General features: G+C 42.8%; 197 protein-coding genes (2 of these 197 running past the window's edge). 163 read left to right on the top strand and 34 right to left on the bottom strand.

The features are described 5' to 3' along the window. On the top strand, positions 1-337 hold the 3' portion of the coding sequence (locus tag ACHZES_RS16665) for an SGNH/GDSL hydrolase family protein (RefSeq protein WP_395547076.1). Its footprint begins 302 nt before the window's first position; only the last 337 of its 639 coding nucleotides appear in the window; its start codon lies beyond the left edge, outside the window; it ends in the stop codon at positions 335-337. A gap of 108 nt (positions 338-445) precedes the next feature. Here the strand turns inward: ACHZES_RS16665 and ACHZES_RS16670 are convergent, their stop codons facing one another. Next, the gene (locus ACHZES_RS16670; RefSeq protein WP_395547075.1) at positions 446-1,222 is read right to left on the bottom strand and encodes a DeoR/GlpR family DNA-binding transcription regulator; all 777 of its coding nucleotides are present in this window, start codon (positions 1,220-1,222) and stop codon (positions 446-448) included. A gap of 226 nt (positions 1,223-1,448) precedes the next feature. On the opposite strand from ACHZES_RS16670, the gene ACHZES_RS16675 reads away from it, so the two are divergent. The 25 genes from ACHZES_RS16675 (at position 1,449) to ACHZES_RS16795 (ending at position 28,495) form a co-directional block, all read left to right on the top strand. Continuing rightward, entirely contained in the window at positions 1,449-2,297 is an 849-nt protein-coding gene (locus ACHZES_RS16675; RefSeq protein WP_395547074.1) for a class II fructose-bisphosphate aldolase, read from the top strand. 13 nt (positions 2,298-2,310) lie between these two features. After that, positions 2,311-3,879 carry a CoA-acylating methylmalonate-semialdehyde dehydrogenase gene (locus ACHZES_RS16680; RefSeq protein ID WP_395547073.1) on the top strand — a complete coding sequence of 523 codons (1,569 nt, stop codon included), beginning with the start codon at positions 2,311-2,313 and terminating at the stop codon, positions 3,877-3,879. Between the two features lie 120 nt (positions 3,880-3,999). Further along, positions 4,000-5,034: a 5-dehydro-2-deoxygluconokinase gene (gene iolC, locus ACHZES_RS16685; RefSeq protein ID WP_154526394.1), complete on the top strand. Its 1,035-nt coding sequence runs from the start codon at positions 4,000-4,002 to the stop codon at positions 5,032-5,034. Positions 5,035-5,055: 21 nt separating this feature from the next. After that, positions 5,056-6,987, top strand: coding sequence for a 3D-(3,5/4)-trihydroxycyclohexane-1,2-dione acylhydrolase (decyclizing) (gene iolD, locus ACHZES_RS16690; protein WP_395547072.1), 1,932 nt, complete (start codon positions 5,056-5,058; stop codon positions 6,985-6,987). 55 nt (positions 6,988-7,042) lie between these two features. Next, positions 7,043-7,942, top strand: coding sequence for a myo-inosose-2 dehydratase (gene iolE / locus ACHZES_RS16695; protein ID WP_395547071.1), 900 nt, complete (start codon positions 7,043-7,045; stop codon positions 7,940-7,942). A 29-nt stretch (positions 7,943-7,971) separates the two neighbouring features. Continuing rightward, the gene (iolG, locus tag ACHZES_RS16700; RefSeq protein WP_154526400.1) at positions 7,972-8,985 is read left to right on the top strand and encodes an inositol 2-dehydrogenase; all 1,014 of its coding nucleotides are present in this window, start codon (positions 7,972-7,974) and stop codon (positions 8,983-8,985) included. 25 nt (positions 8,986-9,010) lie between these two features. Further along, positions 9,011-9,787: a 5-deoxy-glucuronate isomerase gene (locus ACHZES_RS16705; RefSeq protein WP_395547070.1), complete on the top strand. Its 777-nt coding sequence runs from the start codon at positions 9,011-9,013 to the stop codon at positions 9,785-9,787. A gap of 174 nt (positions 9,788-9,961) precedes the next feature. Continuing rightward, positions 9,962-10,654, top strand: coding sequence for an MgtC/SapB family protein (locus ACHZES_RS16710; RefSeq protein ID WP_395547068.1), 693 nt, complete (start codon positions 9,962-9,964; stop codon positions 10,652-10,654). A 158-nt stretch (positions 10,655-10,812) separates the two neighbouring features. Continuing rightward, entirely contained in the window at positions 10,813-12,438 is a 1,626-nt protein-coding gene (locus ACHZES_RS16715) for an ABC transporter substrate-binding protein (protein ID WP_395547067.1), read from the top strand. Positions 12,439-12,561: 123 nt separating this feature from the next. Next, positions 12,562-13,515: an ABC transporter permease gene (locus tag ACHZES_RS16720; RefSeq protein ID WP_038284086.1), complete on the top strand. Its 954-nt coding sequence runs from the start codon at positions 12,562-12,564 to the stop codon at positions 13,513-13,515. 3 nt (positions 13,516-13,518) lie between these two features. After that, positions 13,519-14,406, top strand: coding sequence for an ABC transporter permease (locus ACHZES_RS16725; protein WP_084719808.1), 888 nt, complete (start codon positions 13,519-13,521; stop codon positions 14,404-14,406). Between the two features lie 16 nt (positions 14,407-14,422). Next, entirely contained in the window at positions 14,423-15,442 is a 1,020-nt protein-coding gene (locus ACHZES_RS16730; protein WP_038284087.1) for an ABC transporter ATP-binding protein, read from the top strand. A 1-nt stretch (position 15,443) separates the two neighbouring features. Beyond that, a complete protein-coding gene (locus ACHZES_RS16735) occupies positions 15,444-16,436 on the top strand; it encodes an ABC transporter ATP-binding protein (RefSeq protein ID WP_154526408.1) in 993 nt (330 codons plus the stop codon). Positions 16,437-16,621: 185 nt separating this feature from the next. Further along, positions 16,622-17,353, top strand: coding sequence for an amino acid ABC transporter ATP-binding protein (locus tag ACHZES_RS16740; protein WP_038284088.1), 732 nt, complete (start codon positions 16,622-16,624; stop codon positions 17,351-17,353). 39 nt (positions 17,354-17,392) lie between these two features. Next, positions 17,393-18,286: a transporter substrate-binding domain-containing protein gene (locus ACHZES_RS16745; protein ID WP_038284089.1), complete on the top strand. Its 894-nt coding sequence runs from the start codon at positions 17,393-17,395 to the stop codon at positions 18,284-18,286. 24 nt (positions 18,287-18,310) lie between these two features. After that, entirely contained in the window at positions 18,311-19,045 is a 735-nt protein-coding gene (locus ACHZES_RS16750; RefSeq protein ID WP_038284090.1) for an amino acid ABC transporter permease, read from the top strand. Further along, the gene (locus ACHZES_RS16755; RefSeq protein ID WP_395547066.1) at positions 19,039-19,701 is read left to right on the top strand and encodes an amino acid ABC transporter permease; all 663 of its coding nucleotides are present in this window, start codon (positions 19,039-19,041) and stop codon (positions 19,699-19,701) included. Before ACHZES_RS16750 ends, ACHZES_RS16755 begins: the two co-directional genes overlap by 7 nt. A gap of 16 nt (positions 19,702-19,717) precedes the next feature. Next, positions 19,718-20,317, top strand: coding sequence for an AAA family ATPase (locus tag ACHZES_RS16760; RefSeq protein WP_038284094.1), 600 nt, complete (start codon positions 19,718-19,720; stop codon positions 20,315-20,317). Positions 20,318-20,510: 193 nt separating this feature from the next. Then, on the top strand, positions 20,511-21,440 hold the full coding sequence (locus ACHZES_RS16765) for a CorA family divalent cation transporter (RefSeq protein ID WP_051835329.1): 930 nt from the start codon (positions 20,511-20,513) through the stop codon (positions 21,438-21,440). 225 nt (positions 21,441-21,665) lie between these two features. Continuing rightward, entirely contained in the window at positions 21,666-23,348 is a 1,683-nt protein-coding gene (locus ACHZES_RS16770) for a DEAD/DEAH box helicase (RefSeq protein ID WP_154526414.1), read from the top strand. A gap of 233 nt (positions 23,349-23,581) precedes the next feature. Next, entirely contained in the window at positions 23,582-24,961 is a 1,380-nt protein-coding gene (gene rlmD / locus ACHZES_RS16775; protein WP_395547291.1) for a 23S rRNA (uracil(1939)-C(5))-methyltransferase RlmD, read from the top strand. Positions 24,962-25,092: 131 nt separating this feature from the next. After that, complete coding sequence (locus tag ACHZES_RS16780) at positions 25,093-25,941, top strand: GNAT family N-acetyltransferase (RefSeq protein ID WP_084719437.1); 849 nt, start codon at positions 25,093-25,095, stop codon at positions 25,939-25,941. Positions 25,942-25,974: 33 nt separating this feature from the next. After that, entirely contained in the window at positions 25,975-26,424 is a 450-nt protein-coding gene (locus ACHZES_RS16785; RefSeq protein WP_353655262.1) for a YaiI/YqxD family protein, read from the top strand. Positions 26,425-26,483: 59 nt separating this feature from the next. Then, on the top strand, positions 26,484-27,041 hold the full coding sequence (locus tag ACHZES_RS16790; RefSeq protein ID WP_395547065.1) for a GNAT family N-acetyltransferase: 558 nt from the start codon (positions 26,484-26,486) through the stop codon (positions 27,039-27,041). A 152-nt stretch (positions 27,042-27,193) separates the two neighbouring features. Further along, the gene (locus ACHZES_RS16795; RefSeq protein WP_395547064.1) at positions 27,194-28,495 is read left to right on the top strand and encodes an MFS transporter; all 1,302 of its coding nucleotides are present in this window, start codon (positions 27,194-27,196) and stop codon (positions 28,493-28,495) included. A gap of 151 nt (positions 28,496-28,646) precedes the next feature. Here ACHZES_RS16795 and ACHZES_RS16800 read toward each other — a convergent pair whose 3' ends face one another. Beyond that, positions 28,647-29,039 carry a RidA family protein gene (locus ACHZES_RS16800; protein WP_395547063.1) on the bottom strand — a complete coding sequence of 131 codons (393 nt, stop codon included), beginning with the start codon at positions 29,037-29,039 and terminating at the stop codon, positions 28,647-28,649. 109 nt (positions 29,040-29,148) lie between these two features. On the opposite strand from ACHZES_RS16800, the gene ACHZES_RS16805 reads away from it, so the two are divergent. Both ACHZES_RS16805 and ACHZES_RS16810 read left to right on the top strand, forming a co-directional pair. Continuing rightward, a complete protein-coding gene (locus tag ACHZES_RS16805) occupies positions 29,149-29,490 on the top strand; it encodes a helix-turn-helix domain-containing protein (RefSeq protein ID WP_038277448.1) in 342 nt (113 codons plus the stop codon). Positions 29,491-29,581: 91 nt separating this feature from the next. Then, a complete protein-coding gene (locus tag ACHZES_RS16810) occupies positions 29,582-30,967 on the top strand; it encodes a DEAD/DEAH box helicase (protein ID WP_038277449.1) in 1,386 nt (461 codons plus the stop codon). Between the two features lie 121 nt (positions 30,968-31,088). On the opposite strand, the gene ACHZES_RS16815 is transcribed toward ACHZES_RS16810, so the two are convergent. Then, entirely contained in the window at positions 31,089-31,430 is a 342-nt protein-coding gene (locus ACHZES_RS16815; RefSeq protein WP_395547062.1) for a winged helix-turn-helix transcriptional regulator, read from the bottom strand. Positions 31,431-31,617: 187 nt separating this feature from the next. Here ACHZES_RS16815 and ACHZES_RS16820 point away from each other — a divergent pair, with 187 nt between their 5' ends. The 12 genes from ACHZES_RS16820 to ACHZES_RS16875 all read left to right on the top strand — a co-directional run bounded on the left by ACHZES_RS16820 (position 31,618) and on the right by ACHZES_RS16875 (position 44,074). Further along, positions 31,618-31,944, top strand: a complete 327-nt coding sequence (locus ACHZES_RS16820) for a cupin domain-containing protein (RefSeq protein WP_395547061.1) — start codon at positions 31,618-31,620, stop codon at positions 31,942-31,944. A gap of 46 nt (positions 31,945-31,990) precedes the next feature. After that, entirely contained in the window at positions 31,991-32,371 is a 381-nt protein-coding gene (locus tag ACHZES_RS16825; protein WP_038277452.1) for a VOC family protein, read from the top strand. Between the two features lie 275 nt (positions 32,372-32,646). Next, the gene (locus ACHZES_RS16830; protein WP_038277453.1) at positions 32,647-33,252 is read left to right on the top strand and encodes a TetR/AcrR family transcriptional regulator; all 606 of its coding nucleotides are present in this window, start codon (positions 32,647-32,649) and stop codon (positions 33,250-33,252) included. Then, entirely contained in the window at positions 33,249-33,728 is a 480-nt protein-coding gene (locus ACHZES_RS16835; protein WP_353655264.1) for a flavodoxin domain-containing protein, read from the top strand. Before ACHZES_RS16830 ends, ACHZES_RS16835 begins: the two co-directional genes overlap by 4 nt. A gap of 82 nt (positions 33,729-33,810) precedes the next feature. Beyond that, positions 33,811-35,124 carry an FAD-binding oxidoreductase gene (locus tag ACHZES_RS16840; RefSeq protein ID WP_395547060.1) on the top strand — a complete coding sequence of 438 codons (1,314 nt, stop codon included), beginning with the start codon at positions 33,811-33,813 and terminating at the stop codon, positions 35,122-35,124. A gap of 221 nt (positions 35,125-35,345) precedes the next feature. Beyond that, positions 35,346-35,972, top strand: coding sequence for a TetR/AcrR family transcriptional regulator (locus ACHZES_RS16845; RefSeq protein WP_404820250.1), 627 nt, complete (start codon positions 35,346-35,348; stop codon positions 35,970-35,972). Between the two features lie 13 nt (positions 35,973-35,985). Continuing rightward, positions 35,986-36,519, top strand: coding sequence for a GNAT family N-acetyltransferase (locus tag ACHZES_RS16850; RefSeq protein ID WP_395547058.1), 534 nt, complete (start codon positions 35,986-35,988; stop codon positions 36,517-36,519). 177 nt (positions 36,520-36,696) lie between these two features. After that, positions 36,697-37,167: a MarR family winged helix-turn-helix transcriptional regulator gene (locus ACHZES_RS16855; RefSeq protein ID WP_395547057.1), complete on the top strand. Its 471-nt coding sequence runs from the start codon at positions 36,697-36,699 to the stop codon at positions 37,165-37,167. A gap of 22 nt (positions 37,168-37,189) precedes the next feature. Next, complete coding sequence (locus tag ACHZES_RS16860) at positions 37,190-38,542, top strand: serine hydrolase (protein WP_395547056.1); 1,353 nt, start codon at positions 37,190-37,192, stop codon at positions 38,540-38,542. A gap of 46 nt (positions 38,543-38,588) precedes the next feature. Next, positions 38,589-39,152 (top strand): C39 family peptidase, encoded by a 564-nt coding sequence (locus tag ACHZES_RS16865; protein ID WP_395547055.1) that lies wholly within the window; start codon positions 38,589-38,591, stop codon positions 39,150-39,152. Continuing rightward, positions 39,145-40,128, top strand: a complete 984-nt coding sequence (locus ACHZES_RS16870) for a hypothetical protein (RefSeq protein ID WP_395547054.1) — start codon at positions 39,145-39,147, stop codon at positions 40,126-40,128. Before ACHZES_RS16865 ends, ACHZES_RS16870 begins: the two co-directional genes overlap by 8 nt. A 217-nt stretch (positions 40,129-40,345) precedes the next feature. Further along, on the top strand, positions 40,346-44,074 hold the full coding sequence (locus ACHZES_RS16875) for an SdrD B-like domain-containing protein (protein WP_395547053.1): 3,729 nt from the start codon (positions 40,346-40,348) through the stop codon (positions 44,072-44,074). A 100-nt stretch (positions 44,075-44,174) separates the two neighbouring features. On the opposite strand, the gene ACHZES_RS16880 is transcribed toward ACHZES_RS16875, so the two are convergent. The 3 genes from ACHZES_RS16880 to ACHZES_RS16890 form a co-directional block, all read right to left on the bottom strand. Beyond that, positions 44,175-44,606 (bottom strand): thioesterase family protein, encoded by a 432-nt coding sequence (locus ACHZES_RS16880; RefSeq protein ID WP_154526440.1) that lies wholly within the window; start codon positions 44,604-44,606, stop codon positions 44,175-44,177. Positions 44,607-44,638: 32 nt separating this feature from the next. Then, the gene (locus tag ACHZES_RS16885) at positions 44,639-46,054 is read right to left on the bottom strand and encodes a PQQ-dependent sugar dehydrogenase (protein WP_395547051.1); all 1,416 of its coding nucleotides are present in this window, start codon (positions 46,052-46,054) and stop codon (positions 44,639-44,641) included. A gap of 122 nt (positions 46,055-46,176) precedes the next feature. Further along, positions 46,177-46,623 (bottom strand): MerR family transcriptional regulator, encoded by a 447-nt coding sequence (locus ACHZES_RS16890; RefSeq protein WP_154526444.1) that lies wholly within the window; start codon positions 46,621-46,623, stop codon positions 46,177-46,179. A 565-nt stretch (positions 46,624-47,188) separates the two neighbouring features. On the opposite strand from ACHZES_RS16890, the gene ACHZES_RS16895 reads away from it, so the two are divergent. The 10 genes from ACHZES_RS16895 to ACHZES_RS16940 all read left to right on the top strand — a co-directional run bounded on the left by ACHZES_RS16895 (position 47,189) and on the right by ACHZES_RS16940 (position 59,004). Then, a complete protein-coding gene (locus tag ACHZES_RS16895; RefSeq protein WP_154526446.1) occupies positions 47,189-47,815 on the top strand; it encodes a flavodoxin family protein in 627 nt (208 codons plus the stop codon). Between the two features lie 22 nt (positions 47,816-47,837). After that, a complete protein-coding gene (locus ACHZES_RS16900; RefSeq protein WP_395547050.1) occupies positions 47,838-48,683 on the top strand; it encodes an aldo/keto reductase in 846 nt (281 codons plus the stop codon). 273 nt (positions 48,684-48,956) lie between these two features. After that, positions 48,957-49,118 (top strand): hypothetical protein, encoded by a 162-nt coding sequence (locus ACHZES_RS16905; RefSeq protein WP_242843030.1) that lies wholly within the window; start codon positions 48,957-48,959, stop codon positions 49,116-49,118. 175 nt (positions 49,119-49,293) lie between these two features. After that, positions 49,294-51,465 (top strand): HelD family protein, encoded by a 2,172-nt coding sequence (locus ACHZES_RS16910; protein WP_395547049.1) that lies wholly within the window; start codon positions 49,294-49,296, stop codon positions 51,463-51,465. Positions 51,466-51,695: 230 nt separating this feature from the next. Further along, positions 51,696-52,379: a hypothetical protein gene (locus ACHZES_RS16915; protein WP_154526452.1), complete on the top strand. Its 684-nt coding sequence runs from the start codon at positions 51,696-51,698 to the stop codon at positions 52,377-52,379. Between the two features lie 38 nt (positions 52,380-52,417). Further along, positions 52,418-53,140, top strand: a complete 723-nt coding sequence (locus ACHZES_RS16920; RefSeq protein WP_395547048.1) for an MBL fold metallo-hydrolase — start codon at positions 52,418-52,420, stop codon at positions 53,138-53,140. Between the two features lie 11 nt (positions 53,141-53,151). Next, positions 53,152-54,312: an amidohydrolase gene (locus ACHZES_RS16925; RefSeq protein ID WP_395547047.1), complete on the top strand. Its 1,161-nt coding sequence runs from the start codon at positions 53,152-53,154 to the stop codon at positions 54,310-54,312. A 526-nt stretch (positions 54,313-54,838) separates the two neighbouring features. Then, a complete protein-coding gene (locus tag ACHZES_RS16930; RefSeq protein WP_395547046.1) occupies positions 54,839-57,385 on the top strand; it encodes an EAL domain-containing protein in 2,547 nt (848 codons plus the stop codon). Beyond that, a complete protein-coding gene (locus ACHZES_RS16935) occupies positions 57,355-57,504 on the top strand; it encodes a hypothetical protein (protein ID WP_395547045.1) in 150 nt (49 codons plus the stop codon). The genes ACHZES_RS16930 and ACHZES_RS16935 overlap by 31 nt, the downstream gene beginning before the upstream one ends. 342 nt (positions 57,505-57,846) lie before the next feature. Further along, the gene (locus ACHZES_RS16940) at positions 57,847-59,004 is read left to right on the top strand and encodes a diguanylate cyclase (RefSeq protein WP_395547044.1); all 1,158 of its coding nucleotides are present in this window, start codon (positions 57,847-57,849) and stop codon (positions 59,002-59,004) included. Between the two features lie 82 nt (positions 59,005-59,086). Here ACHZES_RS16940 and ACHZES_RS16945 read toward each other — a convergent pair whose 3' ends face one another. Next, complete coding sequence (locus ACHZES_RS16945; protein ID WP_395547043.1) at positions 59,087-61,258, bottom strand: glycoside hydrolase family 105 protein; 2,172 nt, start codon at positions 61,256-61,258, stop codon at positions 59,087-59,089. Between the two features lie 304 nt (positions 61,259-61,562). Between ACHZES_RS16945 and ACHZES_RS16950 the strand changes: the two genes are divergently transcribed. From ACHZES_RS16950 to ACHZES_RS16960, 3 genes are all read left to right on the top strand, one after another. Continuing rightward, complete coding sequence (locus ACHZES_RS16950; protein ID WP_395547042.1) at positions 61,563-61,925, top strand: VOC family protein; 363 nt, start codon at positions 61,563-61,565, stop codon at positions 61,923-61,925. A 53-nt stretch (positions 61,926-61,978) separates the two neighbouring features. Then, positions 61,979-63,016, top strand: a complete 1,038-nt coding sequence (hydE, locus tag ACHZES_RS16955) for a [FeFe] hydrogenase H-cluster radical SAM maturase HydE (RefSeq protein ID WP_038277672.1) — start codon at positions 61,979-61,981, stop codon at positions 63,014-63,016. 220 nt (positions 63,017-63,236) lie between these two features. Continuing rightward, the gene (locus ACHZES_RS16960; protein WP_038277470.1) at positions 63,237-64,754 is read left to right on the top strand and encodes a diguanylate cyclase; all 1,518 of its coding nucleotides are present in this window, start codon (positions 63,237-63,239) and stop codon (positions 64,752-64,754) included. Positions 64,755-64,826: 72 nt separating this feature from the next. Here the strand turns inward: ACHZES_RS16960 and ACHZES_RS16965 are convergent, their stop codons facing one another. Continuing rightward, positions 64,827-65,423 carry a hypothetical protein gene (locus tag ACHZES_RS16965; protein WP_154526466.1) on the bottom strand — a complete coding sequence of 199 codons (597 nt, stop codon included), beginning with the start codon at positions 65,421-65,423 and terminating at the stop codon, positions 64,827-64,829. A gap of 454 nt (positions 65,424-65,877) precedes the next feature. Between ACHZES_RS16965 and ACHZES_RS16970 the strand changes: the two genes are divergently transcribed. From ACHZES_RS16970 to ACHZES_RS16980, 3 genes are read left to right on the top strand one after another with little or no spacing between them, the layout of a single operon-like run. Then, on the top strand, positions 65,878-66,021 hold the full coding sequence (locus tag ACHZES_RS16970) for a hypothetical protein (RefSeq protein WP_395547041.1): 144 nt from the start codon (positions 65,878-65,880) through the stop codon (positions 66,019-66,021). 39 nt (positions 66,022-66,060) lie between these two features. After that, the gene (locus tag ACHZES_RS16975) at positions 66,061-67,602 is read left to right on the top strand and encodes a diguanylate cyclase (RefSeq protein WP_051834987.1); all 1,542 of its coding nucleotides are present in this window, start codon (positions 66,061-66,063) and stop codon (positions 67,600-67,602) included. 29 nt (positions 67,603-67,631) lie between these two features. Beyond that, positions 67,632-68,204: a DUF1697 domain-containing protein gene (locus ACHZES_RS16980; RefSeq protein ID WP_395547040.1), complete on the top strand. Its 573-nt coding sequence runs from the start codon at positions 67,632-67,634 to the stop codon at positions 68,202-68,204. A gap of 52 nt (positions 68,205-68,256) precedes the next feature. On the opposite strand, the gene ACHZES_RS16985 is transcribed toward ACHZES_RS16980, so the two are convergent. Both ACHZES_RS16985 and ACHZES_RS16990 read right to left on the bottom strand, forming a co-directional pair. Next, on the bottom strand, positions 68,257-69,423 hold the full coding sequence (locus ACHZES_RS16985; protein ID WP_395547039.1) for a tyrosine-type recombinase/integrase: 1,167 nt from the start codon (positions 69,421-69,423) through the stop codon (positions 68,257-68,259). A gap of 311 nt (positions 69,424-69,734) precedes the next feature. Further along, positions 69,735-70,109 (bottom strand): metal-dependent transcriptional regulator, encoded by a 375-nt coding sequence (locus tag ACHZES_RS16990; RefSeq protein WP_038277474.1) that lies wholly within the window; start codon positions 70,107-70,109, stop codon positions 69,735-69,737. A gap of 296 nt (positions 70,110-70,405) precedes the next feature. On the opposite strand from ACHZES_RS16990, the gene ACHZES_RS16995 reads away from it, so the two are divergent. The 4 genes from ACHZES_RS16995 (at position 70,406) to ACHZES_RS17010 (ending at position 74,157) form a co-directional block, all read left to right on the top strand. Next, positions 70,406-70,951, top strand: a complete 546-nt coding sequence (locus ACHZES_RS16995; protein ID WP_038277475.1) for a V4R domain-containing protein — start codon at positions 70,406-70,408, stop codon at positions 70,949-70,951. A 3-nt stretch (positions 70,952-70,954) separates the two neighbouring features. Beyond that, positions 70,955-72,187, top strand: coding sequence for a GGDEF domain-containing protein (locus ACHZES_RS17000; protein ID WP_038277476.1), 1,233 nt, complete (start codon positions 70,955-70,957; stop codon positions 72,185-72,187). Between the two features lie 81 nt (positions 72,188-72,268). Next, positions 72,269-73,318: a DNA adenine methylase gene (locus ACHZES_RS17005; protein ID WP_395547037.1), complete on the top strand. Its 1,050-nt coding sequence runs from the start codon at positions 72,269-72,271 to the stop codon at positions 73,316-73,318. Next, positions 73,309-74,157 (top strand): DNA adenine methylase, encoded by an 849-nt coding sequence (locus ACHZES_RS17010; protein ID WP_395547036.1) that lies wholly within the window; start codon positions 73,309-73,311, stop codon positions 74,155-74,157. The genes ACHZES_RS17005 and ACHZES_RS17010 overlap by 10 nt, the downstream gene beginning before the upstream one ends. Before the next feature lie 121 nt (positions 74,158-74,278). Here ACHZES_RS17010 and ACHZES_RS17015 read toward each other — a convergent pair whose 3' ends face one another. Further along, positions 74,279-76,702 carry an HAD-IC family P-type ATPase gene (locus ACHZES_RS17015; RefSeq protein ID WP_395547035.1) on the bottom strand — a complete coding sequence of 808 codons (2,424 nt, stop codon included), beginning with the start codon at positions 76,700-76,702 and terminating at the stop codon, positions 74,279-74,281. A gap of 187 nt (positions 76,703-76,889) precedes the next feature. Here ACHZES_RS17015 and ACHZES_RS17020 point away from each other — a divergent pair, with 187 nt between their 5' ends. After that, positions 76,890-78,050, top strand: coding sequence for a tyrosine-protein phosphatase (locus tag ACHZES_RS17020; RefSeq protein ID WP_395547034.1), 1,161 nt, complete (start codon positions 76,890-76,892; stop codon positions 78,048-78,050). A 129-nt stretch (positions 78,051-78,179) separates the two neighbouring features. Here ACHZES_RS17020 and ACHZES_RS17025 read toward each other — a convergent pair whose 3' ends face one another. The 5 genes from ACHZES_RS17025 to ACHZES_RS17045 are packed head-to-tail and all read right to left on the bottom strand — an operon-like array spanning position 78,180 to position 82,513. Beyond that, positions 78,180-79,277 (bottom strand): PotD/PotF family extracellular solute-binding protein, encoded by a 1,098-nt coding sequence (locus tag ACHZES_RS17025; RefSeq protein ID WP_038277480.1) that lies wholly within the window; start codon positions 79,275-79,277, stop codon positions 78,180-78,182. A 15-nt stretch (positions 79,278-79,292) separates the two neighbouring features. Continuing rightward, complete coding sequence (locus ACHZES_RS17030) at positions 79,293-80,081, bottom strand: ABC transporter permease (RefSeq protein ID WP_395547033.1); 789 nt, start codon at positions 80,079-80,081, stop codon at positions 79,293-79,295. Continuing rightward, complete coding sequence (locus tag ACHZES_RS17035; RefSeq protein WP_154526480.1) at positions 80,081-80,893, bottom strand: ABC transporter permease; 813 nt, start codon at positions 80,891-80,893, stop codon at positions 80,081-80,083. The genes ACHZES_RS17030 and ACHZES_RS17035 overlap by 1 nt, the downstream gene beginning before the upstream one ends. Continuing rightward, positions 80,886-81,962: an ABC transporter ATP-binding protein gene (locus tag ACHZES_RS17040; RefSeq protein WP_038277483.1), complete on the bottom strand. Its 1,077-nt coding sequence runs from the start codon at positions 81,960-81,962 to the stop codon at positions 80,886-80,888. The genes ACHZES_RS17035 and ACHZES_RS17040 overlap by 8 nt, the downstream gene beginning before the upstream one ends. Positions 81,963-81,979: 17 nt before the next feature. Beyond that, the gene (locus tag ACHZES_RS17045; RefSeq protein WP_038277484.1) at positions 81,980-82,513 is read right to left on the bottom strand and encodes a helix-turn-helix domain-containing protein; all 534 of its coding nucleotides are present in this window, start codon (positions 82,511-82,513) and stop codon (positions 81,980-81,982) included. A gap of 315 nt (positions 82,514-82,828) precedes the next feature. Between ACHZES_RS17045 and ACHZES_RS17050 the strand changes: the two genes are divergently transcribed. The 4 genes from ACHZES_RS17050 (at position 82,829) to ACHZES_RS17065 (ending at position 86,543) form a co-directional block, all read left to right on the top strand. Then, positions 82,829-83,884: a beta-propeller fold lactonase family protein gene (locus ACHZES_RS17050; protein ID WP_038277485.1), complete on the top strand. Its 1,056-nt coding sequence runs from the start codon at positions 82,829-82,831 to the stop codon at positions 83,882-83,884. Between the two features lie 71 nt (positions 83,885-83,955). Next, on the top strand, positions 83,956-85,089 hold the full coding sequence (gene aroC / locus ACHZES_RS17055) for a chorismate synthase (protein ID WP_395547032.1): 1,134 nt from the start codon (positions 83,956-83,958) through the stop codon (positions 85,087-85,089). Between the two features lie 119 nt (positions 85,090-85,208). Next, positions 85,209-85,655: a ribose 5-phosphate isomerase B gene (gene rpiB / locus ACHZES_RS17060; protein WP_038277487.1), complete on the top strand. Its 447-nt coding sequence runs from the start codon at positions 85,209-85,211 to the stop codon at positions 85,653-85,655. 24 nt (positions 85,656-85,679) lie between these two features. Next, positions 85,680-86,543 (top strand): NAD(P)-dependent oxidoreductase, encoded by an 864-nt coding sequence (locus tag ACHZES_RS17065; protein WP_395547031.1) that lies wholly within the window; start codon positions 85,680-85,682, stop codon positions 86,541-86,543. Positions 86,544-86,591: 48 nt separating this feature from the next. On the opposite strand, the gene lepB is transcribed toward ACHZES_RS17065, so the two are convergent. Beyond that, on the bottom strand, positions 86,592-87,158 hold the full coding sequence (lepB, locus tag ACHZES_RS17070) for a signal peptidase I (protein WP_195841183.1): 567 nt from the start codon (positions 87,156-87,158) through the stop codon (positions 86,592-86,594). A 178-nt stretch (positions 87,159-87,336) separates the two neighbouring features. On the opposite strand from lepB, the gene ACHZES_RS17075 reads away from it, so the two are divergent. From ACHZES_RS17075 to ACHZES_RS17085, 3 genes are all read left to right on the top strand, one after another. Continuing rightward, the gene (locus ACHZES_RS17075) at positions 87,337-88,386 is read left to right on the top strand and encodes a DUF3810 domain-containing protein (RefSeq protein ID WP_395547030.1); all 1,050 of its coding nucleotides are present in this window, start codon (positions 87,337-87,339) and stop codon (positions 88,384-88,386) included. 82 nt (positions 88,387-88,468) lie between these two features. After that, positions 88,469-90,781, top strand: a complete 2,313-nt coding sequence (glgB, locus tag ACHZES_RS17080) for a 1,4-alpha-glucan branching protein GlgB (RefSeq protein WP_395547029.1) — start codon at positions 88,469-88,471, stop codon at positions 90,779-90,781. A 42-nt stretch (positions 90,782-90,823) separates the two neighbouring features. Next, positions 90,824-91,765, top strand: a complete 942-nt coding sequence (locus tag ACHZES_RS17085) for a mechanosensitive ion channel family protein (protein WP_286173580.1) — start codon at positions 90,824-90,826, stop codon at positions 91,763-91,765. A gap of 125 nt (positions 91,766-91,890) precedes the next feature. Here ACHZES_RS17085 and ACHZES_RS17090 read toward each other — a convergent pair whose 3' ends face one another. Beyond that, positions 91,891-92,640 (bottom strand): SIMPL domain-containing protein, encoded by a 750-nt coding sequence (locus tag ACHZES_RS17090; RefSeq protein WP_395547028.1) that lies wholly within the window; start codon positions 92,638-92,640, stop codon positions 91,891-91,893. A 468-nt stretch (positions 92,641-93,108) separates the two neighbouring features. On the opposite strand from ACHZES_RS17090, the gene ACHZES_RS17095 reads away from it, so the two are divergent. The 8 genes from ACHZES_RS17095 (at position 93,109) to ACHZES_RS17130 (ending at position 103,275) form a co-directional block, all read left to right on the top strand. Further along, on the top strand, positions 93,109-94,506 hold the full coding sequence (locus ACHZES_RS17095) for an ABC transporter substrate-binding protein (protein WP_038277493.1): 1,398 nt from the start codon (positions 93,109-93,111) through the stop codon (positions 94,504-94,506). Between the two features lie 190 nt (positions 94,507-94,696). After that, a complete protein-coding gene (locus ACHZES_RS17100; RefSeq protein ID WP_038277494.1) occupies positions 94,697-95,539 on the top strand; it encodes a carbohydrate ABC transporter permease in 843 nt (280 codons plus the stop codon). After that, positions 95,539-96,408 (top strand): carbohydrate ABC transporter permease, encoded by an 870-nt coding sequence (locus ACHZES_RS17105; protein ID WP_038277495.1) that lies wholly within the window; start codon positions 95,539-95,541, stop codon positions 96,406-96,408. The genes ACHZES_RS17100 and ACHZES_RS17105 overlap by 1 nt, the downstream gene beginning before the upstream one ends. A gap of 125 nt (positions 96,409-96,533) precedes the next feature. After that, positions 96,534-98,012 carry a 4-alpha-glucanotransferase gene (malQ, locus tag ACHZES_RS17110; RefSeq protein WP_038277496.1) on the top strand — a complete coding sequence of 493 codons (1,479 nt, stop codon included), beginning with the start codon at positions 96,534-96,536 and terminating at the stop codon, positions 98,010-98,012. A 22-nt stretch (positions 98,013-98,034) separates the two neighbouring features. Then, on the top strand, positions 98,035-99,069 hold the full coding sequence (locus tag ACHZES_RS17115) for a LacI family DNA-binding transcriptional regulator (RefSeq protein WP_038277497.1): 1,035 nt from the start codon (positions 98,035-98,037) through the stop codon (positions 99,067-99,069). Positions 99,070-99,202: 133 nt separating this feature from the next. After that, positions 99,203-100,951 carry a LytS/YhcK type 5TM receptor domain-containing protein gene (locus tag ACHZES_RS17120; RefSeq protein ID WP_395547026.1) on the top strand — a complete coding sequence of 583 codons (1,749 nt, stop codon included), beginning with the start codon at positions 99,203-99,205 and terminating at the stop codon, positions 100,949-100,951. Then, entirely contained in the window at positions 100,948-101,691 is a 744-nt protein-coding gene (locus tag ACHZES_RS17125; RefSeq protein WP_154526069.1) for a LytTR family DNA-binding domain-containing protein, read from the top strand. Before ACHZES_RS17120 ends, ACHZES_RS17125 begins: the two co-directional genes overlap by 4 nt. 144 nt (positions 101,692-101,835) lie before the next feature. Next, positions 101,836-103,275: a carbon starvation protein A gene (locus ACHZES_RS17130; RefSeq protein WP_038277499.1), complete on the top strand. Its 1,440-nt coding sequence runs from the start codon at positions 101,836-101,838 to the stop codon at positions 103,273-103,275. A 102-nt stretch (positions 103,276-103,377) separates the two neighbouring features. Here ACHZES_RS17130 and ACHZES_RS17135 read toward each other — a convergent pair whose 3' ends face one another. Next, entirely contained in the window at positions 103,378-104,019 is a 642-nt protein-coding gene (locus ACHZES_RS17135; protein WP_395547025.1) for a peroxiredoxin, read from the bottom strand. Positions 104,020-104,093: 74 nt separating this feature from the next. Further along, a complete protein-coding gene (locus ACHZES_RS17140) occupies positions 104,094-106,529 on the bottom strand; it encodes a GH36-type glycosyl hydrolase domain-containing protein (protein WP_395547024.1) in 2,436 nt (811 codons plus the stop codon). Positions 106,530-106,820: 291 nt separating this feature from the next. On the opposite strand from ACHZES_RS17140, the gene ACHZES_RS17145 reads away from it, so the two are divergent. Genes ACHZES_RS17145 through ACHZES_RS17165 form a run of 5 tightly spaced genes read left to right on the top strand, consistent with a single transcriptional unit; the run spans position 106,821 to position 112,454 of the window. Then, positions 106,821-107,837, top strand: coding sequence for a LacI family DNA-binding transcriptional regulator (locus ACHZES_RS17145; protein WP_154526061.1), 1,017 nt, complete (start codon positions 106,821-106,823; stop codon positions 107,835-107,837). A gap of 32 nt (positions 107,838-107,869) precedes the next feature. After that, entirely contained in the window at positions 107,870-109,273 is a 1,404-nt protein-coding gene (locus ACHZES_RS17150) for a carbohydrate ABC transporter substrate-binding protein (RefSeq protein WP_154526059.1), read from the top strand. 55 nt (positions 109,274-109,328) lie between these two features. Next, the gene (locus ACHZES_RS17155) at positions 109,329-110,261 is read left to right on the top strand and encodes a carbohydrate ABC transporter permease (protein WP_154526057.1); all 933 of its coding nucleotides are present in this window, start codon (positions 109,329-109,331) and stop codon (positions 110,259-110,261) included. Further along, a complete protein-coding gene (locus tag ACHZES_RS17160) occupies positions 110,261-111,100 on the top strand; it encodes a carbohydrate ABC transporter permease (protein ID WP_395547023.1) in 840 nt (279 codons plus the stop codon). Before ACHZES_RS17155 ends, ACHZES_RS17160 begins: the two co-directional genes overlap by 1 nt. Before the next feature lie 4 nt (positions 111,101-111,104). Next, the gene (locus ACHZES_RS17165; protein WP_395547022.1) at positions 111,105-112,454 is read left to right on the top strand and encodes a GH1 family beta-glucosidase; all 1,350 of its coding nucleotides are present in this window, start codon (positions 111,105-111,107) and stop codon (positions 112,452-112,454) included. Between the two features lie 96 nt (positions 112,455-112,550). Here ACHZES_RS17165 and ACHZES_RS17170 read toward each other — a convergent pair whose 3' ends face one another. The 3 genes from ACHZES_RS17170 to ACHZES_RS17180 all read right to left on the bottom strand — a co-directional run bounded on the left by ACHZES_RS17170 (position 112,551) and on the right by ACHZES_RS17180 (position 115,126). Further along, positions 112,551-113,264, bottom strand: a complete 714-nt coding sequence (locus ACHZES_RS17170; protein WP_395547021.1) for a hypothetical protein — start codon at positions 113,262-113,264, stop codon at positions 112,551-112,553. A 471-nt stretch (positions 113,265-113,735) separates the two neighbouring features. Then, the gene (locus ACHZES_RS17175) at positions 113,736-114,185 is read right to left on the bottom strand and encodes a cupin domain-containing protein (protein ID WP_395547020.1); all 450 of its coding nucleotides are present in this window, start codon (positions 114,183-114,185) and stop codon (positions 113,736-113,738) included. 368 nt (positions 114,186-114,553) lie between these two features. After that, a complete protein-coding gene (locus ACHZES_RS17180; protein WP_038277506.1) occupies positions 114,554-115,126 on the bottom strand; it encodes a DUF4489 domain-containing protein in 573 nt (190 codons plus the stop codon). A gap of 234 nt (positions 115,127-115,360) precedes the next feature. Here ACHZES_RS17180 and ACHZES_RS17185 point away from each other — a divergent pair, with 234 nt between their 5' ends. After that, positions 115,361-115,891 (top strand): HD domain-containing protein, encoded by a 531-nt coding sequence (locus tag ACHZES_RS17185; RefSeq protein ID WP_038277507.1) that lies wholly within the window; start codon positions 115,361-115,363, stop codon positions 115,889-115,891. A gap of 77 nt (positions 115,892-115,968) precedes the next feature. On the opposite strand, the gene ACHZES_RS17190 is transcribed toward ACHZES_RS17185, so the two are convergent. Both ACHZES_RS17190 and ACHZES_RS17195 read right to left on the bottom strand, forming a co-directional pair. After that, the gene (locus ACHZES_RS17190; protein ID WP_038277509.1) at positions 115,969-116,442 is read right to left on the bottom strand and encodes a methylglyoxal synthase; all 474 of its coding nucleotides are present in this window, start codon (positions 116,440-116,442) and stop codon (positions 115,969-115,971) included. A gap of 50 nt (positions 116,443-116,492) precedes the next feature. After that, the gene (locus ACHZES_RS17195) at positions 116,493-117,692 is read right to left on the bottom strand and encodes a BTAD domain-containing putative transcriptional regulator (protein WP_038277510.1); all 1,200 of its coding nucleotides are present in this window, start codon (positions 117,690-117,692) and stop codon (positions 116,493-116,495) included. Positions 117,693-117,838: 146 nt separating this feature from the next. Between ACHZES_RS17195 and srtB the strand changes: the two genes are divergently transcribed. The 5 genes from srtB (at position 117,839) to leuA (ending at position 124,553) form a co-directional block, all read left to right on the top strand. Then, a complete protein-coding gene (gene srtB, locus ACHZES_RS17200) occupies positions 117,839-118,606 on the top strand; it encodes a class B sortase (RefSeq protein ID WP_395547019.1) in 768 nt (255 codons plus the stop codon). 64 nt (positions 118,607-118,670) lie between these two features. After that, a complete protein-coding gene (glmM, locus tag ACHZES_RS17205; RefSeq protein ID WP_395547018.1) occupies positions 118,671-120,026 on the top strand; it encodes a phosphoglucosamine mutase in 1,356 nt (451 codons plus the stop codon). Positions 120,027-120,184: 158 nt separating this feature from the next. After that, complete coding sequence (locus tag ACHZES_RS17210) at positions 120,185-121,474, top strand: 5-bromo-4-chloroindolyl phosphate hydrolysis family protein (RefSeq protein WP_038277516.1); 1,290 nt, start codon at positions 120,185-120,187, stop codon at positions 121,472-121,474. Next, positions 121,467-122,624 carry a toxic anion resistance protein gene (locus tag ACHZES_RS17215; RefSeq protein ID WP_395547017.1) on the top strand — a complete coding sequence of 386 codons (1,158 nt, stop codon included), beginning with the start codon at positions 121,467-121,469 and terminating at the stop codon, positions 122,622-122,624. Before ACHZES_RS17210 ends, ACHZES_RS17215 begins: the two co-directional genes overlap by 8 nt. Before the next feature lie 261 nt (positions 122,625-122,885). Continuing rightward, the gene (leuA, locus tag ACHZES_RS17220; RefSeq protein ID WP_038277518.1) at positions 122,886-124,553 is read left to right on the top strand and encodes a 2-isopropylmalate synthase; all 1,668 of its coding nucleotides are present in this window, start codon (positions 122,886-122,888) and stop codon (positions 124,551-124,553) included. Between the two features lie 62 nt (positions 124,554-124,615). Here leuA and ACHZES_RS17225 read toward each other — a convergent pair whose 3' ends face one another. Next, positions 124,616-125,623 carry a LacI family DNA-binding transcriptional regulator gene (locus ACHZES_RS17225; RefSeq protein WP_395547016.1) on the bottom strand — a complete coding sequence of 336 codons (1,008 nt, stop codon included), beginning with the start codon at positions 125,621-125,623 and terminating at the stop codon, positions 124,616-124,618. Positions 125,624-125,860: 237 nt separating this feature from the next. Between ACHZES_RS17225 and ACHZES_RS17230 the strand changes: the two genes are divergently transcribed. The 12 genes from ACHZES_RS17230 to ACHZES_RS17285 all read left to right on the top strand — a co-directional run bounded on the left by ACHZES_RS17230 (position 125,861) and on the right by ACHZES_RS17285 (position 139,023). Further along, the gene (locus ACHZES_RS17230) at positions 125,861-126,949 is read left to right on the top strand and encodes a Gfo/Idh/MocA family protein (RefSeq protein ID WP_395547290.1); all 1,089 of its coding nucleotides are present in this window, start codon (positions 125,861-125,863) and stop codon (positions 126,947-126,949) included. 1 nt (position 126,950) lies between these two features. Further along, positions 126,951-127,865, top strand: a complete 915-nt coding sequence (locus tag ACHZES_RS17235) for a sugar phosphate isomerase/epimerase (RefSeq protein ID WP_154526041.1) — start codon at positions 126,951-126,953, stop codon at positions 127,863-127,865. A 58-nt stretch (positions 127,866-127,923) separates the two neighbouring features. Continuing rightward, a complete protein-coding gene (locus ACHZES_RS17240) occupies positions 127,924-129,048 on the top strand; it encodes a substrate-binding domain-containing protein (RefSeq protein WP_395547015.1) in 1,125 nt (374 codons plus the stop codon). Positions 129,049-129,125: 77 nt separating this feature from the next. Continuing rightward, on the top strand, positions 129,126-130,625 hold the full coding sequence (locus tag ACHZES_RS17245) for a sugar ABC transporter ATP-binding protein (protein WP_154526037.1): 1,500 nt from the start codon (positions 129,126-129,128) through the stop codon (positions 130,623-130,625). Between the two features lie 4 nt (positions 130,626-130,629). After that, positions 130,630-131,664 carry an ABC transporter permease gene (locus tag ACHZES_RS17250; protein ID WP_154526035.1) on the top strand — a complete coding sequence of 345 codons (1,035 nt, stop codon included), beginning with the start codon at positions 130,630-130,632 and terminating at the stop codon, positions 131,662-131,664. A 194-nt stretch (positions 131,665-131,858) separates the two neighbouring features. Then, positions 131,859-132,959: a UDP-galactopyranose mutase gene (glf, locus tag ACHZES_RS17255; protein WP_154526033.1), complete on the top strand. Its 1,101-nt coding sequence runs from the start codon at positions 131,859-131,861 to the stop codon at positions 132,957-132,959. Positions 132,960-133,068: 109 nt separating this feature from the next. Next, entirely contained in the window at positions 133,069-134,046 is a 978-nt protein-coding gene (locus ACHZES_RS17260) for a glycosyltransferase family 8 protein (protein WP_395547014.1), read from the top strand. Further along, positions 134,047-134,940 carry a glycosyltransferase family 2 protein gene (locus tag ACHZES_RS17265; protein ID WP_404820251.1) on the top strand — a complete coding sequence of 298 codons (894 nt, stop codon included), beginning with the start codon at positions 134,047-134,049 and terminating at the stop codon, positions 134,938-134,940. A gap of 19 nt (positions 134,941-134,959) precedes the next feature. Further along, positions 134,960-135,880, top strand: coding sequence for a glycosyltransferase family 2 protein (locus tag ACHZES_RS17270; RefSeq protein WP_395547012.1), 921 nt, complete (start codon positions 134,960-134,962; stop codon positions 135,878-135,880). 21 nt (positions 135,881-135,901) lie between these two features. Beyond that, the gene (locus tag ACHZES_RS17275) at positions 135,902-137,008 is read left to right on the top strand and encodes a DegT/DnrJ/EryC1/StrS family aminotransferase (RefSeq protein WP_395547010.1); all 1,107 of its coding nucleotides are present in this window, start codon (positions 135,902-135,904) and stop codon (positions 137,006-137,008) included. A 45-nt stretch (positions 137,009-137,053) separates the two neighbouring features. Then, positions 137,054-138,040: an ATP-grasp domain-containing protein gene (locus ACHZES_RS17280; RefSeq protein WP_395547289.1), complete on the top strand. Its 987-nt coding sequence runs from the start codon at positions 137,054-137,056 to the stop codon at positions 138,038-138,040. After that, positions 138,037-139,023: a glycosyltransferase family 2 protein gene (locus ACHZES_RS17285; RefSeq protein ID WP_395547009.1), complete on the top strand. Its 987-nt coding sequence runs from the start codon at positions 138,037-138,039 to the stop codon at positions 139,021-139,023. Before ACHZES_RS17280 ends, ACHZES_RS17285 begins: the two co-directional genes overlap by 4 nt. Before the next feature lie 80 nt (positions 139,024-139,103). Here ACHZES_RS17285 and ACHZES_RS17290 read toward each other — a convergent pair whose 3' ends face one another. Continuing rightward, positions 139,104-140,555, bottom strand: coding sequence for a L,D-transpeptidase (locus tag ACHZES_RS17290; protein ID WP_038277535.1), 1,452 nt, complete (start codon positions 140,553-140,555; stop codon positions 139,104-139,106). Positions 140,556-140,709: 154 nt separating this feature from the next. Between ACHZES_RS17290 and ACHZES_RS17295 the strand changes: the two genes are divergently transcribed. From ACHZES_RS17295 to ACHZES_RS17320, 6 genes are all read left to right on the top strand, one after another. Next, on the top strand, positions 140,710-142,152 hold the full coding sequence (locus ACHZES_RS17295; protein ID WP_154526017.1) for a lipopolysaccharide biosynthesis protein: 1,443 nt from the start codon (positions 140,710-140,712) through the stop codon (positions 142,150-142,152). 121 nt (positions 142,153-142,273) lie between these two features. Next, the gene (locus ACHZES_RS17300; RefSeq protein ID WP_395547007.1) at positions 142,274-143,581 is read left to right on the top strand and encodes a lipopolysaccharide biosynthesis protein; all 1,308 of its coding nucleotides are present in this window, start codon (positions 142,274-142,276) and stop codon (positions 143,579-143,581) included. Continuing rightward, positions 143,581-144,276: a glycosyltransferase family 2 protein gene (locus ACHZES_RS17305; protein WP_038277684.1), complete on the top strand. Its 696-nt coding sequence runs from the start codon at positions 143,581-143,583 to the stop codon at positions 144,274-144,276. Before ACHZES_RS17300 ends, ACHZES_RS17305 begins: the two co-directional genes overlap by 1 nt. Before the next feature lie 17 nt (positions 144,277-144,293). Continuing rightward, on the top strand, positions 144,294-144,665 hold the full coding sequence (locus ACHZES_RS17310; RefSeq protein WP_038277537.1) for a DUF2304 domain-containing protein: 372 nt from the start codon (positions 144,294-144,296) through the stop codon (positions 144,663-144,665). Further along, positions 144,646-146,250, top strand: a complete 1,605-nt coding sequence (locus tag ACHZES_RS17315; protein ID WP_154526015.1) for a DUF2142 domain-containing protein — start codon at positions 144,646-144,648, stop codon at positions 146,248-146,250. The genes ACHZES_RS17310 and ACHZES_RS17315 overlap by 20 nt, the downstream gene beginning before the upstream one ends. Positions 146,251-146,337: 87 nt before the next feature. Beyond that, positions 146,338-147,294 carry a glycosyltransferase family 2 protein gene (locus ACHZES_RS17320; RefSeq protein ID WP_395547004.1) on the top strand — a complete coding sequence of 319 codons (957 nt, stop codon included), beginning with the start codon at positions 146,338-146,340 and terminating at the stop codon, positions 147,292-147,294. 96 nt (positions 147,295-147,390) lie between these two features. On the opposite strand, the gene ACHZES_RS17325 is transcribed toward ACHZES_RS17320, so the two are convergent. Then, the gene (locus ACHZES_RS17325) at positions 147,391-148,365 is read right to left on the bottom strand and encodes a serine hydrolase domain-containing protein (RefSeq protein ID WP_395547003.1); all 975 of its coding nucleotides are present in this window, start codon (positions 148,363-148,365) and stop codon (positions 147,391-147,393) included. Positions 148,366-148,576: 211 nt separating this feature from the next. Between ACHZES_RS17325 and ACHZES_RS17330 the strand changes: the two genes are divergently transcribed. The 7 genes from ACHZES_RS17330 to ACHZES_RS17360 all read left to right on the top strand — a co-directional run bounded on the left by ACHZES_RS17330 (position 148,577) and on the right by ACHZES_RS17360 (position 157,018). Beyond that, complete coding sequence (locus ACHZES_RS17330) at positions 148,577-149,596, top strand: sugar ABC transporter substrate-binding protein (RefSeq protein WP_395547001.1); 1,020 nt, start codon at positions 148,577-148,579, stop codon at positions 149,594-149,596. A 10-nt stretch (positions 149,597-149,606) separates the two neighbouring features. Next, positions 149,607-151,118 (top strand): sensor histidine kinase, encoded by a 1,512-nt coding sequence (locus ACHZES_RS17335; protein WP_038277544.1) that lies wholly within the window; start codon positions 149,607-149,609, stop codon positions 151,116-151,118. Further along, a complete protein-coding gene (locus ACHZES_RS17340) occupies positions 151,096-152,682 on the top strand; it encodes a helix-turn-helix domain-containing protein (RefSeq protein ID WP_154526005.1) in 1,587 nt (528 codons plus the stop codon). Before ACHZES_RS17335 ends, ACHZES_RS17340 begins: the two co-directional genes overlap by 23 nt. Positions 152,683-152,687: 5 nt before the next feature. After that, on the top strand, positions 152,688-153,737 hold the full coding sequence (locus ACHZES_RS17345; protein WP_154526003.1) for a sugar ABC transporter substrate-binding protein: 1,050 nt from the start codon (positions 152,688-152,690) through the stop codon (positions 153,735-153,737). 232 nt (positions 153,738-153,969) lie between these two features. Next, positions 153,970-155,361: a tryptophanase gene (locus ACHZES_RS17350; RefSeq protein ID WP_395546997.1), complete on the top strand. Its 1,392-nt coding sequence runs from the start codon at positions 153,970-153,972 to the stop codon at positions 155,359-155,361. Positions 155,362-155,391: 30 nt separating this feature from the next. Further along, entirely contained in the window at positions 155,392-156,894 is a 1,503-nt protein-coding gene (locus ACHZES_RS17355; RefSeq protein ID WP_395546995.1) for a sodium-dependent transporter, read from the top strand. Positions 156,895-156,910: 16 nt separating this feature from the next. After that, a complete protein-coding gene (locus ACHZES_RS17360) occupies positions 156,911-157,018 on the top strand; it encodes a MetS family NSS transporter small subunit (protein WP_139032332.1) in 108 nt (35 codons plus the stop codon). 69 nt (positions 157,019-157,087) lie between these two features. Here the strand turns inward: ACHZES_RS17360 and ACHZES_RS17365 are convergent, their stop codons facing one another. Then, positions 157,088-157,975 (bottom strand): LysR family transcriptional regulator, encoded by an 888-nt coding sequence (locus ACHZES_RS17365; protein ID WP_038277550.1) that lies wholly within the window; start codon positions 157,973-157,975, stop codon positions 157,088-157,090. 305 nt (positions 157,976-158,280) lie between these two features. Here ACHZES_RS17365 and chvE point away from each other — a divergent pair, with 305 nt between their 5' ends. The 17 genes from chvE to ACHZES_RS17450 all read left to right on the top strand — a co-directional run bounded on the left by chvE (position 158,281) and on the right by ACHZES_RS17450 (position 180,272). Beyond that, a complete protein-coding gene (gene chvE, locus ACHZES_RS17370) occupies positions 158,281-159,444 on the top strand; it encodes a multiple monosaccharide ABC transporter substrate-binding protein (RefSeq protein ID WP_038277552.1) in 1,164 nt (387 codons plus the stop codon). 81 nt (positions 159,445-159,525) lie between these two features. Next, the gene (gene mmsA, locus ACHZES_RS17375) at positions 159,526-161,064 is read left to right on the top strand and encodes a multiple monosaccharide ABC transporter ATP-binding protein (RefSeq protein ID WP_038277554.1); all 1,539 of its coding nucleotides are present in this window, start codon (positions 159,526-159,528) and stop codon (positions 161,062-161,064) included. A 3-nt stretch (positions 161,065-161,067) separates the two neighbouring features. Then, positions 161,068-162,243, top strand: coding sequence for a multiple monosaccharide ABC transporter permease (gene mmsB, locus ACHZES_RS17380; protein WP_154525993.1), 1,176 nt, complete (start codon positions 161,068-161,070; stop codon positions 162,241-162,243). A gap of 274 nt (positions 162,244-162,517) precedes the next feature. Continuing rightward, the gene (rfbC, locus tag ACHZES_RS17385) at positions 162,518-163,072 is read left to right on the top strand and encodes a dTDP-4-dehydrorhamnose 3,5-epimerase (protein ID WP_038277556.1); all 555 of its coding nucleotides are present in this window, start codon (positions 162,518-162,520) and stop codon (positions 163,070-163,072) included. Positions 163,073-163,087: 15 nt separating this feature from the next. Continuing rightward, complete coding sequence (locus ACHZES_RS17390; RefSeq protein WP_395546992.1) at positions 163,088-163,900, top strand: ABC transporter permease; 813 nt, start codon at positions 163,088-163,090, stop codon at positions 163,898-163,900. A gap of 183 nt (positions 163,901-164,083) precedes the next feature. Continuing rightward, positions 164,084-165,430 carry an ABC transporter ATP-binding protein gene (locus ACHZES_RS17395; RefSeq protein ID WP_038277559.1) on the top strand — a complete coding sequence of 449 codons (1,347 nt, stop codon included), beginning with the start codon at positions 164,084-164,086 and terminating at the stop codon, positions 165,428-165,430. Positions 165,431-165,443: 13 nt separating this feature from the next. Continuing rightward, a complete protein-coding gene (locus ACHZES_RS17400) occupies positions 165,444-166,223 on the top strand; it encodes a methyltransferase domain-containing protein (protein ID WP_395546991.1) in 780 nt (259 codons plus the stop codon). Then, positions 166,210-169,314 (top strand): glycosyltransferase, encoded by a 3,105-nt coding sequence (locus ACHZES_RS17405; protein ID WP_154525989.1) that lies wholly within the window; start codon positions 166,210-166,212, stop codon positions 169,312-169,314. The genes ACHZES_RS17400 and ACHZES_RS17405 overlap by 14 nt, the downstream gene beginning before the upstream one ends. 123 nt (positions 169,315-169,437) lie before the next feature. Continuing rightward, complete coding sequence (locus tag ACHZES_RS17410) at positions 169,438-170,529, top strand: acyltransferase family protein (protein WP_166429692.1); 1,092 nt, start codon at positions 169,438-169,440, stop codon at positions 170,527-170,529. Positions 170,530-170,598: 69 nt separating this feature from the next. Continuing rightward, entirely contained in the window at positions 170,599-171,360 is a 762-nt protein-coding gene (locus ACHZES_RS17415) for a nucleotidyltransferase family protein (protein ID WP_395546989.1), read from the top strand. Continuing rightward, positions 171,354-172,424: a GHMP kinase gene (locus tag ACHZES_RS17420; protein ID WP_395546988.1), complete on the top strand. Its 1,071-nt coding sequence runs from the start codon at positions 171,354-171,356 to the stop codon at positions 172,422-172,424. Before ACHZES_RS17415 ends, ACHZES_RS17420 begins: the two co-directional genes overlap by 7 nt. 21 nt (positions 172,425-172,445) lie before the next feature. Next, positions 172,446-173,024, top strand: coding sequence for a D-glycero-alpha-D-manno-heptose-1,7-bisphosphate 7-phosphatase (locus ACHZES_RS17425; RefSeq protein WP_395546986.1), 579 nt, complete (start codon positions 172,446-172,448; stop codon positions 173,022-173,024). Between the two features lie 5 nt (positions 173,025-173,029). Continuing rightward, positions 173,030-173,665 (top strand): SIS domain-containing protein, encoded by a 636-nt coding sequence (locus ACHZES_RS17430; RefSeq protein ID WP_038277571.1) that lies wholly within the window; start codon positions 173,030-173,032, stop codon positions 173,663-173,665. Between the two features lie 30 nt (positions 173,666-173,695). Next, on the top strand, positions 173,696-175,495 hold the full coding sequence (locus tag ACHZES_RS17435) for a hypothetical protein (RefSeq protein WP_395546984.1): 1,800 nt from the start codon (positions 173,696-173,698) through the stop codon (positions 175,493-175,495). A 17-nt stretch (positions 175,496-175,512) separates the two neighbouring features. Further along, positions 175,513-176,892 (top strand): hypothetical protein, encoded by a 1,380-nt coding sequence (locus ACHZES_RS17440; RefSeq protein ID WP_395546982.1) that lies wholly within the window; start codon positions 175,513-175,515, stop codon positions 176,890-176,892. Positions 176,893-176,939: 47 nt separating this feature from the next. Then, positions 176,940-179,201: a sodium:solute symporter gene (locus ACHZES_RS17445; RefSeq protein ID WP_395546980.1), complete on the top strand. Its 2,262-nt coding sequence runs from the start codon at positions 176,940-176,942 to the stop codon at positions 179,199-179,201. 135 nt (positions 179,202-179,336) lie between these two features. Beyond that, positions 179,337-180,272, top strand: a complete 936-nt coding sequence (locus tag ACHZES_RS17450) for a glycosyltransferase family 2 protein (protein ID WP_154525975.1) — start codon at positions 179,337-179,339, stop codon at positions 180,270-180,272. Between the two features lie 176 nt (positions 180,273-180,448). Here ACHZES_RS17450 and ACHZES_RS17455 read toward each other — a convergent pair whose 3' ends face one another. From ACHZES_RS17455 to ACHZES_RS17465, 3 genes are all read right to left on the bottom strand, one after another. Beyond that, on the bottom strand, positions 180,449-182,245 hold the full coding sequence (locus tag ACHZES_RS17455) for a GH25 family lysozyme (protein ID WP_404820252.1): 1,797 nt from the start codon (positions 182,243-182,245) through the stop codon (positions 180,449-180,451). Between the two features lie 150 nt (positions 182,246-182,395). Then, a complete protein-coding gene (locus ACHZES_RS17460; RefSeq protein WP_395546979.1) occupies positions 182,396-183,499 on the bottom strand; it encodes a cell wall-binding protein in 1,104 nt (367 codons plus the stop codon). Positions 183,500-183,760: 261 nt separating this feature from the next. Then, positions 183,761-185,584 carry a sugar phosphate nucleotidyltransferase gene (locus ACHZES_RS17465; protein ID WP_395546978.1) on the bottom strand — a complete coding sequence of 608 codons (1,824 nt, stop codon included), beginning with the start codon at positions 185,582-185,584 and terminating at the stop codon, positions 183,761-183,763. A gap of 677 nt (positions 185,585-186,261) precedes the next feature. On the opposite strand from ACHZES_RS17465, the gene ACHZES_RS17470 reads away from it, so the two are divergent. The 20 genes from ACHZES_RS17470 (at position 186,262) to ACHZES_RS17565 (ending at position 210,796) form a co-directional block, all read left to right on the top strand. Next, positions 186,262-187,881 (top strand): cell wall-binding protein, encoded by a 1,620-nt coding sequence (locus ACHZES_RS17470; protein ID WP_395546976.1) that lies wholly within the window; start codon positions 186,262-186,264, stop codon positions 187,879-187,881. Positions 187,882-188,091: 210 nt separating this feature from the next. Then, the gene (locus ACHZES_RS17475; RefSeq protein WP_395546975.1) at positions 188,092-189,654 is read left to right on the top strand and encodes an O-antigen ligase family protein; all 1,563 of its coding nucleotides are present in this window, start codon (positions 188,092-188,094) and stop codon (positions 189,652-189,654) included. Between the two features lie 474 nt (positions 189,655-190,128). Further along, entirely contained in the window at positions 190,129-191,484 is a 1,356-nt protein-coding gene (locus ACHZES_RS17480; protein WP_395546974.1) for an exopolysaccharide biosynthesis polyprenyl glycosylphosphotransferase, read from the top strand. Positions 191,485-191,620: 136 nt separating this feature from the next. Continuing rightward, a complete protein-coding gene (locus tag ACHZES_RS17485) occupies positions 191,621-192,778 on the top strand; it encodes a glycosyltransferase family 4 protein (protein ID WP_395546973.1) in 1,158 nt (385 codons plus the stop codon). Next, positions 192,775-193,914 (top strand): glycosyltransferase, encoded by a 1,140-nt coding sequence (locus ACHZES_RS17490; RefSeq protein WP_395546972.1) that lies wholly within the window; start codon positions 192,775-192,777, stop codon positions 193,912-193,914. The genes ACHZES_RS17485 and ACHZES_RS17490 overlap by 4 nt, the downstream gene beginning before the upstream one ends. 59 nt (positions 193,915-193,973) lie before the next feature. Then, complete coding sequence (locus ACHZES_RS17495) at positions 193,974-195,122, top strand: glycosyltransferase family 4 protein (protein WP_395546971.1); 1,149 nt, start codon at positions 193,974-193,976, stop codon at positions 195,120-195,122. An 18-nt stretch (positions 195,123-195,140) separates the two neighbouring features. Further along, positions 195,141-195,611 carry a hypothetical protein gene (locus tag ACHZES_RS17500; protein ID WP_395546970.1) on the top strand — a complete coding sequence of 157 codons (471 nt, stop codon included), beginning with the start codon at positions 195,141-195,143 and terminating at the stop codon, positions 195,609-195,611. A 1-nt stretch (position 195,612) separates the two neighbouring features. Continuing rightward, a complete protein-coding gene (locus tag ACHZES_RS17505) occupies positions 195,613-196,389 on the top strand; it encodes an ABC transporter permease (RefSeq protein ID WP_395546969.1) in 777 nt (258 codons plus the stop codon). After that, positions 196,389-197,129, top strand: coding sequence for an ABC transporter ATP-binding protein (locus tag ACHZES_RS17510; RefSeq protein WP_395546968.1), 741 nt, complete (start codon positions 196,389-196,391; stop codon positions 197,127-197,129). Before ACHZES_RS17505 ends, ACHZES_RS17510 begins: the two co-directional genes overlap by 1 nt. Before the next feature lie 20 nt (positions 197,130-197,149). Further along, a complete protein-coding gene (locus ACHZES_RS17515) occupies positions 197,150-198,061 on the top strand; it encodes an NAD-dependent epimerase/dehydratase family protein (protein ID WP_395546966.1) in 912 nt (303 codons plus the stop codon). Positions 198,062-198,165: 104 nt separating this feature from the next. Continuing rightward, on the top strand, positions 198,166-199,236 hold the full coding sequence (locus ACHZES_RS17520) for a mannose-1-phosphate guanylyltransferase (RefSeq protein WP_395546964.1): 1,071 nt from the start codon (positions 198,166-198,168) through the stop codon (positions 199,234-199,236). Positions 199,237-199,255: 19 nt separating this feature from the next. Further along, a complete protein-coding gene (gene gmd, locus ACHZES_RS17525) occupies positions 199,256-200,275 on the top strand; it encodes a GDP-mannose 4,6-dehydratase (RefSeq protein WP_395546963.1) in 1,020 nt (339 codons plus the stop codon). Positions 200,276-200,399: 124 nt separating this feature from the next. Then, the gene (locus ACHZES_RS17530; protein WP_395546961.1) at positions 200,400-203,204 is read left to right on the top strand and encodes a glycosyltransferase; all 2,805 of its coding nucleotides are present in this window, start codon (positions 200,400-200,402) and stop codon (positions 203,202-203,204) included. A gap of 339 nt (positions 203,205-203,543) precedes the next feature. After that, on the top strand, positions 203,544-204,719 hold the full coding sequence (locus tag ACHZES_RS17535; protein WP_404820253.1) for an alginate O-acetyltransferase AlgX-related protein: 1,176 nt from the start codon (positions 203,544-203,546) through the stop codon (positions 204,717-204,719). Positions 204,720-204,743: 24 nt separating this feature from the next. Continuing rightward, a complete protein-coding gene (locus ACHZES_RS17540; protein ID WP_395546959.1) occupies positions 204,744-206,171 on the top strand; it encodes an MBOAT family O-acyltransferase in 1,428 nt (475 codons plus the stop codon). A gap of 157 nt (positions 206,172-206,328) precedes the next feature. After that, complete coding sequence (locus ACHZES_RS17545) at positions 206,329-208,011, top strand: phospho-sugar mutase (RefSeq protein ID WP_395547287.1); 1,683 nt, start codon at positions 206,329-206,331, stop codon at positions 208,009-208,011. Between the two features lie 230 nt (positions 208,012-208,241). Beyond that, positions 208,242-208,676, top strand: coding sequence for a MarR family winged helix-turn-helix transcriptional regulator (locus tag ACHZES_RS17550; RefSeq protein ID WP_395546958.1), 435 nt, complete (start codon positions 208,242-208,244; stop codon positions 208,674-208,676). Next, positions 208,660-209,505 (top strand): pirin family protein, encoded by an 846-nt coding sequence (locus tag ACHZES_RS17555; protein WP_395546957.1) that lies wholly within the window; start codon positions 208,660-208,662, stop codon positions 209,503-209,505. Before ACHZES_RS17550 ends, ACHZES_RS17555 begins: the two co-directional genes overlap by 17 nt. Positions 209,506-209,544: 39 nt before the next feature. Then, positions 209,545-210,117, top strand: a complete 573-nt coding sequence (locus tag ACHZES_RS17560; RefSeq protein WP_395546956.1) for a nitroreductase family protein — start codon at positions 209,545-209,547, stop codon at positions 210,115-210,117. Between the two features lie 529 nt (positions 210,118-210,646). Continuing rightward, on the top strand, positions 210,647-210,796 hold the full coding sequence (locus ACHZES_RS17565; RefSeq protein ID WP_166429694.1) for a hypothetical protein: 150 nt from the start codon (positions 210,647-210,649) through the stop codon (positions 210,794-210,796). 46 nt (positions 210,797-210,842) lie between these two features. On the opposite strand, the gene ACHZES_RS17570 is transcribed toward ACHZES_RS17565, so the two are convergent. Then, complete coding sequence (locus ACHZES_RS17570; protein WP_038277604.1) at positions 210,843-211,250, bottom strand: hypothetical protein; 408 nt, start codon at positions 211,248-211,250, stop codon at positions 210,843-210,845. Between the two features lie 233 nt (positions 211,251-211,483). After that, positions 211,484-212,824: a cell wall-binding protein gene (locus tag ACHZES_RS17575; RefSeq protein ID WP_395546955.1), complete on the bottom strand. Its 1,341-nt coding sequence runs from the start codon at positions 212,822-212,824 to the stop codon at positions 211,484-211,486. A gap of 472 nt (positions 212,825-213,296) precedes the next feature. Here ACHZES_RS17575 and ACHZES_RS17580 point away from each other — a divergent pair, with 472 nt between their 5' ends. The 14 genes from ACHZES_RS17580 to clpX form a co-directional block, all read left to right on the top strand. Further along, the gene (locus tag ACHZES_RS17580; RefSeq protein WP_395546953.1) at positions 213,297-215,231 is read left to right on the top strand and encodes a thiamine pyrophosphate-binding protein; all 1,935 of its coding nucleotides are present in this window, start codon (positions 213,297-213,299) and stop codon (positions 215,229-215,231) included. A 17-nt stretch (positions 215,232-215,248) separates the two neighbouring features. Next, a complete protein-coding gene (locus tag ACHZES_RS17585) occupies positions 215,249-216,202 on the top strand; it encodes an NAD-dependent epimerase/dehydratase family protein (RefSeq protein WP_395546952.1) in 954 nt (317 codons plus the stop codon). Positions 216,203-216,222: 20 nt separating this feature from the next. Then, positions 216,223-217,416 (top strand): class I SAM-dependent methyltransferase, encoded by a 1,194-nt coding sequence (locus ACHZES_RS17590; protein WP_395546951.1) that lies wholly within the window; start codon positions 216,223-216,225, stop codon positions 217,414-217,416. A gap of 9 nt (positions 217,417-217,425) precedes the next feature. After that, positions 217,426-218,493: a zinc-binding dehydrogenase gene (locus ACHZES_RS17595; RefSeq protein WP_038277614.1), complete on the top strand. Its 1,068-nt coding sequence runs from the start codon at positions 217,426-217,428 to the stop codon at positions 218,491-218,493. 4 nt (positions 218,494-218,497) lie between these two features. Continuing rightward, the gene (locus ACHZES_RS17600; protein WP_038277616.1) at positions 218,498-219,505 is read left to right on the top strand and encodes a glycosyltransferase family 2 protein; all 1,008 of its coding nucleotides are present in this window, start codon (positions 218,498-218,500) and stop codon (positions 219,503-219,505) included. Beyond that, positions 219,502-221,694, top strand: coding sequence for a glycosyltransferase (locus tag ACHZES_RS17605; RefSeq protein ID WP_395546950.1), 2,193 nt, complete (start codon positions 219,502-219,504; stop codon positions 221,692-221,694). Before ACHZES_RS17600 ends, ACHZES_RS17605 begins: the two co-directional genes overlap by 4 nt. Position 221,695: 1 nt before the next feature. Further along, complete coding sequence (locus ACHZES_RS17610; RefSeq protein ID WP_395546949.1) at positions 221,696-222,679, top strand: glycosyltransferase family 2 protein; 984 nt, start codon at positions 221,696-221,698, stop codon at positions 222,677-222,679. Between the two features lie 104 nt (positions 222,680-222,783). Continuing rightward, positions 222,784-224,202, top strand: a complete 1,419-nt coding sequence (locus ACHZES_RS17615; protein WP_038277699.1) for an undecaprenyl-phosphate glucose phosphotransferase — start codon at positions 222,784-222,786, stop codon at positions 224,200-224,202. A gap of 36 nt (positions 224,203-224,238) precedes the next feature. Continuing rightward, entirely contained in the window at positions 224,239-226,401 is a 2,163-nt protein-coding gene (locus tag ACHZES_RS17620) for an LCP family protein (RefSeq protein ID WP_395546948.1), read from the top strand. Positions 226,402-226,581: 180 nt separating this feature from the next. Next, a complete protein-coding gene (locus ACHZES_RS17625; RefSeq protein ID WP_038277622.1) occupies positions 226,582-228,063 on the top strand; it encodes a S1C family serine protease in 1,482 nt (493 codons plus the stop codon). A gap of 305 nt (positions 228,064-228,368) precedes the next feature. After that, the gene (locus tag ACHZES_RS17630; protein ID WP_038277624.1) at positions 228,369-228,650 is read left to right on the top strand and encodes a DUF2325 domain-containing protein; all 282 of its coding nucleotides are present in this window, start codon (positions 228,369-228,371) and stop codon (positions 228,648-228,650) included. A gap of 11 nt (positions 228,651-228,661) precedes the next feature. Then, positions 228,662-229,213: a DUF3793 family protein gene (locus ACHZES_RS17635; RefSeq protein WP_395546947.1), complete on the top strand. Its 552-nt coding sequence runs from the start codon at positions 228,662-228,664 to the stop codon at positions 229,211-229,213. A 37-nt stretch (positions 229,214-229,250) separates the two neighbouring features. Further along, on the top strand, positions 229,251-229,676 hold the full coding sequence (locus tag ACHZES_RS17640; protein WP_395546946.1) for a flavodoxin: 426 nt from the start codon (positions 229,251-229,253) through the stop codon (positions 229,674-229,676). A 212-nt stretch (positions 229,677-229,888) separates the two neighbouring features. Then, on the top strand, positions 229,889-230,686 hold the 5' portion of the coding sequence (gene clpX / locus ACHZES_RS17645) for an ATP-dependent Clp protease ATP-binding subunit ClpX (protein ID WP_395546945.1). It continues 636 nt past the right edge of the window; only the first 798 of its 1,434 coding nucleotides appear in the window; its start codon is at positions 229,889-229,891; its stop codon lies beyond the right edge, outside the window.

A 230,686-nucleotide genomic window follows, 5' to 3' on the forward strand; every position in this document is an offset into this window, starting at 1 on the left:
CGTTACAGAAGCTGATTTTGAGAAACAATACCGGGATTTACTGGGGCGTATCCGTTTGGATTTCCTTCAATCCCCTATCATGGTGATTGAACCGTTTCTTTTACCCACAGACCCGGAAAAAACAGTTTATTGGGAAGATCTCACCCCTAAGATTGAAATCGTAAAGAGTCTTGCAAAAGAAATGGCTGACTTTTATCTTCCTTCCGGACAACTGTTTGATGAGGCGATGAAGGATGGATACTCTCCTTTCCAGCTTTCAGAAGATGGAGTACACCCTACAAATACAGGACATGCGTATCTTGCAGTTAAGTGGCTTCAAATGGTTGGTGTATTGTAAACTGCGGACATATCAAAATTAAATAGAGCACTAAAAAAGCGTAACCATGAGTTTGGTAAAAAAGGACTCTTGGATACGCTTTTCTAATAGGAAGAAGAAAACTACGGTTTATAGTTCAGGAGCAATCTCAATGACGCAGCCCAATTCCTTACAGCTGGAACTGAAATCATCATCAGGCGTCCGTTCGGTTAAGATAGAATCAAACTGTCCGATGTCTCCGTACGTCATGAGAGATGCCCGTCCGAATTTTGAGGAATCTGCCAGAAGATAATGCTTCTGGCTCTTTTTTAATGCTGTTTTCTTGATGGTGTACTCTTCTGTGGAAGCGTTACAGACTCCGGCCTGAAGGGAAACTCCTGTACAGGCCATAAATGCCCGGATAATATTATAATCCTCTAAGTATTCCACACATGAGCTGCCGACTAAGGAAGCAGTATCTCTTTTTAAAGACCCGGGCAGGACGATTACGTTAATGTAAGGATAATTCATGGCTTTGTTGATGACCTGGATGCTGTTGGTAATGACCGTAACCGTGGTCAAATGGGACAGATGATCCACAATATTCATGGTAGTGGTTCCGCTGTCAATGAATATGATATCCCGCTCCCGTACATAAGAGGCGGCAAGTGCGGCAATTCTCTGCTTGCTTTGGGCATTTCTGCCTGCGCGTTCATGGAATGCAACCAGATTCGGGACAGAGGACGCATTCTCACATGCGATGACACCTCCATAGACTTTTTCCACGCTGCCTCGGGCAACAAGGATTTCTAAATCCCTGCGAAGGGTGTTTTTTGAAATTTCAAATTCTTCACACAGGGCATCAATAGAGGCTGTCTTGTGCTCCAGAATATATTGTTCCAGTTGGTCGATTCGGGAAATTCTCATAGTTGTACTCCTTGCTCAGCTGTCTCTCTGACATACTGTTATGGTTAGATTATAACAGATGTACAAGAAAATATCAAGAAGTAACCAAGACATTACCACAAAGTTACCCAAAATAGAAAAAAATTAAAAGATTATCTTGACCGTTCCCGTGATAAGTGCTAAAATATAACCAAGATGTTACATAAACTAAATCAAAATATACCCATAAAGTAAAAGGAGAAGAAATATGGGATTAGTAAAAATGAAGGAATTGCTGAATCAGGCCTCTGAAAATAACAGGGCGGTCGGAGCCTTCAGTGTGGGAAACCTTGAGATGGTGAAGGGAGCTGTAAAGGCAGCGGAAGATATGAATGCCTCCATTATCTTACAGATCGCGGAAGTTCGTCTTCCCCATTCCCCGCTCTCTCTGATGGGACCTATGATGGTAGAGGCGGCGAGACATTCTAAGGTTGATATCGCAGTTCATCTGGATCACGGCAAGACCATACAGGTGTTAAAACAGGCTCTGGATTATGGGTTCACCTCCGTAATGATAGATGGTTCCCATCTTCCCTTTGAGGAGAATATGGCAGAAACCCTGGAAGCGGTCAACCTCGCCAGAGTATATGGAGCAACCGTGGAAGCGGAGCTGGGTCTGGTGGGCGGCAGTGAAGATGGGAGCACGGATGGGGGAATCCGCTGTACCAATCCTGAGGATGCCAGAATTTTTTGCGAGAGGACCGGTGTGGATGCACTGGCAGTAGCGATCGGCAATGCCCACGGCAATTATCCGGTGGCTCCCAGACTGGCTTTTGATGTACTGGAAGCCATTGATCAGAAAATTGATGTTCCTCTGGTTCTTCACGGCGGGACCGGAATTACTCCAGAGGATTTCCGGAAGGCCATAGGTCTTGGAATCCGGAAGATCAATATTGCAACAGCAAGCTTTGACAGTCTTACAAAAGAAGCGGAAAAGTATCTGGAATCGGAAGGCAAGCATGATTATTTCGGACTGAATGAAGCGATGGTCCGGGGAGTGTATGAGAATGTAAAGCAGCATATCCGGATCTTTCAATGTGTGGAGCCGCTTACATAAATCAGTATGAAACATGAAATCAAACCGCTTAAAGCAGCCATTAAGCGAAGAGAAAGGAATGGATATAAAAATGGGAGAAGTTAAAAAATTAAAGTTTCTTGTAAATGGACAGTGGAAGGAATCAAAGACAGAGAAGTATTCTGATGCTTACGATCCCAGTACCGGCGAAGTAATTGCTAAGGTACCATGCTGTACCAAAGCAGAAGTAGAGGAAGCCGTAGAGGCAGCCAAAGCGGCGTTCCCGTCATGGTCATCTACCCCTGTAATAAAGAGAGTTCAGGTACTTTATAAGCTCAGGGATCTGCTCATAGAGCATATGGATGAACTGACTATGCTGGTGGCAAAAGAGAATGGTAAAAGTTGGGAAGAGGCTCAGGGTGATGTACTGAAAGCCAAAGAAGGTACTGAACAGGCTATAAGTGCTCCGTCACTGATGATGGGAGACAGCCTGATGGACGCTTCCAGCGGATTTGATACGGTACTGTACCGTATGCCTCTTGGTGTATTTGCCGGTATCATCCCATTTAATTTCCCTGCAATGATACCGATGGGCTGGATGACCCCTATGTGTATCGCCTGCGGCAACACCATCGTACTGAAAGCCGCTTCCTTTACCCCTCAGTCCTGTATGCGTATAGCAGAACTGTATAAAGAAGCAGGACTGCCGGACGGCGTTATTAATATTGTCACTTGCTCCAGAAACGAAGCAGAGATTCTTCTCACTCATCCCGACATCAAAGGAATCAGCTTTGTAGGTTCTACATCCGTAGGTATGCATATCTATTCAACAGCTGCAGCTACGGGCAAGAGAGTTCAGGCTCTCTGCGAAGCAAAGAACCATGCTTTGGTGTTAAATGATGCTCCGGTCAAGAGGGTAGCGGCTGGAATCATTAATTCCTCATTCGGTTGTGCAGGAGAAAGATGTATGGCTCTCCCTGTTGTGGTAGCCCAGGAGGGAATTGCTGATGCCCTTGTGGCGGAAATAATCGCTCAGGCCAAGACTCTTAAAGTAGGTCCGGCGTATGATAAAAGTACAAAACTCGGCCCGGTGGTAAATCAGGCTCATAAAGATTCCATCTTAAAGTGGATTGAGACAGGAATAGAAGAAGGCGCAGAGCTTATACTGGATGGACGGGACATTGTAGTCGAAGGCTATGAAAACGGATTTTACATAGGGCCGACCATATTCGACCATGTGGCTCCAGGCATGAGTATAGGGGAAAAAGAAATCTTCGGACCGGTGCTGTGCATCAAGAGAGTGAAGACTTTTGAAGAGGGATTAGAGATCATGAATGCCAATCCATATGCAAATGGTTCTGTTATCTTTACGCAGAATGGTCACTATGCCAGAGAGTTTGCAAGACACACCGACGGTGGTATGATCGGCATCAACGTTGGAATTCCTGTTCCGGTAGGAATGTTTCCTTTCAACGGCAAAAAGCTGTCATTCATCGGAGATCTGCACTGCTTAGGCAAGGATGGATTCCGCTTCTTCACAGAAAATAAAGTTGTTACCAGCAGGTGGTTCGACGAAGAAACCGGAGAATCTACAAACGTAAATACCTGGGATGGTACAATCTAAAAAATGCCGGCCAATGATAGATAAAAACGCCCTGCAAGGCGGATTAAGACCTTGCAGTGTGTTTTTTCGTTCCATGAAATGGCTGCTGATCATGCAAAACGGGATGGGAGAGATGTAACGATGGAATATGTAAGATTTGATGAAACCAGAGAAATGGACTTAATTCTTCTTGGAAGGGTAGCAATTGATTTTAATCCGGCTTACAATGAGTATGTGAAAGAAGAATTCAAGCCTTTAAAGAAAGTGCACATGTTTGAAAAGTTCGTGGGCGGTTCTCCGGCTAACATCGCCGTAGGTGTGACCAGACATGGCATGAAAGCAGGATTTATCGGGAAAGTTTCAGATGACCAGTTCGGTGAATTTGTAGTGGATTATTTTAACGAACAGGGGATCGATACTTCTCATATTACAAAATGCAAAAATGGTGAAAAGCTGGGACTGACTTTTACAGAAATGCTCTCTTCCAGTGAAAGTAATATCCTGATGTATCGGAACTGCATTGCTGACTTACAGCTGGACGTTGAAGATATCGATGAAGCGTATATCAAAAAGGCAAAAGCAATTTTGATATCAGGTACGGCGCTTGCACAAAGCCCGTCAAGAGAAGCAGCTCTTAAGGCAGTCATGCTGGCGAAGAGGAACGATGTCAGAATTATCTTTGATATCGATTACAGAGCCTATAACTGGAAAAATGCGGATGAAATATCCATATACTACTCTGCAGTTGCCAAAGAAGCTGACATTATTATGGGCTCAAGAGAAGAATTTGACTTAACGGAGAAACTGATCAAACCAGGCATGACAGACGAAGAAAGTGCAGCTCTATGGCAGGGTTATCGTGCAAGGATCGTGGTCATCAAGCATGGAATGAAAGGGTCTACGGCTTATACTTATGACGGACAGTCATTTTCCATCAAACCGTTCCCGGTGGAAGCCAGAAAGGGATTTGGCGGCGGCGACGGATATGGTTCAGGGTTCCTTTATGGCCTGTATCAGGGCTGGGACATCATAGACTGCCTGGAATTTGGCTCTGCAGAGGCCTCCATGATGGTAAAAAGCAATAACTGTTCGGATTCCCTGCCGACTCCGGAGGAGGTACATGCATTTATAAAAGAAGAAAAGGAAAAGTTTGGTGAAATGATTGCCCGTGTATAAAAAAGTAAAGGAGAGCGGAACATGTCAAAAACAATCAGAATGACAACAGCACAGGCACTTGTGAAGTTCCTGGATAACCAGTATGTTTCTGTCGATGGAGTGGAAACAAAGTTCGTTGAAGGTGTTTTTACTATTTTCGGTCATGGAATCGCAGTTGGCTTAGGAGAGGCTCTGGATACGGACCCTGGACAGCTTAAGGTTCTTCAGGGAAGAAATGAGCAGGGGATGTGCCATACGGCTATTGCCTTTTCAAAGCAGAGCAACCGGAAGAAAATCATTCCGTGTGCTTCATCCGTGGGACCGGGTGCTGCCAATATGGTAACCGCCTGTGCAACCGCAACGGTAAATAATATTCCTCTGCTGGTATTTCCAGCCGATACCTTTGCCTCCAGACAGCCTGATCCGGTATTGCAGCAGCTGGAACAAAGCAGCAGCCTTGCGACCACAACCAATGATGCATTCAAGCCAGTATGCAAATACTGGGACAGAATCACCAGACCGGAGATGATCATGAGCGCTTTGATCAATGCCATGCGTGTGCTGACAGATCCGGCAGAAACCGGGGCATGCTGCATTTCCATTTGTCAGGATGTGGAAGGAGAATCCTATGATTATCCGGATTACTTTTTTAAGAAACGGGTCCACAGGATTACCAGACCTCTTGCGGTAGAAGAAGAGCTTAATGAGATCGCAGACATCCTTGCAGAAGCAAAGAAACCGTTTGTAATCGTAGGCGGAGGAGTCCGCTACTCCGGGGCGGGAGAAACCGTAGAAAAATTCTGTGAAGAATTTAACATACCTTTTGGAGAAACCCAGGGAGGGAAGAGTGCCTGCAAATCAAGCCATCCTTACTGTCTTGGCGGAATCGGAGTTACCGGTACCTATGCTTCCAATGTGATTGCAAAGGATGCGGATGTGGTGATCGCCATCGGAAGCAGGCTAAGTGATTTTACAACAAGCTCAAAGTGGCTGTTTAAAAGGGAAGACGTCCAGTTTATTACCATCAATAACAGCAGATTCCATGCGTACAAAATGGATGCGGTTAAAGCAGTGGGAGATGCGAAGGTAACCGTTCAGGCATTGGCAGAAAAGCTGAGGAAAAAACAGTATGTATCTCAGTATAAAGACGAGATCGCCGATGCAAAAAGAAAATGGGATGAAGAGATGGTGCGTTTGGGCAGCATTGAATACACTGGAGAGGATTTTGAACCCAACATAAAAGCGAGGGATCCCAGAACCATTCCGGAGTTTGTTAAGTTAACCGATGGAAGGCTCACCCAAACAGCTGCACTTGCAGCAATTAGAAGAATCATCGATGAAGATGCTACCATCATTACGGCAGGGGGCTCCCTTCCTAGCTGTATGCAGCGCATGTGGAAGACTGACAAGCGGGGCGGTTACCATGCGGAGTACGGGTACTCCTGTATGGGATATGAAGTGGCAGCCACACTGGGTGTTAAATTTGCAGAGCCGGAAACGGAAGTTTACTGTGTTGTCGGCGATGCCAGCTTCCAGATGTTACATAGTGAAATTATGACCATTATGCAGGAAAGACAGAAGGTCAATATTCTGATATTTGATAACTGCGGCTTTGGCTGCATCAATAATCTGGAAATGAACCATGGGATCGGAAGTCTTGCCACGGAATTCCGCTATACGGATGGGAAGAAGCCCTCAGGGGATTTAATCCCGGTTGATTATGCCAAAATCGGGGAGGGGTATGGTCTGAAAGCTTATACCTGCAGAACCACCAAGGAACTGGAAGAGGCTTTGGAAGATGCAAAAAAACAGGAAAGGGCCTGCCTGTTTGATTTAAAGGTGATCCCCAAAACCATGTCGGATGGTTATGAATCCTGGTGGAACGTAGGAATTGCCACAACCTCGGAAAAGAGCAGTGTGAGAGAGGCGTGGGATAGAGTCTTGGAAGGAAGAAATGAGGCTAGAAAGTATTGATCTGCCGGTAAGTCGGCGGAATAAAAAAATTATATGACAGGGAAGGGATGCAACTATGTTAAATAAGGAGAAAGTAAAATTAGGAATCGCACCGATTGCATGGACCAACGATGATTTGCCGGATCTTGGGAAAGAAAATACCTTTGAACAATGTGTCAGTGAAATGGCCCTGGCAGGTTTTACCGGTTCCGAAGTAGGCAACAAATATCCTAGAGATATTGAGGTATTAAAAAAGGCTTTGGACCTTCGGGGCGTAGAAATCTGCAACGCATGGTTTTCCACCTTTTTAATCAGCAAGCCTTATGAGGAGACGGAAGAAGGATTTGAAAAGCATGTGGCGTTCCTGGCAGCAATGGGAGCCAAGGTTGTAGGCGTTTCCGAGCAGAGCTACAGCACACAGGGATTTCAGGATCAGCCGGTATTTGAAGGAAAGCATGAGATGGATGACAGGGAATGGGGGCTGCTTTGCGAAGGCTTAAACCGTCTTGGAAAGCTTTCCAAAGAAAAATACGGGGTGGCTTTAACCTTCCATCATCATATGGGAACCGTTGTTCAGAGTGCCGCAGAGGTAGAACGCATGATGGGGAACACGGATCCTGAATATGTAAGCCTTTTGTTTGACAGCGGCCATTTTGCATATTGTGGTGAGAACCCGGTTGCCATGGTGGAGAAATATGTGGGACGTATCAAACACGTACATTTAAAGGATATCCGTCCTGAGATTGTAAAAAAGGTAAGAGAGGAAAACATGAGCTTCCTGGCAGGAGTACGGGCAGGTGCATTCACCATTCCGGGAGATGGCTGTGTGGACTTTGATCCTATTTTCAAGGTTCTGGAGGAGGCTTCCTATGAGGGATATATGGTAGTAGAAGCAGAGCAGGATCCTGAAAAGGCAAATCCTCTGGAATACGCCATCCGCGCAAGAAAATTCATTGCTGAAAAGACCGGTCTTTAAGTTGAAAGAAAGAGAAGGAGAAGAAAATTATGGTAACTGTAGGAATTATAGGAGCAGGAAGAATCGGTAAGGTACATACAACAAGCATCTGCAACCTTGTTAAGAACGGAAAAATCAAGACCATTGCAGATCCATTTATGAATGAGGAAACAGAGAATTGGGCTAAAGGCATGGGAGTTCCTAATACAACGAAGGATTATAAGGAGATTTTAGCAGATCCGGAGATTGATGCCGTATTGATCTGCTCCTCCACAAACACGCATTCCCCTATTTCTGTTGAAGCCATTAAAGCAGGAAAGCATGTATTCTGTGAGAAACCCATTGATCACGATATTGAGAAGATCAAGGAAGTGATTGAAGCCTTAAAGGGTAGTAAGATAAAATATCAGGTAGGTTTTAACCGCCGCTTTGACCACAACTTTGAGGCAGTTAGAAATGCAGTTGCAGCCGGAAAGATCGGAGAGCCTCACATCATCAAAGTGACCTCCAGAGATCCTGAACCGCCAAGCGCAGAGTATGCAGCTGTATCCGGCGGTATGTTCTTAGACATGACCATTCATGATTTTGATATGGTTCGCTACTTAGCAGGCTGTGATGCAGAGGAGATCTACGTTCAGTCCGCAGTGCTTGTAGACCCGGCCATTGGGGAAGCAGGGGATGTGGATACCGCAGTTATTACTTTAAAGATGGAGAACGGAAGCATTGCAGTTATTGATAATTCCAGAAAGGCCGCTTACGGCTATGACCAGAGAGCAGAGGTGTTCGGCTCCAAGGGAATGGTTGCAACCTCCAATGATACGGAATCCAGCGCAGTATTAAGCACTGCCGATGGCGTTACCGGAGAAAAGCCCCTTTACTTCTTCTTAGAGCGCTATATGCAGTCCTTTGCAAAGGAAGTGAACTGCTTTATTGAAGCCATTGAGAATGATACCGATACTCCTCTTGGCGTAGTAGATGGATTAAAACCTGTGTTAATGGGCATTGCTGCCAAAAAATCCGTTCAGGAGCACAGACCTGTAAGGATTTCTGAAATCATGATGTAAGAGACAGACGGAGAAAGGAGCTGCCATGAGCGAATTATTCAGTTACCCGGAATTTGATCCCAAAGGAGTAAAACTCCTCACCAAAGCAGGGGATGGGGAAAATGATATGTTAATGGACATTGCCGTTTATGAGATGAAGGCAGGGGAGGAGCGATCCTTCTCCAGTCAGTCGGATGAGATGGTGGTCCTTCTCCTTACTGGGGAAATCCTGTTTTCCTGGGAAGAAAGGGAGGAACGGGGAAAACGGAGCAGCCTGATGGAAGAAGGGCCATATTGTCTTCACGTTTCAAAGGGCGTTTTGGTAAGTGTGACGGCAAAAGAGGATAGCCAGGTCTTAATCCAGTGCACCAGAAATGACAGGGAGTTTGGCAGCGTTTTCTATAAGCCGGAGGACTGTACCAATGATATTTTTGGTGAAGGGCTTTTGGATGGCAAGATGAAGCGGACGGTCCGCACCGTTTTCGACTACAACAATGCTCCCTATTCCAATATGGTAAACGGGGAAGTGATCAATCATCAGGGAGGCTGGTCCAGCTACACCCCTCATGAGCATCCTCAGCCTGAGGTTTATTATTACCGGTTTGAACGGCCAGAGGGCTTTGGCGCCTGCTTTATCGGAGAGGATGTCTTTAAAATCAAGGATGGAAGCTGTGCTGCCATTCCTGGCGGAAGGACCCATCCCCAGGTAACTGCCCCTGGATTCCCCATGTATTACTGCTGGATGATCCGGCACCTTCCGGATAATCCATGGACAACAAGGGTGGATGATCCCAGATATAACTGGATCAAAGAATTAAAATAAATTGATCGGCTGGAAAGCGCGGTGTTTTATTCCGGATAAAACACCGCGCTTTTGTTGTTTTCTGCAGATTTGGACATACAGATTCCTTACAGGGCTTTATGCAAACATGATGTACTCTGTCAGCATATTTTATAAGATATTGATGGATATTAATATCAGAAAAGAGGAGTAATCATGAGCCAGGTTTGGAAAGTACTGGGAGACCTTGTGGAAAGGTATGACCTTATCTACCAGACGGGTTTGTTTTTTAGAATTGTTGTTGCAGGGTTTTTAGGATATTTGATCGGTTATGAGAGAACGAATCGTTACAAAGGTGCGGGGATGAGAACCCATGCCATTGTGGCCATGGGAGCAGCTTTAATGATGGTGGTGTCCAAGTACGGGTTTCGGGATGTCCCCAATTTTGATGCTTCCAGGATCGCCTCCCAGATCGTATCAGGAATCGGCTTTCTTGGGGCAGGGGTCATCTTTGTTAAGAATCATTCTGTCAGTGGTTTAACCACTGCGGCAGGTATCTGGGCAACTGCGGGGGTGGGGATGGCAATTGGTGCAGGCGACTACTTTATGGGATGCGGAGCAGGTTTTTTTCTTATTTTTACCCAGATCCTCCTTCATGATGTACCGTTTCTGTCCAGGGAACCATTCCAAGGTGTCATTAAAATAACCACGAACCAATACGACAGCCTTATTACGGAGCTGCTTCATAATTTAAATGAAGAAAAAATCAAGGTTTTAAACATTAAAGTAGGTAAAACAAAGGATAATACTAAGGTGGAGCTTGATCTCCTTTATCCTGCGGGATACGGAAAAAATGACCTGATCATTAAATGGTCAAATGATAAGAGAATCAATTCCATCAGTGGGTAGCTTTGTTCAATCACCTTAAAGCATATAGAAAAAGTAGGAAATAATTTAAAAACAGTTGCAAAAGTTGCGGAAATATGTTTATAATGAATCTGACTTTTCCGACTGATAACCGGATACGGGATCAGGTATGATTAATGGAAAAATGAAAGGAGAAATGTATGAAGAAATTTTTTATGAAAAGTGCGGCATTCCTGTTGGCATCCGTCGTGGTGCTGGGAGGTCTTACCGCCTGCGGAGGAAAGGACCCGGTTGCAGATACCACAGCTGCCAATGACAGTTCTGCAAGCGGATCAAATGACGGAGCCGGACAAACGGCTGCAGGAGGGGAGAGCACATTTACGTATGCAATTGCAGGTGATCCGGGCGCTAATGTAAATGTAATTACAACAAGCGACCGTTTCGGCCTTATGACTATTAAAATGATCTATTCCCCGTTGTATATGTACAATGCAGATGGAATCAATTATTTTCTGGCAAAAAGTATAGACACCTCCGATGATAAACTGACCTATACCATGCACCTTCGTGATGATGTAAAGTGGTCGGATGGAGAGAAATTCACTGCCGATGACGTTGTCTTTACCTTTGAAGCCATGGCAGATGAGAAAAACGCAGGCTGGGCATATTCTCAGCTGGTATTCCCTGAAGGAGCAGTTAAGATCGAGAAGATCGATGACTATACGGTTTCCCTCACCATGCCTTTTGTTAACTCTGCTGCAATAGAGATGTTTTCCCAGATATTCATCATGCCAAAGCATATCTATGAAAATGTGGAGAACTTTGAAAACAATGACGTAAACACCAAGCCAGTTGGCACAGGACCTTATGTAATGGCAGAATACTCCCCAGGTTCCTATGTGAAATTCACGAAGAATGAGAATTACTTCTTAGGTGCTCCGTCCATTGATAATTTTGTATATCGGATCATTGAAAATGAAAATACAGCTATGACAGCCATTCAGAGCGGGGAAGTTAACGCTTGGATCGGTACTCCTGCGCAGGTGGCACAGATGAACCTGGAGGCAGCCAATCTGACTGTTTACCCATACCAGGAAGGCCGTGTGGGATATATGATGATAAATGCAAACCGCATAAAGGATGAAAACTTCAGGAAAGCGATCTTCTATGCTCTGGATAAAAAAGCCATTGCAGATGCAGCTCTCCTGGATCCCCAGTATTATGATCTGCCATGGAGCTTCATGCCTCCTAACAGCCAGTATTTTACAGAAGATGTGGAGAAATACGAACAGAATCTGGATAAATCCAAAGAGTTTCTTGCAGCTTCCGGAGTAACAAATCCGGAATTAACACTTGCCTATAATGCTTCCGACAGCCTTCAGTCCACCTCTGCCATTATGATACAGGAACAGCTTCAGAAGGCAGGAATTAAGGTTAATTTAACCGGCGTGGATGCGACTGCCCTCAGCCAGCAGATGAAGCAGGCTGATAATCCTTATGATATGTATTTTGGCGGCTATATCATGGGTATTGACCCGGATACGTTCTCAAGCTTATTTGAATCAGGTGCTCCTTACAATTATATGCATTACGACTATCCTGAGATGAATGACCTTTTTGCCCAGGGCCGGAAGGAAACAGATGATGCAAAGCGTAAAGAAATCTATACAACGATCCAGCAGAAACTGCAGGATACCGCTTGCTTCTATCCTTTGTATTCCAATAAACGCCTTCTTGTAGTATCCAAGAATGTATCAGGAATTGAAGAGTCAAAGCTGGTTCCTGTATATACCTTTGAAGACACTTCCAAACTACAGATGAAGTAATGATGACAGCAGATGCGTAAGCAGCAGAAATGGTGCGGCTTGGATCAGCTGTGAAGAGGAAAGGGTGTTCTGCTGCTGGAATCCTGCGGCAGACACCTCTTTCTATATATAAGGAGAAACCATATGGCGAAATATATAGTAAGACGAATATTAACAGCCATACCCATGGTCCTTTTAATCACAATTCTTTGTTTTGCTTTGATGCATTTTGCACCGTATAATGCCATTGATGCAATGACAACACCAAAGATGTCTCCGGAAACAATTGAATTGATTAAGGCCAAATATGGGTACGACAAGCCTCTGTTTATCCAGTATTTACGCTGGCTGAACGGAATATTGAACGGGAATTTCGGATATTCCATCGTAACCAAGCAAAGCATTGCCGGGGATCTTGCAGTTAGGATTCCAAACACCATAAAACTGGTTCTTCCTGCCTATGCAACCGCTTATATCCTGGCAATTATCCTGGGACTTTTGGCAGGCTCCCACAAGAATAAGGCAGCAGACAAAGTGATTGACGGAATCTCTTCCATAGCGATTGCCGTTCCTTCCTTCTGGTTTTCCATGCTTTTGATTTTTATCCTGGGTTATAAGCTAAAGCTTCTTCCCATTGTAGGAATGCATTCCGTAGGAAAGGAAGCTTCTATGGCGGATTTTCTAAGGCATTTTATTATGCCTTTTATCACACTTACCTTTACATTTTTACCGGCTAATGTTAAATTTGTCCGTTCTTCCACTGTCACCCAGTTTTCTGAGGATTATGTGCTGGTTCAGCGGGCCTTTGGTGCTTCCAGAGGGGAAATCATGTTTAAGCATGTCTGTAAGAACGTCCTGCTTCCCATTATTACAAGGCTTGGCATGGCTCTTCAGCTGCTGGTAACGGGAGCCATCATTACGGAAACCGTATTTGGGTGGCCGGGCGTCGGACCTTATTTTATCAAGGCGATCCAGGGCATGGATTATCCCATCGTCATGATCATTTTGGTTCTATCCTCTACCCTTGTGATTCTTGGCAACCTTCTGTCGGATATCCTATACTGTATCACGGATCCGCGAATCAGGGAAATGGGGTGACAGATGATGAAAAGAAACGAAGGTAACAAAAAGAAGAGCAGATCAGTAAGAGTAGACAGCGTACTGCTATCATTAAAGCATGATAAGGCAGCGGTTATTTCCCTGATTCTTTTGGGACTGATCATTTTATTTGCACTCATTGCGCCCTTTCTTCCTGTGGAACCGAATGCTACCAATATTGCAAACCGCCTTCAGCCTCCGTCTGCCGGACACTGGTTCGGAACTGATGAAGTTGGAAGAGATTATTTTGCCAGAGTGATCTACGGTGGACGGGTTTCCCTGATGGTTGGATTCCTGGCCATGCTTACAAGTCTTACCATCGGTGTGGCGGTGGGAACCATTGCCGGATTTTGCGGCGGGATGGTGGATATGGTTCTTATGCGTATCGTAGATGTCCTGTACTCGATTCCGTGGATGATCCTGGTTACCGTTGTCAGCATCTTTTTAAGACCAGGGTTAAAGTCCATCATTCTGGTTATTGGCTTTTTTACCTGGATGGAGATTGCCAGACTGGTGCGGGCCGAGACTCTTTCCCTTAAGGAAAGAGAATTCATCCTATATGCTGAGTTTTCCGGTGTGGGTATCTGGAAGATCATTATTAGCCATATCATACCTTCCGTATTTCCGACTATCATTGTATCGGCGACCACAAGCATGGCCAATGCAATTATGACAGAGTCTTCCTTAAGTTTCCTGGGAGTTGGTATCCAGCAGCCCATGTCTTCCTGGGGAAGTCTTTTACAAAACGCCCAGGGAACCATGCAAAATACCTTTTACATGGCGCTGATCCCGGGACTTCTGATCATTATAACGATCTTTGCTTTTAATAAGCTGGGAAATCTGCTCCGGGTTTTCGTGGAACCGAAAATTATGAACGACGAGAAAGAGTAAAGCGAGGAAACAGAAATTGGAAGAGATAAAGAAAAATGATGATAAAATCCTTTCTGCCCAAAATGTGCATACCACCTTTCGTACCCACGGGAAATCGGTAAAGGCGGTTCGCGGCGTAAGCTTTTATGCAGGATATCAGGAAATTCTGGCCGTTGTTGGGGAATCAGGCAGCGGCAAAAGTGTTCTGATGAAATCTATACTGGGCCTGATGCCGGAGAATGCAGAGGTCACTGCGGACCAGATTTTATTTATGGATAAGAACATACTTGAAATGACACCGGAACAGCAAAGGAAGATGAGGGGAAAAGAGATCGCCATGGTTTTTCAGGACCCCATGACGGCTTTAAATCCTTTAAGAACCATCGGCTTTCATCTGACAGAGGTGCTGAAACGCCATAGGGGTATGGATAAGCGTACCGCCCGGAAGGAAGCGATTGCAGTTTTGGAACAGGTGGGCATCTCCTCTCCGGAAAAGAGGCTGGACCAGTATCCGCATGAATTTTCCGGAGGTATGAGACAGAGGGTTCTGATTGCCATGGCCCTTTGCTGCCGGCCGAAGCTTCTGATCGCAGATGAGCCGACTACGGCTCTCGATGTTACCATTCAGGCTCAGATCCTGGAACTTTTGAAAAAGCTGCAGGATGAAACGGGAATGAGTATTATACTCATCACTCATGATCTGGGAGTAGTAGCAAGCTTAAGCCGCCGGATCATGGTTATGTATGGCGGACTTTTGATGGAAGAGGGGCTTACCGAAGAAATTTTTTATTCGCCAAAGCATCCCTATACCAGAGCTCTTCTTCAGGCAATCCCCAAACCTCAGGCGGGGGACCGGAAACGACTGGAGCCAATCCCGGGAATGGCACCGTCCTTAATAGATCCTCCGGATGGCTGTCCGTTTGCAGAGCGGTGTAAATTCGCCTGTGAACAATGTGAGAAGGGGATTCCCAAGTACCGGGTATATTCGGACACCCAGAGAGCCATGTGTATCTTTTCTGCTGAGGAACTGGATGCAAGGGAAAGGAAGGTGGATTAACATGGATAACAGGAACCAGGAAATCCTCCTGGAAGCCAGGGAGGTATGTAAATATTTTCCTGCCAAGGACTTTTTTGGCCGCAAGAAGGCAGAGGTAAAGGCAGTGGACGGCGTGAATCTTACCATCCGGAAAGGGGAAACCTTTGGACTGGTAGGAGAATCCGGCTGCGGAAAATCTACCTTAGGCCGGACCTTAATCCGCATGTACGATCCCACCAGCGGGTCTGTCCTGTTTAAGGGACAGGATATTACCAGGGTAAAGGGCAGTAAATTACTTCCGATCCACCGGCAGATGCAGATCATTTTCCAGGATCCCTATTCGGCCCTGGACCCTCATCACAATGTGCGGGAAATCATTGGAGAGTCCATGGCTGCGGTATCCGGCATAGCGGCAAGCGAGATGGATGGCAGAATCGAAGAAATGCTAAAAAAGGTTGGAATGAAACCGGATGACATGTACAAGTATGCTTATGAGTTCTCGGGAGGCCAGCGTCAGAGGATCGGAATTGCCAGGGCATTGGCGGTAGAACCGGAATTTTTGCTCTGTGATGAACCGATCTCGGCCCTGGATGTTTCCATTCAGGCCCAGGTAGTGAACATGTTAGAGGACTTACAGGAGGAAATGGGACTTACTTACCTGTTTGTAGCTCATGATCTGTCTATGGTACGCCATATTTCCACGCGGATCGGCGTTATGTATCTGGGCAGGCTGGTAGAAATCGCAGACAGCGATGAACTATATGAAAATCCCCTCCATCCGTACACAAAGGCGCTGCTTTCCGCTATCCCGGTGGCTGATCCACAGCTTTCCGCAAAATCAAAGCGTCTGATGCTTCAGGGAGAACTCCCAAGCCCCATGCATGTGCCTTCCGGCTGCCATTTCCATACAAGATGTATGTATGCCGAGGAAGGGTGCAGCAGGGAGGTTCCAGAGATGAAAGAGGTTTCCCCCGGACATTTTGTGGCATGCTCTTGTCTGCCAATTAAAGGATAAAACGAAAATAATCCTTGACTTTTCAAATAAAACTTTTTATAATAACAACAATTAAAAAAGACTAAGCAAAGGCGCTTAAGACATAAAAACTCTAAGGCGTCTTTTTGCATATTTTTAGGAAGAATTACAGAACGCCTTGTGTCCCAAAGACATAAGAAAAAAATAAGAGGAAAGGGGATGGAATTATGCCAGATATGGTGAAAGTTGAAAACTTAAAGAAGAACTTCGGAGATTTAGAGGTTTTAAAGGATATAAGCCTGACAGTAAAGGAGGGTGAAAAGCTGGTCATCATCGGACCCTCCGGATCAGGAAAGTCCACCTTTATCCGCTGCATCAACTACTTGGAGGAGCCCACCAGCGGAAAGATAACCGTGGCAGGCACGGAAGTGACAAAAAAGAACCATTTGGAAATGGCTAAAAAGTATTCCTCCATGGTCTTTCAGCAATTCAATTTATATCCCCATCTCACTGTCTTAGAAAATCTGACTTTAGCACCCATTAAGCTGCAGCATGTTCCCAAGGAAGAGGCAAAGAAGAATGCCATCAAATGCCTGGAACGAGTCGGCTTAAAAGAGAAAGCGGGGAATTATCCTGTTCAGCTTTCCGGAGGGCAGCAGCAGAGAGTGGCCATTGCCAGGGCTTTATGCACCAAACAGCCCTTAATACTCTTTGATGAACCAACCTCTGCACTGGATCCTGAGATGGTCCAGGAGGTTTTAAATGTTATGGTGGAGCTGGCTCATGAGAACATCACCATGATCTGTGTAACACACGAAATGGGCTTTGCGCGTCAGGTGGCAGACCGGGTGATCTTCATGGATGGAGGCTATATCCTGGAAGAGGGAACACCGGAACACTTTTTTGAATGTCCGGAACATGAGCGGACCAAAGCGTTTTTAAGCAAGATCCTTCACTAGGATGCTGTTTAAATAATATTAATGAGGAGGGAACCAATTATGATGAAGAAAATGTTATCACTAGCCCTGGCTTTTGCAGCTATGGCATCCTTAACCGCATGCGGTGCAAAGGCTCCGGAGGCTACCACAGCTGCTCCAGCAGAGACTACTGCAAAGGAAGGAACTGCGGCTGGCTCAGATGCAGCAGGTGGAAAAGCGGCAGCAGACGTACAGAAGATTATTGACCGTGGAGTTTTAAAGGTTGGCTGTAAGGCCGATATACCAAAGTTCAGCTTACAGAATACGGCTACCGGAGAGTATGAAGGCTTTGAGGATGACCTGGCTTATGAGATAGCCGGCTCCATCTTTGGCTGCACCGCAGATGAAGCAAAAGAAAAGAAGCTGGTAGAATTCCAGGGAGTTACCGCAAAGACTAGAGGACCTCTCTTAGAGAACGGTGAGATCGATCTTGTTATCGCTACTTTTACCATTACACCGGAAAGAAAAGAAACATATAACTTCTCTACCCCATATTTTACCGATGCGGTAGGACTTCTGGTTAATAAGAGTTCCGGGATCGAGTCCATCGAAGATCTGGATGGCAAGATCATCGGCGTTGCCCAGTCCTCTACGACAAAGGACGGTTTTAAGAAATATGTTGATGAAAAGGGATACAAAGTAAATCCTCAGTTCCAGGAGTTTGACGGTTATCCGGCACTGGCTCAGGCGCTGGCAACCAATCAGATCGACTGCTTCTCCGTTGACCGTGCGATTCTGGCCGGCTATTTGAATGACGGAAACCAGATCTTACAGGACCGCTTCGCGGAACAGGATTATGGTGTGGCAGCAGCAAAAGAGAATGCAGGGCTTGCAGCTCTTGTTGATGAAAAAGTGACTACCATGCTTTCTGACGGTTCTCTTATGACCCTTCAGGACAAATGGGGCTTGCAGTAAACCCTTATGTAAAGGATAGATGACATGATAAAAGGTCTTTTTGATGCAAAACGATGGAATGCCCTGTTTCAGGCATTTCCCGAATATTATATACCGGGCTTTCTTATGACCCTTAAAATATCACTTGTGGGGCTGGCCGTTGCGCTGGTCCTGGGAGTGATATTTGGTATGTTCTCCACGGCTAAATTTAAGCCATTAAGGATAATTTCACGAATTTATGTGGAATTCATACAGAATACGCCTCTGGCCTTGCAGGTATTATGCTATTATTCCGTGCTGCCTATGATATTTTCCAGCTCAGGTTTCAGGATTCCCAAGTTCGTCCTGGGCGTGATCGGAGTGGGTGTCTATCATGGTGCCTATATATCAGAGGTCATAAGGACCGGAATCGAAGCCATACCAAAAGGCCAGTCTGAGGCAGCTTCGTCTCAGGGCTTTTCCTATCTGGAAACCATGTATCATATCATTCTGCCTCAAACCATAAAGATTATCATGCCGCCTCTTGCGAATCAGGCACTTAATCTGGTGAAGAATACCTCCATTCTGGCTATGGTGGCCGGTATGGATCTTATGTACTTTACGGATTCCTGGGGAGCTGACCGGGGATACTTTGCTCAGGCGTATTTTACAAGCGCCGTGATGTACTTTATCATCTGTTTCCCACTGGCAAGGCTGGCCCGCTATCTGGAAATCAGATCCATGCGGCTGCCTGTAGCAAAAACGCTTGATATTAAGGCAGATGAGGAGGCAGCATGTTAGAATTATTTCATCAGATATTTACACCGGCCAATGTGACTTTCATGCTGAAGGGGTTGAGAATGACGGTCATGATCGCTGTTCTTGCCACCGTAATCAGTACATTTTTCGGAACGATCCTGGCACTTATCAGGACCTATTCGTCAGGAAAATGGAAGTGGGCAGGAGGACTCGTGGCCGCCTATACCGAATTTTTCCGCTGCACACCCAATCTTTTGTGGATACTCTGGATCTATTTCACAGTGAAGGGGAATAAGGTAGGAGTATCAGTATTTGCGATTTCCCTTTTCACCTCAGCGGTCATGGCTGAAATATTCCGAGGAGGCTTAAACTCCATTCCTATAGGGCAGTTTGAGGGAGCCCGATCCCAGGGATTCAGCTTTGTAGAGACTCTTATATTTATCGTGCTTCCCCAGATGTATAAGAAGGTGCTTCCGGCGTTGCTCAGCCAGGTAATCACCATCATCAAGGACACTTCCTTCTTAAAGATGGTGGACGTGGCGGAATTTATGAGAAACTGCTCCGTTGTTCTTGGAAGCATATACGATGTCAGAGGCATGCTGCTTCTGTTCGGATTTGAAGCTCTCTGCTATTTTACCATCTGCTTTGCCCTTAGCTGTGCGGTGAGGGGATATCAGAAAACCATTGTGACCGGTTAGGGAGGAACATATTGATATGGAAAAGTTTACTATTACCATTACCCGTGAATTCGGTAGCCTGGGGCGTTCCATTGCCAAGGAGCTATCCAGAGAGCTGGGAGTGGAATTCTATGACCGTGATATTGTGGAGGAGGTTGCAAAGCAATTGAACCTTCCTGTCTCCACGGTCAGCGATGAGGAAGAAAAATCAAAGCATAGCTTTCTGCCACGCATGTTTCCTTTGGGGACGGACGAGACTTATATCCAGGATATCATTTTTGATGTTCAAAAAGGTATTATTCTGGATCTGGCCAGAAAGTCCAGCTGCATCCTGGTGGGAAGATGCTCAGATTATCTGCTTGAAAAGGAAAAGAACAACATCAATATATTCGTTTATGCACCTTATGAAAAAAGGCTGGAAAACTGTGTGAACACTCTTGGCATGACTGAGAGTGAAGCGAAACGGATGATCGTGTCCGTAGACAAAGCCAGAAATGCTTATCATAAAAAATACGCCGGCTACCTGCCAGGTGATCCGGAGCACAAGAACCTGATGATCGACTCTTCCCTTCTTGGGGTCACGGGGACTGCAAAGCTGATTGCAGAGATCGTGAACCAGCTGTATGGAGAATCATAATAATAGGAAGCTTTTTATTAAAACAGGCCTTTTTGGTGAAGCTTGGGCGATGCTCCGGTTTTTCACTGAAATGGCCTGTTTTGTTGACATGAAAGAAAACCAGGGATAGAATTGGATAGGAGAACAGGCTGGCAGGGATTGGGTGAGGTAGCCTGACCGCCTGATAAATATACATCGGCAGGAGGAAAGAAACGTGCGTTATCGAATAAAGAAACGGCTGGTTCCCGTGGGAGCGGATGAGGTGGTTCCGGAAGGGGAGGCCCTTGTTGAGATCATGAGCAAGGAAGAATACTGGAAAGCATATCATACGAAGTATCAGGACCATTTATTGATGAAAAACCTGGAAAGGGCGCAGTATTGCAGGGCAGACTTATTAAAGGACTGTGTCATTGGAACTCTTGTTATTCCTGTTAAAAAGGAACTTTTAGGCAGACCTATGGTATTTGGCTATTATATGGACCAAAGCCGGCTGATCTTTCTTGATGACAGCGGGGAAGTGGGAAAAATACTGAAAGAGATGGAACGGAACCAGATCTTTGATAAGACTTGTGTTTCTCATATACTTTTTGAATTCCTGGAATATCAGGTAAAGGATGAAATTGAATTTTTACAGAAGTATGAGGAAAAGCTGGCAGCAATGGAAGACCGGATCATGAGTGGAAAAAGAGAGCGGAGCGATGTTCCGGGAGCCATATTAAGGGCGAGGAAGGAACTGGCAAAGATTTCTTCCTATTATGGACAACTCTTAAATGTCAGCCAGACCTTGATGGAAAATTATAATGGGCTATTAAAGGATGAAGAGTGTGTTCTGTTCCATCTGTTTTCGGGCCGTATGGCAAGGCTTACAGAGCATGGTAAGGAATTAAGGGAATATGCCCTGCAGATCCGGGAAATGTATCAGGTGCATATAGATATGAAACAGAACCATGTGCTGTCCTTTCTCACCATGGTCACCGTTATTTTCATGCCTCTTACGCTGATTGCCGGCTGGTATGGCATGAATTTTAAAAATATGCCGGAACTTAACTGGAATTATGGCTATCAGGTTTGTGTGGCGGCCAGCGTTATTATTATACTGATAGAGATATGGTATTTTAATAAGAACGGCTGGTTAAAAAGATAGGAGATCATAGAAAATGGTAATTATTTCCTATTAAAAAGATGCAGGAAATTCAAGTCATTGCCCTTGACACTCAAAAAAAAATCTGCTATAGTATATCTTTGTGTGAAGCGAGAGGATGAAGGTCTGAAACGTGCCTGATACCTCTCGTTTTGTTTGCGAAAAGTGTGTGCGAGGCCGTCGGCAACATGGGAAGCCGGTTGGCCGTAAGAAAGGAACCAAGCATTTATGGAAACAATTAGATTTGATGAATTGCAGTTAGATGAAAGAATTCTGCGGGCAGTAGCAGACATGGGATTTGAAGAGGCATCTCCGATCCAGGCTCAGGCCATTCCGGTCCAGGCTGAGGGAAGAGATATCGTTGGGCAGGCTCAGACAGGAACCGGAAAAACAGCAGCCTTTGGCATCCCAATGTTGCAGAAGATCGATCCTAAGGTGAAAAAGCTTCAGGCGGTTGCCCTCTGTCCTACCAGAGAGCTTGCTATTCAGGTGGCAGATGAAATCCGCAGGCTTGCTAAATACATGCACGGTGTTAAAGTCCTTCCGATCTACGGAGGACAGGACATTGTAAAACAGATCCGTTCTTTAAAAGACGGTACTCAGATCATTATCGGAACTCCTGGCCGTGTTATGGATCATATGCGCAGGAAGACCGTGAAATTCGAGCACGTTCATACGGTGGTCATGGATGAAGCCGATGAGATGTTAAATATGGGATTCCTTGAGGATATGGAAACTATTTTAAGCCAGCTTCCGGAAGAGCGCCAGACTGTTATGTTCTCCGCTACCATGCCGCCTGCTATTATGGAAATCGCAAGAAAGTTCCAGCAGGAGCCGGTAACCGTTAAGGTAGTAAAGAAAGAACTGACCGTTCCTAAGGTGACCCAGTATTATTATGAAGTAAAACCTAAGAGCAAGGTAGAAGTTATGTGCCGTCTGCTTGATATGTACGCACCGAAGCTGTCTGTTGCTTTCTGTAACACCAAGAAGCAGGTAGACGAGCTGGTACAGGCCCTTCAGGGACGTGGTTACTTCGCGGAAGGACTTCATGGAGATTTAAAGCAGATCCAGCGTGACAGGGTCATGAACAGCTTCCGTAACGGTAAGACAGAGATCCTTGTGGCAACTGATGTTGCAGCCCGTGGAATCGACGTAGACGACGTAGAAGCCGTATTTAACTATGACCTTCCCCAGGATGATGAATATTATGTTCACAGAATCGGCCGTACCGGTCGTGCAGGCCGTGAGGGTATTGCCTTCAGTTTCGTAGTAGGCAAGGAAGTTTATAAGCTTCGCGACATTCAGCGTTACTGCAAGACCAAGATCATTCCTCAGGCTATCCCTTCCTTAAATGACGTAACTGCCATTAAGGTGGATAAGATTCTGGAAAATGTGGCCGACACCATCGGAGATACAGATTTAAGCAAGATGGTAAACATCATTGAAAAGAAGCTTTTGGAAGAGGATTATACGTCTCTTGATTTGGCCGCAGCTTTACTGAGAATGATGATGGGCGAGGAAAATGAGGACATCATTGATACAAGAGAGCCTCGTTCTCTGGATAATCTTGAAAACTTGTACGGCGGCGGAAGCCGTGGCCGCAGCAGCAGAAATGGAAATGGAAGCGGAAATGGCCGTGGAGGAAGATATGATTCTTCCAGAGAAGATATGGCCCGTCTGTTCATTAACATTGGAAAGAACCAGAATGTGAAGCCAGGAGATATTCTGGGCGCCATTGCTGGAGAATCCGGCATGCCAGGTAAGATGGTCGGAAGCATCGATATGTATGACAAGTATACATTTGTAGAGGTTCCGAGAGAAAGCGCCGACGCTGTATTACAGGCCATGAAGGATGTTAAGATCAAAGGAAAAAATATCCATATGGAAAAAGCCAACGGAAAAGGCAGATAAATTTCCGGGAGCTGGGAGAGGAAGGAAGACGGAGTGTCTTACCGGATTCGCCCAGCTCCCGTTTTTTTGTCCACAGGTAATAAAAGGTTTTCTTGCTTCTTGTGGAAAAAGAAGTTACAATAAGTTCAAGATGTGTATATAGTACCGTTTTCAAGAGGTTTTGGGTCAGGAAATGCTTCGGGCAGGGTGCGAAAGCCAGCCTGTAGGCAGGTATATAGTAACTGGAGGTTATGATGGAAGAGTGGAAGAAGAATGATCGAATCGAGGTAGTGATTGAGGATATGAGCGAAACCGGGGAAGGGATCGGAAAGACCGATGGATTTACCTGGTTTATTAAGGATACAGTGATCGGAGATAAGGTCCAGGCTAAGGTGATGAAAACCAAGAAGTCTTATGGGTTTGCAAAGCTGGAGCGGATCACGGAACCGTCTGTAAACAGAGTGACACCCAAATGTCCGGTCGCAGGGCCTTGCGGCGGCTGTCAGCTTCAGGCAATGGATTATGAAGAACAGCTGCGTTATAAGGAACGGAAGATTTATAACAATATTACCAGGATCGGCGGCTTTTCTGAAGTTCCTATGCTGCCTATCATGGGGATGGACGAGCCATGGAGATATAGGAATAAGGCACAGTTTCCATGGGGACTGGACAAAGATGGGAATATTATCGTGGGATTTTATGCGGGACGTACCCATTCTATCATAGGCTGTGAGGATTGCCTTCTGGGGGCAGAGGAGAACCGGGAGGTCTTAAGGCGGATCAAAGCGCATATGGAACGGTATCACCTCATGCCTTATGATGAAGCCACTCACAAGGGGCTGATTCGTCATACCCTGATTCGTAAAGGGTTTCGGACCGGGGAACTTATGGTCTGTCAGGTTATTAATGGAAAAAGCCTGCCTCACAGCGAGGAGTTAGTAAAAAGCCTTCTGGAAATCCCGGGTATGACCAGTATTTCTTTTAACATCAATAAGGATAGGACCAATGTGATTTTAGGGGACCGGGTGGAAAACCTTTATGGGCCAGGCTATATTACGGATTCTATTGGAGAGGTGAAATACCGCATTTCACCCCTGTCCTTTTATCAGGTGAATCCGGTGCAGACGGAAAAGCTTTATGGCGCTGCCCTTGAGTATGCAGGACTTACCGGTGGGGAAACGGTTTGGGATCTTTACTGCGGGATTGGAACCATCTCTCTATTCCTGGCACATAATGCGAAAAAGGTATATGGAGTGGAGATCGTACCACAGGCCATTGAGGATGCCAGGGAGAATGCCAGATTAAATGGATTGGATAATGTGGAGTTCTTTGTAGGGAAGGCGGAAGAAGTGCTGCCGGAGCAGTATGAAAAGAATCATGTGTATGCAGACGTGATCGTGGTGGATCCTCCCAGAAAGGGCTGTGATGAAGCGTGCTTAAATACCATTGTGAAGATGGCGCCGAAGAGAGTGGTGTATGTGAGCTGTGATTCGGCTACATTGGCAAGAGATATGAAGTACCTGGCTGAGAGAGGGTATAAGGTAGAGAAGGTCAGAGGGTGTGATATGTTCCCTCAGGGGCTGCACGTGGAGACGGTTTGCCTTCTTGAACGTGCCAAAAGCGATGTCTCATAATGATATGTCGAAGAAAAAACATCGATTAATTAAAAGGAGGAGTTCCTATTAATAAAACAATAAATGAACCATGGATTAAGCTAAAAGACTGTCTTAGTTACGAAGATTATGATTCGATTAATTCGCTTCAGATGCAATGCTTCCATGAAGATCAAATCACTTTAAAGCTGGAGCTTGATTATAAGCTTGGTGATGCTGTAAATAGTACTGACAGAACTGGTATCCACGACATCAACGAATTTATGTATTACGCAGGTGAACAACTAGTAGGATATATCGGGATATGTGATTTTGGAGGTACATCGGCACCTCTCGAAATTACTGGTATGGTACATCCAAAATATAGACGACAAGGGATTTTTTCAAAATTGTTTGAATTAGCCATTGCAGAAGGCAGACGGAGGAATGGGAGGGGCATTCTTGCATTATGCGATAAAAAATCTGTTTCCGGCCACGAATTTTTAGAAAGAGCCGGAGCGGCATATAAATTTTCGGAATTTGAAATGTATCTGCATGATGAATCCTTTGAGATGATCGAGAAACGGCTATGTAACATTAACTTCAGAAAAGCTACCAATGCAGATGCCTTTGAGGTAGCCCGACAAAACACGATTTATTTTGGCGACCTTCCGGAGAAAGAGAATGAGAATGATCCAAACGAGGAAATTCTTTTACCGGAGGACGAAGAAAGAAAAGGTATGACCATTTATTTCGCGGAAAAGGATAATCAGATTATCGGGAAGGTTCATCTGCAGATGATTAACGGGCTTGGAGGGATCTACGGGCTGGGAATATTGCCGGAGAACCGAGGAAAGGGATTTGGGCGGGCAATTCTAATGAAGGCCATAGAAAAACTAAAGGATGCAAAAGCAACAGAGATTATGCTCCAGGTTGCCGCTGAGAATGAGACAGCCCTCCGCCTATACAAGTCCTGTGGATTCCAGGAAACGTCAGTAATGGACTATTTTGAACTGAAATGATTACATTGATGATTCAATAGGGGGAAGATGTAAGTGGAGATTTTTGTGGATGCAGACGCCTGTCCGGTAGTTAAAGTTGTGGAAAAGGTAGCAAAAGAAAATAGGGTAGAAGTATGTCTCCTATGCGATACAAATCATGTGTTACAGTCTGATTATAGTGTGATAAAGGTTATTGGTGCAGGAGCTGATGCAGTTGATTTTGCATTGGTAAGCCTGTGTAAATCTGGAGATATTGTAGTAACCCAGGATTATGGTGTGGCGGCAATGGTGCTGGGAAAAAATGCATATGCGATTCATCAATCTGGAAGATGGTATACCAATGACAACATAGATCAGCTTCTTATGGAGCGGCATATGGCAAAAGCGGCAAGGAGAGCAAAATCTAAACATCATCTGAGTGGACCAAGAAAAAGAACTCTGGAAGATGACAAGCAATTTGAAGAATCATTTCGAAAATTAATTGCCCATGCTGGTGAAAAATAACGATCTGATTTTTGACACGTAACTTGCATTGATTAATCTAGGCTAAGGAGGTTAATTTTATGGATAATAGAATTCTGCCAAATGAATTCCCAACTTTAACTACAGATCGATTAATACTTAGAGAATTAGTTGAAGAAGATGCGTTAAGGCTGTATTCTATTCTGTCATCTGAGAAGGTCACGGAATATTTTGGAATGTTTCCCTTGATAGATGTAGAAACAGCGAAAGGTATAATCGCTCGTTATAAAAATTCGTTTAACGATGACTTTGCAATACGATGGGGGATTGAACTAAAAGAAACAAATTTAATAATTGGCACTTGTGGATTTCATAATTGGAATCATAGACACAATAGAGCTGAAATTGGATATGAATTACATGAAGATTATTGGTACAAAGGGTATGCAAAAGAAGCATTAAAACCAATTATAGAGTATGGTTTCAGTCACATGCAATTGTCAAGAATTGAAGCCATTGTATACCCTGAAAATAAGAATTCAGAAAAACTGTTAAGGAAGATCGGTTTTGATTATGAAGGTTTATTAAAGGGATATGCTTTTTTTAGAAATAAACAACAGGATTTAAATATGTTCTCTCTATTAAACAATAATATATAAAGTGACTCATATAGGGATAACAATGGATGTCGATATGTAAGCCTCTAATTAACAAGATTCCTTTTGGAACCAAGGCGAGGGAAAATGGCCTCTTCCTTAGAAATTGACTGAACCGTCATGAAGATAGTAACAGTCGTAGAATGGAGAAACCAGTGAATACAGTACAAAAAATAAAAACTCTGCGGAAACACCCATTAATTGAATTATTAAAAAATAACAAAGGAAATCCAAGAACTCTAATTTTAATGGAACCGCTCTGGGGTATCCCGTATAACTTGATCGCACCTTTTGCTACTCTATATATGTACACGCAGGGAATAACGGACGTTCAAATCGGACTGATTCTATCGATTGCAATGTTTGTCCAGGTATTTTTTTCCTTCTTCGGTGGTATTATAACCGATAAGTTTGGGCGCAAATTTACAACCATGATGGGTGATTTCTTTGGTTGGTGCGTTGCCTGCCTGATATGGTCTGTTTCGGGTAACTTTTGGTTCTTTTTAATTGCAGTTTTATTTAACAGTTTTGAGCAGATTAACCAGACAGCATGGTATTGTTTATTGATTGAAGATGCAGATTCCAAGGATCTATTAGGAATATATACCTGGGTGAACATAGGCGGATTGGTTGCAATCTTTTTTGCACCAATTTCAGGATTGTTGATAAATTCCTTTACCGTGGTTCCGGTTGTCCGTATTTTATATTTTGTTTTTGCTGTGAATATGCTGATTAAGGTGATTGTTACCTTTAAGTATTGTGATGAAACCCGGCAGGGAACGATCCGTATGACAGAGACGAAAGATACCTCTGTTTTCCAGATGTTATATGAGTACAAGGATCTGATACCCAAAATACTAATGGATAAAGAGATTATGAAAGTGCTTATGATCTCTGTAATATTACATATCACGAATCTTGTCAGTACTAACTTCTTTAGCTTGTATGTAACCCAAAGGTTAGGTATCGCAGATCGTTATCTGGCTTTTTTCCCTATTTTGAATGCGGCCGTGATGTTGATTTTCATGATTGGAGTACAGCACCGCTTGGAATCTGTAAAGTTCCGTATTCCGATGTGGATCGGCCTGGTATTGTATGCTGCATGCTCGATTCTTCTGATCCTGACTCCGATCGGTGGTATGCCGTTTATTATTATTTATGTCTTTGTTGCGGCAGTAGCCAGCGCCCTTGTAATGCCTCGTAAAGATGCCTTGCTCCAGCTTACTATTAATCCGAAGGAGCGGGCTCGTATTAATGCTTTGATAATGTCCTTTACCATAGCTTTTGCATCACCTTTTGGCTATTTTGCTGGCTGGTTATCAAGTATTGACCGTCGCTTGCCATTTGTGTTTACATTTACTATTTTCATCGTTGCAATCATAATCGTTGGCCGTATCCGTGATCCTGAATTCGGTAAAGAGCATGGGGGAGCTGATAATCCTGTGGCTAATGGTTAACCGTTTCACCGGTAGCTTTAGGATTTTTAATCCGAGTTATAAATAACAGAGGCGTAACATGAACTGCTCCCTGTCAAAAAGTAAGGGAGCGGTTCATTTTTTCTGATTCACTCGATGCCTGGTCTCCTGGCATTGTAACCCTGTGAACGGTTTAGCTAATATGTGCTACAGCACGAATTTCAATCAGCTGGCCAGGAAACGCCATACCTGACACTCCGACCAGGGTGCCGGCCGGTCGATGATCACCCACATACTCCTTGAAAATACGAATGCATTTTTCGAAATGTTCTTGTGGGTCAGTCAGAAAAATCTCCATCTCAGCGATGTTCGACCTCTCAGCGCCAAATCCTGCCAGTACCCGGTCAAGATTTTCCAGCGTTTGTATTGTCTGTGCCTCGATATCGCCCTCTCCAACAAACGTGCCCTGCATATCATGGGAGAATTGACCCGATATATATAGAGTGCCGTTAACGCAGTAGCCCTGGGCGATGCCGTGTTCGTCTTCCCATGGTAGACCGTGATTGTAGGTATTAATATTAGTCATTATTATCTCTCCTTTACTTTAAAGTAAGCTTAGTATATACTAAGCTAAAATAAAAGAATAGTACGCACTATATTGATAGGTACTATTCGAAAGGATAGTGTATGTAAATATGGGTATGGCTGATTTTAATGGTGAAGTTAAAAATATACAGGATACACCTTTTGGTTATACGATGTCAGTGATCGGTGGTAAATGGAAAATGGTTATTATATACCTTTTAGCCGAAAACCAAACAGTTCGCTTTAATGAACTGAAAAGACAATTAGGTACTATTACTTTTAAAGTATTGAGCTCTCAATTAAAAGAATTAGAAGCGGATGGACTGGTGAAGCGGAAAGAGTATCCTCAAATCCCTCCTAAAGTAGAGTACAGTCTGACAGGTAAAGCAGAAACTCTATTACCCGTTTTGGAAGAATTGTGTGAGTGGGGAGGTAAAAATCGAAATAATTAGAAGTTAGCCGATCATGCCGTTCTAATTGAATGGCTTGGTCAAGCGTAAGAAAAGAGATAGATTTAAATAATACAGATTAAAAGGAGAATTTATGCAATTTAAAGAATTGAATATTATGCCTGATATTATTAAGGCTTTGGAAAAGGAAAATTACGATGTTCCTACACCGATACAGGAAGAGGCAATACCAGTTATATTAAGCGGCAGGGATTTACTTGGTTGTGCACAGACAGGCACCGGAAAAACAGCTGCATTTGCTATACCAACGCTTCAGCTGCTCAGCGAAGAAAAAGTGCCTCATCGGGCAAAACAAAATATAAGGGCTCTGATCGTAACACCGACCAGAGAGTTGGCTCTGCAAATTTATGAAAGTTTTAATACTTATGGGAAATACACCAAATTAAAATCTTGTGTAGTCTTTGGGGGAGTATCTCAAAAGCCTCAGGAGGAAAGCTTAAAGCAGGGGGTAGATATACTGGTGGCAACACCAGGAAGACTATTGGCCTTAATCGATCAAAATATTATAAATATTGAACATATTAAAATATTAATTTTGGACGAAGCCGACCGCATGCTGGATATGGGATTTATCCATGATGTTAAAAGGATCATTGCCAAGACACCTTTAAAAAGGCAAACATTACTTTTTTCCGCTACCATGCCCCCGGACATCGCAAAGCTGGCGAGTACGATTTTGAAGACGCCTGAGAAAATAGAAATCACTCCGGTATCATCTACGGTGGATACCATTGAACAGTATTTGTATTTTGTTGATAAATGTAATAAGAAGGATTTGCTTTTGCACATTTTAAAAGATGAGAACATCGCTTCAGCCCTGGTATTTACACGTACCAAACACGGGGCAGATCGTCTCATGAAGCAATTATCAAGGAGTGGTGTAATTGCGAAGGCAATTCATGGGGATAAATCACAAGGTGCGCGTCAGACTGCATTAAACAACTTTAAAAACAAAACATTGCGAATATTGCTTGCAACAGATATCGCGGCAAGAGGAATAGATATAGATGAACTAACTCATGTTATTAATTACGACCTGCCAGATATACCAGAGACGTATGTGCATCGTATTGGACGGACAGGCAGGGCGGGACTCGGCGGAACAGCAATATCCTTTTGTGATTTTGATGAAAAAGGGCAACTTAATGATATTGAAAAATTGATAGGGAAGAGATTAATAGAAATAAAGGATCATCCCTACCCATTAATGAACAACTTTCCGGCGGTAAAGGTTGTTCAGCCAAGAAGGGATAAAGCAAAAACAGCAAAATCTCAAGACAAACCAATATCCCAGACTACCTCACAAAAATCGGGTGTATCGTCAAAGAGAGAATCATTGCATACAGCTTCCATAGATCGTGTTTCATCAACAAAGAAAAAGTATCGAATGACAGCCGATGGAACATTGAAAGAAAAAAGAGGTTTTAATAATTTTTCAAAGAGGGACAAAAAGCGGTAGATTTACTTTTCCGTTGTATTATAGATTTTTTAAAGCAGAAAATATAGAAAGGAATGCCAGTGTAGCGCATACGCCGGCATTCCTTTTTTCTATAAAGACAATTTTAATGATGTAATTTAAATCACTCTTTATTTTGTTTATTCAGATCACTCTGTTTTAGATGCTCGATTCCCCATCGATTCATTTCTTCCATAATCGGGCTTAAAGATGTTCCAAGCTCCGTAAGAGAATATTCCACCTTTGGTGGCACCTCTGGATAAACCTTTCTATAAATTATTCCATCGGCTTCCAGCTGACGAAGTTGTTGTGTCAGCATCTTCTGACTTATTCCGTTGATTCCTTTACTGAGTTCAATAAATCTTTGTGTAACGTTATTGAACAGATTTCTCAGAATAAGTACCTTCCATTTGTGCCCGATCAAATTGACGGTATGCTCAATAGGGCATAATTTATCACACGGCATTATTATCACTCCTATCAACTATTGTGTTTACTTACTATTTGGTTAGTATACCACAAAATAGTGCCTTCTTGCAAAAAGTTTGTAACGATATTATAGTGATGATACAGCAGTACCATTTAAATCAGTTGATTTTGATTTAAGCGGATGCACATTGCTGAATACTATTTTAAATAGATAGGAGTTAAAAATGGAAAAAATTAATATTAACGATATCCTGGATTTTGCAGCTGAAAAAAGTGCGCGTAAGGCGATTTTCAAAGAAGGTCAGTTAGATACAGGACTTTTACTATATGCCCCAGGACAAATAACACCTGATCATAAGCATTCAGATATCGATGAAGTCTTTTATGTAATTTCTGGTGAAGGTACCATTACTATAAACAATGAAGAAGTACTTGTGAAAGAAAAGGATATAATTTTCTCGCCAAATGGTGAAACACATGGATTTAATAATACCAGTTCTGACAACTGGGTTGTGCTGCAGATTAAAATCGAAACAAGCAAAAAGGATTAAACCATAATTATATAAAATCTAGATTGAACGAAGGAGGTATAGTTTCATGTTTACACGAATAGACCATGTTGCATTTTCAGTAAAGGACAGACAAAAGTCGATCGACTTTTATGAAAAAAACTTTGGATTTAAAAAGTATTTTGAACACGATGTTCCTGGAGTACCAAATCTTGAAAAAGTTGTTTATCTTCAGCTAGGCGATACCGTGTTAGAGTTTGAACACTGGACAAATGAGAAGGAGAATCAGGGGTATCATTTCTGCCTCATTAGCGATGATTTTGATTCAGATTATCAAAGGCTTAAGAACGCAGGAGTCCCGGTTGTGACTGAGCCACATATTCCCGAGCCCAGGACATTACAGGAAAAAGGCTGGAAAAGAGTTGTTTTTCAAGGCCCTGACGGCGAACTCATTGAGTTTCGAGGTTAAAGAAGTAATTTGCTAATAACTTGGTTCAATTTTAAAAACCTTCAACTTACGCAAATTTTTGCTGTAAGTTGAAGGTTTTTAAAATTGAAATTGCGCTTCTGTACTTGTTATAATACAAGATCTAAAACCGGTATATACTGTTGCCCGGAGTGCATATCAAATTCTTTTACAGATTCACAAAAACATACTACTTTTACTACTATATTGACATCGCATAGTTTCCCATATATAATTACAGTGTAAATTAAGTTAACACTGTTAAGTGGAGGGCTGGTATGGGAATAAAGGAACGGCGTGATGTTGAAAAAGAAGAGATGAAAAAGAAAATAATGGATGCCGCCATTGAGGTTATTGAACAGGAGGGGTACGAGAAATTATCAATAAGAAAAATAGCTGCCAAAATAGAGTATTCTCCGACTACCATCTATCTTTACTATAAAGATAAAGCTGAAATTATTACAGATATGTCAGACCAACTTTATAATAAAGTTATGGGAGACGTAGTTGCTGTTTTAAATAAGGAGGCAGCATCTCCAGTAGATAAACAAGTCCATGATAGTTTGTGTGTATTCATCAAGGGGCTATGCAGTGAACCGGAAATGGTAAAAGCGGTTATGCATAGCGGTATTAATGTCATATTTGCTAATGATAGCATAGGAAAGCCAACCAATCCTGGAATAGATATGCTTGATCATTTAGTTTCTAACGGAATTACACAAAAAGTCTTTAAGCCTGGAATTGAGAATAATTCATGGATGATTGTAAGTGCATCACTTGGCTTTGTATTGAGTTCCTTTGGAAGCCAATTGTACCTGCTTGATAATTTTCACAAGCATGTAGATGATTTTGTAGATATTTTAATGGGAGGAATTAGGCAGTGAATACTATTATCATTTATTCAAGTAAATATGGATGCACAGCGGATTGTGCAATGCTCTTAAAATCTGGATTGCCTGGTACTGTAGAACTTGCTAACATAAACGAAATCAACCCCAAAACGCTTCTCATAGAACGCTTTGATACGGTCATTTTAGGGAGCTCCATTTATATCGGTGCGATTTCAAAGAAATTGCGTGCGTTTTGCATTGAAAACGTAAATGTGTTGAGCAGGAAAAGAGTGGGAATATTTATCTGCTGTGGCGTTCCAGAACAAACAAATGAATATTTGTCCAAAAACTTTCCGGAAGCACTTCTTAAAAGTGCAGTTGTCGTAAAGGATTTTGGCGGTGAAGCCAGAATAGATAAACTGAAAGGATTGGATAAGCTAATTATGAAAGCTGCCATGAAGGACAACTATGAAAGCTTGAAAATCTCTCATGATCATTTAAAGAGCTTTATAAAAGAAATAAGCATGTAATCCATTTAAAAATATTAAAGTCAAGACAGAAGGCATATGTTATATATAATGTTTAAAAAGCTATTGGAGGCAAAGGATCAAAATGACAAAGCTTACCGGCCGAATTGTTTTCCCAGATGATCCATGTTATGAGATTGCCCGTAAGGATTATAATACGAGGTTCTCAAAGTATCCCCTGGCTATTATATACTGCCAGGATACCCAGGATGTAATGAATGCGGTAAAATGGACTAGAGAGAATTGTATTTCAATACGTGCCCGCAGTGGAGGGCACAGTTATGAAGCTTTTTCAATATTAAATGATGGAATTGTCATAGATGTAAGCGAGATAGATAAAATCATTTTTGATGAAACCAATATGGAAGCAACGATCGGTGCCGGGGCTGCCCTTCTGCCAATTTACGAATGCTTATGGAATAGTGGTGTTACGATTCCGGGAGGAACATGTCCAACGGTTGGCATTGCCGGACTTACACTAGGAGGGGGATTTGGAATGCTGACTAGGGAGATGGGCCTGCTTTGTGATAACTTAATAGCCGTCCAGATGGTCAATGCAAAGGGAGAAGTAGTATGCGCCGACCGATGTACGAATCCCGATCTCTTTTGGGCCTTACGTGGAGGTGGGGGCGGAAACTTTGGGATAGTAACATCATTTACCTTTAAAGTTCACCCGATTTCAGATGTTGCCGTTTATAATATTACCTGGAATTGGTCGGATTCCAGAGAAGTCATCAAGGCATGGCAGGCATGGGCTCCGTTTGTTGATGAACGTTTGACATCAATTATAGACCTGTTTACCAAAAAAGATGGCCGTATTTCTTCAGCCGGTGAATTTTTAGGTAATGAAGACCAACTGAAATGCTTACTTAAACCATTAATTTCCGCAGGCAATCCAATTCAGATAGATATTCAGACAATATCATATATTGAAGCAGTAATAAAATTTGATGGTGGTCTGGGCCCTCATAAATTTAAAAACACTGGAGCTTTCGTGTATCATAGTTTACCTGATGAGGCAATAGATACCCTGCTTTGCTTTATGGAAACTTCCCCCAATAAAGATAACTCAGTTCAATTTCAGAGCCTGGCAGGGGCAGTCAGGGAGGTTCCTCCAGATGGAACGGCCTATTTCCATCGTGATGCAAACTATATCATGCAGTATATAACACGCTGGAAAGCTGATAAAGAAAAAGAGCCAAACATACATTGGGTAGAAAGTCTAAGAAGAGCCATGTTAAAATATGTAAATGGAACCTACGTCAATTGGCCTGATGTTTTTATCAAAGACTGGCCCAAGGCATATTATGGTACCAATTATCAGGAACTTATGCAAATTAAATGCAAATACGACCCGGAAAATATATTCCACTTTAAGCAGAGTATATGTCCGGACTAACAGTGACTTAAAAATATAATAATGTTTCTTTGATTACTGATATGGAGCAAAGAGATACAATGGAATAAAATTAAAAGCTATGAGATACCGTAAAAACGGTATCTCATTTTTTACCTGGATAATTTAGAGGTAATTGACAATCTCGTATATACCAACAAAAAGATAATTTAGTAACAGTATTGACAAATTCATTTTCCAATCCTATAATAAAATAGACATATATGTCTATTTTAAGAAAAAGGATGATTTTAATGCCGCAGGTAAGCGAAAAATATCTGGAAGCACGAAAAAATAAAATAGCGATAGCAGCGGTTAATGTTTTTGCTAAGAAAGGTTATTCCAATGCCACGATGAAAGATATTATGGATGAAGTCCAAATATCGCGGGGGGGTTTATATGCTCATTTTGAAAACATTGACACTGTTTTTCTGGCCGCGTTAAAATATGATGATTTTTTAAACATCGAATCAGCTTTAAGTCCTGATCCCAAGGAACCCTTATTTCCGCAATTAAAAGATTGGATTCAAAAAACAGTATTGTCAGTACAAGATTCAGATAGGAATTTAGTACGTGCAAAGTCAGAATTTTTCCTTTCCCATAATACTTCTGAATTTCCATATTTAAAAGAAAGGCATGAAAAGCTAGCAAATGTGATTCAATTATTCATTCATATGGGAATCGAAGCGGGAGAATTTAGAGATACAATTGATGTAAACACTTTTTCTGAATTACTTATAGCAATGATTGATGGAATCATGTTGCAGCAATATAATCAATTTTGCTCCGGTATTAATCTTTCTAAAAGGATTGATTTACTGAATATGATGATTGAGCGCATTCTATCTTAAGGAGGATCATTCAATGTTTGAAAACGAAATCATAAAACTAAGAAAATTATCACTTGATGATTACAATATTTATCATAGTTGGCGAAATGACGTAGAAGTCATGTATACCACCAGCCCCCTGCTAGACATTTACACATTAAAGGATACAGAAGAATTCATCACATCAATAATTTCTCAGTCTAATGCAAAAAGCTATATCATTGAGCATAAGGAGACGAATCAAGCGGTAGGCATTGTCTCTCTAAGTAATATTGATTACAAAAACCGCTCTGCTGAATGTATTATTGATATTGGAGCAAAAGATATGTGGGGAAAAGGCATTGGTAAAGCGGCTCTTTCTCTAATACTTGTGTATGCTTTTAGCGAACTTAACTTACATCGGGTATTCTTAAACGTGTTCTCGTTTAATAAAAGAGCAATTAAACTCTACGAGAAAATGGGATTTATGCATGAAGGAGTATTACGTCAGGCGTTCTATCGTGCCGGAGATTGGCATGACATTGTTATAATGAGCATCTTAAAAAACGAATATTTATCTGTTAGTTAAACATAGGCCCCCGCAGGAAGTCGCAGACAAAATCGACTTTATAAGCGGAGGCTTTTTGCTTGGAAAATACTATTAAGCATGATATCTCCATTTTATTGATAATCTTACAATATTGCTTGACAAATACGTTAGGAAACTTTATAGTTAAGGCAACTTAAATAAAGGAAGGGTAAAGCTTTGGTTCCGAAAACAGATCATCAGAATGAAAATGAATTGTTCCATTTGGTTACAGAAATTAATGAGATAACTTATTCCATGAATGCTCGTTTGATGAAAGAGCGTCAATCCTTATTTAATGAGGATCTGTCATCCAAACAAATGATAATAATGGATTTGGTGAAGAAAGAATCTCAATTATCTATAAGCCAACTGGCTGAAGCGATGAATGTAACTTCAAGTGCTGTTAGCCAGATTGTCTCCAAATTAGAAAAAGAGAAATATCTATTAAGGACAATTAATCCTGATAATAGAAGAGAGATAATTGTGCAGTTAGATGAGAGAGGGCACCAATACTATTCAAAAGAAGAAGATATTAACAGGGAAATCGTGAATCGCTTTTATTCTCGCATGAAAATGGAAGATATGATACAATTACGAGACATTTTAGCAAAACTCAATTTAATAGTTGAAGAAGAATTATCAAGATAAGTGTTAAAAGGAAAATTATATCATGAATGAAAAAAGAGAAATACTAAATAAATTATTTACAGAAATTCAAACAAAACGATTGATGAATGGTACTGTCTTAGTGGCTCAAGACGGTGAACTATTATATAAGGGAGCTTTTGGCGAGGCTGAACTCGATTCAAAACGAAAGTTAAAAATAAATTCAATATTTAACTTAGCATCAGTATCAAAGCCCGTGACTGCTTTGGGTATATTGTTATTGGTACAGGATCATAAACTTTCTCTTGATGACCCTATAGAAAAGTGGTTACCTAATATACCTTATAAAGGGGCTACAGTAAGACAATTATTGAATCACACTTCAGGACTGCCCGATTATTTAGAGTTATTTGAACATCACTGGGATAAATCACAAATAGCGGTGAACCGGGATTTGTTAGAGCTACTCATTAAGTATCAGCCGGAACGGCTATTTGAGCCGAATGATCATATGGAATACAGCAATACAGGTTATGTAATGCTTGCTCTCATCATTGAAAAAGTTTCGGGGCATTCGTTTGCAGATTATATGAAAACAAATATATTTTTACCTGTCGGAATGCAGGACACAGAAGTATTCTGTCAAAGATTAACTGGAAAGGTTTTGGATAATTATGCCTATGGTTATGTGTTTGATGTTTACAAAGGTAAATATGTTTTGCCAGATGAATTTACTGAAACAGAATTTGTTGTTTATCTTGATGGAATCGTGGGTGATGGTGCGCTTCATTCCACCGTTGACGATTTATATCTCCTAGACCGGGCATTGAGGGATGAGACACTGATTGATGACACTTTATTGAAGGAAGCCTATTCTCCATCTTCCCCGAGACTTGATAGTCAATTTAAATATGGACTGGGATGGATTTTAGAGAATGATAAGAAAAGGGGAAGATCTGTATGGCATAGTGGTGGTTGGCCAGGTTATACCACATACTTTAAAAGATACATTGATCATGATTCTACGGTTATATTTTTAAGAAACAAAGAACAGGACTTTGACTTTGAACAATCTATTTTACATGCAATTGAGAATATACTATTTGATGAACCATATGAGATCGCAAAAGTGCCAGAATTTCAAATGGCAAAAACATTAGACTCTGAGTTTTTAAACAAATATGTTGGCGAGTACCGGCTGGAAGATAATCCGGAAATGTCTGCAAAGGTTCTGATGAAAAATCAGCGGTTATTCCTTGAACTTCCAGGATCAATGAAACTTGAAATGTATGCGGTTTCCGATACTGAATTTTTCCTTCGCAGCTTATCTGTGACAGTTAAATTTTCAAATGATGGTATTTATCATCATTTGACTATTCATGATGGCAGTACCACTCAGACTGCCAGGCGTATATAAAAAATGAGGTTAAGAACAGGTTGTAATAGAGAGGAGAAAAAATAACTTGTATAAAAATTATTTTATCAGCCAAAATGATCAAAATTTTTATCCGGAATCTGCATGTGGAATTGCCTGCCTTTCTATGTTATTAAAATATCACCAGATCGCTGGTCACGATAATTTTGAGAAGCTTGCTAAAGAATTAAACTTTAATGTTTCACCAGAAGAAAAAGGATATGATAATGATGATATGAAATGTGGGACTTACCCTGAAGACATATTTAAGTATTTTACTAAAAATAATATCAACTTCAGAATGTCTTTCTATGATGATGAATGGAAGGATTCTCTGAAAAAGTCTCCCGTTATGGTAATGATGACTGGTAATGAAGAAGAGTTTGGTCTTAGGAATAGTCACTGGGTCTTATTAGTGAAAAGAGATAAAGATTTTTTTACGTATCTTGATCCATATGAAACAATGATATCTAATAATTATGTGAAACATATCTGGTCAGGTGATTTTAGAAAATATTATACAGGAATCGCATGTCAGGTAATCAAATGTAATTGGAACCAATGTTTATCAACAAAGCCAAACAGAACTGCCATCGGAGGTAATTATGAATAAAAAGATGCTGTTTACAATTATAACAACCTGTCTCCTTCTTGCAGGTTGTGGGAAAAATGCTTCTACCAATAATCTGCAACAAAATGATAATACGTCCTTGGAAACTTCTGCAGAAAATAGTGTTTCGTCAGAATCCCAAGAAGAGAGTATGCCTATAACGACAACTACAGCGGATACAACGGCTGCAGCAATAAATAATATTGACTATAAACAATATCTTAAAAAGACATGGGTTAGAACTACTGATTCCGGTTTCCCTGATAATGGTGGCGTATCTATTTTAATTTCGGAAATTGGAGATGGAAAAATCCAAGGGGAGATCAGTGCAGTAGGCAGTGCCCCGGCATATAATATGGACAACGCAGAATTTGAAGGAACTGTTATAAATGATACAGCAGAGTGCCAGCTTGTAAATGATTCGAGGGAAAACAAGGGAACTGTTGAACTTTTATTGAAACCTGATAATACCATCGAGGCAACGATTACAATAACAGAGAAATCCGAAGATACAGTTATGCGCCTTCCCGAAGGTACGTTTGAATTTACTCCATATAATCTTAAAAATATGAATGGTTTTGAACTTACCAAAGATCAAACTTTTATGGTGGATTTAAATTCATGGGGCAATGTTAAATTCGTATCAGGAAAATTAACCGGTGGAAACCATATACCTGTAGAGTTTTATTTAACCAATGGAGAAGGAGATATTCTTTATAATTTCAATGCAGTTCTTCCTTATAGCGTAGATGTAAAAGCAGTTTCATTTCAGGATGTAAATAAGGATGGATTAAAGGATATAATCATAATTGTTGAAGACAACTATGACGGGGCGTCTGGAGAACCATTGGCCGCCGTTTACTTGCAAGAGTCAGATGGATCGTTTACAAATGACAATGAGCTGAACCAGGAAATAAATGATTCCGGAAACAATAAAGATATAAGTACAATAGCCAGTTACCTTTTAAGTAAATTCTAAAGATAGCAGCGTCTAAGGGGTTCAGTGATATCAAATAATATAATCAAAATAAAAACTAAGAGAACTGTAAAAAGGTTCTCTTTTTTATGCCAAAATTTAAAGAGGATAAAAGGTAACGTTTGAGTTACGAGAGCAGGTGCAAAAGGACGGGGCTGTCACCATTAAAAGCTTGGCAGAATATTATAGTATTACAGAATTCATATAAAGGAGTGATAATATGGCAACAGTATCAGGTCGAATTATATTTGATAGAAATAGAAGTGCTACTATAGATGCTGGAGATTCTGGAATAGCGAATGTACCTGTTGTATTACAGAATATAACAACAGGTGTCAGGCTTGTAGTTCTTACAGATGCTGCAGGAAATTATGCATTTATTAATGTTCCAAATGGCAGCTATAGAATCGTAGAGGCGTTTGGTACTGCGGGGGGAGTACCAACACCAGGTAATTTTACCCTGGCAGTAGCAGGACCAGTTCCTACAGCTGCAACGCCCCCCATTAGTTTCGTAGCGAATCCCCCTGCAGGGTCAACGAACTTGGATTGTTTAACGCCTAACACAATATTAATTACAGTAACAGGAGCAGATGTAACCAATCAAAATATACTAAATGGACCAGTGATTTATACACCGATTGCAACGATATTAGACCCGTGCACAACTGTATCTAATGTTAATATTATTACAGATGCAGATAACGGAACGTTTGGATTCTTTCCACCAGGTACACCGGCTAATACAGGACCTGCGGTCGCACCGTATCCCAATGTTACACCAGATTTTACCTATGTAGTACCTGATCCAACAAAGTTTACACCAATCGATGGGGAATATACGGTGCAAAATCTTATGACAGATGCAATGAGCAATGTTATAGGGGCTTGGTGGCGTATCGCTGACCATACGACAGGAAATGAAACCGGAAGAATGATGGTAGTAAATGGGTTTAACCCAGGAGCCGTATTCTTTAGGTCTACAGTACCGGTTATACCTAATACTAATTATTTATTCAGCACATGGATTCTTAATCTTTTTAAAGTAACAGGTTTTCCGCCGGCACAGTTAGGTGTCAGAATCCTGGATCAAAACGGTAATGTACTGTTTCAGCAAGCATTAGGAGTTGAAATTCCAGTTAATATAAACGCACCAGAGTGGAAACAAATAGGAACTGTCATTAATTCTATGAATAACACTCAAATTACAGTAGAATTCTTCAGTGAAGGAGAAGCTGTTGTAGGAAACGATTATGCGATTGATGATGTTGCTTTACAGGAAATCTTAGTACCAACATTTGTTCCAGTTAAATCAAGCAGCACATTTACTGCAAATGTGGGCGATATCGTAACGTATACAGTTAAATTAACAAATACGTGTACCAGTCCTCTGACTAATGTATTTTTTAAGGATAATGTACCAGATGGTTTATTATTCATACCTGGAAGTGTAACGGTTAATGGAGTTCCTGAGCTGGGAGTTGATCCTAATATAGGTTTTCCGCTGCCGGATATTCCAGGTGGATCCGTCACGGAAGTGATGTTTCAGGTAAGAGTTGAAGGCATTCCGAATCCGAATCCTGCTATAAATACAGCAACAATCGATTACTCATATACACCTGTAGAGGGTGGCATACCAGGTAACTTCTCAGAAGAATCCAACCCAGTTCCTCTTATGGTTGAAGAATTACCAGGCGAAGCAGATATTGCTGTAGTAAAGCAAAGTGATAATCAGACTGCAGTCCCAGGGCAGTTGTTCACCTATACGATTATAATTTCAAACTTTGGCCCAGCCGATGCAGAAAGTGTCCTTCTAACGGATAGTATTCCAACTAATATACTCAATCCACAGTTTTCAATAGATGACGGAGTGACTTTCCACCCATGGATCGGAAGCCTTAACTTAGGTACAATAGAGGCAGGAGGGGTAAGAATTGTTCTTATTAGGGGAACTGTGAGCCCAACAGCAACAGGCGTTATTACGAACACAGCAACGGTTAGCTCACCTACACCAGATCCAAATCCAGAGAATAACACTTCAACCCTAGAAACTCCGGTAGCAGTTGTCGAAGCAGACGTTGCGGTAGTAAAGCAAGGTAATCAGGCAGTTGCAGTACCAGGAGAGCCATTTAGCTATACGATAACAGTTAATAATTTTGGCCCAAGTGCAGCAGAAAATGTTCTTTTAATGGATAGCATCCCAAGTTCTATTCTTAATCCAATGTACTCAATTGATGGAGGGGTAACATTTAATCCATGGCCGGGATTTCTTGGCTTAGGAACTTTACCGGCAGGAGCAGAAAGAATTATCATAATAAGAGGAACTGTAAGTCCTGACGCAACAGGCGTGATTTCCAATACAGCAATCGTTAGCTCTACGACACCGGATCCAAATCCAGAGAATAACACTTCAACGTTAGAAACTCCAGTATCAGCTGTCGAAGCAGATGTTGCTGTAGTAAAGCAAAGTAATCAGGTAATTGCCGTACCGGGAGAGCCGTTTAGTTATACAATTGTAGTTAATAACTTTGGTCCCAATGCAGCAGAGAATGTTCTTTTAATGGATAGTATACCAAGTTCTATTCTTAATCCAATGTACTCAATCGATGGAGGAGTAACATTTAATCCATGGCCGGGATTCCTAAATTTAGGAACTTTACCGGAAGGAGCAGAGAGAATTATCATAATAAGAGGAACTGTAAGCCCTGACGCAACAGGCGTGATTTCCAATACAGCAATCGTTAGCTCCACGACACCGGATCCAAATCCGGAGAATAACACTTCAACGATAGAAACTCCAGTATCAGCTCTCGAAGCAGATATTGCTGTAGTAAAACAAAGTAATCAGGCAATTGCTATACCGGGAGAGCCGCTTAGCTATACAATTGTAGTTAATAACTTTGGTCCAAATGCAGCAGAGAATGTTCTTTTGATGGATAGTATACCAGGTTCTATTCTTAATCCAGAGTATTCAATCGATGGAGGAGTAACATTTAATCCATGGCTGGGATTTCTTAATTTAGGAACCTTACCGGCAGGAGCGGAAAGAATTATCATAATAAGAGGAACAGTAAGCCCAACAGCAGCAGGCATTATTATAAATACAGCTACAGTCAGCTCTCCTACACCAGACCCAAATCCGGAGAACAACACTTCAACGACAGAGACACCAATTTTAGCCCCTGCACAAGCAGATGTATCAATTACAAAAACTGCAAGCCCCAATCCAGTGGCTCCAGGTGAAGTAATAACGTTCACTCTTGTAGTATCCAATGCAGGACCAAATATTGCGGAAAATGTAATTGTAAATGATAATATTTCGTCCAACATCACAGGTCCGGAATATTCAATCGACGAAGGAGTAACATTCAATCCATGGCTGGGATCTCTTAATATCGGGGCATTACAGGCTGGAGCATCAAGAACGATTATCATAAGAGGAACAGTATCAGAAACAGCAGCTTCCGGCTGTATTAATAATACGGCAATTGCAATCTCAGCAACTCCGGATCCTAACCTTTTTAACAACGTATCATCGATATGTGTAGAGGTAAGAGCTGCTGCGGAAGAAGAGGCAGACGTTTCTGTGAAGAAATTTGCAAACAAGAAAGTGGCATGCTGCGGAGAACTGGTGGTGTTTACAATCGTGGTTTCAAATGCAGGCCCGGCAGATGCTCATAATGTTGTTTTAACAGATAGCCTGGCAAACATTCTTAAAAAACCGATGTATTCACTGGACGATGGTTTTGCTTTCCAGCCATGGCCGGGAAGTATTAACTTAGGCACAATACCAGCAGGCACATCAAGAGTTGTTATTATAAAAGGATGTATCCGGCAAACATGTTCTTGTAAAATTATTAATACAGCACAAGTCAGTTCAACAACACCAGATCCAAATCTTGACAATAATGTTGCGACAGCTTGTATCCAAATTAAATGTTGTGACGACTGATCTCGTTGCTCTTCCTGTTAAGATGCAAAGGATAAGATAAGATTATACCGCCAACTGTACAATGGTTGGCGGTATTTTTATGCTCAATATTTAAGCCATATTAAACTTGCTCTGATTCACAGAGGGAGGTTAACAAATCATACAATTCCGGCAAAGATTTCTTTAAAGAAACCGGACGCTTTTTATTAGAGTCATAATAACAATGCGTACTTTCGCCGATTGTTCTTAATTTGCCTGTGGCTGCATCCGTAATTTGATACTGGACAGTCATTTTAGAAATAGATATGGCTGAAATGGAGGCCAGAATGTTAACCGTTTCCCCAAAACGCACCATAGATTTGTATTCACAGGAAATACTTAATAGTGCAAAATCGATTCCAGTGCTGACTGCACGATCATAGCTGAAACCAATTTGATCCATAAAATCGACCCGTGCTTCTTCCATCCAGTGAATATAATTGGCATGGTGTATAATTCCCATTTGATCGGTTTCATAATAATGAGTTTTTCTGGAATATGGTTTGATAATCATAAGTATATCTCCTTCTTATTAGTATTTGATATTCATGGAATAATTTCAAAAACAATACCTTGGTAATGATCAGCTACTTTCACAGACCCATAGACCCCTAAATATAGTCTGGTTTGATTTAAATTTGTTCCCAAGCTAACAAAATAAGCTGATTTGGAACCAAAATCATAATCAATTTCAATTACACTAAAATCCTGGAGTTTACAATCGGTATTTACCCTGGTATAAGCGAAGGCTCCTCGGACAGGCGGCGGAGCTCCTTCATTCCTGGCAAGATCAGTAAATACAACGCTTCCCGTTAAATCTGGGATTTCATTTCCCCTGTATGGCTGAACTCCTGTAAGCGCAGTTGCCCCAAATTTATCGGGCCGGGGATCTTGATGAAAATAACTGATGAGAGGCGGTAAACGCTTTACCGATGTTGCAATTGTTTCATCGTAATAAGCCATTACTTTTTCATTTAAAGCCGGATTTGCAGAGCAGTTACTTATTATTGAAGTAGGCAGAGCACCCTCCCATCCACGCCAGCCAAAGTTAATAAATCCTTCTTGATCCGGCTCGGCATTCATCATAGAAGATTGAATTAGCTTAGTGACAGGTATGGGTTTATAATCAACGAATGAAAAAATCGACTCTACCAGATCCTGTCCCACATTCCCAACGTATTTGACAAATTGATTGTTAAATTTTTGAAATGAAATGCCTGTTATATTACGGACTCCTTTGGCAATAACCATAAGCGTTTCCTGAAAGGGTACGGGAAGCTCCTGAAAGCGTGTAATTACGGGAGGATTATCATTAGATGTATTTACCGTCACATCAATTTCAATAATTTTACCGGCAATTTCCATATCATCCTGGCTTAAATTAAATGGATCGTAGCCAGCGCCGCCATCTCCGGTTGTTAATACAAGCTTTCCTGTTTCTGGTGAAAAATTTAAGCTGTTGACACCATTATGATTTAGATATGGTCGTCTTATACTAAGTAATGTGCGGCGTTTTTGAGTTTGGGCATTGGATTGAAAGAACCATTCTTCAACTGTATCAATGTGATTATATTGCGTTTCCCTATTTGTCCACTTTAAGTTTAAGGTTGCAGGATCACATGGGTCAGGCTTAAAAGATGATGGAAGAGCACCTGGACCTTGCGTTCCGGCAACTGAGTAATGAAGGTAAAACAGGCCATTCTTATTAAAGTCAGGATGAAATGCTAATCCTAGTAGTCCACGTTCATCATATCCGCCGGAAGAACTTCCCAGTTCCAGGATCCTCGGGCGAATATCTAAAAAAGTTTTTATAACTCCGTCTCCTATGTAAAAGATTTCTCCGACCTGGGTTGCAATAAATAATCGTTCCGTCTTGTCACCCGGAAGTATAGCTGTTTTTAAAACAGTGGGTAAATTTATATTACCTACTAATGGCTGTAAATGAACCTTAACTTTTACCAATATCCTAACCCCATTCTAATTATTTTTTAATAAAATATGAATAGGGTTATTATATTAGTACAAGAACGCAAGCGAAGTGTCCGGTATGGCATATTCTTAAGATTAACCTTGAGCGCCTAAAATTAAAATTCATCATCCGTATATTCGCAGCAGGTTGGAATTGGAGAGTTCGTATCATAGGCCTGGCAGGCATCATGGTAATAATCCAGCTTTCTGTCAATCAAACGAAGATGTTTTTTTAGATCTTCAATTTGCGTCAAAATATCTTCTTTATGATTTTCTAACATATCGTTACGGGGATGAAGGGTTTGGTTACCTTCATTTTGCCAGTCCGTAAATTGCTTTATTTTCTTAATCGGCATTCCGGTATTCTTGAGACAGCATATAAGGGAAAGCATCTCCATATCATCCTTTGTAAAAATACGGTTGCCTGATTTATCCCTTTTCACGTTAGTCAGCAACCCTTCACGGTCATAGTATCGTAATGTATATATTGTTAAATTCATTTTTTTAGCGGCTTGTGCTATGGTATAGTTCACGTTTATCACCTCAATTAATTTTTTATTCATATTATACAGCTTACACTTAGCTCTAGGTCAAGGATAATTATGAAAAATATAGAATCGGTCATATTACAATTACTTTTTCAATAATTGCTATTGACCTTCAGTTAGGTGTAGGGTCTAAACTCTGTGTATAGCAGCGTATTATTAATTATAAGGAGAGATGAAATGAAATATACGAACCCTATCTATCCCTTTCTATCGTCCCCCGTTTGAAGCCGATTCATTATTATTACAGGTTACAGCAGGCTGCAGCCATAATATGTGTACCTTTTGTACCATGTATAAGGGTGTTCCTTTTCAGAAAGATTTCTAAATGAAATGGCGTCAGTCCCCTTGAAGCAGAATTAAACTCCATAAAAGCTGAATACCTGGATGCTCAGCTGAAAAAGGGCTTTGAAGAAAATATTGTTTCAATTCTTCGATGATTATAATAGGCTTCGTTAAATATAAGCCTGGGCAATTATAAAAATTGTCGTAATATGCAATAATAATTTTTATTTTAACTATTGACCTACATCTAAGTGTTGGGTCTATACTTTCCGTATAGCAAAGAAAGGAGTGTGGATTTATGAAAGTAATAGCAATTAATGGCAGTCCACGTAAAAATGGTAATACAAATCAGGCACTCAAGATCATGGCAGATGAGTTGGAGCAGCAGGGGATAGAAGTTGAAATTATTCAAATAGGTCATCTGAATATCCACGGGTGTATTCACTGTGGATACTGTTGGACCTCCGAAGGAAATCATTGTGTTTTCAAAGATGACATTGTCAATGAGACTGCAAAAAAGATGCGGGAGGCAGACGGTTTCATCCTTGGATCCCCGACATATTATGCAGGAATAGCAGGGACGATGAAGGCCTTTTTGGATCGGGTATTTTTCACAAGCTCAGATTATTTCAAATATAAAGTTGCAACTTCTATTTCAGTGGTAAGACGTGCAGGCGGTGTAGATGTAGTACATCAGCTTAATAACTACCTTAATTTAGCTCAGACCGTTATACCGCCATCCCAGTATTGGACTGTAGCGTATGGTATGGATAAAGGGGAAATCATTCAGGACGAGGAAGGAATCCAGACTATCCGCAAAAATGCCAGATCAATGGCCTGGCTGCTTAAGATCATTGATGCAGGGAAAGAGAACATACCTGTTCCTGCAGAAGAAGACCATGTAATGACTAATTTTATAAGATAATAAATAGAAAAGGATGATAATTATGAAAGAAAATTTTTATACACTAAGCAACAACTATAAGATTCCCAATATAGGATTTGGTACATTCCGTACTCCCAGCGGAGAGGAAACAGAGCTGTCAGTACAAAATGCAATCAAGGCCGGATACAGGCACATTGACTGTGCTGCCGCTTATGGAAATGAAAAGAGCGTTGGTGACGCTATCCGTAAATCCGGAGTTGAAAGGGAAGAATTATTTGTAACAAGTAAACTGTGGAATGATGACAAAGGATATGAAAAGACGTTAGCTGCTTTTAACCGGACCTTAGAGGATTTACAGCTTGATTATCTGGATTTATATCTGATCCACTGGCCCATTGCGAAAGCATCAAAGAATAACTGGCAGGAAGCAAACAGTGAGAGCTGGAGGGCATTCGAGGAACTTTATAAACAGGGTAAAGTCAAAGCAATTGGAGTTAGTAATTTTCTTCCCCATCATTTTGAACCGCTTATGGCAACTGCTAAGATTAATCCTATGGTAAACCAGATTGAATTCCATCCTGGCATGCTGCAGGAGGAAACTGTGGCATTTTGTAAAGATCATAATATTTTAGTGGAGGCATGGGCCCCATTTTCTAACGGGCAGATTTTAAAGCATCCGGTGTTAATGGAGATTGCGGATCAATATAAAAAATCCGTGGCTCAGATTAGTCTGCGCTGGATTATTCAAAAGGGAATCGTTCCATTGCCAAAATCTGTTACACCAGAGAGGATTCATAATAATCTTGAAGTATTTGATTTTGAGATCAGTGCACAAGACGTTGAGAGGATAGACAGGTTAACTGATTGTGGAAGCTCAGGGCTTCATCCGGATAAAGTGGATTTCTAAGATATGTAAACATGAATAGGGTGCATTCCTTAAGAAAGGACTGCACCCTATTCATATAATCAATGAAAGTTACTCTGCCGTAAAATGGCAAAACAAAAGATAAAATGAAAAGTGTACTAAAGATTACAATCAGGAGTATATTGATTCAAACTGTATATTCCTAAAGACTTCTCAATGAGTGCTATTTGCTTATGGATCATAGGGCAAAGATAAACTATAGTGAACTGAATATCTGGGGAAATCAGATTATCGCCATTCGAGCAATGCGGATGGGTGAAGGACCAGTTTGGCATATCATGGCAGATCGTGCCTGATAACATGGAGGATATTATGGCTAACGGAACCCAGGAAGAAATAAAACGAATCACAGAGGCATTTCTGAAGATGAAAAAATTGGATATAGCTGCACTTGAAAAGGCGCGGTTAGGGGAATAGAAAAGAAAGGTGATTGTGCGTCTGCGCAATCACCTTTCTCTCTCTGCCTTAATTATAACACATACAATCGGCCACAACAAGACTGTTTTTCTGATTCGGATTGTGCTAGACTATTTTGAATAACGGTTTAGGAAATAAGTTTTTTGCCGATTCTATAAGAGAGGTGGTATTTGTTATGGAGAATAACCGGACAGAATTAGAATTTGAAAAGAGCAGGTTAGAACAAACCATTGCTCTAGCGAAAGAGCAGCTGGATCAAGCAAGAGAGCGCAATGTAGAGAATAAGTCGGCCATAATTTCTGCCAAGAAAGAGCTGCGTGAGAATACATCTCACTCCATAGCAAATCTATGGAGCAGCGAAGGCTTTGAAGCCCTTGCTGCCTTAAACCAGTATGCAAACCCGATCACAGATAAAATAGCCGATTTTGAAGCGGTAGAAAACAAAATATTGTTGTTGGAGAAAATGATTCAATCCCCATATTTCGCCCGGATTGATTTTAAATTCGAAGATGAAGATATATTTGAAAATATCTACATTGGACGCACCTCTTTAAAAAAGGATGAGACAAACGAGTTCTTTATTTATGACTGGAGATCGCCCATAGCAAGTGTCTTTTACCGATTTGTATTAGGGCAGGTATTTTATGATGCCCCTGGCGGAAGGATTACAGGAGAGGTTAATTTAAAGCGCCAGTATGAGATAAGCAAAGGGGAGCTGGAGTATTATTTCGACGCTGATGTACAGATTGTGGATGAATTTTTAAGGAAACTGCTGTCCCAGAATACATCTCCTAAGATGAAAACGATTGTAGAGACCATTCAAAGGGAACAGGACATTGTCATTCGGGATATGGAAAATGATTTAATGATGGTGCAGGGCGTGGCAGGAAGCGGAAAGACATCCATTGCTCTTCACAGGGCAGCCTACCTGATGTACCAGGGCCTCTCTTCAAAGCTGGCCGCTGATAATATACTCATTATTTCACCAAACTCCTTATTTGAACAGTATATTTCCAATGTATTGCCCGAGCTTGGAGAAGAACATGTTGTATCGGTGGTATTTGAGGATATTATTGCTTCTGTAGTGAAGAATGAGCAGGTTCAATCGAGAAATCAATTTTTGGAAAACCTGATCTCAAATACTCAATACAGGGATATTATAAAAAGCAGCATGGAATTCAAAACCTCCCGCCAGTTTTTGGAAATATTGGATCGGTTCCTTGATGATCTGCCTCACAAATGGATGAACTTTGAGGATATCTGCTATGACGGTGAGTGTATTATAAGCGGAGAAATGATAAAAGAGAAAGTATTATCCGGAATTAACGAAACTCCTCTGGGTATTAGATTAAAGCTGATAGGGGAATATATTTTAGAACTGATCAGCGAGTCAAAGAAAACCCGCTTAAGAAAATCTGAGAAAATTCTAATGAATGAGGAAATGTTAAAATTCATGGAACTTGATATAAAGGATGTTTATAGAAAGTTGTTCCATGACAAAGAATATTTTTACAGCCTGGCAAAAGACATAGAGCTTCCTGGCTGTATGGACCAAATATTAACTTTTACTCAGGAAAATTTAGATACCAATATGCTGTACTATGATGATGCAACGGTTCTCACTTATTTGAATTTAAAAATATACGGAATCAATAAATATAAAGCAATTAAGCAAGTAGTAATTGATGAGGCACAGGATTACTATCCCCTTCATTTTGAAATTTTCCATTTGCTATTTTTAAAAGCGAAATTTACGATTCTGGGAGATATCAACCAAACCCTTGAAAAAAGGGAAGACTTATCTCTTTACAAACAGATCAGAAAAATCTTCAATAAGAAAAAATCTTCCCTTGTTACTATGGACAAAAGCTTCCGTTGTACAAATGAAATTTTGAATTATGGGTTAAGGTTTCTTGAGCAAAGTACGGAGATAAAGAGCTTCAACCGAAAAGGAGATGAGCCGGAGATATATACGGCCAATGACCAAATATCGTATCATAACATGATTGTTTCAGAAGTGAAATCCTGTTTAAAAATGGGATACCAGTCAATCGGATTGATTTGTAAAACTGAAAAAAAAGCCCTTTTCCTCTATGAGAGCTTAAAGGACAAAGCTGATGTCCAATTAATAAAAAGTGAAAGCATAACTGATTTACAAGGTGTATTCATTATACCGGTCTATCTGTCCAAAGGGCTTGAGTTTGATGCTGTTATAATATGTGATGCAGATGCTGAAACTTATTACAGCCAGGATGATAAAAAGCTATTATACATCGCCTGTACAAGGGCGCTGCATAGGCTTAACCTGTTCTGCATGGGAGAGGCCAGTCCGTTATTGAACAAATGAATAAAGTTTGAATTAATACTATAACGGACGGTCTGCTTTTCTATGGCGGCCGTCCGTTTCTTATGGGGATTAAGAACAAGGCTAATCCCATAATTCCAGGAATCCCTTCCAAATGTGAAACAAAAATTGTATAATTAACTTGATCTGTGGATGCAGAAATTGGAAAAGTGAATGATAACAAAAAGTTTGGAATAATCCCAAAGGTAATTTTGGCCTGGAGGCAGTATGATATGGATGTAAAAAAACTAAACTTGGTAAATGACAGTTCAAAGGTAACTCCTAATTATGATTTAAGCGGGGCTCAGTCTTGGATCCGACTTTTTTTAAATAGAAGCGGAAAACTGCTTATTATCGGGCAGGCCGATAATAACTATATATATTGGGCATCTTTGACCGATCAGAATGAGAGAGAGAAGAATGAAGCGATCTTTAACTACATTGCAGACGAATCCCTAAGGTTTGATATGGTATCCAATGAATGGCTGGTTTTTAATGCGGCCGGCGTTCCATATGATGAATTAAAAACATGGTATCGGACAGAGCTTGTGAGGCCATTGGAACAGGATATGGCATGGAAAACGCCCTTTGGCCACTATTATGGAAAGAATCAAGCTGAGCTGAATGGGAGATCTTTTGCAAGGGATGTTTCGCAATACCTTGATGTTTTAAAGAAAAGATGTCGGTTCAGAGAGGCCAACGGTGCATATGAGGCGGTTTTGGACTACTGTTTAGGAGAGTTATCGGGAGATTCTGGGAATGCTCTCTACTATACACAGGTTGAAGATTTGATTAGCATGCTGCGGCAGGAGCAATATCTCGTTTTGTCCGATCAGGAACAGATCAGGGAAAAATATCTTCTCGTTGCTGAGACGGCCGGTAAGTTATATAATCAGTACCAGTCTGCAATCCGCTAGTAAAATGAATGAGGTAAAGTAAAATGAATCAGATAATTATGTTAGATATAAATTTTCAATATCAGAATGAAACCCGGACATTTCATCCGGTCTTATTAATAAGCGCCAATGATGTTGTTCTTGTAGACTGCGGATATCCCGGTTTCCTGCCTTTATTAGAGGCTGAGATGAAATCCAAGGGTATTAACCCAGGATCCCTAACAAAGGTATTGATCACTCACCATGACGACGACCATATGGGAGCCTTATTTGAAATAAAGGAAAAATATCCTGAGATTAAGGTGGTGGCAGGCCGCACGGAAAGTGGATATATCTCAGGTGAGAAAAAATCGCTGCGTTTGTTACAGGCGGAAGAAATGTTGAATGTGCTGCCGGAAGAACAAAAGCCTTTTGGAATTCAATTCTGCGAATCTTTAAAAAGGGTCAAACCTGTTACCGTTGACATAGAGGTTAAGGACGGGGAACATTTTGACTGGGCTGGCGGCTGTGAGATCATAGACACTCCCGGGCATATGCCGGGACATATTTCCTTATATCTAAAGGAGAGCAATTCCGTTATCACAGGGGATGCCGCAGTTATTGAGGGCAATCAACTGGTCATCGCAAATCCACAGTTTACCTTGGATATGGAAGCGGCCAAAGCTTCACTTAATAAACTGATATCCCTGAATGCAGACCGTTATTATTGCTATCATGGAGGGATATTTGAAAACTTTACGGACATAGCATTTAAAAGCCAAAATATTGATAAATTTTTATAGAGGAGAAGGAAATGAACAGAACCCTGTTTTATAACTTGATTTATAATAATCATCCGATGGAGATCCTGGTTGAGGACGGGCTTATTAAGGAAATGGCTCCCCAGGCAGCTTTAGCGGAAAACCAGGAGGCAACACGGTATGACTGCGGCGGATATTTGCTTTTGCCTGCATTTGTTGATTCCCATACCCATCCTGATAAGACGATTATGGGCATGGATTACCGGCATGATTATAAGGAAACAGACCTGCTTTCGATCATAGAGGCAGAGCGCGCTCTCCGCGGGAAGACAGGTCTTGACACCTTTACTCAGGCATCAAGGTATATTGAACGAATAACAGCATTAGGAACCCTCTTTACGAGAAGCCACGTGGATGTAGATACGGAAAACGGCCTTAAGGGGTTGGAAGGGGTTTTGGAAGCAAGAGAAAAGTATGATGATATTTTAACAATGCAGATTGTTGCATTTCCCCAAAGCGGTCTGGTAGTGCGGAAAGGAACCTATGAGCTTTTGGATGAAGCATTGAAAATGGGTGCGGATGTTGTGGGAGGACTTGATCCTTCATCCATTGACCGGGACCCCAAGGCAAGTATTGATGCGATTTTTAAACTTGCGGAAAAGCACGGCAAACCGGTCGATATTCATTTACATGAGCCTGGAGATCTGGGTGGATTTTCCCTGGATTTAATCGCAGATAAGACCATTGCTCTTGGAATGCAGGGGAGAGTATCGGTCAGCCATGCATTTTGCCTGAAGCATCAAAAGAGGGCGTTCATCGAAAAGCTGGGTAAAGCTGGCATCCATATCGTAACTTCTGCTTTTTCAGACATAACACCTGCGGTAGGACCTTTGCTGTCGGCAGGGATTAATGTTTGTGCAGGCAATGATAATGTCCAGGACTTTTGGAGCCCCTATGGTACGGGAGATATGCTGGAAAGAGCCCGTTTTGTGAGCATGCGCAACGATTTTAAAACCGAAGATGACATGAACACTGCTATTGATTTATGTACTGAAAACGGAGCGAGAATGATGGGCCTTGAACATTATGGCTTATCTGTTGGCTGTAACGCTGACTTCCTATTGGTTAAATCGGACTGCATTACCAGCGCAGTCTCATTAATTCCGGAAAGCCGGATCATTGTAAAGGGAGGAAAGGCTATCCTTGGAGAGTGATCTGGGTGTGTAACGACCGGACCATAAAAGGTAAGGGGCTGAGTTTATTGGAGGTAATTATGACCAGTAAACGAGGCCTCTTTTTAATGTAAAATGGAAAGTAAATAGGCGTTACAGAAATAACATAAATATGCTTTTTAATGTATGACATGTTACTATATGTTGAAATATGTCGGTTTTTATGGTAAATTATAAGAAATTGAGATATTATGACAGAATATTTTGAAAGAAAATAAGCTGGAAAAATGGGGCATAGGGAGATGCCCCATGCCCAGATCCTTTACTTAAAACTCTTCTTAGAAGTGTATATAGCAAGCTTGGCATTCATTCAAAAACAGAGCTGGATACAAAGGAGTTCTGACTGAAAACTCAAATATACTACATAATTGAGTATGTGGAAAAAATTAATCTGCTGTATTCTGTATCATGGCAGATTATTTTTGTATACTCCATAAGCATATTGTATTTCAATAATTCATATGTATACAACTCGTTAAAACAATAAACCAGTACCGAGGTGGCTGTAATGAGAAATAAGTATACCAGATATATAGCCGTACAGACGGTCATTATGCTTATCATTTTTATGACGATTGTTTTCGTTCTTTTGCGTTCCCAGAAGTCAGAAGACAATTATCTTCTTTCAAGCATCGGACAATCCGTGTCCTATTCTGTGCAGCAGCATATTGCCATAACAGAGGGCGTATTAACCTCCCTTGCTTATAATTATGATATTGATGATGAAATCGATAAGCATAAATTTAATATTTTATCAGCCAAATATATAGAGGAAAACCCAGACATCTTATATATTCAGCATAAAGATAAGGATACGATCACAGATATGGTATATCCCGATGCCTATGATTATACCCTTGGTGCCTCCTTACGTGGACGGCCGGAGGTAGAGGAGGCCCTTGATAAGGCGATTAAAAACAGGATAATAACGGTCAATGATCCCTTTATCCTGAAGGGGACCGAAAATTTGTTGGGGTTAGTCATACGGTATCCTCTTTATAAGAACGGGCAGTTTAATGGATTTTTTGTTGTGGTTTTTAACTTTAATACCTATATGGACAAGGTGATTCGAGAGGCGGTACCGAAGTCCTACCACATCAGTATCTATAATAATAAAGGAGGGCTCATCTGGGGGGATTCACCCTGGATGGACAGAAATTCCTACATAGTCAAGATACCGGTCATGGATACCAGCTGGACAATGAAGCTGTCTAAAGAAGGAAACAGTATCAATAACAACGGAGCAGTCATAGGGTTTATATCAGTGCTGGTGCTGGTCCTTATGGGAGTTCTCATCTATGTGCAGATGGGGCTCTTTAAAAAGGATGAGAACATTCAGTATCTTGCTGCTCTACACAAGGAACTGGAACGGCTGAAGGAAAGCTACACCCTGGCACTTGACAGTGCGAATGATGCACTCTGGGAATGGAACCTCATAACCGATGAGTTCATTACTTCCGATAAATGGATCGATATTACCGGAAATGCCCCGAAAGGACATGGACTCCGCGGAATATTACAGGAAGAAACCATTCATCAGGATGATTATCAGGCAGTGCTGGCTGAGTTTGATTCCTGCTTAAAAGGAGAGGCCCGGGAGTTTCACCGGGAGTACCGCATCAGAAATAAGGACGGCAGCTATACTTGGGTCTTAAACAAGGGAAAAGTCTATTTTGACAATGAAGGCCTTCCCGGCAAGCTTGCAGGTGCAGTGTCTAATATTGATGAACGGAAGCATAGAGAATCAAAGATGGAATACATGGCATTTTATGATATGCTGACAGGCTTGCCTAACAAGGTGCAGTTTATGGCTGCCCTTGAGAAAACGTTAAGATGCATTGGTGAGAGACTGTGCAGATATTCCATCCTTATGATAGATCTGGATAATTTTAAAATCCACAATGATTTACTTGGGCTTGATTTCTGCGATCAGCTGCTTATGCAGGTAGGCAAGCGGCTGTTACAGATCCTGGGTCAGGAGAATATGGTAGCAAGGTTCGGAGGGGATGAGTTTTTAATTCTTATCAAGAATCATCAGGACGCTAAAGAAGTAGAAAAGATTTGCCAGAACATTCTAAGCATCTTTGACTCTCCCTTTGTGTTAATGGAAAAATCCGTATATTTATCTGTCAGCATAGGTGTTGTCCATGGCCTTGAAGCCGGCCAGACAGCAAATGATGTGTTACGGAACGCAGATACGGCTCTTAATAAGGCCAAAGAAAGCGGAAAAAACCAGTACTGCATCTACGACACACAGATGCATGATGAAATTATCAGAAAATCCAATGTGGAAGCATGTATCAGGGAAGCCCTGGAAAAAGATAATCTTTTAATTTACTATCAGCTGCAGCAGGATTTATTAAAGGATGAAATAAGAGGAGTGGAGGCCCTTGCAAGGCTGTATTCGGAAGAATTGGGTATGATTCTGCCTTTTGAGTTCATAGAGGTAGCCGAATATACGGGATTAATTATTCCTCTAGGCGGCTGGATATTGAAAAATGCGTGTAAACAGGGAAAGGCCTGGATTGACAGCGGCTATAAAATCGGAAGGCTGTCCGTAAATATCTCTGTACATCAGCTGCGCAGCGAGAATTTCTATGATCAGGTAAAGGAGGTTCTGAATGAGACACAGTTTCCGGTAAACCAGCTTGAACTGGAAATTACAGAAAGTGTTCTCTTGGAGCTTTCCCAGTACAATATCGAAGTTCTTAAAAAATTGCGGTCCCTTGGGGTCAGCATTGCACTGGATGACTTTGGCACAGGGTATTCCTCCCTTAATTATTTGACGGTTCTTCCTATTGATATTTTAAAAATTGATAAGTCATTTTTAAGAAGAGCACTTGAAAGCGAAACAGAGCATCAGGTAATTAAAAGCATCACAGAATTAGCCCATGAACTGAACTTAAAGGTGGTGTGCGAAGGGGTGGAATCGGCTGAACAAAGGAAGATTCTCAAGGAGATGGGCTGTGATTATATCCAGGGTTATTATTTTGCAAAGCCAGGTGATGCAAAAAGTATAGAAAAGTGGTTTCGAGAAGGACCAGCAGCAACTTAAGAAGTCAGACCAACTCCGCTACCTCTGAAGAAAGCGCAGCTGCCAGCGAGGAGCTGTGGAGCCAGGCGGAATTTTTGAAAGAAAAGGTAGGTAAATACAAACTGAATATAAAGGCCTGATTTAAACAGGCTTTTAAGGGGCCGGAAGGCCCCTTTTCTTTTCCAAAGTATTTTCCTATTCAGGGAAGTATTAAGTCAGGGTATTTGCACGGCTTTTTATGATTGTTTCATAATTGGTTGCATTTCTGGTGCGGTTTAACCTGGATGCAGCCGATTTCGGCTCATAGAAAGTTATGTAATAGAAAATTACGGTGACAAATAATATATCAAAAAAGGTTGATTGGTTATGATATTATAGTAGTAGATATCTCGTAGTAGATCAGACCGTTGTACGGCAAGGGATTCAGGGTTTTATTTTTGGATTGTTTTGATTAATCATACATGATACCTGGAGGTAAGCAAGTGGGGTTCAAACGCTTTGAGTTTTCTGTTAATGAAGAAAAATTAGATGATATGTATATCAGGGCAGTACAGGATGAATATACAAAGATCGATGAAAGCTGGCTTCAGCTTCATTATAAAACCTCAGTGATACTGGTTATCTTTTCTTTGCTGGTTGAGATTGCAATGGGAATGATACTGGTCAATTCAGATATGCTGACAACAACGGTATACATATATTACTTGAAGTTTTTGATTATTCCCAGCGGATTAAACTTTATTTTAATTACAATCGAAACGCTGATCATGAAATCAAAGCGTTTTTCCCAGAATCATAAAATTTATTCCGTTTCACTTATTTATGTAGGGATCGGCTTTGTACTTTTTTCTGTGCACTGCACGTTTACGTCAGCTTACTATATTTTTGCAATCGCCATCATGCTGACGGCCATCTATGCGGACTATCGTGTAACATGCGTTACAGCTCTTGCGAGTATTAGTTCCATTATAACCTCCGAGCTGTTTTTGGAATGGGACAAAGATAAAATCAGTGTATTTGAAAACACTCACCGGATGGGAGATTTTCTGATTTCTCTTTTCGTATTACTCGCTTTTTCCATTGCCATTATGGCCGTGATCCGGTTTGAGCGCAGAAAAAACAGTGCAGGCATACAAAAAGAGATAGAACGTCAGTTATTACAGCAGAGCGTCCATATGGATGAAATGACCGGAGTATACAACCGAAAGGCGTTCCGCGCTGAAATGAAATATGTGGAAGATACTGCATCAGACCGGAACTATACTCTTGCAATAGTAGACATTGATAAATTTAAAGATGTTAATGATACCTGGGGTCATCATGTGGGAGACCGCTGTTTGATCGAATTTGCTAAAATCTTAAAAGAATTCTGTTTGGATATGACACCATTTCGTTACGGAGGCGATGAATTTTGCTTATTGTTCTGTGACAAAAGCATGGAAGAGGCAGAAGCCATCTGCGGAGAGATTAAAGCCAGAGTGAATCTTCTGTGTTTTGAGGATTATCCAACGCTAATACTGACGGCCAGCTTCGGGATTGCGTCAATATCGGACCAGGTTGATACGGTAAGGCTCTTTATTCATGCTGACCGGGCTCTGTATGAGGCTAAAAAGGTCCGCAATGCTATCCGTACCTTTTAACCTCAGCCTGTGACATAACATGCTCCCTTATGGAAGACCGCTCAAATAGGAAAAGCTGTCTGCCATAAGAGGAGCCTATTATTTATTCAGAGATATGGTTAAGTTGAAGGAAATCATCAAGCATGAGCTTTTCAACTCCCGCCAAAATAGCAATTCCAATTCCATGGGGGTCGTTGAAACGCCATCCGAGCTGCTGATAATAAGAGCGGCTGAAGGAGCAGCCAGAGCCTTGGCAGACACCGTAAAGATCCCCTTTCCGGTTGATTACCCTTTGCTTCATTCCTTTCCATGCCCGCTGAATGGAAGAAATGCTTTTCCGGCACAGCTCCTGGCTTAAAATTCCGAGACGGATTCCTCTGGAAAGAGCGCAGATGAACATGGAAGTGGAGGAAGCCTCTTCATAGGTGAAAGGATCGTCCAATATCTGATGCCACAGGCCGTTTTCATCCTGCACCCGCAAAATACCTTCCGCCATCTCATGGAAGAATCCGGCTATTGCTTCGTGGTCCGGGTGATCTTCCGGGAGAATCAGCAGCAGCTCTGATAAAGCCAACACCACCCAGCCGTTTCCGCGGCTCCAGGGGATTTTATTCATTTTCTTATATTCCAGATCCACAATATGAGACATCAGATTCTGATCCGGCATAAAGAAGTACTGCTTGAATAACTTCGCCTGGCGGCAAGCTTCTGTTAAGTATTCCGCTTTTCCGCTTAACTGGTAGTAACGGCATAAAAACGGGATACTCATATACATATCATCAATCCACATGGTGTTGTCGTTTCTGGAGAACACGGTATCCTGTTCCCTACGCTGGCGGTTTTTCATAAAATCAGCAATCACATCTGCCAGGGCATGGGCTTCTCCCGAGGGACACCGCCGGTTGGCTTCCAGAAGAAAGGAACCAAAGGAACCGCAATCATCTAACTCGGTCAGCCAGCAAAGCTGGGTGTTCACTCCCGGATATCCGAATACCGATTTATCATAAATGGAATAATCATACACTGCCGCTGTCATCCGGGCATACTCCTGTACATATTCCAGCCAGTCCGGGCGATCAAGATATTCACCTGCTTTTAACAAGCCGTAAAGGGTCACTCCACAGGGATAGGTCCATTTTCCGTATAATTCCTGCTCCGCAAATATTCGCACGAAGGAGCTCGGCAGGTCTGCCTGCCAGTAACAGGTGCCATTTGATCCTGCGTACACCTTATCCATGCTCATTAAATCACTGATGGGAGGAATTTCTTCATCAAAAAGACCAGTATAGATCCATTTTCCCTCATATCCTTTTATCCCAGTGCAAAGTGGCAGAATACCGCCTGCATCCCCCAATTCCACTGTCAGACCCGTTTCCAGTCCTGCTTTCTTTTTGCAAAGCAGTATTACCTCATACATACCTCTGGGCAGGGAGACTTCCCTTTCAAAGGCCCCTTCCATCCAATCCAGGGATAAATCCCCGTTGATATAGACCTTTAGTGGCTGGCTGGAGCTTCCTTTGATCAGAACCTTGCCGGAATCCCCATGGAAAAAACTGCTCTTTGCAGCAGCAGTTCCCTGGCTGCCAAGGCCGAAGATCCGGGATAAGGGGCAGGAGGAGACCGGTTTCTCATACTCCTGTCCTGGAAACCATGGAAGTCCTTCAAAAGATCCGTCAATCAAGGCAGAGATATCTGCGGTCTCCCGTTTGATAGGAGGGCAATAGACGAAGCCTGCCTGTCCCTTCCTCTCAGCCAAAGGCGCAGTAAAATGAGAGGGCTGCCATTGTGGTTGTGCATGGCGGAGAGAGAGGCCGAAGCCGATTTCCGTTTTTTCGGTTTCCAAAAGAAAATGATTGAGACCTTTCTCAAGGGAAATGGATAATGTGCAGCAGGATTTTAAGCCTTCCTGAGGGGGGAGGGAATGAAATACCTTTTCTCCGTTTACCCATAAAACAGTCGGGCCAAAGCATTGAATTTGAAACTGGGAAATGGTTTGGCCGTGGCTATATAAATCTCCTGCTCCATAGCAAACCTCTCCAACGGAAGCCTGGGAAAAGCGTCTGCCAAAATCGAATTGATACCAACCCTTTGTATCGCATATGATGCCGGATGTGAAATCCAACCGGTACTGATAAGGCGCCTGAGGGTTATGTCCGATAAATCGGTTGGCCAACAGTGCGATTACTTCACGATCCCGCTCTCCATAAACGTGGTAGGCACTTTCTTCCTGATGGAAGTAACTGCTATCGCAGACTTTATTACTTTCGTATTTCATAAAGGGGTTCCTCCTGTTGAAAATTTCGTTCCATAAAAGATTTTCTGGACTCTATGTTTTATATTATAATGGATTAAAGTATTACAAATCTTATGTAATTGGGGCCTTTTTTGATAAAATCATACTTTTGGCTACTGAAATAAAGATTGGAACCGAATGGAAAAAAATGTTGTAAAATTGTCTTTAACTATTATATAGAAAATGATAGAATAAACATGTCATTCTGGTATGATTAAGCATAGATATCCTTTTAACACAGGCTAATATAAAATATAAAAAGATGATTAAAACAGGAGGAATTTTTATGAAGTTTTGCTGGAGCACTTTAAACGTTAGGAATTTAGAAGAATCAATCAAATTTTATGAGGAAATCATCGGTCTGAAGGTAACCAGAAGATTCCCAGCGGGCCCTGGTACAGAAATTGCATTTTTAGGCGATGGGGAAACACAAATCGAATTTATATGCGGCGGTGACAGGGAAATTCACGTGGGAGATGATATCAGCTGGGGATTTGAAGTGGAGTCCCTTGATCAGACCCTTTCCCTGGCAAAGGAAAAAGGTGTGGTTATTTTGGGAGAGCCGGTTCAGCCAAATCCACACGTTAAGTTTGCCTTTATAAAAGATCCCAATGGCATGAGAGTACAGCTTGTGGAAACTCTGGGGTAAAGTACGGAAAAAACCAGGCAGCGGCGGAAACTACAGAGCAAGGAGCAAAGAAAATGAAGCGTTTGATTGATAAGCTGTATGAAACTCATAACCTGGATAAGGACGAGTTTATTTACCTGTTGGAAAATTATGATAAAGATGCCAGTGAATATTTATTTTCCCTGGCAAGGACCTATAGCCAGGATCATTATGAGAAGGAAGTTTATATCAGAGGACTGATCGAATTTACGAATTACTGTAAAAATGACTGCTACTACTGCGGCATAAGAAGAAGCAATAAAAATGCCAGCCGGTACCGGTTAAGCAAGGAAGAGATTCTCTCATGCTGTGAGTCCGGGTATGGGCTCGGCTTTCGGACCTTTGTGCTTCAGGGAGGGGAAGACCCTGCATTCACAGATGAGGTTATGGTGGACATTGTGAAAACCATCCGGGAGGAGTATCCGGACTGTGCCATCACCCTTTCCATAGGCGAAAAAAGCTATGACCAGTATCTGAAATATTATGAAGCAGGAGCAAACCGCTATCTTCTCCGCCATGAAACGGCTGATGAGGAACATTATTCCCGCCTTCATCCTGATTCCCTGTCCTTAGCAAACCGGAAAGAATGCTTAAGGAATTTGAAAAAGATCGGCTATCAGGTGGGCACAGGATTCATGGTAGGTTCCCCCTACCAGACCGCAGAGTGTCTGGCAGAGGATCTTGAGTTTATTAAAGAACTGTCTCCCCAGATGGTGGGGATTGGGCCTTTTATTCCACATAAGGATACGCCTTTTGCCGATTTCCCTGCGGGAAGTGTTGATCTCACCCTGTTTCTCATAGGAATTTTAAGGCTGATGCTGCCGAATGCACTGCTGCCTTCCACCACAGCATTAGGAACCCTTGATCCCAAGGGAAGAGAAAAAGGGATCTTATCAGGAGCCAATGTTCTGATGCCCAATTTATCTCCCATTGGCGTCCGGAAGAAATATGAATTGTATGACAACAAGATCTGTACCGGAGAGGAAGCTGCAGAATGTAATGTCTGTCTGAGAAACCGTGTCGCCTCCATTGGCTATAACGTGGTTGAAAAAAGAGGCGATTATAAAGAATGAGCCGGGGAACCTGCAGGAATTGATTGCAATAAGGGAATATGTAAATTCCCTGAAAGATGACAGTTTTGTATGCGCAAGCATAAGCAGCAGCATTATAGGAAGAGGATTTGATATTGAGTAAATAGGAATCCGGATAATATTTTAAGGCAGAGCAAGTCGTTTACCATCGGCTTGTATCTGCCTTCTTGTTAACATCCGAAAAAGTGGGGGGTTGAAATCAATGTTAAATATATTTGTTTGGTTCATGCTCATAGCTACAATGGCTTGTGTCATGCTGTTGGTATATGCCGTTGCAAGCCACAGTTCCGAGCGGTCATTTTTCCTGATCTTTGCTTCCATCTGTACCTTTCTTTACACTGCAGGTTATTTGCTCGAGATCATTTCCCCCACTCTGGAAGCCTCCTTTATGGGAGTCCGGGTACAGAAAATGGGGACACCGCTGCTTGTGGTTTTTAATTATCTTTTCATGCGGGATGTTTATGGGGAAAAGCGCTTCGGTGCTTCCAGATACTGCCTGCTATTTGCACTGCCTGTTTTTAACCTGTTCACCGCCCAGGCATTTCCTTTTGTACGGCTGCACTACATAAGCATTGAATATTTCTATAATGGGTATTTTGCCAACTGCCAGGGGTATCCGGGTCCAATGAGCTATGTGGCGACAGCTTATAATTTTCTTCTGGTTTTTTTCAGTGTTCGGCGGATTCTTAAGCACTTAAAAGGGGGGAGCAGACTGCAGAGACGCCAGGGCTTTTGCCTGCTGGCGTCAATTCTGATTCCCCTCATTGTAAATATTTATCATACCATATCCTACAATTACCTTCGGCCTGACGTAAACCCCTTTGCGGTCTCTGTTTCGCTGGCTCTGCTCCTTTATTCCGTAAGGAATCAGAATCTGCTCAATGTGGTTCCCCTGGCACGGGCCCAGGTGATTGAATCCATGGCGGATGCCTTTATTGTCTGCGGCAGGGACTTCAGCTTTCTAGATGCAAACCAGGCGGCCAAGGAGCTGTTTCCGGAGCTGAGTGCCCTGATTCCCGGTGAAATCATGGAACAGGTAAAGCAGTTTGAAGATCATAACGAATTATGTCTTCAAATAAACGGTGAGATGAGATTTTACAAGGTAACTCAGACCCATATCAGGCAAAGCAGCAAAGATAGTGGTATCTGCATTGTATTCCATGATATCACGGATAAAGAAACGCAGCTTAAAAGTTTGTATGGCAAAGCCACCTTTGATCCTTTGATGCATATCTACAACCGGGCAGCCTTTTTTGACATTGCAGGTCTTAAGCTGAATACTGATGATGCAATAGAACAACCTTATGGTCTGCTGATGATCGATCTTGACCATTTTAAGATGGTGAACGATACCTACGGCCACCCCTGTGGGGATATCGTGTTAGAGACCATTGCATCCAAAGTGAGAAACCATTTCTCAAAAGAAGACATTGTGGGCCGTTACGGCGGTGAGGAAATTGTGGTCCTGCTGGAGAACATCTCTGCCAGGCAGATGCTTGACACGGCAGAAAAGCTCCGCGCAGTCATTGAAAACAAAACGATTTACTGCCATGAGAACACCATCGGTCTTACCGCAAGCATTGGAATGGCCCATTCTCCTGCAGGAAGTATTCATTCTCTGGAGGATATGATCCTTCAGGCAGATCTGGCACTCTATGAGGCCAAGAATGGCGGACGTAACCGCGCCTGCCTGTATGGAGGGTCCGAATCAACGGTTTGAACTGTAGCAATCTTAAAAAACCGCTTATTATCCCTGTGATGATAATAAGCGGTCTTTCCTATTTCAGCTATGTTAAACCAGTTGAATGCGATAAGCTGTGGACTGTGGAGGAATGCTGGCGGTCTGGAAATTGGCATGTTCGATCCGTACCAACTGCCCGGGTTGAAGGGAGCTAAAGCGAATGGGATTATTGTCCTCATCCAGTATTTCTGTAGCGCGGGAAACGACGAATCTCATCTGGTCCGTCACATCGTCGGGATTACCGGTATCAAGGAAGCCATTTGCAACATCCACGGAAACAATCCGGTCGGTCGTTATGCGGTACATAGGCGTCTGTATGAATGCAACGATCCGGAAAGCCTTTGATTGAGGGGGAGTGCTTCTTGTCATGGCAGCGGAGAACTCGGCATTTATCCACATCCCCTTCCTGACATTGCACAGACTGATAGAGTCACCAAATTGATTAATTAAGATCGTGTCCCAATCAACATTCAATTGTAAGAGTTCAATATTGATCATTTCATTCCGGCCGGGTGCCACATAGGAAACCAGGATATAACCGGTTCTGCTATTATTCGTATAAACATCCTCTACTAGTGCATTCTCAATGCGCAGGATGCTCCCGTCTTGGCTGATGCTTCCTCTCCTGCCTGCAGTGGTATTATTCATATAAATCCCCTAAATAGCATGTGAATTAATTAATATTATATGCTGATGCTGTGAAATATTACCCAATATGTACTAAGGGAAAATAATCTTTGCTCATAGCATAGAAATAGGTGCATAATTTTCCGGGAGTGAACATAAGCGTAAGGAAAACTTCAGGAATTTTAAGCTGTGATAATTGTCAGGAATAAGCGACATTTTTTCATGATTGTGATATACTGTTTTTAAAGTGTATCTTTCAAAATGCATTGGACCATTAAATTGATCAACTGGAAAGAAGGGGTTTTCCATTAAAAGGTACGATAAGTTAGTCAGAGACAGGATACCGGAGGTAATTGAAGCAGAAGGAAAAAGAGCGGTATGCCGCATTCTGACTGATGAAGAATATATTGGGAAGCTGGAAGAAAAGCTTAATGAAGAGGTAAAGGAATATCAGGAGGATAAGAGCCTGGAAGAGATGGCAGATGTGCTGGAAGTATTATATTCTCTATGCAGTGCCAGAGGATATACAAAGGCGGAATTGGAGGCAGAGCGGGAAAAAAAGGCAAAAGACAGGGGCGGATTTAATAACAGAATTTTTCTGGAATATGTGGATGAGTAAATGAAAAGTGCTTACATGATATGAAAAAAATACATTCCAATGAAGGAGGAATGCGTTATCAGGCGTAAATACACAATATTTCTATCCACAATCATCAGCATTATCTGCGCTGTCATGGTATACTTTTATTTATTTTCTATTGACAAGGTCGGCGATATTTATATTGAAAAGTCAGAAGAAGCGATCTATAACTTAAAGAAAGATTTTCTAAAGGATACGGTCAATAACCTGATTTCTGAAATTGAATTAAGGCGGGCTGCCAAATCGTCCTACATGGAAACCTTTGTATCCAGAACGGCTGATATTATTAATATGAAAAAGGATCTTCCGGACTCTGAATTCAATGATTTCTTCATCGGATTTTTCCGGGATAAACCGGATTATAAATTTATGACCGTGATTGTATGGGACAATAAGGAAAATAAAGTGATTTATGATCCGGAAAATCTTGCAGGAGCCACCTGGAAGGATACTCTTAAAGCCAATACCTCCGATTTATCCTCTTACCGGGTTTTCATTCACGGAGATGATTCATTCCTTTTTGGACTCACCAAAAGTTATGTAGAAGAGCTTGTTAAGGCGGACATTACCAATGTGATCAGAAATTCGAAATTTGACGGAAATTCCTACATCTGGATTAATGAAATACAGAATTATCAAGGCGGTAAAAACTATGCCATCCGTAGGATCCATCCCAACATGCCGGAAACAGAAGGAATGTATCTTTCAACGGATATGACTGATATTGCAGGAAATCATCCATATTTGACTGAGCTTCAGGGAATTAATAAGGATGGAGAGCTGTTTTCCTCTTACTATTTCAAAGAACCAGGCAGTGATAAGGTATCTAAGAAGCTTTCTTATGCCAAGCTATATAAGGATTATAATTGGGTGATTGCCATGGGAGTGTATCTTGATGATCTGCAGCCCTATGTTGACCAGACGAATAAGGAAAGCAAAGAGCTGGTATCCAGGATTACCATTTTTTTGGTATTATTGCTTATTGTTATAGTAATCGTCAGCATGATTTCTGTTTCCTTATTGGAGAAAATATATTACCGCCAATCGAAAAAGGCAATGGAATCTGAGCTTAATCAGGATGTCCTTACAAAGGCAGGAAACAGGAGAAGCGGGACCAATGATTTGACCAATGCTTTTAAAGAGTTTAAACGAACAGGTTTAAGTCCCGGAATTATGATGTGCGATGTGGATCATTTTAAAGGGATTAATGATAAATACGGCCATTCCGCAGGGGATATGGCTCTTGCGGAATTTGTTAATGTAATGAAAGGTACCTTAAGAAGCACGGATAAGATTATCCGTTGGGGAGGCGATGAATTCATCATCATCCTTAATGGCATGGAAGAGAGGCATATACTGGATTTTGGAAGCAAGTTTTTGACTTCTGTGTCCTCTTTGAAGATACTGGATCACCAAGAGGAGATCAGGATTACCGTATCCATCGGCTTTTCCTTTTTTAAGGAAGGAGATGAAGATTTTCACGGAGCATTAAGGCGGGCGGATGAGGCCCTTTATAAGTCAAAGTCTGAAGGACGAAATCAGGCAAATATTATTTTATAGAAAATAAGACCGGGAAAGAGGATGGATGTATGATGACCATTTATACTGCACTGCTCCGGGGAATTAATGTGGGCGGGAAAAACAAGATAAAAATGGCAGAGTTGAGACAGCTGTTAGAAGAGGCGGGCCTTACCCGGGTTGAGACTTATATTCAAAGCGGGAATGTCATATTTGAGGCAGAGGATGGGGAAGAGAAGTTAAAGGAGAAAATTGAGAACAAAATCAGGGAAAAATTCGGTTTTTCCGTAAGTGTGATTTTAAGAACCTCCGGCCAGTTGGAGCAAATAATAAGAAACTGTCCTTATACAGAGCGTGAGAGGATGGAAGCGGAGGCTCTAAATTCAGAAGGAGAGAGCTTTTATGTCTGCCTTTTTCATCAGGCGCCCCTTGAGACGGAAGCGGAACGCTTAAAGCCCTTTGCAGGAGAGTTTGATGATTACCGGATACAGGGCAGGGATATTTATCTTCTGCTTCGCCACAGCATCCGCAATTCCAAGCTTGCGGCCAAGCTGTCTCTGATTGGCGGTCCGGCAACGGTACGGAATTGGAGAACCATGGAAAAGCTTTATTCTCTTGTGCTGGACAGGTTCCCCATGGAGTAGCCTTATAGTTAAATAATAACATGACGACCCGCAATACAACCGGGTCGTTTTTTTATGTAATTTTTTTGAAAGCTGGGACAGGATCAGGTGCGATGGCTGCGGTTTCCATATTTAAAAGATACATATGGTTAAACTTTTCAATGGCTGCCTTTTTTTGTTCCATAAGGGAATGGGAATATACATTAAGAGTAATTGATACACTGGAATGGCCCAATAGTTCACTGATGGTTTTCACATCCACTCCCATCTCAAGGGCCCGGGTGGCGAAGGTATGGCGGATGGCATGAAATTTTCTGTCCTGCACATGAGCTTCTTTTAATAATTTCTTATAAAGCTTTTGAAAGCAGCGGGGATCTAAGGGAGTATCCCCGTCAGAAAAGATATAATGGTCTGGGCTTGCATGAGAAATTCCCCGCTCTTCTGACATTTTTAACAGGAAATCCGGCAGGGGCATCTTCCTTAAGGATTTGCGGCTTTTTGGAGCGCCCACCTGCAAAGATGTTTTGTTTTCACCCTCTTCAAAACGTTTTATTCTGGATACGGTCCGTGCTATGGACAGGGTACCGGCTTCCATATCAATATCTCCCCATTTAAGGGAACATAATTCTCCAAGGCGGATGCCTGTATAAAAGGACAGGATGATTCCTGTTGCACGTTTGTCTTTGGAATTCAGTGCCGCATTTTCTATGAGCCTTTGCTCTTTTAAGGAAAATACCTTAACCTCCTTGTCCTCGGGCTTTGGAACTTTCACTTGCTCAATAATGGAAAGACCCTCCGGCGCCCCTTTCAGGATTTCTTTTAAAGCTATTTTAAAAATAGTAAGATATTTTTTCTTAGATGAATCCGCCAGTCCGGTATTTTCTCTTATCATTTTTACAAAACAAAAAACAGAGTCTTCCGTAATTTGCTGATTCTCTTCCTCCTTAAAAAAAGGAATCACATAGTTATTCATGCATCGGTAATAGCTTTCATAAGTGGAGGGTTTAACCCGAAGGGCGGTATCCTCCAGCCATACCTCAAATAAGCAGCAGACATCATTGCCATTCCAGGATGACTTCTCTCGAGCGGATTCCTGTATTTCCTGGTAATTTTTCATCTTTTCTTTAACGCCTTTGTAGGTTTTTGAGTAGAAATAGCGATACCTTCCATCCGACTTTAAGCTCCTGCCTTCCCAACGGCCGTCTTTGCGTTTATAAATATTTTCTCCTCTTCTCGGCATTGTACAATACTCCTTTGCTTATCATATATTTATTATATGACGTTTCTAATAACGGCAAATAATCCAAATATTACCAGATCTATAGTTATAAAATCCACCTATGCAACTGCAGTGGAAGATATGCGGCTTCCCCCCCCCCTGCCGGCGCGGTTTATTCCATGGCTTGCTTTGAACCTGACCGGTTATCTTGCAGCCGTGCAGATGATGAAAAAAGTATATATACACCGTTATAAGGAATGGATGTAACGACCCTCCAACATAGAAAGAGCAGTCGGCTTGATTTGGCCTGACTGCTCTTTTTGTTTTCCTTTTTATGCTTCCTCTTCGCCATGTACGTGAGCTTTAATGGCTGTAAAGCTTTCCGCGCTTATTACGTGCTCGATCCGGCAGGCATCCTCCAGTGCGGTTTTAGGAGTCACCCCCAGGGCAATCAGCCACTCTGAAAGCAAGGTGTGGCGTTCGTATATCTTTTCTGCGATTTCCAGCCCCTTTTCCTGCAAAGTGATGTGTCCGTTTTCGTCTATCCCGATGTACCCGTTTTCCCGGAGATTTTTCATTGCCACGCTGACGCTTGGTTTGGAAAAGTCCAGTTCTTCGGCAATGTCTATGGAGCGCACATAGCCGTTGCGCTTCTTAAGCATCAGGATCGTTTCCAGATAGTTTTCGGCAGATTCCTGTATCTTCATATCATCACCCTCTTTCCTGCTTTCATTGGATATTCCTTTATTTTAACATGGATCGGCATAAGTTTTCAAGATGACTTCTCCTTATATTATTCTGTTACTTATTTATTCTGGTTACAGAAAATTTCTGTTACCATTTTTTTGTTGAAATATGTCAGATTTTTTATTATAATATATTATGGTTGACTTTATCATTTTGCAGATGCACAGACAAGATATGCTTAAAATATGTATGTATAAGTAACTGGACCAGGGCGAAGCAATCGGGCTGTGCAGGCGAAGATACAGGGGGGAGGCATATGTTCAATAATTTTCATATAGGAGAAGAAAAAGATTTTTCCTGGAGCATGATAGGGAATATAGCGGAAGGGAGGAGGAATCTGGGAGAAGGGATGCCAGTTATGATGTACAGGCTGTTCCAGTATTCCTTAAGAAGCGAGTTGTCACGGAGATTCAGTGAAGATATGGCAAGAGAGCTTTTTCGAAGGGCAGGAGAGCTTTCCGGAAGAGAATTTGCCTTACATATGTTAGATCTGACTCTTCCGTTCAATGACTTCCTTGCGTCCCTGCAAAATAGCCTTGAGGTACACAAAGTAGGCATTCTAAGAATCGAAAAGTTTGATCCCCGTACCGGGGATATAGTCCTGACTGTTGGGGAAGACCTGGATTGTTCCGGAATCCCTGTGACAGGAGATCAAGTGTGTAATTATGACGAAGGATTTCTTTCCGGCGTTTTAAGGGAATACACGGGAAAGGATTATCTTGTAAAAGAGGTTGATTGCTGGGCCAGCGGAGCACGTGTATGCAGATTTGAGGCTAATGTCGATCAACAGGCGAAGGTGTAGTGAATGACAGAAAAAGATGCGTCTGTTCTTTTGGAGCAGATTCGCAATATTATTTTAAATAAGCCGGTTTTCGGGGAGCTGGAGGAGAAAACACAGGTATACTCAGATCTGGAGCAGGCGGTTTTCTACCTTTCTCACTGTCTTATAGAATCCAATGAGCTTCTTAAGAACCTGGCGGAAGGGAACTTAAATGTTCCTCTGCCCGATCGTCACAATTTTCAGGCAGGTGAATTAAAACAGCTTCATGCTGCTTTAAAGCATCTGGCGTGGCAGACCGAACAGGTGATCAAGGGAGATTATAAGCAGCGGGTGAATTTTATGGGAGATTTTTCCCAGGCATTTAATGAGATGGTGGTACAGCTGGAAATAAGGGAAAGTGAGCTGAAAGAGCAGGCGGAAAAGATCAAGAGGTTTAATAGACTGCTGATATTCATTATGGACAGTCTGAAGGAATGGGTTGTTGTTATAGAAGAAGAGAATGGATCGGTATTATATACCAATGATTCAGCCAGAAAACGGTTTTATGACCCTGGAACACGGCAATTTGCCTGCGGGGGAGAAGATTGCCCTTTAATGGCCCGCTTAAAGTCCCATACCGGTCTGGAACAGGAATTGCGGTATGAATTCAAGTGTTCCAGGAATAAGACCTTTCAGGTAAGGTCCTATTCTTTGGTGTGGGAGGAGAAAAAGGCGGTGGTCCATCTCATGACGGATATTACCTATCAGAGGGAAAATGAAGCCTTCTTAGAGGTCATGGCCTATAAGGATGAACTGACCGGGTTGGATAACCGGCGCAGCGGCCTTCGTACCATTGACTCTTATATTCAAAAAGGCATTCCCTTTTCCCTTTGCATGATCGACATGGATGGGCTGAAAAATATCAATGACCTGTACGGACATTTGTACGGAGATGAATATATAAAGTCAGTTTCTCAAGTGCTTATGGACTCCGCCCGGGATATAGACATTACATGCCGGTTCGGAGGCGATGAGTTTATTGTTCTGTTCCGGGGCTGTGATGAAAAGGCGGCGAAGAAAAAGATGGGCCTGATTGATAAGAAGCTGGCCGATGTTGCGAAGGTCTATCCAATGTCCATCAGCTATGGAGTGGTTTATGTTGAAACAGGGACGGAACTGTCTCCGGAAGCCGCTTTAAATATAGCAGATGAAAGGATGTACCGCTTTAAAAGGCAGCGAAAGAAGAAAAATTACGGGTCGAGCGGCAAAGGAATTTAGAAAGCTCAACTTTTCTTGTGTTTTTTATGATTTTACATTATAATGATAGGCAGGTTAAAATGAAATAGGAGCAAGAAAAGAATGAGATTTATTGGAAGCAAGACATTGCTGCTGGACCAGATTAAGCAAGTGATTGATGAAAAGGCACCGGGAGCGGAGAGCTTTTGTGATATATTTTCTGGAACCGCAACGGTTGCCAGATATTTTAAACAGTGGTACCAGGTCTGTTCCAATGACCTGCTGTACTTTTCCTATGTGCTGCAGAGGGCTACCGTTGAGAATGACAGTGTGCCGGAATTTGTCCGTTTGCAGGAAGAAACCGGGATCGAGGATCCCATAGATTTTTTTAACGGCAGGGAAAAAAAGGATTTAGAGGAGCTGCCGAAGGAGCGCCGGTTTTTTCAGAATACCTATGCTCCCACAGGCGGCCGCATGTATTTAAATGACGAGAATGCTCTGCGCATTGACTTTGCCAGGTGCACGGTGGAAGACTGGAAGACTGCCGGACTGCTTAGTGAGGACGAGTATTATTATCTGGTCGCCTGTATTGTGGAGGGAATCCCCTTTGTCTCCAATACCTCAGGAACTTATGGCGCATTTCACAAAGACTGGGAGAGGCGAAGCTACAAACGGTATGAACTGTACCGGCTGGCCGTGACACACAATGGAAAGCAGAACCGTTCTTTCAATGAAAACGGAGCGGATCTTTTAAAGCATCTTAAGGGGGACATCCTCTACATTGATCCTCCCTATAATGCACGCCAGTATCTTTCCAATTACCACGTCCTTGAGACAGCAGCCAGATATGATTATCCAGTGGTGCGGGGAGTTACCGGCCAACGGCCTGATGAAGGGCAGAAATCAGAGTTCTGTATGAAGAACAGGGCGGTTTTGGCGTTTGAGGAATTGCTTGAGAATGCACAGTTTAAGTATATCATCTTAAGCTACAGTACGGACGGACTTATGACGGTAGATGAGATTGAGAAAGCCATGAAAAAGTACGGGAAGCCGGAGACCTTCCAGATCTATGAGATCCCTTACCGGAGATATAAGAGCCGGAAGGTGAAGGAGACAGAACGGTTACGTGAGCTTTTGTTCTATATGGAAAAGCAGGTGCCGCCATGTACATAAAAAGTCCTCTAAATTATACTGGAGGGAAATTCAAGATTCTGGAGCCTATTTTTGAGGCGTTTCCAAAGGATATCAGAACATTTGTGGATGTCTTTGCAGGGGGCTTCAACGTAGGGATCAATGTGGACGCCAAGCAGATCGTCTGCAATGACCAGATCATGTATCTGATCGAGCTGTATCAGATGTTCCGTTCCACTGACATCAAGGAAATTCTGGAGAGGATTCAGGGCCTGATCTCAAAATATGAGCTGACCCAGCAGAACGGGGAGGGATATTATGCTCTTCGTTCAGATTATAACAAAACAAAGGATTTAACGGAGTTGTTTGTCCTGGCCTGTTATGCGTTTAATCATCAGATACGCTTTAATAACAGCCATGAATTCAATTCGCCCTTTGGGAGGAACAGAAGCTCCTTTAACGGCAGCATTGAAAAGAATTTAACGGAGTTCTGCCAAGCTCTCCACGAGAAGAACATTGAGTTTTCTAACCTGGACTTTATGGAACTGGACTTTACCGGCCTGGGGCCGGAAGACCTGGTTTACTGCGACCCGCCTTATCTGATCTCAACGGGGAATTATAACGATGGGAACCGAGGATTCAAGGACTGGAAGGAAAAAGAGGAGCAGGCTCTTTTGGAGCTTTTGGACCGGCTTCATGAACAGGGAACCAAGTTTGCCCTATCCAACGTCCTGTATCATAAAGGATTGTCCAATGATCTCTTGATCGAGTGGAGTAAACGGTATCAGGTACATTATATTGATAACACCTATTCTAACTGCAGCTATCAGTTTAAGGAACGAAATGCTGTCACGGTCGAGGTGTTGATTACCAATTATTAATAAAGGTTTAAAAGTCACGGGGAAATTTCCACAGGCTGTTAAGAAGCCGGCTGATCCAATATGGATTCGCCGGCTTTTTTAACATTTTATGAAATAATTGTTTCATTGGTAAAAACTTTGCTTATTCACGGACACTCCGCTTCAGCCAGCCGGCAGTTTTCAATATATGATATGCCTCAACCGCCTTACGGCAGATATTACCCAGAAAGCTATGAACATGATAGCTGAAATAAACTAGCGGCATATAAAAAAATACGTTACGGCTGAATAAACTGGATAACATAAATAAATTGCCCAAAAGCGCGAAGCATAGAATAAAGCTGCTTATTAGTCCAATTAACAGCAATCTAATGCGCGGTGTATATGGTTTTGCCAGCTTCGACAGCTGGTAAAAGCCCATTACCCCTATTAGGAATACGATCATAGTAGAAGATTCCTCTGTGGGAATATGAAAGAAAATACTCGCCAATTGTATATAAAGTGAATTAAAAACAACTGTTATTGCAGCAGGAATTGTGTGCTCTAAATTATTTGTAAGAAGCTTTCCCTCCGGTCGGGAGTAATTAGCCTGCAGCGCCAAAAAGAATGACGGTATCCCAATCGTAAGTTCATTAATCGGCATCATTTGCAGCGGCGCAATCGGATAGGGATATGGAATAAAAATATAAATCAGTGTAAGCAAAACAGAGTAGGCTGTCTTTAAAAGAAAAATCGCTGCAACTTTTTCAATGTTGTTGATAACCCTTCGTCCTTCCTTTAAAACGTCAATCATGACACCGAAATCGTCGGTTATTAATACGAAATCAGAGGCGGAACGGGCAGCATCGCTTCCGCCGACCATTGCAACGCTGCAATCGGCTTCCCTCATTGCCAGAATATCGTTTACACCGTCTCCTGTCATACATGCGGTATGGCCATTTTTCTTAAGGCCACGAATTAGTTCCCGCTTTTGCTGCGGTGTTACATGACCGAATATGGTATACTCTTTGGCGATAGCCGCGTAGTCAGCTCCATTTTCTACAAGGCTCATATCAATGCTTTTTTCTGATCCTGGAATTCCAGCCTTCTCTGCAACCGCTTGGACAGTACGGGGATTATCCCCGGAAATCACTTTTAAAATCACACCTTCCTGTGAGAAATACCGGAAGGTCTCATTTGCATTCTCCCGTATATGGTCTGAAAGAATCAAAAGAGCAAAACAGCTTAGTTCCCCTGGAAGTTTCTCTTCCGCAATAGATAAAGGAGAGTGCGCAAGACACAGTACTCTAAACCCCAAGGCGGCCTCTGCATTGGCCTGCTCTAAGAAATTTTTATTACTGCCCCTAAATACAATGTTTGGCGCACCAATGATATAGGTGCCCTTTTCTTTAAAGGTAGCACCGCTCCATTTACGCTCTGAGGAGAAGGGTGAAATGATATCAGCAACCCAATTTTCCGTTTTTCCAAATGCTTTGGTCAATGCTGTGGCTGTTGCATTCTTATCATCCAAAGTCCCCATTAGTTCAGATACGGCTAATTCTACCTCTTTTTCAGAAACATAGGAATATAGTTCCAGCCGTTCAAACTGCAGAGATCCGTCTGTTATGGTTCCTGTTTTATCCAGACAAAGCACATCTGTGCGGGCTAAAGTTTCTATACTGTATAATTCCTGGACCAGCGCCTTTCTTTTTGCCAGTTTCAGTGCTCCAACAGTCATAGTGACACCAGTTAATAAGATCAGCCCAGCCGGTATCATGCCCAATACAGATGCCGATGAGCCCAGTACGGCAGTTTCCAGCGTATCTCCAAGCAGAAAATATTTCATGTAGAATAATGTGGTGCCCAGCGGCAGTATCACAATGGTCAAAATCAGGATAATACGGTTTAATGTACGAAGAAGCGGAGGAACCTGCTTTTTGCTTTTTTTTGCCTCCACGGTCAGAGAGTGCGCATAACTATCTTCCCCGATTGCAGTTATTTGGGCATAGCCATGACCACTAGTCACATAGCTGCCTGATAGAAGAGTATCGCCCTTTGATTTTTGAATCCGGTCGGCTTCTCCGGTTAAAAGGGATTCATCTACTTCAAGCCGCTCCGAAGAAACAACCAGGGCATCTGCACAAACCTGGTTACCGATAGACAGTATTACAATATCGTCGAGTACAATCTCATCCTGTGCCACTGTATATTCAGCTCCATCCCGGATTACGGTTACATGGGCCTTGGTTAATACAGAAAGTTTATCTAATCCACGTTTTGCCCTTAGTTCCTGAAAAATCCCCATACACGTATTGCTTATGGCAATTCCAAGAAAAAGTATATTTTCCGGATGTCCGACAATTACCAGAATTACTGCCAGGAAAATATTGATGAAGTTGAACAGTGTAAAAATGTTCTTTGAGATAATACTGGAGATTGTCGGGGTCAGACCCGTTCTTTGTGTATTCACAGCCCCTGCATCGATACGGTCGCGGACTTGTTCTGCAGTTAGTCCTGTACTGATATCAGGATTGCATCGCTTTATCGATTTATTTATTAATAACCCTTTGCCCTTTTTATCTTTCATAAGATGATCACCATTACAATTCCTATATAATTCCGTCGTTAACTGGTTCGTAGGTCTTCCAAATAGGTTGCCCGCTTTTTCTGCCAGTTAAACAAAAGTCTGTTGTTCAATTATGCTTAACATCATGCTTATTCTGTGGTATTCTTGATGTGTGAGGTTTATAAAAAATATTATATGGAGGCGTTTTATGAAAAGGAGAAGATGTATTTCGATTGGCTTATTTATTGCTGTATTCTTAAGTGGTGCTAAGCCTGTTTACACCATGGCTTATGAAAATGCAGGTGTAATACAAGAGTCCCAGAACCAGTTGTCCGTTAAGGTTTCAAAGGTGCATGAAAAGTATGGCAATGTATATATTGGCATTAAAAACCCCGATTTTCTTAAAATATTCCAATATGGTGACATCGTGGATGTGACAATTGGAGGACAGTCCTTAGCGGTTCCGGTATGTTCTTCCTATAGTGATGTAGACAGCAAGAAGGTCGTAATCGTTGCATCGTCAGCTGAGGATAAAGCGAATGAGGACATCATATTGGCAATAAATCTCGGAAGCTTTGCAGATACATACGGGACGGCAGCTAATGATGATGTAACGATCACCCTTTCAAAAAAGGGAGGTTATCTGGATGAATACGAAATACGTCAATTGAAACGTACGAACAACCGAGATGACTATAGCAGTGATGAGGTGTTTGCCAATTTCCGTGAAGTAACTTATGGAAGTATAGCTCCGGGCAGGCTATACAGGTCATCCAATCCGATTAATCCGGAAATTGGAAGAAATCTATACGCGATGCGGCTTACGGAGGCTGCGGGAGTTAAGGTTATATTTAATCTTTCAGAAACAGCCGAAGAGGTGGCGGCTCATTTGGGAACCGATACCAACGGCAATCTTGCATATTACAAGGGACTGAATGATATCGGTAATGTGTACGCAATGGGTATGGGGCTTGATTCACAATCGGAAGATTTCAAACAGAAACTTGCAGTTGTTTTACGGGAAATGAGTGAAAAGAAAGGTCCTTACCTTATCCATTGCGTAGAGGGAAAAGACAGGACAGGTTTCGTTGCCGCATTGCTTGAATCCCTGATGGGTGCGAAATATTGGGAGATTAAAGATGACTATATGGACAGTTTCGTTAATTTCTTTCATGTGCCTGTTTCACCGGGTCAATATGACCGGATTGGGAACAATAACATCCTGGAGAGTATGAGGCAGATGGCTGGTATTCCCAAGGGAGGCAGCCTGAAAGGGGTAGATTTGTCCAAAGCAGCAGAGAATTATATTAAATCAATCGGTTTAACAGACGATGAAATAGAACAAATAAAAGTCAATCTTTCTAACTGAGCCAGACGAACAGACAGTTTAAAATAATGGCACAAAAGGCAGATGAATAAAGGGTATGGTACATGTCTCTGTGAGACACCCTTTAAGCATCTGCCTTTTTTATTCATTTATAATCATGCTTCAGGCCATTTAATTGGATTTTACTTCTTTCCAGGCTTCATTGTAACGGGAATCCACTTCATCCCCCAGATACTTATACACTTCGCTGTTCTTTAAAGAGTCCACGTCCGGGAAAACAGCTTTGTTGTTCTGCAATTCCGGATCAAGTAAATCAAAGGCACCTTTATTTGGAGTAGGATAGGTGATGTAGTCAAAATTCTTTTTGGCAATATCAGGACGGCAGAGGAAGTCGATCCATTTCTCTGCGTTTTCCTTATTAGGCGCATTGGCGGGAATGACCCAGGAATCCAGCCAAAGGTTGGTTCCTTCCTCAGGAATCACGTATTCTAAGGAGTAGTCAAGGCCAAGGTCCTTTACTTCATTCTGGATGTAAAGCATTTCTCCGGAATAGATGACACCTACTGCAGCCTCGCCGCCGATCATCTTATCCCTGACCTGATCGATGACATAAGCCTGAACCAGAGGCTTCTGCTTGATTAGCAGTTCCTTTGCTTCCTTGATTTCTTCTTCATTGGTGGTGTTAGAAGAATAGCCGAGGGATTTTAATGCTACCATAAAGGCATCCCGGACGCTGTCCTGCATAAGGATGTTGTCTTTAAATTTTACATCCCAAAGATCGGACCATTTGGTTGGAACGTCTTTCGGGTCTACCATGCTTGTGTTATAAAGAATTCCTACGGTTCCCCAGCAGTATGGAACGGAGTATTTATTTTCCGGGTCAAAGCTCTTTGACATCTCCTGGTATCTGGGATCAATCTCTTTTATATTTGGAACATTGTCAAAATTGATTTCTGCCAGAAGGTTGTTCTCGATCATTTTCTGGATCATATAATCGGATGGGCACACCGCATCATATTTTACGCCTCCTGCCTCGATGACAGGATACATCTCTTCATTGGTTTCAAACATGTCGTAAACGACCTTGATTCCGGTTTCTTTTTCAAATTCCTGGATAACGGATTCGTCAATGTACTCACCCCAGTTGTATACGTAAACCTCTCCGGCGCTTCCCGACTTGGGGGCGGATTTTCCGCAGCCGCTTAAAAGGGAGAGAGTAAGAGCACACAGGGAGCCGACTGTCATGATCTTAGATAAAGTTTTTTTCATGTGAATATTCTCCTATTATTTTTTACGCTTTGGTGCAAAGTTGGTGATGAGTAACAGCACCAGCACCGTGATAAAGATGATATTTGACAGCGCGTACATGGAGGGCTTGATTCCACGGCGTACTTCGCTGTAAATTAGGGTTGAAAGAGTATTGATGCCGGCTCCCCTGGTAAAGTGCGTGATGATAAAATCATCTAAGGACATGGTGAATGCAAGGAGAAAACCGGAAAGCACACCTGGAAGGATATCCGGGAACACCACCTTGAAAAATGCGGAGACCGATGTGGCTCCTAAATCCATGGCGGCTTCATAAGTGCTTTTATCTGTTTGCTTTAACTTAGGCATGACGCTTAAAATGACATACGGAATGTTAAAGGTAATATGTGAAATTAAAATGGTCTTAAAGCCCAGAGAAATCCCAAAGGCGATAAATGCCAGCATAAGAGAGATTCCTGTTACAATATCCGCGTTCAGCATGGGGATGTTGGTAACGCCCATGAAAAGGGAGCGGGGGACCCGCTTCATGCCGTTAATGGCAATGGCCGCAGCGGTGCCTATAATGACTGCGATCAGGGAAGATAAGAATGCGATCAGCAGTGTATTGTAAAGGGCTGTCATAATGGTACTGCTTGAGAACAGCTCTGTATACCATCGGGTGGTAAATCCGCCCCACTGGGTACGGGATTTGGAACTGTTAAAGGACAGCACCGTCATGGTGGCAATAGGTGCATATAAAAACACCAGAATGATCACCAGGTAAAAATCCTGGACAAATCGTTTGATAAAATCAGTCTTTCTGTTCATCAGAATGCCGTTCCCTCCCCGTTCTTATCGTATTTGGCAATAAGCGCCATGCTGATCAGAATAAAAATCATAAGAACCAGGGAAAGGCCGGAGCCTAAATTCCAGTTGCTTCCCTTGGTAAACTCCTGCTCGATTACATTGCCGATCAGAAGGATCTTACTTCCTCCCAAAAGGTTTGAGATAACGAATGTGGTAAGAGCCGGTACAAATACCATGGTGATACCACTTACTATGCCGGGGATGCTTAAGGGAAAAAGAATCCGGAACAAAACCTGAACCGAGTTGGCCCCTAAGTCTCTGGCAGCGCTTATCACATTGTCGTCAATTTTCATCAGTACGTTGTAAATAGGAAGAACCATAAACGGCAGAAAGTTGTAAACCATGCCGAGGATAATGGCTCCCGGTGTATTGATCAGATTCTGGTTAGGCAGGTGGAGAGCGGTCAGAATGCCGTTTATAACGCCGTTCTTTTCAAGCAGTGTCTGCCATGCCAGGGTCCGGAGAAGGAAATTCATCCACATAGGAAGGATGAAGATAAAAACGATAAAGCTTCCCTGACCCATCCCTCTGGAACGCAAAACCATGGCTAAAGGATACGCAAGAATCAGGCAAAGGACTGTGCTGATAAAGGAAAGCCCCAGAGAGAGCCAAAGGGCCTTTGCATGTTCTGGTGATGTTACGGAGAGGACATTTGCCAGGGTAAAGGCACCGGACCGGTCCGTGAGTCCGTAATACACAATCAGCGCCAGCGGGATCAGGATAAAGCCGATCATCCACATGATGTATGGGCCGGATAATAATTTTTTACTCATTGATTCCCACGGCCTCCTCATCCTCGGAAGCCGGCTTGTTCATGATCTGAATGTCGAATGGGTTTACGTGGATGCCCACCTCTTGTCCGACCGGGAACATATCCGTGCTGTGTACCAGCCATTCAAAGCCGTCAGGAGTGGTCACTTCCATCTCATAGTGGACGCCCTTGAAAATTAAATGGGTTACAATGCCTGTTAAGGTGCCTTCCTCAGGAGCTACCAGGTCGATATCCTCCGGACGGATGACCACGTCAACCGGCTTATGAATTCCAAAGCCCTTATCCACGCACACGAATTTGGCATGAAAGATCTCCACCAGTTCATCCCGTACCATAATTCCGGGCACGATGTTGCTTTCTCCGATGAAGTCAGCCACAAAGGCATTTTCCGGTTCGTTGTAGATGTTCTCCGGGGAGCCCATTTGCTGGATATAACCCTGGTTCATAACAACGATGGTATCGGACATGGTCAAGGCTTCTTCCTGGTCATGGGTAACGTAGATAAAGGTGATGCCCAGCTCATTTTTCAGACGTATCAGCTCATACTGCATATCCTGCCGGAGCTTTAAGTCCAAAGCTCCCAAAGGCTCATCAAGGAGAAGGACCCTTGGCTCGTTTACGATTGCTCTGGCAATGGCGATCCGCTGCTGCTGGCCGCCGCTTAAGGAGCTTACCGTGCGGTTTTCAAAGCCGTCTAAGTTGACCAGCCTTAAGGCATACTTGATCTTATCCTTTATATAAGCTTTTGGTTTATTTTTAATTTTTAATCCAAAGGCAATGTTTTCTGAAATGGACATGTGATTAAACAAAGCGTATTTCTGGAACACAGTATTCAGTTGACGCTTGTTGGGAGGCAGGCTGGTGATGTCCTGCCCGTCAAAAATCACCTGCCCTTTGTCAGGGCTTTCAAAGCCGCCGATGATCCGAAGGGTTGTAGTCTTGCCGCATCCGCTGGGTCCTAGCAAGGTAACGAATGCGTTCTCCTTTACCGAGAGGTTTAAATCATCCAGTACCATGGTACCGTCAAAGCTTTTCGTAATATTCCTTAAATCAATTAATGGCTGACCCATGTCCCTTTATCCTCCTGTTAAAAGCTTGGCGGGGAGCTTACCCAGATGAGAGTAGCGCCGGCCTTGCTGCTTAAGTAATGTTTTTTGTCTGATACAAAGTAAAAGGATTCCCCTTTTTTGGCTTTATATGTTTTGTTACCTATATGGATGGAAATATTACCCTGCAGTACGTAGCCGAATTCTTCTCCCTCATGGGGATTATCAGGATAGGTTTCACCGCCGGCTTCCAGGGTGAGATGGATCGGCTCCATCATGTTTTTCTGCGCATTGGGTATGATCCATTTGATTTCATTCTTAAGCTCTGCATCGTGTTTCTCAAAGTAATCGGATTTTCCGAATACGATCTGTTCTTCCGGGCTTTCATTGAAGAACTCGCCGACAGAGGTCCCAAGACATTGTAAAATATCTAAAAGGGTAGCAATGGAGGGGGAGGTCAAGTCCCTTTCCAGCTGGGATATGAACCCCTTTGACAGCTCTGCGCGGTCAGCCAGTTCTTCCTGTGTAAGCCCCTTTAAGACTCGAAGCTCTTTTAGTTTTGTACCGATATCCATATGCTCCTCCTTTATGTTAGTGATAATCTGAAAGTTTACCTATACTAACTGACGATAAATATAACTAAAAAGTTTAGTAATGATAAACAGGCAGCAAAATACATTATACTGTTTTTTCATTGTATGTCAATAGTTTTTAAGGAAGTTTTTCCTTAACAAACAAGGAAATTTATGATATGATAGTTTTAGTTTACACAACGAAGTTCGATTCGCTTATCGGCTGGTCGAACGGCTGATTTTCTGGATTCGGGCAACACTTAAGTTTGCCTTTATTAAGAGGATCATGCCAAGGAAGATTTCAGGAGGAAAAGTGTGATGAAAGGCAAGTATATGGCTTATGTAGGTTCTTATTCCTACAACGGACAGGCAAAGGGGATTACTGTATACGATGTTGATGTGGAAGAGGGCCGTTTTATTCCTAGATGCGAGGTGGAAGTTGATAATGCTTCCTATGTGATCGCTTCTAATGATGGAAAGACGCTGTACTCCATCGCGGATGAAGGAGTCGTATCCTTCCGAATTCATGAGAATGGGGCCATAACAAGGCTTAATTCAGCGAATATTAAGGGAATGAGGGGCTGCCATCTGTCTACCGATGCGGATGACAAGTACATCTTTGTATCAGGATACCATGATGGAAAGTCCACGGTGCTTCGGCTGAATGAGGATGGCTCTGTAGGTGAGATCGTGACCGGAGTGTACCATAAAGGACTTGGCAGCGTGGCAGAGAGAAATTTCCGCCCTCATGTGAGCTGTTCAAGAAGAACTCCTGACGGTAAATTTATCATGGTGGCTGATCTGGGGATTGACCAGGTTAAGATTTACCGTTTTAATGAGCATGACGAGGAGATGGTCCTGGTGGATGCTCTGCACTGCGAGCTGGAATCCGCTCCCAAATGCTTCCGTTTCAGCAATGACGGAAGATTTTTCTATCTTATCTCTGAGTTAAAGAATGTGATTGATGTGTTTACTTATGAGACGGGCGAGCGGCAGCCAAAGATTGAGAAGATCCAGACGGTTTTCACCGCCGGGCCAAAGCAGAGCCAGCTTACTGCGGCATGCTCTATGCGCATGTCCAATGATGAAACCCATTTATTTTGTGGCAATGCGGGCGACAATTCTGTTACGGTTTACGAGCGGGACAAGAACACAGGGCTTTTAGAAGCCTTATGCTGTCTTCCCATAAGCGGCAGCTATCCCAAGGATATCTGCGTTTTTCCGGATGATAAGCATATTGCTTCCATTAACCATGAGTCAGATAGTATCACATTTTTTACGGTTGATTATAAGAAAGGGCTTCTTGTCATGAATGGCAAGGAACTAAAGGTCAATGAACCGAACAGCTGTGTGATCGTAAAAGTAAGCAATTAAATACCTTGAAGGTACAGGCATCCCCCTATACTCAGAATGCATGGGTATAGAAGAGGAAAGGAGAGACATACATGGCAGGATCAACACTGGGGACAATATGGAAGGTAACAACCTGGGGGGAATCTCATGGAAAGGCCATCGGCGTCGTGCTGGACGGCTGCCCGGCGGGTCTTAAACTGGAGGAGGCAGATATCCAGGAATACTTAGACCGGAGAAAACCGGGGCAGAGCAAATTTACCACAAAGCGCCAGGAGGCCGATCAGGTGGAGATCCTGTCCGGGGTCTTTGAAGGAAAGACAACCGGGACTCCCATTTCCATGGTGATCTGGAATACGGACCAGCGCTCCAGGGATTACGGAAACTTAATGGAGGTCTATCGTCCGGGCCATGCAGATTTTACTTTTGATGAAAAATACGGGATCAGGGATTACCGGGGCGGTGGCCGTTCCTCCGGAAGGGAGACCATTGGAAGGGTGGCGGCCGGCGCTGTTGCCGCCTGTTTCTTAAAGAGTCTGGGAATTACCGTGACCGCTTACACCAGATCTGTTGGGCCTTATGAAGTAAAGGCAGAACAGTTCAGCATAAAAGAACGGGATAATAACAGCCTTTTCATGCCTGATAAGGAAACCGCGGCTCTTGCCTGCGAATACTTAGAAGAGATGATGGGAAAGCTGGATTCTGTAGGAGGCGTGGTGGAATGCGTCATTGACGGTGTTCCAGCCGGAATCGGCGATCCGGTATTTGAAAAATATGATGCAGCTCTTGCCAAAGCGGTCATGTCCATCGGAGCAGTCAAAGGCTTTGAAATCGGAGATGGCTTTGAAGCTGCACGTGCACTGGGATCCCAGAATAATGATGGCTTTTGTCAGGGACTTAATAAGGAGGTGGAGAAGATCACCAACCACGCAGGTGGTATTCTTGGAGGTATCAGTGATGGTTCCCAGGTGGTCCTCCGCGCAGCCTTTAAGCCCACGCCGTCTGTGGCACAGTCCCAGAAAACTGTGACGCGACTGGGTGAGGAAACAGAGATTCAGATCAAAGGGCGCCATGACCCCATTATTGTTCCGCGGGCAGTGGTGGTAGTGGAAGCCATGGCAGCGCTTACCACGGCGGACTTACTGCTTGCCAACATGGCTTCCAGAATGGACAGGATCCTTGCCTTTTATGGCCGGCCGGCGGCTGGGGACGTGGAAGGAAGCTTATAAACTTGATAAAATCCGGCATTTATGATATGTTAAATGCCGGATATATTTTGCACAAGCAATGAACTGAACAAATAAGCCTGCAGCTTGGCAGGCGATGACTAAGTGACAGGAGAATGACGATGAAGATTGCAATGGGAAATGACCATACGGCCATAGAAATGAAGAATTCCATCAAGGAATTTGTAGAGAGCAAGGGATATGAGGTAATCGACTTTGGAACCAATTCCACAGAAAGCTGTGATTATCCGGAGTATGGTGAAAAGGTAGGACGCGCCGTTGCAGACGGAAAAGCTGATCTTGGAATTGCCATCTGCGGAACCGGTGTGGGAATTTCCCTTGCCTGCAACAAGGTTAGGGGAATCCGGGCCTGTGTCTGCAGCGAACCCTATACTGCAAAGCTTTCCAGGATGCATAATGATTCCAATGTGCTCTGCTTTGGGGCCCGTGTCGTCGGCCAGGAGATGGCAAAGATGATTACAGAAGAATGGCTGGATGCAGAGTATGAGGGCGGAAGACATCAGCGCCGTGTAGATATGGTGATGGATATCGAAAAAAGAAACGAATAAAATTGTATTGGGAAGGGGTAACTTATGAAAAAGATCGGATTTATCGGAATTGGAATTATGGGAAAGTCCATGGTGCGCAATTTAATGAAGGCCGGATATGAGGTGGCGGTATACTCAAGAACCAAAAGCAAGGCAGAAGATGTCCTTTCAGAAGGTGCTATATGGTGTGAAGATGTGAAGACCTGCTCCAAAGGCAGGGATGCAGTCATCACCATCGTTGGGTATCCGCAGGATGTGGAAGAAGTCTATTTTGGGGAAAATGGGATTATCGCAAACGCAGACAGAGGTACCTGCCTGATTGACATGACTACCACCAGCCCTAAGCTTGCAGTACGGATTTATGAAGAAGCAAGTCAGGCAGGGTTAAAGGCCTTAGATGCCCCTGTGACAGGGGGAGATACCGGTGCAAGGGAAGGTACCCTTACCATACTGGCAGGAGGAGACAGAGTCATCTTTGACCGTTGCCTCCCTGTTTTTGAGGCAATGGGAAAGGCCATTAGGTATGAAGGAAAGGCCGGAAACGGACAGCATACCAAAATGTGTAATCAGATCGCCATTGCAGGAGCCCTTTCCGGTGTCTGCGAGGCAATGGTCTATGCAAAGGCCAATGGTCTTGACGTAGGTACCATGGTGGATTCCATCGCTACCGGTGCGGCCGGAAGTACCCAGTTAAATGCAATGGCTCCCAGGATCCTATCCGGGGACTTTACCCCGGGATTTTTCATCAAGCATTTTATCAAAGATATGAAGCTTGCGGCCGAGGAGGCAGAAGGCGCCGGTATCCGGCTAGGGGTGCTTGATCACGTCCTTTCCATGTATGAATCCATGGCTGCTAATGGTCATGAAGATGAGGGAACACAAGCTTTGGTCAAATATTACCAATGGTAAAAGAAATATAAAACGCAGGCGGAGCAGCAGCTCCAGCCTGCATTTTTCTTATTCAATCTTTTTTATGGAAGGGAAATAACGGAACAGGACTTTCGCGATGATCTTGTCCTTTTCCACGAATTTATGTTTCCACCTTCTGGCATCTGCGGAGAAATTCCGGTTGTCTCCAAGCATGAAGTAACAGTCCTCCGGCACTTCATAATGGGCGTCAGGCTCCGGTTCCATTGGCTCCGGAAGATAAGGCTCTTCAAGAGGCGTATCGGAATTGTTGATATAAACTTTTCCGTTCCGGATATCGATGATGTCGCCGGGAAGGCCGATGACACGTTTTACGTAATAGGTTTTTCCGGTAGGGTCATCAGGGAAATGGAAGATGGCTATATCTCCCCGCTTCGGATCACCAAAATAATAGGACAGCCTGGAGCCAATGACCCGGTCTCCTGTCATAATGGTCTTTTCCATGGATCCGCTTGGGACCCTGCTGTTTGCAATGATGAAATTATTAAGTAAAAATGCAATGACAGCGGCAGTTATGATGATCTTGATCCAACTGATGATTTCTTCCCTCCAGCTGAACGGTTCCCGTTCTTTTGGCATGTTATCGTTTTTTTTCATATGATCTCTCTTCTTTTCCTTCATGATGGTTCCAATACAGAGTTTAAATGAGATTGATTTATAACGCAAGGGGTTTTACAAAATGGTAAGAAAATATTCACAAATACTCTACGGATTGTCCATAAAATCATGATATCATAATTTCAGATAAAAAAATCACACCAGGGGGAGCCGGATTATGGGAGGGAAAAGCCGGAATCAGGATTGGGGGCTTATTGCAGCTTCTGCATTCATGTTTGCAGTTTCATCGCTGCTTCAGATACTGGCAAGAAAGGTTCCTGGTTTTGGGGACTGGTATGCCAGGCGGGTTTACCGGTTTATGGTAGGAAGCATTGGAAGGCTGTCAGGGGGATTTCCCTTTGCTTTTGTGGAGGCCGTCACCTACCTGCTTATTGTGTACGTTGTTTTCTACGTCTTCATCCACCGTAAGGAGGGGAAGAAGATCCTCATAAGAGCCGTGTTTCTCGTTACCGGCCTTTTTTTACTATTTACGATTAATTGTGGTATTAACTATTACAGGAAGCCGTTTTCCAGCTATTCAGGGTTGGATATGAGAAAGTCTTCCATAGAGGAACTGGAGAGCCTTTGCCTAAAGCTTACAGATGACATAAACCGGATGTGCGCAGAAGGCATAGCAAAAGAAATGAACTTAAAAAGCCTGGAAAAGGAAAGCGTAAAGGCTATGAAAAGGTTGGGGGAGGCTTATCCGGAGCTGGCAGGTTATTACCCGCATCCAAAGCCCCTCTTATGGTCTTACTTCTTTTCCGTCCAGCAGCTTTGCGGCCAGTATTCCCCTTTTACGATTGAGGCCACTTATAACCGGTCCATGCCGGATTACAACATTCCCCATACTGTCTGCCATGAACTGTCTCACCTAAGAGGGTTCATGAGAGAGGATGAGGCTAACTTCATTGGTTATCTGGCCTGCATTGGCTCTGAGGATGATGGGTTCCGCTACAGCGGATACTTAACCGGCTGGGTTTATGCCACCAATGCCCTGGCAAAGGTAGACCGGGTGGCATATGCTGAAATCTGCGGACAGCTTAGTGAAAAGGCATGGGATGATTTAAGATACAACAATGAATTCTGGGGGAAATATGAGGGGAAGACTGCCGAGGTTTCCAACCGGATGAATGATACTTATTTAAAGCTCAACAGCCAGTCGGATGGGGTCAACAGTTATGGCAGAATGGTTGATTTAATGCTGGCGTATGCAAGGCTTAAATAAGTGCAATTCCTGGCTGACTCTTGAAAATTACTAGACCTGGTGATAAAATATTTCCATAAAGAGGGACCAGGAGGAGTCATGTATGGATGGAAAATTGTATGATTTGATGGATTGGGCCGGCATTGAAGAGATTGTATATTCAGAAGCAGCGAATCCCCACGAGATTCTGGGCCCGCACGTAACAGAGCAGGGGCTGCTTATCCAGGCATTTATTCCTACGGCAGAATCGGTGATTGTCCGTTTTAGGGAAAGCGGTAAGGAATACTCCATGGAGCTTGCGGATGAAGCCGGTTTTTTTGCGGCTCTCATACCATGCAAAACTGCAGCAGCTTATACCCTGTTAGTTACTTACGATAATGGGACATCAGAAGAATGTCTGGATCCCTATTCCTTTTCAGCCTTTTATAAGTCGGAAGACATAAAAAAGTTTGAATCCGGAATTCACTACAGCATCTATGAAAAAATGGGGGCGCACCCCATGTCTGCAGGTGGAGCGGAAGGGGTATACTTTTCCGTGTGGGCTCCCTGTGCCATGCGTGTCAGTGTGGTTGGGGACTTTAACCTGTGGGATGGCAGGCGCCACCAGATGAGGAGGCTGGGGGATTCCGGTATTTTTGAATTGTTTATTCCCGGCTTAAAGACTGGAGCGATATATAAGTATGAGATAAAGCATCAAAACGGGACTCCCCAGCTTAAAAGCGATCCCTACGCGAATTACTGTGAGCTGCGTCCCAATAATGCTTCCGTTGTTTGGGATATTAACCAGTATTCCTGGAATGACCAGGAATGGATGAAAAAGAGGACAGGGGCTGATTACAAACAAAATCCCATGTCCATTTATGAGGTGCATTTAGGCTCCTGGCTCCGGAAGGAAGTGGAGCTTGACGAAAGCGGAGCGGCCGTCGTTGGCTCTGAATTCTATAATTACCGTGAAATTGCAGAGAAGCTGGCAGAATACGTAAAGGATATGGGTTACACCCATGTGGAGCTTCTTCCCATCATGGAGCATCCCTTAGATGCCTCCTGGGGATATCAGGTGACCGGGTATTATGCGCCCACCAGCCGTTACGGTACGCCGGATGATTTTATGTATTTCATGGATTATATGCATAAGCAGGGCATCGGCGTGATTTTAGACTGGGTTCCGGCTCATTTTCCCAGGGACAGCTTTGGACTCGCCAGTTTTGACGGAACCTGCGTATATGAGCATAAGGACCCAAGACAAGGGGCGCATCCCCATTGGGGAACGTTGATTTATAATTACGGCAGGCCAGGCGTCAGTAACTTCCTGATCGCCAATGCTCTTTTCTGGGCGGACAAGTACCATGCGGATGGAATCCGTATGGATGCGGTGGCTTCCATGCTCTACTTAGATTATGGCAAAAACCCGGGGGAATGGATTCCCAATATTTACGGCGGCCATGAAAACCTGGAAGCGGTTGAGTTCCTGAAACATTTGAATTCCATATTCAAGGGCCGAAAGGATGGGGCGGTTATGATTGCGGAGGAATCCACGGCATGGCCCCGGATCACGGCTGATGTAAAGAGTGAAGGATTGGGCTTCGACTATAAATGGAATATGGGCTGGATGAATGATTTTACTGGATATATGCAATATGATCCTTATTTCAGAAAACACCATTATGGCGAGATGACCTCCAGCATGCTTTATGCTTACAGTGAAGATTTTATCCTTGTATTCTCCCACGATGAGGTGGTCCATGGAAAAGGTTCCATGTTTGGCAAGATGTCTGGAGAAACTCTGGAGGAAAAGGCGGCGAATTTAAAAGCAGCCTACGGCTTTATGATGGGACATCCTGGTAAAAAGCTTTTGTTTATGGGTCAGGATTTTGCGCAGATCAGCGAATGGAATGAAAATAAAAGTCTTGACTGGGAGATCCTAAAGTACCCCCTTCATAAGCAGACACAGGATTACGTAAAGGCCTTGAACCATCTTTATAAGTGTCAGCCGGCTTTGTACCAGCTGGATTATGATCCGGACGGCTTTGAGTGGGTGGAATGCACGGACTCCAAAGACAGCATCGTAGTCTTTTTAAGAAAAACAAAGAAAAAGGAGGAGACGCTTCTCTTCCTATGCAATTTTGATACGATGTGTCACGAAAAATACCCGGTAGGGGTTCCCTTTGAAGGAAAATATAAAGAAATATTAAACAGTGATGACAAGGCTTTCGGAGGGCAGGGCCGGGTAAATTCACGGGTAAAAGTCTCTAAGAAAAAAGAGGCGGATGAAAGGCCGGATTCCATGGAAATAACCGTGGCTCCCTTAAGCATCATGGTCTTTACCTGTACCCCTGTAAAAAAGTTGCCGGCTTTGGCAGGGAAGAAGACCAGGAAGCCCGCATATACTGAAAAGGCAAAGGTTGAAAGAAAATAATTTGATTTATTAATACATAAAAAAGGATCAGGAGGTTATGAAATGATATTTTATATGGTTTCCAGTGTACTTCTGGGAGAACCCCTGGGAGACAGTGTACTTCCGGGAGAGTCCCTGGCAGATTTGCAGCAGGAGGTACAGGAAAACTTAAACCAGTTAAGGCCCAATGTCGTGCTGGAAACCTTAAAGGGCTGGGCTCCCGGGCTCATAGCGTTCGGGATAAAGCTTCTCATTGCCCTGGTGATTTTTTTTGTTGGCTCCAGGATTATTAAGTTCTTCAATCGTATGCTGAACCGCTCTTTTAAGAGGGTGGATATGGAGGTCAGCTTAAGAAAGTTTCTGCTGTCCGTTTTAAACGCCGTCATGTATTGCCTGCTGGCTTTTATCGTAGCAGGACAGATTGGCGTGAATTCGGCTTCTATCGTAGCTTTGCTGGGATCCGCAAGTATTGCCGTGGGTCTGGCAGTCCAGGGAAGCCTGGCTAATTTTGCAGGCGGGGTTCTCATCCTTCTCATGAAGCCATTCCGTGTAGGGGATTATATCGTATCCAGGGATGGGGAAGGTACGGTCCGTACCATTGGACTGGTGTATACTGTATTAAACACAGGAGATAATAAGCAGGTGGTCATTCCCAATGGAACCCTATCCAATTCCCCCCTTACCAATGTGACCGCCATGGATAAGAGGCGGCTGGATGTTCTGGTGGGGATCGGATATCATTCGGATCTAAAGAAGGCAAAGGAAGTTTTGGATAACATTTTTCGCAGCCAGAAGGGGATTTTATTAGAGGAGCCCATAGATATTTTTGTCAGCGACTTAACGGAAAATGCCGTTACCATCGGAGGTAGGGGCTGGACCGCCTTAGACGATTACTGGCCGGCCAGGTGGGAGATCTTAGAAAAGATAAAGCTGGAATTTGAAGCTGCAGGAATTGAGATTCCCTATAGCCGGATGGAGGTGCAGGTAGAGGACCGTCATTCCTGATATAAAAGAGGTATTTTAAAGCTATCATGAAAATAACGAAGAGCACTGGATGTCAGATATAACATTGTCTGACATCCAGTGCTCTTTCTAAAGGAGATTCCAAAAGACTGGAGCATCTCTTTATTTTATTTTACCCGGAAGGTCACAGTTACCTGAGCTTCTACCCCGATCTGACCTGGTTCCACAACTACGGATTTGGCTCCGGCTGCGGCATCTTCCTTAGCTGCAGTGGAGTACCGGATATTCGGATAGGAATTCATTTCTTCAATGTGAGCGATCCCATCCAGGGTGACTCCGCTGGCAGCAGCAATTGCCTCTGCTTTAACCTTGGCGGCTTCAACAGCCTTCTTAAGGGCTTCCCTATAGTTTTCATCGTATTTGCTGGAAAGATAGTTTACGCTGTCAATGCAGTTAATACCTGCTTCCACGCTGGAAGAAAGCATGGTGCCCACCTGGTCAATCGGAAGGTCGGAAACGGTAATGCTTGTGCGCATCTGATATCCGGTGATCTGCTGGCCGGTATTGTTCCAGTCATACATTGGTTCAAGACCGTAGCTTGAGGTCTGGATGGATTTTTCGTCAATGCCGGAATTCTTCAAAAATTCGATGACACTGCTTGTATCTTTGCTGTTATTCTCCTGGCAGGCTTTGGGATCTCCGGCCTGAGAGAGCACTGCAAAATTGACCTGTGCCATATCGGGAACCACCTTTACTCCCTCTGTGCTGCTTACCTGTATGGTATTGGTATCTACGTTGCTGATGGTAGTTAGATTAGCTCCGGGAACGGAAGCTGTCCCTGTTTGGGCGCATGCAGTCATGCTTAGCACGGTTGCGGCTATCAGAGCGGCAGCCAGCGGCTTATTCATTTTTCTCATAAATATTTCCTCCTTTTCATATTTTATATTCTACAGGAAAAATTTAGAAATTAGTATTTCTTTTCCCTTAACATTTAAGTCAAATTTCATAGGTTTTAATTACGAAAATCTGACTATGGAAAAAAGTGGACATAAGGAATAAAAAACAATGGAAGAAGGCAAAATAAGGGACGCAAATTGTGAAAAGTGCCTAGAAAAAGAAACGAAAATGTAATGGTTTAACGAAAAAAGAAAATTTGGCTAAATCTATTGCATTTTTTTGTGCAATGTGTTATCTTATAGCCATAGGGTTATTGGAAACGTTACCGATATCGTTACCAGAAGGTTAATATCCAATGGCCAGGAAAGATAAATCCTGAGAATAAGCAGGTGCAATAAGTTTCTGTGTGGAGGGCATGCAGGAAAAATTGGGGGTTGAGTGGACGGATCCATCAACCGGAAGGTGCAAATGCACGGAAGGAGGATATTATGAAACTAAAAAAACTGGCAGTACTTACTCTGGCTGCGGCAATGGCGGCCGGAACACTGGTTGGTTGTGCTTCCAACAAGAAAACGGAGACAACTGGGGCAGAGCAGAAAACTGAGGCAGCAGAAACCACTACAGCTAAGGCTGGTGATACGGCAGAGGCCAAAGGACAAATCTATTATCTGAATTTTAAGCCTGAAGTTGCGGACATCTGGGTGGAGCTTGCCGGCAAGTATACAGAGGAAACCGGCGTGCCAATGAAGGTACAGACAGCGGCAGCAGGTACCTACGAGCAGACTTTAAAATCAGAAGTAGCTAAGAAAGAACCGCCTACACTGTTTCAGATCAACGGACCAATCGGATATAAGTCCTGGGCAAAATACTGCAAGGATTTAAAGGATTCCACAATCTACAGTCATCTGGTTGATAAAGATATGGCTGTAAAGGATGGAGATGGAGTTTACGGCATTCCTTACGTAGTGGAAGGCTATGGTATTATTTATAATGATGCCATCATGAAAAAGTATTTTGCTCTTGACGGCGCAAAGGCAAAGTCCATGGAAGAGATCAATAACTTTGCTTCTCTTAAAGCTGTAGCAGAAGATATGCAGGCAAGAAAGGCAGACCTTGGTATCGAAGGCGTGTTTGCTTCCACTTCCTTTGCTCCTGGCGAGGATTGGAGATGGCAGACCCATCTGGCTAACCTTCCGGTTTATTATGAGTATAAGGATGACAACGTATCCGACAAGGATGTTCTTGACTTTAAGTATGCTGACAACTACAAAAACATTTTTGACTTATATATTAACAACTCCTGTACAGATCCGAAGATGGTAGGCGCAAAGACTGTTGAGGATTCCATGGCTGAATTTGCTCTTGGCAAGGTTGCTATGGTACAGAACGGAAACTGGGGCTGGGGACAGGTGTCCGGCGTTGACGGAAACACAGTTAAAGAAGAAGATGTGAAATTCCTTCCTATTTACACCGGAGTGAACGGTGAAGAAAAACAGGGACTTTGCATTGGAACAGAAAACTTCTTCTCCATCAACAGCCAGGCTAAGGAAGAGGATCAGCAGGCATCTCTGGATTTCCTTGAGTGGCTCTTCACTTCCAATACAGGAAAAGATTATGTAACCAACAAACTGGGCTTTATCGCTCCGTTTGATACCTTTGCAGCAAATGAAAAACCAACCGATCCGCTTGCAAAAGAGATCGACCGGTATATGAACAACAAGGACTTATATTCTGTGTCCTGGAACTTTACCTCTTTCCCAAGCCAGACCTTTAAAGATAACTTCGGAGCCTCCCTTCTTGAGTACGCTCAGGGTGGTAAGGACTGGAAGGCAGTAGTTGATGATATGAAGGCCGATTGGGCAAATGAAAAAGCTATGACAAAATAAAAATATAAATAGTTTTAAGGGAAATGGGTGAGCGCGGGGGAGATGCCTCACCCATTTTCATACAAGAAATTTGGTCAGCCTCAGCTCATGATATACCTATGCACCCGATGCAGATGATGCGGGGCACGCTGTAAAGCGTGACGGGCCCTGTCCCAAAACCATGGACAGTAATAAAGAAAGGAGAACTGCTATGCAAAAGTCAATGAAACGTTACTTTCCAATATTTGTTTTACCCACACTGGCTGCATTTACCGTTGCATTCCTGTACCCGTTTATCATAGGTATTTATTTATCCTTTACGGAATTCACCACAGTAAAGGATGCGTCTTGGGTAGGGATTTCCAATTATAAAAAGATATTTATGGACCGGAATTTTATCAATGCATTGATATTTACCGTGAAGTTTACCATCGTGTCAGTAGTGAGCATCAATACCCTGGGGTTTCTGCTGGCCTATGTTCTCACAAGAGGGATTAAAGGAACCAATCTATTCCGAACTGTGTTCTTCATGCCTAATCTAATCGGCGGTATTGTGCTGGGCTATGTCTGGCAGCTGCTGTTAAACGGTATTCTTGCAAGGTTTGGAGTTACCCTTTCTTTTAGCGCCAAGTACGGCTTTTGGGGCCTGGTAATCTTAATGAACTGGCAGCTAATCGGGTATATGATGATTATTTACATTGCCGGGCTTCAAAATGTTCCGGGAGAGATGATTGAGGCCGCAAGGATCGATGGGGCTACCAGATTCCAGATATTAAAGCAAATTATGATCCCCATGGTCATGCCATCATTTACCATCTGTCTGTTTCTGACCTTAACAAATTCCTTTAAGCTGTTTGACCAGAACCTTGCGCTTACTGCAGGAGGACCGGGAAGGCAGACCAGCATGCTGGCCCTTGATATTTACAGTACCTTTTACGGCAGAGTGGGCTGGGAAGGGGTAGGCCAGGCAAAGGCCACGGTGTTCTTTCTTATGGTTGCGGTCATATCACTGACCCAGCTTACATTAACCCGTCGTAAGGAGGTGGAGAACTGATGAGCAGAAAAGGAAGAAATTTCGAGACTCAGCAAATGGAGGTAGGAAAAACTACGGGAGCGATCTTAACGGCTGTATTAGCTGTCCTTTCCCTGACATTTTTATTTCCTATTATACTGGTTCTTATGAACTCCTTTAAAAGCAAGCTGTTTATCAGCGATGCACCGTTTCAGCTTCCTAAGGCAGGCACCTATGTAGGGCTTACCAATTATGTGGAAGGCATCCGGAAAACAGGGCTTTTTCCGGCTTTTGGAAGGTCCCTGTTTATTACGGTAGCTTCTGTGGCTGTGATTATTCTGTTTACCTCCATGACAGCCTGGTTTTTAACCAGAGTGAAATCCGTATTTACGAACATCTTATATTACGTTTTCGTATTTGCCATGATCGTGCCGTTTCAGATGGTCATGTTCACCATGTCAAAGACAGCAAATGACTTGTATTTAAACTCCATGTACGGTCTTGTGCTTCTTTATTTGGGTTTTGGCGCCGGGCAGGCGGTATTCTTGTTCTGTGGTTTTGTTAAGGCCATACCTCTTGAAATCGAAGAAGCGGCTATGATCGACGGCTGCTCTCCCGTTCAGACTTATTTTCATGTGGTATTCCCCATGTTAAGGCCTACGGCAGTGACCGTCGCCATCTTAAATGCCATGTGGATTTGGAACGATTATTTACTTCCAAGCTTGATTCTTCCTCAGGAAAAAGGTACAATACCAATGGTTATTCAGAATTTAAAAGGCGGATATGGTTCCATTGATATGGGAGCCATGATGGCAATGCTGGTTCTGGCGATTTTTCCTATCATTGTATTTTATTTAAGTTGTCAGAAATATATCATAAAGGGCGTAGCTGCAGGTGCGGTAAAAGGCTAGGAAGTCAAATATACGCAGCAAACTATGGAGTATTTGACCCTTGCAGCATCCGTCAGATGCAGGAATAAAAAGACTCCTGCGATTGGCTCATTGCTTGCAGAATTAACAGAAAAAGGAGACTGATTATGCGGGAATGTGGTATGTTGCTCCCAGTTGCAAGCCTTCCGTCAAAATACGGGATCGGGGCATTTTCAAAAGAGGCATATGAATTTATTGATTTATTAAAAAAAGCAGGTCAGCAGTACTGGCAGATACTCCCTCTGGGGCCCACAGGCTATGGGGACTCTCCTTATCAGTCATTCTCCGCATTTGCGGGAAATCCGTATTTCATTGATCTTGATGAGCTGACTGCAGAAGGGCTGCTTACCATAGAGGAATGCGAAGCCGCAGATTTTGGAGATGATCCGAGAGATATTGACTATGAAAAAATGTATTATAACCGTTTTCCTTTGTTGAGGAAGGCTTATGGACGGTGGAAGGAGCAGGGCCATCCGTCAGATGAGCCAGGGAGACTTCTTGGAGAGGAAACAGCCGGATACTGCTTTTACATGGCGGTTAAGGATCATTTTAAAGGAAAGAGCTGGATCTGCTGGGATGAAGATATCCGCCTCCGAAGGGAAGAGGCTGTTTCCCGGTATGAAAAGGAACTGTCAGATGAGATTGGATTTTATGGCTTCCTTCAGATGAAATTTGAAGAGCAGTGGAGCCGATTAAAGTCCTATGCAGGGGAACAGGGCATCAGGATCATCGGCGACATCCCCATCTATGTGGCATTTGACAGTGCGGATTCCTGGTTTCATCCGGAACTGTTCCAGTTTGATGAAACCTGCGAGCCTGTTGCAGTGGCAGGCTGCCCGCCGGACGGATTTTCTGCCACCGGGCAGTTATGGGGAAATCCCCTTTACCGCTGGGATTATCATGGAAAAACAGGCTACGAATGGTGGATGAAGCGCATGGAATACAGCTTCCGCCTTTACGATGTGGTGAGGGTGGATCATTTCCGCGGCTTTGATGAATATTATTCCATTCCGGCAGGAAGCGAGAATGCCGTTCGCGGTACCTGGGAAAAAGGACCTGGAATTGATATTTTCAACAAGATGAGAGAACGATTCGGGACGCTGGATATCATAGCGGAAGACCTTGGCTTTTTGACTCCATCGGTTTTAAAACTGGTTAAGGATACGGGATTTCCAGGTATGAAGGTGCTGGAATTTGCGTTTGATTCCAGAGAGGAAAGCGATTATCTGCCTCACAACTATACACAGAACTGCGTGGTATACACAGGAACCCATGATAATAATACCATCAGGGGCTGGTATGAAGAATTGTCCAAGGAGGACCGCCAGCTTTCCGTTGATTATATGAATAACGGGAGAACACCGAGAGAAGAGATCCACTGGGATTTTATCCGTCTGGCTCTGGCAAGTGTTGCCAAGCTGGCCGTGATACCGGTACAGGATTATCTGGGTCTTAGTGTAGAGGCCAGGATCAATGTGCCTTCCACCCTTGGGAAAAACTGGAGATGGCGCTTGGGTCCCGGTGAAATTACAGAAGAGATTGTGGAAAAATGCAGAAAAATTGCCAGGCTTTACGGCAGGGCATGATGAAAGGAGATGAGTATTTCTGATGGACTCCATTAATATTAAGGATATAGCCAGATTGTGCGGGGTTGGTGTGAGTACCGTATCCCGGGCCATCAATAACCATCCAGATATCAATCCAGAGACAAAGAACATGATCATGCAGGTGATTAAGGAAAACAACTATATTCCCAATAACAGCGCGCGGAATTTAAAACGTACCGATTCCAGGGCCATTGCGGTGCTGATCAAAGGGATCGGCAATCCCTTTTTCAGCAAGATGATCCGTATTTTCGAGGAGGAGATCCAGAAAAAGAAATACTCATTCATCCTGCAGCGGGTCGATGAGCAGGAGGATGAGGTAGATGTGGCTTTGGAACTGATCAAGGAAAAGAAGCCAAGGGGAATCGTGTTTCTTGGAGGATATTTTTCCCACAGCAGGGAAGAGCTGGAACAGCTGACCGTACCTTTTGTGTTAAGTACCATCGGAATGACAGAGTACTTGGGCGAATCTCCTGATTTTTCCTGTGTGTCCGTAGATGACTACGCGGAAAGCTACAAAATGACGGATTACTTATGTAAACTTGGACATAAAAAAATCCTTATCCTGACCGCTCCTTCTGATGATGAGAGCATCGGCCGCCTCCGTTTGGAAGGATATAAAAAGGCACTTTTCGATAACGGAATCACCCCTTCCCCATCTCTGATTACATTTTCAGAGGAATGCGAGGAATGCTATTCCATGGAAAACGGGTATCGGATGATGAACCGTGTTCTAAATGAAAAGTCGGAATTTACAGCCGTTTATGCGATTTCAGACAGCATTGCCATCGGTGCCTGCAAAGCCATCTTTGAGCGTGGCATGCGGATACCGGAAGATTATTGTATGGCCGGCTATGACGGCCTTGATATTGCCCGCTATTATAACCCTTCTATCACCACCATACGCCAGCCGGTGGAAGAGATGGCAAAGGCCACTATTAAGATCTTATTCGATGTGATCAAAAATAAGGCGGAGCATCAGAAAAAGGTTTTTAGAGCCGAACTGATAGAAGGCGAGTCTACAAGAAGAGTAAAATAATTTCACATGCCATGAAGCAATCCCTCCAGATCAAATGGAAAATCATGAGTAAATTTGTCAATTGTGCTGCATTTTTACTTATTATTTGATATAATTTTATTATATCTTATATTTGATCAAGGAGGGATTTTCCATGCCTGATACCATGTTTTTCAGTCTCCTGTTAAATATTGGCCTCCTGGTACTCATCGCCACTTTGCTGACTAAAATACCTATCGTACGCAGCATGCTTTTGTACGATAAAAATTCTGTCGGATGCACGGTAACCCTAGCAGTCATATTCGGTCTCGTCAGTATTATTTCCACCTATACGGGTGTGCACGAACAGGGCGCCATTGTTAATACCCGTGTGATCGGCGTATTAGCGGCCGGCCTATTAGGGGGGCCTTGGGTAGGTATGGGGGCGGCCCTGATCGGAGGTCTGCACCGTTACTTTTTTGATATTGGCGGCTTTACTGCCGTTTCCTGTGCCGTATCTACCCTGATGGAAGGCCTTGCAGGGTGTATTTTCTCCCGCCGTTTCAAAGGGGGAAAAATAGACAGTACCGGAATCTTCCTGCTTACTGCGATTGTGGAAACGGGACAGATGGCAATTATCCTCCTGATCTCAAGGCCATTTCCGGCGGCCGTACAGTTGGTGAAGGTGATTGCATTCCCAATGATCATCATGAACGCACTGGGTATGATCATCTTTTTAGGAACCTTTAACATGGTATTTATGGAGGAAGACAGCCAGTTTGCCGAAAAGATGCGCCTGGCACTGGGAATTGTGGAGCAAAGCCTGCCCCATCTGCGAAAAGGCTTATATAGCACAGAGGATATGGAAGCTGCTGCGGAAATCATTTACCGCTCCACATCCTGTGCAGCCATATTAATCACCGATACCCGGAAGATCCTGGCTATGAAATCTGATGCAGGGTTATGCGCTTTAAAAGGAGATTCCATCCTGGCCCCTATTCTGGCCTCTCTTAATGGACGGAATTCCACTATTTATGATTATGCAGAAAAAGATGACCCTTTTTATCCCATTTTAAAAAACCATATGATTGTGGCTGCTCCTTTGATCGAAATGGACCACTTAATCGGCAGCCTGACCATGGTGGTGAAAAAGCATTGGCACAGTTCACGGTCTGACTTAAGCTTTGCTTCTGAACTTGCCAGGCTTTTCTCCACTCAGCTGGAGCTTTCTTATCTGGAATACCAGAAAAAGCTGCGACGCAAAGCGGAGTTTAAGGCTTTGCAGTCCCAGGTAAACCCCCATTTTTTATACAATGCACTCAATACAATATCTTACGTCAGCCGGGAGAACTCGGACCGGGCAAGGGAACTTCTCCGCTCTCTCTCTACCTACTACCGGCAGACTCTGGAAAATGACCAGTATATGCTGAATCTGCATACGGAACTTTATCACATCTCAAGCTATCTGGATCTTGAAAAAGCGAGATTTGAAGAAAAGCTATGTGTGGAAATCAACATTGACGAGGACTTAAACTGTATGGTTCCCGCCTTTATTCTCCAGCCGCTGGTGGAAAATGCCGTGCGTTACGGTGCTGATCAAATGGGAAACCGCCTGGTATCCATTAAGGCCCATGCAGACAGCGACTGGATTGAAATAGCGGTTTCCGACAATGGAACGGGATTTCCCCAGGAGATTCTTACACGGCTGTATGCAGGACAGAGCTATGGCGGTGTGGGCTTGGAGAACGTTCATAAGCGGTTAATGAGCATCTATGGACAGGATCACGGGCTTCATATTCAAAGTTCAGAAAATGGCTCCAAGGTCTATTTTCTGATCCCCGCGGCAGTTTCAGAATCCAGGTATGTGGAAGAGCTTGCTGCAACCACTTATTCTAAAAACAAAGGAATGGAGGAATCATCATGAAAATTGCAGTGATCGATGACGAGCGTCCTGCCCGTAAAGAGCTGATCCATCAGATTTTATCTGTTTTGCCGGACAGCCTGATAAAAGAAGCCGGCAGCGGAGCCGCCGCTCTGGAACTTCTTGAGGACCAATCCTTTGATCTTTTGTTTTTGGATATTAACTTAAATGACATGGAAGGAACTACGCTGGCATCGGCGGCAAAGTGCATGCTGCCGGAGGCCCAGATTGTTTTTGCTACGGCCTACTCCCAATATGCGGTGAAGGCATTTGAACTGGGGGTAAGTAATTATATCCTGAAACCTTTTGATCCGGAAAGAGTACGGCTGGTCCTTGAAAAATGCAGCCGGGATCTGGAAAGGTCGCAAAAAGAAAAGATCCAGTCGGAAGACAGGCTTCCGCCCTTTCCAGTCAATCGGATGCCAATCTGCGTGAACCGTACCATCACACTGCTGGACATCAATCAGATCGTTTATCTTGAAACCTGCCTAAGAAGCTGCATCATACATACGGTCTCAAAGGATTACACGGAAAACCAGCTGCTTGGAGAATACGAAAAACGTCTGGTGCCTTATGGCTTCTGCCGCATCCATAAGAGCTATCTGGTCAATTTAAATTATATCGCGGAAATGTTTCCCTGGGCCGGCAACAGTATGGCGGTTAAGATGCAGGGATTTGAACAAAATATCCTTCCAGTAGGAAGGGAAAAAGTCAAACATCTAAGACATCTCATCGGAATTTAAATACTTCCATCCGGTTTATGACAGCCATTCTGCATTTTGTGCATTTAGCACTTACGTTCATGCAAATATCATTTATTTTTGTACATATTATTGTATAATCGGTGATAAGAATGGTTTTCATAATATTTTACAGGAGGTATGAATATGATAAGTTTCTTTGCGTGTTTGGCACTGTTAATCATCGGCTTCTTAACCTACAGCAAGGTGGCTGAAAAGGTTTTCGGACCGGATGACAGAAAACCCCCTGCTCTAACCATGACAGACGGGAGTGATTATGTACCAATGGGAACACCCAGGATTTTTCTGATCCAGCTTTTAAACATTGCAGGTCTTGGGCCCATTTTCGGTGCTCTGGCCGGAGCCTGCTGGGGACCAAGCGTTTTCTTATGGATCACCTTTGGTACCCTTTTAGGTGGAGGCATCCATGATTATATGGTTGGCATGATGTCCATGCGCCATAAAGGAGCCAGTGTTTCTGAGCTTACGGGTACATACTTAGGAAATACCATGAAGCAGGTCATGCGGGTGTTTTCCGTGATCCTTCTGGTCCTGGTCGGGGTTGCCTTTTCAACCGGTCCCGCAAATCTCTTAGCCATGCTGACTCCGGATATACTTAATTCCCGTTTTTGGCTTGCTGTAGTATTGATTTACTATTTTATTGCGACATTTGTCCCTATCGACAAGGTCATCGGCAAGATCTACCCGTTTTTTGGCATCTGTCTGATTGTTATGGCGCTGGGGGTAGGAGGTGCCATTCTTTTTAAAGGTTACCATATCCCTGAAATCACCTTGTCAAACCTTCATCCGTCAGGAAATCCCATCTGGCCGACTATGTTCATATCTGTTGCATGCGGTGCTATTTCCGGCTTTCATGCAACCCAGTCTCCGCTTATGGCGCGCTGTCTTACCAATGAAAAGGACGGCCGCAAGGTATTTTACGGAGCAATGGTGGCAGAGGGTGTGATCGCTCTGATCTGGGCGGCTGCAGGTGTTGCGTTTTACGACGGTACCGGTGGACTTTTAACTGCACTGGGCAACGGACAATCCAGCGTAGTCTATGAAATCTGCTTCAAACTTTTAGGACCGGTGGGTGCGGTCATCGCTATGATCGGAGTTATTGCCTGTCCCATTTCTTCTGCAGATACCGCTTATAGAAGCGCCAGGCTTACGTTGGCCGACTGGTTCCAACTGGACCAGAAGCCCGTGAAAAACCGTCTGATTCTTACCATACCCCTTCTGGCAGTCGGCTCCATACTGACTCAGTTCGATGTACAGATTGTATGGAGATACTTCTCATGGAGCAACCAGACCCTGGCCATGATCGCACTCTGGTCAGCAAGCGTATATTTATTCCAGAGAAAACGTTTTTACTGGATTACAGTAGTTCCGGCAACTTTTATGTCCGCAGTATCCTTTACTTACATTCTGATTGCAAAAGAAGGCTTCCAGCTTTCCACCGGCATTGCTTATCCGGCTGGTATCCTGTTTGCTGCTGCATGCTTTGGAGTTTTCGTTTATACTTGCATTCTTGGTAAAGGTAAAGATACTCCCAATGTCTCAGAAGAAGAAAAGGCCACGGCATAATTCCGAAATGGGTTAGACCAAAAGAAAGGCTGCTGCAAAGCTAACTTATGTTAGTTTTGCAGCAGCCTTTTTTAATTGGCGCGGCTTAAGTTTACTGCATGATCAGCAGGGCTCATTTTTATAGCACCAAAACCAGTCGACGCAATTTAAATCCGTTGTTTCAGGTGCATTGATCCGTTCTAGCGATTGATTATAAGTACCAGGCGGAGGAACCATTGCAGGACTGCCTGGCACCCAATTTGCAGGAGTTACTACGCCGCATTTGTCTGTTGTCTGAAGAGCAGTTAACAGGCGCAGTATTTCAGAAATGTTTCTGCCGTTCGTTAGAGGATAGACCAGGATCGCACGAATGATCTGATTCGGATCTATGAAAAATACATTTCGAACGGTTTCCTGCTTATTGACGTCCGGAGCAATCATGCCATAAAGGTTTGCAACTTCAGCCATGCGGTCTGCAATGACTGGAAACGGAATTTGAACGCCCGTTAATAAACGGATTTGATTTACCCATGCCAGATGGGAAGGGTTACTGTCTATGCTTAAACCGATCAGTTTTGCATTTAATGCTTCAAACTGGTCGTTCGCCTGTGCAAATGCGATAAATTCGGTCGTGCATACAGGCGTAAAGTCGCCTGGGTGAGAAAACAAAATTACCCATTGTCCTTTGTAATCAGACAGCTTTAACGGTCCAAATGTTGTCATAGCAGTAAAATCAGGGGCTTTCATGCCAATGCTAACGTTCATAATTCTTCCTTGAAATTAACTCATGTTATTATATGACAGTATGAATGATGTGTTTCGAAATAATTGTTTTTTGCTTAGTCCCAAGTGAGAGAAATATGGTATTTCTTCTTTCCTTCCACGTATGGGATTTCTTTTCCTTCCACAGGTTTCCCATCCACCAGCATGGTAAGAGTTCCATGATTGTTTTGTTTGGCATGATCCACATGGATATAATAATCCGCTCCCCGGAATTTCCGGACAGCGGAAAATTCCCCGATGGAATCCGGCAGGCAGGGGTCTACGATTAACCCGTTGAAGCCGGGGCGGATCCCTAAAATATACTGGGAGATACATACAAATGACCATGCAGCCGTTCCTGTCAGCCAGCTGTTTTTGGCTTCTCCGAAATGAGCCGCATCTTTTCCGGCAATCATCTGTGCATAAACATAAGGTTCTGCTTTATAGATTTCATTGTTGCCTTCTATATGAGCCGGAGAAGTGCGCCGGTAGACTTCAAATGCCCGGTTGCCTCTTCCGATCATGGTTTCTGCAATGGAAATCCAGGGATTATTGTGACAGAAAATACCTGCGTTTTCCTTGTAGCCAGGAGGATAAGAGGAAATCTCTCCAAGGCTTTCCTGATAACTGGTGTATGCCGGCTGCAGCAGGACGATCCCACAGGCTGTATCCAGTTTTTCAATTACGCTGTCCAAAGCTTTTTTTGCATGGCCTTCCTCAATACCGATTCCACCCATGATACAAAAACCTTGAGGTTCAATGAAAATCTGTCCTTCCCTGCATTCTTTGGATCCGACCTTCTGGCCAAATGCATCATAGGCGCGTAAAAACCAGCTTCCATCCCAGCCAAACTGAATCACGGCATCGTATACTTCCTGTACAGAGGCTTCTGCCTCCTCTGCTTCAGTTTTTAGCCCGATCAAGCGGCAGATTTCCGCATATTCTTTTCCGTATTTTACAAACATTCCTGCGATCATTAAGGATTCTGCTACAGGTCCTTCCGAGGGTCCGGTAGTTTGAAAGGACTCTCCGGGCTCTGTAGAAAAGCAGTTTAAATTCAGACAGTCATTCCAGTCAGCCCGCCCAATCAGGGGCAGACCATGAGGGCCCAGATTTGTCCTGGTAAATTGGAAAGACCGCCTCAAATGTTCCATAAGCGGCTGGCTTTTTTCTAAGTCGTTATCAAAGGGTACGGATTCCTTTAAAATACTTAAGTCTCCAGTTTCCCTGATATAAGCCGATACACCGGCAATGAGCCATAAGGGATCGTCGTTGAATCCGCTTCCGATGTCCATATTCCCCTTTTTTGTAAGAGGCTGGTACTGGTGATAGGCACTTCCATCTTCAAACTGGGTGGAAGCGATGTCGATGATTCGTTCCCTGGCTCTTTCCGGGATCATATGTACGAATCCAAGCAAATCCTGGCAGGAATCCCGAAAGCCCATACCACGGCCGGTACCTGATTCGTAATAGGAGGCGGAGCGGGACATATTAAAGGTTACCATGCACTGATACTGGTTCCAGATGTTTACCATGCGGGCTGTTTTCTCATCGGCCATGGTAACGGAATAGTTGGAAAGCAGCTCTTCCCAGTAATGCTTTAATGCGGCGATAGCCTCATCAACCTGTTGGTCTGTTTGATATTTTGACAGAACAGACTTAGCCGGTTCTTTGTTGATGACATTGGGAGCAGTCCACTTTTGTTCCTTAGGATTCTCGGCATAGCCCAGTACGAAGATGAAACTGGTCTCTTCCCCGGGCTCTAAATGGAGCGTTAACCGGTGGGAACCGATGGGAGACCAGCCGCTTGCCATGGAATTTCCTGAGGTGTTATTTTTCACCATAAGCGGCATCTGATTGGAGCCATATACACCCACAAATGTGTTTCTGTCCGTGTCAAAGCCCTGAATATCTGAATTGACTGCGTAATAAGCGTAATGGTTGCGCCTCTCTCTGTACTCTGTCTTATGGTAAATGACTGAGCCTTCCACCTCAACTTCTCCGGTGCTTAAATTCCGCTGAAAATTGGTCATGTCATCCACAGCGTTCCATAAACAAAATTCCACATAGGAGAACAAGGTAAAATCTTTTGATTCTTCGCTTTCGTTTTTTAAGATAACCTTATGGACTTCACAAGTGTCATGCAAGGGCACAAAGGCTGTGACAGAGGCAGATAAGCCATTTTTTCTTCCTTGGTAGCGGGTAACTCCCAGTCCGTGCCGGCATTCATAAAAATCCAGGGGTGTCTGGGTGGGCTGCCAACCAGGATTCCAGATGGTGCCGTTTTCATTGATATAATAGTAGTGTCCGTTACTGTCCAGGGGAACGTTGTTATAGCGGTACCGGGTCAGCCTTAACAGCTTTGCGTCTTTATAGAAGCTGTAGCCGCCTCCAGTGTTGGAAACCAGGGAAAAGAAATCTTGACTGCCCAGATAATTGATCCATGGAACGGGAGTATCTGGAGTTGTAATAACATATTCTTTTTCCTGGTCGTCGAAATATCCGTATTTCATATTCGAATAGCTCCTTTCTGATTGGATGATAAAATTACATAATTCGACATTTTACGAAAACGATTAAGATAAGGATTATGGAACTATAGGGCCATAATAACTCATACATTTTTAAAATACAATAGTTATTTATAAAAATAAATAGGATCATATTCATATAATGGTAAAAGTGCATAAAACAAACTGCTAAAAACTATATAAACTAGATAAAAAAACAAAAATATATTGCATTTTCTTCTGGAAAGGAGTATATTGAGGTTACGAAAACGATTAAGTAAAAGGAAGAGACATATGATTTCAATGAAGGAACTGGCACAGCACTGTGGAGTATCTGTTGCTACAGTAAGCAAAGCACTTAATGACCAGAGCGACATCGGGGAGAGCACAAAAACCAAGATCAAAGAAGCAGCAGTAAAGCTGGGATATTATCCTAACGCAGCTGCAAGGTCTTTAAAAACAAACAGAAGCTACAACATCGGCGTTTTATTTGTTGACGAGGCCAACAGCGGCTTGACTCATGAATATTTCGCAGCGGTACTGGAAGCCTTTAAGGTCGAGGCAGAGAAACAGGGGTATGATATCACATTTATCAATAGTCAGATAGGAACGAAGAAAGTTTCTTATTATGATCATTGTAAATACAGAAATGTGGATGGTGTGGTAATCGCTTGTGTAAATTTTGATAACCCGGAGGTAATCGACCTTTTGGGAGGTGACATTCCCGTGGTTACCATTGACCATATCCACGAAAACTGTTCCTCGGTTTTGTCTGATAACATTAAGGGGATCCAGACTCTGATGGAATATATCTATGAAAATGGGCACAGAAAAATTGCATACATTCACGGACAGATAAATACGGCCGTTACAAAGGCAAGACTTACAAGTTTTTACCGGTTTATAGAGAGTCACAATCTGCGTATTCCGGACAATTATGTATTGGAAGCAGATTATCTGGATGTCAGCCAGGCTATGGCATACACCAGGGAACTGCTGGACAGAAAAGATTCACCCACCTGTATTTTATACCCGGATGATACGGCATTAATAGGCGGGTTAAATGAAATACGTGCGAGAAACTTAAGGGTTCCGGAGGATATCTCCATTGCCGGATATGATGGCAGCCGGATCTCACAGCTATTGAATCCCAAGCTGACTACCATACATCAGAATACGGCCGCCATTGGTATGCAGGCCGCTAAAAAATTAATAAGCTCCATCGAGAAGCCCAAAACAACTTTTACGGAACAGATCATTGTGGAAGGAGAGCTGTTAAAGGGGGAATCGGTTGGAAAAGCAACTATTTAATGATAGTTTATATCAGAAAAGGAGAGGGTAATATGAGGAAAAAAGTAGTAAGCGGATTATTGTGTGCTGCAATGGCAGCATCCCTGATTGGAGGCTGCAGTTCCAAGAGCGCTCAAAATACTCAGAGCCAAAGCGGAACTCCTGAGGCCACCAGTAAGGAAGCAGCTGAAGAAAAGGGAGCTGGCAGTACAGAGGGGAAAGTCGTAAATATCTATGTTTGGAATGATGAATTTAAGACAAGATATGAGGATTATTACTCTTCCAAACTGCCTGCGGGGTATACGGTTAACTTTATAACAACTCCCAGCGAAAATAATGCCTATCAGAATGCTCTCGATGAGGCTTTATTAAATCAGGCAAATGCAAAAGCAGATGATAAGGTCGATATGTTTCTGGTAGAGGCGGATTATATTTTGAAATATGTGAATTCCGACAGTACCATTGATTTAAAGGACATCGGCATCACGGATCAGGATATGTCCAAACAATATAACTATACCAAAGAGATCGCTCAGGATGGAAGCGGTGCACAGAAGGGAATTTCCTGGCAGGGCTGCCCTGGACTCTATATTTACCGCCGTTCCATCGCAAAGGCTGTGCTTGGAACTGACGATCCGGCAGAAGTTCAGAAGGCAATCAATGATTGGGATTCCTTTGACAAGACCGCAGAAAAGATGAAAGAAAAAGGATATTATATGGTATCTGGTTTTGATGATACCTATCGTACCTTTTCCAATAACGTTTCCGCTCCTTGGGTGGATGGAAATAAGGTTGTCATTGATCCAAACATAGAAAAATGGGTGGAGCAGACAAAAGATTATACGGATAAGGGATATAACCAGAAGACCATTCTTTGGGCAGCAGAATGGGCGGCTGGTCAGGGACCGGAAGGAAAAGTATTCGGCTACTTCATGCCTGCATGGGGTGTGGACTTCGTTATGGCAGGAAACTCCCTTGAAAAGGCAGAAGCAGATGGAGGAAAACAGGAAGTAGGGAATGGCTGCTATGGTGACTGGGCTGCTACCATTGGCCCGGAGTCTTATAACTGGGGCGGAACCTGGATTTGTGCAGCTAACGGTACGGATAATGGGGATATCGTAGCGGACATTATGAGAACTATTTGCTGTGATGATGCCACAATGAAAAAGATCGTAGAAGAAAAGAATGACTTTGTCAATAACAAGACTGTTATGGAAGAATTGGCAAAGAGTGATTATAAGTCCCAATTCCTTGGAGGGCAGAATCCACTTCAGATGTATTGCGATGCGGCTGCAAAAATTGATATGAGTAAAATCTCTCCTTATGACCAGGGGCTTAATGAAGAATTCCAGACTGCAATGCATGATTACTTTAATGGAACCGTTGACAAAGATACGGCAATGAAGAATTTTTACACCGCAATTTCTGAAAAGTATCCGGATTTAAAGATAGAATAGTTGCAAGCTGCAGGGCGGAGGGTATCCCGCCCTGCATAATACAGGAGGTTTTCCAATGGTAAAAGAAAAGAAGGCAAAGACCAGAAAAAAAATCAGCTATGCGAAATGGGGATATATTTTTTTGATACCATTTTTTGCCACTTATTTTATATTCTCCTTTATCCCCCTGGTAAATACTTTTTATAACAGCCTGTTTGAAAATTATCGATCCGGATTGACACAGATTGGTCCAAACTTTGTGGGACTGCAAAATTACATATCTATTTTTCAGAGTGACTTACTTAAGTATCTGGGCAATACCATGATTCTTTGGATTATCGGTTTTATTCCCCAGATTATTATTTCTCTGATTCTGGCAGTCTGGTTTGCAGATTTCAGGTTAAGGTTAAAAGGAAGTTCTTTCTTTAAGACCATTATCTATATGCCAAATGTCATTATGGCGGCTTCTTTTGCCATGCTGTTTTTTGCTCTGTTCTCCGATGACGGCCCTATGAATAACTTACTTATTAATCTGGGGATCTTAAACAGCCCGTTCCGTTTTCTTGCGACCGTCTGGGGGACCAGAGGTCTGATCGGGCTTATGAACTTTATGATGTGGTTTGGAAATACAACAATTCTTTTGATGGCTGCGATTCTTGGTGTGGATTCCTCTTTATTTGAGGCTGCTTCCATTGACGGAGCAAAATCACTGCAGATATTCACAAAGATAACGATGCCTACCATTAAACCTATATTTATTTATGTCCTGATCACTTCCCTGATCGGTGGACTGCAGATGTTTGATGTGCCTCAGGTACTGACAAATGCAAAGGGGAGTCCGGACAGAACCAGTACTACCCTGATTATGTTTTTAAACAACCATCTCTATAGTAAGAATTATGGCATGGCAGGTGCCTTATCGGTAATACTCTTTGTCATTACGGCGGCACTCAGTCTGGTGGTATTCTTTGTACTGACCGGTGCAGGGAAAAGGAGAGGAGGAAAATAATGGGCAAGACGATGAATATAAAGAAGGCCGTTGCATATGTGTTTTTGTCACTTTTGGCGTTTTTATGCCTCTTCTTCTTTTATTGTCTGATCATAAATGCAACCAGGTCCCATCCGGAGATTTCAAAAGGATTTTCCTTTATTCCGGGTAAGTCCTTTGGCTCAAATTTATATAACGTACTACATAATAAGAATCTTCCGGTCATTTATGGGATCGTCAACAGTCTTCTGATAGCCGGAAGCTCTGCGGCGCTTGCGGTATATGTTTCGGCTCTGACTGCTTATGCCATCCATGCATATGAATTCAGGCTGCGAAATATGGTTTATCTGTTTATCGTTTTGATTATGATGATTCCCAATCAGGTAACGACCCTGGGTTTTTTACGGCTGATCAATAGAATGGGGCTTATGGACAGTTTTGTTCCGCTTATCTTACCTTCTATGGCTGCTCCGGTGGTGTTTTATTTCATGGTCTCCTATTTCGAGAGCAATCTTCCCCTTGAGATAATCGAATCGGCAAGAATCGATGGATCCCATGAATTCTATACCTTTAATACGATTGTAATTCCTATTGTTAAGCCGGCACTTGCAGTACAGGGCATCTTTGCATTCGTGGCTTCCTGGAACAATTACTTTGTACCCTCTTTGGTACTGAAATCCAATGCGAAAAAGACATTGCCGATTCTGATCGCTCAGCTTCGAAGCGCGGATTTTCTAAAGTTTGACATGGGGCAGGTTTATATGTTAATTACCATTGCAATTGTACCGGTAGCGATTATTTATTTATGCTTATCTAAATTTATTATCGGCGGTGTGACTGCCGGGAGTGTGAAAGGATAAAGATATGAATTTCAAAAAGGATTTTGTATGGGGGACCGCGACTTCCTCGTATCAGATCGAGGGAGGCGCACAGGAAGATGGCAAAGGCCTTTCCATCTGGGATGTATTTGCCCGGGAGGAGGGGAGGACCTTTGAGGGACATACAGGAGAAGTGGCCTGTGATCATTACCACCGCATGAAAGAGGATGTGGCTCTGCTCGGAGAATTGGGAGTAAAAGCGTACCGGTTCTCTATTTCCTGGCCCAGGATTTTTCCAAAGGGCTTTGGTTCGTTAAATGAAAAAGGATTAAAATTTTATTCCGATTTAGTGGATGAATTGCTGAAATACGGAATCACCCCTTTTGTGACCCTTTATCATTGGGATTATCCAAATGATCTGGAGATGCAGGGCGGATGGCTGAATCCGGCAAGTCCGGAATGGTTTGCCTCTTATGCAGAAACCGTGGCAAAAGCGCTTGGAGACCGTGTAAAGCATTTCTTTACATTTAATGAACCGCAAATATTTACCTGGCTTGGATATGATAAATGCACTCATGCACCAGGTATCAAATACCCGGCAGAACGTTTGCTTCTCATGTGCCGTCATATTGCGCTGGCCCATGGAAGGGCAGTGCAGGAGATAAGGGAATGGGTAACGGACAGCAGGGTTGGTTATGCACCTACCTGCGGAAATGCCTATTGGCCTGTTGATGAAACGGATGAACTGATCAATGCTGCCAGAAGGCTCCAGAACTCTTTTGGGAAAGAAGATTGGATTCACTCTTCTGCATTCTGGAACGAACTGTTTTTAAAAGGAACATTCCATGAACAAAGTAAAGAACTGTTTGGACCTCTGCTTCCGGTTATAACGGAAGAAGAACAAAAACTTATCAGCCAGCCTCTGGATTTTTGCGGGATGAATCTATATCAGGGAACCTCAGTCAGCTTTGACAGCCAGGGAAAGCTGTTGCTTGGAAAGCTTCCGGTCGGACATGGAAAGACCGGGATGGGGTGGCCGATTACACCAAAAGCCATGTACTGGGCGGTCCGCAATTTCTATGAGACTTATCGGCTTCCTGTGATTATTACTGAAAATGGAATGTCTGCTCTTGATGTGGTTTCTCTGGACGGGGGTGTTCATGATCCTGGCCGGATTGATTACTTACACCGCTATTTAAAAGAACTTGAACGAGCAATTATAGATGGTGTAGATGTCACTGGATATTTCCTTTGGAGTTTTATGGATAACTTTGAATGGGAAAAGGGGTACGACGACAGATTTGGGATCGTTTTTGTAGATTATAAAAACCAGACCAGGATTCCCAAGGACAGTTTTTATTGGTACCGGGATCTGATAAAGGAAACAATTCAATAGCGATACAATTCAATAACGATACAAATAAAGTGCGGTTCCTGTATATGGAACCGCACTTATTAGCATTCTTGCTATTTACCTATCATATGGCATAGATTAAGATTCTGTCTGATCCACTGCCTGTTCGTCTACTGCTTCCTCATCTTCAATGCTTTCACCCTGAGGGGTAATGGTCGCATGAAGCTCATTGCCGATTTTGTCTTTTGCAGTGATGTTTAGATTGTCCTTTCTAAGCTCAAAGGTCACACGTCCTGTACTCCGGTCTATGGATAAGGGAGCAATATCCTGATTGTCCTCATCACAGCCGAAAATAGAGGAATAATCCACGCCGGACTGACTGTCTTCCAAGCGGAAGGAAAGAACTCCGTTATCCAATTCACTATCCTTAATGACTGGAGGAGTGTCGTCTAAAACATCCACCTGCTCGTCTAAAACGGTCTTCATCTTGTTAAAGCTTGTAAGTTTTACTGCAAGTGTTCCGTTGCTTTTAAGGACTGCGGAATAGGTCTTATGGCCTGTCTTCGTCATCTCGACGGGTGTGCCGTTTAAAGCCACTTCCATGCTTTTTACAGGAAGCAGGGATTTGATCTTAAGCTCCATGGTTGTGGATATATAATCGCTGCTTTCACCGATCGTAATATCGCCCTTTGGTCTGGAAGTTACCAGAAAAAAGATCAGGCCATTCACAACGATGAAAGGAAGCACATAAAACAGAAGGACCGATAGAAAACCATTTTTTCCTGCATCATTCCTGTTGCCGGATCGCGTTTTTCTGCGGTTTGATCTGATTTGATTGTTATATTGGTTCATACTGATTCCCTTTCCTCCTGATGGTTTTTACGCCTATAAGCATATCAGAAAATGATGGATCTTACAAGATTATCTATTAAATCGTAATAATTTAATATTTATTAGCGAGAATTCTCCCACCTCTAAGGTGGTGGGATGATTTCTGGAGTCAAAGCTTTTGTCTGATAACCGCTGGTGATGCTCCCCCTTCCTCGGATTTGGCAGCTCGAAATACATAGGGCCGCAAAAGCTGAAAACTCAAGATGAATCTTTTTTATAAAACCCAATACAGAGGCGGTTAACCCCGTCTCTTTTTTAATACCCAAAGCAAACAAATGAGAAAAGGGTTCAGAGAGTGCCCGGAGGCTTAAACCCTTTGTATTGCAGTGATAATGTAAGGGCTGCGAGGGTGATTCCAGTTTACATTGAAGAAGAGCCGGCAAGATCGGGGAAATCCTACCGGCTGTGTGAAAAAGTTGTTTAAGAGTTGTTCTATGAGGGGGAAGCAGGGATTCTTGTCCTTTGAATCGTATTCCAAGCATATCTGGGTGGGGCATAGAAAGATGATATTTTAAGTGGAACGTTGCCGATATTAATGATGTTATGCCATATTCCGGCAGGTACTAATATAGCATAATTAGAAAATGCTAGATACTGCCCGTACATCGAGAGCTCAGTTTCCCCTAGCTGAACTAAACCTAGACCATCTTCTATTCGTAAAATCTGGTCGTGATCAGTGTGGACTTCCATACCAATACTCCCATGGACAGGAATGTTCATGAGAGTGACCTGTAGATAAGTCCCCGTCCATAAAGTCGAACGGAAATTGTCGTTTTGCTGAGCAGCCTTATTGAGATCAATAACTAAAGAATTCGGTCCATAGTCATAGGGGAAAGTTGGCGTATTATCAGCATCACGATTTGAGTTTTCTGAATTAGACATGCACTTAGTCACCTTTTTTATATTCTATACTAATATATGTAACACAAATACCGCTGCTATCAAAATTCGGGAATTTCGGAAAAAAGAATATGTTGGTTTACCTGGACTTAACGAAGGACTGCAATAACTTGTAAAACGACACTTATCCACAATATTGTGGAAACAATTGTGGATTGAGTGTTAATGTCTGATAATACGACATAAAACTGCAAATTATTACAGGCTAAAGTCTCTTGTTATACACAGCTTGGAAAGTGAAGCAGCAGAAGGTAATCTGGTACATAAACCAGATGATAAAAGAAAAAGGCGAGTGTCCAAATAGTATGGACACACTCGCCAATTTTATTGCTTTTTTAATGGGAATTTTCTTAGCATTTACATGCCCTATCAACAATGAAAGCAGCAAGAGATGAATTGTTAATAGTTGTCATACCTAATGTATCTACACCAACTTGAGTAACTACTACACGATAGTTACAGCATTCATCACAGGCTGTATCACAATCACATACAGAGAATGAGAATATATTAGTAAAGACACCACCTTCTAAAAATTCAACAGGGGGCGTAAATGTCCAAATTGGCCCTACTGGAATAGGTGCCATTAGATTACCGCATTGTTTAAAAATCTGGAAATTAAGAATTTGAGTGGAAGCGGTAGCAATGATGTTACTTGCGAATTCTAATTGAATACATGGGTGGTTCATGCGTTTTGTGTCCACATTTACGGTTGCTAATGTAAATGTAACTCCGGCAAGAGTCTCAACAGGAATTGTTACAATTCCTGTTGATGTACCACATTTTAAGCATGCTCTATTAGGTTTTAAAGTTTTTTGGATTCTCTCAAATTTACAAACGCATTTACGCTCGCTGCATTTTTGATCACAATCATACCATGTTTCTCTATTTTCAAATCCATCACTGTATTCATTGGCATTCATAAATAGTCCTCCTTATCCTGATCTTACATTTCTGAATAATTTGTCTAAGTCTTTATAGTCTATTATATTCCCAAGCTAATTCTTAGTGAATTTAATCCGGAAGCTGATGATGAATGTACAGATATCGGAGAATGAGGTTAAGATTAAGGAGAAAAGCTTTTTATGCTCTGTTAAATCGTAATTATTTGTGATAATATATTAAAAGAGTTAAGAAAGATCAAAAGGAGACTCACTATGGTCGAGAAGGCTGTTGCATTTGCAACCAAGTCACATGAAGGGACCTTTCGGAAAGGGACGAAGATTCCCTATATCGTCCATCCCTTAGAAACGGCAGTCATCGTTGCACTGATGGTAACGGATGAAGAGCTGATCTGCGCCGCGCTTTTACATGATGTGGTGGAGGATACGGGTGTTACGGAGGAGGAGCTTAAGGAAAAATTCGGACTTCGGGTGGCTGAATTGGTTATGGAAGAAACAGAGGATAAAACGAAGTGTTGGAAAGAACGGAAATGTGCAACTCTTGATCATCTGGAACAAGCTTCCAGAGAAAGCAAGATCCTTGTTCTGGCGGACAAGCTGAGCAATTTAAGGTCGACAGCAAGAGACTATTTTTTAGTTGGAGATGACCTTTGGCAGCGTTTTAACGAAAAAAACAAATCAGAGCACGCCTGGTATTACAAAGGGGTCGCAAAACGTCTTACAGGTCTTGAAGAGTTTCCTGCTTATCAGGAATATATAAAATTGTGCGAAAGAGTTTTTGAATAAAATATGGAATGATACAAAAAAGGCAGGGCTTAAATTTGAAAAAGCTCTGCCTTCTGTTAATCCGTATGCCAGGTCCCTTACAGGGTTTTTGCCCGGTCCGCAATGTTTTTGTGAAAGTTGATGACCTGATGCTCGTAGGTCTCTTCCATAAGCGGCGAAGTAATAATGAAATCGGCGGTTGCCCTGTTGTTGGCAATCGGGATATCGTAAACCTGGGCGATGCGTAAAAGCGCTTTTACATCCGGGTCGTGAGGCTGCGCGGTAAGAGGGTCGGAAAAGAAGATGACCAGGTCGATCCTTCCTTCCACAATCTTCGCACCGATCTGCTGGTCACCACCCAGGGGGCCGCTGTTATAGCCCTTTACGGGAAGACCTGTCTGATCCGTGATCATCCGAGCCGTTGTTCCGGTGCCGCAGAGAATATGCTTTTCCAGAGCCGCCTTATGTTCGATGCACCATTCGATCAGTGCATGCTTTTCGTTGTCATGAGCGATGAGTGCGATGCTTTTTTTCTTTTCCAGTGTGAATGTAATAAAGTCATTTGATAACATCCGGTTCCTCCTGTATGCAGTTCTTCCTTTATGTATCCTAGCCATAAGGCTTAGTTTGGTATGATACTCTGCAATGAATAAGTAATGGAAAGATCTTTTCTTGAATATTCCTTTTTGAAATTCTGAATAATGCGCTTTAACACCAGCTCACCGTTTTCATAGGTTGCTGTTGGCAGAAGCAATAGGTACTGGCTAACGCTGTAGCGGCAGAAGATATCCCCTCTGCGCAGGGATTTGCGGATGGAGTCCCCAAGTTCATCCATTGCCCTTGTCTGGACTGCAGGTTTTAAAAGCTCGCCCTTTAGATTGCTGATGGTTAAAAGACATAAGAAGATAGAGTCGCCGGTGCGCTGGATCGCCCTTGTCTCCAGCTGATAGATGTCCCGGAATACAGAGGGTTCGCAACAAAAGGCCCCGCTGTTCGTGCCGCCTTCTGAAAGAATCTCTTGTATGGTGCTAAGGTCCATGGTAATGCCATGCTTCTTATCGCTGATAAGCTTGTATAGGTCTTTAAAGCGAATGGACGGAGTGATGGCAAATTCATTATAGAACATGTCAGTCACATGATGGTAATGCTCCATAGCCATAAGCTGGTTGCCACTCTGGTACAGTGCGTAGACCAGGTAATAATGAGCCTCTTCACTATAGGAATCAATGGCAATTGCCTGCTGGCATACGTCGATGATGGTGGGATAATCTTTTCTTTTCTCAAGAAGGAACAAAGTTTTTTGGATCAGTTTTTGATAGAGGGTGTGATAATAAGTGTGGATCGGGACCACCCAGGATTCCCACTCTGATTTTGGAAGAAAGTTTCCCTTGTATAAGGCAAAGGCCTCCAGACAAAGGGCTAAACGGTCATCCTCGGAAAGACCGGTGGCCTCCAATTGAACACACAAGTCTTCAAACTGATCGGTATCGCAGACCGTTGTAAGGTCCTTTGTCCAGCCGTAAGCCTTACGGTTCTGGAAAACCAGCTCCTGCGTCGGATATCCCAGGGGTTCCAAAAGTTTGCGTACACGGAACATTAAGGTCTTTAAGGCTCCTGCCGGGTTATTGCTGGCTTCATCTTTCCAAAACAGATCAATAAGTTCTTCTACCGGAATATCCCGCCCCCGAAACGTAATAAGATATTCTAATAGGCTCCAGGGCTTTTTTGCTTGATTATTCTGGTCTACGATCGTCCTGTCCCCCATGGATATGGAGAATCCTCCCAGCATATTTACATGAACGATAGATTCTTGATTTTTCATATAATGTCTCCATATTAACATTTTCTCTATTTAGTATATAGAAAAAAAGTGGAAAAGTCTAGCATTGCTTATAAAAGATTGTGATTTTTGTTAAAATACGGTATACTTAGTGAGGATTAAAATCATTAAAGAAAGCAGGAGTGAGCATGAAAAGTAAAAAAATGGCCTCTGGCGTTCTTATCATAGCCTTTATTTTTCTGGCTGTGGGTATAGGAAAGCTTTATTCTGATTTTAAAACAAGAGATCATGCCGAGAAACAGTATGAAAGTCTAGCGGAGCTTGCAAGGGAGACTACGGACGGGGAAACTAAGTCCAGTATCCCGGAAGCAGAAACAAGCGCTGCCTATGTTTCCCCCATTGATTTTGAAAAATTGAGAAATATCAATCCGGATATTGTGGGCTGGATCCGAATTGAAGGTACGGTAATCGACTACCCCATTGTACAGGCGGATAACAATGAAACTTATCTGGATACAGATTTTGAGGGAAAGAAGAGCGTGGCCGGAGCCATTTACCTTGATTATGAAAGTGAACCTGATTTTTCCGGCAGGCATAACATAATATACGGGCATCACATGAAGAACGGAACGATGTTTAAGGACATCATAAAGTACAAGGATGAAGCTTTTTTTAAGGAACATCAGGATATTTTTATTTATACGCCAGAGAGGGAATACCATTTAAGGCCCATCACCGCCCTCTATACGGATGCCTCATCTATCCGCCGGAAGACCGTGTTTGAAACAGAGGAAAGCTTTCAGGCATATGTGGAAGAGATGACAAAGGGCGGCCTGTTTTTGCAGAGACCGGAAGAACCGGTGAGACAGCTTTGGTCTTTTGTAACCTGCAGCTATGAGTTTAATGATGCAAGAACCATTCTATACGCCTGTGAAGTGCTTAAGGGTGAAGATTAGAGGGTTATAAGCATACATATTGTTCTGTATTATTTGCAGACTGATGAAAGGAAGATATTATTATATGGGAAAATATTTCGGAACAGATGGCTTCCGCGGGGAAGCCAATGTGACACTGACAGTAGAGGACGCCTATAAGGTGGGCCGGTTCTTAGGCTGGTACTATGGACAGAAGAATCCGAATGAAGTATGCAGGATTGTTATAGGAAAAGATACAAGACGCAGCAGCTACATGTTTGAATATTCTCTGGTGGCAGGACTTACTGCATCCGGAGCCGATGCATATCTGCTTCATGTTACCACGACCCCAAGTGTATCTTATGTAGTGCGAACCGAAGGATTTTCCTGCGGGATCATGATCTCTGCCAGCCATAATCCATATTATGACAACGGGATTAAGGTAATTAACGAAAAGGGCGAGAAGCTGGAAGAGAGCGTAATTGAAGAAATCGAAAAGTATCTGGATGGGGAAATCGGAGAACTGCCTATGGCAAAACGTGATAAAATCGGCCGAACCGTAGACTTTGCCGCCGGACGAAACCGCTATATCGGATATTTGATTTCCACAGCGACCAGATCCTTTAAGAATAAAAAAGTTGCCCTGGACTGTGCAAACGGCAGTGCTTCTGCCATTGCTAAGAATGTTTTTGATGCCTTGGGCGCTGAAACCCATGTGATCAGCAATGAACCCAATGGCTTAAACATCAATACAGGCTGCGGTTCCACTCACATTGAGCAGCTTATGAAGTTTGTTAAAGAAGTGGGAGCTGACGTGGGCTTTGCCTATGACGGAGATGCGGACCGGTGTATTGCTGTGGATGAGAACGGAGAAATGGTGGATGGAGATGCCATTTTGTATATTTGCGGCAAGTATATGAAGGAGCAGGGAACCCTTAAGAATAACAAGGTGGTAACCACCATCATGTCTAACTTCGGTCTATACAAGGCTTTTGAACGGGAAGGCATTGAGTTTGAGAAAACAGCGGTAGGCGATAAATATGTATATGAAAATATGTCGGCAAACGGAAATTGCCTGGGCGGGGAGCAGTCCGGCCACATTATTTTCAGCAAGCACGCCACTACGGGAGACGGTATTTTGACTTCCTTAAAGGTGATGGAAGTCATTTTGGAAAAGAAGGAGAGCCTTGGGAAACTGGTTTCCGAGCTTGAGATTTATCCCCAGGTGTTAAAAAATGTCCGCGTCCACGATAAGACGGCAGCCCAGGATGATGAGGCGGTAAAGGCTGAAGTGGAAAAGGTGGCGGAAAGCCTTGGAAACAGCGGAAGGATTCTTCTCCGCCAGTCCGGCACAGAGCCTGTGGTACGGGTTATGGTAGAGGCCGCTGATTTAAATACCTGTGAGAAATTTGTAGATCAGGTCATAGAAGTAATGAAAGAAAAAGGCCATCTGCTTTCCTAGAAGATTGTAAAAAAAATAGAAAGTGATCCAAAGTCCGGGGAAGCTTCCGGTTTCGGAAGCTTTCTATTTTTTTGCAGGTATGCGTAATTGTAAATCAGGACAATTCATGATATGATTAAGGTCTGATGCAGCAAATTGTTTTTGGGAGACCAGGGAATATGGATAATAAAGATTTTTCAAATTTAGGAGACCAGATCAGGGATTCGGTGCAGAATGCGATTGACTCCATGGATTTTAACCAGCTGAACAGAACCATATCCGATACGGTTAATTCTGCCCTGGAGGAAGCCAGGAGCCAGCTGATTAAAGGGGCGGATTTTGGGAAGAATATACCGCCGGGCAGCTTTAGCAGCCAAAGACGTGAAAGAACAGAGACGTACCAGAAGACTGAGTGGAGCGGAGCATCGGTACAGAAAGAGAGCCGTGAAGACGGACCGGGGTACCGGGCATTTCAAACCAGCCGGGATGTTTTAAAAAGAACCGGAGGTCAGGGGGAACTGGCGCAGTTAAATCAGACGGGCCGTGTAGCAAGTATTTTGTATACGGTATTTGGGAGCATTGGCATTGGTATAATCCTGATTCTTCTTCTGGTTGTCTGGATTGTGGCTCTTGTGGTGAAGCCGGTTATCTGGGCTGTGGCAGGTGCAACCTTTATCTTACTGCTCTTAGGCGGCGTATCCGGTTTTATGCTCCGCGCAGGAATCGGCATCCGGGACCGGTTAAAAAGGGCCAGAATTTATGCAAAACAGTCAGGAAAGCGAATGTACTGCAGCATTGAGGAGCTGGCAGGAAACATTGGAAGATCCCGTGACTTTGTATTGAAAGACGTCCAAAAGATGATCAAGCTTGGAATTTTTAAGCAGGCTTATTTAGATGAACAAAAGACCTGTCTGATCTTAAGCGAAAACACTTACAGGCAGTATCTGGAATGCCAGAAGGCCCTTAAGGAAAGGGAGCTGGAAGAAGCCAGAGAAAAAGCACAAGAAGAAACTCCTTCAGAGGAAATAAGACAGATGATGGCCGATGGCCAGAACTATTTAAGGATATTAAGGGAGGCCAATGATGCCATTCCGGGGGAAGTGATTTCCCAGAAGATTTCAAATCTTGAACATGTGATCCGCAGGATTTTTGAATCGGTTTCCAAACACCCGGGGCGGATCGGGGAGATGGAACGCTTTATGGAATACTACCTTCCAACAACGGTAAAGCTGGTAAATGCATACCGGGATTTCGACAGCGTAGGTTCCCAGGGGACCAATATTTCTTCCGCAAAAGCGGAGATAGAGAGAACTCTTGACACGATAAACCAGGCCTTTGAGCGGCTGCTTGATGATCTTTATCAGGATGCTGCCTTGGATGTTTCTACAGATGCATCGGTGATCCAGACGATGTTAAAAAAGGATGGCTGGGCGGAAAGTGATTTTACAGGAGGTATGAAGAATGAGTAAGGATATTGAAGAGATGTTAAAGGAAGCTCCAGAACTGACACTGTCTCCTCTTGGTGCCGGCGGGATGGAAGAAACCCAGCTGGTGCAGACGGAAAGCGTTCTTAAAATGGTGGAGGAAGCACCGGTATCCGAATTAACGCCGGAGGAAGAACGGCAAGTGGCTGACTTTGCGGAAAAGATCGATTTAAGGGATTCGAATCTGATCCTTCAGTATGGAGCCGGAGCACAGAAAAAGATTGCTGATTTCTCGGAAGCAGCCCTTGATAATGTAAAGTCCAAGGATCTGGGAGAAGTGGGTCAGATCCTGTCAGAGGTGGTTGTTGAGCTTAAGAGCATTGAGGTAGAGGAAGAAGAAAAGGGTCTTTTCGGCCTTTTCAAAAAAAGCGTAAACAGGGTGGAAGGCATTAAGGCTAAGTATGCCAAGGCGGAAACCAATGTAAACCAAATCTGCAAGGCCCTTCAGAACCATCAGATCCAACTGTTAAAGGACATCGCTCTTCTGGATAAAATGTATGATTTAAATACCACGTATTTTAAAGAACTTACCATGTATATTATGGCCGGAAAACGGAAGCTTGCCAGGGTGCAGCAGGAAGAGCTGCCGGTACTTCTTGATAAGGCGGCGAAAAGCGGACTTCCGGAAGATGCCCAGGCAGCCAATGACTTGTCTTCCATGCTGAACCGGTTTGAGAAGAAGCTGCATGACCTGGAACTTACCCGCATGATATCCATTCAGATGGCACCTCAGATCCGTCTGGTCCAGAACAATGACACCTTAATGACGGAAAAGATACAGTCCACCCTGGTGAATACCATTCCTCTGTGGAAGAGCCAGATGGTGCTTGCCATTGGAATCAGCCATTCCGAGCAGGCGGCAAAGGCCCAGCGGGAAGTAACGGATATGACCAATGATCTTTTAAAGAAGAATGCGGAAGTTTTAAAGACTGCAACTATTCAGACGGCAAAGGAATCAGAACGTGGAATCGTGGACATGGAGACACTTAAGAAGACCAATGAATCCCTGATATCGACTTTGGATGAAGTGGTCCGAATCCAGGCGGATGGCAGGACGAAACGCCGGGAGGCAGAAGTGGAGTTAAGCAGGATGGAAGGGGAACTGAAGTCCAAGCTTTTACAGCTTAGCAAATAACAGGTAAAAAGACTTACAATAGAAAATTAATTTTTCTGTTGTAAGTCTTTTTTAGTCGTGCTATAATAACATAACACTTCACCGTGACACACTGTCAGAGCACGGTAAGTGATTTTAATGCAAAGGAATGATGATAGATGGGGTTAGACCTGTAAAAACTACGTTGTTCATTGTCAAAAGATACAGCGTGATTTATCGACTCCAAAGCCTGTGTTGAGTTTTTTAGAGCAGACGATTAAATGATTATGGAGGAGATAAAACATGTTGAATTATCAAAGATATAAAAGAGTACCGGTAGTCACCTATCCGGAAAGACAATGGCCGTGCAATGAGATTAAGAAGGCACCGATCTGGTGCAGCGTTGATTTAAGGGATGGAAATCAGGCTCTTACGGAGCCCATGGTTGTGGAAGAGAAGATCGAGATGTTTGAGCTCCTGATCCGGTTGGGTTTTAAGGAGATTGAAGTCGGTTTTCCGGCAGCTTCCCAGATTGAATATGATTTCTTAAGGCAGCTTGTGGAACGTAAGCTGATTCCTGATGATGTGGTCATTCAGGTTCTGGTTCAGTGCAGAGAGCACTTGATTAAGAGGACCTTTGAAGCCCTTCAGGGAGTTAAGAAGGCGATTGTACATATCTACAATTCCACTTCAACACTCCAGCGGGATGTGGTTTTTGGCAAGGGCCGGGAAGAAATCAGGGAAATCGCCGTAAAGGGTACGGAATGGGTGAAGCAGTATATGCAGGGCTTTGACGGAGAAGTCGTTCTTGAATATTCGCCGGAAAGCTTTACAGGAACAGAGCTGGATTTTGCTCTGGATATTTGTACGGCGGTCCAGGAAACCTGGGGCGCATCACCGGATAAGAAAATTATCTTCAACCTTCCTTCTACCGTGGAGATGAATACTCCTAATGTTTATGCGGATCAGATCGAATGGATGAATACTCATTTCAAAGACCGTGACAGTATTATTTTAAGCGTTCACCCCCACAATGACCGGGGAACCGGAATCGCAGCCACGGAGCTTGCTCTGTTGGCAGGAGCCGACCGGGTGGAAGGCACGCTTTTAGGAAACGGCGAACGGACCGGGAATGTAGATATTTTAACAGTCGCATACAACATGTTCTCTCACGGGATCAATCCGGAGCTTCATATTGAGAATATTCGTGAGATCGTTGATATATATGAGCGATGCACCAAGATGGAAGTAGAGCCCAGACACCCTTATGCAGGAAAGCTTGTCTTTACCGCCTTTTCCGGCTCCCACCAGGATGCCATCAACAAAGGCATGCAGGCTATGCGGGATAGAAAGAATACTTACTGGGAGGTTCCTTACCTGCCCATTGACCCATCAGATATCGGAAGGCAGTATGAGCCCATCGTGCGGATCAACAGCCAGTCCGGCAAGGGCGGCGTAGCCTTTGTCATGGATACCTTCTACGGCTTCAAGCTTCCAAAGGGTATGCATAAGGAGTTTGCTGATGTGATTCAGGCGATTTCTGAAAAGCAGGGTGAAGTTGCTCCTGAGCAGATTTTGGATGAGTTTAAGAGCAATTACACGGAGAAGAAAGAACCGATCCATTTCCGCAAAGCCCAGATTACGGAAGCAGAAGATGATACACCGTTCTCAACAGCTGCAAGAGTCCGCTATACCGATCATGGTGTTGAGAAAATCTTTGAGGGTGTTGGAAACGGACCTATTGATGCGGTACAGAAGGGGCTTGAAAAAGAACTTGGCATTGAGATCCGGGTTCTTGACTACTATGAGCATGCACTTGCTTCCGGTTCCGGAGCACAGGCAGCCTCCTATATTCACCTCCTTGATGTGAAGACAGGGAAAGCTACCTACGGTGTAGGCATCAGCTCCAACATTACAAGAGCGTCTATCCGCGGAATCTTCAGCGCAGTCAACCGGTTATTCTATTCATAAATAAAGGGCCAGCCTTTGAGAAAAGGCTGGCCTTATTTTTATGTTTTAACGGAAAACTTAAATCAGATTTTTGCAGTGGATTCCCTGATCACCAGTTCCGCGTCCAGAATCAGAGATTTTGGGGAGCTGGAGGGGTTTTCCATCATCTCCAGGAGCATCTCACAAGCAGTGTACCCAAGCTGCAGGCAGGGCTGGTTGACCGTTGTGATGGAAGGACAGGTCATAGTGGAAAATTCGATGTTATCAAAGCCCACCACCATGATGTCCTTGGGTACATTGAGTTTAAAACGCTTTGCGGCCCGTATGACGGCAGCTGCAAATATATCGGAGACCACAAAGAAGGCGTTAGGCCTTGGCTCACTGTTTAATAAACGGCAGATTGCAGCGTAAGCCATCTGATAGTTGATCTCCGGCAGCTGTATGATCCAGTTTTGAGGGACAGAGATTTCCGCCTTTTTTAAGGCGCTCAAATATCCCTCCTGCCGTTTTACCGCATACTTAAAGCTTAAAGGCCCATTGATGAGGGCGATTTTATTGCAGCCGCAGTTATAGAGATATGTGGTGGCTGCCTCTGCGGCGGAAAAATCGTCAATGCTGACATAGGGGTATCCTGCGGCGTCTTCGTTGTATTCGCAGCACTGCACCAAAGGGGTGATGGCGCGTATCTGTTTTAACTGTTCTTCCGATGCCCGGTTTAAAAGGATGGAACCGGCAGCGTTGACCCGGTGGAGCAGATTGCAGAAATTGCGGATGGAACTCCGGTCCAATGGGGATTCATTGATGAGTAAATGACAACCATGGGCCTTTGCAGAGACTCTGGCCCCTTTTATGACCTCCTGATAGAAAACATTTTCAATTCCTGGAATATTCAGTACGATCAGCGGCTGTTCTTCAATGGAGGGCGGAGCGCTGGATTCAAAGGCATATCCAAGTGCGGCCATAGCGCTTTCTACCCGTTTGGCGGTATCTGCCTTGACCTGCTCCCTGTGATTTAACACACGGGAGACAGTAGCCGGTGAAACTCCTGCATGTCTTGCAATTTCTTCTATTGTAATTTTTTCCTGTTTCATTCCCCTGTTCTTCCTTTGCTTCATTCTTTCTTTTGTTTATATCATGAGAAAGGCTTATTGTAAATATAAAGTTTTCATAGTTATGAAAACTTTTCAGAAAATCGAGACTGCAATTGTGCAGAATGATTATATTATCACAATAGAATCTGGATATAACATGGAAAAACTATTAATAACGACCAAAAACTTGAAAACAAAGCAAGAAAATGTTAAAATCACCTTGAAAAAATGAAAGAAATGAAAAGCAATATGAAAGCCAATCGGAAGAGGAAGGAACACGCTATGAAGGTAGGAATCATTGGGTGCGGAAGAGTCGCACAGACAAGACACATCCCTGAATACGGGGCGCATCCCGGAGCCCAGATTGCAGGCTATTATGATTTCAACGAGGAACGGGCAAGGGAGCTGGCTGCAGTTTACGGCGGAAAGGTATATGATTCTGCAGATGCTCTGCTGGCTGACCGGGGAATCGATGCGGTAAGTATCTGTACGGCTAATCATACACACGCAGAAATTACCATCAAGGCCCTGCGGTCGGGAAAGCATGTACTTTGTGAAAAGCCTATGGCAGTAAGCCTTGAGGAATGCAAAGCAATGGTGCATGCGGCAGCAGAGAACAACCGGCAGCTGATGATCGGACAAAATCAGAGATTTGCCAAAGCTCATATACGGGCAAAGGAGCTTCTATTAGCAGATACGATCGGAAAGGTCCTCACATTTAAGACCACATTCGGACATGGCGGGCCGGAAACCTGGAGCATCGATGGGGCAAACAGCTGGTTTTTTGATAAAGAGAGGGCTTCCATGGGAGCCATGGCTGATCTGGGAGTTCATAAGACGGATTTGATCCAGTATCTTCTGGGCCAGAAAGTTGTTGCTGTAACTGCTCAGCTGCTGACCCTGGATAAAAGATATGAGTCAGGAGAACTGATCGGCGTGGATGACAATGCCATCTGCATCTATGAGATGGAAGATGGTGCCATAGGAACCATGACGGCCAGCTGGACTTATTACGGTAAGGAAGATAATTCCACGGTTCTTTATGGGACCAAGGGAATTATGAAGATTTATGACGATCCGGAACATTCCATTTCCGTGGTTTTGAAAAACGGGGAACAGATCTTATACGACATTGATAAAATACAGACCAATGACAATCAGACAAAATCCGGGATTATTGATGCATTCGTGGATGCCCTGGAGGCGGGGACAGAGGTGCCGGTCAGCGGCGCTGATGTATTAAGCGCCATGGAAGCTGTGTTTGCCTGCCTGGAGTCCGGCAGGGAGAAACGAAGAATCGCCATCGGGGAAAAGGGGGAAAGGTAGCATGAAACTGGGATTTGTCAGTGCGATTCTGGGAGAATGGACTTTTGAGGAAATGATCGATACGGCGGCGGCCATGGGCTTCCAGTGTGTGGAAGTGGCTTGCTGGCCAAAGGGAAGGGCGGAGCGCAGATATGCAGGTGTCAGCCACATTGATGTGGCTGATTTAACAAAAGAGAAGGCGGAGTACATAAGAAATTACTGCAAAGAACGGAATGTGGATATTTCCGCCCTTGCATTTTACCCCAATGTAATGGAAGAGGATGAGGAAAAAAGGCAGGCCAATATTTCCCATCTTAAGAAGGTGATCGATGCCAGCGCTGTCCTGGGTGTTCATCTGGTGACCACGTTTATCGGCAGGGACCAGACAAAGACAGTGGAAGAGAACTTAGAGCTGGTAAAAGAAATCTGGCCGCCCATTCTAGCCCATGCAGAGGAAAAAAATGTGCGGATCGCCATTGAGAACTGTCCCATGCTGTTTGGCAGGGAGCAGTGGCCTGGCGGGCAGAACTTAATGACATCACCGGCGAACTGGGAAAAGATATTTGAAATCCTGCCCAATGATAATCTTGGGATCAATTATGATCCTTCCCATTTTGTCTGGCAGATGATGGATTATATTAAGCCTCTTTACCAGTTCCGGAATAAGATTTTTCACGTCCATTATAAGGACATTAAATTGTATGAGGATGAGTTGAAAAAGGTGGGGACTATGGCATATCCTCTGGATTATATGTCGCCAAAACTTCCCGGTCTTGGAGATGTGAACTGGGGAAAATATGTCAGCGCATTAACGGATATCGGTTACGACGGGTTCACCTGTATCGAAGTGGAAGACAGGGCGTTTGAGGGCACCAGAGATAAGATCCTGGACAGTCTGAAACTGTCTAAGAAATATATGGACCAGTTTATCATTTAGGTTAAGGCAGCAAAAATGCTTTGATAGAGAAGGAAAATGTAGAAGGAGGATCAGTAATATGAAAAAAGCAGCAGCAATTATTTTGGCAGCGTTGGTGGCGGTAACGGGAACTGCATGTTCCCAGGTAAAACCGGCAGACACCACAACAGCGGCAGCAAAGGCGGAGTCAACATCGGCTGAAACGGTAAAAGAGACAGAGGCCGTGAAAGAAGGGACTCATATTTATGTCCTGACCGTACCGGAGGATCATGGCTGGACCGGTTCTGTGGCTACCTTTGCGAAAGAGAAGATCCAGGAGGTAAATGAAAACGGTACTTACACTGCGGAGCTGATTACCTCTGCCAATGCGGCGGAACAGATCCGGAACATTGAGGATATCGTTTCCAAAGGAGAAAAGAATATTGCAATGGTCATCCAGCCCATTGATGATACGGTGCAGTCTGCCATTCAGGGTGTGATCGACGCAGGAATTCCTTATGTGGCATTTGACCGGATCATTGACGGCGTGTCCGGTAAGGCTGTGTCCAATGTAAAAGGCGATAATTCCGGCATCGGCGCAGGTGCTGCTGCTTATTTCGTATCCCTGGGACTTACACCGGGAGAGTCGATCTATGTTTATGAAGGCGACACATCTTCCGTAACCACGCTGCGGGATGAGGGCTTTACCAAATATTTAACAGGGGAACTGGATTTTGGCGGAGAAGTCATTGCGGCGGATAAGAAATGGAGCCAGGATGACTTAAAGTCCATTACATATTCCGGAGCAATGAACTGGAGCCGTTCCGATACGAAGACATCCTTTGAATCCTTACTGGGAGACAGCAAAAATGCCCAGATCAAATGGTTTTATGCAGAAGATGATGAGCTGGCCATGGGAATTTTAGAGGCCCTTTCCGGAGGCGGAATTGATGAGGCAACCAAGGATACCTTCCTTTCAGGCAAACCGGTCATCACCGGCTGCGGCGGCCTTGATGAACTGTATGAAGTACTTCGGGGAAAAACCTATGAGGATATCGCATCAAAATGCGGAGGCATCATGTCAGTAACCTACAGCCCGTCCATGATTCAGACAGCCATTGAAGACATGGTGGATTATCTGGATGGAAAACAGGTGACCCAGGATCATGTGATTGCCTGCGAAAATGTAACATCAGAAAATGTAAATGAGTACCCATCCTTCTAGAAATAATGGTCTGAGGGACAAAAGGGGCCGTTCGTCGCTTTCGGAACGGCCCCTTTTACAAAACCGGAGGTTGAGAGATGAGTTTATTGGAAATGAATGGGATCAGCAAGGCATTTAACGGAGTCCAGGTATTAAAGGGAGTCCGTTTAAATGTCGAACAGGGGGAGGTCCATGCCCTGCTTGGAGAAAACGGAGCAGGGAAGTCAACCCTGATGAACGTGCTGACAGGAGTGTTTCCCAAAGACAGCGGGACCATTGCATTTGACGGAAAAGAGATCGATACCATCACCATCAGACAATCGGAGGAACTGGGAATTGCCTTTGTCCATCAGGAACTAAATCTGTTTAATGATTTAAAGGTCTATGAAAATATTTTTTTGGGGAAAGAGTACCAAAACAAGCTTGGAAAGCTGAACAAACGAAAGATGATGGAAGAAACGGAACGGTTATTCCATGAGCTTGGGGTTGACATAAATCCAAGTGAGCTGGTGGCGAATTTAAAGACCAGCCAGAAACAGATGCTGGAGATCGCAAAGGCGCTATTCTTTAAGGCAAAGCTGTTGATCTTAGATGAGCCTACCACTTCCCTAAATAACGAAGAAGTAAAGCATTTGTTCAGCATTGTCAATCATTTAAAAAAGACGGGAACCTCATTTATCTTTATATCCCATAAAATGCCGGAGATTTTTGAACTGGCTGACCGGTATACTGTATTCCGTAATGGGGAATTCATAGGAGACGGTGCCATTGGGGATACGACTCCGGAAGAAGTAACAGGGCTCATGGTAGGAGAGAATTATTCTGCCGGAGAGGTTTATGAAAAGAGAAAACCTGGTGAAGTGATTCTGGAGCTTCATAATTTTTCCGGTCCTGGATTTGAAGAAGTGTCCCTGCAGGTCAAAAAAGGCCAGATTATCGGACTGACCGGACTTCAAGGCTCCGGAAGCAGCGAGCTGATGCAGTGTATGTTCGGGGTTACTGAGGCGATATCAGGAGAAATGAAGATCAGGGGAAAAAGGGTGCCCTCCTATTCGATCCATAAAGCCATGGAAGCAAAAATCGCCATGCTTGCTTCCAACCGGAAAGAAAATTCTGTTATCCCGGACATGAGTCTGCTGGAAAACATGTATCTGGCAGAGCATACCTTATCAGCACGAAGGCCTCACATTCAAAAGCGGAAGGAAGAAGAGCGGTTTGAAGCGTTTAAGACCCTGTTAAATATCAAAGCCAGAAGCAGTTCCGATTCCATTCTATCCTTAAGCGGTGGAAACCAGCAAAAGGTATTTATTGCCCGATGGCTGAATACGGATGCGGATATTCTGCTGTTTGATAACCCTACTCAAGGCATTGACGTAGGAGCCAAGGCTGAGATTTATAAGCTGATACTGGAAATGGCAAAAAAGGGAAAGACCATTCTCATTAATACCCTGGAAATTCCGGAAATCCAGAAGGTAGCTGATTTTTGTGCTGTTTTTTACAACGGAAGAATGATAAAGATTCTGGAGCATGATGAAATCAATGATACTACGGTCATGCTGTATTCAACAAATGCCGTGAACCAGGAAATAGGAGGATAAAGAAATGAAGGCAGGAGAAAAGAAAAACGGAATATCCTTTGGGGTTCTGTCCAAATGGTGCGGGGAATTCAGTTTTATTATCGTATTTGTACTGATCTTTTTGGTATATGCCCTCACCAGCAACGGGCTGACCTGGAGCGGCACCATGAATATTTTCCGCCATTCGGCAGTGGTGGGAATCATCGGTCTGGGAATGGGGCTGGTATGTATGACCGGGGAAATTGATTTATCGGTAGGTTCCATGCTAGCCTTAAACAGCGGGCTGTCGGTCATTATGTTTAATATCACAGATCATATTCTGATGACATTATTGTTTGCCCTTTTGTTCGGTGCTGCCTGTGGTCTGATCAACGGCCTGCTGGTGGGTTACATAAAAATGCCGGCCTTTATTGTTACATTAGCGACCATGCTGATCTTCCGTTCCTTTGCCCAATATATCTGCCAGCATATCGATAAGGCTCTGGCAGGAGGCGGAAGCAGCGTGTACCGGATGATCAAGGAGTTGTCCTCTTATCAGCCGTTTTACGGTCTTGGAAACGGAAAAGTTCTTACCGTTCCCATTGTGGGACTGATCCTGATTTTAATGACGGCATTATTTGTTTACATAACGACCAGCACTAAGTACGGAAAAAAGGTTTATGCAGTGGGGAGCAATGCGAAGGGTGCACAGATGGCGGGAATCAATGTGAGTCTTATGAAGGTTTCCGTATTTGTTCTTGCGGGAATCCTGACAGGGCTCGCCTCCTTTTTATGGGTGGCCATGAATGCCTCCTCTGATCCGGCCACTACTGGAAGCAGCTATGAAATGTATGCCATTGCGGCAGTCGTATTAGGCGGCATCAGTATGTCAGGAGGAAAGGGCAAATGCCTGGGAATCTTATTTGGAGCTATGTCCTATACCATCATTGACAAGATTATTGTTGCACTGAAGATGGATTCTCTCATCAATGATGCAATCAAGGGAATCATCTTGATTCTGGTGATCGTGGTTCAGATCATAGGACCGAGGATTAAGGAAAGGCTGACAAGACATAGTTAAATGATACATGCAAAGGAAGGGAATTTGTTGATCGTACCAGTGGGGATGCTGGTATCATCAACAAATTCCCTTTTTCTCCCGGTAATTCATACGGGAAATGGTATCCTAATGAAGGAAATAAGCACATACATTTACTTTTTCAGACGGTTTTAGTATAATGTAGACAGTTTATAAACGAGACAGGAGAAGTAACTATGAAAAAGTATGATTATGTGCTGGTAGGCGGCGGCCTTTATTCCGGTGTTTTCGCATACCTGGCAAAGCAAAAAGGGAAAAAGTGCCTTGTGGTAGAGAAACGGGAACACATGGGCGGCAACATTTACTGCGAGGAAACGGAAGGAATTCACGTACACCGTTATGGAGCCCATATTTTTCATACCAGCAACAAGAGGGTCTGGCAGTTTGTCAATGAATTGGCAGAGTTTAACCGCTATACCAACAGCCCGGTGGCAAATTTCAAAGGCGAGATGTACAACATGCCTTTTAATATGAACACCTTCAGCAGGATGTGGGGAATATCTACCCCTGCAGAGGCAAAGGCAAAGATCGAGGAGCAGAAGGCATCCATAACCGGAGAACCCCAGAACTTAGAGGAGCAGGCCATCAGCCTTGTGGGCAGGGATATTTATGAAAAACTGGTGAAAGGCTATACAGAGAAACAGTGGGGCAGAGACTGCAAGGAGCTTCCGGCCTTTATCATCAAGCGCCTTCCCGTTCGCTTTACCTATGACAACAATTATTTCAATGATTTATACCAGGGAATTCCCATAGGTGGATACAATGTGATCATTGAAAAGCTATTTGAGGGCTGCGACATAGAAATGGGTGTGGACTATCTGGAAAACAAGGAATATTATGACGGTCTGGGAGAACGGGTGATTTATACCGGAACCATTGATGCTTATTACGGATATCAGTTCGGAAAGCTGGAATACAGGAGCTTACGGTTTGATACCCAGGTGATGGATACGGACAACTATCAGGGAGTGGCTGTAGTCAACTACACAGACCGGGAAACTCCTTATACCAGGATCATTGAGCATAAACATTTTGAGTTCGGCACACAGCCTAAGTCCGTTATCACCAAAGAGTATTCCGTGGACTGGAGCGAGGGCATGGAGCCTTATTATCCGGTAAATGACGGAAAGAATCAGGAATTATTCCAAAAATATGCTGCTCTGGCTGAAAAAGAAGATCAGGTGATTTTCGGCGGACGGTTAGGGGAATATAAATACTATGATATGGACAAGGTCATTGAATCGGCCATGAACCGGGCGGAAAAGGAATTGAGCTAATCCTGCATACAGGCATAGCTGTTTACTTTTTATGACAGATATAGTACAATACTACGGAACCAGGGCTGGATTTTCCATGCCCTGAAACGTACGTAAACGGGAGGAATCTATGAACGTTGTATACGCTTCCAACGATAATTATGCCAGACATCTGGCCGTATCCCTTTATTCCCTTTTGGATCATAACAGGGACATGGGTGACATCCATATCTATGTTTTGTCCATGAGCCTGTCCGAAGAGACGAAAGATCGGCTTAAGACCGTGGCAGATGGGTTTGGTCGTGAACTGACGGTCGTGGAGCTGGGGGACTTAAAGGAGCGCTTTTCCTATGAAGTTGATACGGGTGGCTTTGACTTAAGCATTATGGCCCGCCTGTTTATGGGAGAGGTTCTCCCGGAGGAAGCGGACCGCGTGCTGTATTTAGACTGTGATACGGTAGTGCTGTCTTCCTTAAAGAGACTGTGGGAAAAGGATCTTGGGACCTTCCTTTTAGGAGCTGTCATGGAACCTACCATATACCCTTCTATTAAAGAAGAAATCGGTCTTTTGCCCGAGGCTCCTTATTTTAATTCCGGTGTACTCCTCATTGATATGACCCGTTGGAGAGAGGAAAATGCCCAGAAACAGCTTCTGGATTTTTACTGTTCCATGGGCGGGAAGCTGTTTGCAGGAGATCAGGATACCATTAACGGGGCGTTAAAGGGTAGGATAAAACCCTTATCTCCCCGATATAACTTTTTCACCAATTACCGATATTTCCGGTACAGCCATCTGGTAAGGCTGTCACCTGTTTACGGAAAGCTTGGGAAAAAAGGGTTTCAAGATGCAAAAAAACACCCTGCGATCCTCCATTTTATGGGAGATGAGAGACCCTGGAAAGAGGGGAATTTAAACCATTACCGCAGGGCTTATGACCATTATCTATCTCTTACACCATGGGCAGGAGCGCCCAAGGAAAAGGGGACCCGGCTTTATATGGCAGCTTATCATCTGATGGATTACGCTACCTTTTTATGCCCTGCCGCGAGAGATTTTATAAGCTCCAGATTTGGGATGCAGGTAATCAATTCCAGGAAAGGTTCTTAAATGGAAACAGATATGAACATTAGCTGTATCATTCTCAATTATAATGACCCGGAAACCACTATTAGCCTGGTAAACTCCATAGTAAATTATGAAATCTTAGATTCCATTGTGATCGTGGATAACTGCTCCACCGATGATTCCGTCTCAAGACTTCAGGCACTTGCTGGCGGAAAGGTCCATGTTATCTCCACGGAAAAGAACGGCGGATACGGTTATGGCAATAATCATGGGATCCGTTATGCACATGGGACACTTCACGCTTCCCATGTGCTTATAGCAAATCCTGATGTTAAGGTCACAGAGGAATGTATACAGGCCATGAAAGATTCCTTTTTAAAGATAAGCCGGCTGGGAGTCGCGGCGGCAGTCACCAGGGATGGAACGGGAGAGGTGACACTGTCAAGCTGGCGCCTGAATGGTCTTTTGGGAGATCTTCTGGATACCGGTCTTATTACCAGGCGTATTATTGCCCCCTGGCTTAATGACCGGCCGGAACTTAAGGCGGATTCTGAAAAAGAGCGGTACGTTTATGTAGATGCTGTGCTTGGCTCCCTTTTTATGGCAGATATGAATGCTCTGATGGAATGCGGTCTTTATGATGAAGAGGTCTTTCTTTATTATGAAGAAAAGATACTCGGATTTCAGCTGAAGAAAAAAGGATACGGGACGATACTTCTTCTAAACCAGTCTTATATACACCTTCATTCTGTATCCATAAATAAGAATGTGAAATCTATTTTAAAGAAGCAGGCGATTCTTCATAAGAGCAAGCTTCACTATTATAAAAACTATCTGGGAATCAACCGGTTCCAGGAATGTCTGGTAAGGGCTTTCCTGGCGTTTCTCATGGCTGAAATCTGGTTTTTGACAGAGATCGTGGGATTGTCCTGGTAGATTGGAAAGGGGAAAGCATATGGTTTCGGTACTGCTTGCATCCTATAACGGAGAAAAATATATACGGGAGCAGCTGGATTCCATTTTAAACCAGACGTTTTCCGATCTGTCCATCGTGATTTCCGACGATCTTTCCGTAGACGGTACCCCTGCAATTATCCGGGAATATGAAGAACAATATCCGGGCCGGGTGAGGAGTCTTAGGAACAGCGAAAGATCCGGCAGTGCCCAGAATAATTTCTTCCGCCTGCTTAAGTCGGCAGCTGATGATTATATTATGCTGTGTGACCAGGATGATGTATGGCTGCCGGATAAGGTTGAAGTCACCTTAAGGGAAATGAAGAAGCTGGAAGCGGAATGGGGAGAAGCGGTTCCCCTTCTGGTCCATGGCGACTTATCGGTCACCGATAAGGAGGGCGGCATTCTTCAAAAATCCATGGCGGAATACCAGAAAATTGCAGTTCATGATAACCGGTTCAGCCATTATCTGGTTGAGAATAATATCACCGGGAACACAGTCATGATCAACAGGGCTTTATTGGGATTCCTTGCTGATGTTCCAAAGGAATGCGTTATGCATGACTGGTGGCTGGGGCTTCTGGCAAGCTGTTTTGGAAGGATATCCTATATTGACCGTCCCCTGGTCCTATACCGGCAGCACGGTGAAAACCAGATGGGATCCAAAAGCGGCAAGGAGCAGTATGCGGAACGGATCAGGAATCAGGATGCGGTCAGGGAAAATTACAGGAAAATGTTTGCGCAGGCACAGATGTTTTTAAAACTCTATGGAAATGAGATGTCCTTGGAGCAGAGAGAGGTCTTGGAGCATTTTATAAAACTGCCCGAAAAAAACAGGGCAGAAAAGATTTATACGATCTGGAAATACAAATTAATGAAAAGCACCCTTATACGGACGCTGGGCCAGATGCTTTCTATCTGACCGGAAAATGGAGAATAACGCATGGACAAGAAAGAGGACATATTAGTAACGAGGGCTTCCATGCCTTCCTATGAAGAATTTATAGAAGAGATCAAGCCGATCTGGGAAACGGCCTGGATGACGAATATGGGAGAATTTCATGAAAAACTGATGGAGCAGCTAAAGGAGTATTTAAAGGTACAGAAGCTTCTTTTGTTTGTCAATGGACATATGGCTCTTGAAATGGCGCTGCAGGCCATGAATCTATCCGGCGAGGTGATCACCACCCCGTTTTCTTTCGCTTCCACCACCCATGCCATCGTTAGAAATAACCTAACTCCCGTGTTCTGCGATATCCGGGAGGAGGATTACACCATTGATCCGGATAAAATTGAAGCACTGATTACGGAAAAGACGACCGCCATTTTACCGGTTCATGTTTATGGAAATATCTGTGATGTAGAAAAAATCGAGAAAATTGCAAAAAAACATAATTTAAAGGTAATTTATGATGCCGCCCATGCCTTTGGCGTAGAAGTAAATGGGAGAGGGATCGGGACCTACGGGGACGCTTCCATGTTCAGTTTTCATGCCACAAAGGTATATAATACCATTGAAGGCGGGGCTGTGACTTTTCAGGATCCGTCCCTGGAGATTTTGTTTAATTATTTGAAGAACTTTGGTATCACCGGAAAGGAAACCGTAGAGTACATTGGCGGAAATGCGAAAATGAATGAGTTTCAGGCGGCTATGGGCATCTGCAACCTTCGCCATGTAAATGATAACATTGAAAAGCGCAGGCTTGTGACTGAACGGTACCGGGAGCATTTGACGGGGATCCCCGGAATCCGCCTGATTGAACCAAATGAAGGGATCCGCCAGAATTATGCGTATTTTCCTGTTGCTTTTGATGGCTTTTCCTTAACAAGGAATGAGGTATATGAGCTGTTGGCCTCTCATCATATCTTTGCCAGAAAATATTTTTATCCATTGATCACGGACTTTGAGTGCTATCGGGATCGGTTTTTAAAGATACACCTTCCGGTGGCGAAAAAAGCGGCGGACAGCGTTTTGACCCTGCCCTTATATGCAGACCTTTCCCTGGATCAGGTTGATCGTATTTGCAACCTTATATTAAATGCCAGATAGGAAGAAAGCGATATGCCTAAGATACAGAGCAGAAAAGAGGAAATTATGAATACAGCACTGGTGACTGCGATTGGGTCATTTTCGGCAGATATAGTTATAAAAAACTTAAAAAAGGACGGTTTCCGTGTAGTTGGCTGTGATATTTATCCGGAGGAATGGATTGCAGATTCCGGGAATGTGGCATCCTTTTACCAGGTTCCCCTTGCTACGGACGAGGAAAAGTATGTAAGCTCCATCTTAAACGTGTGCAGGGAGGAAGAGATCAAAGTGCTGATCGTACTCACGGATGTGGAGGTAGACGTTTGGAACCGTCATAGGGACGAACTGTCCCTGGCTTCGGTGACATTATGTCTGCCATCAGAGGAAACCCTTCTTCTATGCAGGGATAAAAGGGAGCTGTACCGCTATCTTTCGGATCAAGGCATGGGAAACCCCATTCCCACATTGGAGCTTTCGGAAGCGGACCCGGAACGGCTTTCCTATCCTGCGGTTATCAAACCCTTTAACGGGAGAAGCAGTCAGGGGCTTCGCTATATTCATTCCCTTGACGAGATGAAAGGTTTTCTGGAATGCGGGAGTTTGGAGGGGCTGATCGTACAGCCCTATTATCAAGGAAGCATTGTTACCGTGGACGTGGTAAGGCAGGCGGAAACAGGAGAGAGCGTGGCCGTGTGCCGGAAGGAGCTTTTGCGGACCCCGAATGGAGCAGGAACCTCGGTGCTTGTGTTTTTGGATCCTGTTCTGGAAGCCACGTGCAGGGATATAGCCAATGCCCTTGGCATCAACGGATGCGTGAATTTTGAGTTCATTCAGGGAGAGGATGGATCATATCATATGCTGGAATGTAATCCCCGTTTTTCCGGCGGAGTGGAGTTTACCTGTCTGGCAGGATACGATTGTGTCACCAACCATTTAAGATGCTTTACCGGAGAGGCCATAGAACCAATAAAGGGAATTACAGGCATGTATATTGCAAGAAAATATGAGGAATATATTACAAAAGTAGATGCAGGAAAGGGCGGAGAGGAATGAGCGGCAGTTCCGAATCAAACATTATGGCCAGCATTAATTGTGTGACCTTTAACCATAAGGATTATATCAGGCAGGCCTTGGACAGCTTTCTGATGCAGAAGACAAATTTTGAATTTGAGATTCTGATCCATGATGATGCATCCACCGATGGGACAGGGGATATTCTGAGAGAATATGCAGAAAAATACCCGGATAAAGTAAAACCACTCATACAAACGGAGAACCAGTATTCTCAGGGAATTGACAATATCAGCGGAGCGTTTAATTTCCCCCGTGCCAGAGGAAAATACATTTTCATGTGCGACGGAGATGATTACTGGACCACACCGGATAAGATGCAAAAGCAGGTAGATTATATGGAAACCCATCCGGATTGCACCCTTTGTATACACAGTGCTAAAATCGAATTGGTGGGAAGGGCTCTCACAGAAAAACAGATGCGTCCTTACAAGGGAGACCGGGTGATCACACCGGAGGAGATCGTGGATAAGCCATCCGGTTATGCGATGTCATCCATGGCATTTCCCTCCCGCCTTGTGAAAGAACTTCCGGATTATTACGTGGATTGTCCGGTGGGAGATACTCCGCTGCAGATGATGGCGGCTGAAAAAGGGTACGGCTATTACATGGACGAACCCATGAGTGCCTACCGGGTGGGAGTGGCAGGCTCCTGGACCGTGGAAGGAAAAAGCGGGAATTACGCCAAAAAGCAGAAGATTTACTGGGAGCGGATGAAAAAGGTATATGAAGAATATAACGTTGCCACAGAGGGCCGTTTAAAGGAAGCGACTGACAGCGCGGCAAAACGGACTTATTATCATACCATGGTTAATACCAGGCAGTTTAAGGAGATCGTGAACCCGGAGTACGCCAGATATTATAAAGAATTGACGCCAAGAACCAGGTTCTTTATTCAGGCCGAGTACCGGGCTCCGGGAGCTTATGGGCTGTTAAGGAAGATATTTCTGGGAAAGAAACGGTAAAGCGGTAAAAATATGGGCAGGATCCGGTATAATCCGTTTCCTGCCCATGCTTTTTATGATTATAAAATTATCTGCCCAGATTATCTTGCAATATTAGGATCAGTTGGATCCCAGGTCTGGGTTTCGGGTATGATCTGTTCAATAGCAGGTCTCTCATAAGGGCCCGGAACCACTGATTCGTAAATCGTAACGGTAGTTCCAATCGCACAGTGATCATATACCCACTTGGCATCTCCGGAGAGGAGACGAACGCATCCTGCTGACTGAGCAATGCTCATATAATTATAAGTCGTCGGATCCAGCGTCATATTGTTAGGACTGCTGTACAAAATGGAATGAATTAAGAAGCCCTTCCAGATACGGGTTGCGTACTGGGTAAAGATTCCGTGATTCATATCCCTCCAGCGGTACTTTTCCGGAGTCTGGTACGTCCCAAGAGGGGTATCCGGTCCGGTGGAGGTCAAAAAGGACTTTACCGGAATAATATAGCCGTTGTTTCCATCTTTGGCGAAGATGGTCATGCAGTTCATGGTTTTGTTGATGCTGATGAGGAACGGTCCCTTACCGCCGATAATAGGCTCTAAGTCAGAGAGCATTCTACCTGATTCGTCAAAATAATATTTGAAGCCGTCAAGATACTGCCATCCGGTCACCGGATAGGAATCCTGGAAATAGTAACGCTCATTGCCTGCCCATGCCCAGCCGGTGAAAGAGGTTCCATCTCCGTTAAAGTAACGGAGGCCGCCGTCGATCAGCCGCATTCCGTCTGCAACAGCGGAAACCAGAGGCTTCTCCGTGGCATAAGGGAACTGGGTATTCTTGGTGTAAAAGGCCATTCTCAGACCTGTTATGTAATGGCCGGTTCCCATGGTTCCGGTGGTGGCCCCGTTCTTTGCCCAGTCCATGGTGGTTCCATCTTCCAACTGTGCGGTATAGTAGATGTCGAACTGGTTATTTACATAACCGGAAAACCTCATCTGTACTGCTTCAATGTTTATGTCATTGGCATAGTTGGTAGTCTGCTGTCCGTTTAAAACCCATGGAGACCAGCCGGTGCTGGAAGTATAGGTCCGGTAAAGCACGTTTCCAACAATGTTGGTAAGAAAGGTGGACAATCCGTGAAAGCCCTGTCCGTTATTTGTGATCCATGCATCATTTACAAAAGGCTGTGACCAGTTGCTGTCACCGACCATAACGGTAGTCTGGAGACGTGGGAAATTGGCCTTTAACGCGTCCTGAGCAGCTTTGGTGGCTGCATCTACTTCGCCGTCTTCTCCGCCGCCTTCCCCTTCTTTTCCAATGTCTATGCCGGCATTTGCCAAAGCGTTTTCCGCTTCATCTGTAGTTACACCTTCCTGCGTCTGGGTGTTCGTCTGGTTCTGATCTTCAGACTGCCCGTCGCTCTGACTGATGGGGACACCATTCTTAAATCCCGGTCCATATGCTTCATCTGCCCATGCAAGGGAGGCTTGTCCGGAAACAAGAGCCGCCGTCAGGCAAAGAAGCGTCAGGCTTCGTGTCAGTTTACGCATAATTTATAACCTCCTGGATTCTATAAATGAAAAATATATTCCTTTATACTCTAACACAAGTAAGTTCAAAATGCTATATACGATTTACATTTATTGGGGAATATAGTACAATAAGGCGTAAATGTAAATTGGTAAAGCAAGGAGAAAAGCCAGTATGTACCAGGAAAATATGAAAAAAAAGGTCCTTTCCGGCCTCTTCTGGAAAGTGATGGAAAACGGGGGTACACAGGGAATCCAGTTCCTTGTTTCGGTTCTGCTTGCCAGGATGCTGACACCGGCAGAGTCCGGGGAAGTCATGCTCATCATGATATTTATTACCATTGGAAATGTGTTTGTCCAAAGCGGTTTTAATACCTCCCTGATCCAGAAAAAGACGGTGGATGAGGCGGATTATTCCTCTGCATTTTATATCAGCGGAGCCATTGCTTTTGTTTTATATATCATTCTCTTTTTCACGGCTCCGGCCATAGCTTCATTTTACGGACAACCTGTTTTTACTCCCGTGCTCCGGGTCCTGTCTGTGACCCTGTTTTTTGGTGCCGTTACCTCCGTGCAGTCTGCTGTGGTCGCCAGGAATATGGAGTTTCGGAAGCTTTGTCTGGCAAGCCTTTTTGCTGCCCTTTGCTCCGGTATTATCGGTGTAATTCTGGCATACAGGGGATTAGGTCTGTGGGCCCTTGCCATGCAGCAGTTTTTCTACAGCTTTTTCTTAATGGTCATGCTGGTATTTCTGGTGAAGTGGAGGCCAAGGCTTCTGTTTTCCGTTAAGAAGGCGAAGGAATTGTTCTCTTATGGCTGGAAAATACTTTGTTCCGGCCTTATTGATACTGTATTTAATAATGTTTACGGGCTAGTCATCGGGAAATTATATAATTCCGCCATGATGGGGCAATACTCAAGAGGAAACCAGTTTCCTGCTCTGATTGCGAATAATCTTGGGGCGGCTATCCAGTCGGTCATGCTTCCGGCTTTTTCGGCCTGCCAGGAGGACAAGGAGAGGCTAAAACGCATGGTGAGAAGGTCCATAGTCACCAGCTCTTACCTGGTATTTCCCATGATGGCCGGATTGATTGCCGTTGCTGAGCCTATGGTTAAGCTGCTTTTGACGGACCGGTATTTACCCTGTGTTCCCATGCTCCGGCTGTTGTGCATCGCCTATGCAACCTGGCCCCTTCATGTGGCGAATTTGCAGGCCATCAATGCCATGGGAAAAAGTGAGATATTCCTTAAACTGGAAATCATAAAGAAGGCGGTCAGCATGACTGCACTTTTGATCAGTATTCCATTTGGTATCTATACCATGGTAGCTTTAAGGGCAGTAACCGATTTTATCTGTACCTTTATCAATGCCTATCCCAATAAAAAGCTTTTAAACTACAGCTTTTTCGAGCAGTGGAAGGATGTGCTTCCTTCACTTCTCCTATCGGCAGTGATGTGCCTCTTCTCATACGGAGTACAATATGTAATAGAAGGAACACTCTTAACCCTGGTTGTTCAGATCCTGGTAGGAGTCGTTGTTTATGCAGGGCTTTCCTGGCTGTTCCGGTTGGAGGCTTTTTTATACTTATGCCGTATTTCCGGGATTATAAAAGAGTAGCCGGGGTGGTTTTAAGTTTACTTTTTAAGCCGAATATTGTAGAATAAAGGAACGTTATGCGGAAATAACCGGTAGGGTATACGATTATACCCTAAACCGTGGACAATTAAGAGGAAAATAAATGGAACGAAAAAATGTGGCCTGGAATATGATTGGAAGTCTGGTTTATGCCGGTTCCAGTATGATCCTCACGGCCCTTGTCAACCATCTCATAGGAACGGAACAGGGAGGGATCTTTGGCTTTGCCTTCAGCACATTTGGGCAGCAGATGTTTCTGGTGGCCTATTTTGGCATGAGGCCTTTGCAGAGCACGGATACAAGCCAAAGCTATACTTTTTCCGAATATCGCCTGGCCCGGTTGGCCACCTGTTCCATGGCAGTCATTTTTGGAACTTGTTATATCATTTTTAATATCCTGTCTCCGTCGGCAGGCTATACGGCTGAAAAAGCGCTGGTGGTATTTTTGATGGTGCTTTATAAGGTGCTTGACGGGTTCGCCGATGTGTATGAATCGGAATTTCAGAGGAACGGGCGGCTGTATCTTACTGGACAGGCTATGGCATTTAGAACCCTGTTGTCTGTGTTTTGCTTTTTAGGAACCCTTGCTGTTACAAGGGAACTTGTATTTTCCTGCGTGGTTGCGGTCCTGTCCCAGGGAGCAGGGATCCTGCTGTTTGATAAGCGAATGGGGGAGAGTGTCCCCGGAATGGTGTTTACCAGAACACCCGGCAGGCAGTGGAAGCTTTTGCAGGACAGTTTTTTACTGTTTTTATCTGTTTTTCTGGACGGGCTTATTTTTGCCATGGCAAAATATGCGGTGGATGCCCGGATGACATCTACGGACAACGCTGTTTTTGTGGCTATTTTTATGCCGACCTCGGTCATTAACCTGGCTGCTAACTTTGTGATCCGCCCCTTTTTGACCAAGATGTCTTACCAGTGGGAGGAACGGAACTTTATAGATTTTAGGGCAGGCTTAAAGAAGCTTTCCGGAATCATATTCATTCTTACGGTCATTGCCATGGCAGGAGCCTGGGCAATTGGGGTTCCTGTATTGGGAGCCATTTCCAATGTGGAGCTTAAACCGTATAAATCCGGACTTCTTTTCATTGTGCTGGGCGGCGGTTTCTTTGCGGTTATGAATCTGTTTTATTATGTGCTTGTTATCATGAAGAAGCAGAAGGGAATCTTTTTTGGCTATGTGCCGGTCTGCATCCTTTCCTTCTTTCTCTCCTTCTGGCTGGTTGGAGTGGGAGGAATCAACGGAGCGGCCTTCTCTTATATGCTGGAAATGCTGATTCTCATGCTTTGCTTTATGGGGCAGGCGATCCGCATGTTTATTGCTGAGGAACGTCATGAAGGCATACCGTTACACCCTGGAAACATGAGCGGTACAGAGGGAAAAGAGAGAATGGAGCGGAAGAAATGATGGATAAGGTACTGGTAGTAATACCTGCATACAATGAGGCTTTAAATATCGAGCGCGTGGTAGGAGACGTCATCACGAACTATCCCATGTTTGATTATGTGATCATTAATGACGGATCTACCGATCAAACAGCAGATATCTGCAGAAAGCATGGCTGGAAGATCATCGACCTGCCGATGAATCTGGGACTTGCCGGAGCGTTCCAGACCGGACTTAAATATGCTCACAGACGCGGTTACCGGTATGCCATACAGTTTGACGGGGACGGGCAGCACCGGCCGGAGTATATTCTTCCCATGAAAGAGAAGATGGACGAAGGCTATGATATTGTTATCGGCTCCAGATTTATAACAGGAAAGAAACCCCATTCCATGCGGATGTTTGGGAGCAGGCTCTTAAGCGGCTCCATCTGGTTCACCACTGGGGTAAAGGTCAGTGATCCTACCTCCGGTATGCGCATGTTCAGCAGGAAGATGATCAAGGAATTTGCTGATGGCTTAAACTATGGTCCGGAACCGGATACGATCTCCTATTTGATCAGCCAGGGGGCTAAAGTCGCGGAAATCCCTGTGATCATGGATGAACGGATTCTGGGAGAGAGCTATTTAAATCCGGTCAATGCGGCCCGGTATATGGGAAAGATGCTGTTTTCCATATTGCTGGTACAGAGCTTCCGCATTAGGGACAGGAGATAAAGGAAGGGAGAACGAACATGACAGTTTTGCTTCGCTGCGTACTGATATGCGTTTCCATATTGCTTACATTTTATGTACTTAGAAGAATACGCCATTCTAAGATGAAGATAGAGGATTCTATCTTTTGGGTGATGTTTGCCCTGCTTTTGGTGGTATTCAGCTTATTCCCTCCATTGGCTGATTTCATATCCCGGATGGTGGGAACCTATTCCACCGCCAATTTTATCTTTACCTTCATGATTTTCATCCTGCTGGTAAAGGTTTTCTTTCAATCTGTCAAAATATCCCAGCTGGAGCGGAAAATGACGGAACTGATCCAGATGCTTGCTCTGGACCGGGAAGATGCCAGGGAGAAGGAGGAAGGTCATCATGAAGCTCATTCTGAATAAAAAGGGATTGTGGCTTACGGCGGGAACTTGTCTTTTTCTCGCCTTTCTCTTTATAAAAACTTATGAGGAGACCATTGTAGGGATCCCGTCACCGGAATTTGAGGCAGTCCGCCGTTTTTATTGGTGGATAATCGTGTTCGGATGTGGATTCCTGGTGTGTTTGGGAGCAGCCTTGTGGATAGTCAAGACTCCAACCTTCTTATTATTTCCAGGGACCGTGGTAATTCTTGGGCTGTTTTATATGCTGGTTCTGACCCCTTTTTCAACACCCGATGAGGCGGCCCATTTTACCAGCGCATACCGGTTCTCCAGCCAGCTTATGGGAAAACCTGCGATAGCAGATGAAGCTTTTCTTTCCCATGCAACAGAGGAGGAAAAGGAGAGGATCAGCCGGGGCGCCAATGTTCTGGTGCGGAGCGGCGATGACGCTCCCGGACTTTACACCAATGTGGGACGGGCCACATACAACCTGGTCCTTAAGGAGATGTTTTCCCTTGATAACAGCCAAGGGATGACGGTCCGCTATGAGATACCGGTAAACACTACGCCTGTGGTTTACTTACCTCAGGCCCTTGGGATCTGCCTTGCCAGGCTGCTCCATCTGGGATACATCCCTTTGGTATATCTTGGCAGGCTGTTCAATCTTCTTGCTTTTGCAGGTATGGCAGCCCTGGCTGTGAGAATCATGCCATTTAAAAAAGAGCTTCTCATGGCGGTATCGTGTCTTCCCATGACCCTTCATCTGGCAGCTTCCTTTTCCTATGATACGGCCTTTATCGGCCTGTCCATGCTTTTCCTGGCCTGGTGCTTTTACTTAGCCTATGAGAAAGAGAAAGTGACCGTAAAGGATACGGTTGTTCTGGCGCTTTTGCTGATCCTTCTGGAGCCTGGAAAGATCGTTTATCTGCCGGTGGCCGGAATCTGCCTGTTTATTCCTTCTTCTAAATTTAAGTCAAAAAGAAATTACTGGATCTCTGTTATTAGCGTTATAACAGCTGTTGTTCTGGCAGTGTTTTTGGTAAACCGTCTGGTCCTTTCTGCTTGGGCGACCACAACGGAAAGCTATGTGGGCTGGAGTGAAGCGGCAGGGTATACGCTGCAGGATGTGTGGGAACACCCATATCGGATCTTTAAAGTATATTATGAAACCCTGGTGACCCAGTTTGATTATTATCTGACCACCATGCTTGGAGGATTTTTGGGCAATTTGGACCCTAACCTGACTGTGCCTCCCTTCTGTCTTATGATTTTGTGGTATGTACTTTTTATCAGTGTGATAAGGAGAGAAGGAGAAGAAGCTCCTATGTCCGGAGGACAGAAGCTTTGGATGGTCATTCTGGTGTTTTTAAGTGCCTGTCTGGTTCTTGCCTCCATGCTATTAGGCTGGACGCCGCGGGAGCTTACCTATATAACGGGTGTTCAGGGACGGTATTTTATCCCCCTTCTGCCCCTTGTGCTGTTGGTTGTATTTGATAAACGCCTGGTCATAAACATGGATTTAAGGAAAAGTGCATGGTATCTGGAATGCTTTGTGAGCATCTATGCCCTGATACGCATCTGTTCCACGGCGTGTCTGCGCTACTGATTCATTCGAAGGCAGCGGGTCAAATGAAAGCTCGCTTGATCCTTGAGGCTGTTCGCGGAGTATTTAACTGGAAGGTAGGAAATTGCAATGGAAGAAAAAAGGCAGGAAAAATCCGTTGATGTGATTATTCCCGTATATAAACCGGATGAGAAGTTACAGCTTTTGATGAAGCGCCTGGGGGAACAGTCATACCCGATCCGGCGGATCATCATCATGAACACGGAACGGTCCTATTGGAAGGATGAGGAATATGGCTGGGTCCCCAATCTGGAAGTACACCATGTGACAAAAGAGGACTTTGACCATGGCGGTACCAGAAACCGGGGAGCCGGTTATTCTGAGGCAGATATTATGGTATTTATGACCGATGATGCAGTTCCGGCTGATGGGAATTTAATAGGAGCGCTGGTAAAAGGTCTTGACCAGACAGGAAAAGGCGGAGAAAAGGTGGTCATGGCCTATGGAAGGCAGCTGCCGAATCCCGACTGTGCCCTGGCAGAGCAGTATACCCGTTCCTTTAATTACCCGGAACAAAGCAGGGTGAAAACAGGCGGGGATCTAAAGGAGCTGGGAATCAAGACCTTTTTTGCCTCCAATGTCTGCTGCGCCTATGACCGGGCTGCATTTTTAGAGGCCGGGGGATTTATTAAGCGGACTATTTTTAATGAGGACATGATTTATGCGGGAAATGCGGTAAGACACCGGGGGCAGGCGGTAGCCTATGCAGCCGATGCAAACGTGTACCATTCCCATAATTACGGCTGTATCGCCCAGTTTAAACGGAATTTTGACCTTGCGGTATCCCAGACCGATCATCCGGAGGTGTTTGAGGGAATCCGCTCGGAAGGCGAGGGGATCCGTCTTGTGAAAAAAACCTGCGCCTGGCTTTTAAAGATGAATAAGCCATGGCTCATTCCCGGAGTCATTGTAAAGAGTGGTTTTAAATACATGGGATACCTTATGGGAAAACGGTATCGCACCCTGCCAAAAGGGTTGGTTTTAAGCTTTACTATGAACAAGGAATATTGGAAAAAAGAAAAATAGATATTGAGAAAAGCTGTCTGGTAAAAACCCGGCTGCAAAGTTAAAAAAATAGGCTCAAGATATACTTTGAGCCTATTTTCTATTATATTGTCATTCTCAATCCTCAAATATTGGTTCAATACGCTCCATAATCAGCCCTATCCTGTCCTTAGCGTCCGGCATAAAAAGAGAAGCGATAGAAATAACCATCTTTTTCTTTGTATTGACGTAAATTACGTTTCCCCCGTCTCCCAAAGCTGCATAGACAGGTTCTTTATCATCAAATATCCACCACAAGTAGCCATAAGACAGCCGGTCCAATCGGATGTGCTCCTTTGTGCTTTCTTCTATCCATTTCTCTGATATGATTTGTTTGTTTTCCCATATTCCGCCGTTTAAATACAATTGGCCTATTTTTGCCATATCCGAAGGCGTCAGAAATAGCCCCCAGCTTGACGTGTTTATCCCTTGAGGATCAACGACCCAACCGCTGGTGTTTTTATCATTCATAACGGCGATATGCTCTTCTTTATTATGCAGTACCACGTTGCGCGTAACCTTGATTCCCAGCGGCGAGAATAAATTCTCCGAAGCGAAATCAAGCACCGGCTGCCCCGTCGCTCTTACGAGAATGCCTGACAAGATATGTGTTCCTATGATGGGAGAATACATAAATTCTCCTGTATGTTTCTCGCCTCCCAATAAATCAAGGGCTGCGTTCACCCAGTTATCGCTTGTGAAAAACTCTTCGTATGGCTCAGACTTATATTTATATGGGGCTGTCATGGTAAGTAAATTCTTAAGCGTAATACCCTGTATAATCATTTCGCCTGCTTTAACAGTGTAATCCGGGAAAAAGTCTAATACCTTCTGGTCTGCACTTTTGATAAAGCCCTTATCAATAGCGATACCAATCAATGCAGAGAATACGCTCTTTGTCACCGAAAACACATGAACGGCGTTAATGGCGGTATATCCATTAAAATAGTTTTCATATAGTTTTATGCCGTTTTTTTGTACAAGTAAGCCTGAGATATTGCTATAGTCGCTGTTAATCGTCTTTTCAAGCTCTTTAATTTTTTCCTGAATCATATCATTTCCTCCTTTAGGTTATAAAGGATATCCTTAAGATAAAGATAAGGTAATTAAAAATTAATTGCAAGACCTATTTCTAAATAATTAAAAAATTAACAAGTATGATAACCTTTCTGTCAGTCCGGTAAAAAACCGGGCTGTTTCCCATTTATTTTTCCCCCATGATTTAGTATAATGGTCTTAGTGCTATATGAAAAAGGGGATAACCATGGATAACAGAAAGAAAAGCCTGGTGCTGCTGGTTTTGGGGGGATTGTTCAGTATTGCATTTCTTACGCTTTTGACCGCATCCTTTTATGGATTCGTGTTAAAAAGGATCGGGGTTGAGCATGCGGAAAATACCAGAACATACCGGTACCACTATGTTATGATCATCAATGACCTGGATTCCCAGTTCTGGAACGACGTGTACCAGAGCGTACGGAAAGAAGCAGCCCTGCACGATGCTTATGTGGAGCTTAAGGGAAGAAGTCAGTCATCGGAATATAATGCTGTGGATTTTATGGATATGAGCATAGCAGCAAAGGTGGATGGGATTCTGCTTGAATTTACGGGAGAAGATAAGCTGGAAGAACGGATCAATGAAGCGGCTACAAGGGGAATTCCTGTGGTAACAATATTAAACGATGCACCTGCTACGGACCGGAAAAGCTACGTTGGAATTAATTCCTATGAGCTGGGGCAGGAATATGGAAACCAGATCTTAAAGATTTTGCCCCAGGGTTCCAGGAAGGCCAGAGTGATGATGCTCCTTCATGACAATTCCATAGACAGCAACCAGTCCCAGATTTTTAATCAGATCAACAACCGGATGGTCACTTCAAAGGAAACAGCGGACCGGATTAAGGTAGAAGAAATCAAAATCCCGTCCGGGCGGGCATTTGAAGCAGAGGAAATTGTGCGCAACCTGTTTCAGAATCCCCAAGGTCCGCCGGATATCATCGTCTGTATGGATGAGGTGGATACGGAGGCCGTGTATCAGGCAGTCATCGACTACAACAGCGTAGGCAGGACTCAGGTCATCGGCTATTATAAATCAAAGGCAGCCTTAGAAGCGGTGAGAAAGGGGACGATGGCCATGACCCTTTACATTGACACCGACCAGATGGGGAAATTCAGCGTACAGGCTCTTACCGAATCCATACATGACGGGAGGACTAATTCCTTTTACAGTGTGGATCTTCAGTTTGTAACAAAGGAAAATGCGTCTGATTTCATGAGTAATTAGTGGAGCGGCTATGAAAAATAAATGGAAACACCTATGGGAAAACTTGCCGATTGCCCGCAAGCTGTTTTTGGAAGTTGCGGTAACGGCAGCCACGCTTTTTGCCAGCAATTTATTCATCTACGCTCAGATCAACCAGATGGTAGAGCGTATGAATTCTGTATACATAAGCAATGTGAACCTCAATGAACTGTCGGATGTTTTCTCCGATGTACAGAGTTTTATGTACAAATATTTACAGGTAAAGGATTCCGAGTCCTTAACCGATTATTATCGGGCGGAGCAGGATTACAGGAAGTTGTTAGAGGGGCTTAATGTAGCTGTGACAGATAATCAGATTCAGATTCTGGAAAAAAATATCCGCAACATGTCGGACAGCTATCTGGCCATCACAGATGAGACAGTACAGGCCAAACGGGGACAGAATGTAGAAAAGTATAAAAGCTCCTACGAATCTGCTCTAAAGCTTTATCAGTTCATCAACCATGATATTTCCGTCTTAAACAGCCGGCAGTTTAAAAATAATTCCGCCAGCTATCAGACCTTACAGGCAGCCCTTCAGTATCTGGAAGTGATAAGCACAGTAATCTTAATGATTGTAATGGTCATAAGCCTGACGGTTATGATGATGATGACAAAGGATATTGTGACTCCGCTCACTAACTTAGCCCATACGGCAAAGCTGGTAGGGCAGGGAAATTTCCATGTAAAGGTACCAACATTAAGTACCGGAGATGAGCTGGGGATTGTAACCGGAACCTTTAACCAAATGGTGGATAGTTTGGACGAGTATGTGAATAAAATTAAGGAGAGCGCGGAAAAAGAGCAGGAGATGAAGGAACGGGAACTTTTAATGGAAAACCACTTAAAGGAAGCCCAGTTAAAATATCTTCAGTCCCAGATCAATCCCCACTTTCTTTTTAATTCCTTAAACGCCGGAGTTCAGCTGGCCATGATGGAGGATGCGGAGAAAACCTCGGTATTTATGGAAAAGATGGCAGATTTCTTCCGCTATAATGTGAAAAAGGGTTCAAGGGATGCCACCATCCGCGAAGAGGTGGAGGCAGTGGAAAACTATGTTTATATATTGAATGTCCGTTTTGCAGGAGATATCCGGTACCATTCAAAGATCGATGAGGAGGCAATGGATTTTTCCATTCCAAGCATGATTTTGCAGCCCCTGGTGGAGAACGCGGTGAACCATGGGATCCGGAATATTGAACGGCCGGGGGAAATTTATCTGACCGTGGAGAACCATGTGGAGAAAATAGAGATACGCATCAAGGACAATGGGGCCGGAATGGAAAAGGAAACCCTTGACAGGATCCTGACCGGAGGACAAGCCGCAGAAGGGGTAAATTCTACCGGGATCGGTATTCACAATGTTATTTCCCGCCTGGAGCTTTATTATAATGATGACGGTATTTTCCATATGTTCAGCGATGGGGAGGATAAAGGAACCACAGTGGTATTAAGGATTCCAAAAAGAGGGGGTGATGTACATGTTTCGCATACTGGTAGCTGATGATGAGGGGATTATGCTGGAATCCATCAGTCATATTATAAAGTCCAATTTCGGCAGCGATTGTGAGATCGTCTGTGTCAAAACGGGCAGGGCGGTCATTGAACAGGCCGGCTCCTTCCGGCCGGATATTGCATTCGTGGATATTCAGATGCCTGGATTAAACGGGATCCAGGCAATCAGGGAGGTACGTAAATTCAATCCCTCCGTTGTATTTATTATCATAACAGCCTATGATAAATTTTCTTATGCCCAGGAAGCGGTGAACTTAGGGGTTATGGAATTTATCATGAAGCCGGTCAATAAAAAGAAGATCTTAGATGTATGTGTAAAAGCCATGCATCAGGTAGAGGAGGCCAGGCAGAAGTTAAGCGATGATTTAAAGATCAGGGAAAAGCTTGAGATCGTAATTCCCATGATCGAAAGCGGGTTCATCTACAGTGTGCTTCAAGAGGACTTAGAGCTTTCTAAAAACGGATACATTGAAATGCTGGACATAAAAAGCCCTTATGGCTTTATGATTATTCTGGAATTTGGGGACAGCATTGAGGGGGGCACCATGACCAATGCCATAGGGGTCAGTGTCCGGGTGAACAAGTATTATCCAATGGTCAGAGAGATTGTGAAGGATTATTTTGATTGTGTCATGGGTCCGGCCATGGGAAACCGGCTAGTGCTTTTCCTGCCTTTTGAACAGGAAAAAGTACGGTATGAGGAGCGGGTGGAAATTATCACAAGGACCCGGAATATGATCCATAAGCTGGAAAGCACCACGGATATCAAATGCAGGGGAGGGATCGGTTCTGTAAAACCTTTAGAAGGGATTAGAGACTCCTATAAAGAGGCCTTAAAATCCTTACGGGACAGTGACAGCCATGTAGTGCATATTACAGACATCCCGGCAGTGGCTGATTATGACGGAGAATATCCTCTGGACTTAGAAAACCAGTACCTTCAAAGGGGGACAAAGGCGGACAGGGAAGGAACGTTGGCCTGTGCCGGTGAATTTTTTGACTGGATGCTGGCTCACGACGGCAATGTAAGGTCCAATATTGAGGTAAAGATACTGGAACTGGTCATGAGACTTGAGAGACGGGCTTTTGAGGCAGGGAATGTACGATATGGTTTCCGCTATCGGGAGAACTACTTAGAAGAACTGAAGGAAGCTGCCGATACGGACGCGCTTCGGCGCTGGTTTCTAAATAAAACAAGAGAAGTATGCGAAAACATCAGTACTTCCAGGGAGAAGGAATATGAAAATGTAGTTTCAAGAGTCAAGAGTTATATTGATGAGAATTATGCCAAGGACATTTCTCTTGACGATGCTTCCCGAATGGTTGACATAAGTCCTTATTATTTTAGTAAATTATTTAAGCAGGAGGTGGGAGAAAATTTTATAGAGTATGTAACCAGAACCAGGATTAAGAACGCCAGGCGTCTTCTGGAAGATTCCAGATACAGCATTAAGGAGGTATGTATCATGTCCGGCTACAGTGATCCTAATTATTTCAGCCGGATATTTAAAAAGTATGAAGGGATGACGCCAAGCGAGTATAGGGAGAGGTAAGAGTTATGAAAATGGGTCGAGGGAGATTGTTACTGGTAGTGATACTCTGCTGTGCCTTGACGGCAGGCTGTGTAAATGCCAAGGCAGAGGCAGAGACCGAGGTTTCGGCAAAAGCCGGGGAGAGGCCCTTGCAGATCGGGTTAAGCATTGATTCCTTTGTGATCGAGAGGTGGATCAGGGATCGGGATGTTTTTGTATCAACCGCAAAGGAATTGGGGGCAGAGGTTAATGTACAAAACGCAAACGGGGATGTAAACGAGCAGATCGAACAGATAAAATACTTCATAAAAAAGCAGATGGATGTAATTGTGGTGGTGGCTGGAGACTGTGAAGCGTTATCTGATGTCATGAAAAAGGCAAAGGAAGCAGGGATCAAGACCATGAGCTATGACCGGCTGATTCAGAATGCAGACAGCGATATGTACATATCCTTTGACAACAGGGAGGTCGGAATACTCATGGCGGAAAGCCTGGTAAAGGACATTCCTGAGGGAGGTAAGATTTTCATGATCCAGGGCCCTGAGACGGATCATAATGTGGCAATGGTCCGGGAGGGCTTTGATTCGGTTATAAAGGGGAAAAATCTGGAAGTGGTTTATAAAAGCAACTGTGAGGGCTGGCTTTCGGAGCATGCCTTTGACTATGCCAAAGAAGCGCTGGAAAAGCACCCGGATGTAAAGGGAATCATGTGCGGGAACGATGATCTGGCGACCCAGGTTTTCCGTGCCCTGTCCGAAGACAGAATGGCTGGAAGGGTCTGTCTGGTGGGCCAGGATGGGGATCTGATGGCCTGTCAGAGGATCGTGGAAGGAACTCAGAATATGACGGCCTTTAAATCCGTAGAGGAAGAGGCCAGAATCGCAGCGGAATATGCGGTGAAGCTTGGGAAGGGAGAGCCTTTGGAGGGAATTGTGACCACCGTAGACGATGGAACCTATGATGTCCCTAGCCTGGAGCTTAGGCCGGTGGCAGTTACCAGGGAAAATATGGATTCCGTCATCATTCAGGGAGGATTCCATGGTAGGGAGGATGTATACCTGAATGTGAAACAGTAGTAGTGTCTTTTGCCGTGAAAAGTCCTGATCATTCAGGACTTTTTTTATTGTTATTGTTCATGGTATCTCCTGGGCTGTTGTTTGAGTAACTGATTGTGCTGCCGTTTGTATATATATCATAATAAAAATGTTGTTATGCCACTTTTTTTAGTCATTTTACAAAAGAGTGAAACTGTATTAAAATAAATACATATAAAAAATATACAAAAAAGCAAAAGGAGAGAAAACAAATATGGCTGTAAAGTATATTCCAGAACCATTCAGAATTAAGATGGTAGAGCGTATTAAGATGTTAACCCGAGAGGAACGTATTGAAAAAATTAAAGAGGCTAAGTATAATATGTTTGGGTTAAGGGGCGAAGATGTCTATATTGACCTTTTAACTGATAGCGGAACCAATGCTATGAGTGATGACCAATGGTCAGGCGTTATGAAGGGTGATGAAGCTTACGCCGGTTCATCCAGTTACTATAAATTATTTGATGCGGGCAAAGATATATTCGGTTATGATTTTATACAGCCGGTTCATCAGGGCCGTGCTGCTGAGAAGGTGCTTTTCCCCATTTTCCTTTCCAAAGGCAAATTTGCTATTTCCAATATGTTCTTTGACACGACAAGAGCTCATGTGGAATTGGCAGGAGCCAGAGCCATCGACTGTGTGGTAGAAGAAGCGAAAAATCCTTCTGTAAGAGCTCCATTTAAAGGCAACATGGACGTTGTTAAATTAGAAAAACTAATCAACGAACTGGGTGCTGAAAATGTTGGCCTTGTTGTAATGACAATTACGAACAACTCAGCAGGTGGTCAGCCTGTATCCATGGCTAACATGAGAGAGGTATCCGAAATCTGTAAAAGGTATAACATTCCTCTTAATATTGATGCTGCCAGATATGCGGAAAACGCCTTTTTCTTAAAACAGCGGGAAGAAGAATGCAAAGAAATGTCCATTAAAGAGATTGTCAACAAAATCTTCAGCTATGGCGATATGTTTACGATGTCTGCCAAAAAGGATACCATTGTAAATATCGGCGGCCTGATTGGAATAAAAGATGGCAATTCACCAATGATATTAAAAGTAAAAGCCAACTGTATTTCTTTCGAAGGATTTTTTACATATGGAGGACTTTCCGGACGTGATCTTGAAGCCCTGGCAATTGGACTTTATGAAGGAATCGACGAAAACTTCTTAAGATACCGCATTGGCCAGATGGAATACCTGGCAGCTAAATTGGACGATGCAGGAATTGCTTATCAATCCCCGGTTGGAGGCCATGGAGTTTTTGTAGATGCGGCAGCATTTTTCCCGCATATCCCATATAATGAGTTCCCTGCACAGGTGCTTGCCATAGAGTTATACAAAGAGGCTGGAATCCGTACCTGTGACATAGGCTCCTTTATGCTGGGCAACGACCCTGATACTGGCGTGCAGCTTCATTCCGAGTTTGAATTTACTCGTTTTGCAATCCCACGCCGTGTTTATACACAGGCACATATTGATATTATGGCTGATGCATTAATTGCAATCAAGCAAAGAGCGTCCGAAATCGAGCATGGATACCGCATTACCTGGGAGCCGCCGATTTTACGCCACTTCCAGGCATCTTTGGAACCCATCGAATATTAAGAATATATCCGACATCAGGGGGTATTTACTATGCGTGATCAATGGAATAGCAGAACAGGATTTTTATTCGCAGCAATTGGGGCTGCGGTAGGATTAGGTAATTTATGGAGATTTCCGTTTCAAGCTTATAAAAATGGTGGAGGTGCCTTTTTTTTACCATATTTTGTAGCTATTATTACATGTGCCGTTCCTTTAATGATCATGGAATATACCTATGGTCGGAGAATACGTGGCGGTTCTACTAAGGCTTTTGCCAAGCTTAAAAAAAAGTTTGAGATTATTGGTTGGGTACAGGTTATGGTACCGATCGTAGTCATGATGTTCTACAGCACCATTATTTCCATATCCGTCGTCTTTATGATCTACTGTATCGGCCATGCTTTTGGTGTGGTAAACTGGATGAGCAATCCAGGACCGCTGTTAGGTGCTATTACCGGGCAGGCCCAGAATGCGTTCGACTTTGCAAGCGGCTTTAGTTTTTATATGCTGGGTGCAGTGGTTGTCGTATGGTTTGCCAACTGGGCCATCGTCCGGCAGGGGATTTCCGGAGGAATTGAGAAAGCCTCAAAGATATTCACTCCTATGCTCATGATCTTAATGATAATTTTTATGATTAATTCCATGACGTTAGAGGGGGCCAACATTGGGTTAAATGCATTATTTACACCGGACTTTTCTAAAATTTTAAACCCCAGTATCTGGGTTGCGGCTTATGCACAGGTATTTTTCTCCACCACACTTGCAGTGGGTGTTATGATTGCTTACGGCTCTTATTTGGGAGAAAAACAGGATATTGTAAACAACTCGTTTATCACCGTATTGTCAAACAGCTCGTTTGATATTATTGCAGGGATTACCGTATTTTCAACCCTGGGATTTCTGGTCAATAAACAAGGCGTTTCCTTTGACTCGTTTGGAAACGGAGCCGGAGTTGCTTTTATCGCATTTCCAATTGCAATTTCAACCATGTCATCCAATATTATGGTTCAAGGTATTTTAGGATTTTTATTTTTCTTTTGCCTGTTTATTGCCGGTATTTCTTCCAGTATTTCTATGCTTGAGGCATTTAATACCGCAGCCTTGGATAAATTTAAGATTTCACGCAAAAAGCTAACAAGCATCATATCCATCGTCGGTTTTATTGGAAGTGCCACCTTTGCTACATACTGCGGATTCAACTATATTTTGGATCTTGTGGATTCTTACGTGGCAAACTATGTAATCGCTACTCTTGGCCTGGTGGAAGTTATTGCAATCAGTCATATATATGGTACTGAAAAGCTCAGAGAAGATGCAAATCAATATTCTGATTTCAAGGTCGGCAAATGGTGGGATTACTTACTTAAGTATTTTACGCCCATATTGCTTGGAATTACCGTCATTACAAATTTTGTGTCCGGCATCATGCAGATGTTTGATATGGATTCTGTAACCTTACTATCAAATGTTGTGTTCGGTTGGGGAACTGTTATAGTTATGATCGGTGTTGCCATTGTGTTCTGTAAACGCCCATGGCAAGTTGAAATTGAATAACTAAGGGGGAATTACTATGAATTCATTTGCATTGGCTATGATGATTGTTGGCTGTTCCGTTGTATGGGGTGGACTGTTTCTATGCGTTGGCATAGCCCTGACTAAAAAACCTGAGAATAAATAAGATATAAAAATCTAAAGGGATATTGCCTAACTAATCAGGTTAATTAGGCAATATCCCTTTATCCATTTGTTAACTGTCTTTTAAAGAAGCCAATTCAATAAAAATTTTTATAAAAGGATTTTCATTGGATTTCTGGAACATGGCAACAAAATTCCCGGGATCAAAATCCTTTAAATTAATCGCTTTCACATTCGGTGTTAAATGCTTGGTACAAATACTCGGCAGGAATGCCACACCCAGACCGGACTCTACCATTAATATCTGTGATTCCAAGCTGTTGGCATTAATAATATCTTTGATATTAAGACCTGCCGTCATCGTAAATTGCTTTAAAATATCAAGAGAGCAGGGCCCTGAGTCTTCACTTAAAGTAATTAATGTACAATCATTAAGTGAATCCGCTGATATGGTATCAAATTGAGCAAGGGGATGCTTTTTATTTACAATGATATACATCGTGGAAGGAAAAACCTGCTTTACCACGGTCTCATCCAGTGATACAAAAGCGGGACTAAAGGGAAGTGTGAATACGACATCTAATTTTCCTGCCTGCAAATATGTTATAAGGTCATTATAGCTATACTTAGCAACCAAGACATCAATATCCGGATATAGGGTTCGAAACTCAGAAACTACTTGCGCGATTAAAATATGTTCGTAATGACCAAAACCAATTTCTAATACTTTGGGATGCAGTTTAGCCGTCTTTTGAGTTTGAGAGATCATCTCATTGTACAGTTCTATCACCTTTAATGCTTTGTTATAAAAAACTTCCCCGGCAGATGTTAGCAAAACGGACCTGTTGTTACGCTTTAACAAAACGACTCCCAGTTCTTCTTCAATCGCTGCAATCTGGCGGCTCATTGCTGTTTGCACCATGTGGTGTTCCTGGGCAGCTTTTGTGAAATTCTTATGTTTTACAACTGAAACAAAATAAGATAATTTTCTGATTTCCATATAACCACCATATCTTTTCAATGAGATGTAAAATACCTGATTGAGATACACTATAAGAAAAACTTATATCATTCCTATTTTAACAAGATGACTGAAAAATTGCAACCTTAAGTCTAAATTATCTCCCTGATGGCACAATTGCTATGGCGGCTTCAGTAGCATTTTCTTGCCGTAAAAAAGTCCTGAACATTCAGGGCATTTTTTATTTGGATTAATCAGTGCTAATGATTCGCAAACAAGTCCTGTTCTATTCGTGATAAGATGAAACCGTCAGCAAAAACAAATATTGGAGGAGGAAGAGAAACATGAAACGAAAATTTTTAGCGGCTGCAATGGCCCTTGCCTTAACGGCAGGAATGCTTTCCGGATGCTCAAGTTCTACAGGTTCTGCGCCGGAGAACAAAGAAACCCAGACAACTTCAGCAGCCACCACAGAAGCCACCAAAGCGGCTGAGACCAAGGCAGAGGAAACCAAAGCAACAACGGGAACTGGAACTTTAGTCGGAGTTGCCATGCCCACCAAGGATTTGCAGAGATGGAACCAGGATGGATCGAATATGAAGAAGGAACTGGAAGATGCCGGATATAAGGTAGATTTACAGTATGCCAGCAATGATGTCCAGACCCAGGTATCCCAGGTAGAGAACATGATTTCCAACGGCTGCCAGATATTAGTCATTGCCTCTATTGATGGAAGCTCTTTAGGAGAACCATTAAGCCAGGCCAAAGCCATGGGAATTCCAGTTATTTCCTATGACCGTCTGATCATGAACTCTGACGCTGTTACATATTATGCAACCTTTGATAACTATAAAGTCGGCCAAAAGCAGGGTGAGTATCTGGTAGAGGCTCTTGATCTTGAGAAGGCAACGGAGCCTAAGAACATTGAGCTGTTTACCGGCGATCCGGCTGATAACAACTGTAACTTCTTCTTTGGCGGAGCTATGGATGTTCTTAAGAAGTATATTGACAGCGGCAAGCTTGTAGTAAAATCCGGCCAGACTGCTTTTGAGCAGGTAGCAACCGCTAACTGGGATTCTGAGAAATCTCAGAATCGTATGGATACCATTATCGCTGGTAACTATTCTGACGGAACCGTACTAGATGCAGTCCTCTGCTCCAATGACTCCACTGCTCTTGGCGTGGAGAATGCCCTTGCTTCTTCCTATACCGGAAAGTATCCAGTTATTACCGGACAGGACTGTGATATCGCCAATGTAAAGAACATGCTTCAGGGCAAACAGGCCATGAGTATCTTTAAGGATACCCGTACCCTTGCTTCACAGGTAGTAAAAATGGTAGATTCCGTTATGCAGGGCGGAGAAGCTGAGATCAATGATACCAAATCCTATGATAACGGAACCGGAATCATCCCAACGTTCCTGTGTGATCCAGTGGTAGTAACAGTTGACAACTATAAAGATATGTTAATTACTTCCGGTTACTACACGGAAGACCAGTTAAAGTAATTGAAATTATTTTCTTATGGGGACGGCTTCTTACAGATATAGAGGCCGTCCTTAAGAAATGACGGCAAGGGAGGGATATTCTTGGCAAAAATACTTTTGGAAATGAAGAGCATAACCAAGACATTTCCAGGCGTTAAGGCTCTGGATAATGTAAACCTTCAGGTAGAGGAAGGTGAGATCCATGCCCTGGTGGGTGAAAATGGAGCTGGCAAATCTACTTTGATGAACGTGCTCAGCGGCATTTATCCCTATGGCACCTATGAGGGAGATATTATTTATAGCGGAGAGATCTGTAAATTTAACCGAATCAGTGACAGTGAACAAAAGGGAATCGTCATCATTCATCAGGAGCTTGCTCTTGTTCCCTATATGACGATTGCTGAAAACATGTATCTGGGAAATGAAAAGGGAAAAAGGTACGCAATCAACTGGAATGAAACCTATGGAGAGGCGGACCGTTACTTAAATACAGTGGGACTTATGGAATCTTCCCATACGTTAATTAAGGATATCAGCGTGGGAAAGCAGCAGCTGGTGGAAATTGCTAAGGCACTTGCAAAGAATGCCAGGCTTTTGATCCTGGATGAGCCTACCGCATCCTTAAATGAAGATGATTCCAAAGCGCTTCTGGAGCTTTTGCTAAAATTTAAATCAGAGGGATTAACCTCTATCATTATTTCTCATAAACTGAATGAAATTGCCTATGTGGCGGATAAGATTACAGTCATCCGCGACGGCTCAACCATAGAAACATTGGACAGGAAAAAGGATGCCATTACCGAGGACCGTATTATCAAAGGCATGGTAGGGCGGGAACTGGTGGATCGCTTTCCCAAACGAGATGACGTGGAGATCGGTGAAAAGGCCATGGAGGTGGAGCACTGGAATGCCTGCCATCCTCTGTATTCGGACCGGAAGGTTGTAAACGATGTCTCCTTTTATGTGAGAAGAGGAGAAGTCGTTGGAATCTGCGGCTTAATGGGCGCCGGAAGAACAGAGTTAGCCATGAGCATTTTCGGAAAAAGCTACGGTGTCAATATCTCGGGAAAGGTCCGGATCAAAGGGCAGGAAGTAGCGTTAAACTCTGTCCGGGAAGCCATACGCCATAAGCTTGCTTATGTTACAGAAGACCGGAAGGGCAATGGTCTGATCCTTGGAAATCCTATTAAGATCAACACGACCCTTGCAAATATGCAGGCAATCAGCCGCCGTTCCATTATTGATAAGGATAAGGAATTTGCTGTGGCGGAAGATTACCGGGATAAATTGAAGACCAAGTGCCCCACTGTGGAACAAAATGTAGGGAACTTAAGCGGCGGAAACCAGCAGAAAGTCCTCCTTTCAAAATGGATGTTTGCAGAGCCGGATATTCTGATTTTAGATGAACCCACCAGAGGAATCGATGTGGGAGCAAAATACGAAATATACTGTATCATCAACCGCCTGGCTGCGGAGGGTAAATCCGTCATCATGATATCGTCGGAGCTTCCAGAGGTACTTGGAATGTCCGACCGCATTTATATCATGAATGAGGGCCGTATGGTGGGAGAGGTCAGTGCGGCCGAGGCAACTCAGGAGAATATCATGGCCTGTATTTTAAAATCAGATAAAGGAGAGTAGAAGATGGAGAATAAGATGAAATTATCTGAGGGATTAAAAAAATATACGATGGTAATCGTTCTGGCCGTTGTAGTCATTCTTTTTACAGTCAACACCGGAGGAAAGATGCTCCTGCCCCAGAATGTAAACAACTTGATTGCCCAAAACGCCTATGTATTTATTCTTGCAACCGGTATGCTTTTTTGCATCCTTACGGGAGGCAACATTGACTTATCCGTAGGCTCTGTGGTTTGTTTTGTAGGAGCGGTAGGCGGAAGCATGATGATTACCATGGGGATCAATCCCTATTTAACCCTGCTTGCAATGCTGATCATCGGTATGCTGGTAGGTGCATGGCAGGGCTTCTGGATCGCCTATGTACGAATTCCTCCCTTTATCGTGACTCTGGCCGGCATGCTCATGTTCCGCGGGTTATCCAATGTGGTTTTGCAGGGTATGACCTTGTCCCCAATTCCGGATCAGTTTTTGAATTTGTTTAATACCTATGTTCCTGATATATTCGGGATGCAGGGCTTTAACCTTACCTGCTTTTTAGTGGGAATCATTGCTTGCCTGGTTTTTGTGGCACTGGAACTTTTAAACCGCAGAAAAAAGATTCAAAAGGGATACCGGGTAGATCCTATTGGGGGCATGGCAATCAAAATGGCTTTCATCAGTTTTGTAGTCCTGTTCTTTATGTATAAGCTGGCAAGATATAAAGGAATTCCCAATGCCCTTATCTGGGTGACTGCGATCATCGGGATTTACAGTTATATTTCTTCCAAGACAACCACAGGCCGGTACTTTTACGCTGTGGGCGGAAATGAGAAGGCCACCAGACTGTCTGGTATTGATACCAATAAAGTGTATTTCCTCGCATATTTGAATATGGGACTGCTGGCAGCAGTGGCAGGCATGGTAACGGTAGCCCGCTTAAATTCCGCCAATCCTACAGCAGGAAACAGCTATGAAATGGATGCCATCGGAGCCTGCTTTATCGGAGGCGCTTCCGCATACGGCGGTACCGGAACGGTACCTGGTGTAATCGTGGGCGCAACCTTAATGGGTGTGCTTAACCTGGGCATGAGCATCATGGGTGTGGACCAGAACCTTCAGAAGGTGGTAAAGGGTGCGGTTCTTATGGCAGCAGTTATTTTCGATGTGGTAAGTAAGAGAAAATCATTTATTGTTAAGCAGTAAATGAAATGTATTTCTAAATAAAATGCTGTTTTCTTGTACAGATGTATGAGAGACAGCATTTTTTATCGCAATAAAATATTTTTTTCGCATTTTACTCTATCTGGATTCTCCTGGGAATGAGCGGCTTATTTAAATAAAAATCCCCCTATATATAGAAATCTGGTCAAACTTGTGGTAGAATGCTACAAGTAAAAGAATGTTTTGAAAGATAAATACTTTACAAGTATACCATTTTGTCAAAAAAATAGACAGAAAATGGAAAGGAGCATAAATTATGGGAAAGATTAAAGTATCAACATGCGGAATAGAAGGACTTTTTGTCATAGAGCCAGCGGTATTTCATGATTCCAGAGGATATTTCATGGAAACTTATAATCAGAATGATTTTAAGGAAGCCGGACTTGACATGGTTTTTGTACAGGACAACCAGTCCATGTCTACAAAAGGCGTACTGCGGGGGCTTCATTTCCAGAAGCAGTTCCCACAGGGAAAGCTTGTGCGGGTCGTAAGAGGGAAAGTGTTTGACGTTGCAGTGGATCTGCGTTCCGCGTCTGAAACTTATGGTAAATGGTTCGGGGTGGAATTGTCTGCAGAAAACAAAAAGCAGTTCTACATTCCGGAAGGCTTTGCCCATGGATTTTTAGTTTTATCCGATGAGGCAGAATTTGCATATAAATGTACCGATTTCTATCACCCGGGTGATGAAGGCGGTATTTTATGGAGTGACCCGTCAATTGGCATTGACTGGCCGATTGAAGAAGGCATGGAGCTGACTATTTCTGAGAAGGATCAGAAATGGAGCGGAATCCGGGATACCTTCAAATTTTAGTGAGAGGAGAAAACCATGAATTATCTGGTTTCCTTAATAAAAGAAATAATTACAAAGAGAAAGCTCATTCTGGATCTGTCAAAGGCGGATTTTAAAAAGCGGTTTGTAGGCTCCTATTTCGGGATCGCCTGGATGTTTCTGCAGCCTATGGCAACCGTGCTGGTATACTTTTTCGTATTCCAGATGGGCTTTAAAAGCGTACCCCCTGTCCCGGATTACCCTTACGTGCTGTGGCTGATCCCAGGCATTGTACCCTGGTTTTATTTCAGCGAGGTGCTGAATATGGGGACGGGCTGTCTTCAGGAATATAATTATCTGGTGAAAAAGGTGGTGTTCCGGGTAGAGATCCTTCCGGTCATCAAGATGTTTTCCTGCCTGATGGTACATGGTATATTTGCAATCATTATGATCCTGGTATTTTTCTGCTACGGCTTCCTTCCAAAGGCAAGCTGGATCCAGATCCTGTATTATTCCTTTGCAAGCTCCATGCTGTCACTGGCTATTGCGTATTTTACCAGTGCCATTCATGTGTTTTTCAAAGATATGGCTCAGATCATAGGGATCTGCCTGCAGTTTGGCATGTGGATGGTGCCGATTATGTGGGCGCCGGAGATGTTTCCGACAATCCCATCCTGGCTGCCGGTACTGCTTAAGCTAAATCCCTTCTATTATATCGTAGCCGGATACCGTGACAGCATGCTGACCGGAAACTGGCTGACAGAACGGCCGACCCTGGGACTTTATTTCTGGTCAGTGACCATTGTACTGATGCTAATAGGGCTAAAGGTATTTAAAAAACTGCGCCCACACTTTTCTGATGTGCTATAACCTTCAAGAAAGCAATGAGTAGTGCGAAATATGGCAGAAAAAGATTTTCGTTGTGCTCGCACATAAGAAAATCTTTTCCTGACATATTTCATAGGGCGAATGCCCGTGAGCTTGGGAAACTGAAAGTTTCCCAAGCTGCACTACGGACCTGTGGGATTAATTTTATGTAACATGGAGGATTCAATGTCCGTAGAATGGAACAACAAAGCAATATCTGTTAATAATGTAACAAAAATCTACAAACTATACGAAAAGCCCGTGGACCGATTAAAAGAGGCTTTAAGCATAACCCACAAAAACTATCACAAAGATTTCTATGCCCTAAACGGCATTTCTTTTGATGTAGAAAAAGGAAAAACCGTAGGAATCATCGGAACCAATGGATCAGGCAAGTCCACCATACTAAAGATCATAACCGGAGTCCTCACCCCCACCTCAGGCAGTTTAGAGGTAAACGGTGTAATTTCCGCTCTATTAGAGCTGGGAGCCGGATTTAATATGGATTATACCGGAATCGAAAACATTTACATGAATGGCACCATGATGGGCTTCTCCAAAAAAGAGATGGACAGTAAACTTCAGGACATCCTAGACTTTGCAGACATCGGAGACTTCGTATATCAGCCAGTAAAAACCTACTCAAGCGGTATGTTCGTCCGCCTTGCATTTGCCCTTGCAATCAACGTAGAGCCTGAAATCCTGATCGTTGACGAGGCCTTATCTGTTGGAGACGTATTTTTCCAGGCCAAATGCTACCGTCGAATGGAAGATATCCGCCAGAATGGAACCACGATTCTAATGGTCACTCATGATATGGGCGCAATCATCAAATATTGTGACCGAGTAGTTGTATTAAACAAAGGCAACTTTATCGCCGAAGGAGAGCCCGGAAAAATGGTGGATCTCTATAAAAAGATCCTGGCAAATCAAATGGACGACCTTGGAGAAGAGCTGGAAGAGATAAGAAGCGGCATTCTAAACGATTTTTCCGGAGACCAGGCAACAGTTCTGGCACAGTCCAAAACCTCCCGCCAGGAAGGTCTAATGAAAGAAAAACTGACCATCAACCCAACCCGTACCGAATACGGCGACAAAAGAGCAGAGATCGTGGATTTCGGGCTTCTGGACGAAAGAGGAAATGTAACCAACCTCCTCCTTAAAGGAGAACGCTTTACCATTAAAGAACGGATCCATTTCCATACCCAAATCGAGACCCCTATCTTTACCTACACCATAAAAGATAAACGAGGAGCCGATTTAACCGGCACCAACACCATGTACGAGGCCTCTGATGTGCAGGCCGTGGGAAAAGGCGATGAATATGAGGTGGAATTCAACCAGAAAATGACCCTTCAGGGAGGGGAGTATCTTCTTTCCATGAGCTGCACCGGATTTGAAAACGGAGAGCATGTGGTTTACCACCGCCTGTATGACATTGCAAATATTACGGTCATTTCCAATAAAAATACGGTAGGTATTTATGATATGGAACCGGAAGTAAGTGTAAAGCTTCACCGGGCAGGAGAGTGAGGAGGAAACGTCCATGAATGATATAAGCCCTGAACTTAAGAAGTTGTTTGTAAAATATAATGGAGATACGAAAAAGCTGCTGCAGGAGAATCCGAACCTGGATTACCTGTACGCATTATCAGATATACGTGAGAACCTTCTGGAGTGGTATGAATTTGATGAAGAGGGCTCTCTGCTTCAGGTAGGGTCCGACTACGGAGCCCTGACAAACTTGTACAGCAGGCGGGTCAGAGAGGTAACCGTCCTTGACCCTGACAGTAATAATCTGTCCTTCAATCGTTTGCGCAATGAAAAACAGGGAAACATCCAATATATAACCGGAGACTTAGACACCTTTGAAGAAGAAGGCTTCGACTATGTGGTGTTGGTGGGATCTTTAAAGCCGCCCTATGACAAACACATAAGAAAGGCAAAATCCCTTTTAAAACCGGAAGGAAAGCTGATCCTCTCCATATGCAACCGCTTAGGCCTTAAATATCAGGCCGGTGCGGTACCTGATAAGGACCGGCTTTCAAGGACAGAGGTCCTGGAGCTTTTATGCGGAGAGGACAAAAGATCGGGTAATGCCGAATTCCATTATCCCATGCCTGACTACCGTCTGCCCATCACCCTGTATTCCGATGAATATCTGCCAGGCAAGGGAGATTTAACTCACGCCATTCTGGCCTATGATTATCCCAAATATCTGAAGTTTGATTTAGGAAAGATGTTCGATGAGGTATGTGAGGGAAAACAGTTTGAGACATTTGCCAATTCATTTTTAACCATTTGGAGCCGTCATGAAAAAAATTAACTTTGTAAAATACAATAAGACCCGTAGGGAAGCGTTCCAGATCCGCACCAGTCTGGTGGAAGAAGATGGCTGTCCATTTGTTGAGAAGACAGCCTTAAAGCCTGAGGGTGTTGCACATATAAAATCCCTTGGTGAAAAATATAAAAGCCTTACTGCGCAAAGCCAAAAGCTTAAGGTCGCCGGGGTTTCCATAAGTCCGGATGAAAGGACCGCCCGTTTCGATTTCCTTAAGGGTCATACTCTTTCCGAGTTGCTCGGAAAGGAGATCTGTAACGGAAAGGTTTCCGTATCCCATATGGAAGACGGGCTTTCCCTGATTCTGGGTGTGAAAGAAAACTGCATCATTCCCTTTACCATTACGGCCGAATTTGAAGAGGTGTTTGGAACACTCACGAAAGCAGATGAAAAAGACTGGGCGTTTAAAACCTCCAACATTGACTGCCTTTTTGAGAATATCATGATGACCGAGGACGGTCCTTATCTCCTGGACTATGAATGGGTATTTACCTTCCCGGTTCCGGTCACCTTTATTAAGTTTCGGGTTCTTTATTATTTTTACGAACAGTATAAAAGCCTTTTGTCCTATGGTTCTATGGAAGCATTTATGGAAGAGTTCGGTGTGGAGACAGAGCGTATAGCCATGTATGAGGAGATGGAACGCTGCTTCCAGGAATATGTCCATGGGGAGAACCAGCAGATCTATCTGGTCAATTACATGCAGGAAACCCATGCCTTGCCTGAGGATATGTATGGCTTATCCCAGGTGATTGATGAGACAAAGGAACGCCTTTCCCAGATGGAAATGGAGATCCGGGAAAAGGATGTACTCATCACCAGGCAGCAGGAGGAAAAGCGCCTGACTGACAATCATGTGACCAACCAGGAAATCATTATTCAGACCCTCCGGAAGGATTGCGATGATATGAGGGAAATGATCACCTGGCTTCAGGGGCACGAAGCATTGACCTTCCGCGCCAGAAGGAAGCTTGGAAGAATCTTTAACGAAAAATTCCCCAAAGGGACCAGAAAACGGAAACTGCTGTTTTATGCCAAGGATACGGTATTTCATCCGCTGAAATCCTTCCGCCTCTATACAACAGAGGAAGGTCGGAACCTGATTGAAGGCGATATGAAGATTGGAGATGCCTACCGGACCCATGGAAAGCTCCGTTTCATAAAAGAGGGCCATCCCATGGTTTCCATCGTCATCCCGGTCTACAATCAGATCCATTATACCTATGCCTGCCTTGCATCCATTCTGGAGCATACGAAGGACGTGGTGTATGAAGTCATCATAGCAGACGATGTTTCTACTGATGCAACGGCAGAACTTTCAAAATTTACGGAAAACGTAGTCATATGCCGCAATGAGACCAACCAGGGATTTTTGCGGAACTGCAACCAGGCAGCCAAAGCAGCCAGGGGAAAATATGTTATGTTCCTAAATAATGACACCCAGGTAACAGAAGGTTGGCTAAGCAGTCTGGTAAACTTAATCGAATCAGATTCAACCATCGGCATGGTAGGATCCAAGCTGGTTTATCCTGACGGACGCCTGCAGGAAGCAGGGGGGATCATCTTCCGTGATGGTTCCGGCTGGAATTACGGACGCCTTGACGATCCGGACAAGCCAGAATACAACTATGTAAAAGATGTGGATTATATATCAGGAGCCGCCATCCTTCTCTCCAACGATTTATGGAAGCGGATCGGCGGATTTGACGACCGGTTTGCTCCTGCTTATTGTGAGGATTCTGACCTTGCCTTTGAGGTGCGCAAGGCTGGCCTTCGGGTGGTTTACCAGCCGTTATCCAAGGTTATACATTTTGAGGGCATTTCCAACGGAACTGATGTAAACGGTTCAGGTCTTAAGCGGTACCAGGTTGAAAACGGTCATAAGTTAAGGGAAAAATGGGCGGCTGAATTTAAGCTGCAAAGTGAAAACAACGGAAATCCCAATGTATTCCGGGCAAGAGAGAGAAGCCAGGGCAAAGACATTATTCTGGTGGTGGACCATTATGTTCCCACCTATGACCGGGATGCCGGTTCCAAGACCACCTTCCAGTATTTAAAGATGTTTTTGGAAAAGGGCTATGTGGTGAAGTTCCTGGGAGATAATTTCCTCCATGAAGAACCTTATTCCACCGTTTTGCAGCAGATGGGAATTGAGATCCTATACGGCAGGGAATTCCAGGTGAAAATCTGGGATTGGTTAAAGGAGCATGGAGATGATATCAAGGTTGCTTATTTAAACCGTCCCCATATTGCTACCAAATATGTGGATTTTATCAAGGATAAAACAAACATTAAGATGATCTATTATGGTCATGACCTGCACTTCTTAAGGGAAGGCAGAGAGTATGAACTGACCGGAGATCCTAAGAAAAGAGAGTCTTCTGAATACTGGAGGTCTGTGGAGCTTCGCCTGATGAGAAAGGCGGCGGTATCCTATTATCCTTCCTATGTGGAACGGGAGGCCATTCACGAAATAGAGCCTTCTATCCATGTGAAAGCTATAGTAGCCTATGTTTATGAAAAATTCTTAAACAACATTCCTTATAACTTTGAAAAGAGGGAAGGGCTCTTGTTTGTAGGAGGATTTGCACATCCCCCTAACGCAGATGCTGTTTTGTGGTTTGCACAGGAAATATTCCCACTGATCCGGGAACAGCTTCCCATAGATTTCTATATCGTGGGTTCCAAGGTGACAGATGAAATCAAGGCTTTGGAGCAGCCGGGCAGCGGAATCATTGTAAAGGGATTTGTATCAGAGGAGGAACTTGCAAGGCTTTATTCAAGCTGCCGGGTAGTCGTGGTGCCTTTGCGTTACGGTGCAGGTGTGAAGGGAAAAGTCATTGAAGCCTTATATAACGGTGCTCCGGTGATCACTACTTCCATTGGTGCAGAGGGAATTCCTGAGGCAGAAAAGGTCATGGTGGTGAGAGATGAGCCGGCAGCCTTTGCAGGGGAAGTTATTTCCCTGTACCAGGATCCTGAACGATGCAAACAGATGTGTATGGAAACTCAGAATTATATCCGCAGTTATCACAGTATTGATGCTGCCTGGAACGTAATAGGAGAAGATTTTTAAACGGCAAAGAAGGTTAACCCGTCCCGGTATTACCGGGCGCGGTGCCATGCCGTTATCTGCAAGGGCATATTTAAATGAAGTGAAAGGAACATGAGGAAAGTAAGGGGAAAGGAAGAAGATCGCATGGAAGAGATAAAAAGGGACCGGTTTCTGTTTTGGGATATTTTAAAGGGGATCGGAATCGTATCCATTGTGTTTGGTCATTCACAAAATCTGGGGATTGCCATTCGGACGGTGTATTATTACCATCTGGCTATTTTCTTTTTCATCTCAGGATACCTGTATAATGAAGCACGTTACGGGGATGCCCCCTTTGACTTTTTTGCACGGAGGTTAAAGAATATGTGGGTACCCTATTTCTGTTATGGGGGCCTGTTCGTTTTACTACATAACTTACTTTCAAAGTATCTGCTTTTTCTGTCCGATGCATATTACGGAAAAAAGGAGATGATCCTTGCCATGGCAAATACCTTGTTCCTGCGATGCCCAGAAGTCCCATCAGGCGCGATGTGGTTCGTGCCCCTTATGCTGGGGGCAGGAACAGGCTTTTCGGTCATTCTCTGGTTCTGCAGGAACTATCTTCCGGCTTCTTTCCGGCCATGGGCAGCAGCGGCTCTTAGCGTTGGAGCAGGGCTTTTTGGTGCGGCCCTCATCCGGAGGGAGGTTTTCTTAAGCTATCACCTTCAGACAGCCCTATTGGTGATCCCGGTTTATTATGGCGGTTATGCTGTGCGGACCTGGAAGATTTCCATTGAAAAATATGTGACATGGTATGGTGCTGCTTTGTGCGCAGGGCTTTTCTATTATTTCCTGATGTTTACAGAGGAAAGTGTGGAGCTTTCTGCCAATCAGATACCAGGTGGAATCAATTTTTATATCATTTCCGCAGCTGGCATTTATCTATGCTGCTTTGCAGCCAAGTGTTTACAGAAGGCTCCGATTGCAGGGAAGGCTGCGGCCTTGCTTGGAAAATATTCCTTTGATATCATGGCTCTTCATTTTCTGGTATTTAAGATTTGTGACTGGATTTATGCCCGGATGATACTGGAACCCGCAGAAAATCAGGGAGGATTCCCTCACTCCTATCCGGAACTTCATGTTCTGTATCTGATCTTGGGAATTGTCCTTCCGGTCCTATTTGCAATTGGGGCAAGGAAGGTTATTCATGGCCTGGGAGGCATGCTTCGGTCCCAGACAGAAAATCCACGGAAATGATCTTTCTGGATTCTTCTAAGGGATATATGATATAATAACGATTAGAAAAAATATCAGGAGGGTACAGTTATGCAGGCAGTTTTACTGGCAGGGGGCCTTGGCACACGGCTTCGTTCCGTTGTAAGCGACAGGCCAAAGCCAATGGCTCTGATCGGAGACAAGCCTTTTATGGAATATGTAGTCTTGGAGCTGATACACCACGGAGTAAGGTCAATTATTTTTGCCGTAGGCTATAAAGGCTCTATGGTAGAAGAATATTTTAAAGACGGGTCAAAATGGGGAATCCGGGTTTCTTATTCTTATGAGGAAGAACTGTTAGGAACCGCGGGAGCCATTAAAAATGCAGGATCCAAGATACAGTCAGACCGATTCCTTGTACTGAATGCGGATACCTTTTACCGCATTGATTACAGCAAGCTTATGGAGCTTGGCAAAGAACGGGATCTTGACATGGCCCTGGTGCTACGGGAGGTGCCTGATGTGTCCCGTTACGGACAGGCTGTTCTAAAAGACGGCTGGCTTACGTCCTTTAATGAGAAGACAGAGGAAAAACGCTCGGGAACCATTAACGGCGGTATCTATATACTTAAGCGTGAACTGCTTGACGAAATTCCTGAAGGAAAGGTTTCCCTGGAACAGGTAATGATTCCAAAATGGCTTTCAGAAGGTAAAAAGCTGGGCGGCATTGTAGGCAGCGGGTATTTCATTGATATAGGAATTCCGGAAGATTATTACCGATTTGCGGAAGACGTAAGGAAACACCTTACAGGTATACCTTTATGCCCGGAGTGCATGGGCGGAGAGGGGAAAGGAGAAGTGAACTTATGGTAATCAGAGGACGCGCTCCCCTGCGGGTGAGCTTTGGCGGCGGAGGAACCGATGTGGCTCCCTTCTGTGTGGAACAGGGAGGGGCAATCATCGGCAGCACCATCAATAAGTATGCATACTGCTCCATCGTACCAAGGGATGACGATCAGATCATCGTTCATTCTCTGGACTTTGATATGACGGTCAAGTACAACACAAATGAAAATTATGTATATGACGGTCGTCTGGATCTTGTAACGGCGGCGTTAAAAGCAATGGATATCAAACAGGGCTGTGAGGTGTACTTACAGTGTGATGCTCCCCCCGGATCAGGTCTTGGCACTTCCTCCACCGTTATGGTAGCCTTATTAACGGCTATGGCTAAATGGAAAGGCGTGGAAATGGACAGCTATGCCATGGCAAACTTAGCTTATCAGGTGGAGAGAGAGGATTTAAAGATCGACGGCGGATACCAGGACCAGTATGCCGCTACCTTTGGAGGCTTTAATTTCATTGAGTTCCACGGACGCAACAATGTGGTGGTCAACCCTCTCCGCATAAAAAAAGAGATTATCCATGAGCTGCAGTACAATCTGCTTCTTTGCTATACAGGAAACATTCATGTATCCGCCAACATTATAAAGGACCAGGTGAAAAACTACGAAAAGAAGGACCCCTTTGATGCTATGTGCGAGGTAAAGGCACTTGCTTATGCCATGAAGGATGAGCTGTTAAAAGGAAATCTTTACAGCTTTGGAAAGCTTCTGGATTACGGCTGGAGGAGCAAAAAGCGCATGAGCAGTAAGATCTCCACTCCCCATATTGACGAGCTTTATGAGGAAGCATTAAAGGCAGGAGCTCTTGGAGGAAAGCTTTTAGGAGCCGGTGGAGGCGGATTCCTTCTGGTGTACTGTCCTTATAACGTACGCCATAAGGTAGCCGCACGCATGGAAGCAGCCGGAGGACAACTCACGGACTGGAACTTTGAGCTTCGGGGCGCCCAGGCGTGGATCACGGACGAAAAGCGCTGGGATTACCAGGAGGTCAGGGTAGCTATACCAGGAGGCGAATATCATTTTCAAGTATAATCCGAAAAAGGAGGAAAAACCATGGACAGGGTCGTGTTTTTAGACCGGGACGGGACCATCAATGAAGAGGTGGAATACCTGCACCGGCTTAAGGATCTGGTGATCCTTCCAGGGGTGCCGGAAGCCTTAAGAAGGCTTAGGGAACAAGGATTTAAGCTTGTGGTAGTCACCAACCAGGCCGGAGTGGCAAGGGGATATTACGGAGAAGAGGATGTGAAAGCTCTTCATGAATACTTAAACCATCTTCTTTCAAAAGAAGGTGCACAAATAGACCGCTTTTATTATTGCCCCCACCATCCGGTTCATGGGATCGGAAAATACCGGATGGAATGTCACTGCCGGAAGCCGGAAACAGGAATGTTTGAAATGGCAGAGACAAGCTTTCAGATAGACAAGCTCCATTCTTATATGATCGGAGATAAGCTTCTGGATACAGAGGCTGGAAAAAGATACGGAGTAAACACGGTTTTAGTAGGGACCGGATATGGAAAAGAATTATACGACAACCTGACTCAATCAGAGAAAAATAATTCTTTTGACTTCTATGCCCCTGCCATGAAAGAAGCTGCAGACTGGATACTGAACAGAGAAGGAGTGTGAGAAACATGGAACCTATGAACTATTTAGAAGAGCTGATCGAACGTTACCCTGTGCTGGCCGGCTTAAAGCCTCAAATCAGGGAAGCTTACGAGATTCTGGAATCATGTTATGATAACGGTGGAAAGCTGCTGATCGCAGGAAACGGCGGAAGCTGTGCGGATGCAGAGCACATTGTAGGGGAATTGATGAAGGGTTTTGTAAAACGCCGTCCTGTATCAGAAGATTTTGCCGCAAAGCTCCTAGAGGCGGACCCAGTACTTGGTAAGGAACTTGGAGAAAAGCTTCAGGGAGGTCTTCCAGCCATTGCCTTAACAGGCCATCCCAGCCTTTCAACTGCATTTTTAAACGATGTTGACGGGGGACTGATCTACGCCCAGCAGACTTATGGATACGGAAAGAAGGGGGATGTGCTATTGGGAATATCCACCTCCGGTAATGCGAAAAATGTTATGTATGCCGTAACGGCAGCGAAGGCAATTGGCATGAAAACCATCGGCCTTTCCGGGAAAGACGGAGGTCTTTTAAAGAAGGCTGCAGATGTGACGGTAGTGGTTCCGGAAACGGAGACGTTTAAAATTCAGGAACTCCATCTTCCGGTTTACCATGCACTCTGCCTGATGCTGGAGGAGCGGTTCTTTTAACAAATATTCGAAATAAGAAAGGGGCTAGAGATGAAAGATAAACAGTGGATATCTGAGTGGAAGGAAGAAATCATCGCAGCGGCTCTTTTGCTGGGATTTGCTTTTTTCATAAACAGGGGGATCGAGATAAAAGGGCTTTATATGGATGATTTATATCTTTGGTCCTGTTACGGAGAGCAGTCTTTCCGTGAATTTGTATTCCCTCTAGGAAGCACACGGTTCCGTTTTGTCTATTATCTGGCATCCTGGCTGGAGCTGATGGTCTTCGGAAACCACATCGGCTGGTTTGTTCCTTTTAATATCCTTTTAAACAGCTGTATAGCCTATACGGTTTACCGGTTCGGAAAGCGTTTGTCCGGCAGACGGTTAATTGGTTTTTCTTGCGGCATTTTATATCTGCTCTCCCGGATGTCCTACTACCAGATCAGCCAAGTATACGGCTTGATGGAAAGCATGGCGCTGTGGGCGGCTATCGGCATTTTTTACTGTCTCTACCGTTATCTCTCCGATGAAAAGGAGAGAAAGTGGCTTGTACCGGCTGCAACGGCAATGTATTTCTCTGTCTGCTTTATTCATGAACGCTACATGGTGCTTTTGCCCTTGTTTTATGCTGCATTTCTCATGAAAAAAGAGAGGAAGCCAATGCCATGGCTGAGTATTACCGGGGCGTTTTTGGTGGTTCAGGTGATCCGCTTTCTTACCATCGGAAGTATTTCTCCAGCTGGTACTGGAGGAACGGATGTGGCGGATACCTTCCATCTTTCGGAAACCATCCGTTATGCCTTAAGCCAGGTGCTTTATATATTTGGAATCAATGCAGGCCCTGATCATTTAAATGGACTTAGCTGGGGAAGATCGCCTTACTGGGTTCATGTTCTTGTCGTGTTTGCAGACTTACTTCTCCTTATTATGACCGTGATTTTTCTAGTAACCGTGATACGGGAGCGGAAGCAGCTGAAAAAGCGCCTTCCTGTGATCTGCCTCTTTCTTTTATTCATCGCCCTGTGTATTGGCTCTTCCAGTGTCACTATCCGGGTAGAGACCCGGTGGATCTATGTCTCCATGACGGCAGCGTGGCTGTTTGCTGCTTATATGTGCGGTATAGTAAAGCGTGTCAGGCCTCTATTATACTGCGGCCTGTTTCTGCTTTACGGCATTCTCATGCTTCCGGTTGAAAGTTTTTACCGGGGAAAATACGAGAATCTTTATTACTGGTCATCCCAGCTGCGATACAATTCCCTTGCAGAAGAGACTTTCGGGAAATACAAGAATGAGATATTCGGAAAGAAAATTTACATCATCGGCAATTCCTACGAGATGAGTGATTTTACTGCCAGGACCTTTTTCAAAACCTTTGATAAAGAACGACTGGCAGAGGGAACCGAAGTTACGTTTATTGAATCCATCCACGACATCGGTCTGATAACTCCAAACATGCTGATCCTGAGGGAAGATCCGGCTCATAACGCATTTCAGGATGTAACGGATTTTGTGCGGAACTTAAAATTTGAACGGGTCTATGGCTGTTATGAGGACGGCTGGATGGATGAAAGCGCTAAAGTCCGGATCATGGCAGGGAAAGAAGGGAAGATTGGTTTGAAATTCTATTATCCCGGCGTCATTACCGGTCTTGAACAGATCGCCGTGACCATAAATGGAAAGGAAAACCAGGTCATTCCCATTACTTCCAATACAGTAACAGCTGAAATTGATGCGACGGCCTTTCAGGTTACGGAGCTGACGTTTGAAAGCAACTTTTACTACGAAAATGCATCGGAGCAAAGAGGAGATAAGCACCTCTCCGTCGTTGCTTCCATAACGGCAAATTAAGGGCATAGGTGAATCCCATGAATCGAAAGTATCTGTATGGCCTGTTTCCCCTTTTGGGGACTGTTTTTGGCCTCTGGTATATCTTTACGGCAACCTGTGACGGAATTTATACCGATTACGTCCGCCTTGTAAACAGTTATTTGCCTGACGTATGTAATCCGGCAAAGTTCTTTGTGCCGGATGTCCTCACCAGGATTCCGGTCAACTATCTGGGAAGGATCCTTAATGTCTCGCTTTTCGGATACAATATCATGTTTGATCGGGTGTTAGGCGTCCTGGCCCTTGGACTTTCCGGCCTGGCTCTGGGAAGCTACTGCAGCCGCAGGAAGGTTTCTCTTGGCTGGTTTGGGGCTTTAATGATTGTACTTTTCAGCCTTAACAAGTGGGAAATGCTGACCAATGGAAGCGGCTGGGCCCACTTTCTGTCCTTTGCCTGCTTCTATTACCATTATGAGGTGATGGACCGTGTATGGAGCGGACAGGAAAAGAAATATGACAGGATAAAGCTCCTGCTTCTTCCGTTTTTTACAACGCTGCTGGTGGCAGGCCCCTATTGTGCCATTTACTCGGTCACGGTAATAATAGCCTGTGGCTTTATGTTCCTGTTAAAAAAGGGTGATTCGAGAAAGGGCTGGGGTTTAAGCGGCCTTTGTGCCCTGATCCCTCTTCTCCTTTATTTGTGGAGCAATGCCTACGCGGTGGAAGACCACGCGGCCCCGGCAACCGTTCCTCTCCTTGTTCAGTTAAAGGATACGCCCGGTTTTTTTGTTCGTTTTTTCGTAAAGTCCTTTTCCTCCATGGTCATTGAAGGGGAGCAGGCTGAATATATCTTTCGGACCAATGCGCCGTTTCTGATTCTTGGATTTCTGGTTATCCTGCTGTATCTGTTTGCTCTATGGGCAAATTTACGGTACCGCCTGTATGAAAAGACGATCCTACCTGTCATGCTCATTGTCTCGGGAGGGTTGAATCACGTGCTCATCCTTTTATCCAGGTGGATATTCCTTAAGGAAAATTACGGTTTAAGCTCCAGATATGCCCTTCAATTCCAGTCTGGGATCCTTGGAATCTTGCTGACCTTTGCCTTATTGTCAAAACAGTGGAAGAGGAAGGGAAAGCCTTTCCTTCGGATCGCTGCCTGCGGGGCTTGCGTGCTGTTTCTGGCAGGAAATTGCTATTCCACTTATTCAGAGATAAAAAAGGCCCCTTATCGCAGAGAAAGTTTTGAAGAAAAGGCAGTGTTAGCTTTAAACTTTGAAACAGTTACAGATGATGAGCTGCGGGGAAATTTTGAATACAGGCCCAGTCTGCCTGACAGTGGGGCTAAGGTGAGGAGTGCGCTGACGATATTAAAGGAAAACGGATACAGTGTTTTCCGAAGTGATTATAAACGGTAGCTTATCTATCGGATTTAACAGTATACAAAATGACAACGGGGGTTTTTATGGGTCGATCACAGAAGCATGGATATGGAGTCCTGCTGTTTATGTTTTTCTCAGCGGCAGGGATCCTGTATTCTCTGAATCAGATTTTAAACCAGGAAGTTTTTCAGTGGATCATGAATCAGAGGGAATATAAGACCATGATGGCAGAGACGGCAGGGCTGTTTGCTGCCTTCTGTTTTTCGGGTTTTTTATTCCCTAAGAGCAAGCAGAAACTTATGGCGGCGGTCCTTATTACGGCCGTCTTTTTGTGGGCCCATGTGGTTTTTGTTCCGGTGCTGGTATCCGGTCTTTATCTGGCATATATCCTGTTCTTCGGACGTTTTCTCCGGGTATCCTTATGGAAACTTCCAAAGGATGACGGGCTGGCTTCCGACTTTCTCGCCGGTGCTTCCTTTCTAATAGTTATATTTTGCCTTATGTCAGCCATTGGCATTGGCTCCATCGGTTACTTAACCGCATTTGTCTTTATAAGCGGCGGGATCCTGCTTCTATTTGGAAGGTCCTGTCTGGGTGACGGAGGGAATGGGAATGGCTTGAATTTCACCGGTAAAGAGCTTCTTTTGCTTTCATTTCTCCTGACTATGGTGTGCCTCCAGGCGGGGCGGCTTAACATAGCCATAGATTACGACAGTCTATGGTATGGGGTCAGGTCCCGGTATATCTTAGACAATGGACATGGAATTTATGAAAATCTGGGTACCATTGGAATTGTCTACACCTACTCCAAAGGCTTTGAGGTTTTGACCCTGCCCCTGTCACAGCTTCCTTCCTACAGCTTTATAACCTCAGTCAATCTATGGCTGTCCCTGGGAGTCCTTTTTATGGGTTACAAAATAGGCCGCTTTTATATGAAACGGGAGCAGGCGGTCTTTTTGGCTGCCCTGCTGTCAGGAGTTCCAGGAATCATGAATATGGCAGTCACAGCCAAAAGCGATATCATTACACTGCTTGTCCAGGAGATCATGTTGTATTACCTGCTGTGCTATATAAAAGCGGGGCGAAAGTCCTGGCGTTATCTGGGTTACGGAACGGCGGCCTTTTTTATCAGCCTGACTTTAAAGCCAACAGCTCTGATCTTTTCCACTGCTGTCTTTGGAATGGCATTTTTATTTCTGCTAGGAAAGCTTTTGCTTCCCAAATTTGGAGCGGAAGGGGGAAATGCCGGTGGATTGGCAGTTGTGGCAGGTTCGCTTTTGGCCTTAGGAGGTATCTGGGCAAGAACTCAGTTGTTAACAGGCCTTCCCCTTACCTCGGTTTTCTCATCCCTGCTTACAAGGATAGGATTTCATTTGAAATATCCATTCATGGTTAATACCATACCTAATTCCGGTGCCGGAATGTCCATGAAGGAAAGAACCGTACATCTGGCAAACCGGCTTCATGGATTTTTCTTTTGTCCTGTAGGAGAGGATATGGATCATGTGGTCCTCGCCTGGGGTGGATATCTGCTGTACTTTCTTCTTTTATTGTGGATTGTAAGCTGTTTTTACGGCAAGAATGTGGATAGAGGGAAAAATTGTCAGCTCTCCGTTTTCCTAAAAGTTATCTACGTACCGTTTTTGGTGGTTAATCTTATCAGCTTAGGTATGCTGACCCAGGTCGACGGGAATTATTTCATGCTGTTCTATGTCCTCACGGCGGTCTATGTCTTAAAGGCAGCGGCGGAAGCAAAGGAAAAGGTTGTCTGGCGTGGAGGCATAGGAGCCGGAGTCTGGGTGCTTATGTTTTCTGTATTCTTCACAGCCATGACCAGCTGGAATTGGAGCCTTGGCTTTACACCGGTGTCATTTCATCATAAAGGCTATTATAACCACCAGGAAGCCGCCAGACAGGACATGGTATCAAAGGGAAACGGAAGAGTGTGGGATATCCTTGCTGCCGACCCGGAAACCCGTCTCATTGCCATTGGAGACCATCCGGATGTACTGGCATTCCCATGCAACGTACAGTCCTATGATGATATAACCGGGGTATGGGGAAATGTGGCCCTGGTTAAGAAAATGGATTATTTCGTGGAGTTTATGGATTATGCAAAAGCAGAATATGTTTATGTCCAGGCAGGCTATACGGGAGAAGAGAACCGTTCCTACACCCTGGTCAGGGATATGATCGAATGGGGGAAACTGATACCTGTATGCTATGACAACGGAAACCTTTTGGCTGCAGTAGATGTAAACGGGGATTACAATGAAAAATCAGCACGGGCATTGACAGAATTTGAACAATGTTATATAAAAAAGGAAGCAAATGATAATCAATAGCATGGTAGCAGCTCGGCCACATAGAACTGTAACATTGCATGAGGAGCATAAGGTTGTAAGAACCCCTCTTTCAACCTTGGATTTGCGATTTAACCGGATATGCGAGCAAATCCACTGATTCATTAGGAGGCACATATGGGAAAAACAATATCGGTCGTGGTTTCATGTTACAATGAGGAACTGGCTCTCAACCAGTTCTATCATGAAACGGCCAGAATTTTAAATAAACTGAACTGGGATTATGAACTGATTTTCGTCAATGACGGAAGTCAGGATGGCACCATGAAGATTCTAGACGACTTGTCCGGGAAGGATAAAAAGGTAAAGGTCATCAGCTTTTCCAGAAACTTCGGGCATGAGGCAGCTATGATTGCCGGTCTGGATTATAGCAGCGGGGATGGGATCGTCTGCATGGATGCGGACTTACAGCATCCTCCCCAGTATCTGCCGGAGATTGTCAGGAAGCTTGAGGAAGGCTATGATGTCATTAATATGGTGCGCACGAAAAATGAGTCCGCAGGGTGGTTTAAGAATTTTGCCTCCTCTGCCTTCTACCATCTGATCAACGTGCTTTCCGATGTGAAATTTGAACCAAACGCCTCTGACTTTTTTGCAATATCCAGGCGGGCTGGTGACGTACTTCGGGACAATTACAGGGAAAAGGTCCGTTTCCTGCGGGGGTATGTGCAAAACATCGGGTTTAACCGGGCTACCATTGAATATGAGGCAGGAGTCAGGGTGGCAGGAGAAAGCAAATACAGCATTAAAAAGCTGATGGCTTTTTCGCTGAATACCATCATGTGCTTTTCTAACCTGCCATTAAAGCTTGGGATCTATGCCGGGTGCGGTGCCGGCATTCTGGGAATCGCCATGATGATTTACACCATATGGAGCTGGGCCAGGGTAGGGACACCAAACGGGTATGCTACTACTATCGTGCTGATCTGCTTTATGTTTTCCGTCCTGTTCCTGATTGTGGGGGTCATTGGCAATTACATTGCCATCCTGTTTGCGGAGCTTAAGGACAGGCCTATTTATATTGTTGGAGAGACGAAGAACTTTTCGGAGTAAATAAAGATTTTGAGATAAGAAATGCGCTTTGAATCGGGCTTATAAAGCCGTATTCAAAGCGCATTCTTTTTTTGGGAGCTATTTCTTATCTTTGGAGCTATTTCATTCTTTAGATCTTATTCATTATATGAGCCGTCATTGCAGCTGTATATTGCAGCAGGCTCATCTACAGTTTATTAATGGATTCCAGGACCGATTTCTTTTGTCTGGTTGGCTGTAGAATCAGTCGGAGCTGTTTCCGTCCCCGTTTGGCCAGCCTGGCTTTCTGCCGTGCTTTCTCCTTCTGGCTGCTCGGCGGCTGTCTGTGGTGTCACAGTACATACGCCGTTTGCATCTGCGGTATAGGAGACTCCATCAAGTACAAAGGTAGCAGAGGCAGCCATCTTTCCGTCAGCTGGATTTAAGTAATACTGCTGGCCGCCTACCTGTGTCATACCAGTTGCCATGGCACCGCTTCCGCCAAAGTAATACCAATTTCCATCGATCTGTCTCCAGCCTACGGTCATCTTACCGGAAGAATTGCTTAAATAGTACTTGGCTCCCCGTTCCTCAAGCCATCCGGACTGCATCTTTCCGTCATTTCCAATGTAGTACCAGCTTCCGTCAGGATTGATCCAGCCTGTGGTCATGGCTCCGCTCTGGTTAAAGAAATACCAGCTGTTATCAATGAGCTGCCATCCGGTTGAGACTGCGCCGTTTCCTGCCAGATAATACTTGGAGGTGCCGTCGGTATGCCAACCCGTTGCCATGGAACCGTCGTTATTTAAGTAATACCGGGCGCCGTTGTTATCTAGCCATCCGGTGGACATTACGCCGCTTTCCTGTAAGAAGTACCACTTGTCGTTGATGTTCTTCCATCCGGTAGCCATTTTTCCAGAAGAAGGATCCAGATAGTAATACTGGCTGTTTAATTCCTGCCATCCGGTGGCCATGGTGCCATCGGAACCAAGGTAATAACGTGCTCCGTTGTCAGTAAGCCATCCGGTATTCATGGAACCGCTTGGATTGAAGAAATACCATTTGTCGGATAGCTGCCTCCAACCAGTGTTCATCCGTCCGGAAGTTTCGTCAAGATAATAACGCAGTCCATCTTTATCAAACCACCCGGTGGCAGTCAGTCCTTCTTCGTTCATATAGAACCATCCGGAGCCGTCATTGACCCAGGTGTTTTTCTGGATTGCATAATTCTGGTAGTAATAGGTCTTTCCTCCAATGGTCCTCCACATATTTCCCGGAAGCTTTGGAGTTAAATCCTTATAGAGGAAGTCAATGTCAACATTTCCGTTGATCCCGTTAATCGAGCCGGTGCTGGTAACCTGCCACATGATCGGGTTGGAATAAACGTGTTTTGCCTCATATCGGGCAACCCACACGTCATAATGCATATTGGATAAATCAATTTTATTTGATAACCAGTAATCATTGGCATACACAATGGGATAATATCCGGCATCAGCAATTCGCTGGCAGAATGCATTGATGATTTCACTCACCTGTGCCGGGGGAAGGGTACCAAGGGTTGCACTGTCTTCTGCGTCAAAAGCGATGGGAAAGGAGATTGGATAATCCTTTACCAGACTAAGGACAAAATCCGCTTCCTCTCTGGCCATATCCGGAGTGGTAGCCAAAGAATATATGTAAGCGCCAACTTTCAGACCTGCTGCTGATGCACCCTGTACATTGGTATGGAAGTACGGATCCACAATACCCTTGGATCTGGTGCCCAGCATGACAAAGCTGACATCATCTGCTGCAACAGCCGCCCAGTTTACATTTCCCTGCCATCTGGAAACGTCGATTCCTCTGGCAATTACCTGTTCAATCACCGTGCCGTTTGCAAGCTGATAATAGCCATTGACCTTTTCATAGCCAGCTGCCCAGGAATTCATGGCCGGGCCAAACCCCGCAGACATTCCCATAAGGGCACATAATGCGGCTGCTGCAAACCGTATGCCTAATTTCTTGTGTCTCAATGTGTTACCTCCTTATCATTCGGGTATTATGTAATACGTACGCTTTCTTGCTTCCGGAATGTTTTGTTTATCCGGTCCGCTGCCTGCGTAAATAAAAGGGGTATCCGCGCCGAGGTGCAGATACCCACACAGATACTAATTCTTATTAGATCAGCCGGGGCCTGATGTAAGCCCTGGTGATAGCTGATATACGCCATTGCTTGAAGAATTGGAGCTGCTGCCGCCAGGAGTGTCGTTAGAAGAACTTCCCGGTGCTCCGCTTAAGTTATTGTTGTCAGAAGAGGATCCTCCCGGCCCGCCAGAACCCGATGGAGTCGAGGTAGATCCGCCTGGCGCATTGGAGGAACCGGTTGATGAACCTCCGGGGGTGTTCCCACCAGTTGAACCGGAAGGAGAACCGGAAGCATTTCCCTGGTAAGCTCCGTTTGAACCAAAGGTGTAGCTTGTTCCGTCAATGGTAAGGGTAGTGTTTGCTGCCATCTTACCGGAAGATGGATCAAGATAATAATAAACACCGGAAAGCTGTACCCAGCCGGTCATCATATGACCTGAATCATTAAAATAATAATAGGAACCGTCAATCTGCAGCCAGCCGTGGGCCATCTTTCCGCTGCTGGTATCCATGTAATACTTGTTGGTTCCATCACTGAGCCAGCCGGTCATCATACGTCCCAGCACAGACTTGGTATCAACATTCAGATAGTAGTAGGCATTATCAATCTGTTTCCATCCGGTTACCATCTTGCCGTCAGAACCAAAATAAAACCAATCGCTTCCAATCTGCCCCCATCCAATGGTGCATTTACCATTTTCTTTGAAATAATACCAGCCGCCGTCCATTTCCCGCCAGCCGGCGGACATGGAGCCGTCACCCTTCATGTAGTAGTAGTCATTGCCTATTTTTAACCAGCCCTTAACAAGGACGCCTGTATCATCCATGAGGTAATAGTATTTACCGCCGTCCTGTATCCACTTGGTAGCCATTGCGCCGTTGGAATGAAAATAGTACCAGTTACCGTTGATCTGTTTCCAACCAGTTGCCATAAAGCCTGTGGAGAGATCTAGAAAATAAAAGGTTCCATCGGATGTCTTTACCCAGCCCTTGTGGGTGGAACCATCCTGGTCTATGTACTTCCACTGAGTGCCTTCTGCTACCCAGCCGGTGGCCCCCCAGGCCGTGCCTGCCGGTATCAGAGTAGAGGTTCCCACAAGCCCTGCTATGAGCAATGCTGTCATTTTCTTTCTGTATTGCATACCGTCCTTCCTCCTGTCTAGCCGTTTTGTTTATGTGCTATTGTCCGCAGTGCAGCGAGTAAAGCCTTCGGCTTTACTCGCTCACGGGCTTTCGCCCTATGAAATAAGACGGGTAAAGATTTTCTTATGTGCGGGGCACAACGAAAATCTTTACCCGTCTTATTTCGCACTGCTCATCGCTTTCTTGTACATTATACCACAGTACCGACAGGAATACCTAAACATTTTATTACGATTTGCGGACATTTTCCAAAAATATCATTATTTGGCGATTTTGGTGCATTTTTTGTAATAGTTTTTTGCATAACGATACATGATTATGGTATATTCGCCAAATTCATCTCCTAAGGCTGCCTTGTATACTGCCCATAGACTCCACAGAAAGCCGCCAAGAGCGATATAAGCATAAACGGTGAAACGTTCTTCTTCAGAAGGCTCTCGTTCCAGGTAGATCCTTATTAGATCATCTGCTTCTTCTTCGTTGTAGTAGGAGTAAATCGCGCTCATACTGATATCGATAAGTGGATCACACATTCCGGAATATTCCCAATCGATTAAGCGCACGTTGCCATCGGGCATCATTAAAAAGTTATCGACCACGGTATCAATATGGGAAAGGACTTTCTTATGATTCAACTTGTCCAATTGGTCTAAGAGCTCAGTCATCTGCTTACGGACAGCGGAGTAATCGTCAAACGGGATACCCCCGTGGGCCTTACATAGCTTTTCGTAGAAGTCGATCCGTTCGCGAATGTCAAAGGAATGGTCTACTGTAAGCCCGGATTTGTGGAGCCTTCGGACAACCGCCATGCAGCGTTCCATTTCTTCCCGGCTGGAAGGGTTGGCATTATGAGTACCTTCATAAAATTCCGCAATCTTATATCCTGTTTCTCCATTAAAGTAAATGACTTTTTCCGTAATATCCAGACCGCTTAAAGCATCATAAACTGCTTTTTCCTGCTGGCGGTTAATAAGAAGCTCTGTTCCGGCCCCCGGGATGCGGCAGATATAATGGCGATCCTTAATTTTAAATAGGAAGGATTTATTGGTCATGCCTGATTTTAGGCATCGTATTTCTGTGATTTCTGACTCAGGTACTTTGAATACAGTCGATACTAATTCCATTGCTTCATTATCGGAATGGTGCTGATATTTCAAATCAAAACGGCGAAGTTCTTCCAGGTTCTCAAATTCATATACTTCGTCAGCCGATCTGCGGTTGATAAACAGGTCAATGTCCTGTTTTGCCTCAGGGATATGAGGAAGCCTCTTAGCTGCTTCTCCGGACAGCATTTCCATATAGACATTTTCCCAGTAGAACTGTTCGGTTCCAGGGAGATTGTAATAATTTTCCAGTACGGTGAGAAATTGCTCTGAGAATAATTTTGAGAAAAAAACTGGCCCATACATCACCCATTTGTCCTGGCCGCCTACGGATACATTTAAAATGCGTCCCTTCTTATTATAATCAAGGCACCATTCGGAGGTTTCCCCTTCCATGTATGACGCGGAATACCATGCACCGCCTTCATAGGCATGGTACATATTGTGGCGCATCCAGTTATCGGAGGAAAGAACGTACATATTCCTACCACGGAGAAGTTTACGGGCATGATAAATGGTGGTCAGGGTGTTTTTCTGGGAATACTCATGATTATATAAAAGCTTAACCTGATATTTGTCTATAAGGTATTCAAATTTTTCCTTTAAATAACCCACCACAATGGTGATGTCCCTGATTCCGGCTTCATGGAGCTGGCGGATCTGACGTTCGATCATTCGTTCTCCGAATACTTCCAGCAGGCCTTTGGGTGTTTCGAACGTTAAGGGGACGAAACGAGAACCGAAGCCGGCAGCGATGATGACGGCACCGTCTACCTTATTATCATTTAGAAGGGCTTGGCCAGCCGGAAGTAATTCGTATAGATCGTTGGCGTTTCCAATCTCAATGTATTTTTTTTCTATGCATTCCTTTATTAAGTTATTAACGGTTCCCAGGGAAACGCTAAGCTCTTTTGATAAATCTCTTTGTGTGACTGCCGGGTTTTCCAGAATGGAACGGCAGATGATGACGTTACGATCCATAGTCGTATGACCTCCGTATAGTTGATAAATTAGTAAGATGGCGAAAGGTGTTCAGAAATTGTGATTATTATTAATATATGAACATTATACCCATTGTAATGGTAAATTGCAATAGGGGATTGTGATTGGATTGCGGCAGAAGATTGTTTTTGAAGATTGTTATAAAAAATTGTCGATATATCTTGAACACATGTGCTTGAGAATTGATTATCATGTGTTTATTTTATCTTGTACTGTTTTGCTCTGAGACAAACTGAGATTGCTGTGTGTAGAAGAAAAAAACTAGGTTTTTGGTCGTAAGTGATACTATTTTCTGGTGTTGAATCTTTGCCAATAATATGGATTATAAAGGAAAGTGTGGAAAATAAATCATTGTAAACATGATTGTACTAATAAAAAAACAATTTATCATTAATAATACAATTTCGTAATGATTATGTAAGAAAATGCACAGAGAAATGTTATAGCATTTTCCAAAATAATATATTATAATATACCATGTGATGGAGGAATTGATAGCTTCTACCGGAAATGTTATTTTTTTTTATATTTTGCAAAAAATGCAAAAAAAGTAAAAAAGGTATTGATAATTTCCATTATAGGAAGTATAATTACCTCGTAATGCAATTAGGAATTTCGAAGAGTATTTCAAAAAGAAAAAGGAGAGTGCATTAATTATGAGAAAGCAGACCAAATTAGTTGCTGTATTATCTACAGCAGCACTGCTTGCATTAGGCGCTTCCATGTCCTCTTTCGCAGCAACTGGCTGGCAGGAAGAAAATGGTACATGGGTGTACTATGACAAGAACGGCGATTTAGAGACAGAGAAATGGGAAAAATCAGGAGATAACTGGTTCTACCTCAATGATGATGGCGAAATGACTACCGATGCTATCGTTGAATACAACGATAACTACTACTATGTAGATGCGAACGGTGCAATGGTAACCAATCAGTGGGCATCTGTTGAAAATGATAACTATGATGGCGATTCTGAGAATGAGCCAGTAAATCATTGGTATTATTTTGGCAGCAATGGTAAAGCTTTCAAGGCTTCCACTAATAGTACTTCACCATCCTTCAAGACAATCAATGGTAAGAAATATACTTTTGATAGCGAAGGTAAGATGTTATTTGGTTGGATCGGTTCAGATGGCGAGAGAAAAACCGATGACAATGCTTGGAGAGACGGATTATATTATGCTGGTGACGAGAATGACGGCGCAATGGCTACAGGCTGGAGATTCCTTGACATCGTAGATGATTCATATGATAAAGCTGATGCAGGTAAATCAAGCATCAATTTATTTGATGATGAAAATCAGACCCGCTGGTTCTACTTCAAAGACAGTGGAAAGAAAATGGCTAAAGAAGACGGTAAGACCATTAATGGCAAGAAGTACAGCTTCGATGAAGATGGCCGTATGAATGCTGAATGGGTAGTCTTTGGCGCAACTCCAGACTTAGCAAGCAAGGGTAGCGTTGAGTATACCGAAAGCTGGAGATTCTATGGCTCACCTGAAGATGGCGCAAGAATTACCAAGGGTTGGTTTAAAGTTGTTCCGGATTATTTCTTAAACGATGGTGATTACAACGATGATTCTGATGCTTGGTATTATGCAGATGGTAACGGAAATTTAGTTGCTTCTAAGATTAAATCCATCAATGGAAAGAAGTATCTGTTTGATGAAAAAGGAAAAATGAAATCTGGTCTTAAATTCGTTTTAGTTGATGGCAAGGATGTTACAGCAATTGCTGCATCTGATGATGATGATTATCCATATGAGACTGAAAGCGAATATAAAGATAATGCAACCCATTGGCTTGGAGAAGGATATCAGGCTTATTACTTTGGATCTGGCGATGATGGTTCCATGAAGACCGGAAAGCAGACTATTAACTTAGATGGAGATAACTTCAATTTCCTTCTCAATAAGTCTGGTGGTACTCAGGGTGCTGGTAAAACTGGAAGAGACAGCGATAAGATTTATCTTGCAGGTATCCTTTTAACTGCTGATAAGGATGATAAATATGTAGTTGTTACTAATGCTGGAACAAAGGATGCTACAGTTCTGAAAGCTGATGAGATTGTTAAGAACTTAGAAGTGGATGCAACTTTTGATACAAAGAAATATTCAGAATATTACACTGTTAAGGATTTAGCAGCTCTTAAAGATGCTAAGTTAATTAACACATCAGGTACTGTTCAGAAGAATAAAGACAAGGCAAAAGCTAGTGTTGATTATTGCTTTAAGCTGGAAGGCGAGAAGATCGTAGCAATTTATTTAGATAAATAATTTGTTTATAGTCAATCGTTAGTAACGTAAAAATCGGTGATGGGGAAACCTGTCACCGATTTTTTTGAGGTTTTCTACTACTGATATCCAGGACTTGTGTGGTAATACTAATGATGCATATTAGTTTCCATTTTTATTTGGAGAGTTGCATGAGTTGGCGTAAGATGCTATACTATAGCAAATAATGAAAATGAAAGGATATTATTAATAATGAGTGAACTATCACCAAAAGCTGATAAAAAGGACTTTTTGTCTATAATTCTTGGCATATATGTAGCTTTAATTGGCATAGGTCTTCCCCTTGTTGTCAAAGATCGATACTTTGACATCCTTATCATAAAATATCGCTATTACTGTATATGCACAATTTTAATGTTGGTGTTAGTAATGGGATATTTTGTTACAGTGAGATCAAAACATACTGTGTTACTTTTTAAAGAATTTTCGTTGAAAAAGGTTTTTAGAAGTTGCTCAATTGTGGATTATTCAATCTTAGTATATTTAATAATTGCTATATTATCGACCATTTCATCAGATTATCGTTATGAATCATTCTGGGGGAATGAAGGCAGGTATACAGGACTCTTTCTGATTATGTTATATGTAGCAAGTTATTTTTGTGTAAGTAGGTTTACGAAATTCAAAAGCTGGTATGTTGATCTCATATTGGCTGCCGGATTATTTGTGTGTGTGTTTGGGATTACGGACTATTTCAAATTGGATATTTTTCATTTCAAGGCTGGTATGATTCCAAAAGAAATGCCAATTTTCACATCAACGATAGGGAATATAAATACTTACACTGCGTATGTTGGAATTTTGGTTGCTATTGCGACTGTTTTGTATACTACGGACACACAATTTAAGAATATGATATGGCATTATTTCTGTATGGTGATTGGTTTTTTTGCGATTATTATGGGTGTCAGTGACAATGCATATCTTTCATTGGGTGCATTATTTGGTATTTTGCCATTATATTTGTTTAAAAAAAATAAAGGGATTCAAAAATATCTCATTGTATTGGCGACATTTTTTTCAGTCATTCAATGTATTGACTGGATTAATGGTTACTTTGGAGAACGCGTTCTTGGAATAGAAAGCGTATTTGATGTGTTAATAAGATTTCAAGGTTTGCCATTTTTGGTAATTGGTTTGTGGGGAATAATTGTTCTTTTGTATTTTATCTCTTATAAGAAAAAAATCGAAATCGATAATTTTGGAAAATTGTTTAGATATCTTTGGATGGTATTACTTTTTCTTACAATTTTAGCTATATTGTACGCTCTTTATGACTGTAATGTGGCTGGCAATGTAAATAGATATGGGAGTTTAGGCTCATATCTTCTCTTTAATGATGATTGGGGATCTGCCAGGGGATATATCTGGAGAAATGCTATGGAATGTTATTATGGGTTGCCATTTTGGAAAAAAATTGTGGGATTTGGACCTGATACTTTTGGTATTTTAGTAATGAAAAAAACCGCAAATAATCCTTATAATCAATTGTTTGATAGTGCACATAATGAATATCTTCATATGTTAACCACGGTTGGACTTGCGGGTCTGATATCTTATTTAGTTTTTATATTTGAAAATGTAAGGAGATGCTTTTATTATAGAGATAAATCACCATATATTATTGCAATAATGTTTGGTGTTATTTGCTATAGTGTTCAGGCCTTTGTAAATATCAACCTCCCAATTGTCGCACCTATATTTTGGCTCTTATTGGGCATGGGGGTTGTAAGGTCGATAGAAGAGGAATTGTAAAAAAAAATAAATATAAACTTCAAATACTGATGAATGTTGTTTTTATACTTAGTATTTGAAGTTTTTTATTGTGAGGGAAGAATTAAAAATATAAGTTTTTGGCAGATATGAATTTATTAAACGACACCGTCGAACGATTAGAATGTGAAATCAAGAGCAGGTATTTCCGGATTGATAATACTCTGATTCCTGATTCTAGGTGCCTTTGGAATTATTTGTCAGTCATTTTCTTAAGTTACATCTAGTACATATATTAAGTTTAATAGAACGTATTGTCAACACTATTAAGCCTTTATTTTACATAATTAAACAATTATTGATATTTTTTAATAGAAAGGTAAAATATTCATAAATTCTTAAAAATTAGCAGCTCTTTTTAACTTATAGAAGATTGTACTTAGTATAGAGAATATGTTATACTTATGTGTGATTGGCAATTGGAGTAAGATGACGACAAATGAAGGTGTATTTTAAATGAAGGTTAATCAGAAATATAAAAGGCTCATAAAAGTGTTTTTCACTTTTGGAATTACATCAATGTTGATTTTATTGTATGGCTATATATGGATTGGCTATTATAATAAAATTTTAGAGTTTCCCTTTTTTCGCCGAGGAAATTGGATGATGATTTTCCTCTATGGAGTTCTTCTTGTTCTTTTTATGAATATATATGGTGGTTTTAAAGTCGGGTATTTAAAAAAGGGAAATTTGATATATTCCCAGATTCTGGCGGTTATCTTTACTAACGTCTTTACATACTTACAGATTGCAGCTTTAGATAAACACTTTTTAAACCCTTTACAATTAATAAAGATGACAGGGATGGACTTTTTAATTATTATAGGTTGGACTCAGGTATACCAATGGTTCTATGGAAAAATATATCCTCCTAGGAAAATGCTTTTGATTTCTGGAAGAAGGTCAGATTATCATCTTGTAGAAAAGATTAATTCAAGAGAGGATAAATACGAGATATGTAAAATAATTAATATTCAGAATGGAATTCATTTACTGCAACAGGAGATATTGAAATATGATGGAATCATAATAGGTGACATTCCATCTCACGATCGTAATTTGTTATTAAAATATTGTTTTTCGAATTCAATTCGGACCTATAATGTTCCTAAAATATCAGATATCCTGCTAAAGAGTTCGGTGGAACTGAATCTATTCGATTCACCGCTATTGTTATCAAGAAATGAAGGTCTAACCATTGAACAGCTATTTATCAAGAGGCTGGTAGATGTTCTAGGAGCTTTGGTAGGTATAGTTTTGACCTCACCTCTGTTTTTAATCATAAGTTTATTAATCAGATTTACAGATAAAGGTCCGGTCTTTTTTAAGCAGGCTAGACTGACAAGAGACGATAAAGTATTTTATATTTATAAGTTCCGTACCATGATTCAGGAGGCAGAAAAGGATGGAGTGGCCCGAATGGCTGAGGAAGGAGATTCAAGGATTTTGCCTATCGGGCATTTCCTGAGGAGAACGAGGCTAGATGAGTTGCCCCAGCTTTTTAATATAATAAGGGGAGAGATGTCCTTAGTGGGCCCAAGGCCAGAGCGGCCGGAACTGACTGAAGAAATACTAAAGGATATACCAGAATTTGCTTATAGGACTAAGGTAAAGGCAGGCCTTACGGGATATGCACAAATTTATGGGAAGTATAATACAACGTCGTATGATAAATTAAAACTCGATTTGACCTATATTCGCAGTTATTCGTTACTATTAGATTTGAAATTGATATTTATGACTCCTAAGATTATGTTTATGAAAGAGGCTACAGAGGGGGTTACTATTAGACAACCAAAAACAAAGAAGTGAAAGCTGGAAAGTCTTATCAATTCGTACAAGCTAATTATGTAAAGAATATTTACATTAATATTTGAAAATTAATATAGTATAAAATTGTAAAAGGTGACTTTTGATATAGTCTTAATAAACGAAAGGCAAAATTAATATGAGAATAGCATTTGATGTACAATTATTTTTAAAAGGTGATAAAACAGGCATAGCTTGGTGTGCTGATAATCTCATTAAAGAACTTTCAGAAGATAACAATAATGAATATCAATTAAATTATTTCAAAACGTATCAGGCAAGAGGAAAACTTAATGAGCTAGAGGTATATCGAAAAAATGGCTGTATTGATAATGCATGCAAATATTTTAATGATGCCTTGTATAAGCTATTGTGGAATATAGTACCCATTAGTTATTCTGTATTCTTTGGAAAGCAAGCGCAAATCACTCAATTTTTTAACTATTCTATTCCGCCGGGGGTAAAAGGAAAAAAGGTAACGATAATTTATGATATGGCATATAAGGCGATTCCTCAAACTGTCCGTGAGAAAACGAGAAGATGGCTAGAACTTACAGTTTCCAAATCGTGCAAACGTGCTGATCGGATAATAACGATTTCTGAGTTTAGTAAGTCGGAAATAATTAAATATTTACATATAGAAGAGAATAAAATTGTTGTCATGCCGATGGGAGTAAATAATAATTTGTTTCATAGTGAATATAAGTCTGATCAGATACAGATAGTTAAAGAAAAATACAAAATAGATGGGCAATATTTTTTGTATTTAGGAACACTAGAACCGAGAAAAAATATTGAGAGAATTATTGAAGCATATAGTCATTTTATCAAACGCAATGATAAGAAGGATATACCGTACTTAGTATTAGCAGGTAAAAAAGGTTGGATGTATGATTCGATATTTGAAAAAGTAAAACAACTGGGCATTGAAGATAAAATTATATTTACTGGCTATGTATTGGAAGAAGAGGCCCCAATATTGATGTGTGGAGCAAGATGCTTTATATTTCCAAGTTTATATGAGGGTTTTGGCATGCCGGTGATTGAAGCTATGTCGTGTGGGACACCGGTTATTACGTCTAATACAACTTCATTAGATGAAGTGAGTGGTGAAGCAGCTATTAAAGTAAATCCTTTTAACGCACATGAAATTACAAAAGCTATGGAAGCATTTATGGAAGAAGATACGATTGATCAATATCGGGTCAAAGGTTTGAAACATGCAAGTAAATATACATGGAAAGAGGCAGCTTCTATTCTGGTTAATGTTTATAATGTATTAATGGAGAAAATATGACGGCAAAAAAAATTAGTGTTTTGGAAGTTAATAAATTATATTATCCGGTAACTGGTGGAATTGAAAGATTGGTTCAGCAGATAGCGGAAGGACTTAATGAAAGAGTTAACCTTAAAGTGTTGGTATGCAAGAAAAAAGGGTTTGGATTAATTGAGAAGGTAAATGGAGTTGAAGTGGTACGAGCAGGTAGTGCCGGGATATTATTTTCATTACCCATATCACTATCATTCGTTTTGAAACTGCGAAAAATATCAAAAGAAATGGACATAATCCATTTTCACGTTCCATTTCCTTTAGGAGATTTGGCATGTCTTATGTCAAATTATAAAGGAAAAGTTGTGGTATCATGGCATAGTGATATTGTTAGACAGAAAAAAATGATGAAATTTTATAAGCCGTTAATGGAAAAATTTTTAAATCGAGCAGATATTATTTTAGTTGCTACTCAAGGGCATATAGATGGATCTGATTATTTGCCTAAATACCGTAATAAATGCCGGATTATCCCATATGGTGTGGAACCACGTATTGAAGAACTTGCGGATAAATATTTAATAAAAGGAAAAGTAGAAAATACTAAGGTGGATAAGCCTGTAAAATTTTTGTTTATTGGTAGATTAGTTTATTATAAAGGATGTGATGTTTTAATTGAGGCATTTTCTAGAGTGAAAAATGCAGAGCTTTGGGTGGTAGGAACAGGTCCATTGGAAGAAAGCCTGAAGCAAAAGGTTAGGGATTTGGACATAAGTGAGAAAGTAAGGTTTCGAGGTGTAATATCAGATGATGAGATGGTAGAATGTATTTGCTCGTGTGATGCGCTTGTATTGCCTTCTGTAATTAAAAGTGAGGCGTTTGGACTTGTACAATTAGAAGCCATGGTTTTTGAAAAGCCTGTTATTAATACTAATTTACCAAGTGGTGTACCTTATGTAAGTATTGATAAAGAGACAGGGCTTACGGTTGAGCCTGGGTCTGTTGAACAATTAACAAAAGCGATGCAATGGCTGGCTGACCATGAAGACGCTCGGAAAACTATGGGTAAAAGGGGGCGTCAAAGGGTGAAAAGGTATTTTACAACAAAAGATATGCTTGATAATATCGAAAGCATATATGAAGAATTGGTGGGGCGGCAGTAAAGGAATTGTTTTAATGAAATAATCTATTAAGAAAAGTGGTTAGAGCCGGGAGGAAAAGTTTGAAAATTGGGTTTGATTCTCAAATACTGTTTGAAAGGCAGAAGACAGGAATTGGAAGAAATTCTGAAGCCATGATCGATCATTATATACAAACTAATTCTGATGATATAGTCTTGAATTATTTTAAAATGATTGATGAAAGTAATAGAGAAAAAGTAATAGCACATTATAGGAATAAAAATAACGTAATAATTAATAAATGCAGATGGTTTCATAATGTGTTATACTATAAAATTAACCATTATTTTCCTATACCATACTCATTATTTTTTCGTGAAAAAGTGGAAGTTACTCAATTCTTTAATTATGTAATTCCACCAGGGGTTAAGGGCAAGGTGGCTTTGTATGTCTACGACATGGCATATAAGGTATACCCTGAAACGATAGGTACCAAAACCTTAAAAATGTTAAATACAAATTTGGAAAAGTCATCAAGTCGTGCTGACTATATTATTACAATATCAGAGTTTAGCAAAAGTGAGATTATAAAATATCTAAATATTTCAAGTGATAAAATTGCAGTGATACCTTGTGCAGTTGATCATAATATTTATAATGAAATATTAGATCCTGAAAAACTTTCTAGTATTAAAACAAAGTATGGGATTAGTGGAAATTATTATTTTTATTTGGGAACATTAGAACCAAGGAAAAACATAGAGAGATTAATAGATGCATATGCAATTTTAAATGAGCGATATAGTGAAGTCCCTTTTTTAGTCTTAGCTGGTAAAAATGGCTGGAATTTTGATAATATTTATAAGAAAGTTAAGGATTATAATCTGGATAAGAAGATTATTTTTACAGGGTATATTGAATCCAATGAATCGGTTATATTATTAAAAGGAGCTTTTGCATTTGTGTTTCCTTCCATTTACGAGGGGTTTGGAATGCCGCCATTAGAAGCTATGGCCTGCGGAGTTCCGGTAATTACATCAAATGTTACTTCTCTGCCAGAGGTAGTGCAGGATGCAGGGTATATGGTGGATCCTTTTTCACCAGAGGATATAAGTGATGCTATGGCTAGAGTACTAAATGATCCTGAGGAGAGAGAGCAATTAAGACAAAAGGGTCTTAATCGAGCGAAGGAATTTACTTGGAGTAGGTCTGCAAAGTTATTACAAGAGGTCTACAAAAAAATGTTGTAAACTGAGGTATGTTGAAAAATGAAAAAAATAAAACTATATGGGACATTAATTATAATTATATCCATCATATACATTATATCCCTCTGCTATATCAGCGTACAATTAAATAATCATCCTTATAGAATAGTAATAAGTGCTGATCAATTGATGTATGAAGCTTTATTACAAGATAAAGATAAACAAATGTATGTACCAATTGTTATTGAAAACAAATCAAATCGATTGATATCTTCTAACAAGAATATTAGTATGGGGTATCATTTGTATAGTGTTGATAACGATTATAATCAAACGATGATATCTTGGGATAATGCATTAACAAGTATTGATGACATCTTTAATAATGAAAAAGGCATTTGTAATGTAGCTTTAACTATACCAGATAAAGCTGGCACATATATATATTATATTGATGTTCTTGAAGCAGATAAGTATTGGTTTTCGGAAAAGGGTGTTCTTACAATACCAGTAACAGTAGAGGTTAAATAATATGAAATTAATAACAGAATTATATACATATAGAGAAATGATCTTCAGTTTAGTTAGAAGGGATCTGAAAGGACGATATAAAGGTTCAGCATTAGGCTTTTTATGGACGTTTTTAAATCCTTTGTTGCAATTAGGTGTCTATACACTTGTCTTTTCTGTAATTATGAGAAACGGAATTAAGGACTACTACCTGTTTTTATTTGTTGCTCTTATCCCATGGATATTTTTTAGTACGTGTGTATCTGGTGGCGCAACTTGCATAATGACTCAGAAGGAAATGGTTAAAAAAATATACTTCCCAAGACAAGTTTTGCCATTAGCATTCGTTACAAGTCAATTTGTTAACATGTTATTGTCATTCTTAGTTGTGATTCCAATACTATTGATTAGCGGTAAAGGTATTGATTTATTAGCATTAACATATTTGCCATTAATAATGATCATTGAATATGTTTTAGCACTTGGAATGGCTATGTTGGTATCAGCCATTACAGTTTATTTAAGAGATACAGAATATATACTTGGAATTGTTACAATGGCATGGCAGTTTTTATCCCCGGTTATTTATTCTATTGATCAAGTGCCAGAAAAAATCAGACCGTTATTTTTATTAAATCCTATGACATCTATATTAACAGCGTATAGAGATATATTGTATTATAAACAGGTTCCTCAGGTAGTAACATTGCTTAATGCTGTTGCATTGGGAGGCGGATTAATGTTAATTAGTCTGTTTGTATTCGATAAGTTATCAAGGCATTTTGCGGAGGAATTGTAATGAAACAGGGAAATTCAATAGAAGTTACGAATGTAACTAAATCATTTAAGGTCTTTTTTGATAAAGGTTCGACATTAAAAGAAAAGGTATTATTTCGTAATCGTAGAAAATACGAAAGAAGAGAAGTGCTTAAAGGTATCAGCTTTGAAGTGAAAAAGGGGACAGGAATAGGTCTAATAGGGCAAAATGGCTGTGGAAAAAGTACGACATTGAAGTTGTTGACAAAGATTATGTATCCTGATAGTGGAAAAATTGAGATGATGGGACGAGTATCTAGTTTAATTGAGTTAGGTGCGGGATTTCATCCAGATATGAGTGGAAGAGAGAATATTTATATTAATGCTTCAATTTTTGGATTATCAAAAGCTGAGATTAATGAAAAATTGGATTCGATAATAGAATTTTCTGAATTAGGGGATTATATTGACAACCCAATCCGTACATACTCATCTGGTATGTATATGCGTTTAGCATTCTCAGTCGCTATTTATGTAGATGCAGATATTTTACTAATTGATGAGATATTAGCAGTTGGTGATATTGCGTTTCAGGAGAAATGTTTTGAAAAATTAAAAGAAATTAAACGAAATGGGACTACTATTGTTATCGTATCTCATTCATTAAATCAGATAGAAGAGATCTGTGAAGAGTCAATATGGATTAAAGAGGGATTGATACAAATGAAAGGTGAACCTAAATTGGTTCATAAGCAGTATTTGGAATACATGAAGAATAAATAAAATAAATAGGAAGTGATATAGTGAAAAAAGTACTAATTACCGGTTCTACTGGGTTCATAGGAAGATATTGTTGTAAAGAAATATTGGCAAGAGGAAATGATTTCTTGGCTATTGTTAGAAATACATCAAAGTGTGAAGATGATATTAGAACCGTAGCTGTAGATCTTCATGATAAAAATGAATTAATAAAAGTAGTTGAAAGATACAAACCAGATGCTGTCTTACATTTAGCGGCAATAGCAGCAGTTACATATGGAGATATATCAGAAATTTATAGTACAAATATAAGTGCAACAGAGACTTTATTGGAGACTTTATATGACACTTGCATTTCAGGAACAAGAGTAGTTTTGGTTAGCACAGCAGGTGTATATGGAAATCAAAAGGAACCGTATTATTTTGAAAATATGCCATTTGCGCCGGTGAATCACTATTCCTATAGTAAAATGGTAATGGAATATATAAGTCAACAATATACAGATAAATTAGATATTAAAATTGTCCGTCCATTTAATATAGTTGGCTATGGTCAAAATATGAACTTTTTTTTACCAAAGTTAGTAAATGCATTTGCTAGTAAGCAAGAAACAATTAAGTTAGGAAATATTGGTTCAGAGAGAGATTATGTTAATGTAGAGTACTGTGTTAATGTTCTTATGGAATTATTGACGAGATCTAAAGTTGAAATAGAAAAACTTAACATATGTTCAGGAATTGCAACTAGCGGAGTTAATATTATTAATATGCTAAAAGAGATTTCCGGTTATTCTCCAGATATACAGATATCAGAGGGCTTTGTTAGGAGAAACGAAGTATGGAGACTGGTTGGTTCGAATGAAGAGTTACTTAAATTTCTTGGAGATAAGGAATTTAAAGGTGATAGTGTTTATAAAGTTTTAAGCAAGATGTATAATAGCTATTGTAATGAATAGGCTATACAAATTATGTGATTATATGTTGCAAAAGTTAGGATTAAACAATATAATTTATAGAAGGATTAATCAAGGAAAAGTAAAAAGATGGTGAGGTAATTACTATGAGAAAAGCAGCACTAATTATGGCTGGAGGGAGAGGCGAACGCTTTTGGCCGAAGAGTAGACGAGAAATGCCAAAACAATTCTTATCTTTAACAAATGATGGAAAGACAATGATTCAATTAACAATTGAGAGAATTCTACCAATTGTAGATATGAAAGATATCTATATTGCAACTAATAAAGAGTATAAGAACCTTGTAAAAAAGCAATTGCCTGAGATACCAGAAGAAAATATTCTTTGCGAACCAGTAGGACGTAATACGGCGCCTTGTATAGGGTTAGGTGCAGTACATATAGCAAACAAATACGAAGATGCAATAATGTTTGTATTGCCATCAGATCACCTTATTAAATATACCGGTCTGTTTATTAATACTTTAAAGGATGCGGCGGAAAAGGCGGAGAAAGATGAGAACTTAGTGACAATTGGTATTACTCCGGACTATCCGGAAACGGGATATGGGTATATTAAGTTTAATAGCGATAAAAATGATGGACATGCATTTGAAGTTGATTGTTTTGTGGAAAAACCGAATTTAGAAATAGCTAAAGAATATGTTGCATCCGAGGAATACCTTTGGAATAGTGGAATGTTTGTTTGGAAAGTATCTACTATATTATCTAAATTCAAGAAATATCTGCCTGATATATATGAGGGCTTGAATGTAATAAAGGAAGCAATTGGTTCAGAGCATGAGACTGCAGTGTTAGAAAAGATATTTTCAGATTTTCACTCAGAATCAGTTGATTATGGTATAATGGAAAAGGCTAATAATATATATACAATCCCAGGAACCTTTGGCTGGGATGACGTTGGATCTTGGCTAGCTATAGAGAGAATTAGAAAAACAAATGAATTTGGTAATGTAGTTAGTGGGAATATTATAACAATTGATACTAAAAATTGTATTATTGAGGGAGATAAAAAATTAATAGCTGCGGTAGGTTTGAAGGATTTAGTAATTGTGGATACTGAGGATGCTACTTTAATATGTGATAAAGATAATTCAGGTGATATTAAGAAAGTATTAGAGAATTTAAAAATTTGTAATAGAAATGAATATTTATAAAGATTAAAGGAGATTAACTATGAAAAAGGCATTAATAACAGGAATAACTGGCCAGGATGGTTCATATCTTGCGGAATTGTTACTTGAAAAAGGTTATACCGTTTACGGAATTATGAGAAGAAAAAGTGTTGTGGATTACGGAAATGTAGAGCATATTAAAGACAAGATTAATTTTATATATGCAGATATGACGGACCCTATTTCATTAATAAACGCAATGAGAATTTCTCAGGCAGATGAGGTATATAATCTGGCTGCCCAGTCTTTTGTTGCAACGAGTTGGGAGCAACCTCTTGCTACAGCAGATATTGATGCAATAGGTGTAACTAATATGCTGGAAGCTATTAGAACAATTAAACCAGAAGCACGATTTTATCAAGCCTCAACAAGTGAAATGTTTGGCTTAGTACAGGAAATGCCCCAGACAGAGAATACACCATTTTATCCAAGAAGTCCATATGGTGTTGCAAAGGTTTATGGTCATTGGATTACTAAAAATTATAGAGAAAGTTATAATTTATATGCATGTAGTGGAATTTTATTTAACCATGAAAGCGAAAGAAGAGGAAAAGAATTTGTTACACGAAAGATTACTAATGCAGTAGCTAGGATCAAATGTGGATTCCAGGAATGCTTAGAATTAGGAAATATGGATAGTAAGAGAGATTGGGGGCATTCACAAGATTATGTTCAAGCTATGTGGTTAATGCTTCAACAAGAAACACCAGATGATTATGTTATTGCTACGAATGAAACCCGAACTGTTCGTGAGTTTGTAGAGAAAGCGTTTAATTACGCAGATATTGAAATTGAATGGAATGGTACTGGCATTGATGAGGTGGGCATTGACAAGGCAAGTGGAAGAATAGTAGTTAAGATTAATCCTAAGTTCTTTAGGCCAGCTGAAGTAGAAGTGTTATTAGGGAATCCTGCAAAAGCGGAAAAAGCACTTGGGTGGAGACGTGAAGTGAGTTTTGATAATTTAGTGAAGAGAATGACAGAGAATGACTTGGAGATAGTCAAAGCTGGTCTGAAATAAGTAAATAATTATAAATAAAATGGTTCTATTTTAGACGTGGAGATTGAGTAAGTTATTTCTTCTGCGTCTGAGTGTAGAACCATTTTATGGGTTATGAAATATATATTGGATGAGGAAAAATTGTATGGATATTTGGATGGATTTGACGAACAGTATGTGCACATGGCGAGGCGGCGTTATTGGAATTATTCGTGCTGAATTAGAAATTGCATATAATCTTAAGAAAAACTATGAGAATATAAGATTTAGCATATGTAATAACAGCGGTTTTGTAGAAATTACCTCTGATAGTTTAGAGTGGTTATGGAATGCGGATAGTGTAACAGACGCATATATGACTGCAATGGGTAGAAATAATATAGTTCCTAACCAAAAGCAGAAAGTTATACAAAATCCTATTGGATTAGATAATGCATATGCCTTTTCTGATAGTAGAAGAGAACGGCTAAGAGAAGCCGGAAAATTATATATTGCAAGAAAGTCACCTATTATAAAGCCAATTGCAAGAGTAGCCTTCGGTTTTATATTTCTACCAATTTCATTTGCTTCTAGGTTACGTGCGTTAATAAAAAAGATTAATAGAAATAAAAGACCAGCAAAAGAACAGAAAAAATTTAGTCATCCATATGGGGAGAATGACATTATTTTTTCCTGTGGATGGTTTGAGTCTAGTAAAGAGTATTTCTTTTCTAAATTGAAAAGTGAAAACAATAATATTGGGCTGGTTTATTTAGTATATGACATTATCCTTATCAAGGAAGGGACTGCTCACTTATATGGAGAAAATCAATTCGACAGATATATTAAGTGGATAGCAAATAATTCTGACATGATATTATATGGTGGAGCTACAGCGCAACGAGATACGGAGCAATACCTAAGAGAACATAATCTTCCAATTCCCAAAGGCTATCCAATTAAGTTTGGGGCAGAAATTGTTAGGAACTCAGATGTAGTCAATAAAGAACTAACACTTAAAAAGCTTGGTATAGAAGACAAATACATAATGGCAGTTGGGTCAATTGAACCAAGGAAAAACTATGAAACTATTTATCAAGCATATATTTTTATGTTGGAAAAGTTTAATGTAGATGAGATTCCTCAATTTGTTATTGTAGGTGGGGCATATATGCAGGATAATTTAGTCGAATGTATAAAATTGGATCCTAGGCTAAAAGGAAAAATAATAATGTTAAGGCCTTCAGATGAAGAATTAGATTTAATATATAAAAATTGTTTATTTGCACTTTTACCAAGTTTGTATGAAGGTTGGAGTTTAACATTACCTGAGGCATTAGGATATGGTAAGTTATGCATTTCTTCAAAAGTAGATCCACTAATTGAAATTGGTATCGGAATAACTGAATTTGTAGAACCATTAGATGCAAGGGCTTGGGCAGAACGGATTATTTATTTTTATCAAAATCCATTAAAGGTTAAAGAGTATGAAAAAAAGATAAAAGACAATTGGAAGGTTATAACTTGGAATGATTGTGCAGAAATGATAGAAGAAAAAATACTACTGTTAAAAGGAGAGAAAGAAAAGACAAGTTTAGCTGATATATATATGGATCTCACTTTGGCATGGGAGTTAAGTAGAAGTGGGGCTTATGTCAGTGGTATTCTGAGAACACAGTTAATAATTGCGCGGCTTTTAGCTTATATAATGCCACGTATGAAGTTTATTGCATTAACGAAAGAGGGGTGTATTAATATTGATAAGAGTACACTAGCGCCGCTTTTTGAAGAAGATGATATTGAAACATCGTTTAATAATATGCGCCCTTATTTAGCTTCATTAAGGCCTGACACTTATAGAGAAAATAATGAGGATATTAAGCAAGAAATTCAGCAGACAGTAGGACCATTTTGGTTGTTCTGCAGTGTATTGCCAAAAAAATTACATCAGCCATATATAAATTTAGGGTTAAAAGTTAAGAGCAAAAGACTTTCTAAAGGGTTAAAAACTGAGATGAGAAGTTCTATAGGGCTGAGTACGATGGCTTTTCCGTTTAACAAGAATGATATTATTCTTTCAACTGGTACAGGTTTTCACCAAGAACTTTATCCTTCATTAATTAAGGCCAAAATGGATATCGGATTTAAATTTATTCAGCTTATTTATGACTTAACACCCATTTTATATCCACAGGTGCATATGGAAATGACAAGGAAGTATTATGTCCCTTTTCTGAAAAATACTAGTGAATTAAGCGATTATATATTTTATGGAGGCGCTACTTGCATGCGCGACGCTGAAGAATATTTTCGTAGAAATAATTTTAATGTAAAACCTGGATATCCAATAAAGTTTGGGAGCAATATTGTAAATAATCCAAATAAGGAAGCAAACGATAAAAAGATATTAGAAAATTTAGGGATAAAAGGACCGTACACTTTAACAGTTGGGTCTATTGAAATGAGAAAAAACCATGAATCATTATATAAAGCTTATCTTAATATGATAAATCAAAGCGAGTATAAAATTCCTCAAATGGTATTTGCAGGGTATCCAGGTTGGAAAACAGAAAATTTTCTGGAAATATTAAGAAAAGATAATAGGGTAAAAGATAAAATTTTAGTCATTTCTCCAACAGACAAAGAGATGGAAGTACTTTATAGAAATTGTCTTTTTACAATTTTAGCAAGTATGTATGAAGGCTGGAGCCTTACTTTACCTGAAAGTCTTAATTATGGTAAGTTCTGTATTGCATCTGATGTTGATCCGCTACGAGAAATTGGTCAAGACTTCATTGATTATGTCCATCCTTTTGACACAATGAAATGGGCGGAGAAAATATTATATTATTCAAATAGTAAAGAAGAATTAAAAAAGCGTGAAGAAAAAATAGCTAGGGAATGGCATGCAGTTTCTTGGATTGAGTGTGCGGAACAAATTACTAAAATATTAAATGAGATACGTGAGTAACTGTAGACTAAAATGCAAAAGTATTTTAACAGGGAGAAAACGATTATGTCACAGTTATACAGTGAAAGGACATTATAATATGACGGATGACTTTACTGCCTGCTTCTCTAGAATTTCATCGGTTACAAGGTAACAAGAAGATCCTCCGAAAAATGAAGAGATGCTTTTTTAATTAAAAGTGCAAAGTGCCATACTTTATGACGTTTTTCAGGTGTACTTTATAAAAAGGATGGGTATTTTAGTAAAAATGGAATCTGGAAGTTGTGTTACATAAGGCTTCTAGATTCCGGGAGTATAATTACATGTGAGAGGAGGAGTAAGATTATTGGTCATAATCTTATGAGAATAATTATGGTAAAATGGAAATACGTTTTTATAATACTGAATATATCAATTATGTTAGTTTTTGCTGTATTGTTTTATACGGGGATTTCGCCACAAACGATGTTAAGCGGGGTAGTAGTGCAAAATGAAAGACCAAAAAGAGAAATAACAACTATAATGAATGGGGAATTTCAGACTCAGTACTCAAATTGGTTTTCTGATAATTTTCCTTTTAGAACTTATTTAGTAAAAGCATATGACCAAATTTTATTTAATACTGGTAGTGTTGTTAATGGTATTAAAGCTGGTAAGGATGGCAACCTTTTTGGTGAGAACTTTACCAATCAATCTCTTGTTGGAACTTTAGACGAAGAACAGGTTAAAAATTACGCAGAAAATCTAAAGCTGATACAAGAAGAATTAGAAGCGAGAGGGAAAGTGTTTGTTTACTTAATTACACCAAGTAAAGCAGAGATTTTTCCTGAAGATTTGCCTTGGAATTATAAAGCAGCCTACAATTGTTTAAATGAAACTGCTAATATTAGAAGAACTTTAATTAAGGATTTTGATGAGTGTAATATTAATTATCTTGATTTTACAAAGCTAACGCTGCAATTAAAAAACAATGGTGATTATCCCGTATTTTATAGAACAGGAATTCATTGGAGTCAGTATGCGACCTCACAGGCACTTATGGAAATGTTGAACTTTATAGAAGATAAAAGTTCCATTGATATCCCACATATAAATTTATCATATCAAAAAATTGAAAATGCCGAGTGGGACGAACAGGATTACTTAAAACTTTTAAATTTATATTATTCTAATTATGAAGAGGATTACTATACTGCAAATATAGAATTGAACGAAAATAATATAGAGCTTAAACGTGCGTTTGCAATGTCTACCAGTTTTAGTCATAGCTTAGTAAATTTATTTCAAAAAAGTAATATGCCATTCAGTTATCTTTGGAGAAGCCAATATACACAATTCCAAGATAAATTATATTTAGAGGGGAATCATACAAAATGGGAAGGATCAATTCCTGGTGTAGCAATTGATGATATGAATTTTGATGATATTGTAAATCAATCAGATATTATATACATAGAAAATAATGCTTGTGAGCTTCCTCAATCTCATATTGATTTTGTGCATTATCTATCCGCTTATTTATCACAGCAACAGTAAATTTTTTAAGGAGGAACAAGCTGTATGGTATTTGCTTCATCAATTTTTTTACTTTTATTTTTTCCGACAGTACTGAGTATTTATTATTTGATAAATCCTAAATATAGAAATCTTTGGTTATTCATTGCCTCTTTTGTATTTTATGCATGGGGTGGTCTACAATATGCATTATTAATACTTTTTTCAACTATTGCAAATTTTTGTTTTGGAAAGTATATTGGGGAAGAGAATTGTAAGCATCCTAAAACTATATTAATTGTATCTATAGTATTTAACTTAGGAATACTAGGATTTTTTAAATATTTTAATTTTATAGTAAATGGATTAAATTATTTTATAGGGTTTATAGATCCTAATTTTAACATTAATGTCCCGATTATACCATTACCTATTGGAATTTCATTTTTTACTTTTCAAATTATGTCCTATGTAATTGATGTTTATAGAAAACAAGTTCAGTCGCAGAAGAAGTTTGTTAATCTAGGTTTATATATTATGTTATTTCCCCAGTTGATTGCAGGGCCGATTGTTCGATATATTGATGTGGAAAAAGAAATTGACAATCGAAGTATAAATATTGATGATATAAGGGAAGGATTAAAACGTTTTATTTTAGGGTTGGCAAAGAAGGTATTTATAGCAAATTTTACTGCTAAACTTGCGGATTATGCATTTACCTCAGTTTATCTTAATACACCTTTAGCATGGTTGGGCATACTATCCTATTCGTTACAAATATATTTTGACTTTTCCGCATATTCTGATATGGCTATTGGAATGGGTAGAATTTTTGGGTTTCATTTTTTGGAAAACTTTAATTATCCATATATTTCAAGTTCGATTCAAGAATTCTGGCGTAGATGGCACATATCATTATCTTCATGGTTTAAAGATTACCTCTATATACCGTTAGGAGGAAATCGGAAAGGATTAGTTAGAACATACATAAACAATATCATAGTATTTTTTTGCACGGGGTTATGGCATGGTGCTGCATTAAACTTTATTGTATGGGGCCTATATCATGGGACTTTTTTGATTATAGAGCGCATAGGGGTTAATAAACTCTTAAAAAAAATACCGAAGTTTTTTAGCCATATTTATACAATATTGATTTTTATGATTGGCTGGGTGTTCTTTAGAGCAAATACTTTAATGGATGCGGTAACTTATATTAAAAAAATGTTTGTTTTGGATGTGACACATATGGAATATTTTTTTCTAAGTCTAGATAATTTTGCAATATTTATGGTTATTTTGGGCATTATTTTTAGTACTCCGGTAGTTGGATTTGTGAAAGCTAAAATTAGTAAATATTGTAAAGAAGGGACATTAAGAGTAAATAATGTAGGTATTGTTTTAGTAGATCTACTGTATTTACTTTTATTTATGATTTCAATTATATTTGTTGTGGGCTCTAAGTTTAATCCATTTATTTACTTTAGATTTTGATAAATTTAGGATGCCAGTGATAAAAAACGATAAATTATGATAAATAACTTATTTAAATTTGATTAATATAGATATGTATTAGTTGAGAAAGTAATGTCGAAAAACAATTCGGATAATAGTAATTATGTTTATTAAAGAAGGGAAATTAAAAAGGGAAATGGATAAGATTATACAAAATGCATGGAATGAATGGAGAACACATAAATTAGCGGATGAAGATTTAATATTAGAATTAGAAAGCATAAAAGAATCGGAGAAGGAAATTTTTGATCGTTTTTACAAAAATCTAGAATTTGGTACTGGCGGCCTTCGTGGTATAATTGGAGCGGGAACCAATCGAATGAATATCTATACAGTAGCGAAAGCTACTCAGGGATATAGTAATTATTTAAAAAAACAAACTGCTTCCCCATCTGTGGCAATCGCTTACGACAGCCGGATAAAATCAGATGTATTTGCTAAAGTAGCAGCAGAAGTATTTGCGGCTAATGGAGTTCGCGTATATATTTATCCAGAGCTTATGCCGACCCCTTCATTGTCATTTGCTGTTCGACATTTAAAATGCTCAGGTGGAATTGTAATCACTGCCAGTCACAACCCGTCTAAATACAATGGTTATAAAGTATATGGAAGTGATGGCTGCCAGATTACTACGGATGCAGCAGCTTCTATTTTGGCTGAAATAGAAGCAGCAGATGTTTTTAAAGACGTAAAGAAATGTTTATTTGAGGAAGCTTTAGCCCAGGAAAAAGTAACATATATTGGAGATCAGGTGGTTAGAGAGTATCTAAACGCAGTTTCTTCCCAGACTTTATGCGAAGACGAAACAGATAAAAGTTTTTCAATTGTTTATACCCCACTAAATGGTGCTGGATTAAAATGTGTAACACAGGTTCTGAAAGAAAATGGGTTTACGAATATATCAGTAGTAAAAGAGCAGGAAAAACCGGATGGGAGATTTCTAACCTGTCCATATCCGAATCCAGAGATAAAAGAAGCTTTGGAATTAGGTCTACGAGATGCGAAAGAACTAGGAAGCGACCTGCTTTTAGCTACGGACCCGGATTGTGACCGTGTGGGAATTGCTGTGCGTAGTAATGAGGATTATGTTCTTCTTAGCGGAAATGAAGTGGGAATGCTGCTTTTGGATTATATTTGTAAGCGCAGAATAGCCCTCAATAAAATGCCGAAAAATCCTATTTTAGTAAAAACTATTGTTACCATTGATATGGCAAATAGAATCGCAGAAGACTACGGAGTGCAAGTCATCGACGTGTTAACCGGTTTTAAGTTTATCGGCGAGCAAATTGGTTTATTAGAAGCAAAAGGTGAAGAAGAGCGTTTTATCTTTGGTTTTGAAGAAAGTTATGGTTACTTAACTGGTGGGTATGTACGTGATAAGGATGCGGTAGACGGATCATTAATGATATGTGAGATGTTTGCATATTATAAAAACCAAGGGCTTAGTATGATAGACGTTCTGAATGATTTATACCAAAGGTATGGCTATTGTTTAAATACTTTGCATAGTTATACTTTTGAAGGAGCTGAAGGTTTCCAAAAGATGCAAATGATAATGCAGGAACTGCGTAAAACATCTTTAAAAGAAATCGCAGGTAGGAAGGTAATAGAAGTAAGAGATTATCTTGAAGGCATTAATCAACTTCCGAAATCAGATGTGTTGAAGTATATGTTGGAGAGTAATACTTCGATAGTAATCAGACCATCGGGAACAGAGCCTAAATTAAAGGTATATCTTTCTGTAAGTGCTGATAATCACGACGCCGCGGAAAAGATGGAAGCTTTTATAGTAAAAGAATTAGAAGAGCGTTTTAAATAGCGTATATATTGGTTGATGAGATTTATTTTAGTGAATCGGTAACCATAGTAACAAAAAATATAGAATTTATATTTAACTGCCAATCTTTGAGTTTAAATGATTGGCAGTTTTTTCTATGCATTTGTACGACCCTAGCAAAAAAAAGTCAAAAAAAATAATTAAAAAACCACTTGCAATTTATCTCTACATAGAGTAATATATAACTACATAGAGATAATATAGGAGATGAAATGGCAAAAACAGAATTAAAAATCCTAATAGGCCTCCACCGGGCCGTAAACTATATTGACCGCCAATCAACCAAGATATTTTCAGAGTACAATCTTACCATGGGCCAATTTGCCGTATTAGAGGCATTATATCACAAAGGAGACATGACCATCGGTCAGGTTCAGGAAAAAATATTAAGTTCCAGCGGGACCATTCCTCTTATTATAAATAACCTTGAAAAAAGAGGGTATCTTATAAGGAAAGCAGACAGCAAAGATAAGAGGCGATGCATTCTCCATATAACAGCTCAGGGACAAGAATTGATTGGTCAGGTATATCCAAGAAATGAAGCCAGAATTATTGAGTTAATGACTCATTGGACTGACGAAGAAAAAGAACAATTGGCAATTTTATTAAAAAAGTTTGGAGATGAGATAAATGGAGAGAAAGATTAAAAGACAGGTAAGAGGTTTTAGAACCCAGGATGGTGCAGGCGTGAACCTGGTAAGGGTGTTAGGACATGAAACAATGGAAGAATACGATCCAATTTTGATGCTGGATTCCTTTGACAGTACAAATCCCGATGATTACACGGCCGGATTCCCCATGCACCCGCATAGGGGTATTGAAACCATTAGTTATGTATACCGTGGGCAGATGGTTCATAAGGATAGTTTGGGAAATGAAGATTCCATTTCAGACGGAGAAGTCCAGTGGATGACAGCAGGCTCCGGAATTCTGCATGAAGAGAAACTGCCTGCGTCAGAACGAATGCTTGGAGTACAGCTGTGGCTGAATTTACCGTCAAAGGATAAAATGACCGCTCCTTCTTACCACAGCATAAAAAATGATGAGATTGAAGAGATCAAACTTGAAAATGGAAAACTGAGACTGCTTGCCGGGCAATATAAAGACAATAAAGGATATGAGGGCAAATATCTTCCTCTGGATTACTACGATATCCATCTTGATCCCAACGCTTCCATTTCCATAGATACGGAGCCAAACCGCTCGGTTATGATCTTTACCCTGTCAGGAGAGGTTTCTGTAGGAGGAGAACTGGTGAGAGAGAAAACAGCGGCAAAGCTTACCTCTGGAGACACGGTCGAGATAAAAAGTGCTGAAAAAAATGCTCAGGTATTATTTATAAGTTCAACGTCTTTGGGAGAGCCTATAGCCTGGGGCGGCCCCATTGTCATGAATACGAAAGCCGAATTGCAAAAAGCTTTTACAGATCTGAATCAGGGAACATTCTTACAAAAGAGAATGTCATATGACGACTAATAAAACTAAAATTATTTAATTAAATCAGGAGGAATTAAAATGAGCATTATTAAATCATTAGAAAAGAGAAGAAGCTATTACAACATTAATAAAGAACTTCCCGTTGATACTAGCGAAGTCATTGAACAGATTGAAAAATTGACAGAACTGGTGCCCGATGCTTTTAATATGAAAAGCTCCCGCATTGTGGTGGCCTTAGAAGAAAAGCAGGAGCTATTATGGGATTCTATCTATGACGCTTTCGGGGGCCAGGTTCCAAGAGAAAAAATAGACAGCTTTAAAGCAGGGGCAGGAACCATTCTTTATTTCTACGATCAGGAGGTCGTAAAAGGGCTTCAGGGACAGTTTCCGCTATATGCAGATAATTTCCCCGCCTGGGCGATGCAGTCCAGTGCAATGCTTCAAATCAGCATCTGGAGCGGGCTGCGGGAATTAGGGATCGGTGCTTCCTTACAGCATTACAATCCTGTTATAGATCAGAAAGTCCGGGAACTGTTTCATTTGCCGGAAAGCTATCTGCTGATTGGCCAAATGCCTTTTGGAGGTATTGTAAAAGAGCCTGAAGCAAAAGAAAAGGAAGATATTTCAAAACGAGTTCGGATTGAACGATAAATTAATTAAATTTTTTCCAAATTTGAAAAAGCAGGCGTAATATACGCTTGCTTTTTTACGTCAACTCTCTCGTTACTCAACATCTTTTCCGATACCGAACTTCTTTCCATCGTCTGCTTGCCGCCCAATCGGTCATAATAAATATCCGTATTTTTAATGCAGTCGCCCTATCTATTACTTTGGAGTATACGTAATATAACTACCTCAGACCACCCAATAGGTCCCTAATAAACCACAGGTACCCTGGATATCAGAAAAATGATGTGAATTGTTGCATATAGTCGTTAAAAGGTTATCAGAAGTGATCAATTTTTCACGAATTTTATCGACAATCCTACACGGCACATATTGTACCTTGTTTTATTGGTATAAATAGATGTTGTATTTTTGCTTCTTTTTGGATAAAAATATGGCTAATTTATTAAAGAATGACAAAAAAATGTCGAATATTGCGATTTGTTTCGCTTTTCAAACAATAGAAAACGGCTTATAGTGATTACAAGAAAAGCAAAAAAGGAGGGTTTTCTATATGACAGATGCTGAGAGGCTAAGGATTATAGAGATTGAGAATGAGAGGCTTATGGAAGAGAATGAGAAACTCCATAAAGTGATTAAAAGGTTAAATCAGACGCTTAACAGATTAATAGGTCGTTACATAAGAGCTGACGAGGTTGCCTGACTAGGGATAGCCAGGGAGTGCGGGGGCACTCCCGGGAGTATCCCTGTCAGGGATCGATCCCGGTTTTGGAATTTTCCTCGTTGCCGGGATCATATCCCTTTGTCTTGCGCATCAGTTCCCATATTGTTTGATGCATCCATTCAATAGTTTTATTCAGCTTTTCATTTTCTGTTTCTAATTCGGTAATGCGCTCCCCCATAAGGGCAATAATCTCCCGGTTGTTATTGACTCTGTGTGGCGCCAACAGGCGCTGGACGTAGGGAGATGATGCGGCAACGATATGGGTGGAAAGTAATTCATCTCTTGCTTCACAGGAGAGATCCATAAAATCCTGATAACTGATGGATAAGGTTACCATATCCTCCCTGCACTTGGGACAAACTGCGTTCCGCTGAAGCTGATAATATCCATAGTAACCGCATTTGGGACAATAGTACACGGACAGTTCTCTCATCGGTCTCCTCCTTTTTTTTACCATAAAAACAATCTACCTCTATAATATATAACGTAAAATAATTTTAATTATAACGCAAAAAAGTACTAAAAATATAAAAAGTTGTAAGTTTATAGAAGGTATACAAAAACCCCCGGATAATTGGTGCAGAATGCATAAAAGAGATCCGCACGCGGCGAACGTGCGGATCTCTTTATGTTTGAACGGATGAATCATTTGTAATATTTTAAAATTTACTGGATAATGCCGTTTACATCGACAATCCATACTTTGTCATTGGAATCCTTATAATCCTTATATCCTGCTCCAAGATCTGGCTTTGTAGCTGACTTGGAAGAGGAAGATGCTTTCTGGAGGGAACCGCTGGCATTTACCAGATACTGTGTGCCTTCAAAGGAAATAGGAGCAACCTTTAAGTCGGCATCAGCTTCTTTTCTTAAGCCATATTCATACAGGACGTTGTCACGGATACCGTGAACTCCCTGTCCTTTGTTAGTACCTTCTGTCTGGAAGAACCATACCTGATTCTCATCCAGATCTTCGTTGTAAATTGTCTGCTTTCCGGTAGCCATGGCACCGTCTGTTCCAAAGTAGAAATTAGCGATTCCGCCGTCTTCTAAGTTGATAACGTTCAGTCCGGTCTGCATTTCTCCCTTTGTATTGAATGCATATTTTTTGGAATCAATGGTAACTAATTCAAGACCATTTGCTGCACAGGAAGGAGCACCGTTCTTGAAATAGAAGTTGTAGATTTCTCCCTCTTCGCTAAGTCCTTCAATACCTTCGATTTCCTTCCAACCGTTAACCCGTGCACCACTCTCTGGATCATAATACTGGTATCCAGCTGCTGTAGTTGCATCAGCGGTTGCTTCGGATTCGGTTGCAGTAACAGGAAGCTTGTACCAGCCTTTCTGCATGATTCCGTTTACAAAGGTATAATAGTTTCCATCGATCTTTTTGTCGACCTGGTTTTCTACCATACGGCCGCTCTTATCAAAATAGTACCAGGAATGAGTTTCATCAAGTTCGTCGGAGTCATTTTCAAGCTCAATCCAGCCTGTCTTCATAACGCCGTCATTCTCTTGTCCTAAATAATAAATACTTCCTTCAATCTCGATCTTTCCGGTCTGCATTTCACCCTGGTCGTTGAAGTAGTACACATTATCATTGATTTTCTGCCACTTGGAAACAACTTCCTTACCGTTTTTCCCATAGTAGTGCCATAAAAACTCAGGGGCATCAGCAGAATCCCAGAAGTTTTCATTGGCCATGGAAACCCATTTGTCAGAAACTCTTTTCCCATTTTCGTCTACGTAATATTCATCGATTTGTGTATTAGTGGCGACATTGCCGTCCTCATTTAAGTAGAACCAGTCTTCGCCTCGCTTTTTCCAGGAATCGGTTACGTAGCTGTCATTATCTTCATAAAATTTCCAGCTTCCGTTTTCTTCAACCCAGCCAACTACCTTAGCGTAGGCGGTGGCTGCTGTGCTGATTAAGCCCAGCTCTGGAGCTGCTACGGTTAAAACACCGGCAGCGGATAATACAGCCATCAATTTTAAGTGCTTTTTCATAAATATGTTCTCTCCTTTTTTGCAATAAGTTTTATCGTGGCCGAAAATCCATAGTTGCATTACCCTGCGATTATACCGTATTATGAAGGCCTATAGATAGTGTGGTTTGATGGCAGATATGGAAGGAGATAACATAAAAAGAAAAAAGAAGAGAAATCCCAGGGGTTAGGAGCAACCAAAAAGAAAAGAAAGTAAGAAAACTTTAAATAGGAAAAAGGGGGGGTGTGTGGTATAATCTACACGAAAGCAATGAGCAGTGCGAATTAGAACACGAAAATTTTTTCGTCGTGCTTGCACGTAAGAAAAAATTTCCGTGTTCTAATTCATAGGGCGAAGCCCGTGAGCCTGTGAAGCCGCAGGCTTCACAGGCTGCACTGCGGACTAGAGTATACGATGTGGGCTACAGCCTACACCTCAAGCTACAGTCCGTAAAAGTTCAAAATAAACATCTAAAAAAGAGGAGAGAAGATCCATGAGAATGAAAGTATCCAATTATATCTCCCAGAAGTTGGTTGATTCCGGGATTACACAGGTGTTTACGGTTACAGGCGGAGGCGCCATGCATTTAAACGACGCCCTGGGGCATCAGGAGGGAATGCAATGCTTATATAACCATCATGAGCAGGCATGTGCCATAGCGGCCGAGTCCTATGCCAGAATTAAGGACCGTATAGCTGCAGTCTGCGTAACCACAGGCCCAGGCGGCACCAATGCCATCACCGGAGTACTTGGAGGTTTTCTGGATTCCATTCCCATGTTAATTCTATCCGGTCAGGTGCGCTATGACACAACAGCCAGATGGTCAGGAGTTGGGATCAGAGCCATGGGAGACCAGGAGTTTGATATAACAAAGGCAATTGACTGTATGACAAAATACAGTGAGATGGTAATTGATCCCATGAGGATCCGCTACACATTAGAAAAAGCCATTTACCTTGCCTTATCCGGCCGTCCAGGCCCCACCTGGCTGGACATCCCCTTAAATGTCCAGGGTGCCTATATAGAAACAGAAGACTTAATCGGTTTTTCCTCAGAAAACTATGAGCAGGGCGGAGATGGCTGGTCCTCCGAAACCAACGCAAAAATAAAACAGGATGACCCCGGCTTTGGAGAAAATCGTCAGATTCTTCCGGAAAAGGTGACAGCAGATGCTGCCCGGGCCATTTTAGAAAAAATAAAATCATCTTCCCGTCCAGTAATCAATGCAGGCAACGGAATCCGGATCGGACAGGCCCATGAGATATTCCTTCGGGTAGTGGACAAGCTGGGAATCCCTGTAGTGACCGGCTGGAACAGTCAGGACTGCATAGAAGAAGAGCATCCGCTTTACACAGGGCGGGGCGGCGGAATGGGAGACCGTGCAGGGAACTTTGCCATTCAAAACAGTGACTTAGTCCTTTCCCTTGGAAGCCGCTTAAGCATCCGGCAGGTGGGGTACAATTATACTACATGGGCCAGAGAAGCCTATGTAATTGTCAATGATATCGACCCCGAGGAGTTAAAGAAGCCCTCCGTTCACGCCGACATGAAAATCCAAGCCGATGTAAAGGTTTTGCTGACAGCCTTAGACGAACTTCTGGATTCAGAATACAAAGCTTCCCTTAAACAACCACTCTTCTCCGGCGGAAAAGGCCTTGACAGCATGACCTGGAATGAGACCTGCCGTATGTGGAAGAAAAAATACCCGGTAGTGCTTCCGAAGCACTATAGAAGCGGAGAAGATGAGGAAGCCAATGTTTATGCATTTATAAAGGAACTAAGCACCCGAGTTCCTGAGGACAGGGTCACCGTGGTTGGAAATGGCTCCGCTTGTGTTGTAGGAGGACATGCCTATATCATTAAGAAAGGACAGCGATTCATATCCAACTCAGCGGTTGCTTCCATGGGCTATGATCTTCCGGCTGCCATTGGAGCAAGCGTGGCGGAGCAGGGAGAGGATGTCATCCTGGTCACAGGTGACGGGAGCATTCAGATGAACTTACAGGAGCTGCAGACCATCATCCATCACCATATGCCTGTTAAGATATTCCTTATTAATAACGGAGGATATCATTCCATCCGCCAGACCCAGAAGAATTTCTTTGGAGAGCCGCTTGTGGGAATCGGGGTGGACAGCCGGGACTTAAGCTTCCCAGACATGGAAAAGCTTTCAGCAGCCTATGGCTATCCTTATGTTCGTGCATGCCATAACAGCCAGCTGAAACATGCGATTGAAACGGCGCTGTCTACGAAGGGACCAGTCATCTGCGAGGTATTTGTAAGCCAGGACCAGAATTTTGAACCGAAGTCCTCTGCGAAACGATTGCCGGATGGAACCCTTATTTCGCCGCCGTTAGAGGATATGTCTCCATTCCTTTCCGATGAAGAGATGGACCGGAATATGATCATCCCGAGGATCAGGGAATAACAAGGGGAGGAAAAGCGTTGAACGTTGTTGTAACAGGGGCCACCAGTTTTCTTGGGAGAGCATTGGTTGACCGGCTATTAATAGAGAAGAATCAGGTTTTTGCCGTGATCCGTCCCGGTTCAAAGAATATCGGAAGCCTTGCAGCCGAGCGGGAGGGTCTTGTACGAATCGAACGTAGCTTAGAAGAGCTTCATAATCTCGACCAGGTGATTCACGAGCCCTGCCAGGCATTTTACCATTTTGGCTGGGATGGCTCCGGGAGTGAAAACCGGATGAAACGGGAGGTTCAGCAGAAGAATGTGGAGGATTCCTTAAAAGCTTTGGAAGGAGCCAGACGACTTGGCTGCAAACGCTTTCTTTTCAGCGGTTCCCAGGCGGAGTATGGAATTCATAATGATACAATGAAAGAGGAGATGCCGTGTAATCCGGTCTCCGAATATGGCAGAGCCAAGCTGGAATTTTTAAACAGGGCATTGGAATTAACAGAGAACTGGAAAAAGACAGGCGTTTCAGAGATGGAATATATCCATACCAGAATATTCAGCGTATACGGCCCCGGAGATCATCCCTGGTCTCTGGTGGAAAGCTGCCTTAAGGCATTTCACAGAGGAGAGTATATTTCACTGGGGGAATGTACACAAATATGGAACTTTTTATATCTCGATGACTGCATTCAGGCGCTGATACTTTTGATGGAACAAGAGAAAGAATCCGTTTCCGGAATTTATAATGTAGCAGGACCGGAAAGAGAAAACAGGCCTTTAAGAGAATACATCCGGATCATGTATGAAGTTTTAGGCTTTCACGGAAGCTATAGCTATGGAAGAAGAGCGCCTAACGCAGAGGGACCGGCAAATCTGATTCCTGATATAAAAAAGCTGGAAAGAGCAACCGGATGGCAGCCTCTGGTAGATTTTCCAGAAGGAATCCGGCGGACAATCCGCTTGAATCATTCGGTTACAAAATATTGACATGGAGGATTTTTTGTGGTATGAGAAATAGGATTTGTATTGTGTGCGGCAGACCTCTTGGGGAAACGCCTTTGATGACCCTTGCGGATATGCCTGCTTCGGCTCAGGATATTCCGGTTAAGGAAGAACTGGGAGAGGAGCAGGGAATCACCCTTTCTCTTCATCAGTGTGAGGCATGCGGTCTGGTACAGTTTGATTGTGAACCTGTGGCATACTACAAGGACGTGATCCGCTCCGGCGGCTTTACCACTACCATGGTAAACTTAAGAAAAAGCCAGTACCGGCATTTTATAGACAAATATCATCTGGAAGGAAAAAAGCTGATTGAAGCAGGATGCGGCCAGGGAGAATTTCTTGGCGTACTGTCAGACTTTCCTGTAAAGGCTTATGGTATCGAAAACAGGGAAAGTCTTGTCCGTCTTGCAAGAGAAAAAGGTCTTACAGTCTGGAAGCAGTTTGCAGCGGAAGGGGAAATCCTTGCAGCCGATGACGGCAGCGCAGGCGGCCCCTATGACGGGTTTCTCTCCTTTAATTTTCTGGAGCATCAGCCGGATCCGGTGGGAATGCTCCGCTGCATTGCAGACAACTTATCAGAAGAGGGCGTGGGCTTAATTACAGTTCCAAGCCTGGAATATATCCTGCAGTATGACGGATATTATGAACTGATCCGGGACCATCTTGCCTATTATACCTTTGACACCCTGCGCTATGCAGTAGAAAAGGCCGGGTTTCAGGTATTAGAAGAGGAAATGATAAACCGGGATACCCTTTCTGTCATTGTTAGGAAAAAGAAGCGAACAGCCGAACAGGCAGAAGATAACAGAAAGCATACACCGCTAGACATCTCCGGACTGAAAGAAAGCCTTGGTACCATTGGCAGGGAACTGGAGGGACTGGCCGACAGTCTTAAGAGTCAGGGAAAAACTTTAGGTATATGGGGTGCCAGCCACCAAGGCTTTACTCTGGCTTCTACAACGGTCATCGGCCAATTTGCAAGATATATTATTGATTCCGCACCCTTTAAGCAGGGCAAGTACGCCCCTGCCTCCCATCTTCCCATTGTACCCCCGGATCATTATCATATGGACCCGGTAGACGCCATATTGATCGTGGCTCCTGGCTATACCAAAGAGATAGCGGAAATCATAGAGGAAAAATTTGGCGGTCATGTAGAGATTTTAGCGTTAAAATCCAATCATTTGGAAAGGATATAAGAAAAACCTATGAAAGCTTTTGTTTTGATCGAACCTGGCAAGGTCGGCTGGTATGATGCGCCGGAACCTGTCATAACTCCCTATGGGGCAATCCTTCGCCCGATCGCGGTGACCCCCTGTTCCTCTGATGTCCACACGGTATATGGCGGAGGCTCGCGCAAGGCTCCCAACCTGATTCTGGGACATGAATGTGTGGCGGAAGTCTTGGAAACCGGAGAGCTGGTCTGCGACTTTAAAGCCGGAGATCTTGTGGCAGTACCTGCCATCACGCCGGACTGGAGAGCCTGCGGAATCCAGGAAGGGAATTTTAAGCATGCGACCGCTCCATTTTCCGGCCACCAGCTTGGAAGGACGGCTCCGGGAGTATTTGCGGAGAAATTTCTAATTCCTGATGCGGATACCACTTTGGCGAAAATCCCTGAGGGAATCACATTGGAGCAGGCGCTCATGTGCGTGGATGTCGTTACTACAGGCTTTACAGGAGCCGAGTTTGCTGATATTAAAATCGGCGATACCGTAGTTGTCCTGGGAATCGGCCCCATTGGGCTCATGGCGATTGAAGGAGCGCGCCATCTGGGCGCCGCAAGGATCCTGGCTGTCGGCAGCAGGCCCATTTGTGTAAAGCTTGCCAGGGAGTTCGGAGCTACAGAGGTCTTAAGCTACAAAGATGGAAATGTAACGGAACAGGTCATGGAACGAACAGGAGGTCTGGGCGCTGACGGTGTCATCATCTGCGGAGGCGGGGATGAGGTCTTTGCTCAGGCGGTGGATATGGCAAAATACGGGATCGGAACCATATCCAATGTGAATTACTATGGCGGAACCGGAAACCTTCCCTTTCCTAAGTTTTCAGGCGGACGGGGCATGGCGGGAAAGACCATTCACACTGAGCTTGCAAAAGGCGGCAGAGTGAGAATAGAACGCCTTTTACAAATGGTCCAGTATGGAAGGATCAATCCTGAAAAGCTGGTAACTCACCATCTTAATGGCTTAGAGCAGGTGGAGACAGCTCTGCAGCTAATGAAAGAAAAGCCGGAAGATTTAATTAAAGTGATGGTTCGGATAGATTGGAAGTGAACATATGAAAACAATTAGCATCGTGGTGCCCTGTTACAATGAGGAAGAAAATATAAATGCTTTGTATCAGGCGATAGACCATATTTTTAATACAGAATTGCCAAAATACACCTATGAACTGATTTTTATTGATAATGATTCGAAGGACCGCACCAGGGAGATCATCCGTGGTTTGTGTGACGAGGATAAAAGGGTAAAGGGGATTTTTAACGCCAAGAATTTCGGGCAGTTCAATTCTCCTTATTATGCAATGCTCCAGTCAACGGGGGACTGTACCATTCTTATGGCAGCAGATTTCCAGGACCCGGTGGAGATGATCCCAAAGTATGTGAAGGAATGGGAGAAAGGTTATAAGATCGTCATCGGAATCAAAAAATCCAGCAAAGAGAATAAGATCATGTATTGGCTGAGAAGCTGCTATTATAAGACCATTAAAAAGCTTTCCGATGTGGAACAGATCGAACATTTCACTGGATTTGGCTTATACGATCAAAAGTTTATAAAGGTTCTTCAGGAGCTTGATGACCCGACTCCCTTCCTTCGTGGAATTGTGGCAGAGCTTGGATTTCGGCGTAGAGAGATCCCATATGAGCAGCCGAAAAGACGGGCAGGAAAGACCAGCAATAATTTTTACCGCCTGTATGATGCGGCCATGTTAAGCGTTACCTCTTATACTAAGGTAGGGCTTCGTCTGGCAACCATTTTCGGAAGCATCTGCTCCTTTGCCAGCATGATGGTGGCACTGATCTATCTGATTATGAAACTGGTGTACTGGGACCGTTTTCCGGCAGGTATGGCTCCTCTTTTGATCGGCATGTGTTTTCTTGGCTCTGTGCAGATCTTTTTTATCGGACTTGTAGGAGAATACGTTCTGTCCATCAATGCCCGTGTTATGAAGCGGCCTCTAGTCATTGAGGAGGAAAGAATCAATTTTACGGAAAAAGAGGAAATTTGTCCAGAAGATGGGATACTTTTAATGTCGGCATCCATGGAGAATGGGGAACAAAGATGAAATATAAGATAGATGTAGCAAGAATCCGTGAAAATTCAATCGTTTTAAACGGATGGGTCATTGGAAAGAGCCTTGACTCAGAGGCGGCATTTGAGGTTTTGGACGGGCAGGAAAAAAGCGTAGAATTTAAGTATGTCCCGGTGCGCAGAGATGATGTGTGCCAGATCTACTTTAAGAAAACAGCCGACAGGGATTTAGGGTTTGATATCCGAATTCCCTATATCCGGGAGAAAAACGAGGACAGAATCCTGGTGATCCGGTGCGACGGAAAAACTGTCAGAGTGAAGTTAAATGCACAGATCATTGAAAGACAGAACAGTTCTGCCCATAAAAAGGGCACAAAGCTGAAAAGCATGATGAATGCACAGACCTTCCGGTCAGCCGCGGATTTCTGGAAAGAAAACGGCTTTAAGGCTTTTGTATTAAAATCCAGGCACAAGCTTCAGGGAATTGACAGTGATTATGATTATCCGGAATGGTATGCGCTTACGAAAACCACGGACGAAGAGCTGGAAGCCCAGAGAAAGACGACTTTTGATTATAGACCCAAGATGTCTGTGGTAATACCAGCCTTTAAAACACCGGAGCGCTATCTGGCGGCTATGCTGGATTCCCTGCTGGCTCAGACCTATGGAAACTGGGAAGTGTGCATTGCAGACGGAAGCCCAAAAGGCGAGGGTGTGGAACGGGTATTAAAACGCTATGCCTTAAAGGATGAGCGGATCCGTTATGTAATTCTTGGCGAGAATAAAGGAATTGCAGGAAATACCAATGCTGCAATTGAGATGGCAACAGGAGATTTTATTGTCCTTGCGGACCATGACGATACCCTTGCTCCCGATGCATTGTTTGAGTGTGTAAAAACAATTAATTCCGATCCGGAAATTGATGTGGTTTATACCGATGAAGATAAGCTTGACATTGACGGAGGAGAATTATTTGAACCGCATTTTAAACCGGATTTTAACCCGGATCTGTTAACAAGTGTCAATTATATCTGTCACTTATTTGTAGTAAACCATGAGCTGCTCATGGAGGTAGGAGGCTTCCGGGAAGAATTTGACGGGGCACAGGATTATGATTTTATTTTCCGCTGCACGGAAAAAGCCAGAAAGATATCCCATATCCCTAAGGCTCTGTATCACTGGCGCTGCCATCAGAATTCCACCGCAAGCAATCCGGAAAGCAAATTATATGCTTTTGAGGCAGGGGCAAGAGCCATTAAGGCTCACTATGACCGGGTCGGCATAGAGGCACTGTCCGTTGAAAAAGGTATTGATTACGGAATCTATCGTACTACCTTTAAGATAGCAGGAGATCCTCTGATTTCCGTTATCATTCCCAGCAAGGATCACAGCACAGATCTGGATCTGTGTATTCGTTCCATCATAGAGAAGACCACATATCAAAATCTGGAATTCATTGTTGTGGAAAATAACAGCACGGAACCTGAAACCTTTGCGTATTATGAAAGGATCCAGAAAGAGTTTTCTTTTGTCCATGTGGTTACGTGGGAACGGGAATTTAATTATTCCGCTATCAATAACTTCGGTGTTGCCCATGCTAAGGGCGAGTATCTCTTATTCTTAAATAATGATACGGAAATGGTAAGTCCGGAAAGTATCCATGAGATGTTAGGCTTTTGCCAGAGAGAGGATGTGGGTGCTGTCGGGGTCAGGCTTCTCTATTCCGATGATACCATTCAGCATGCCGGTGTAGTGGTTGGCTTCGGCGGCATTGCAGGGCATACCTTTATCGGCCTTCATAAGGCGGAGAGCAGCTATTTCAATCAGGCTATGTGCGCCAGGGATTACAGCGCTGTAACAGCAGCCTGCATGATGAGCAAAAAATCTCTGTTTGAAGAAGTGGGAGGCTTTTCTGAGGATCTTGCCGTTGCCTTTAACGATATCGATTACTGCATGAAGATAAGGTGCTTAAATAAACTGGTGGTCTACGCTCCATACGCCCTGTTCTATCATTACGAGTCAAAATCAAGAGGGCTTGAGGATACGCCGGAGAAAGTGGCCCGCTTTAACGAGGAAATCAAAAAGTTTTCCCGGAAATGGCCGGAGATCTTAAAAGACGGGGATCCTTATTATAATCCCAATCTGACCCTGCGTAAATCCAATTTTGCCCTTCGGGACCTTCGCAAAGAAAAAATCGGGGAACCCTATCAGCTTGAGGTATGAGATGGAGAAGAAAGTAACGGTTATTATTCCAAATTATAACGGACTAAAATTTATGGAACCTTGTTTTAAGGCCCTGGAAGCTCAGAGTGATAAGAACTTTGAGCTTCTTGTGGTGGATAACGGTTCCACAGACGGAAGCGTGGAGTGGCTGAAGGATAGAAACATTCCGTCTGTTTTTCTGGAGAAGAATACAGGCTTTTCCGGGGCCGTGAATGTGGGAATCCGCCATGCGAAAACCCCTTATGTCATTTTGTTAAACAATGACACGGAACCGGAACCTGATTATGTAAAAGAACTGGTGCATGCCATGGACCGGTCGCCTAAGATATTTTCTGTCAGCAGTAAGATGATCCAGCTATATCATAAGGAGCTTATGGATGATGCAGGGGATATGTACAGCATATTAGGCTGGGCTTATCAGAGAGGCGTAGGACAAAGCATTAAGGGCTATCAAAAGGCACGAAGCGTTTTCGCCGCCTGCGCGGGAGCTGCCATCTACAGGCGGGAAGTGTTTGATGAGATCGGAGGCTTTGACGAGTCCCACTTCGCCTATCTGGAAGATATTGATGTGGGATATCGGGCGAAGATTTATGGATATGAAAATGTATATTGCCCCACAGCCGTGGTTTATCATGTGGGCAGCGGAACCAGCGGTTCTAAGTACAATTCCTTTAAGGTCCGGCTGGCTGCCAGAAATAATGTTTATTTGAATTATAAGAATATGCCTGTTTTGCAGCTTTTAGTGAATCTGCTTCCCATTTTAGCGGGAACCTTTGTGAAGTACTTGTTTTTCAAAAAGATTGGTTTTGCTTCCGATTATATGGAAGGGTTAAAAGAAGGGCTAAGGACTGCAAAGAATACCAGGAAGGTACCGTTCCGAATGTCCCATCTTGGTAATTATTTTCGGATTGAAGGAGAGCTGATCTTTGGCACGTTCCTCTATATATGGGAATTTTTACGAAGAAAGTTAAAAATTTTCAGGTGATTTTAAGAATATTTTAATGGCATCATATTGACATATCATGTATAATATACGGGAATTATGGTGGAGAAATATGGTGCTATGCACGAATGGAAGGTTTTGCTGCTATGATTAAGGATAATCAGAAAAAATTAAATGGGTTTCATGTAGTGCTGGATGGACTGGTCATTGTAATATCCTATGTATTTGCCTGGCTGCTTCTTTTACTGGGAAATCGGTTGTTCAGTCCTGATAAACAGGTTTTAAGGCCACAGTACTATTTTGCGGCGCTTCTTATCATATTGCCGACCTATCTGCTGCTTTACGGCATCTTCCATTTGTATGCCCCAAAGAGAGTTCAGGAGAGGCGGTATGAGTTCGCCAATATCTGCAAGGCCAATCTCCTGGGAGTTCTGCTTTTTGCCCTGATTCTGACACTGGCTAAAAAGAATCCTTATTTAAAAGAGTTCTCTACCAGGATGGTATTTTATTTTTGTGCGATCAACATAACCCTGGAGACAGCCGTTCGGAATGTGCTCCGTTCGATGCTCCGCTCCATGCGCGCCAAGGGCTACAATCAGAAGCACATCCTTTTAATTGGTTACAGCCGTGCGGCGGAAGGCTTCATAGACAGGGTTCGGGTGAATCCTGAATGGGGCTATCAGATCAAGGGAATCCTTGACAACACAAAGGAATGGGGAACCGGATACAAGGGGATCAATGTCATCGGCAAGGTTCGTGACTTAGATGAGATCCTTGCGTTAAATTCTCTTGATGAAATCGCCATTACCTTAAGTATCAAAGAATATGCGAATTTGGAAAGAATTGTGGCTTCCTGTGAAAAATCAGGTGTCCATACCAAGTTTATACCGGACTATAATAACATGATACCTACAAGACCCTTTATAGAGGATCTGCAGGGACTGCCGGTAGTCAACATCCGCCGTGTGCCTCTTACGGATACGGTAAATGCCCTGATGAAACGAATCGTAGACATTTTTGGAGCCTCTGTAGCTCTGATCTTATTTTCTCCTGTCATGCTCATCACAGCAGTTCTTATTAAGCTGACTGCGCCGGGACCGCTTATTTACAAACAAGAGAGAGTCGGCCTTCATAACAGGTCGTTTCCTATGTATAAATTCCGTTCCATGGTGGTGCAGACCGCTACTGAGGAAAAAACGAAATGGACGACCCCCCATGATTCCCGTGTAACGCCTGTAGGACGTTTTATCAGGAAGACCAGCATTGATGAAATGCCCCAGTTTATCAATGTCCTTCGTGGAGACATGAGCCTGGTGGGGCCAAGGCCGGAACGGCCTCTCTTTGTTGAGAAGTTTAAAGAGGAGATTCCCCGTTATATGATCAAGCATCAGGTCCGTCCTGGAATTACCGGTTGGGCCCAAGTGAACGGTTACCGCGGCGACACTTCCATCACAAAGAGAATTGAACACGATTTGTATTACATCGAAAACTGGACCCTGGGATTTGATTTTAAGATTTTATTTCTTACCATATTCAAAGGGTTTATTAATAAAAATGCGTATTGATACTGGATACGACACGATTAGGATGAGGTTAAATAAATGAGAAATGAATTTGACGATGAAGTAGGCCGTGAAGATATAAGGAAAAGAAAGCGCGGTTACGACTCAAAACCAGATCCGTCTGATGATGATTACTACCTGGATGATGATTATGATAATTATCAGGAACAGAAATATAGCAGATCAAATCAGTCGGCAGCCGGTCACGATTTATTAAAAAAGGCTGATGATGTGTCCGTAAGGAGAGGCGGAGCTGGGGAAAGAACCAGGAGCGCTGACCGGTCTAATCAATCATCGGGAGACGGCCAGGCAGCCTTTCGAGGACAGCCCTCATCGGCCGCCGGTTCAGGTAAAAGCCATGGGGCAGCGGGAAACCGTGTTGCTTCAGGAAATAGCCAGGGAACAGCGGGAAGTCGTGTTGTTTCAGTAGATGGCCAGAGAGCAGCGGGAAGCCGTGCTGATTCAGTAGATGGCCAGAGAGCAGCGGCAAACCGTACTGCCGCAGGTATTAGCCAGGGAGCATCGGTAAACCGTGCTTCAGGAAATAGCCAGAGAGCAGCAGGAGGCCGGACTGCTTCGGGAAATGTCCAGGGCTCATCAAGAGGCCAGATTGTCATAGGAGACGGCGGCACAAAGCAGCAGCAGAGGGTGCCGGCACAGGATAAAAGTGTGGCCGCAAGCCGGTCAGCGGCTCAGGCTGAAAAAAAGAGAAAAGTCAGACGTGTCATTCTTATGGTGGTTCTTGAAATCTTTACACTGGCAGGCATTTTCGCCTATGCTTATGTAGCCAGACTGATGGGATCCATCAATAGACCGGATGATTTTAATAAAAGCCAGGTAAGCAATGATATCCTATCTCCTATACAGAAACAGCATATGACCGGCTATCGCACCATTGCAATATTTGGTCTTGATGGTCGTGATGGTAGTATCAATAAAGGAAGTAACTCTGATTTAATTATGATTTGCAATATTAACAGAGATACGGGTGAGATCAGGCTTGTATCCGTATACCGTGATACATACATGAGTATTGGTGAAGGATATTCTTATAACAAGATAAATGCCGCCTATGCCAATGGGGGAGCCGCTCAGGCCCTGGCTGCCCTCAACCGGGATCTGGATCTGGATATTACCGAATTTGTTACCTTCAACTGGAAATCGGTTGCTGACGGAATCAATATGCTTGGCGGTGTAGACATTGATATCACCAAGCCAGAGTTCCGTTACATCAATTCCTTTATCACAGAAACCGTGAAGGAAACAGGCGTGCCTTCGGTTCATCTTAAATCAGCAGGAATGAACCATTTAGATGGTGTGCAGGCAGTTGCCTATGCCAGACTGAGAAAAATGGATACTGACTTTCAAAGAACAGAACGTCAGCGTCTCGTAATAGAAAAGACCTTTGAAAAAGCAAAGAAGGCCGATCTTGGACTGCTTAACAGGATTTTATTGATGGAAGTGGATCAGATCGGGTCAAACCTTACCTTTAGTGACTTTACAGAGCTGCTTTTGGATATAAACAAGTATCATATCGGCAAAACGGGTGGTTTTCCGTTTACCCGGGGTGATATGACGGTAGGAAAAAGAGGAGACTGCGTAATTCCTCAAACATTGGAATCCAATGTTTCCGAACTCCATAAACTTCTTTTTGATAAGGAAGACTATGAGCCATCGGACATGGTTAAAAAAATAAGCGCTAAAATAGCAGCTGATACCGGCATGTATAAACAAGGTAGCACCTCGAACAACAGCACGAAAGACGATGATTCAAAGAAGGCAACAGAAGCGACGAAACCAGAGAAAACCACTGCAGCAGAAGAATCTTCCGCACAAGAAGGTTCCACAGAAACTACAGATGGAAGTGGAAAACCAGGAAAGCCTACGGATCCCTCAGAGAGCAGTACGGGTGAGACTAAGGAAACCAAGCCTGGGGAGTCAAGGCCTTCAGAAACGACAACTGGAGCAACGAAGCCAGGGGAAACAAAACCTTCCCCTTCTACCGGTGAACCGGAGACGACCACATCCCCTCATGGACCAGGGCCAGGTCAAACAACGGCACCTAACGAGACAACGGCTCCTCAGACATCCTCAGCAGGACCTGGCGGACCGGGCGAAACAACGTCTTCCCATCCTTCCAATCCGTCGAATGGCGGGGGTTCGGATGTCCCGATTGTGGTTCAGCCGCCAACCAACAATTAATTAGATAATTAATAGATGAATACCCCGCAGACAGGGCTTGACGATTAAAAAGGCCGCTGATGCGGGGATTTTTTTCTTTTCACATATTCAATATAATTTTATCACAAAATGGTCACAATTCATTGATAGACTCTGATTATCAAAAGAAATTAGAGGTATACATGAAAGGAGATAGATCTTATGTATGACGAAAATGAAAGCAAAGACACAGGCCGCGTGAATCCTGAAGAGAATAAAGAAGAAGCTGTTACCACAAATTTTATTATGAGGGATCCGGATTTGGATAAATCCAGTGCTCAGGACTCCGAAAGCAGCAGCCAGAATCAGTCCCAGGCCCAGACACACAGCTCTTATGAAGCAGAGCAGAATATTCCTCATTACCAGGAATACCAATACCACAGGGCAGCAGATCAAAATACATTCCGGGAGGAAGCAATGCCTAAGAGAAAAGGCGGCTTTGCAAAGAAGGCAGCCGGCCTTGTAGGAGGAGCTCTTGTCTTTGGAGTAGTTGCCGGAAGCACCATGGTTGGAATCAACTGGGCAGCCGGAGCTTACGGAAGTAAAAACCCTGTGGAGATCAGCAAGGCAGAAACCATTCCCTCCACCACCAACGAATCAGGGGTCCAGGCATCAAACACTTCCAACGTTACCGCTTCCAATGATGTTTCAGCCATCGTAGACAAAGCAATGCCATCCGTAGTTGCGATTACCAGCAAGATGGTTTATGAAAGTCAGACATGGTTCGGCCCTATGCAGAGAGAAGGGGTGGGCAGCGGCTCCGGGATCGTTGTTGGCAAGAATGATGATGAACTTTTAATCGTAACCAATAACCATGTCGTACAGGGGGCAGAGGAACTGAAGGTTACCTTTATTGACCAGGTAGCCGTAGATGCTTCCATAAAGGGAACGGATGCAGACAGTGATCTGGCAGTAATTGCGGTTCCAATAAAAAATATTTCTTCCGATACATTATCAAAGATTGCCATTGCCTCACTTGGAAATTCCGATGACTTAAAGGTCGGCCAGGGAGTTGTCGCCATTGGCAATGCTCTTGGCTATGGACAGTCTGTTACCGTTGGTTATGTCAGTGCTCTTGACCGTTCTGTACAGACCGAGGATGGCACAAGCCGTGATCTGCTTCAGACCGATGCGGCCATTAATCCCGGCAACAGCGGCGGCGCTCTGTTAAATATGCACGGCGAGGTAGTCGGTATCAATTCAGCCAAATATTCTTCTACAGAAGTAGAGGGTATGGGGTATGCGATCCCCATTTCCAAGGCTCAGGATATCATTGATACTTTGATGACCAGAAAAACCAGAACACAGGTTACCGATGCAAATCAGGGATATTTAGGAATTCAGTGCAAGAATATTGATGCAGTCACAAGCCAGCAGCTTGGAATGCCGCAGGGCGTGTTTATCTATAAGATCGTAGAAGGCGGAGCTGCTTCCCAGTCTGATCTGCGGGAAAAAGATATTATTACCAAGTTTGACGGCCAGGGTATTAAGACTTATGATGACCTGACAAACATGCTTAAATATTACGAAGGAGGAACCACCGTGACTCTTACTGTCCAGTCTCTTGAAAATGGACAGTATGTGGAAAGGAATGTAGATATTACCCTTGGCAAGAGGCCTGCAGAGGCTCCGCAGCAGGGTTAAGAAAAATAAAATCTCTCCAGGTTCAGTAATTGGGCCTTGGGAGATTTTTTGCATTTAAAAATGGACCAGCCGTAATTATATGTTTTAATCTATTAAAAAGTGCTTGACAAATGCAGGGGTTTCCAGTATTGTAATATATAGTTAGTTATCACTAACCATATAAATCAATCAGCTGATCTTCGTTTCACCGGATATCTAAAGTGAGGACTGCTGTTTGATTTCTTTTATTAATTCACAGCGCCTTAGGGCGTATATCTTTTCATACATAGTTAGCTTGGACTAACCAAGGAAATGGAGGTAATTGCATGAGCGTAGTGATTGTTGGAGGAAATGAGTGCATGGTACGCCAATATAAAGAACTATGCAAGGAGTATAGCTGCTGCGCAAAGGTCTTTACGGAGTTAAAGGGTGGGATGAAGAATAAAATCGGCAAGCCTGATTTGCTGGTGCTTTTTACCAGCACCATGTCCCATAAAATGGTCCGCTGCGCATTAAGTGAGACAAAGGGACTGGATACCATAATCGCCCGTTCCCATTCCAGTTCCATGTCGGCACTGAAAAACATTCTGGTAGAACACGCCGGATAGGAGGGAAAATTATGTCGGAAGAAATGCTGATCAGGCACTGTGCGCCAACACTGGCCGGGATAAAAACCGGGAGTTTGTTTTCCTGTCCATGCCGGTCCCAGAAAGAGATCCAAAATGAGGTGAGGCGGCTGAACCGTGTGCTTGCACCAAAAGGGATCCGGGTTTTGCCGCTGCGCTATTTCAAACAGAGGGCTTTGATTTATCTCTATCGTCCAAGCCACTTAGAAAGGGATTTATCTGATGGGTGTGCTTCCGCCTTGTTGAAACAATATGGCTACTCCTTTGAAAATTCCCAACGTTGTGTAGTCCAGCTTGTGAACAGGCTGCGTACCTGCTCTGGATTTCCTCACGAAATTGGTTTGTTTCTTGGCTATCCTCCGGAGGATGTTCAAGGTTTCATCGACAATAAGGCCTGTCACAGTAAATGTATCGGATGCTGGAAGGTTTACGGCGATGAGGAAAAAGCGAGGCAAACTTTTAACCGCTATAAAAAATGCACGGAAACCTATTTTGCACAGTGGTCCCAAGGCACAGCTGTTGAACGGCTCGCCGTAGCCGTTTGATATAGAAGGAATAATTGAGAAAGGTTGGTTATACATCATGAGTAAAATTGCAGTAGTTTATTGGAGCGGAACAGGAAACACCGAAGTAATGGCAAACGCTGTCTTAAAGGGAGCAAAGGAAAAGGATGCGGATGTGATCATGCTCACCCCTTCCGAATTTGAAGCTTCCATGATTGATTCTCTGGATGCCATCGCTTTTGGCTGCCCTGCCATGGGGGCGGAGGTTCTAGAGGAGAGTGAATTCGAACCCATGTTTTCGTCCTGCCTATTCAGGCTTTCGGGAAAAAAGGTTGCTCTGTTCGGTTCCTATGGATGGGGAGACGGCGAATGGATGCGTTCCTGGGAAAAGACTTGTGAAGACGCGGGCGTAGAGCTTGCTTTCGAAAGCGTTATCTGTAATGAAGAGCCTGACGGAGAGGCTGTTGCAGCTTGTAACGCGCTTGGTGCGGCTCTGGCAGAATAGGGAGATGTATTTCAAAGGGTTGAAACATTTAACCAATTGCGCTGAATACTTATATTTAGAGTATTCAGCGCTATATTTTTATCTATTGATTCGATATCAATTCAACTCATTAAAAAAATCTAAATTCCTGGCCTGCACTTGTAAGAGACTTTTAAATGCTTTATAATAATCTGGTATGCGGTGCATAATTACAGATAGAAGGAGATTACAATTTGGACGAGAAAGATTTTCCGGAAGAGAAAATGGAAGATACAGTTGCTCGCAGCTCTGACAGCGGCAAAAAGAAAAAAGACGAAGATGAGTATGAAAAAGTCTGCTATGTCTGCCGCAGGCCGGAGAATGTGACTGGGCCGATGGTTTCCATGCCCGGAGGCATGAATCTGTGCCATGATTGTATGCAGAAGGCATTTGATTCCGTAACACAGGGCGGATTTGATATAACGAAGATTCAAAATATGCCTTATATGAATTTGAATTTCAGTGATCTTGGAAGCTTAGACAAAAAAGATCTTGAGATACCCAATAAGCAGAGGGTTAAAAAGAGAGCGGAAAAGGAGCCGGGGCAGGAGCTGAATTTAAACGATATTCCGGCACCTCATGTGATCAGGCGGAAGCTTGATGATTATGTCATCGGCCAGGAGCAGGCCAAAAAGGTGATTTCCGTAGCCGTTTATAATCATTACAAAAGGGTATATCTGGCGGATTCCAAAAAGGTGGATGAGGAAGGAAATGTACAGATAGAAAAATCCAATATTTTAATGATTGGTCCTACTGGAAGCGGGAAAACCTACCTGGTTAAGACCCTGGCAAGGCTTCTTGATGTTCCTTTGGCTATTGCCGATGCCACTTCTCTTACAGAGGCCGGATACATAGGCGATGACATAGAGAGTGTGGTATCCAAGCTGCTTGCGGCGGCTGGCAATGATGTGGATAAGGCGGAACGGGGCATTATTTTTATTGACGAGATTGATAAGATTGCAAAAAAGAAAAACACCAGCAGCAGGGATGTA

It is taken from the genome of Lacrimispora sanguinis (assembly GCF_044987295.1).
Classification (GTDB): domain Bacteria; phylum Bacillota; class Clostridia; order Lachnospirales; family Lachnospiraceae; genus Lacrimispora; species Lacrimispora celerecrescens_B.

Excerpts from the sequence above, each read along its gene's own strand:
- ACHZES_RS17120 (WP_395547026.1), top strand. The coding sequence starts at position 99,203 with ATGCCTGATACCATGTTTTTCAGTCTCCTGTTAAATATTGGCCTCCTG.
- ACHZES_RS17045 (WP_038277484.1), bottom strand. The coding sequence starts at position 82,513 with ATGGATATCGGTACAAAACTAAAAGAGCTTCGAGTCTTAAAGGGGCTT.
- ACHZES_RS17445 (WP_395546980.1), top strand. The coding sequence starts at position 176,940 with ATGGGTCGATCACAGAAGCATGGATATGGAGTCCTGCTGTTTATGTTT.
- ACHZES_RS16980 (WP_395547040.1), top strand. The coding sequence starts at position 67,632 with ATGATGACCATTTATACTGCACTGCTCCGGGGAATTAATGTGGGCGGG.
- glmM (WP_395547018.1), top strand. The coding sequence starts at position 118,671 with ATGGGAAAATATTTCGGAACAGATGGCTTCCGCGGGGAAGCCAATGTG.
- ACHZES_RS16895 (WP_154526446.1), top strand. The coding sequence starts at position 47,189 with ATGAAAGTAATAGCAATTAATGGCAGTCCACGTAAAAATGGTAATACA.
- ACHZES_RS16720 (WP_038284086.1), top strand. The coding sequence starts at position 12,562 with ATGGCGAAATATATAGTAAGACGAATATTAACAGCCATACCCATGGTC.
- ACHZES_RS17410 (WP_166429692.1), top strand. The coding sequence starts at position 169,438 with ATGGAAGAGATAAAAAGGGACCGGTTTCTGTTTTGGGATATTTTAAAG.
- ACHZES_RS17225 (WP_395547016.1), bottom strand. The coding sequence starts at position 125,623 with ATGAAACAGGAAAAAATTACAATAGAAGAAATTGCAAGACATGCAGGA.
- ACHZES_RS17265 (WP_404820251.1), top strand. The coding sequence starts at position 134,047 with ATGGAAACAGATATGAACATTAGCTGTATCATTCTCAATTATAATGAC.
- ACHZES_RS17020 (WP_395547034.1), top strand. The coding sequence starts at position 76,890 with ATGAAAAGGAGAAGATGTATTTCGATTGGCTTATTTATTGCTGTATTC.
- ACHZES_RS17390 (WP_395546992.1), top strand. The coding sequence starts at position 163,088 with ATGAATTATCTGGTTTCCTTAATAAAAGAAATAATTACAAAGAGAAAG.
- ACHZES_RS16965 (WP_154526466.1), bottom strand. The coding sequence starts at position 65,423 with ATGAATAATACCACTGCAGGCAGGAGAGGAAGCATCAGCCAAGACGGG.
- ACHZES_RS16850 (WP_395547058.1), top strand. The coding sequence starts at position 35,986 with ATGTTTGAAAACGAAATCATAAAACTAAGAAAATTATCACTTGATGAT.
- ACHZES_RS17465 (WP_395546978.1), bottom strand. The coding sequence starts at position 185,584 with ATGGATCGTAACGTCATCATCTGCCGTTCCATTCTGGAAAACCCGGCA.
- ACHZES_RS16925 (WP_395547047.1), top strand. The coding sequence starts at position 53,152 with ATGAACAGAACCCTGTTTTATAACTTGATTTATAATAATCATCCGATG.
- ACHZES_RS17245 (WP_154526037.1), top strand. The coding sequence starts at position 129,126 with ATGAGTTTATTGGAAATGAATGGGATCAGCAAGGCATTTAACGGAGTC.
- rfbC (WP_038277556.1), top strand. The coding sequence starts at position 162,518 with ATGGGAAAGATTAAAGTATCAACATGCGGAATAGAAGGACTTTTTGTC.
- ACHZES_RS16840 (WP_395547060.1), top strand. The coding sequence starts at position 33,811 with ATGACAAAGCTTACCGGCCGAATTGTTTTCCCAGATGATCCATGTTAT.
- ACHZES_RS16755 (WP_395547066.1), top strand. The coding sequence starts at position 19,039 with ATGTTAGAATTATTTCATCAGATATTTACACCGGCCAATGTGACTTTC.
- ACHZES_RS17130 (WP_038277499.1), top strand. The coding sequence starts at position 101,836 with ATGATAAGTTTCTTTGCGTGTTTGGCACTGTTAATCATCGGCTTCTTA.
- ACHZES_RS17345 (WP_154526003.1), top strand. The coding sequence starts at position 152,688 with ATGAAAATGGGTCGAGGGAGATTGTTACTGGTAGTGATACTCTGCTGT.
- ACHZES_RS16970 (WP_395547041.1), top strand. The coding sequence starts at position 65,878 with ATGGCAGATGTGCTGGAAGTATTATATTCTCTATGCAGTGCCAGAGGA.
- srtB (WP_395547019.1), top strand. The coding sequence starts at position 117,839 with ATGAAAAGTAAAAAAATGGCCTCTGGCGTTCTTATCATAGCCTTTATT.
- glf (WP_154526033.1), top strand. The coding sequence starts at position 131,859 with ATGAAAAAGTATGATTATGTGCTGGTAGGCGGCGGCCTTTATTCCGGT.
- rlmD (WP_395547291.1), top strand. The coding sequence starts at position 23,582 with ATGGAAGAGTGGAAGAAGAATGATCGAATCGAGGTAGTGATTGAGGAT.
- ACHZES_RS17185 (WP_038277507.1), top strand. The coding sequence starts at position 115,361 with ATGGTCGAGAAGGCTGTTGCATTTGCAACCAAGTCACATGAAGGGACC.
- ACHZES_RS17620 (WP_395546948.1), top strand. The coding sequence starts at position 224,239 with ATGAGAAATGAATTTGACGATGAAGTAGGCCGTGAAGATATAAGGAAA.
- ACHZES_RS16875 (WP_395547053.1), top strand. The coding sequence starts at position 40,346 with ATGGCAACAGTATCAGGTCGAATTATATTTGATAGAAATAGAAGTGCT.
- ACHZES_RS17125 (WP_154526069.1), top strand. The coding sequence starts at position 100,948 with ATGAAAATTGCAGTGATCGATGACGAGCGTCCTGCCCGTAAAGAGCTG.
- ACHZES_RS16825 (WP_038277452.1), top strand. The coding sequence starts at position 31,991 with ATGTTTACACGAATAGACCATGTTGCATTTTCAGTAAAGGACAGACAA.
- ACHZES_RS16900 (WP_395547050.1), top strand. The coding sequence starts at position 47,838 with ATGAAAGAAAATTTTTATACACTAAGCAACAACTATAAGATTCCCAAT.
- ACHZES_RS17325 (WP_395547003.1), bottom strand. The coding sequence starts at position 148,365 with ATGATTCAGGAAAAAATTAAAGAGCTTGAAAAGACGATTAACAGCGAC.
- ACHZES_RS17170 (WP_395547021.1), bottom strand. The coding sequence starts at position 113,264 with ATGAACCAATATAACAATCAAATCAGATCAAACCGCAGAAAAACGCGA.
- ACHZES_RS17580 (WP_395546953.1), top strand. The coding sequence starts at position 213,297 with ATGAGAATGAAAGTATCCAATTATATCTCCCAGAAGTTGGTTGATTCC.
- gmd (WP_395546963.1), top strand. The coding sequence starts at position 199,256 with ATGAAAAAGGCATTAATAACAGGAATAACTGGCCAGGATGGTTCATAT.
- ACHZES_RS17500 (WP_395546970.1), top strand. The coding sequence starts at position 195,141 with ATGAAAAAAATAAAACTATATGGGACATTAATTATAATTATATCCATC.
- ACHZES_RS17505 (WP_395546969.1), top strand. The coding sequence starts at position 195,613 with ATGAAATTAATAACAGAATTATATACATATAGAGAAATGATCTTCAGT.
- ACHZES_RS16725 (WP_084719808.1), top strand. The coding sequence starts at position 13,519 with ATGATGAAAAGAAACGAAGGTAACAAAAAGAAGAGCAGATCAGTAAGA.
- ACHZES_RS16930 (WP_395547046.1), top strand. The coding sequence starts at position 54,839 with ATGAGAAATAAGTATACCAGATATATAGCCGTACAGACGGTCATTATG.
- aroC (WP_395547032.1), top strand. The coding sequence starts at position 83,956 with ATGGCAGGATCAACACTGGGGACAATATGGAAGGTAACAACCTGGGGG.
- ACHZES_RS17440 (WP_395546982.1), top strand. The coding sequence starts at position 175,513 with ATGAATCGAAAGTATCTGTATGGCCTGTTTCCCCTTTTGGGGACTGTT.
- ACHZES_RS17480 (WP_395546974.1), top strand. The coding sequence starts at position 190,129 with ATGAAGGTTAATCAGAAATATAAAAGGCTCATAAAAGTGTTTTTCACT.
- ACHZES_RS17630 (WP_038277624.1), top strand. The coding sequence starts at position 228,369 with ATGAGCGTAGTGATTGTTGGAGGAAATGAGTGCATGGTACGCCAATAT.
- ACHZES_RS17510 (WP_395546968.1), top strand. The coding sequence starts at position 196,389 with ATGAAACAGGGAAATTCAATAGAAGTTACGAATGTAACTAAATCATTT.
- ACHZES_RS17160 (WP_395547023.1), top strand. The coding sequence starts at position 110,261 with ATGGGCAAGACGATGAATATAAAGAAGGCCGTTGCATATGTGTTTTTG.
- ACHZES_RS16670 (WP_395547075.1), bottom strand. The coding sequence starts at position 1,222 with ATGAGAATTTCCCGAATCGACCAACTGGAACAATATATTCTGGAGCAC.
- ACHZES_RS16790 (WP_395547065.1), top strand. The coding sequence starts at position 26,484 with ATGGATAATAGAATTCTGCCAAATGAATTCCCAACTTTAACTACAGAT.
- ACHZES_RS17145 (WP_154526061.1), top strand. The coding sequence starts at position 106,821 with ATGATTTCAATGAAGGAACTGGCACAGCACTGTGGAGTATCTGTTGCT.
- leuA (WP_038277518.1), top strand. The coding sequence starts at position 122,886 with ATGTTGAATTATCAAAGATATAAAAGAGTACCGGTAGTCACCTATCCG.
- ACHZES_RS16890 (WP_154526444.1), bottom strand. The coding sequence starts at position 46,623 with ATGAATAAAAAATTAATTGAGGTGATAAACGTGAACTATACCATAGCA.
- ACHZES_RS17625 (WP_038277622.1), top strand. The coding sequence starts at position 226,582 with ATGTATGACGAAAATGAAAGCAAAGACACAGGCCGCGTGAATCCTGAA.
- ACHZES_RS17315 (WP_154526015.1), top strand. The coding sequence starts at position 144,646 with ATGAAGCTCATTCTGAATAAAAAGGGATTGTGGCTTACGGCGGGAACT.
- iolG (WP_154526400.1), top strand. The coding sequence starts at position 7,972 with ATGGTAACTGTAGGAATTATAGGAGCAGGAAGAATCGGTAAGGTACAT.
- ACHZES_RS17155 (WP_154526057.1), top strand. The coding sequence starts at position 109,329 with ATGGTAAAAGAAAAGAAGGCAAAGACCAGAAAAAAAATCAGCTATGCG.
- ACHZES_RS17300 (WP_395547007.1), top strand. The coding sequence starts at position 142,274 with ATGGAACGAAAAAATGTGGCCTGGAATATGATTGGAAGTCTGGTTTAT.
- ACHZES_RS17305 (WP_038277684.1), top strand. The coding sequence starts at position 143,581 with ATGGATAAGGTACTGGTAGTAATACCTGCATACAATGAGGCTTTAAAT.
- ACHZES_RS17100 (WP_038277494.1), top strand. The coding sequence starts at position 94,697 with ATGCAAAAGTCAATGAAACGTTACTTTCCAATATTTGTTTTACCCACA.
- ACHZES_RS17085 (WP_286173580.1), top strand. The coding sequence starts at position 90,824 with ATGATATTTTATATGGTTTCCAGTGTACTTCTGGGAGAACCCCTGGGA.
- ACHZES_RS16680 (WP_395547073.1), top strand. The coding sequence starts at position 2,311 with ATGAAATCAAACCGCTTAAAGCAGCCATTAAGCGAAGAGAAAGGAATG.
- ACHZES_RS17210 (WP_038277516.1), top strand. The coding sequence starts at position 120,185 with ATGGATAATAAAGATTTTTCAAATTTAGGAGACCAGATCAGGGATTCG.
- iolC (WP_154526394.1), top strand. The coding sequence starts at position 4,000 with ATGGAATATGTAAGATTTGATGAAACCAGAGAAATGGACTTAATTCTT.
- ACHZES_RS17555 (WP_395546957.1), top strand. The coding sequence starts at position 208,660 with ATGGAGAGAAAGATTAAAAGACAGGTAAGAGGTTTTAGAACCCAGGAT.
- ACHZES_RS17075 (WP_395547030.1), top strand. The coding sequence starts at position 87,337 with ATGGGAGGGAAAAGCCGGAATCAGGATTGGGGGCTTATTGCAGCTTCT.
- ACHZES_RS16820 (WP_395547061.1), top strand. The coding sequence starts at position 31,618 with ATGGAAAAAATTAATATTAACGATATCCTGGATTTTGCAGCTGAAAAA.
- ACHZES_RS16915 (WP_154526452.1), top strand. The coding sequence starts at position 51,696 with ATGGATGTAAAAAAACTAAACTTGGTAAATGACAGTTCAAAGGTAACT.
- glgB (WP_395547029.1), top strand. The coding sequence starts at position 88,469 with ATGGATGGAAAATTGTATGATTTGATGGATTGGGCCGGCATTGAAGAG.
- ACHZES_RS17545 (WP_395547287.1), top strand. The coding sequence starts at position 206,329 with ATGGATAAGATTATACAAAATGCATGGAATGAATGGAGAACACATAAA.
- ACHZES_RS16710 (WP_395547068.1), top strand. The coding sequence starts at position 9,962 with ATGAGCCAGGTTTGGAAAGTACTGGGAGACCTTGTGGAAAGGTATGAC.
- ACHZES_RS16805 (WP_038277448.1), top strand. The coding sequence starts at position 29,149 with ATGGGTATGGCTGATTTTAATGGTGAAGTTAAAAATATACAGGATACA.
- ACHZES_RS16950 (WP_395547042.1), top strand. The coding sequence starts at position 61,563 with ATGAAGTTTTGCTGGAGCACTTTAAACGTTAGGAATTTAGAAGAATCA.
- ACHZES_RS16985 (WP_395547039.1), bottom strand. The coding sequence starts at position 69,423 with ATGCCGAGAAGAGGAGAAAATATTTATAAACGCAAAGACGGCCGTTGG.
- ACHZES_RS16760 (WP_038284094.1), top strand. The coding sequence starts at position 19,718 with ATGGAAAAGTTTACTATTACCATTACCCGTGAATTCGGTAGCCTGGGG.
- ACHZES_RS17590 (WP_395546951.1), top strand. The coding sequence starts at position 216,223 with ATGAGAAATAGGATTTGTATTGTGTGCGGCAGACCTCTTGGGGAAACG.
- ACHZES_RS17275 (WP_395547010.1), top strand. The coding sequence starts at position 135,902 with ATGGACAAGAAAGAGGACATATTAGTAACGAGGGCTTCCATGCCTTCC.
- ACHZES_RS17330 (WP_395547001.1), top strand. The coding sequence starts at position 148,577 with ATGGATAACAGAAAGAAAAGCCTGGTGCTGCTGGTTTTGGGGGGATTG.
- ACHZES_RS16770 (WP_154526414.1), top strand. The coding sequence starts at position 21,666 with ATGGAAACAATTAGATTTGATGAATTGCAGTTAGATGAAAGAATTCTG.
- ACHZES_RS16675 (WP_395547074.1), top strand. The coding sequence starts at position 1,449 with ATGGGATTAGTAAAAATGAAGGAATTGCTGAATCAGGCCTCTGAAAAT.
- ACHZES_RS16945 (WP_395547043.1), bottom strand. The coding sequence starts at position 61,258 with ATGAAATACGAAAGTAATAAAGTCTGCGATAGCAGTTACTTCCATCAG.
- ACHZES_RS17135 (WP_395547025.1), bottom strand. The coding sequence starts at position 104,019 with ATGAACGTTAGCATTGGCATGAAAGCCCCTGATTTTACTGCTATGACA.
- ACHZES_RS17140 (WP_395547024.1), bottom strand. The coding sequence starts at position 106,529 with ATGAAATACGGATATTTCGACGACCAGGAAAAAGAATATGTTATTACA.
- ACHZES_RS17175 (WP_395547020.1), bottom strand. The coding sequence starts at position 114,185 with ATGTCTAATTCAGAAAACTCAAATCGTGATGCTGATAATACGCCAACT.
- ACHZES_RS16735 (WP_154526408.1), top strand. The coding sequence starts at position 15,444 with ATGGATAACAGGAACCAGGAAATCCTCCTGGAAGCCAGGGAGGTATGT.
- ACHZES_RS17560 (WP_395546956.1), top strand. The coding sequence starts at position 209,545 with ATGAGCATTATTAAATCATTAGAAAAGAGAAGAAGCTATTACAACATT.
- ACHZES_RS17090 (WP_395547028.1), bottom strand. The coding sequence starts at position 92,640 with ATGAGAAAAATGAATAAGCCGCTGGCTGCCGCTCTGATAGCCGCAACC.
- ACHZES_RS17270 (WP_395547012.1), top strand. The coding sequence starts at position 134,960 with ATGGTTTCGGTACTGCTTGCATCCTATAACGGAGAAAAATATATACGG.
- rpiB (WP_038277487.1), top strand. The coding sequence starts at position 85,209 with ATGAAGATTGCAATGGGAAATGACCATACGGCCATAGAAATGAAGAAT.
- ACHZES_RS17240 (WP_395547015.1), top strand. The coding sequence starts at position 127,924 with ATGAAAAAAGCAGCAGCAATTATTTTGGCAGCGTTGGTGGCGGTAACG.
- ACHZES_RS17470 (WP_395546976.1), top strand. The coding sequence starts at position 186,262 with ATGAGAAAGCAGACCAAATTAGTTGCTGTATTATCTACAGCAGCACTG.
- ACHZES_RS17415 (WP_395546989.1), top strand. The coding sequence starts at position 170,599 with ATGCAGGCAGTTTTACTGGCAGGGGGCCTTGGCACACGGCTTCGTTCC.
- ACHZES_RS16810 (WP_038277449.1), top strand. The coding sequence starts at position 29,582 with ATGCAATTTAAAGAATTGAATATTATGCCTGATATTATTAAGGCTTTG.
- chvE (WP_038277552.1), top strand. The coding sequence starts at position 158,281 with ATGAAACGAAAATTTTTAGCGGCTGCAATGGCCCTTGCCTTAACGGCA.
- ACHZES_RS17340 (WP_154526005.1), top strand. The coding sequence starts at position 151,096 with ATGTTTCGCATACTGGTAGCTGATGATGAGGGGATTATGCTGGAATCC.
- ACHZES_RS16870 (WP_395547054.1), top strand. The coding sequence starts at position 39,145 with ATGAATAAAAAGATGCTGTTTACAATTATAACAACCTGTCTCCTTCTT.
- ACHZES_RS17005 (WP_395547037.1), top strand. The coding sequence starts at position 72,269 with ATGAGATTTATTGGAAGCAAGACATTGCTGCTGGACCAGATTAAGCAA.
- ACHZES_RS17600 (WP_038277616.1), top strand. The coding sequence starts at position 218,498 with ATGAAAACAATTAGCATCGTGGTGCCCTGTTACAATGAGGAAGAAAAT.
- ACHZES_RS16740 (WP_038284088.1), top strand. The coding sequence starts at position 16,622 with ATGCCAGATATGGTGAAAGTTGAAAACTTAAAGAAGAACTTCGGAGAT.
- ACHZES_RS17490 (WP_395546972.1), top strand. The coding sequence starts at position 192,775 with ATGACGGCAAAAAAAATTAGTGTTTTGGAAGTTAATAAATTATATTAT.
- ACHZES_RS17610 (WP_395546949.1), top strand. The coding sequence starts at position 221,696 with ATGGAGAAGAAAGTAACGGTTATTATTCCAAATTATAACGGACTAAAA.
- ACHZES_RS16995 (WP_038277475.1), top strand. The coding sequence starts at position 70,406 with ATGTTCAATAATTTTCATATAGGAGAAGAAAAAGATTTTTCCTGGAGC.
- ACHZES_RS17285 (WP_395547009.1), top strand. The coding sequence starts at position 138,037 with ATGAGCGGCAGTTCCGAATCAAACATTATGGCCAGCATTAATTGTGTG.
- ACHZES_RS17365 (WP_038277550.1), bottom strand. The coding sequence starts at position 157,975 with ATGGAAATCAGAAAATTATCTTATTTTGTTTCAGTTGTAAAACATAAG.
- ACHZES_RS17420 (WP_395546988.1), top strand. The coding sequence starts at position 171,354 with ATGGTAATCAGAGGACGCGCTCCCCTGCGGGTGAGCTTTGGCGGCGGA.
- lepB (WP_195841183.1), bottom strand. The coding sequence starts at position 87,158 with ATGAAAAAAAACGATAACATGCCAAAAGAACGGGAACCGTTCAGCTGG.
- ACHZES_RS16880 (WP_154526440.1), bottom strand. The coding sequence starts at position 44,606 with ATGATTATCAAACCATATTCCAGAAAAACTCATTATTATGAAACCGAT.
- ACHZES_RS16715 (WP_395547067.1), top strand. The coding sequence starts at position 10,813 with ATGAAGAAATTTTTTATGAAAAGTGCGGCATTCCTGTTGGCATCCGTC.
- ACHZES_RS17485 (WP_395546973.1), top strand. The coding sequence starts at position 191,621 with ATGAGAATAGCATTTGATGTACAATTATTTTTAAAAGGTGATAAAACA.
- ACHZES_RS16920 (WP_395547048.1), top strand. The coding sequence starts at position 52,418 with ATGTTAGATATAAATTTTCAATATCAGAATGAAACCCGGACATTTCAT.
- ACHZES_RS17400 (WP_395546991.1), top strand. The coding sequence starts at position 165,444 with ATGAATGATATAAGCCCTGAACTTAAGAAGTTGTTTGTAAAATATAAT.
- ACHZES_RS17000 (WP_038277476.1), top strand. The coding sequence starts at position 70,955 with ATGACAGAAAAAGATGCGTCTGTTCTTTTGGAGCAGATTCGCAATATT.
- ACHZES_RS16750 (WP_038284090.1), top strand. The coding sequence starts at position 18,311 with ATGATAAAAGGTCTTTTTGATGCAAAACGATGGAATGCCCTGTTTCAG.
- ACHZES_RS16960 (WP_038277470.1), top strand. The coding sequence starts at position 63,237 with ATGTTAAATATATTTGTTTGGTTCATGCTCATAGCTACAATGGCTTGT.
- ACHZES_RS17150 (WP_154526059.1), top strand. The coding sequence starts at position 107,870 with ATGAGGAAAAAAGTAGTAAGCGGATTATTGTGTGCTGCAATGGCAGCA.
- ACHZES_RS17250 (WP_154526035.1), top strand. The coding sequence starts at position 130,630 with ATGAAGGCAGGAGAAAAGAAAAACGGAATATCCTTTGGGGTTCTGTCC.
- ACHZES_RS17230 (WP_395547290.1), top strand. The coding sequence starts at position 125,861 with ATGAAAAGCAATATGAAAGCCAATCGGAAGAGGAAGGAACACGCTATG.
- ACHZES_RS17575 (WP_395546955.1), bottom strand. The coding sequence starts at position 212,824 with ATGAAAAAGCACTTAAAATTGATGGCTGTATTATCCGCTGCCGGTGTT.
- ACHZES_RS16845 (WP_404820250.1), top strand. The coding sequence starts at position 35,346 with ATGTCTATTTTAAGAAAAAGGATGATTTTAATGCCGCAGGTAAGCGAA.
- ACHZES_RS17050 (WP_038277485.1), top strand. The coding sequence starts at position 82,829 with ATGAAAGGCAAGTATATGGCTTATGTAGGTTCTTATTCCTACAACGGA.
- ACHZES_RS16830 (WP_038277453.1), top strand. The coding sequence starts at position 32,647 with ATGGGAATAAAGGAACGGCGTGATGTTGAAAAAGAAGAGATGAAAAAG.
- ACHZES_RS17030 (WP_395547033.1), bottom strand. The coding sequence starts at position 80,081 with ATGAACAGAAAGACTGATTTTATCAAACGATTTGTCCAGGATTTTTAC.
- ACHZES_RS17115 (WP_038277497.1), top strand. The coding sequence starts at position 98,035 with ATGGACTCCATTAATATTAAGGATATAGCCAGATTGTGCGGGGTTGGT.
- mmsB (WP_154525993.1), top strand. The coding sequence starts at position 161,068 with ATGGAGAATAAGATGAAATTATCTGAGGGATTAAAAAAATATACGATG.
- ACHZES_RS17040 (WP_038277483.1), bottom strand. The coding sequence starts at position 81,962 with ATGGGTCAGCCATTAATTGATTTAAGGAATATTACGAAAAGCTTTGAC.
- iolE (WP_395547071.1), top strand. The coding sequence starts at position 7,043 with ATGTTAAATAAGGAGAAAGTAAAATTAGGAATCGCACCGATTGCATGG.
- ACHZES_RS17635 (WP_395546947.1), top strand. The coding sequence starts at position 228,662 with ATGTCGGAAGAAATGCTGATCAGGCACTGTGCGCCAACACTGGCCGGG.
- ACHZES_RS17290 (WP_038277535.1), bottom strand. The coding sequence starts at position 140,555 with ATGCGTAAACTGACACGAAGCCTGACGCTTCTTTGCCTGACGGCGGCT.
- ACHZES_RS17395 (WP_038277559.1), top strand. The coding sequence starts at position 164,084 with ATGTCCGTAGAATGGAACAACAAAGCAATATCTGTTAATAATGTAACA.
- ACHZES_RS16800 (WP_395547063.1), bottom strand. The coding sequence starts at position 29,039 with ATGACTAATATTAATACCTACAATCACGGTCTACCATGGGAAGACGAA.
- ACHZES_RS16990 (WP_038277474.1), bottom strand. The coding sequence starts at position 70,109 with ATGAAGATACAGGAATCTGCCGAAAACTATCTGGAAACGATCCTGATG.
- ACHZES_RS17180 (WP_038277506.1), bottom strand. The coding sequence starts at position 115,126 with ATGAATGCCAATGAATACAGTGATGGATTTGAAAATAGAGAAACATGG.
- ACHZES_RS17450 (WP_154525975.1), top strand. The coding sequence starts at position 179,337 with ATGGGAAAAACAATATCGGTCGTGGTTTCATGTTACAATGAGGAACTG.
- ACHZES_RS17360 (WP_139032332.1), top strand. The coding sequence starts at position 156,911 with ATGAATTCATTTGCATTGGCTATGATGATTGTTGGCTGTTCCGTTGTA.
- ACHZES_RS17540 (WP_395546959.1), top strand. The coding sequence starts at position 204,744 with ATGGTATTTGCTTCATCAATTTTTTTACTTTTATTTTTTCCGACAGTA.
- ACHZES_RS17535 (WP_404820253.1), top strand. The coding sequence starts at position 203,544 with ATGAGAATAATTATGGTAAAATGGAAATACGTTTTTATAATACTGAAT.
- ACHZES_RS17065 (WP_395547031.1), top strand. The coding sequence starts at position 85,680 with ATGAAAAAGATCGGATTTATCGGAATTGGAATTATGGGAAAGTCCATG.
- ACHZES_RS17280 (WP_395547289.1), top strand. The coding sequence starts at position 137,054 with ATGAATACAGCACTGGTGACTGCGATTGGGTCATTTTCGGCAGATATA.
- ACHZES_RS17435 (WP_395546984.1), top strand. The coding sequence starts at position 173,696 with ATGAAAGATAAACAGTGGATATCTGAGTGGAAGGAAGAAATCATCGCA.
- ACHZES_RS17475 (WP_395546975.1), top strand. The coding sequence starts at position 188,092 with ATGAGTGAACTATCACCAAAAGCTGATAAAAAGGACTTTTTGTCTATA.
- ACHZES_RS16745 (WP_038284089.1), top strand. The coding sequence starts at position 17,393 with ATGATGAAGAAAATGTTATCACTAGCCCTGGCTTTTGCAGCTATGGCA.
- ACHZES_RS17425 (WP_395546986.1), top strand. The coding sequence starts at position 172,446 with ATGGACAGGGTCGTGTTTTTAGACCGGGACGGGACCATCAATGAAGAG.
- ACHZES_RS17570 (WP_038277604.1), bottom strand. The coding sequence starts at position 211,250 with ATGAGAGAACTGTCCGTGTACTATTGTCCCAAATGCGGTTACTATGGA.
- ACHZES_RS16815 (WP_395547062.1), bottom strand. The coding sequence starts at position 31,430 with ATGCCGTGTGATAAATTATGCCCTATTGAGCATACCGTCAATTTGATC.
- ACHZES_RS17310 (WP_038277537.1), top strand. The coding sequence starts at position 144,294 with ATGACAGTTTTGCTTCGCTGCGTACTGATATGCGTTTCCATATTGCTT.
- ACHZES_RS17430 (WP_038277571.1), top strand. The coding sequence starts at position 173,030 with ATGGAACCTATGAACTATTTAGAAGAGCTGATCGAACGTTACCCTGTG.
- hydE (WP_038277672.1), top strand. The coding sequence starts at position 61,979 with ATGAAGCGTTTGATTGATAAGCTGTATGAAACTCATAACCTGGATAAG.
- ACHZES_RS17190 (WP_038277509.1), bottom strand. The coding sequence starts at position 116,442 with ATGTTATCAAATGACTTTATTACATTCACACTGGAAAAGAAAAAAAGC.
- ACHZES_RS17520 (WP_395546964.1), top strand. The coding sequence starts at position 198,166 with ATGAGAAAAGCAGCACTAATTATGGCTGGAGGGAGAGGCGAACGCTTT.
- ACHZES_RS17195 (WP_038277510.1), bottom strand. The coding sequence starts at position 117,692 with ATGAAAAATCAAGAATCTATCGTTCATGTAAATATGCTGGGAGGATTC.
- ACHZES_RS17615 (WP_038277699.1), top strand. The coding sequence starts at position 222,784 with ATGATTAAGGATAATCAGAAAAAATTAAATGGGTTTCATGTAGTGCTG.
- malQ (WP_038277496.1), top strand. The coding sequence starts at position 96,534 with ATGCGGGAATGTGGTATGTTGCTCCCAGTTGCAAGCCTTCCGTCAAAA.
- ACHZES_RS16860 (WP_395547056.1), top strand. The coding sequence starts at position 37,190 with ATGAATGAAAAAAGAGAAATACTAAATAAATTATTTACAGAAATTCAA.
- ACHZES_RS17335 (WP_038277544.1), top strand. The coding sequence starts at position 149,607 with ATGAAAAATAAATGGAAACACCTATGGGAAAACTTGCCGATTGCCCGC.
- ACHZES_RS17565 (WP_166429694.1), top strand. The coding sequence starts at position 210,647 with ATGACAGATGCTGAGAGGCTAAGGATTATAGAGATTGAGAATGAGAGG.
- ACHZES_RS17165 (WP_395547022.1), top strand. The coding sequence starts at position 111,105 with ATGAATTTCAAAAAGGATTTTGTATGGGGGACCGCGACTTCCTCGTAT.
- ACHZES_RS17640 (WP_395546946.1), top strand. The coding sequence starts at position 229,251 with ATGAGTAAAATTGCAGTAGTTTATTGGAGCGGAACAGGAAACACCGAA.
- ACHZES_RS17105 (WP_038277495.1), top strand. The coding sequence starts at position 95,539 with ATGAGCAGAAAAGGAAGAAATTTCGAGACTCAGCAAATGGAGGTAGGA.
- ACHZES_RS17015 (WP_395547035.1), bottom strand. The coding sequence starts at position 76,702 with ATGAAAGATAAAAAGGGCAAAGGGTTATTAATAAATAAATCGATAAAG.
- ACHZES_RS16975 (WP_051834987.1), top strand. The coding sequence starts at position 66,061 with ATGAAGGAGGAATGCGTTATCAGGCGTAAATACACAATATTTCTATCC.
- ACHZES_RS17010 (WP_395547036.1), top strand. The coding sequence starts at position 73,309 with ATGTACATAAAAAGTCCTCTAAATTATACTGGAGGGAAATTCAAGATT.
- ACHZES_RS17405 (WP_154525989.1), top strand. The coding sequence starts at position 166,210 with ATGAAAAAAATTAACTTTGTAAAATACAATAAGACCCGTAGGGAAGCG.
- ACHZES_RS17095 (WP_038277493.1), top strand. The coding sequence starts at position 93,109 with ATGAAACTAAAAAAACTGGCAGTACTTACTCTGGCTGCGGCAATGGCG.
- iolD (WP_395547072.1), top strand. The coding sequence starts at position 5,056 with ATGTCAAAAACAATCAGAATGACAACAGCACAGGCACTTGTGAAGTTC.
- ACHZES_RS17530 (WP_395546961.1), top strand. The coding sequence starts at position 200,400 with ATGGATATTTGGATGGATTTGACGAACAGTATGTGCACATGGCGAGGC.
- ACHZES_RS17235 (WP_154526041.1), top strand. The coding sequence starts at position 126,951 with ATGAAACTGGGATTTGTCAGTGCGATTCTGGGAGAATGGACTTTTGAG.
- ACHZES_RS16910 (WP_395547049.1), top strand. The coding sequence starts at position 49,294 with ATGGAGAATAACCGGACAGAATTAGAATTTGAAAAGAGCAGGTTAGAA.
- ACHZES_RS17350 (WP_395546997.1), top strand. The coding sequence starts at position 153,970 with ATGGCTGTAAAGTATATTCCAGAACCATTCAGAATTAAGATGGTAGAG.
- ACHZES_RS17460 (WP_395546979.1), bottom strand. The coding sequence starts at position 183,499 with ATGCAATACAGAAAGAAAATGACAGCATTGCTCATAGCAGGGCTTGTG.
- ACHZES_RS17320 (WP_395547004.1), top strand. The coding sequence starts at position 146,338 with ATGGAAGAAAAAAGGCAGGAAAAATCCGTTGATGTGATTATTCCCGTA.
- ACHZES_RS17215 (WP_395547017.1), top strand. The coding sequence starts at position 121,467 with ATGAGTAAGGATATTGAAGAGATGTTAAAGGAAGCTCCAGAACTGACA.
- ACHZES_RS17355 (WP_395546995.1), top strand. The coding sequence starts at position 155,392 with ATGCGTGATCAATGGAATAGCAGAACAGGATTTTTATTCGCAGCAATT.
- ACHZES_RS17595 (WP_038277614.1), top strand. The coding sequence starts at position 217,426 with ATGAAAGCTTTTGTTTTGATCGAACCTGGCAAGGTCGGCTGGTATGAT.
- ACHZES_RS17550 (WP_395546958.1), top strand. The coding sequence starts at position 208,242 with ATGGCAAAAACAGAATTAAAAATCCTAATAGGCCTCCACCGGGCCGTA.
- ACHZES_RS17025 (WP_038277480.1), bottom strand. The coding sequence starts at position 79,277 with ATGAAAAAAACTTTATCTAAGATCATGACAGTCGGCTCCCTGTGTGCT.
- ACHZES_RS17260 (WP_395547014.1), top strand. The coding sequence starts at position 133,069 with ATGAACGTTGTATACGCTTCCAACGATAATTATGCCAGACATCTGGCC.
- ACHZES_RS16780 (WP_084719437.1), top strand. The coding sequence starts at position 25,093 with ATGCAATGCTTCCATGAAGATCAAATCACTTTAAAGCTGGAGCTTGAT.
- ACHZES_RS16705 (WP_395547070.1), top strand. The coding sequence starts at position 9,011 with ATGAGCGAATTATTCAGTTACCCGGAATTTGATCCCAAAGGAGTAAAA.
- ACHZES_RS17295 (WP_154526017.1), top strand. The coding sequence starts at position 140,710 with ATGTACCAGGAAAATATGAAAAAAAAGGTCCTTTCCGGCCTCTTCTGG.
- ACHZES_RS17605 (WP_395546950.1), top strand. The coding sequence starts at position 219,502 with ATGAAATATAAGATAGATGTAGCAAGAATCCGTGAAAATTCAATCGTT.
- ACHZES_RS17035 (WP_154526480.1), bottom strand. The coding sequence starts at position 80,893 with ATGAGTAAAAAATTATTATCCGGCCCATACATCATGTGGATGATCGGC.